Raw genomic sequence first — 195,796 nt, forward strand, 5'->3', positions numbered from 1 at the left:
GAACAACCGCACTCGCCCTACTTCGGCTCCGCCGACTCGACGATGCTGTTCGTGATCCTTCTCGACGAGTACCACCGGTGGACCGGCGACGACACGCTTGCGAAACGGTTCGAGATGGAGGCCCGCGCGGCACTCGACTGGATCGACACCTACGGCGACCTGCTCGGCACCGGATACGTGTGGTACCAGACGCGCAACCCAGAGACAGGATTGCAGAATCAGTGCTGGAAGGACTCCTGGGACTCGATCTCCTACGCCGACGGCCGGCTGCCCGGCTTCCCGAGAGCCACCTGCGAGTTGCAGGGGTACGCCTACGACGCGAAGATGCGCGGCGCCCGGCTCGCCCGGCTGCTGTGGGACGATCCCGCCTACGCGCAGCGGCTGGAACACGAGGCGGCCGAGCTCAAGGACCGGTTCAACCGCGACTTCTGGGTCGGCGACGGACGGTACTACGCCCTGGCCCTGGATGCCGAGGGCGGGCAGGTCGATGCCCTGTCCTCCAACATTGGGCATCTGCTCTGGAGCGGCATCGTCGACCAGCAGCGGGCCGCGGACATCGTCGGCCACCTGCTCGGGCCGCGGCTGTTCTCCGGCTGGGGAATCCGTACCCTCGCCACCGGCAACGGCCGCTACAACCACCTCGGATACCACGTCGGGACGGTGTGGCCGTTCGACAACTCGATCATCGCCTGGGGCCTGTGGCGGTACGGGTTCCGGGAGGAAGCCGCCATCGTTTGCCAGGCGATGCTCGACGCCGCCCGATACTTCCAAGGCCGCCTTCCGGAGGCGTTCGCCGGATACGATCGGAAGCGAACGAAGTACCCCGTGCAGTACCCCACCGCCTGCAGCCCGCAGGCGTGGTCCGCCGGAACGCCGCTGCTGCTCATACGGGTGATGCTCGGCCTGCAACCCCACGGTGACCATCTCGTCGTCGACCCGGCGCTTCCCGACAGCATCAACCGCATCGAACTGCTGGACATCCCCGGCCGGTGGGGAGTCGTGGACGCCCTCGGCCGCCGACGACCGGACACCAACCACAACGAACGAGACAGCGCCTCCCGAAGCTGATGAAAGGGCCGGCACCGGCCAAAGGAGGGTGAAGCGGTGAAGACCGCCAACGAGATCTTCTTCTACGAGCTCGCGGCCATGCAGGACCTGGAACACCAGGCGCGTTCCATTCTCGGTCTCCTGATCGGCACCCGCATCCAGGACAGCACGCTCAAACGCATCATCGAGGACATGGCCGACGCCAGCGAGCGCCACTCCGACCGGATCGACGCCTGCCTGCGGGATCTCGGCACCGCACCCCTGCACACCCGATCCGCGCCCATCCGCGGAGTCGAAAGCGACTTCCAGGACTTCCTCCGCACCCCCCACAACGACGCCATCCGTGACCTGTTCGCCCTCAACGCCGCCCAACGCATCACCAAGCTCGCCATCGCCGGCTACGAACACCTCACCGACTGGGCCACCACCATCGCCGCCGTGACCTGCACCCAGTGCCTCCTCAAGAACCTCGTCGAAAAGACGGAAACCTCACAACAGCTGAGAAAGCTCAACCAAACCCTCAGCGAACAACTCCTCGCCACCACCACCTGAACCCACCTGAACCGGCCGAAACCCCGTCCCCCTCCTCCCCGCCTACCCCACACCCGGATGTCAGACCACGACTGCTCGTGCCCGGGCGGTTCCCCCCGGGCTGGCGCGGCAGGGGCCGAAACACGTCGCGATCGATAGAATCACCGTCTCGACGGTACGGCCGCCGGGGTGCCGTTCCGGCTGCTGGCCAAGGACCGGGCGCTGGCGGTGTTCGAGGAACTCGATCCGGTGGATCAGCAGGCCATCCTTGCCGGGCCGCGAGATCAGGCGTTCCGTGAGCTGGTCGAGGGGATGGACCCGGACGACCGGGCGAGGATGCTGCGCGAAGCGCCGGCCAAGGTCGCCGAGCGGGTCCTGTCGGGGTGTCGGCGCACGAGCGGCAGATGACCGCCGCGCTGCTGGGTTATCCGGCCAGGTCGGTCGGGCAGGTGATGACACCGGAGGTGGTGGAGTTTCCCTGGCAGCTCACGGCCGGACAAGCGCTGCAAGCCGTGCGGTACAGGGGCGCGCAGGCGGAGACCGTCTACGCCTTGCCGGTGGTCGACACAGGTCGCCGCCTGGTCGGGTGACCGGGGTGCGCGACGTGGTGCTCAGCCCGCCCGGGCGGCCGGTGGCCGAGCTGGTCGACACCGGGTGCCGCGGTGATCTGGCGTGAGGCCCGGGTGGCACTGCTGCTCGGCGCGCTGCTGGCTCTGGTGGGCCTGACCGTCGGCGCTCTGGTCGTGGGTGGGAAGATCGCTCTGGTCGTCGGCATGTCCCTGGTGGTCATCTGCGCTCGGGCGGCCACCGTTGGCGCGGCCATGCCGCTGCTGGCCAAACAGCTGCGTGTCGACCCGGCGGTGGTGTCCGCCCCGATGGTCACCACCCTCGTCGACGCCACTGGACTGATCATCTATCTCCTCGTCGCGCCCGCCGTGCTCAACCTGTGACGGCCCGCGCGCGACGCCACCGTACCGCGTCGGGCACACTGATCGGCTGTGAGCCCGACAGCGCCGCAACCGGTACCGGAGCACGCTGCCGCGGACCGGCGGTGGTTGACCCCCGGCGTGGCCGGGATCGGCGCGGCGAGCTGCCTGGCCGACGTCGGTCACGAGGTGCCCACCGCGCTGCTGCCGTCGCTGCTGACCTCGACGCTGGGTGCGCCGGCGGCGCTGGGCGCGATCGAGGGCGTGTCCGACGCGGCGCGGCCCGATTCGCCGGCGGCGCCCTCGCCGACGACCCGGCTCGCCGGCGGACGGTTGCCGTCGGCGGGTACACCGCCACGGCGGCGCTGGCGGCCGGCACAGGCGCGGCAATGTCGGTGTGGCAGGTCGGTGCGCTGCGCGCCGAAGCGTGGGCGGCGCGTGGGCTTCGGGTGCCGGCGCGTAACGCGCTGCTGGCCGACATCGTGCCCGCCTCCGCGTACGGGCGGGCCTACGGGTTCGAGCGGATGATGGACAACCTCGGCGCGATCGCCGGGCCGCTGCTGGCCCTGGGCCTGGTCGCCGCGGTCGGCACCCGCTGGGCGATCGGCCTGTCCGTCATCCCCGGCCTGCTGGCAGCAGCGGCGATCGTCTACGCGATCCGCCGTGCTCCGACGGCCGAGCCCCGCCCACGGGTACCGCTGCGGATCCGGGTGCGGCCGGTGCTACGCGGCGACCTGGGCCGGCTACTGGCGGCGGTGGCGGCATTCGAAGTCGGCAACGTCGCCGCGACCCTGCTGATTCTCCGGGCCACCGAACTGCTCAGCCCCGACCGCGGGCTGCGGGCCGCCACCACCGTGGCGCTGGGGATGTACGTCGCGTACAACGTGGCCGCGCGGCGGCCGCGTCAGTGCCCGCCGGTCGTGCCGCCGACCGGCTCGGCCAGCGCGGACCCGTCCTCGTTCTCACCGTCGGCGTAGCCGGGTTCGCCGCCGCGTACGCACTGCTCGCTATCCCCAGCCCGGGCCTGTGGGCGCTGGTGGTGCCGTTTCTGCTCGCCGGTGCCGGTATCGGCGCCGTGGAGACCGCGCAGCACGCGGCGATCGCCGCACTGGCCCCACCGCAACTGCGGGGGTCGGCGTTCGGGGTGTTGGCCACCGTGCAGTCGCTCGGCAACCTCGCGGCCTCCGCCGCCGCCGGCCTGCTGTGGACGGCCGTCTCGCCCACAGCCGCGTTTGGTTACCTGATCGGATGGATGCTGCTCGCGATGGCCGGGCTGCTGCTGGTGGCCCGCCCGCGGAGGCATGCGTAACCCCAACGACCACCGGTCACCAGGCGCCAGGAGGGCGGCCTTCCGGAGGGCACGCCGCAGCGTGTCCATCGGCGCTGCCCCCGGACATGCGCCTACCCTGCCGGTACAGCCGACAGGCCAACGCAGGCCCCTGGCCCGGCTGAGGGAACACATCCCGCCCTCAAAGAATATGCTGGGTGAGCTCCAGGACGCCAGCGTTGTTCGTCTGCAGTCGGTAAGCGAGCGCCAGTCGCAGACGGAGTGTCGGCGGCGCCGGTCGTAGAAGTCGGTGATCCAGGCAGCGGGCATCGGTGCGGGGTCCGGAACCGGCGACGGTGGACGTACTCAGGTGCAGCTTCGAGGCCAGCTGCCGCACTTTCCGGCTGGCGCTGCGCCGGCGGTCGCGAAACCGAGTCCGGGTGGCGCCACCGGCGGCCTTGGCCCGCGCGACGATCCGGCTCATCTTGCCGATCGCCTTGGCCAGGAGCCCGGAGTCGGTCGGGTTCAACGTCGGCCGACACCACGGTGGTGTCGGCCCGCACTCTTCCCAACCGGATCAGTTTCTGCTCGTTCGCCTTGACCAGCAACGCCTCGTTCAGCTGCGCGACCACGTCCGCCCCGCACCGGCTGGTGGTCTTCATCAGGGTGGTCGGGTGCGGCACCACAACGTCGATGTCGATGCGGCAGAACCGCCGCCAGGAGATCGAGCCGGCCACCTCCCGGCACAGCGTCTCGTAGCCGAGCTGGTGGCGGTGCTTGAGGAACATCAGCCGCAGATAGGTCTCCACCGGCACGCTCGGGCGACCCAGCCGGGCGTCGAAGTGCTCCCGGAACGGGGCGAAGAACCGCTCGTCGTCCAGCAACTCATCAACCCGCTCCAACTCCGCCGGAAGCCGCAGGCACACCTCCGGCAGCACCGACTCCCACAACGACGGCTGCACGTTGCGCGTACGAAGCATCAGATCCCCTTACGCCGCCCCGACCTCCCCACCGTGACCAACGACAACGAGGCCAGCGACGCAGCGCGCAACCAGCCTCGTCGATCTATTTTTTTCAGGTCGAAGTAGCTAGACGGTGAAGGTGGAGAAGGTGGCCTCGGCGGCGTCGAAGCACGATCCGTCTCGGCCCATCGACTGGCGTACCTTACAGCGGGCGCAGGCGCGGGCGAAGTCGGCCAAAGTGCACTCGCCCTCACTGCTGCGGTCGCTGTGGAAGACCACGTCGGCGACAATGCCGCCACGGCGACGGCGGCCAGGGTTCAACGCCGCCACGAACAGGCCGGCGCCATGGCGCTCGCCCCTCGCGGCGGGTCATCGCCTTGGGCTTCCCCGCGCCCTCGCGGTGGCCGCAGGCGGGCGGAACCTGGAGGGGGCCCGAGGGGATGCTGGTCCCACCTGCCTGCGGCGGAGCCGCGCGGCAACACGGCTCCACTGAAGTGGCGTCACGGCTGCGGGATCCGTTACGGCCGCAGGGCCGCGGCCTGAATGGGGCACGTCCGCACTGGTGACAGAGGGGACGACGATCGCAGAATGGTCTCTGCAGCTCAACGCCCGTGACGGCGACGTGACCATCTCGGGGTGGACGGCTCGGCGGTGGTGCCGCGCCGCCGGGACCCCGACGGCGGCTGGGGCTTGGCCATCATCGAGGCTGTGGGCCACGCGTGGGGTGTGGACAGCCCCGACGACGGCGGCAAACGCGTCTGGGTCCGCCTGATGAGACCGCCCGTCCCGCCAGGTGAGTAGCGCTGCCAGGTTTTCCGCCGTGACCACGCGGACGCAGGAGGACTGGGGAGCACTGGGGCGGACCCTGTAGCACCCCGGCGGACTGGTAGCAAGACCCGGTGGCGATCCGTAGCGAATTGGGGGTTGACTCGACAAGGGTTGTCGAGGCGTACTGGATACACGTTCCCGCAGCGCCGGCCGGCGCGGTCGGCCACACAGCAGCGGGCAGGCACCCCCACAACCGGGGTGCCTGCCGTTGTTCGTATCGACGCCGCGGGGCGTGGAGAGATCGGAGGCCCCACATGAAGGATCGTCTGTCGGCGAGCTGAGCCGCCGCACCACCCCCGGCGCCTCTGCGCCGCTGCCGGTGGTGAGTCCTGATCTTTGTGGCTCGGCTTTGCCGTCCGCCCGATGTCCGCGCGTTGACCGCAGCCTGCTGTGCGGGTTGTGGCGACGCCTGCTGTCCTGGTGCCTGCCCCTGCGCGGGGTCTGGCGTGTTCGTTGACTCGACCACAGTGACTTTTGTCGTCCCCTGCACCTACGAGGGTCCGCCCGGCCGGGCGTCACCCGGCAGGGTCGCGCCCGCCCGGGAACTGACCGGAGCCGGGCAGGCGCGACCTGGGACGGAACCCTAACCGCGTGAAGCCGAACCCTTCAACCACCTGTTTGGAGCAGAACGTGACCTCACACGACAACCCCCTGGAGGCGGCGGCTGCCGTCGCGGCCCGCCTTCACACGACAACGCCGAACGCGGCCGTGCACGCGCCGCCTGAACCCAGGTGGTGGGCCGTTGGCGGCACCTGACCAACGTGACCCCGGCTCACCCGCCCGGGGTGGGCGCGGGGCGGGAGCGGTGGGAGAACCGCGCCCAGGTGACGATCATGCTGTTGATCGGCGGCGCTGCCGGCGCGGCGTCGTTCACGCATGTGCATGACGTCGCCGCCGGGCACGGTCAGCCGGGCTGGCTGGCCTGGGCCGACGCCGTCGTCCTCGAACTGACCTCGATCGCCGCCGGTCTGGAGTTGCGCCGCAAGCGGCGCCTGGGCAAGAGCGTCGCCTTCCCCGCCACGGTGCTCACTGTGGCGGTGCTGCTGTCCCTGGCAGCGCAGGTGGTGGAGGCGGAGGCGTCGGTGATCGGCTGGATCGCCGCCGCCCTGCCGGCGCTGGGCTTCCTGGCGATGGTGAAGATCGCCCTCGGCCGCGCCGACACCGCCCCACCCCACCCGACCGCCCAGCCCGCGCGTGGATCGGCGCTGACCGTCGACGCGTCGGTCCCGGATACCCGCCCGCCGGTCCCCGTCACCGCCGCCGAGGGCCGGGACTCCGCGACCGCGGTCCCCGTCGTCGCGGACCAGCCTCCGGCGGTCCCGGACCGCCGGGACGACGAGGCGTCGACCGGCGAGGGCGGTCCGGAGGTCGCCGCGCTGGTCCCGGCCGCCCGGACCGCCGCCCGCACCCTCACCGCCGCCGGGACACCGCTGTCCCGCAAGGCCCTCGCCCAACAGCTCCGCGCGGACGGGCACCAGTTGTCCAACGCCACCGCCTCCGCCCTCGTACGCGTCCTACGCGCCGAAACCACCCCGCCAGTACCAGACCTGTCACACCAAGAGGCCGCATGACCGAACCCCGAGTGTCGGCTTCGGTCAGACCGAGCCGCTGTCAGACCAGCGTCAGCGCCTGTCAGCAGGCCCGCGAGCTGACAGATGCTGACCGAGCCTGCCAATCGCTCCCGCCCGCTGCGGCGGCGGGCGCACCGACCTCACACCCACTCGCACCTGCGACCTTGGAGCAACAACGATGATCACCCCGCACCGGGAACCTCACCAGCGTCACCGGCCCGACTCACACCCACTCTCACCGCACCGTCACGCCGAACCCGGTATGCCCGACGGTGTAGGAGTCAGCGTCGATCTCCGTTCTACCGTCCGTCTTGATCCTGACCCCCAACCTGACCCCCCACAGCCGCTCACAGCCCAGGTCAACCCCGCTGTCACCGGTCTGGGACCGCTCCAGACGGACCCTCCAGTCTCGGGTCTCCCCCCAGGGGCTTGCGCTCATGGGTAAACACCTACCGACCGCCGATCCACTGCTGCGCCTGCAGGCCAGCATCACCGCCCGCGACGACCGCCTCCTGGGCTGGCTCTACGACCACGGCGTCCTCACCACCGACCAGATCGCCGCCGCCCTGTTCCCATCGCTGGACTTCACCCAACGCCGGCTGCGCCGCCTCACCGCCCTGCGGGCAGTCGACCGGTTCCGACCCAACAAGCCTGATGGAGGCTCGCACCCCTACCACTACGTCCTGGACCAACTCGGCTACGACCACGTCCACGCCCAACGCGGACTCCCGCGAGGCCGCCGGGACCAGGCCCGCCGCCGCAAACAGTCCCTGACCTCGCGGCCGGACCTGCCGCACCTGCTCGGCGGCAACCAGGTCTTCATCGACCTCGCCGCCCACGCCCGCACCCACCCCGACACCAGCCTGGTCCGCTGGCAACCCGCATCCGCCTACCACGAACCCGGCACCCTCTACCGCGAAGGCGGCGACCCGCAGATCATCGTCGCCGGAGCGACCGGGTTTCCCCGCCCGGACGGCGCCGGGGTGTGGACCGAGCGGGGACGGTCCGTGCCGTTCTTCCTCGAGTACGACACCAGTGGTGAGAGCCTGCAGGTCCTCATCGACAAGGTCATCAAGTACGAGCGGCTGTACACGATGAGCACCTGGGCGTGGCCGGTGCTGTTCCACCTCCCCTCCGCACGACGGGAGGCGAACCTGCACCACCGCATCGCCGGCATCGACCTGGAAACGGTCCTCGCCACCACCACCGCCGACCTGCGCGCCGCACTGCACGCCAGCCCCGCCGAGCAGGTCTGGCAACTGGTCGACCGCGCCGGCCGTCACCGCCTCATCGACCTGCCCTACACCGACACGCGCCACGACACCGAGTTCCCCACCCACACCGCGCCCGACCAGGAAGACCGGGCCGCCTGATGGGGGCGCGGCGGAGCACACGGCCCGCGCGTACGGGCGGCTCACTCGCGCACACGCCGCCGAACCCGCCCCCGCCCGCCCCAACCCGGGGCAGCCGTCACCGCCCGCCCTGCGGCCCTCACCGAGGCGACCAGGCCGGGCTGCGCGCCGGGCGGCAGCGCAGCGGCAGTGCCCGCAAGCTGTCACCGTCTGTCACCGGACGCGATTCGGCGACAGACCCCGCGACCGCCCTGGCCTACTCACACCAGCCGCTTACCGCTGTGAGTCGCTGTGAGTGGCGCACGTCTTCACTTCCGCGGCAACCGGAGTTACAGTCCGCGGCCCTTCACCGACGCCGACCCGCCGCCGTCCGCAGGCTGGGCGATCCGGCGATCGATCGTCAACGAGTTCCTACCACCGCGAAGGAGACGCCCATGGCCCGACACGTCGACCTCACGCCACGAGCCGTCCTGGGAGGGACATGGCCACACGCCGTGACCAGACATCACGCGCGAACGCACCACATCCGTCGCCGCCGACCCCGCCCACGCGGACAACCGACGGCGAGGCCCCGACCGCACACCCCGACACCGAACCTCCGGCTCTGCCGGGAACGCTGTCGATGGCCCTCTACCTGACCGACCCCGCCACCGAAACCGAGATCCAAGCCCTCGCCGCCGAAGCCGGCCTCCCCACCGTCGACCAAGCCGCCACCCTCGCCCGCCTGCTCCGTTTGCACCAACCCGCGCCGCCACGCGCCGTGTGACCTGCGCCCGCCTTAACAGGCGGGCGCAGCCTCCTTCACCCGAACGTCGGCCGAGTGAGCATCCATCGCCGGGGAGACCTGCGCCGTGCGGCGACACTACGATGCGGGTCGTGGACACCCCACGCCGACGCGAGCACGCCTCCTGCCTGCCGCCTGAGCTGCGTGACCAGGAGATCGCGCCCGAGCAGATGTTTGCCGAGCCGTGCTCCGGTTACGGGACCGTCTACGTGCACAAAGGCCGCGACCTGCACCGCCGTATTGTCTGGTTCGCCACATGGGTCGACGAGATCACCGCCGACACCGCCGGCATCGATCAAGTCGAGGGCACCCGCGAGACCGTCCTCGCCTGGGCCCGCTCCCGGCCCGCCGCCGCCCACCTGATGCCCCGCCGCCGGCGGGCCGGGGTGGGTGCCGCTGCCCGACACCGACGACGACATCGATCTGCCACCCCTCGCCGATTGACACCGCCGGCTCATTGCGTTCAGACGCCACGCCGACGCGCAGAGCAACCTTCAGGTGTCACCCAGCACCTCGCCGCGCTCGCAACCCCCTCTCCTGCCGGCGGCGGGGTGCGGAGCGAGGGATCATGGACCTGACGATCATCACCAGCGGCGAGGGCCCGCTCGTGCGCCTGAGCTTGACCGGTCGCCTCGGCGCAGACGCCAGCGGACTCGTGTACGACGCCGTTCTCGCCGCGCTGGGCGTCGACACCGTCCGGTACGTCGACCTCGACCTCACCGGCCTCGGCCGCTTCGATGCCGCCGCCACCAGCACGCTGGTGGCCTGCCATCGGGCCGTGCACGTGCGCGGCGGCATCGTGCGGCTGGTCAACATCCCGCCCGCGGTGCGGCGGCAACTGTTCACCGCTGGACTGCTCGGTCTGCTCGACGGCGACAGCAGCACCGTGCAGGTCCCGGCCCGGCCTGCGTAGCCGGCGGGGCCGGGACCTGCTGGCTGGCGTTCAGCCGACGGAGGTTGTGGGTGGCCTCCACATGGTCCACAGGGTGGGCCCGAAGGGCAGGGTGATGGGCGTTCGGAGTGTGTAGCCGAGGCGTAGGTACAGGTCGCGGTTGTGTTCGTTGCTGGCTTCGAGGTATGCGGGTGTGCCGGTGCGGTCGAGCAGGTCGTGGTGTGCGGTGAGCAGGGTGGTGCCGATGCCGGTGCGGTGGCGGGTGGGGTCGACGGCGACGAAGGCGAGGTAGTGGTGGGGTTCGCGGGGGTGGGCGGCTTCGAAGGTGGCGTCGAGCAGGCCGAATCGGGGTGTGTAGATGCCGGTGGCCTGTGCGAGGTCGTAGTCGGCGGATGATGGTGGCGGTGGTTGGGTGCGGTCGTACCAGATGGCGACGGCGGACAGGTCGGTGGTGGTGTCGACGTGGCCGTGTTGCAGGCCGCGGTGCAGCATCAGGGCGAAGTAGCGGTGGTAGACGGTCCGACGGTGGGCGAGGTTGGGGATGAGCCAGTCGCCGACCGGTCCGGGCATGAACGCCTCGGCGAGCACGGTGGTGAGCGCGGCGGCGTCGTCGTGGGTGGCGCGGCGGACGGTCACCGCCGGTGTGTGGGTGGCACGAGGGACTCCCTGCGCTGGGGCTAGACGGGTTGACGGAGGGCGGGGTCGCGCAGCGGCGCGGCGACGCTGGCCGCGCCGAGGCCGATCGCGGCGTACGCGTCGGGTCGGAGGGTGCGCAGCAGCAGCGCCCAGAGCAGGCCGGCGAGGCCGGCGGCGGCGTAGGCGGCGGGGAACGCCCAGCGCAGCGGGTTGGTGGCGTCGACGCCGAGGAGGGTGTCGAACTCCTGCAGGGTGACGGCGAGGATCGCGCCGAGAGCGAGAGTGGCGGCAAGCGGGGCGATCCAGGTGCGCCACGCGCTTTCGCCGTGGTCGGTGGTGGCGAAGAATCCGATGACGGCGGCGGAGGTGACGGTCATGAGGATGAGCACGCCGAGTCCGCCGGTGACGGTGATCCAGAAGAACAGGTGCACGATCGGGTCCGCCCCGGCCAGCGCGTAGCCAGCGATCACCGCGAGGGCGAGGAGGCTCTGGGTCAGCGAGCCAGCCTTCGGCGCGCCGGTGCGGCGGCTGGTGCGGGCCAGCACGGCGGGCAGGACGCGTTCGCGGCCGAGGGCGAACAGGTAGCGGGCCACCGTGTGGTGGAACGACAGCAGGGCGGCGAACAGGCTGGTGATGAACAGCAGCCGGCCGATCGTGACGACGGTGTCGCCGAGGTGCGGGGACACGAGGTTGAAGATGAGGTCGGTGCCCTCGGTGCGGGCGGCGGCGACAATCTGGTCGGGTCCGGTAGCGACCGACATGGCCCAGGCGGACAGGCCGTAGAGCAGGCCGGTGACCGCGACAGCGATGTAGGTGGCTCGGGCAACCGTGCGACGGGGGTCCTTGGTCTCCTCGGAGAACACGACGGTGCCTTCGAAGCCGACGAATCCGGTGATCGCGGTGACCAGCGCCGCTCCGATACCGGCGGCGACGATGTGCGACGGGGCGAGCGTGTTGAACGTGAGGCTGCCGTCGGCGGGGCGGGTGAGCATGACGGTGTCGAAGAGCAGGGCGACGGCGCACTCGCCGATGAGCATGACGGCCAGGACCTTGCCGTTGAGGTCGATGCGCAGCACACCGAGGACCGCGACCACGGCCCAGCCGGCCAGGGCGCACACCCACCAGGCGATGTTCAGGCCGTAGCGGGCTTGCAGGAACTGGGCCAGGACCGCGCCGAAGCCTCCGTACAAGCCGATCTGCATCGCGTTGTACGCCAGCAGCGCCACGAACGCTGCGGCCACGCCGCTCGGGCGGCCGAGTCCCCGGGCGACGTAGGTGTAGAACGCTCCGGCGTTGACAATGCGCCGGGACATCGCCACGTAGCCGACCGCGAACAAGGCCAGCACCACGGCGACGACGAGGTAGGCCACGGGAATGCCGGTCACGCCGGTGACCGCGTAGCCCGTGGTCGCGCCGCCCGCGACCACCGTCAAAGGTGCGGCGGCGGCGATGACGAAGAACACCACAGAGGGAATGCCGAGCCGGCCACGCGCCAGTACGGCTGACACGGTGTCCGGCGGGTTGTGAGTCATGAGGTCTCTTTCCATCGGGGGTTAGGGGTGTGTTAGCCGCGCGGGTCGGGCGCGGCGGTTCAGGTGCGGTGGGTCAGGACGCTGTTCCCGATCGCGGTGCCGAGATCGGCCAGCAGGTCCCGCAGGGCGGGCCAAGCCCCGTCCAGCAGCGCGCGCAGGTGCGCTCCGGCGGCGTAGGGGGCGCCGTCGAGGACGTACCGGTCCAGGCCGGTGTGCGCCACCAGCCCGGCGAGGGCCAGGTCGAACGGGTCGAGCTGCTCGTAGCGGCGCAGCTTGAACGACAGGCGCGCGGACGGCCACGCGGCGGTGTTGATGTCGGTGGGCAGGTAGACGACACCGTTGCGCCACAGCCGCCGCGTCTGCTCTGGCCGCACCTTGCCGGCCTGCCACATCCGCTGCGCGACCTGCTCGGTGGCGGTATCCGCGACGAAGGCTAGCCACACCTGGGTGGAGGTGTGCTGCGACTGCGCCACCAACCGGTCCAGGATCAGGTGCTGCAAGGCGTCCGCCGGTGGCCGCGCGTCTAGTACTCCAGCCGCACTTCCGTTGGCCACGTTTATGCAGCTAGGACCGCAGATGCGGATCAGGCGTCAGAGTACACGATCGTCCATCGTAGACTTCCGCACTCGTGGCGGTAGGTGATCTTTCGGGGTGGGCGGCGGGTCTGGATGACCTGTTGGCGCGGATCGCTGGCCGGTTTCGGCGGGTGGAGCCACGACGGCGGGCCCGGGCGTACGTGCTGGGCCTGTTGTCGCCGCTGGCCGGCAAGAATGGCTGGACCTTGGCCGAGGCGGCCGGGGAGAATACACCTGACGGTATGCAACGGCTGCTCAACAGGTCGGCGTGGGACGCCGACGCGGTCCGCGACGACCTACGCGACTACGTCGCAGAGCATCTCGGCGACGCCGACGGCGTTCTGATCATCGATGAGACGGGGTTCCTGAAGAAGGGAACGAAGTCCGCCGGTGTCCAACGCCAGTACTCCGGGACCGCCGGCCGGACCGAGAACTGCCAGCTCGGTGTGTTCTTGGCGTATGCGTCAGCGCGCGGGCGCACCTTGGTCGACCGAGAGCTGTATCTACCGCAGGGCTGGTGCACCGATAAGGCTCGGCGGACCGAAGCCGCGGTACCCGCAAGGGTGCGGTTCGCAACCAAGCCGGCGCTGGGGTTGCAGATGCTGCACCGCGCACTGGACGGGGGGCTTCCGGCCCGGTGGGTGACCGCCGACGAGGCCTACGGCAAGGACAGCAAGTTCCGGCTGTGGCTGCAAAGCCGGCGCATGGGCTATGTCCTGGCCGTGGCTTGCAACCAGAAGATCCCAACCGACGGCGGCAGCGCCCGCGCCGACGAACTGGCCGCCGCCGCCCCTGTCCCGACCTGGAAGCGGCGCAGCTGCGGCGACGGCGCCAAGGGACCCCGCCTGTTCGACTGGGCCGTCGCCACCCTGCCTGACACGGGCACCGCCGACCACGGATTCACCCGCTGGCTGCTCATTCGCCGGTCGATCACCGACCCGACCGAGCACGCCTACTACCTGTGCTACGGACCGGCCGGCACCAATAACGAGGAACTCATCCGTGTGGCTGGCACCCGGTGGGCCATCGAGGAGTGCTTCCAGACCGCCAAGGGACAGGTCGGCCTGGACGACTACCAGGTGCGCCGCTACGACGCCTGGTACCGCCACATAACCCTGGCTATGTGCGCGCACGCCTTCCTCGCCGTCACCGCCACTCAGGCGCAAAAGGGGGCACCGCCGACCGGGCCGGGCTCGTCCCCCTCAGCCTCGCCGAGACTCGACGTCTCCTGGCACACCTGATCACCCACAGACGAACCCGCGACCACATCAATCGATGGTCATGGTGGAGGCGCCGCCACCAGTTCCGAGCCAAAACAAGCCACTACCAGCGAAGACAACGACTCAGCGAAGTGCGGCTGGAGTACTAGGACCCGCACCTGCCCCCGATCAAAGGTCACTCGGCCTGCCTCATGCAGCTCCAGCAGCAACGCGGCGGCCAAACCCAGACCCACGCCGGCGGCGTGCAGGCGCGGCCGACCCGACTGATCGTCATGGGTGACGAAGAAGAAGTCGTCCGCCAGGCGCGCCGGACGCGCCGGTGCCGTCCCGACGACCCGGGCGGGCCGCTGGCCCTCGTCAGGCTGCACATGGCGAGGGGAGTGCTGGTAGGTGGTGTCGTCGGGAGGGTTCACCGGAGGCCGCCTTCGGTGCTCGACTGGTTCTCGACGGCGAGGAGGGTGGCCCAGACGACCGGGTTGCCTGCGGCTGCTTGATCGGCCGGTGCGCCGGCGTCACCAGCTGGGCCGGCGGGGACCCCGGCGCTGTTGTCGGGGCTGGCAGGACCGAGCCCGATGGGGTCGAATGGTTCGTCACCCACCGGTAAGAACCACTTCATGCGTCTCGTCGTCCGCCCTCGCCGGTTGGCGGAGATGGTGCAGCAGGTGTGCGGTGCGGTAGCCGGCGGGTTTGGGAGGGCCGGGGTCCGGCTGGCGGGCAGCGGCTCAGGCATCGGATGCTCCAACGGACTTCTGCGCGTGGACGAGGAGGCAGCAGGTGCCGTCGCCGCCGGTCGGCGCGTTGATCGCCTCGATGTGCAGGCATCGCAGCCCGGCCGCGCGGACGGCGGCCTTCCAGCCCTGCGGACCGGACAGCCATCGGGCGACGGGCACGTGGCTTCCGTCAGCCAGTCGCATCACGGCGCGGCGTGGGCCGAGCCAGCGCGGGTCGGGCACGGAGAACAACAGCCGGCCGCCCGGACGCAGGTGCTGGGCGATCAGCGGCAGGAGCTGCTCGGGCGGGCAAAGCCCGACCGCTCCGAAGATGGAGAAACAGATGTCCAGCGGACGGGTGCGGGTGAGAAAGGCACGCGCGTCGCCGCAGTGGAACCGGATCGGCAGGTGTCCCCAGCGGGTGCGCGCTCGGCTGATCTGTGCGGGTGCGAGGTCCACGCCGATGCAGTGGGCGCCCTGCACGGCCAAGGGCGCGATGTTGTCGCCGTTGCCGCAGCCGAGTTCGGCGACGGTCAGTCCGCGGACGTCGCCGAACAGCTCGGTGCCGGGGCCGTGCCCGGGGTACTGCGTCCACTCGACCCGTCCGGGTGCCATCGGTCGGTCGTGCGGCAACGCGAGGCGCGCCTGCCGGTCCCACGCCTGCCGGTTGATCGTCGTGGAGATGCTCGCGCGCATGAGGGCTACGACTTGGTCACGTCGAGGCAGGCCTGCACGTTGCGCATCTTCTTGCCGAGGTTGACCAGGCTGCGGGCAGCGGCCTTGAGGTCCTTGGAGGCGGCGCGCATCGCGGCCAGGTTCGCCGCGTCGGCGTGGGGGTTGGCCTTGACCCAGCGGTCGATGGTGCGGGCGACGTGCTCGGCGAGTTCGGCTTCCTTGGTCATCACACTGCGGAAGTGACCGGCGGATTCGGTCCAGTTCCACGGGTGGGGCTCGTGACCGGCGCCAGCCGTGTCGAGCTGATAGTTGGTGTACTTCAGCGACGTGCTGATGCCGTCGAGCATGTCCCGGACCGTCACGACCCGGCCGCTGGTGTCCCTGGCAATCGCCACTGCCACTCCTCAGATGTTCCCGGGGGTGGCCGCGCGCGGCGCGGGGGACGCCGCCCGCGGCCACCGGTTCGGATGAAGGTGGCCCGCGCGGGCAGGGTAAAGCGGCGCTGATGCCGCGGGGCCACCGGTTCTCTGTCAGGTCAGCGGGGCCAGGGTCCGCTCGATCCAGGGCACGCGCACGCCGGCCAGCTCGCGGCGCATGACTTCGACGTCGGTGCCGAAGGGCACGACGCAGCCGCCGGACATGTTGGGAGCGCCCTGGCAGGCGTGGACCAGCCTGCCGCCGAGAGCCGCGTGCGCGAGGATGCTCTCGCGTCGCCGCGACTCGTTGAACCAGGTGCCGTGATACAGCTCGTCGAGCACTTCAGCGGTCGCCTTGTCCAGATCGTAGACCACCCGGGCGGCGGCGCACAGCATCCAGGCCGGGGAGACGTTGCTGATGTGCCCGTCCAGCTCGACCCGGTTCAGCGCCATCAGGGTGCCGCACTCGCGCAGCATCAGCAGCGTCCCGTCGGGCACGAAGTCCAGGCCGGGGTCCTGCAGGTGCTCCTCGCGGAACATGTAGGCGTACACGTCGTGCGCGGTGCGCAGCACCTGCGCCGGGTCGGTGGTGGAGTAGCCGTGCTCCTTGACGAAGTCCAGCACGAGCTGCTCGATGGTCAGGTCTTCGCTCTCCACCGCCGGGAGCAGCTCGTCGCGGACCCGCTGCCAGTCGCACAGCAGCCAGCTCGGGTTCTCGTAGCGGAAGAAGAACTCCTCCGGCCTGATCGTCAGTGTCGGTCCGTCGATGGTGATGCCGGGGATGCGCTCCCAGGTCTTGGTGAACGGCGTGGGCAGGTCGACCTTGATAAGGTCGGCAGTGGCTACCGTCATCGCGGCAATTCCTCTCCAAGTGGGATGTGGCCGTCTGCGGTGGTCGGGCGGTCCTGCGGAGCTAGCCGGCTGGCAGGGCCGCCACTACGAGCAGTGGTGTCCGTCGCGGCGTTTCTCACCTCCTTCTCCCGGCCTTGACTCGGCGTCCGCTGCGGGCAGCCGTGCCGTCGTCAGCACGCCGATCGACCTGTGTTGCCCTTCGCTGGCCGACGTGGCCGAGGTGGGAGGCCGCGCCGACAGATAGGCCGGGCGTCGGGTCGCCCAGCCGTGCTGTCGGCGCGGCCACCTCATCACCCGGTAGCGCGGAGCCGTAGTCACGCACCGCCGGGGAACTCCGATCACAGTGAGCGTGGCCGGTGAGGGTGACGAGCGCACGACACGCTCCGCGAGCAACGCAGCTCGGTGGCACATCTGCCTCACCCCATTCGACGTGCGCTTTTACGCGGCGTTGCTCGCCCCGGGGGCCGAGAGCTTGTCCCAACGCTGCTGTCGGTGGATGCAACGGTGCGTGGCCGCGTAGATGCGTTTGGTCTTGCATCGGAGTCTGGCGATGAGCACCATGCCGTTAGAAGCGCACAGCCGGGCCGGATCACTGCCGTTGAGCTGTCATAAGGGGGACATCGACCGGCCTTATCGCCAGCCGGGGCCCGCAGGACTGGTTGCCGCACGGCGAACGGTCCTACCGTCATGGCTAGATCCGTGCGGAAAGGGGCCGGGGATGCCGGAACAGAGACTCACGCTGCTCGCGGTCCTCATCGACCGCGACGAGCGCACCCACAGCGAGATCGTGGCGCGGTTCGAGCGGTGCGCACGCGACAACGACGAAGACGCCACCCTTAGCGTGCGCACGCTGAGGCGGTGGATCGCCGGTGACGTGCAGACCGCTCCGCGCCCGTCGCAACGCCGCGTGGCCCGCCTGTTCTGGGGCTACCCGATGGCCGACCTGCTCGCACCCGCCCCCGCCGGGCTGGTGCCGGCGCCGCCGACAAGCGGAGCGGTCACCGCTGCGCCTGTCGGCCCCACCTCGCCTACTCGGCTGGCGGAACCACTCACACCAACGGACGAGCCTGGCCGCTCGTCGGACCCCCTAGAAAGGCAGGTTGCGATGGCAACGCGGCGCGCGGCACGGTTCGCCACATTCGCTGAAATCGACAACGTCGGCCCGGAGACGATCGCCCAACTCCGCGACGACGTCGTCCACCTCGCCAACGCCTACATCCACGACCCGCTCGCCTCGATCATGAGCGACCTCCTCGCAGAACAAGAAGCCGTCTTCCAACTCCTGGAAGGCCGGCAGAAGCCGACCCTGAGCCGGGACCTCTACCTGCTGGCCGGAGTCGTGTCCGGCCTGATCGCCAAGGCAAGCCAGGACCTCGGCCGCTTCCACGAAGCCATGACCCACGCCCGCACCCTGTACGTGTGCGCCGACAACGCCGACCACCAGGGACTTCGGGCATGGGCACGCGGCCTGCAGAGCCTCATCGCCTACTGGGCCGGCCGCCCACAAGAAGCGGTGCGCTACGCACAGAGCGGCGCCGAGTATGCCGCCAACGTCACCGGCTCTGTCGCGTCCTGGCTACCCGCCCTGGAGGCCCGCGCCTGGGCGATCATGAACTCCCCCGACGACGCCAACCACGCACTCGGACGAGCCGCAAACCAGCGGGCCGCCCACCGACCCGACGACCTTGACGCCATCGGCGGCCTGCTCGCCTTCCCGCAGGCCAAGCAGAGCTACTACGCCGCGGGAACGTACGTCTACCTCGACGGCGAACACGACCGGGCCCAGTCCGAGGCGTTGTCCGCCCTCGACCTGTTCGAGCACGGCCGCCCAGAAGACCGCTCGTTCAGCGACGAGGCAGGCGCCCGCGCCGAACTCGCGCTCGCCCGCGTCAACGCCGGCCAGGTCGACGGCGCCAAAGAAGCACTCGCTCCCGTCCTCGAACTCGAACCCGACCGGCGCATCGGCGGCATCCTCACCAGCGCCACCCGCGTCCACCAGGCGCTCCGCGGCCGGCACCACGCCCAATCCCCGGTAGCACGACACCTGCGCGAGGAGATCGAAGCGTTCTGCCGCGTCCCCGCCGCCGCCCTCCCCGCCTGACCGACACACACCAACCCGACTACCGTCATCGTCGTGTTCCCCGTGACGATCACCGGTCCCCGCCTGACCCTGCGCGAGTTCCGGACCAACGACCTGGACGCGTCGATGGCGGTAGTCGGCGACCCCGAAGTCACCCGCACCCTCAGCTTCGAGCCCCGTAGCCGGGCAGAACAGACCGCACGCCTGGCACAAGACATCGAGCGGGCGCAGGCAGAACCTCGGCCGGACTACTACCTCGCCGTGGCCAACAACGCCGACCTGCTCATCGGGTTCATCCGCATAGGGCTCGGACGCGACCACAGCGGCGAACTCGGCTACGCCATCCGTCGCCGAGACTGGGGCAGAGGCTACGCCACGGAGGCCGCCACCCTCATGCTCGACTTCGGCTTCAACACCCTGCGGCTCCACCGCATCCAAGCAGCATGCGGCCCGGACAACCACGCCTCCCAGCGCCTGCTCGCCCGACTCGCCTTCACTCCCGAAGGCCGCATCCGAGACCACGTCTTCACCAATGGCGCTTGGAGGGACTCCCTCCTGTACTCGATCCTCGATCACGAGTGGAAGAGCCTCTTGTCGTCTGATGACGCAATGCCTCGGACTGCCGCTGGGTAGATCCCCGGCACAGCGGCGAACCTCTCGGAAGAACCCGACAAACTCCAACGGCCTACATGTCAGGCGTCAGGTTTACCCTCCATGCCATGACGACTTGGCTGTACGCCTACGACGGCGGGAAGCCATTCGCGTGGACATCAGATGGCCGCGACTACTGGATCGTCGGTGGCAGTACCTGGTGGGCGCGGCGGGATGGCAAGTGGCTTTACTCCCCGCGCGGCCGCGTCGTGGGGTACTTCGACGGCCAGACGGTGTACGACAGTGACACGCACCGACCTGCCTACTTCGTGGGCTAAACCCGACGTCCGCCGCGATCCCTGGAAACCGACCCCGCTGGCTTTTATAGGTCCTTGACTACGGTGAAGAGCCAGACCTCGCACGGACTGGCGGCGATGCGACGACTGCTCGGCGACCGGGAGCTGGCCGGTCGGGCCGGAGAGGAGCGGTGACCATGACGACCGATGACGAACGCGTCGCCGACCTGCTGCGGCGCCTGGACGACGAGCCCGTCGGGCCGCCCCGGATCGACCTGCCGGGGGCGATCCGGGAGGCTCGGCGGCGGCGACGCAACCGGCGGGTGGCGGCGGCCGGCGCGGTGGCGCTGGGGGTGCTGGCGGTGGCCGTCCTGCCAGGGGCGCTGCGTGGGGACGGCCGGGCAGCCCCCGCGCCGGCGGTGAGCCCCAACCCGTCGGCACCGTCGCCGAAACCGCGGCCGACCGGACCGTGGCAGGGGGTGTGCGGCGTCGAGCTGCTGCCCGTGCCGGACGACGCTCTCGGCAGCGAGGTCACCGGCGGCGACCCCGACGGCCGGTGGCTGGTCGGCCGCCAGATCCCCCGGGACCTGCGGAGCTACCGCCTGCTGATCTGGGACGGGGACCGGGTCCGAGAGGTCGAGCTGCCTGGTGCGGACCAGGAGTTGCGCGACGTCAACCGGGCCGGCCTGGCGGTGGGCTCGACGGGGGTCGCCCTCCCCATGTCCCAGGCGTGGGCGGTACATGACGGCGAGGCCGTCCGCCTGCTCGGGATCAGCTCCGGGGCGGCGAGGGCGGTCAACGACGCCGGGCGGATCGTGGGCTTCCGGAATGCGGAGGAGGTGAAAGAGCCGTGGGCCGCCCCACGACCGGTGGTTTGGGACTCGTACCGGGCCGAGGCGGTCGATCTGCCGCTGCCCGGCCCGCAGTGGTCAGGATCGGCAATCGACATCGACGAGGACGGCACCATCCTGGGCGAGCTGGCTGACATGGCCGGTGCGGTCGAGCCGGGCCAGCCCCGACATCTGGTCGTGTGGCGTCCGGGTGCCGCCCGGCCGGAGGTGCTGCCGCTGCCCCGCGTGCCCGGCGGGACCGCCTCCCGGTTTTACGCGGTGTCGCTGGCCGGTGGTTGGGTGACCGGGATCGCGGCCCGGGACCTGCCCGGGAAACCCCGGAGTGCCGCGAAGGAGTACGCGGTGCGGATCGACCTGCGGACCGGGACGGTAGACGTGCTGCCGCGCGTCGTTGCCGCGGGGACCGGGAACGGTCGGGGTTGGCTGGCCGGCGTGCAGTCCTCCAACAGCACGGGCTCCATACCCTTCGTGGTCACGGACACGAAGACGGTGAAGCTGCCCGGGCTGAACGCGGCCGGTGGCGACGGCGGCTGGGTGCGGAGCCTCAGTGACGACGGGCGGGTGCTCGGCGGGCAGCTCTTCCCGAACCACCAGGGGCGGGCGGTGCGCTGGACCTGCCGGTGACCGGTCCGGGGGCGGTCCCGCACCGCCCCCGGACCGGAGCTTCTCAGCGCAGCCGGCGGATGTCGCCGTACGCCCGGTAGAAGCCGCCGCGGCCGGACTCCCGGACCTCGGTGACCAGGTAGCGGGCTCCCGGCTCGCGAATGCCCTTCGGGAACTGCACCGACCAGTCGCGGCGGTAGCCGTCGGAGAGGACGTGGATGCGCAGCCGGCCGCCCTGCTCGACACACTGGACCACCACGCCGGAGCGGTCGTCGGTGGTCACCTCGACCGACGTCCAGGCGGCCGGCTCGGGCAGCCGGGCCGGCGCCTTCACGTCCACCACCTCGGGCACGCTGCCCGCCTCGGCCGCCCGGATCGCCGGCTCGCTGGCGTCGATGCAGGCCAGGTGGCCGCTGGTGGTGACCACGTAGAGCCGCTCCTCGTGGTACTGCATCGAGTACGCCGAGCCGCAGCCGGTGCCGAGCTTCCACAGCCGGTTGCCGGCCTCGTCGAAGCAGTAGATCGAGGACGCGCTGTCCCCGGCGAAGACGTACCGCCCGCCCTCGGCGGTGGCGCAGGAGAAGACCGCGGCGTCGCACCGGTACGTCCGCTCGGCCCGGCCGTCCTTGCGCAGCCGCACCACCTCGCGGGTGCCGGTGCCGGCGAACACCGTCTCCCGCTCCTGCCAGCCGAAGAGCACCGCCCCGGTCCGGGTGTGCCACAGCTCCCGCCCGGTACGCCAGTCGTAGCCGGTCACCCCCTGCGAGTGGCCGTGGTAGAGCGCGTCGGTGTCGCAGCGCACCATCCAGGCGGAGCGGCCCCGCCCCGGCCGGCGCCAGAGGAACTCGTCCTCGTGGTCGATCGCGGCGATGCCGCCCTCCCGGTCGGAGACGCCCAGCACACCGTCGTGGATGTCCAGCCAGTAGATGTCGATGTCCGGGGCGATCGCGTAGGCCGCCCGCGGCACCTTGCCGGACAGGTCGTAGACGTTGCCGTCGTCGCAGCCGGCGTAGATCCAGGCGTCGTCGGCGACGATGCACTTCACCCCGTCGGGGAGCCGGACCTGGTTCAGCACCCGGGCGTCGTGGTCCAGCGTGGTGATCACGCCGTGCTCGTTGCCCACCATGCAGGTCTGCCCGTCGATGAAGATGCCGAACGCGGGCGCGCCCGAGTGATAGCGCCAGAGCACCGGGGCGGTGCGGGCGGTGGAGCGGGTGCTGACGATCTGCCGGCGGGACACCGCCCGCTTCTGCCGTACGCCGCGCACCGCCGGGGCGTACCCCTTGCGGACCTTCTCCCCGATCTTCTTCGCGGCGGCGGCCCGGGCCCGGGCGTTGTCCGGGTAGCTGGTGGTCTTCACCTGGCCCTGGTCGCCGATCCGGCCGTACCGCACGGTCATCGCGGTGTCGTCCACCACCACCTCGTAGAACTTGTGCGCGCCACCGTCCACTTCGGACAGTTCGAGGTAGGTCGTCTCCTGCGACATGGGGATGCCTCCGAGGGGGAAGTGCCGGACCCGGCAACGACAGCGCGCACACGCTAACCGCGCCCCCCGACAAAGAACGGGTTGTTGAAAGGGGGCCCCTGCTATGCGGGAGGCGTTAAGAAGGGGCCCTTCCTTACCGGCGGCCGGTGCCGGCGAGGGCGTCGACGGCCTTACGGGCGGCGATCAGCACCGGATCCCAGACCGGGGCGTACGGCGGGGCGTAGCCGAGGTCCAGCGCGGTCATCTCGTCCACCGTCATGCCGTTCCACAGCGCCACGGCCAGCGCGTCGATCCGCTTGGCCGCCTCCGACCAGCCGACGATCTGCGCGCCGAGGAGCCGGCCGCTGGGCCGCTCGGCGATCAGCTTGACCGTCATCGGCCGCGCGCCCGGGTAGTAGCCGGCCCGGTTGGTCGACTCGGCCAGCACCGCGACGAACTCGAATCCGGCCGCCACGGCGTCCCGCTCCCGCAGGCCGGTCCGCCCCACCTCCAGGCCACAGACCTTGGTCACCGCGGTGCCGATGACGCCGGGGAAGGTGGCGTACCCGCCGCCGATGTTGATGCCGGCCACCCGGCCCTGCTTGTTGGCGTGGGTGCCGAGGGGGACGTGCACCGGCATGCCGCTGACCAGGTGCAGGGTCTCCACGCAGTCGCCGGCCGCCCAGACGCCCGGCACCCCGGGGACCCGCATCCGCCGGTCGGAGCGGACCCCGCCGGTCGGCCCGAGCGGCAGGCCGGCGGCCGTGGCGAGCGCGGTGTTCGGGCGTACGCCGAGACCCAGCACCACGACGTCGGCGGGAATCGGGCCCTCGTTGGTGACCACCGCGTTGATCCGGCCGTCCCGCTCCTCCAGGCCGGAGACCCGCAGGCCGGTACGGATCCCGATGCCGATCCCCCGCATGGCGTCCGCGACCAGTTCCCCCATGTCCGGGTCCACGGTGGACATCGGCTGGTCGGCCTGCTCGACCAGGTTGACGGTGAGCCCGCGCTCGACCATCGCCTCGGCCATCTCCACGCCGATGTAGCCACCGCCGACCACCACCGCCCGCCGGGGCCGGGGGTCACCTTCCAGCCAGTCCAGCAGGGCCGTGCCGTCGTCGAGGGTCTGCATGCCGAAGACCCCGTCGATGCCGCCGCGCGCCCAGTCGGGCTGCACCGGCACCGCGCCGGTGGCGTACACCAGGGTGTCGAAGCTCTCGCGGACCTCGCCGCCGCCGGCCAGGTCCCGGGCGACCACCTCGCGGCGGTCCAGGTCGATCGCGGTGACCTCGTGCCGCAGCCGGACGTCGATGTCGAACTGGTCCCGGAAGGTCGCCGGGTCGCGGGCGACGAGCTGGTCCCGGTCCGGCACCAGGCCGCTGACCCAGTACGGGATGCCGCAGGCCGAGTAGGAGGTGAAGTGTCCCCGCTCGAAGGCGACGATCTCCAGGTCGACGCGGTCACGGCGGCGCCGGGCCTGGGACGCCGCCGCCATCCCGGCCGCGTCCCCGCCGATGACGACCAGCCGCTCCGCCACGAGGCCCATCCTGTCACGTACGGCAGCACCCGCGGGGGCGGTCAGCCCCGGGTCTGCCGGGCCACGTCCGCCACCACGTCGGTCAGCCGGCCGGTACGAGCGAACACCGCCCGCTGCCGCGCCGCGCCGCTGCCGTGCCGGCGCAGCCCGCCCAGCAGGTCGGTGACCTGGTCGAGGTCGCCGTGCCGGGCCAGTTCGGGGCGGACCCGGTCGACCAGCCGGTCGAGCAGCTCCCAGGCGGGGCGCAGCTCGCCGTCGGTCAGGTCGACGCCCTCGCCCTCCAGCCCGTCGTGGGCCGCCCGCCAGTGCGCGGCGACCAGCAGGTGGTGGTCGGTGTTGACGGCCGGGCGGCCCTCGGCGAGCTCCGTCATCGCGGTCGCCACCAGCGCCCGGACCAGGGCCGCGACCAGCACCGCGTCGTCCACCGACGGGCAGACGTCGCCGATCCGGATCTCCACGGTCGGATACTTCGCGGAGAGCCGGGCGTACCAGTAGAGCATCCCCTCGTCGAGCATCACCCCGCTGGCGATGAGCTGCCGGATCAGCCGTTCGTAGTGCTCGTGCGAGTCCAGGTACGGGGTGGGCGCCACCGACGGCCAGCGTTCCCACTCGACCGAGCGCCAGCTCGCGTAGCCGGTGTCCGCGCCCTTCGCGAACGGCGAGTTGGCGGTCACCGCCTGCAGGATCGGCAGCCAGGGGCGGACGTGGTTGAGCACCTGCACCCCGGTCTCCGGGTCGGGTACCCCGACGTGCACGTGCATGCCGTTGTTGCCGGGGCCGGGCACCAGCAGCCGGAACCGCTCGATCATCCGGTCGAAGCGGGGCTTGTCCACCACCGGCGGCACCTGCCCGTCCACCGGCCCGGTGCCGATGGCCAGCAGCCGTACGCCGGCCCGCTCGGCGGCGTCGGCCAGCGCGCCGCGGAGCACCCCCAGCGAGTGCCGGATCGAGGTCAGCTCCAGCCCGGGCGGGCTGCCGATCTCGATCTGGCTGGTCTGGAACTCCCGTTCCACCTGGCCGCGCAGCTCGGCCGGCACCTGCTCCAGGACCAGGTCGACGGCGGGTACGGCGGCCCCGGTGTGCGGGTCGACCAGGAGGAACTCCTCCTCGACGCCGACCGTGAGCAGGTCCGGGCCGCCCGGGGCTGCGCTCGGTTCCGCTTCGGCCACTGACCCGCTCATCGCCACCACCGTTCGCTCGTGCCGCGCGGCGCCGTGCCGCGCCTGCGACAACTCCCGCCCGGCGCGCCTGGCGCCGCGCCGCGACCTGGAGCCGTCGTCGGGGCCTTACCCGCCGTGTCGGGCGCGGGAAACGCGGACGCGGCGTGTCCGACCCGGGCGGGGGACGCCGCGCACCCAGGTGTCTCCCAGCCACTTCACGGGAAGGACCAGGGTTTCCACGGGGATGCCGAGACTACGATGAGCCCGGCCCGACGCCCGGCGCGTCGGTCACCGGCAGCGAGGGAGGCCGCGTTGACCCCGAGCACCGCGTCACGGAACGTGAACGCCGGCCGGGACTGGCGACGCCAGGTGCCGCGGGCCTTCGCCGCCCTGCTCGGGGTGGTCGCGGTGGTCTGCGCGCTCGCCGCGCTGAGCAGCGCCGCCCGCCTGGAGTTCCAGCCGGTCCGCACGGCGATCGACGCGCTGCTGGTGCCCGCGCCGGCCAACCTGGCGTACGCGGTCTTCCTCGGCACGCTCGCCGCGGCGGTGCGGCGCCGCAAGCGGTTGGCGTACTGGGTGCTGGTCGCGTACTTCAGCCTCACCCTGCTGGTCAGCCTGGTGGTCGGGGTGCTGCTGCTGACCGTCGGGAGCAACGACCTCACCGACGACGCGGGGGAGCGGCTCTTCGGCGCCCTGGAGACCGTCGGGGTCTGGGTCGGCATCGCGTTCACCGCCGGCGCGCTGGCCCTGCTGCTGGCCGCCCGTCGGGAGTTCTACGCCCGGGTCCGGCCGGGCAGCACGTGGCAGGCCCTCGGCGTCTTCCTCGGCCTGGCCACGGTCTCGGTCGGGCTGGGCTACCTGCTGCTCCTCGCCGAGCCGGGCAGCCTGCGGACCTGGTCGGACCGGTTGGGGTACGCGGTCGAGAAGGTGTTCGGTGGCGCGATCACGCTGGACCTGACCCGGCAGGGTCAGGCGCCCGGCTGGGTCAACCTGCTGCTCGGCGGCTTCGGCGCGATCGCCTTCGTGGCCGGCCTGTTCACCCTGCTCCGCTCGCAGCGGGCGAACGCGGTGCTGCGGCCCGAGGAGGAGGAGCGGATCCGCGAGCTGCTCGCCCGGTACGGCGACCGCGACTCGCTCGGCTACTTCGCCACCCGCCGGGACAAGGCGGCCGTCTTCTCGCCCAGCGGCAAGGCGGTGATCACCTACCGGGTGGTCAACGGGGTGAGCCTGGCCAGTGGCGACCCGATCGGCGACCCGGAGACGTGGGGCCCGGCCATCGAGGCGTGGCTCGGTCAGGCCCGCGAGTACGCCTGGACGCCGGCGGTGCTCGGCGCGAGCGAGGCCGGGGCGCGGGCGTACCACCGGCACGGGCTCAAGGTGCTCCAACTGGGCGACGAGGCGATCCTGCTGACCCGGGAGTTCGACCTGGACGGCCGGGACATGCGCCCGGTCCGGCAGGCGGTGCATCGGGTGGAGCGGGCCGGCTACACCGCCCGGGTGCGGCGGCACGCGGAGATCCCGCCGGAGGAGCTGGCCCGGCTGGCCGACCTGGCCACCGGTTGGCGGGACACCGAGCACGAGCGGGGCTTCTCGATGGCGCTGGGCCGGCTCGGCGACCCGGCCGACGGCGAGTGCGTGCTGGTGGAGGCGCGGGACGGCGGCGGCCGGGTGCGGGGGCTGCTGTCGTTCAGCCCGTGGGGCGCGCACGGGCTCTCGCTGGACCTGATGCGCCGGGACCGCGCCGCCGAGAACGGGATCACCGAGTTCATGGTGGCCGCGCTGCTGGCGGCCGGCCCCCGGCTCGGCGTGGAGCGGGTGTCGCTGAACTTCGCGGCGTTCCGCTCGGTCTTCGAGCAGGGCGCGCGGATCGGCGCCGGCCCGGTCATCCAGCTGTGGCGGCACACCCTGCTCTTCTTCTCCCGCTGGTGGCAGCTGGAGTCGCTCTACCTCTCCAACGCCAAGTACCAGCCGCACTGGACGCCGCGCTACCTCTGCTTCGCCGAGCGCCGGGAGCTGGCCCGGGTGGGCATCGCGGCGGCGGCGGCCGAGGGGTTCCTCGCGCTGCCCGGTGGCCGGCCCGCCCCGCTGCACGGGGTGCCGCCGGCCGGGGGCGGCGTCGGCTACGTGCCGCCGGCCGCCGCGGCGGTCCGGGCCGTGCCGCCGGAGCCGGCCCCGACGCACCGGCCCGAGCAGAGCCGGGTACGCCTGGCCACGCTCGACCGGCTGCGCGCCGAGGGCATCGATCCGTACCCGGTGGGCTATCCCCGGACGGCGAGCTGCGCGTCGGTGCGGGAGCGGCACGCCGGGCTGGCCCCGGACACCGGGACCGGCGAGACCGTGGCGGTGGCCGGGCGGGTGATGCTGGTCCGCGACCACGGCGGCGTGCTCTTCGCCACCGTCCGGGACGGCGGCGGCGACCTCCAGCTGATGCTGGAGCACGACCTGGACCGCTGGCGGGCCGCCGTCGACATCGGCGACCACGTCGGCGCCACCGGCGAGGTGTACGCGACGAGGCACGGCGAGCTGTCGGTGCGGGTGGCCGACTGGCAGCTCACCGCCAAGTGCCTGCGTCCGCTGCCCGACAAGCACCACGGGCTGGCCGACCCGGAGGCCCGGGTCCGGCAGCGCTACCTCGACCTGGCCATCAACGCCGACGCGCGGGACGTGCTGCGGGCCCGGGGCGCCACCCTGCACAGCCTGCGCTCGTCGCTGGTCGGGCGGGGCTTCCTGGAGGTGGAGACGCCGGTCCTCCAGCGGGTGCACGGCGGGGCGAACGCCCGCCCCTTCGTCACCCACAGCAACGCGTACGACCTGCGGCTGAGTCTGCGGATCGCGCCCGAGCTGTACCTGAAGCGGCTGGCGGTGGGCGGCGTCGAGCGGGTGTACGAGCTGGGCCGGGCGTTCCGCAACGAGGGCGTCGACGCCACCCACAACCCGGAGTTCACCGTGCTGGAGGCGTACCAGGCGTACGCCGACTACCACGACATGCGGGCGCTGGCCCGGGAGCTGATCGTGGCGGCGGCGGTGGCGGTGCACGGCGCCCCGATTGCCCGCCGCCCCGGCGGGGAACCGGTCGACCTGGGCGGCGAGTGGCCGACGCGGACGGTCAACGAGGCGATCTCCGCCGCGCTGGGCGAGGAGGTCACCGCCGACAGCGACCTGGCCGCCCTGCGCAAGCTCTGCGACGCCGCCGGGGTGCCGTACGACCCGGGCTGGGCGCGGGGCGCGGTGCTGCTGGAGCTCTACGAGCGGCTGGTCGAGGCGCGGACCGAGGTGCCCACGTTCTACCTGGACTTCCCGACCGACGTGTCCCCGCTGACCCGGCAGCACCGGCGCGACCCGCGGCTGGCCGAGCGGTGGGACCTGGTCGCGTTCGGGATGGAGCTGGGCACCGCGTACACCGAGCTGGTCGACCCGATTGAGCAGCGGCGCCGGCTCACCGAGCAGTCGCTGAAGGCGGCCGGCGGCGACCCCGAGGCGATGGAGCTGGACGAGGACTTCCTCACCGCGCTGGAGTACGCCATGCCGCCCACCGGCGGCCTCGGCCTCGGCGTGGACCGCCTGGTGATGCTCCTCACCGGCCGCTCGATCCGCGAGACCCTCCCCTTCCCCCTGCTCCGCAAACCCACCTAACCCCACCCTCCCCCCGCCCTCCCCCCTCCCCCCGGGCTTGTTGATCAAGGAGTTCGCGTCTGAATCCGCGCATTTTCCGACGCAAACTCCTTGATCAACCGGGCCGAGGGGGGCGAGTGGGCCGGTGGGGGTGACGGGGGGTTCTAGGGTGGGCGTGTGCCGGGGGTGCTGGTGGGGGTGACGGGGCTGTGGGCGTACGCCCTCGCCCAGCTCAGCCTGCTCGCGGACCGCCCGGCGACGCTGCTCGCCGGCGCGGCGGTGGCCGCCGCGCTGCTGCTGGCCGCCCTGCTCGCGTCGCGGGTGCGGGCCCTGCCCGACCCGCCCGGCGGGCGGCACGCCACTGCGTTGCGGGCCCGGGCCCGCGGTCGCCGGGTACCCCGCCAGGCCGACCCGGACGCCCCCGGCCGGCCGCGTCCCCGCGCACCCGGCCGGCACCCCTCGGCCGCGTAGCAACCGCCCGTGCCGGGCCCGCCCGGCACGGATCGCCCGTCGTCGCGCGGCCGGTTCCGTCGTCATCCGTCCCGCCGGGACGCGTCGTCCCGCGGGGCATCCGGGATCGGACCGAGGGGTTCCCCATGCTCGCCTTCGCACCACTGCACACCGCGGCGTCCGCCGCCGCCACCGTCGTCACCTGGCTCGCCGACCTGCTCGCCCCGCTGGCCGGCGGGGCCGCCACGGCGGTCGCCATCGTCCTGTTCACCGCCGGGGTGCGGCTGCTGATCTCACCGCTCACCCTGGCCCAGGTCCGCGGGGAGCGGCGCCGCGCGGCGCTCGCCCCCGAGGTCCGCGACCTCCAGCGGCGGTACGCCGACGATCCGGCCCGCCTGCAGAGCGAGCTGTTCGCGCTCTACCGGCGGGCCGGGGCCAACCCGGTCGCGGGCTGCCTGCCGGCGCTGTTGCAGGCGCCGTTCTTCCTGGTCATGTACCGCCTCTTCGCCACCGGCGACGGCCATCCGGCGTTGCTCGACGAGCGGCTCGCCGGGGTGCCGCTGGGCTGGCACCTCGGTGACGGGCTCTCCGGCCCGGTGCTGGCCGTCTTCGGCGTGCTGCTGGCCGCGCTGCTCGCGCTGGCCTGGTGGTCCGCCCGGCGGGCCCGCCGGGCGGCCGCGGCCACCGGCACGATCGCCGGTACGCCGACCGAGGGCCCGGGCGCCGCCGTGCTCGGCCGGCTGATCCCGCTGCTGCCGTACACCACGGTGCTGGTGGCCCTGGTGGTGCCGCTGGCGGCGGTGCTGTACCTGGTCACCGCGACCGGATGGACCGCCCTGGAGCAGGCGGTGCTGCGCCGTCCGCAGTCGGCAGGCATCGACGTGCGTTGACAAGGCGGGGGTGGGGGCGTAGAAAACGCACTCAAGAGAGCGCTCTCTTGCCCCCGTCCCCGCAGAGAGGCACCCCGATGAATCCTGCCCCGGCGGCTCCGGCCGCCTCCCGCGCCGTGCGCCGCCCGCGCCGGCGACTCGTCCTCGCCGTGGCCGCGCTCGCCACCACCACCGCGGTGACCACCGTCGCGATGACCGCCAACGCCGCCGTGCCGCCGCCCCCATCCGGCTGGAATCTGGTGTGGAGCGACGACTTCGCCGGCGCGGCCGGCACCCTGCCCTCGTCCGCCAACTGGATCATCGACACCGGCACCAGCTACCCCGGTGGCCCGGCCAACTGGGGCACCGGCGAGATCCAGACGTACACCTCGAACACCGCCAACCTGTCCCAGGACGGGGCCGGCAACCTGCGGATCACCCCGCTGCGGGACGCCACCGGGCGGTGGACCTCGGCGCGGATCGAGACCGTCCGGGCCGACTTCAAGCCGCCGGCCGGGGGAGTGCTGGCCATCGAGGGCCGGATCCAGATGCCGAACGTCACCGGCGCGCAGGCGGCCGGCTACTGGCCGGCGTTCTGGTCGCTCGGCTCGCCCTACCGGGGCAACTACCAGAACTGGCCCGGCATCGGCGAGATCGACGTGATGGAGAACGTCAACGGCCTGAACCAGGTCTGGGGGACGCTGCACTGCGGCGTCGCCCCGGGCGGCCCGTGCAACGAGTTCAACGGACTCGGCAACACCCGGGCCTGCCCCGGCAGCAGCTGCCAGTCCGCGTTCCACACCTACCGCACCGAGTGGGACGCCTCGGTCAGCCCGCAGCAACTGCGCTGGTACGTGGACGGCCAGCTCTTCCACACCGTCAGCCAGACCCAGGTGGGCGAGCCGTACTGGACCCAGATGACCGGGCACGGCGGCTACTTCCTGCTGCTCAACGTGGCGATGGGCGGCTCCTTCCCGAACGGGGTGGCCGGCTTCACCACGCCGACCGGGTCGACCGTCTCCGGCCGGCCGATGCTGGTGGACTACGTGGCCGTCTACGCCCGGGGTGGCGGTTCGTCGCCGAGCCCGACCACCCCGCCGCCGGGCGGCAGCGTGGACGCGTACGCGACCATCCAGGCCGAGGCGTACAACGCCCAGAACGGCGTGCAGGTGGAGGCGTGCGCCGAGGGCGGCCAGAACATCGGCTGGCTCGCCAACGGTGACTGGGCCCGGTACGACAACGTGGAGTTCGGCAGCACCCCGCCGAAGGACTTCGTCGCCCGGGTCGCCTCGGGCGCGCCGAGCGGGGTGAGCGGCCTGGTCGAGGTCCGGGTGGACAGCCCCACCAGCCCACCGATCGGCAGCTTCGCGATCGCCAACACCGGCGGCTGGCAGAGCTGGCGCTCGGTGCCGGGCAACGTCGCCGCGGTCACCGGGCGGCACACCGTCTACCTGACCTTCAGCAGCGGCCAGGGCGGCGACTTCGTCAACGTCAACTGGTTCACCTTCCGTCGCTGAGCCGGCGAACCGGAGGTCCTCCCCGGGGACCTCCGGTTCCCCCTCTGGACAGAAACAGTTAACACTCTTAATAATGAGCGCACGTCGACGGCCGTAAATACCTCGTTCCCCACCGCAACGGTCCCTGGAGGACGCCGTGAGACTCCGCTCCGCCCGCGTGGCGACATTCGCCGCCGCGCTCGCCACCACCCTGGTGGCGGCCACCGTGCTGGCCGCGCCGCCCGCCTCCGCCGCCACCGCCGCCTTCGTCCGCACCTCCAGCTGGGGCAGCGGGTACGAGGCGAAGTTCACCGTCACCAACGACAGCTCGGCCACCATCTCCTCGTGGAACGTCCAGTTCGACCTGCCCGCCGGCAGCACCGTCGGCTCCTACTGGGACGCGCTGCTGAGCACCTCCGGGCAGCACGTCACCGCGGTGAACCAGTCCTGGAACGGCACCCTCGCCCCGGGCGCCAGCACCACCTTCGGGTTCATCGTCAGCGGCAACGGCGACCCGACCAACTGCACGGTCAACGGCGGCTCGTGCACCGGCGGGGGCGGCGGCACGCCGGGAGCCCCGGCCACCCCCGGTGGCCTGCGGGTCACCGGCGCCACCAACACCTCGATCTCGCTGGCCTGGAACGCCGTCTCCGGCACGGTCAGCGGCTACCGGGTGTACGAGGGCACCAGCGTGAAGGCCACCGTCACCGGCACCTCGGCCACCGTCTCCGGCCTGGCCGCCTGCACCGGGCACAGCTACACGGTCACCGCGTACAACGCCAGCGGCGAGTCGGCGAAGTCGGCGCCGGTGTCGGGCACCACCACCGGCTGCACCGGCGGCGGCGGCGCGATGGCCGCCGCGCCCTACCTCTACCCGGGCTGGGGTGACCCGCCGGCGCCGTCGACCGTGATGGGCGCGACCGGGGTCAAGTGGTTCACCATCGCGTTCGTGCTCTCCGGTGGCGGCTGCACCCCGGCGTGGGACGGCACCGGCTCGCTCACCGGCAGCACCTGGGCCAACACCATCGCCGCGATCCGGGCGGCCGGTGGCGACGTGATCCCCTCGTTCGGCGGGTGGAGCGGCAACAAGCTCGGCCCGAACTGCTCCTCGGCGAGCGCCCTGGCCGGCGCCTACCAGCAGGTCATCAACGCGTACGGGCTGAAGGCGATCGACATCGACATCGAGAACACCGACGAGTTCGAGAACGAGGTGGTGCAGGACCGGATCCTCGGCGCCCTGAAGATCGTCAAGCAGAACAACCCCGGCATCCGGACCATCGTCACCATCGGCACCACGACCAGCGGCCCCTCCTGGTGGGGCACCCGCCTGATCAACCAGGCCGCCGCGCTCCAGGCCAACATCGACGTCTTCACCATCATGCCGTTCGACTTCGGCGGCGGGACGAACATGTACCAGAGCACGGTGAACGCCGCCGAGGGGCTGAAGAACGCGCTCAAGACCGCGTTCGGCTGGTCCGACGCCACCGCGTACGCCCACATGGGCATCTCCGGCATGAACGGCCTCTCCGACCAGCAGGAGCTGACCTCGCCGGCCACCTGGACCCAGATCCGGGACTGGGCCAAGGCCCGCGGGCTCGCCCGGTTCACCTTCTGGTCGGTCAACCGGGACCGGCCCTGCCCGGGCGGCGGCGTGGTCTCCAACTGCTCCGGCATCGCCCAGAACACCTGGGAGTTCACCTCGATCACCGCGCAGTTCTGAGCGGGCGGTCAGCGGCCGGCGGTCATCGACCGCCGGCCGCGCCGCCGGCGTACCTTCTTCACCGTCCAGCTCACGATCATCGCGGCGAAGACCGCGAAGATGGCGTAGTTGAACCAGTGGCTGTACCGGTCGACCTCCTGCCAGCGGGCGCCGAGGGCGAAGCCGAGCCCGACGAGCAACGCGTTCCACAACCCGCTGCCGATCGTGGTGAGCAGCACGAACCGGCCGAGCGGCATGCGTTCCGCGCCGGCCGGGACGGACACCAGGCTGCGGACCACCGGCACCATCCGGCCGACCAGCACCGCCCAGCTGCCGTACCGCTCGAACCAGCGGTCGGCCTTCGCCAGGTCCTCCCGGTCCACCAGCGGGATGCGGTCCAGCCAGCGCTTCAGCCGTTCCTCGCCGAGCGCGGCGCCGAGCCAGTAGAGCACCAGCGCGCCGAGCAGCGAGCCGGCCGTCGCGGCGACCACGATCAGCACCACGGAGAACCGGCCCTCGGCGGCCAGGTAGCCCGCCATGGCCAGCACGATCTCGCTCGGGATCGGCGGGATGACGCTCTCCAGGGCGACCAGCAGCGCCACGCCCACCGCGCCCAGCGAGTCGATGACCCCGGCCACCCATCCGGTCAGCCCGGTGAACTGGTTCGGGTCGACGTTCTGGGCGAGAGCCATGGGCGTCCTTCCGTGCGCTGCCGGGGGATCGGGAGGACGTACCCCGGGCGCGGCCGGTCACACCTGCCGGTGACCGGCCCCACGCACCGTCACGGGTGCAGCGCCTCGTCCGCCGGACCCTGCCGCCAGCCGGTGAACCGGACCACCAGCCCGCCCCGGCTCGGCGAGCAGCAGTACGGCCCGGCCGACGCCTCGGCCGCCGGGTCCAGCGGGGCGACCCGGACCAGCCGCCACGGCTCGTCGGCCACCCGGGCCCGTACGGTCAGCGCGTCCCCGGCCCGGCTGACCCGTACGCTGACCTCCCGCCCGGACCACTCCGGCACCGGGGCGACCGACCAGTCCGACAGCTCGTCGGTCACCACCGCGCCGACCTGCGGCTGGCCGTCGCTGACCTCCACGCCCGCCTTCGTCCAGCGCCGCTCGTCCACCCGTACCAGCACGCCCGCCTGGTCGAACTGCGCGGCGTAGTCGAGCTGGAAGCTCACCTCCACCGCGCTGTCCGCCGGGAACGGGGCCAGCAGCGCCGACCCGTCGTCGTGCACGAAGCCGTAGCTGGTCCGCCGCCAGAAGTCGCTGCCGCCGCGTGGCTCGACCAGGAGGTCGGCGCCGGCGGAGTCGGCCCGCTCCGGCGGGTTGAGCCAGCTGCCGGCGGACCAGTCGGGGGCTACGGTGTCGGCGCTCATCCCGGCACCGTACCGGGCCGGACGGTTCGGCGCGGGTTTGCCGTAGTCGGGATCCGGAGAAGTAAACCGGACATGGGTGAACGGTGGTATCAGGAGGCGGTCGTCTACTGCCTCGACGTCGACACGTACGCGGACTCCAACGGGGACGGAGTGGGTGACTTCCGCGGCCTGATCGGCCGGCTGGACTACCTGGCCCGGCTGGGCGTGACCTGCCTCTGGCTGCACCCCATCCATCCGTCGCCCAACAAGGACGACGGCTACGACGTCACCGACTTCTACAACGTGAGCCCCAGGCTGGGCACCCTCGGTGACTTCGCCGAGCTGCTGCACCAGGCGAACAACAAGGGCATCCACGTGATCATGGACCTGGTGGTCAACCACACCTCGGACGAGCACCCGTGGTTCCAGTCCGCCCGCTCCTCGCCCGACTCCCCGTACCGGGACTGGTACGTGTGGAGCGACGAGGCGCCGCCGGACCGCCACCAGGGCATGGTCTTCCCCGGCGAGCAGAAGGAGACGTGGAGCTACGACCGGACCGCCAAGGCCTGGTACTACCACCGCTTCTACGACTTCCAGCCGGACCTCAACGCGGCCAACCCGGAGGTCCGCGCCGAGATCAAGAAGATCATGTCGTTCTGGCTCCAGCTCGGCGTCTCCGGCTTCCGGATGGACGCGGTGCCGTTCATCATCGAGCTGACCGAGGCGGGCAACCCCGCCTCGCCCAAGGACCTGGAGTTCCTCACCGAGCTGCGCCAGCACGTGCAGTGGCGGCGCGGCGACGCGGTCCTGCTGGCCGAGGCGAACGTCGAGCCCGACCAGCTCCCGGTCTACTTCGGCGACAGCGGCGGCTCGGCCAACCGGATCCACATGCTCTTCGACTTCATGATGAACGGGCGGCTGATGCTGGCGTTGGCCCGGCAGGACCCGGAGCCGGTGATCGAGGCGCTGCGCGACACCCCGGCCCTGCCCGAGGGGGCGCAGTGGGCCACCTTCCTGCGCAACCACGACGAGATCGACCTGTCGCGGCTCACCGCCGAGCAGCGCAACCAGGTGTACGAGCAGTTCGGCCCGGACGAGGACATGCGCCTCTACGGCCGGGGCATCCGCCGCCGGCTCGCCCCGATGCTCGGCAACGACCGGCGACGCATCGAGATGGCGTACGCGCTCCAGTTCTCGCTGCGCGGCACGCCGGTGCTGCGCTACGGCGAAGAGATCGGCATGGGGGAGGACCTGTCGCTGCCCGGCCGGGAGGCGATCCGTACCCCGATGCAGTGGTCGTACAAGGAGAACGCGGGCTTCTCCAGCGCGGAGCCGGAGAAGCTGGTCCGCCCGGTGGTCGACAAGGGTGAGTACGGCTACCAGCAGGTCAACGTGACCGCCCAGCGCAAGGACCCGCGCTCGCTGCTGGGCTGGTTCGAGCGGATGATCCGTACCCTCCGGGAGGCCCCGGAGATCGGCTCCGGCAGCACCACCCACATCGACGTGCCGATGCCGCCGGGGGTGCTCGCGCACCGGGCCGACGGCCCGACCGGGACGATGGTCTTCCTGCACAACCTCGGCACCGAGGACGTCGAGGTCGACCTGAGCATCCTCGCCCCCGAGGCGGACCTGCCCATCGACGTGCTCACCGACCGCAACTACGAGGAGGTCGGCAAGCTGGACCGGCTCAAGCTCGCCGGGTACGGCTACCGGTGGATCCGCATCTGCCGGGGCAAGGACTGCTGACGACGGGGCCGGCGTTAAGCTCCTTCGATCGAGCCCAAGTTACCGGGAGGTAATCATGTCGGAGGAGCCCCGCGTCGCCATCGTGACCGGAGCCGCGCGCGGCATCGGCGCGGCCACCGCCCGCCGGCTGGCCGCCGACGGCATGGCCGTCGCCGTGGTCGACATCGAGGAATCGGCGACCAAGGAGACCGTGGACGCCATCGCCGCCGCCGGCGGCCGGGCGCTCGGGGTCGGTGCCGACGTCTCCGACCGGGCCCAGGTGGAGGCCGCCGTCGAGCGGGTCGCCGCCGAGCTGGGCGCGCCGACCGTGCTGGTCAACAACGCCGGCGTGCTCCGGGACAACCTCCTGTTCAAGATGACCGACGCCGACTGGGACACGGTCATGGGGGTGCACCTGCGCGGCGCGTTCCTGTTCAGCCAGGCCGCGCAGAAGCACATGGTCGAGCGGAAGTGGGGCCGGATCGTCAACCTCTCCAGCACCTCCGCGCTGGGCAACCGCGGCCAGGCGAACTACTCCGCCGCCAAGGCCGGCCTGCAGGGCTTCACCAAGACCCTGGCCATCGAGCTGGGCCCGTTCGGGGTGACCGTCAACGCGGTCGCGCCGGGCTTCATCGTCACCGACATGACCGCCGCCACCGCGGCCCGGATGAAGGTCGACTTCGAGGCGCTCCAGCAGCACGCCGCCGCCGAGATCCCGGTCCGCCGTACCGGCCGGCCGGAGGACGTCGCACACACCATCTCGTTCCTGGTCAGCGAGGGCGCGTCCTTCGTCTCCGGCCAGGTCATCTACGTCGCCGGCGGCCCCAAGGACTGACCCCCTCGCGCCGCCCCCGCTCACCGCGCCCCGAATGGCCACTCTTTCACCGAAAGAGTGGCCATTCGGCGTCCCATGACCACTCTTTCCGCGAATTAGGGCCCTCGGGCACGGGCACGGGGACGGGCGCGGGCGCGGGCGCGGGGACGGGCGCGGGCGGGGTGGGGGTGGGGGTGGGTGGGTCAGGCGGGGGCGTGGCGGGTGCGCCAGAGCCAGAACAGGCCGAGCACCGGGAGCACCAGCGGGACGTACCCGTAGCCGCTGCCGAACTGCGACCAGACCGTCTCGTCCGGGAAGAGTTCCTGGTCGGCCAGGCTGAGGATGCCGACCCCGACCACCCCGACCAGCTCCACCGAGCAGCAGGCCAGCGCGACCCGGCGGCCGGCGTGCCCGGCCCGGGCCAGCCCGACCGCCGCCACGATGTAGATCAGCGCGGCCACGGCGGAGAGCAGGTACGCCACCGGCGCCTCGTCGAACTTGGTGGCGATCTGCAGGCCCGCCCGCGAGGTCGCGGCGATGGCGAAGAGGATGTAGACCGCGATCAGCAGCCGGCCCGGTCCCTTGTTGGTGGCGCGCTCGGGCGCCCTGGTCTCAGCCACCGACGACCTCCCAGGTCTGCTGCAACCGGACCACCACCACCGGGGTCACCAGGCAGACGGCGCAGACGATCGCCGAGCCCCAGCGGGTCGGCTCCATCCGGGCCAGCACCCAGGCCAGCGGCGGCAGGCAGACCAGCGTGACCAGGTAGCCGAAGAAGGCCCCCGGCTCGCCCGGCCGCTCGCCGCCGCCGATGGCGACCAGCGCCACCACGGCGAGCGCGAGCAGCGCCAGTTCCAGTACGGCCAGGCCGGCGTACTGCAGCCGGTCCGGCGCGCGGTGGCGCAGTGCCGCCACCAGTGCCCAGACCGCGATTACGAGCGACAGCACGATCGAGGCCGTCGCGAGGATCCCGTCCACCGGCGAGCCGGCCGCCGCGGCGCTGGTCATCGACGCCATCCCGGCGCAGTCCCGTTCACCGCCACAGCCTACTAAGCGTCGTAGTAGCCACCGCCGCCCGGCTCTCCCGACGCGTCGGGGCGCACGCGCCGGGCCGGACGACTAGCGTGGATCACGGCCACCGGCGTACGCCGTGGCGGACGACGACGGCAGGGGGACTCGTGCTGCGGTTCGGCTTGTTCGGCACCGGTCACTGGGCGGCGGAGACGCACGCCGCGGCCATCGACGCCCACCCCCAGGCCACGCTGGCCGGGGTCTGGGGGCGGGATCCCGAGAAGGCCGGCGCGCTGGCCGCGCGGCACGGCGTACCGGTCTTCGACGACATGGACGCGCTGCTCGGCGCGTGCGACGCGGTCGCCGTGGCGCTGCCGCCGGACGTGCAGGCCGACATCGCCGTCCGGGCCGCCGCCGCCGGGCGGCACCTGCTGCTGGACAAGCCGCTGGCGTTGAGCCTCGCCGAGGCTGACCGGGTGGTCACCGCCGCGCAGGCCTCCGGGGTGGCCTCGGTGGTCTTCTTCACCCAGCGGTTCCACCCGAACGTCACCGGCTTCCTCGCCTCGACCGCGGCGGCCGGCGGCTGGCAGCACGCCCGGGCGACCATGTTCGCCTCCATCTACCAGCCGGGAAGCCCGTACGGGAAGTCGCAGTGGCGGCTCCAGCACGGCGCCCTGTGGGACATCGGCCCGCACGCGCTGTCGCTGATCCTGCCGGTGCTCGGCCGGGTCACCCGGGTCGTCGCGATGGACGGCCCGAGCGGCCTGGTCCACCTGCTGCTCAGCCACGACGGCGGGGCCACCAGCACCCTCTCGCTCACCCTGGACGCGCCGCCCGAGGCGGTAACCCGGGACGTCGTCTTCTTCGGGGAGAACGGCACCGAGACCGTCCCGCCCGGCGACGGCAGCGTGCTCCAGGCGTTCGGCACGGCGATCGACCAGCTGCTGGAGGAGGTCGAGGCGGGCACCCGGGACCACCGCTGCGACGTCCGGTTCGGCCGCGAGGTGGTGGCGGTGCTCGACGCCGCCGAGACCGCGCGCGCCCAGGGCCGCACCGTCGACCTCTGAGCCCGGCCGGGATGCCCGAGCAGTTGGCCGCGGCAGGCGGCCCACTCGCCGGCCCCGCCGGGCGGGCCAGCCCCGCCGGGCGGGCCGGGCGGGTCGAGGGAAATCCGTCGCGGGCCGGCCAGCCCGCGGCTAGCCTGGCCGGCATGTGCACGCACGCCCTGATCGACGCGGCCGTCACGCCGGCCGCGCGCGGGCTCCTCCTGGTCGCCCGTCCGCGAGTCCGGCGTCCGGCCCTGGCCGGCCGGGACGCCCAGCGCGCCTGACCTGACCGCTCGCACCGCCGGCCCCGCCCCGGGCCGGCCGCCGCCCGCTGCCCGGTGCACCGCCGCCTCGACCTGGGTTCGAGGCCCGCGTCCCCGCCGACTTCCAGGGTCGTCCGAGTCCCGATCCGCTCGGACAGACGCGCCAGCTCGCTGCACTCCACATCGCGGAGCTGGCGGTATCGGGCACGTCCGGATGGCGCCATCTCGCCGAACCGGAGTCGATCACCACGCGCCTGTCCGTACCGTCGCCGTCCGGCGACAGACAGGACGAACCCGTGGCGCCCCGCCGACCCACCGCACGCGACCGGTCCCGTCGCGTACTGTCCCAGAACTTTCTCGCCGACCCGGCCGCCGTCGCGCGGATGGTCCGGGCGGCCCGACCCGGCCCGGACGACCTGCTGCTGGAGGTGGGCGCCGGCCGAGGCCGACTGACCCGGCCGCTCGCCGCGCGCTGCGGCCGGCTGATCGCGTACGAGGTCGACCCGGCCGTCCTCCCCGAGCTGGCCGCGACCTGCGCGGACCTGCCGCGGGTCCGGATCCGGCCGGAGGACTTCCTCGCCGCCGCCCCGCCGGGCGAGCCGTTCGCGGTGGTCGGCAACATCCCGTGGTCGCTGACCGCCGCCGTGGTCCGCTGGTGCCTCGCCGCGCCCGGCCTGCGCTCGGCGACCCTGCTCACCCAGCTGGAGTACGCCCGCAAGCGGGCCGGCGACCACGGCCGGTGGAGCCGGCTCACCGTGCTCACCTGGCCGGAGCACCACTGGCGGCTGGTCGGCCGGGTGTCCCGGGCCGCCTTCCGGCCGGTGCCGGCCGTGGACGGCGGCATCCTGCGGCTCGACCGCCGGCCGGTGCCGCTGCTGTCCCCGGCGGCGCTGCCCGCGTACCGGAGGATGGTGGAGCTGGGCTTCGGCGGGGTCGGCGGTTCGCTCGCGGCCTCGCTGCGGACCGCCCACCCGGCCCGCCGGGTGGCGGGCGCGCTCCGGGCCGCGCGGCTGGACCCGGACACGCCGGTCGGCCTGGTCTGGCCGGAGCAGTGGCTGGTGCTGTTCCGGCTGCTGCACGCGGTGGACCCCGCGCCGCCGGTGGGTCCCCGGTCGGCGTGAACGTGGGGTACGGTCCGGCCGGGCTCAGGCGAGGGTGTTCAGCGCCTCGCCCAGCTCGGCCGGGCTGTCGAACTCCTCCACCGGCAGCGCCTTCAGCATCTGCAGCATCTCGGTGCTGCCGCCGTTCTCCTGACACCAGCGGACCAGGTCCTCACGGGAGACCGGGTAGTCGAGCCCGGCGAAGAACTCCTGCCACTGCACCCCGGTGACGGTCATGCCGCCGCCTACCCGCTTCCGGCCGCCCCATGCGCGCCCCGCCGCCCGCGTCCCGCCCCCGGGCGTGGGCCGGACCCGGCCGGCCCGGCGGTTTGCCCAGGCGGGTCCCGGGTAGCCGCTGGCATGCTGGTTCAGCGGCTCGGCGCGCCGAGCGACTTCGACCCGTTGCTGGAACGCGTCCGGGACGCCCGCATCGTGATGATCGGCGAGGCGACGCACGGCAGCTACGACTACTACCGGCTGCGCGAGCAACTGACCCGGCGGCTCATCGCCGAGCAGGGTTTCGACTTCGTCGCGGTGGAGGGGGACTGGCCGGACTGCGACCGGGTGCACCGCTCGGTGGTGGGCGCCCCGGACGGGCTGCCCGACCCGATGACCGCGCTGGAGCGCTTCGAACGCTGGCCCACCTGGATGTGGGCCAACGCGGAGGTGGCCCGCTTCTGCCGCTGGTTGCGGGCCTGGAACCTGGAACGCCCCGAGGGGGAGCGGGCCGGCTTCCACGGGCTGGACGTCTACAGCCTGTGGGAGTCCATGCAGGCCATCTTCGACTACCTGGGCGAGGAGGACCCGGCCTCGCTGGAGGCGGCGCAGGAGGCGTACCGCTGCTTCGAGCCGTACGGCAAGCGGGTCGAGGATTACGCCACGGCCAGCCGCTTCGTCTCCGCCCGCTGCGAGGAGGAGGTGGTCCGGCTGTTGGCGCGTACCCGGGAACGGGCCGCCGCGGACGGCCCGGACCGCTTCTCGGCCTGGCAGAACGCGGAGGTGGTGGCCGGCGCGGAGCGCTACTACCGGGCGATGGTCGGCGGCGGTCCGGAGTCGTGGAACGTCCGGGACACGCACATGGCGGACACCCTCGACCGGCTGCTCGACCGGTACGGGCCGGAATCCCGAGGAATCGTCTGGGCGCACAACACCCACGTCGGCGATGCCCGGGCCACCGACATGGCGGCGGACGGGATGGTCAACATCGGCCAGCTCGGCCGGGAACGGCACGGCCGGGACGCGGTGGCGCTGGTCGGCTTCGGCAGCTACCGGGGCACGGTGATCGCGGCGCCGCGCTGGGGCTCCCCGGCCGAGGCGATGGTGGTGCCGCCGGCCCGGGAGGGCTCGGTGGAGCGGCGGCTGCACGAGCTGATGCCGGACCGGGCGGTGCTGGTCTTCGGCGGCCCGGACCAGCCGGAGTGGGTGACCGGCGAAGCCGACCACCGGGCCATCGGGGTGGTCTACGACCCCAGCTTCGAGTCCTGGGGCAACTACGTGCCGACCCGGCTGTGCGAGCGGTACGACGCGTTCATCTGGTGCGACGAGGCGACGGCGCTGCACCCGCTGCCGGCGCCGACCATCCCGGGCGAGATGGAGACCTACCCGGCCGGTGTCTGAGTGCGCGAGGGGCCCCGGCCGATCGGCCGGGGCCCCGGAGGAACGCGCTCAGACGGAGGCGGTCTCCTTCTCGGCGAGGTGGGTGCGCAGCCCCTCGCCCTCGACGTCCACGTTGGGCAGGACCTTGTTCAGCCAGCGCGGGATCCACCAGGCGGCGTTGTTCAGCAGCGACATCACCGCCGGGACGATGGTCATCCGGACCACGAACGCGTCGATGGCGACGCCGATCGCGAGCGCGAAGCCCATCGACTTGATGATCGGGTCCTCCAGGAAGACGAACCCGCCGAACACCGAGATCATGATCAGCGCGGCGGCGGTGACCACCCGGGCGCCGTGGCCCATCCCGTTGAGGGTGGCCTGCCGGGCGGTGTCGCCGTGCACGAAGTCCTCGCGCATCCGGGACACCAGGAAGACCTCGTAGTCCATGGCCAGGCCGAACAGGATGCCGATGAGCAGGATCGGCAGGAAGCTGACCAGCGGGCCGGGAGTGTCCAGCCCGACCAGGTCGGCCAGGTGGCCCTGCTGGAACACCGCCACGGTGATGCCGAAGGTGGCCGCCACGGTGAGCAGGAAGCCGAGCGCCGCCTTGACCGGCACCAGGATCGAGCGGAACACCAGCATCAGCAGCAGCACCGACAGGCCGACCACCAGCAGCAGGTAGACCGGGAGCGCGGCGGAGAGCTTCTCCGACACGTCGATGCCGATCGCGGTGACGCCGGTCAGCAGCACGTCGGCCTGCTGGATCCCGGTCACCTGCCGGCGGATGTCGTGCACCAGGGTCTCGGTGGCCGCGTCGGTCGGGCCGGTCTTCGGGATGACCCCGATCAGCGCGGTGCGGCCGGTCGGGTCGAGCTGCGGCGGGGCCACCGCCAGCACCCCGTCGGTCTTCTGGATCAGCGCGGTGACCTGCGGTACGGCGGTCTGGGTGGCCTGCGGGGAGTCGGCGCTGACGACCACCGCGAGGCGGCCGGTGAACCCGGGGCCGAAGCCCTCCCGGATCAGGTCGTTGCTGGCCCGGGCCGGGGTGCCCGCGGCGGCGGTGGAGGCGTCCGGCAGCGCCAGGCGCATGTCCTGGGCGGGGATCGCGAGCAGGCCGAGGCCGAGCAGGCCGACCAGGATGACCGGGATGCGCAGCTTCGTCACCCAGCGGGCCCAGCGGAACCCGAAGCCCGACCGGTCCTCCGAGCCGGTGGCGGCGGACTCGACCGCGTCGTGTCCGCGCAGCTTGCGCGGCAGCACCCTGCGCCCGGCGAAGCCGAGCAGCGCCGGGGCCAGGCTGATCGCGACCAGCACCGCCACGGAGACCGTGCCGGCGGCGGCCAGACCCATCACGGTGAGGAACGGGATGCCCACCACGGCCAGGCCGGCGAGCGCGATGACCACGGTGGCGCCGGCGAAGACGACGGCGGAGCCGGCGGTGCCGACGGCCCGGCCGACCGCCTCCTCGGGGGAGAGCCCGTCGAGCAGGTTCTGCCGGTGCCGGGAGGTGATGAAGAGCGAGTAGTCGATGCCGACCGCGAGGCCGAGCATCAGGGCCAGGATCGGCGCGGTGCTGGTCAGCTCGACCGCGCCGCTGAGCGCGAACAGGCCGGCCATGCCGACACCGACGCCGATCAGCGCGTTCAGCATGGTCATCCCGGCCGCGACCAGAGAGCCGAAGGTGACCACCAGGACGATCGCGGCGACCAGCACGCCGAGGCCCTCGGTGGAGCCGACCTCGGGCTCGGCGTTGAGCACCTCGCCGCCGGGGGCGATCTGCCACCCCTGCGCCTCGGCCTGCGCGCCGACCTTCTCGTACGCGTCGCGCTGGGCGTCGGTCACGTCGTCCGCGCGGCCGGAGAACTGCACCTGGATCAGCGCGTACCGGCCGTCCGGGGTGAGCGCCTTGACCTGGTACGGGTCGACCGCGCCGACCACGCCGGGCAGGGTGGCCGCCTCCTGGGTGACCTGCTTGACCACCGCCTGCCCCTGCGGGGTGAGCAGCTCGCCGGCCTGGGGCGCCTTCACCGCGATGGTGCCGGTGGCCCCGCTGGCCGCCGGGAAGCGGTCGGCGAGCAGGTCGATCGCGCGCTGGGACTCGGTGCCCGGCATGGTGAAGTTGCTCGCCGTCGGGCCCTTCAGGGTGACCGCGGCGAGGCCGAGACCGACGAGTACGACGAGCCAGACGACGGCGACGAGGCGCCGACGCCGCAACGATGCCCGGCCGAGCCGGTACAGCAGGGTCGCCATGAGCGCTTCCTTTGTCCTCGGTTGCGGAACTGGGTCAGGTGGTGGGTTCGAGCGCGCGGCGGGCCACGGCCAGCAGCGCGGGCCGCAGCTCCTCGTCGGGGACGTCGAGGAACTCGCCGCAGGTCTCGGCGATCCCGGCGAGGACCACCAGCGCGGCGATCCGGGCGGCCGGGCGGTCGGAGTGGCCGGCGAAGGCCGCGATGAGCCGTTCGGAGATCTGTTGGATGTGCGCGAACGCCGGCTGCTGGAGCAGGTCGGGGAACTCGCCGCGGAGCAGGGCGATCTCCCGCCGGAAGCGCACGGCCAGGTCGACGAAGCCCTCGGCCGCGATCCGCTGGGCGTCGGCGCCGGTGTGCCCGGCGAGCCGCGCGTCGAGCGCCTCCAGCATGGCGATGGCGGGCGCCATCAGCTCGCAGAGCAGGGCTTCCTTGTTGGCGAAGTGGTAGAGCACGGTGGCCTTGGAGCAGCCCACGGCGCGGGCGATGTCCTGCAACGAGGTGCCCTTGTACCCGGTGACGGCGAAGCGTCGCCCCGCCGCCGCGAGGATCTCGTCGTGGGTCTCCGGTGTCGCCCGTGCCATGTCCTCCAGGATGCCTGACCGATCGGTCAGCACCTGACCGATCGGTCAGACGAATTGCGTGGCCTTCGCCACAGCGCCGCTCAGCCGACCGGCGCGCCGTGCTCCTGGTCGTACGCCGCCCGGGCCGCGCTGATCGCGGTGCGGTGCCGCTCCGCCCACTCGGTGAGCGCGACGAGGGACTCGTAGAGCTCCAGCGCCATCGGGGTGGCGGTGTACTCCACCTTCGGCGGGACGGTCGGGTACACGTGCCGGTGCAGCAGGCCGTCCCGCTCCAGGTTGCGCAGGGTCAGCGTGAGCATCCGCCGGCTGATCCCCTCGACCTGGCGCTCCAGTTCGGTGAAGCGGATCGGGCCCTGGGACGCGGCGATCAGGATGCCGATGCTCCACTTGCCGCCGACCCGGTCCAGCGCCTCCCGCACCGTGCAGGCCCGCGCCTGGTGGGCCGTCACGGTCACACAGCTGTTCCCCTGGGACACCAAAGTGCCTCCTTCCGCTCCGCCTGATGGTCACAGACGATGGCCTCGGTAACAAATCGTGCACCAAGGAGGCGCTCCGATGACGGGGACACACCGTTGGCCCGCGCTGCTCGTGCTCTGCGCCGGCAGCCTGATGATCATTCTGGACGGCAGCATCGTCGCGGTCGCGCTGCCGGCGATCCAGGCCGACCTGGGCTTCCCGGCCGCCGGGCTGGCCTGGGTGGTGAACGCCTACCTGGTCGCCTTCGGTGGACTGCTGCTGCTGGCCGGGCGGCTCGGCGACCTGCTCGGCCGGCGGCAGGTCTTCCTGGTCGGGGTCGCCCTGTTCACCCTCGCCTCGCTGCTCTGCGCGGTGGCCACCGGGCCGGCGTTCCTGGTCGCCGCCCGCTTCGCGCAGGGCGTCGGCGGCGCGCTCAGCACCGCGGTCAGCCTCGGCATGATCGTGCGGCTCTTCCCCGAGCCGGCCGAGCGGGCCCGGGCCATCGCGGTGTTCAGCTTCACCGGGGCGGCCGGCGCGTCGCTCGGCCTGCTGGTCGGGGGAGTCCTCACCGACCTGGCCGGCTGGCGGGCGATCTTCCTGATCAACCTGCCGATCGGCGCGCTGATCCTGGCCGCCGGCGTACGGCTGATCGCGCCCGACCGCGGCGTCGGCCTGCGGGCCGGGCTGGACCTGGCCGGGGCGGTGCTGGCGACGGCCGGGCTGATGGCCGCCGTGCTGGCCATCGTCGGCGCCGGGGAGCACGGCTGGACCTCGGCCCGCACGGTCGGCGCGGCAGGGCTCGCCGTCGCCCTGCTCGCCGGGTTCGCGGTCCGGCAGCGGACCATCGCCACCCCGCTGCTGCCACCCCGGGTGCTGCGGGCGCCCGGCCTGGTCGCCGCCAACGCCGTGCAGTTCCTCATGGTGGCCGCGTACTTCGGCTTCCAGTTCCTGCTCGCCCTGCACCTGCAACTCGTCCTCGGCCTGGACCCGGCCGCCACCGGCTTCGCCTTCCTGCCCACCCCGCTGGCGATCGCGGCGGTGTCGCTGGGCCTGGCCGGCCGGCTGATGGGCCGCCTGGGCGCCCGCCGGGTGCTGGTCGGCGGGCTGGCGCTCGCCGTGGTCGGCTTCCTGCTGCTGGCCCGCCTCCCGGTGGACGCCGGCTACGCCCGCGACGTGCTCCCGGCGCTGCTGGTCTTCGGCGTCGCCGGCGGGCTGACCCTGCCGGCGGTCACCACGCTCGCCATGGCCGGCGCGGAGCCGGCCGACGCCGGGCTGGCCTCCGGACTGGCCAACACCACCCAGCAGGTCGGAGGGGCGCTCGGCCTGGCCGTGCTGGCCACCCTTGCCGCCAGCCGCACTGACGCGCTGCGCGCCGTCGGGACCGACCCGGTCGCCGCCCTCGCCGCCGGCTACCGGTCCGCCTTCGCGGTGGCCGCCGCCCTGGTCGCCGCCGCCCTCCTGCTCGCACTGCTCACTGCCCGCCGCCCCGCCCCAACCCCGGTCCCGGCCACCGGGGTGCGCGAGACCTCCCCGGCCCGCTGACCCGTCGCGCCGCCGGACGCGGTCGAGCAGCGGCGCCAACCGCCGTGGTGGGGTCAGGCACGGGGATCGGGCAGCACGCGGGCCAGGAGGTCGAGAGCCGCCGGGTAGGCGTGCGCGGGTGGGCGGGCGTACCCGATCACCAGGCCGGGCGGCTGCTCGGCCGGTTCGTGGTGGTGCGCGGCGAGTCCGGTCAGGGCCAGCCCCTGCGCGGCGGCCGCCGCCAGCACCGCCGCCTCGGCCGGCCCATCCGGTGGCAGGTGGACGGTGGCGTGCAGGCCGGCCGAGACGCCGTCCAGGGTGGACCGGCCGCCTACCCGGGCCAGCAGCAGGTCCCGCCGCTGCCGGTAGCGCCGCCGGACGGTGCGGACCTGCCGGTCGTAGCCGTGCGTGGCGATCAGGTCGGCGAGGGCGAGCTGGCCGACGGTCTCCGTGTGCAGATCGAGGTGGCGTTTGACGTCCACCACCGGATCCACCAGCCGGGCCGGGAGCACCAGCCAGGCCAGGCGCAGCGCCGGCCCCAGCGTCTTCGCCGCGGTGCCCACGTACGCGACCTGCTCGGGGGCCGTGCCCTGGACCGCGCCGACGGGCTGCCGGTCGTACCGGAACTCGCCGTCGTAGTCGTCCTCGACGACCAGGCCGCCGCCGGCCCGGGCCCAGTCGGTCAGCGCGTGCCGGCGGGACGGGTGCAGGGTCACCCCGGTCGGGTACTGGTGCGCCGGGGTGACCACGGCGGCGCCCACCCCGGCCAGGTGGCCGGTGCCGAGCAGGTCGGTGCGGGCGCCCCGCTCGTCCACCGGCAACGGCAGCACCGTGCCGCCGTGCCGGTGGACCACGTCGCGGTGGAAGGCCAGCCCCGGGTCCTCCATCGCCACGGCGGGCGTGCCGGACTCCCGCAGCACGGTGGTGAGCAGCACCAGCGCCTGGACGTACCCGGTGGTGACCACGATCCGCGCCGGGTCGGCGAGCACGCCGCGGGCCCGGCCCAGGTAGCCGGCGAGGGCGGCCCGCAGCTCCGGCCGGCCGCGCGGGTCGCCGTAGCCGTACGCCTCGGCGGGAGCGACGCTCAACGCCCGGCGGGTGGCCCGCAGCCAGGCGGTGACCGGGAAGAGCCCCACGTCGGGGCTGCCCGGCCGCAGGTCGTACCGGAAGGGGGCGGGCCCGGGCGGCGGCGGGGCCGACGCCGGTGCGGCCCGGCGCAGCGGGCTGACCGCCGTCCCCGCGCCGATCCGGGCCACCAGCCAGCCCTCGGCGACCAGTTGGTCGTAGGCGGCGCTGACCGTGCCCCGGGACAGGCCCAGCTCGGCGGCGAGGGCGCGGGTGGCCGGCAGCCGGGTCGACGGGGGCAGCCGGCCGTCCCGGATCGCGTCCCGCAGGGCCCGCTCCAGCCCGGCCCGCCGGCCGCCGCTCGCGTCCAGCTCCAGGTGCAGGTCGACGCCGAAATCGGCCCAGTCCATCGGCACGGAATTGGAGCTTAGGGCCGACCGCCGACCCGGCGACAATCGCCGCATGACCGAGCTGAGCCGGCGGGCCGACGCGCTGCGCGCGCTGCACCGCCCCGGAGATCCGCTGATCCTGCCCAACGCCTGGGACCCCGGGTCGGCGCGGGCCGTCGTCGCGGCGGGCTTCCCGGCCGTCGCCACCAGCAGCGGGGCGGTCGCCGAGGCGCTCGGCCACGCCGACGGCGAGGCCACCCCGGTGGACGAGATGTTCGGGGCGGTCGCCCGGATCGCCGCCGCCGTCACCGTCCCGGTCACCGCCGACCTGGAGCGGGGGTACGGGCTGCGCCCCGCCGAGCTGGTCGAGCGGCTGCTCGCGGCCGGCGCGGTGGGCTGCAACATCGAGGACTCCGACCCGCGTACCGGCGAGCTGTACGACGCCGAGGAGCAGGCCGACCTGCTCGCCGGGATCCGGGCGGCGGCCCGCGCGGCCGGCGTGGACCTGGTGCTCAACGCCCGGGTCGACGTGCACCTGCGGGCGTACGGCCCGGCGGAGGGGCGGCTCGCCGAAGCGGTCCGGCGGGCCCGCCGCTACCGGGCGGCCGGGGCGGACTGCGTCTACCCGATCGTGCTGGCCGACCCGGCGCAGATCCGCGGCTTCGTCGCCGAGCTGGACGCGCCGGTGAACGTGCTGGCCCGGCCCGGTACGCCCACCCCGGCCGAGCTGGCCGCCCTCGGCGTGGCCCGGATCAGCTACGGCTCCGGCGTGTACGCGGCCGCCCGCGCCCGTACTGTCGAGATGCTCGCCGGGATCCGGGCGGGCGACGAGGTGTTCCCGACCGGAGAGGAGGCACGGTGACCTACCCACCGCCGCGCTACTCGGGGGACCGGGGTGCGGCCACGGCCACCTACCGGCCGGCCAACCACCCCCCCGGAGCTGGTCTATCCCACCGGCGGTACGGCGCACTACCTGGCCACCGGTGCGTCGACCAGCGGGCAGTTCGGGCTCTACCGCTGGGAGATGGGACCGCAGCCGAGCGGCCCGGAGCCGCACTTCCACCGGTCCATCTCGGAGTCCTTCTTCATCCTTGCCGGGACGGTGCGCATCTATGACGGCCGGCAGTGGATCGACACGGTGCCCGGCGACTTCGTGCACGTCCCGGAGGGTGGCGTCCACGCGTTTCGCAACGAGTCCGGCGAATCGGCCTCGATGCTGTTGCACTTCGCCCCCGGCGCGCCCCGGGAGGGTTACTTCGAGGGTCTGCTGGACCTGGCCGGGAAGAGCGAGGAGGAGCGGACCGAGTTCTTCCTGCGACACGACACGTTCTGGGTCTGACTGTCGCGGCCGCCGGCCGATCCCTCGTGGTCGCCGTGTCGGGGTTGCCGCCGGGCGCGGCAGCCGGGAAGGTGAGCGGATGGGTGCCGCTGACGAGACCCGGGACGGGGTGTCGCTGACCAACCTGGACCAGCCGCTCTTCGACGGGGCCGGAGCGACCAAGCGCGACCTGGTCGACTACCTCGACGCCGTCCACGGGCGGATCCTGCCCGAGCTGCGCGACCGGCCGCTCTCGGTCATCCGGGTGCGGCCCGGCCAGGATCCGTTCATGCAGAAGAACCTGCCGAAGTACACCCCCGACTGGGTGCGTCGTACCTCGGTCTGGGCGGAGGCGTCGCACCGGCGCATCTCGTACGCCCTCTGCGACGACCGGCGCACCCTGCTCTGGTTCGCCAATCAGCGGGCGGTGGAGTACCACCCGACGCTGAGCCACGCGGGGGACCCCGAGCACCCCACCCACCTGGTGCTCGACCTGGACCCGCCGGCGGGCGACTCGTTCGGGATGGCGGTGCGGGTCGCGCTGCTGGTCCGCCAGGCGCTCGCCGACGCTGGGCTGGCCGGGGCGGTGAAGACCAGCGGGGCCAAGGGACTGCACGTGATCGTGCCGGTGAAGCCCGGGACCACCGCCGAGGAGGCGGCCGCCGCGACCCGGGCCCTCGCCGCCCACGCGGAACGGCTCGACCCGGCGCTGGCCACCACCGCCTTCATCGTCGAGGACCGGGGCGGCCGGGTGTTCGTGGACTCCACCCGGGCGTATGGGGCGACGGTGGTGGCCGCCTGGAGCCCGCGGGTGCGCCCCGGCACGCCGGTGTCATTTCCGGTGGGCTGGGACGATCTGGAGTCGGTGACCCCGGCCGAGTTCACCGTGCAGACGGTGCCGGCGCTGGTCGCCGACGGGGACCCGTGGGCGGCGGCGCTGCCGGCGCCGCAGCGGCTCCCCGAGGAGTTGGTGGCCGAGGGACGGACCATCCCGGTGGCCCGAGTGCAGGCCATGCACGAGGGCAAACGCCGGGCGAAGGCCCGCCGCGAGGCCGGCTGACCGCCCCGACATGCGGAGAAGCCCGGACCGATCGGCCCGGGCTTCTCCGTGTCTGTCCCCAGACAGGACTCGGACCTGGCGCGCTTTCCTGTGGCGACCATGATCCGGTAGGTAGTCTCCGCTCATGATCGCGCCCCCCTCACCTCGCGTTCATGGCGACTCGGCGCCGCAGCGGCTGTCGTCGTCGTTCTCGCGCCTTCTGGCGGTGTTCAGCGGCTCCGATGGCGAGCCGGGTTGCCGCAGTGGATTCCGAAATCAAGGTGGAGTCTGGATATTCCATTCGAAGGAGGATTGAGTGATGAAAGTTAGTTCGAAGGCTTTGGGGCTGATTATCGCATTCCTCGTTCCATTGTCCTTGATTGGATGTACAGAGGGTGGGGAGTCACGTGGCGAAACAAAGATTTTCGAAATTGCCAATACCGAAGAGGTTGTCGGCAAGAAGGGCGAGGTGCTGACGCTCAGGAAGCATTATATGATCCTGAATCCGCCAAGAGATTTGACGGATTTGAAGGATCTGGTTGAAGGATACGTCAAGAATCACCCAGTCGAAAGTGAGAATGGATTCCTTCATCTGTCTTTCTACCGGGAAAGTGACGACTTGCCGAGGGACTGGCAGCCTGATGAAACCTACATGAATACGGATCGGCTGGAACATCATAAAAGCGATCTCATTGCATCGATCAGCTGGTCAGATACCAAACCTCAAAAAGAATACGACGTTTATGATAAAAGTGAGGAAGGAGAAATCCTGAAGCGGATGCGTTTCATTGAGGATCGGCTTGTTGAGTGAGTGCGCCAGCCCCCAGAGCCGGGGCGCGCACTGGTTGACTGTGGGGGCGGGCGCTCTACGTTGCCAGCTGTTCGGTGGCCCATCCATCAAAAGCCAAGGTGTGCACAGCTCTTGCCCGTGCTTCGATGATTTGCGTCCGGGGCCGCCCACTCGCCAGCCTCCACATGCGCCGCCCGGCTCGTGGCCTGGCCTTGCCACTTCCGATACAACAGTCCCGGCTCCGAAACGAAATATCCCGGGGTGGGCCAACTGCGTCCCGCTGCCATCAGCAGATCCGTGTCTTCGGACGCCCGCAATGCCATCCACCCGCAGAGCGCTGGAACCAAATCGCGACGGATGCACAGCGTCGGTGTATCGACGCCCGGTAGTTGTGAGTTATCCAGTAGTCGAAAACGGCCGTCCGTCGAAGCGGGCCGGCGGGCGGATCACCCGGAAAGGCCCTGCGTTGTTCCGGCCGGCATGAGATTTGGCACCCGTGATGTGGTCCATCCCGCCTCGGGACAGCGCGCGAGCACGTCGATATCCCGCCGCTACGCGCCGTCCGTCAACTGGTCGTCGGCATCTGGCACCTTGATGGGGCTGCCTTCGGCTCTTGCGGGAGCGCAACGCCCGAGGTGCAAGCCTCGCCGCTGGCCCATACGACCTGCGGCACGCCGCCGTGTCGACCTGGCCCAACGGAGGAATCCCACCGACCGAGGTAGCCGAGTGGGCCGGGCAGTCGGTAGAGGTGCTGCTCAGGATCTACGCCAAGTGCCTTGAGAGGGTGACGCAGCTCTCAGGCAGCGCATCGAGAGCGCTCGGCCACGACTGAGCCGCGCCGAAACTTCGGCAGGTATTCGGCACAGACGCCCGCCAAGGGCTACTGATGGCCGGACACGGCCGGACGCACGATTAAGGCCGCTGACCGGGTTCTCCCTGGTCAGCGGCCTTTTCGTGCTGCTTGTCGATGGTGCCCCCGGCAGGATTCGAACCTGCGCCCCCGCCTCCGGAGGGCGGTGCTCTATCCCCTGAGCTACGGGGGCTCAGTGACCCGTGAAGAGTAGCAAACGCCTTCCCGGATCACCCAATCGGCACCCGGCGCGCCGCTCCGCGCCCCCGTTTCGATCGATCATGAGGTTGGCGGCGGAGATGGAGATCCACATCGCCGCCAACCTCATGATCGCCGGGCCGGGCGGGCGGGTGGGCCCGGGCCGGGGCCGGTTGGGGTGTTCGGGTCAGGCGGCGGCCACGGGGCGGCCGCAGCTGGGGAGCGGGTGCAGGACGATCCGGCGCGGGAGGCGGCGGGGCCACTCGTTGCGCGGCCAGGAGCCGTCGACGATCAGGTGCACCGTGCGCTCCTCGGCGCCGCTGAGCCGCAGCACGAAGTCGCGCGGGAGCGGCGGGTCGACCGAGGGTGTGGTGATCATGAAGCGCACCCGGCCCCGGGACGAGACGGCGGAGATCACGTCCGCCGCCGGCATGGTGCCGCGCAGGCGTACCCGGCCGATCCAGTAGACGTCCGCGGCGTGCTCCTGGGCGGACCGCGTGATCGACGGGTACTCGCTGCGTACCCAGCGCTCGACCGCGCCCACGCAGAGCCCGCAGGCCCGCTCCCGGGGCTCCCGCGGACCCAACCCCCAGGCCCGCAGGTACGCCCCGACGGTGCCGGCGTCCATCGTCAGGTCGAACCGGCGCTGGATGAGGGTGGTGAGGCTCTGTCGCGTCCAGAGCTCCTCGTCCAGGCCGAACTCGTCGGGGTGGACGCCCCGCAGCACGTCGATCAGTTCGAGTTCCTGTTCGCGGCTGAGCGTTCCCGACTCGCCCTGCCGCAGTCCGCGACGGACGGCTGCCACCGCCCCGTCACCGCCGATGGTGTGGCGTCGGCACCAGCTGGTCACCGACCGCCCTGCGTCTCTGAGTGCAACCCCCACGTCCTGCGCAACGAGCCCGAATCGCAACTGGTCACGATATGTGGGTAGAAAAGTCTCCAAGCCACACAATCAGTCGTACTGCTCGAAACCCTTCAAACGTCCATAACGGGACATAGGCCTCGCCGGACACGGAAGGGCCCGCGTCGCGAACCGACGCGGGCCCGGGAGTCCGAGCAGGTGTTACAGGGTGCCGCCCAGGCGCTTCAGCGCCGCCTGGAGGTTGGTCAGGTCGGTCTGCTGGGTGTTCTTCATGACCTGCGCGACCGCCAGCACGTCGTCGTCGTGTCCCTGGTCGAGGACGCCGTCGATCATGTGCACCCCGCCGATGTGGTGCCGGATCATCATCTGCAGGAAGAGGATGTCGAAGTCGCGGCCCTTGGCCGCCCGCAGCTTCGCCATCTCCTCGGGGTTGGCCATGCCCGGCATCAGGCCGTTCTTCACCGACTGCGCGCCGTCCGGCATCCAGGCCATCGGCGGCTGGTCGCCGGTCGGGTCCAGCTTCCACGAGCGCAGCCAGGTCTGCATGGTGCCGATCTCGCCCTGCTGGCCGGTGGCGATGTCGCCGCCGATCTGCCGCACCTCCGCGTCCTGGCCCTGCTGGAAGGCCATCAGCCCCATTTCGACCGCCTGAGCGTGGTGGGTGCTCATGTCCCGGGCGAAGCCCGCCTCCGGCGAGTTTTCCCCGGGGCGGGTGATCGTCGGGGTGAGCAGGCCACCCGCGTACCCCAGGACCAGACCGACCACGATGGCGAGGGTCACGGCGAGCAGGCCGTAGCGTCGCGCCGGGCCCCGGCCACCCTCGGTGGCCGGGACCTCGTCGAGGTCCGTGTCCGTGGTCACGGAAGCAGTCATCGGGGCGTCCTCACTGGGTGACCGGCTGGTCCATCTGGTTGCCCATGTCCCGCGGCGTGGTGCCGGTTGCGGTGACGCCCTGGGCGCAGTTGGCGTTCGGGCCCTCGATGGAGGCGTTCACCCGCAGCGTCTTGATGAACTCGTCGATCCGGCTGTCGTCGGCGTTGTCGACCTTGAGCTGGAAGCCCCAGGCCTGGAGCGAGATCGGCTTGTCCAGCCCCTCGTACGGGCTGAGCATCAGCTTCTCCTTGCCCTCGACCTTGGCCTTGAGCTTCGTCACCTGGTCGGCCGGCAGGTCGGGACGGTAGGTGATCCAGACCGTGCCGTGCTCCAGGCTGTGCACCGCGTGCTCGTTGGCGATCGGGGCGGTGTAGACGTTGCCCATGCAGTTCTGCCAGGCCGGGTTGTGCGGGCCGCCGACCGGCGGGAGCACGTCGTACTTGATCACGCCCTGCTGGTGCTGGCCGCCCTTGACCATGTCCTTGTCGGTCTTGCGGTAGTCGACGACGCCCTTGATCGCGTCGGCCCGCTCCTCCCACGGCTGGGAGCCCTTGTACGCCGCCCAGGCGCCGTACCCGATGATGCTGGCGGCGAGCACGCCGACCGCGACGAAGAGCGCGATCGGACCCCACGAGCGACCCTGGCTGACCTTCACCGGGGCGACCGGCTTGCGGCCCTTGCCGCCGGCGGTCGGCCGCGGGTTGCCCTTGCCGGACCCGGCCTTGCCGCCGGCGGGCCTGTCGGCAGCCGCCGGCCGGCCGGCGGCCGGCTTCTTGCCGGTGCTGACCACGGTCGGACGGCGCTCCGGGCCGCCCGGGGTGCTGATGCTCATCGTGCCTCGTCAGGTCGGTCGGTCAGGGAGCCGCGGGGCCGGTTCACATGCTGGTCTGCCGCCGCGGGGACCGAGTCTACCCCCGATAACATGGTTCGGTGACTCCCGCAGAACTGGCCGAGGTCGTCCTCTCCGCAGCCCATGCCGTCTTCGAAGACCGGGGCCTGGATCGCTCCGCGCTGCCCGCGCAGACCGCCGTGGAGCGACCCCGTAACCCCGATCACGGCGACTACGCCTCGACGCTGGCGCTGCAGCTGAGCAAGAAGGTGGGCGTACCCCCGCGGGAGCTGGCCACCGCCCTGGCCGAGCAGCTCGACAAGGCGCCCGGGATCAAGTCGGTGGAGATCGCCGGGCCGGGCTTCCTCAACATCCGGCTCGACGCGGCCGCCGCCGGCCAGCTCGCCAAGGTGATCGTCGAGGCCGGCCCGGCGTACGGCCGCAGCGACGCCCTGGCCGGCCAGAAGATCAACCTGGAGTTCGTCTCGGCGAACCCGACCGGCCCGGTGCACATCGGCGGCGTCCGCTGGGCGGCCGTCGGTGACGCGCTCAGCCGGCTGCTCCGCGCCACTGGCGCCGACGTCGGCACCGAGTACTACTTCAACGACGCCGGCTCCCAGATCGACCGGTTCGCCCGGTCCCTGCTGGCCGCCGCGAGGGGCGAGCCGGCCCCGGAGGACGGCTACGGCGGCGCGTACATCGCGGAGATCGCGGCCGAGGTGGTCGAGCGCCGGCCGGACGTGCTGGCGCTGGACGACGCCGCCGCCCAGGAGGTGTTCCGGGTCGAGGGCGTCGAGCTGATGTTCGCCGAGATCAGGTCGTCGCTGCGCGACTTCGGCGTCGAGTTCGACACCTACTTCAACGAGAAGGACCTGCACGACCGGGGCGAGCTGGACCAGGCTCTCGCCCGGCTGCGTGAGCAGGGGCACCTCTACGAGTCCGAGGGCGCCACCTGGCTGCGCACCACCGACTTCGGTGACGACAAGGACCGGGTGCTGCGCAAGTCCAACGGCGAGTGGACCTACTTCGCCGCCGACTGCGCCTACTACCTGGACAAGCGGGAGCGCGGCTTCGAGCGCGTGGTGATCATGCTGGGCGCCGACCACCACGGCTACATCGGCCGGATGAAGGCCATGGCCGCCTGCTTCGGCGACGACCCGGACCGCAACCTGGAGATCCTCATCGGCCAGCTGGTCAACCTGGTCCGCGACGGCGCGCCGGTGCGGATGAGCAAGCGGGCCGGCACGGTGGTCACCCTGGAGGACCTGGTCGACGCGATCGGCGTGGACGCCTCCCGCTACGCGCTGGCCCGCTACTCCAGCGACTCGCCGATCGACATCGACGTGGAGCTGTGGACCCGGGCCACCCGCGACAACCCGGTCTACTACGTGCAGTACGTCGCCGCCCGGACGGCCAGCGTCGGGCGCAACGCCGCCGAGGTGGGGCTGACCCGGGGCGACGCCGCCGGCTTCCACGCCGAGCTGCTCTCCCACGAGAAGGAGAACGAGCTGCTCAAGGCGCTGGCCGAGTTCCCCGCCGTGGTCTCCTCGGCGGCCGAGCTGCGCGGGCCGCACCTGGTCGCCCGCTACCTGGAGCGGCTGGCCGGGGCGTACCACCGGTTCTACGACAACTGCCGGATCCTGCCGCGCGGCGACGAGGAGGTCACCGACCTGCACCGCGCCCGGCTCTGGCTCAACGACGCCACCCGGGTGGTCATCGCCAACGGCCTGCACCTGCTCGGCGTCTCGGCTCCGGAGCGGATGTAATGCGCGCGCACGAGGCCGGTGCCCTGCACGGCGAGATCGGCACCCGGGGGCCCTCCTGGCTGCGTACCCCGGTCGACGTCAACGCCCTGGTCCCGCAGCTCTGGCCGCGCAACGTCGTGCGCGCCGAGAGCGGCGCGCTGGCGGTCGCGGGCCTGGACGTCCGCGACCTGGCCGCCGAGTTCGGCACCCCGGTGTACGTGCTGGACGAGGACGACCTGCGGACGCGCTGCCGCGAGTTCCGGGCCGCCTTCCCCGACGCCGACGTCTACTACGCCGGCAAGGCGTTCCTCTGCCGGGCCGTGGTCCGGATGATCGCCGAGGAGGGCATGTTCCTCGACGTCTGCACCGGCGGCGAGCTGGCCACCGCGCTGTCGGCGGGGATGCCGGCGGAGCGGATCGGCTTCCACGGCAACAACAAGTCGGTGGCCGAGCTGACCCGGGCGGTGGACGCCGGGGTGGGCCGGATCATCGTCGACTCGTTCGCCGAGATCGACCGGCTGACCGCGATCGCCCGCGAACGCGGGGTGCGCCCCAGGGTGCTGGTCCGGGTCACCGTCGGCGTGGAGGCGCACACCCACGAGTTCATCGCCACCGCGCACGAGGACCAGAAGTTCGGCTTCTCGCTGGCCGGCGGTGCCGCCGCGGCGGCCGCCTTCAAGATCCTCGACGAGGACGTGCTGGAGCTGCGCGGGCTGCACTCGCACATCGGCTCGCAGATCTTCGACGCCAGCGGCTTCGAGGTCTCCGCCCGCCGGGTGCTCGGGCTCCAGGCGCAGATCCGCGACGCCCGGGGGGTGGAGCTGCCCGAGCTGGACCTGGGCGGCGGCTTCGGCATCGCGTACACCACCCAGGACGACCCGGCCGCGCCGAGCGACCTGGCCAAGCGGCTGCGCAAGATCGTCGACGGGGAGTGCGCGGCCGAGAAGCTGGCCGTGCCGCACCTGTCCATCGAGCCGGGCCGGGCCATCGTCGGGCCGGCCGTCTTCACGCTGTACGAGGTCGGCACGGTCAAGGACGTCGACGGCCTGCGGACGTACGTGAGCGTCGACGGCGGGATGAGCGACAACATCCGCACCGCGCTCTACGACGCGTCCTACTCGGCGACCGTGGCCAATCGCACGTCGACGGCGGAGCCGCTGCTCGCCCGCGTGGTGGGAAAGCATTGTGAGTCCGGGGACATCGTGGTGAAGGATGAATTCCTGCCCGCCGACGTGCAGCCCGGAGATCTTGTCGCGGTGCCCGGCACCGGGGCGTACTGCCGGAGCATGGCCAGCAACTACAACCATGTCCCGCGGCCGCCCGTCGTCGCCGTCCGCGACGGTCGGGCCCGGCTGATCGTCCGCCGGGAGACCGAAGAGGACCTGCTCGCATTGGATGTCGGATGACCTCACCCGTTCGCTTGGCGCTGCTCGGCTGCGGCACGGTCGGCAGCGACGTGGTCCGCCTGCTGCACGAGCAGTCGGCCGACCTCGCCGCCCGGATCGGCGCCCCGCTGGAGATCGCCGGCATCGCCGTACGCCGGCTCGGCCGGGACCGCGGCGACCTGCCCGTCGACCCCGCCCTGTTCACCACCGATCCGCTCGGGCTGATCAAGCGGGACGACGTGGACATCGTGGTCGAGGTGGTCGGGGGCATCGAGCCGGCCCGCGGCTGGCTGGTCGAGGCGCTGCGTGCCGGCAAGAGCGTGGTCACCGCGAACAAGGCGTTGCTCGCCGAGGACGGCGCGACGCTGCACGACGCGGCCGCCGAGGGCGGCGCCGACCTCTACTACGAGGCCAGCGTCGCCGGCGCCATCCCGCTGCTGCGCCCGCTGCGCGAATCGCTGCACGGCGACCGGATCAACCGGGTCACCGGCATCGTCAACGGCACCACCAACTTCATCCTCTCCGCCATGGACGCCACCGGGGCCGGCTTCGCCGAGGCCCTGGAGGAGGCCACCGAGCTGGGGTACGCCGAGGCGGACCCGACCGCCGACGTGGAGGGCTTCGACGCGGCCGCGAAGGCGGCCATCCTGGCCTCGCTGGCGTTCCACACCCGGGTCACCGCGGCCGACGTCTACCGCGAGGGCATCACCGAGGTGACCGCGGCCGACGTGGCGAGCGCCAAGGCGATGGGCTGCACGATCAAACTGCTCTGCATCGCCGCCCGGGGCACCGACCCGGCGGGCCGGGAGACGGTCAGCGTCCGGGTGCACCCGGCGATGATCCCGTTGACCCACCCGCTGGCCAGCGTCGGCGACGCGTTCAACGCGGTCTTCGTCGAGGCCGAGGCGGCCGGGCAGCTGATGTTCTACGGCCGGGGCGCGGGCGGCGCGCCGACCGCCAGCGCGGTCCTCGGCGACGTGGTGGCGGTGGCCCGCAACCGGCTCGCCGGGGTGCGCGCGGCCAGCGAGTCGGCGTACGCCGACCTGTCGGTGCGGCCGATGGGGGAGGCGCTCACCCGCTACCACATCAGCCTTGACGTGGCCGACCGGCCGGGTGTGCTGGAGGCGGTCGCCGGGGTCTTCGCCCGGCACGAGGTCTCCATCGCCACCGTGCGGCAGGCCCCGGCGGGCGAGGGCTCCGACGCCGAACTCGTCATCGTGACCCACGTCGCGCCGGACGCCGCGCTCGCCGCCACCGTGCGGGCCCTGCGCGGGCTGGACATCGTCCGGTCGGTCACCAGCGTGCTCCGGGTGGAGGGTGGCGCGTAACGCCGGCGTCCCGCCTGATGGTTAAGGGGAGGTGTGCCGGGGACCGGTCGGGGAGGCTGGTCCACGCTGGTGTGGGCCCCGACGTGGCCGGGGCGGGAGAGACGAGGTGAGCGAGATGTGGCGGGGTCTGATCGAGACGTACCGGGACCGGCTGCCGGTCACCGACGCCACCCCAGTCGTCACCCTGCACGAGGGGAACACCCCGCTGCTGCCGGCGCCGGTGCTCTCCGCCCGGGTCGGGGCCGACGTCTGGCTGAAGGTCGAGGGGGCCAACCCGACCGGCTCGTTCAAGGACCGGGGCATGACGGTCGCCGTCTCCAAGGCCGTCGAGGCCGGTGACAAGGCGATCATCTGCGCCTCCACCGGCAACACCAGCGCCTCCGCCGCGGCGTACGCGGCCCGCGCCGGGATCACCTGCGCGGTGCTGGTGCCGCAGGGCAAGATCGCGCTGGGCAAGCTGGCCCAGGCGCTGGTGCACGGCGCCAAGCTGCTCCAGGTGCAGGGCAACTTCGACGACTGCCTGGCGCTCGCCGGCAAGCTCGCCCAGGACTACCCCGTCGCCCTGGTCAACTCGGTGAACATCGACCGGCTGCACGGGCAGAAGACGGCCGCCTTCGAGATCGTCGAGGCGCTCGGCGACGCGCCGGACATCCACTGCCTGCCGGTCGGCAACGCCGGCAACATCTCGGCCTACTGGATGGGCTACTCGGAGGACCAGCGCGACGGGAACGCCACGAAGACCCCGAAGATGTACGGCTTCCAGGCGGCCGGCGCGGCCCCGATCGTCACCGGGCGGGTGGTGCCGGAGCCGTCCACCATCGCCACCGCCATCCGGATCGGCAACCCGGCGAGCTGGACCAAGGCGATCGACGCCCGGGACGCCTCGGGTGGCCTGATCGCCGCGGTCACCGACCGGGAGATCCTGGCCGCGTACCGGCTGCTGGCCCGCGAGGTGGGCGTCTTCGTCGAGCTGGGCAGCGCGGCCAGCGTGGCCGGCCTGCTCCAGCAGGCCGCCGCCGGCATGGTGCCGGCCGGCGCCACCGTGGTCTGCACCGTCACCGGCCACGGCCTCAAGGACCCCGAGTGGGCCATCAGCACCGCCCCCGCCCCGGTCACCATCGCCAACGACCCCCTGGCCGCCGCCCGCTCCCTAGACCTCGCCTGAGCCTCCACCCCGGTCCGGCCCGGGCCCGGCTGGGCTGGGCTGAGTTGTTCAAGGGGTTTGCGTCGGGGGACGCGGAATTCTGACGCAGACTCCTTGATCAATACGGTCGTCGAGTGAGGACGGGGTGGGTGCGTGGGAGCGTGATCGGGTGGGGGACACTTGGGCACCCGTCGACCCCGCCTTCCAGGAGTGAGTAACGCAGATGTCGCTGCTCGCCAGATTCAGCCTTGCCAACCGCGGACTGGTCGCCCTCATCGCGCTGGTGACCGCGGCGTTCGGGGCGTTCGCCGTGCCGTCGTTGAAGCAGCAGCTGCTGCCCTCCCTCGAGTTCCCCGCCGCGTTCATCGTGGCCGCGTACCCGGGCGCCGCGCCGGAGATCGTCGAGTCCCAGGTCACCGAGCCGATCGAGAACAGCCTCCAGGGCATCCCGGGGTTGGAGAAGGTCACCTCCACCTCCCGGGAGGGCTCCACCACCGTCCAGGTGCAGTACGCGTTCGGCACCGACCTGGACGACGTGGTCAACAAGATGCAGACCGCGTTGAACCGGATCGACGCGCAGCTGCCGGAGGGGGTGGACCCGCAGGTCATCGCCGGCAGCACCGACGACCTCCCGGCGGTGGTGGTCGCCGCCAGCGGCGACGGCGACGAGCAGGCCCTCGCCGAGAAGCTGCGCACCACCGTCGTACCCGAACTGGAGGGGCTGGACGGGGTCCGCACCGTCACCATGACCGGCACCCGCGACCAGGTCGTGCTGGTCACCCCCGACCCGGCGAAGCTGGCCGCGGCCCGGCTGGCCCCCACCGCGATCGCCCAGGCGCTCAAGACCAACGGGGTGGCGCTGCCGGCCGGCGCGGTGGCCGACGGCAGCCGCTCGCTGCCGGTGCAGGTCGGTACCCCGATCCGTACGGTGGACGACCTGCGCGGCATCGTGCTCGCCACCGCCCCGGCCGCCCCGGTCCGTCTCGGTGACGTGGCCATGGTGCAGGAGCAGCTCGCCCCGGCCACCGGCTTCACCCGCACCAACGGCAAGCCGAGCCTGGGCATCGCCGTCACCGCCACCCCGGACGGCAACGCGGTGCGCATCTCGCACGACATCCGGGACCGGCTGGACGACCTGACCGCCGCCTCCGGCGCCGAGCTGACCGTGGTCTTCGACCAGGCCCCGTTCGTCGAGCGGTCCATCGAGAGCCTCACCACCGAGGGCCTGCTCGGCCTGCTGATGGCGGTCGTGGTGATCCTGGTCTTCCTGCTCTCGATCCGCTCCACCGTGGTCACCGCGGTCTCCATCCCGCTGTCGGTGCTGGTCGCGCTGATCGTGCTCTGGGCCGGTGACTACTCGCTCAACCTGCTCACCCTCGGCGCGTTGACCATCGCCGTCGGCCGGGTCGTGGACGACTCGATCGTGGTGTTGGAGAACATCAAACGGCACCTGGAGTACGGCGAGCCGAAGCGGGACGCCATCCTGGGGGCCGTCCGCGAGGTGGCCGGGGCGGTGACGGCCTCCACGTTGACCACGGTCGCCGTCTTCGCGCCGATCGCGCTGGTGGGCGGGTTCGTCGGGCAGCTCTTCGCGCCGTTCGCGATCACCGTGACGGTGGCCCTGCTCGCCTCGCTGCTGGTGTCGCTGACCGTGATCCCGGTGCTCGCGTACTGGTTCCTGAAGCCGCGCGCCGGGGCCGACGACGCGGCGGCCCGGCGCGCCGCCGAGGAGAAGGAGCTGCGCAGCCCGCTGCAGCGGGGGTACCTGCCGGCCATCGGCTTCGCCACCCGGTCCCGGGGCACCCGGTGGGCCACCGTGGGACTGGGCCTGCTGGTGCTGCTCGGCACCTTCGGCCTTGCCCAGGCGCTGGAGACCAACTTCCTGGACGACTCCGGCCAGGACACCCTGAGCATCCGGCAGGAGCTGCCGGCGGGCACCGGCCTGGCCGGCACCGACCAGGCCGCCGCGAAGGTCGAGCAGGTGCTGGGCCGGACGAAGGGCGTGCGGACGTACCAGGTCAGCGCGGGCGGCAGCGACCAGCCCTGGGCGGGCGGGGGCGGCAACAACACCGCCGCGTACTCGGTGGCGCTGGACGGGGACACCGACGCGGCAGCGGTCAAGCGGACGCTGCGTCGGGAGTTCGACGCGCTCGGCCCGGAGGCCGGCGAGCTGAGCTTCGGCGCCGGGCAGGGCGGGGCCTCCGCCAACCAGATCGAGGTGGTCGTCCAGGCCGCCGACCAGGAGACGCTGACCCGGGCCGCCGAGGCCGTCCGCGACGCGATGGCCGGTACGCCGGGCGTGGAGGACGTCGCCACCAGCCTCGCCACCCAGGTGCCTCGGGTCGAGGTGACCGTGGACCGGGTCGCCGCGGCCCGGGCCGGGCTCACCGAGGCGGCCGTCGGGCAGCTCGTGGCGCAGGCGTACCGGGGTGCGCCGCTCGGGCAGGTCAACCTCGGCGGCGCGCCGCGGGACGTGGTGCTCCACAGCGGGGCCCGGCCGCCGCTGACGGTGGCCGAGCTGCGGGCACTGCCGGTGGGCCGGGTCAAGCTGGACGACATCGCCGACGTCAACCAGGTCGACGGCCCGCAGCAGGTGACCCGGATCGACGGCGAGCGCAGCGTCTCGGTGACCGGTACGGCCACCGGCTCCAACCTCGGCGCCACCACCCAGGAGCTGCAGAAGCGGCTGGACGCGCTGGACGTGCCGGGAGCGACCTTCACCGTCGGCGGGGTCAGCGCCGACCAGAAGGAGGCCTTCGGCGACCTGTTCCTGGCCGTGCTGGCCGCGATCGCGATCGTCTTCCTGATCATGGTCGGTACGTTCCGCAGCCTGACCCAGGCGCTGATCCTGCTGATCTCGGTGCCGTTCGCGGCCACCGGCGCGATCGCGCTGCTGCTGGTCACCGGCACGCCGCTGGGCGTACCGGCGCTGATCGGCGTGCTCATGCTGGTCGGCATCGTGGTGACCAACGCGATCGTGCTGCTCGACCTGATCAACCAGTACCGGGCGCAGGGCATGGGCGTCACCGAGGCGGTGGTGGAGGGCGGCCGGCGGCGGCTGCGGCCGATCCTGATGACCGCGGTCGCCACCGTGTTCGCGCTGCTGCCGATGGCCTTCGGGCTCACCGGTGAGGGCGGCTTCATCTCCCGGCCGCTGGCGGTCGTGGTGATCGGTGGCCTGATCAGCTCGACGCTGCTCACGCTGATCCTGGTGCCGACCCTTTACACCATGGTGGAGCGGACCAAGGAGTCGCTGCGCGAGCGGCGGGCCCGCCGCCGGGGCACTCCGGAGCCGGTGACCCCCGTGCCGGCCCCGGATCCGGCCCCGCAGCCGGTCCCGGTGACCGTCGGCGGCGGGGCACCGGTCGAGGCCACCGAGCCGCCGGCCCGCCCAGCACCGTCGGCCGCGCTGCTCGACGGCACGGACCAGTTCGAGGTCCTCCGCCTGCCGAAGAGCCGCCGCAGCCCGCTCCCACCCACCGAGTGATCCACGCGCCCCGGGGCCCGCACGCCGCGCCCCGGGCGCGCGCTCGGCCTCGGGCGCAGTTTCCTGGAAACAGTGGCCATCCCGCTTCGGATGGCCACTATTTCCATGATTGAGGGCGCTACGTCCCGGGCACGACGGAGGCGGTACTGTGAGTGAGATGGCAGCTACGTAGAGTTTCGGGCGTTCCGCTCGTGGGGCGGCCGGCGGCGTGGGAGCGGGGCCATGGCGGACGGCGCGGGTCGGTGGGGGCGGCGTGCCCTGCTGCGCCGTACCGTCCTGCTGGCCGGCGGCGCCGCGCTCGGCGCGGCGGCCACCGCCGAGACGGCGTGGATCGCCGACCGCCGGCTCCCGCTGGCCGGCGGCCCGGCCGGCGCCACCGTCGGCAACCGCCATCAGCAGGTCGGCACCGGCACGGTCGAGGTCACCTGGGGGGTACGCACCAGCGAGCGCCTCGTCGCCCTCACCTTCGACGACGGACCCCGGCCACAGTGGACGCCCATGGTGCTGGACACCCTGGCCAGGTACGCCGTCCCGGCCACCTTCTTCCTGGTCGGCGAGCGGGCCCGGCAGCACGCCGCCCTGGTGCGCGGCCGGCTGGCCGGGCACGAGGTCGGCAACCACAGCTGGGCCCACCACGACCTGGCCCGGATGGACGCCCGCGCCGCGTACGACGACCTGAAGCGCAGCCACGACGCGATCACCGCGGCGACCGGGGTGGCGCCCCGCCTGCTCCGCCCGCCCTGGGGGCACCTGGGCGGGGCGGTGCTGCACGCCGCCGCCCGGCTGGACTACCGGCTGGTGCTCTGGACGCTGCAGATGGTCGAGCGGGAGTTCCCGCACGACCCGGGCGGCCACGCCCGACGGATCGTCGCCGACGTCCAGCCCGGCACGATCCTGCTCGGCCACGACGTCGGCACCGAGCAGCGCCTGGTCGCGCTCCGCGGCCTGCCCGACATGATCACCGGGCTGCGGGCGCGCGGCTACACCTTCGTCACCGTCTCCCAACTGCTGCGCCGTGCCGCCGTGGTCTGACCGGCCCGGTAGGGTTCCCGCGTGTCACCCACCCTCTCGGTCCTCGTCCGCAATCGCGACTTCCGCAACCTGTTCCTCGCCGAGCTGGTGGTGTTCGGCGCCGACTGGTTCGTCATGGTGCCGCTGCTGGTGCTCCTGCCCGCGCTGACCGGCAGCGGGGTGTGGGGTGCGCTGGTGCTCGCCATGGACACCGGCATGACGGCGCTGCTGCTGCCGTACACCGGCACCATCGCCGACCGGTTCGACCGGCGGAAGATCATGATGATCGCGAACCTCGGCGCGCTGGCCGGCATCCTGCTGCTGCTCGGCGTCCGCAGCGCCGGGACCGCGTGGCTGGCCCTGGTGTCGATCGCGGCGGTGGCGGTGGCCAAGGCGTTCTACTCGCCGGCCGCCCAGGCCGCCCTGCCCAACGTGCTCGACCCGGAGGACCTCGCCGCGGGCAACGCGGTGGCCGGCTCGGCCTGGGGCACCATGACGGTCGTCGGCGCCTCGCTCGGCGGCATGCTCAGCGCCGCCACCGGCCCGTACGCCAGCTTCTGGGTGGCCGCGGGCGGCCTCGCCATCGCCGCCGGGCTGGCCGCGCTGATCCGCCGGCCCTTGCAGGCGCCGCGCGACCCGGCGGCGACGAGCCCCCGCACCTGGGCGGCGATCCGCGAGGCGCTCGGCTACATCGCGCACCGGCCGCGGGTGCTCGCCCTGGTCACCGTGAAGTCGGCGGTGGGCCTGGGCAACGGCGTGCTGACCGTCTTCCCGCTGCTCGCCGGGGTCTACGGGGCCGGGGCGATCGGCACCGGCCTGCTCTTCGCCAGCCGGGGCGCGGGTGCCCTGGTCGGCCCGATCCTGATGCGCCGGGTGCTGAGCAACCGGGCCTGGCTGCTGACCGGCCTGGCGCTCTCCATGTCCCTCTACGGCCTGGCGTACGTCGGCACCTCGGTGGTGGACTGGTTCCCGCTGGTGCTGGTGCTGGTCTTCCTGGCCCACCTCGGCGGCGGCAGCAACTGGGTGATGTCCAACTACGCCCTCCAAGGGGAGGTGCCGGACCGGTTGCGCGGCCGCGTCTTCGCCACCGACATGATGCTGGCGACGCTGGCCATCTCGGTCAGCCAGCTGGTGGTGGCGCTGGTGGTGGACGCGGTCGACGAGCGGACCGTGCTGGCCGGTTGCGGCCTGGTCACCGTGGTCTACGCGGTGGGTTGGCGGTTCGCCACCCGGCGGCTCTCGCTCACCGAGCCGGCCGAGGAGCAGGAGCCCTCCCGCACCCCCTGACGGCGCGGCGCCGCCCTGTGCCCCTCGGGCCCCCGGGTGCCACTCCCGACGGCCGCGCGATCGCCGGTGCGGGCGCGCCGTTCCCACGGGCCGGGCGAACCGGCCGGTTGTCGGTCCGGGGCCCTAGCATGAGCCGGTGCCGATGACTTTCGCCTCCGGTCCCGTACGGGTCCGGGTGCCCGCGACCAGCGCGAACCTGGGCCCGGGCTTCGACGCGCTCGGGCTGGCGCTCGGGCTCCACGACGACGTGGCCGCCGAGGTGACCTCCGGCGGCGTCCGGGTGCTGGTGTCCGGGGAGGGCGCCGGGGAGCTGCCGGGCGGCGACACGCACCTGGTGGTGACCTCGATGCGGGCCACCTTCGACGTGCTCGGCGCGCAGCCGCCGGGGCTGGCCCTGGAGTGCGTCAACCGAATCCCGCAGGCCCGGGGGCTGGGCTCCTCGTCGGCGGCCATCGTGGCCGGGGTGCTGCTGGCCCGGGCGCTGGTCTCCGACGGCGCGGCGCGGCTGGACGACGCCGGGGCGCTGCGGCTGGCCGCCGAGATCGAGGGGCACCCGGACAATGTCGCGCCCTGCCTGCTCGGGGGCTTCACGGTCGCCTGGACCGAGCCGGCCGGTGCCCGGGCGGTCTCGCTGGCCGTCGCCGACGCCGTCCGGCCCACCGTCTTCGTGCCCCGCGAGCGTGGCCTGACCTCGGTCGCCCGGGCCGCGCTGCCGGCCACCGTGCCGCACGCCGACGCCGCGCTGACCGCCGGCCGGGCGGCGCTGCTGGTGCACGCGCTGACCGTCGACCCGGCGCTGCTGCTGCCGGCCACCGTCGACCGGCTGCACCAGGACTACCGGGCCGAGGGGATGCCGGCGACGGCGGCCCTGGTCGCCGCGCTCCGTGAGGCGGGTGTGGCGGCTGTGGTCAGTGGGGCGGGGCCGACCGTGCTGGCGTTGACCGAGGTCCCGGCGGGTTTCGAGGCGGGAACAGATTGGCGCCGCTGGGAGTTGCCGATAGACGTCAGCGGTGCCCGGGTCGCCCGGGGTAGACTTGGACACGCCGAGCGGGACCCTGTTGCCGCAGGTCGGAAGAGTTGACTACGCTCTAGACTTAGCACAGCCGCGAAGCATGCGATCTCCTGCGGGTCGGCGCACCCCCGAAGCTCTCGGCGGTCAGCCCGTCACCCCTGCCAAAGGCCCACGCCGCACCGCAGTTTCCACAGGTCGCCGCAGACGGCGAGACCTGCTCACCGACGCCGGTGAGTCGGGAAACCGACCGGCTGCTGTGTAAAGACTCCCGCGACGCGTCCATGCGAGGCGGGTGCACCGAGGCCGCCCGGCCACCTGTTCCACGACTCCGGGCAGTCCCGGCCTATCGAGGGAAGGAATCCATTGAGCGACACCACCGACGTGACGTCGGATGTTTCCAACGTCGCTGGCGATGCCACCACTGCCGCTCCCACGCGCCGCCGGCGCAGCGGTACCGGCCTGTCGGCGATGCTGCTGCCAGAGCTCCAGAGCCTGGCCGCGTCGCTCGGTATCTCCGGTACGGCTCGCATGCGTAAGGGCGAGCTGATCAGCGCGATCACCGAGCGGCAGGGCGGCGCCGCCGCCGGGACCCCTCGACCGCGGGCCGAGGTCGCGGCCGCGGCCGCGCCCGCCCGGGAAGAGGTGCACGCCGAGGTACGCGAGGAGCGGGCCGAGACCGAGCGCCGCCCCGCCGAGCAGGCGCCGGCCGCCGAGCCGACCGAGGGTCGCACCCGGACCCGGCGGGGCCGGGCCGCCGCCACCGCCGAGGCGCGGCCGGCGGAGACCCGTACCGAGGAGGCCACCGCCGAGACCGGCGAGCGGGCCGAGCGCGGCGAGGGCCGCCGGGAGCGCGGCGAGCGCCCCGAGCGGGCCGAGCGCGGCGGTGAGCGGGCCGAGCGCGGCGGTGAGCGGGCCGAGCGCGGTGACCGGGCCGAGCGCGGCGAGCGGACCGAGCGCGGCGAGCGGACCGAGCGGGCCGAGCGCGGTGAGCGGACCGAGCGCGGCGAGCGCCCCGAGCGGGCCGAGCGCGGTGAGCGGGCCGAGCGCGCCGAGCGCGGCGACCGGGGTGACCGCAACGAGCGCACCGACCGTGGCCAGCGGGCCGAGCGCGACAACGACGGCGACGAGGACGGCGAGGGCGGCGGCCGGCGCGGCCGGCGCAGCCGGTTCCGCGACCGTCGGCGTGGCCGCGGCGAGCGGGCCGAGGGCGGCGAGGGTGGCGGCCGCGAGCCGCAGGTCGGCGAGGACGACGTGCTCGTCCCGGTCGCCGGCATCATCGACGTGCTCGACAACTACGCCTTCGTGCGGACCACCGGCTACCTGGCCGGCCCGAACGACGTGTACGTCTCGATGTCCCAGATCAAGAAGTACGGCCTGCGCCGCGGTGACGCCATCACCGGTGCGGTGCGCGCGGCCCGGGACGGCGAGCAGCGGCGCGACAAGTACAACCCGCTGGTCCGGCTCGACACCATCAACGGGATGGAGCCGGAGGAGGCGAAGCGCCGGCCGGAGTTCTACAAGCTCACCCCGCTGTACCCGCAGGAGCGGCTGCGGCTGGAGACCGAGCCGCACATCCTGACCACCCGGGTCATCGACCTGGTGATGCCGATCGGCAAGGGGCAGCGCGCGCTGATCGTGTCGCCGCCGAAGGCCGGTAAGACCATGGTGCTGCAGGCGATCGCGAACGCGATCACCCGCAACAACCCGGAGTGCCACCTGATGGTGGTGCTGGTCGACGAGCGGCCGGAAGAGGTCACCGACATGCAGCGGTCGGTGAAGGGCGAGGTCATCGCGGCCACGTTCGACCGTCCGCCGCAGGACCACACCACGGTGGCGGAGCTGGCGATCGAGCGGGCGAAGCGCCTGGTCGAGCTGGGTCACGACGTGGTCGTGCTGCTCGACTCGGTGACCCGGCTCGGTCGGTCGTACAACCTGGCGGCGCCGGCCAGCGGCCGGATCATGTCGGGTGGTATTGACTCCACCGCGCTCTACCCGCCGAAGCGGTTCCTGGGCGCGGCGCGGAACATCGAGAACGGCGGCTCGCTGACCATCCTCGCCACGGCGCTGGTGGAGACCGGCTCCATGGCCGACACGGTCATCTTCGAGGAGTTCAAGGGCACCGGTAACGCCGAGCTCAAGCTGGACCGGAAGATCGCCGACAAGCGGGTCTTCCCGGCGATCGACATCAACCCCTCCGGCACCCGCAAGGAGGAGGTCCTGCTCGCGCCGGAGGAGCTGGCGATCGTCCACAAGCTCCGGAAGGTGCTGCACTCGCTGGACTCGCAGGCGGCGCTCGACCTCCTGCTGGACCGGCTCAAGCAGTCCCGGACGAACATCGAGTTCCTGATGCAGATCGCGAAGTCCACCCCGGGCGAGTGACCTGACAGGAGCGACCCGACGAGGGGCACGGCCGACCGGCCGTGCCCCTCTCGCGTACCCGGGGGCGGGGATGAAGTTTTTCTTCGGTTAAGCCGACACCTCTTGAAACTTCTGTTCAGTTCCGGGTTGACTGTCGTCCATGCGTACCCGCAGTCGATCCGCCCGTCTCGCCGGCGTCCTGCTGCTGACGCCGGTGCTCACCCTGGCCGGACCCGTACCGGCCGGCGTCGCGGCGCCCGCGGTGGAGACCGCCACTCCCGCCGAGGACGCCCCGCCCGCCTCGTCCCGCCCCGACCCGGCGGTCACCCTCGCCGGGGGCCTGGCGCCCGCCGGTGGCCTGGAGACCGCGAAGACCACCCGTCCGGTCGCCCCCGGACTCGACCTGACCTCCTTCGACCGGTACGACGCCGCCGGCTGGCTGCGTGCCGACGCGCTCACCGCCGACCTCTCCGGCGGCCTCACCGTGGACTACGTCAACTCCGGCGCGGTCACCAGGGACGAGCCGCTGCGGGCCGCGGTGGACCGGTCCCGGGCGGTGGCCGCCGTCAACGGCGACTTCTTCGACATCAACAACTCGGGCGCCGCGCAGGGCATCGGCATCCGCTCCGGTGAGCTGGTCCAGTCGCCGGTCGCCGGGCACCCGAACGCGGCCGGGATCAGCGCCGAGGGGCTGGGCCGGATCATCCAGGTCGGCTTCGAGGGCACCGCGGCCCTGCCGGCCGGGCCGGTCCCGCTGACCCAGTTCAACAACATGGTGCAGCAGAACGGCGTCGGCGCCTTCACCCCGCTCTGGGGCACGTACACCCGGAGACGGGCCGTGGAGGGCGCGGCCCGGGTGGTCGAGGTGACGGTGACCGGCGGCAAGGTCGCTACCGTGGCCACCGCGGCCGGCGAGGGGCCGATCCCGGCCGGCACCACCGTGCTGCTCGGCCGGGAGTCGGGCGCGGACGCCCTCGCGGCGCTGCGCCCCGGCGACCCGGTCGACCTGACCTGGCGGCCGAAGGCGTCCGACGGCAGCAGCCTGCGTGCCGCTGTCGGCGGCGGCAACGTGCTGGTCCGGGACGGGGTGGTGCAGACCATCGCCGACCAGAGCCTCGCCCCGCGTACCTCGGTCGGCTTCTCCGCCGACGGGCGCAAGATGATCATGCTGACCGTGGACGGCCGCCAGGTGGACAGCCGCGGCGTCACGCAGACCGAGATGGGCCGGATGATGGTCGAGCTGGGCGCGGCGAACGCGCTGAACCTCGACGGCGGCGGCTCGTCGACCCTGCTGGCCCGGGAGCCCGGCGCGGCCACCGTCCAGGTGGAGAACAGCCCGTCGGACGGCAGCGAGCGGCCGGTGCCGAACGGCCTGGCCATCTACGCCCCGGAGGGCAGCGGCCGGCTCACCGGCTACTGGCTGGAGACCGCCAGCGACCCGACCGCCGCGCCCGGCGTCGCCCCGATCCGCGGCGGCCGTCCGGACCGGGTGTTCCCCGGCCTCACCCGCCGGCTCACCGCCGCCGGCTACGACGAGACGTACGGGCCGGCCGCCGGCGCGCCGCAGTGGCGGGCCAACCCGGCCGCCCAGGGCACGGTGGACGACGACGGCGTCTTCCGGGCCGGCCGCCCCGGCCGCAGCACCGTCACCGCCTGGCGCGAGGAGGCCCAGGGCACCCTCGACCTGACCGTGCTCGGCCCGCTGGACCGGATCGACGGCACCGTCGACCGGCTCGGCCTGAACCAGCCGGGCGACACCGGCCTGTTCGGCGTGGTGGGCTTCGACGCCGAGGGCAACACCGCGCCGATCGAGCCCGCCGACCTGCGCCTGGAGTACGACCACGACCTGCTCGCGATCACCCCGACCGCGGACGGGAACCTCGCCGTCAAGGCGCTCGGTGGCACCGGCTCCGCCCTGGTCACCGTCCACGTCGGAGTGCGCACCACGGTGCTGCCGGTGACCGTCGGGCTGACCGACGTGCCGGTGGCCGGCTTCGACGACGCGGCCGCCTGGAAGTTCAGCCAGGCCCGGGCCAGCGGTGCGGTCGCCCCCGCCCCGGGCCACACCGGCACCGGCCTGCGGATGTCGTACGACTTCAGCCAGTCCACCGGCACCCGGGCCGCGTACGCGGACCCGCCGGCCTGGATCGAGGTGCCCGGCCAGCCGCAGGCGTTCGGCATGTGGATCAAGGGCAACGGCACGGGGGAGTGGCCGAGCCTGCACCTGCACGACGCCCAGGACACCCAGTTCGTGCTGCGCGGCCCGTACGTCACCTGGACCGGCTGGCGGTACGTCGAGTTCGCGGTCCCGCCGGGGGTGCAGTACCCGGTCCGGGTGCGCCGGTTCTACGTGGCCGAGACCGACCCGGCCAAGCAGTACAAGAGCGAGGTCGTCATCGACGACCTGGTGGCGCGGGTGCCGCCGGCGGTGCAGGCCCCGGCCGAGGAGAACCGCACCGACCGGGTGGTGCTGCGGGACGGCACGGTCGACGGCGCGCCCTGGCGGTTCGCGGTGATGTCCGACGCCCAGTTCGTCGCCGCCGATCCGGACAGCGACCTGGTCGCCCAGGCCCGCCGTACGCTCCGCGAGGTCAAGGCGGCGAAGCCGGACTTCCTGATCATCGACGGGGACTTCGTGGACACCGCGTACCCGGCGGACTTCGCGCTGGCCAAGCGGATCCTGGACGAGGAGCTGGGCGGCGAGCTGCCGTACTACTACGTGCCGGGCAACCACGAGATCATGGGTGCCCCGATCGGCAACTTCCGCAGCGTCTTCGGGGACACCTCGCGGGTCTTCGACCACGAGGGCACCCGGTTCGTCACGCTGAGCACCGCCACCGGCTCCCTGCGCGGCGGCGGCTTCGACCAGGTGGAACTGCTGCGCCACACGCTGGACGCCGCAGCCGCCGACCCGGCCGTCGGCTCGGTCACGGTGCTCTTCCACCACCCGCCCCGCGACCCCAGCCCGGCCAAGGCCAGCCAGCTCGGTGACCGGAAGGAGGCGGCCCTGGTGGAGCAGTGGCTGGCGGACTTCCAGCACCGCACCGGCAAGGGCGCGCTGCTGGTCAACGGGCACGTCGGCACCTTCCACGCCGACCGGGTCGACGGCGTGCCGTACGTGATCAACGGCAACTCCGGCAAGAACCCCTCCACCCCGCCCCAGCTCGGCGGCTTCACCGGCTGGACCGAGTTCGGCGTCGACCCGGTGACTCCGGAGGAGGCCGCGCAGGCCCGCCGGGACCCGCTCGCCGAGGGGCCGGACTGGGTCGAGGCGGAGTTCCACGCCCACGTCGACCGGCTCGCCGTGGCCGCGCCGGCGAGCGTGTCGGTCGGCGCCCCGGCGCCGGTCACCGCCACGATCACCCAGCCCGGCGGCCGTACCGTGCCGGCGGCCGCCCCGGTCAGCGCCGACTGGTCCGGCTCGCCGAACCTGCACATCGGTGACGCCGACGGGGTGAAGCCGTGGCACGTGGCCCGGTTCGACCCGGCGACCGGGGTGCTCACCGCGCTGCGCCCCGGCGCGCAGGTGCTGCTCGCGGTGACCGTCAACGGCGTCCGCGCCGAGGCGACGGTGACCCTGACGGCGGCGGAGGCGCCCGCCGCCTGACCGGGCACCGGGGACGCGGCCGCCCGCGTCCCCGGTGCCGGCACCGCCCGCCGACGGGCTCCTGCACCTGGGGGAGGAGCCCGTCGGCGGGCGTACGGGGTGTCAGGAGCGGCCCTCCCTTACCCGGGGGCGTTGACCGGGGGCCCTTCCTTACCGGTCAGAAGTCGCCCTCGGCGACCTGGAAGACGGTCAGTCCGAGCGAGCGCCACATCCGGACCACCTGCTGCCGGTCGTCGAACACGCCGACCACCCGGTACCGGTCCCGGACCTCCCGCTCGTAGATCTCCTGCTTGACCACCGCGTCCTTGCGGTGGTCGCCGTTCGCCCGCAGGTGCAGCGCCAGGTACGGCACCTTGACGTGCCGGGCCAGCCAGGCCTCGGTGTCGGGCCGGGCGGAGGCGTCCCGGCCGGAGCAGAAGACCACCCCGTGGCCCGCCGCGTGCATCGCCCGGACCGCCGCGATCACCGCCTCGTTCGGCACGTCCTCGGCGACCCGGGTCATGTCGTACGGGCTGCGCGAGACGTTCAGCGCGACCGTGCCGTCGATGTCGACCAGCACGATGTCCGGGCGCTCGGCCCGCTCCCGCTCCACCCGGCCGGGGCCGCCCGTCCGGGCCGTCGGCACCGGCAGCGGTAACGGGCGGTTGGCCAGGTAGCGCTCGTGCAGCCGGCGGATCGCCGCCTCGCCGACCCGGTCCTCCTCCGGCCGGGCGGCGTCCCGGCGCAGGCACTCCTCCAGCGGCACGTCGGTGAAGTCGTGCACCTCGAACGCCGCGCCGAACCGCTCGGCCAGTTCCGCCCAGTCCCGCAGCGTCCGGGAGCGCAGGTTGGTGTCGTCCACGCAGACGCTCACCCGGGCCGCCAGCAGCGCCTCCACCTGGGCGCGCTGGGCCCGGGTCACCTGCCCCTCGGCCCACTGGGTGAAGAGCCGCTCGCCGTGCATCATCCGGCGCAGGTCGTCCCGGTTGACCCGGACCACGCCGGGCTGCAGCCGCCGGGCGAAGGTGGTCTTGCCGGAGGCGGGCAGCCCGCGGGTGGCGATCAGGCGGAACATCCCGTACCTCCCGTTCGTGCCGGCCCGTCCCCGTACCGCCGTAGACGAATGCCCGGGAACGGGCCGGGAATGCGTACGGGGAGGTGAGCGTTGAGCCTGCCGGATCACGTGTGCGGCCCGCTCGCCGGGTCGGCTGACGCCCATGGCACACTGGTCAATCGGCCACCGGTTCCGGTTCACGCCCGAGCCCGTCGCGGACGACGGGCGCAACGACGGCGACCCGGCGACCACCCACGAAAGGACCGAGGCGACATGAAGCAGAACATCCACCCGGAGTACGTGACCACCGAGGTCCGCTGCTCCTGCGGCAACACGTTCACGACCCGCAGCACCGCCAAGGGCGGTTCGATCAGCGTCGAGACCTGCAGCGCCTGCCACCCGTTCTACACCGGTAAGCAGCGCGTGCTGGACACCGCCGGTCGGGTCGCGAAGTTCCAGCAGAAGTACGCCAAGGTTCAGGCCAAGAAGGCCAAGTAGCTCCGTCGACGACGCCCGTGTCCGGCTTCGCGCCGGGCGCGGGCGTTCGTCCGTTTGTGCCCATTTCCTGCCGCCCCGCCGCCACCCGGGCCCGCCGCCGTCATCGTCGTCGAAGGAGTTTCGCACCATGAGCAGTGAGCGCCTGGCCGCCCTCCTCGACGAGTACGCCGAGCTGGAGAAGCGGCTGGCCGACCCGGCCATCCACGCCGACCAGGCCACCGCCCGGCGGGTCGGCCGGCGGTACGCCGAGCTGGTCCAGCTGCACAAGGCCGCCGGCGAGCTGGAGCAGGCCCGGGCCGACCTGGCCGCCGCCCGCGAGCTGGCCGCCGAGGACCCGGCCTTCGCCGCCGAGGCCGAGACGATCGCCGCGGCCCTGCCGGCGCTCGAGGAGAAGCTGGCCGAGCTGCTGATCCCGCGCGACCCGCACGACGCCAAGGACGTCATCGTCGAGATCAAGGCCGGCGAGGGCGGCGAGGAGTCGGCGCTCTTCGCCGGCGACCTGCTCCGGATGTACACCCGGTACGCCGAGCGGCGCGGCTGGACCACCGAGGTGATCGACTCCCAGGACTCCGACCTCGGCGGCGTCAAGGACGTCTCCCTGGCGATCAAGACCAAGGGCGTCCCGGAGGGCGGCAACGGGGTCTGGTCCCGGCTCAAGTGGGAGGGCGGCGTGCACCGGGTGCAGCGCGTCCCGGTCACCGAGTCGCAGGGCCGGATCCACACCAGCGCGGCCGGCGTGCTGGTGCTGCCCGAGGCCGAGGACGTCGACGTCACCATCGACCCGAACGACCTGCGGATCGACGTGTTCCGCTCGTCCGGGCCCGGTGGCCAGTCGGTCAACACCACCGACTCGGCGGTCCGGATCACCCACGTACCCACCGGGATCGTGGTCTCCTGCCAGAACGAGAAGTCGCAGCTGCAGAACCGCGAGCAGGCGATGCGCATCCTGCGGGCGCGGCTGCTCGCGGCGGCCCAGGAGCAGGCCGACGCCGCCGCCTCGGACGCCCGCAAGGCGCAGGTACGGACCGTGGACCGGTCCGAGCGGATCCGCACCTACAACTTCCCGCAGAACCGGATCACCGACCACCGGATCGGCTACACCGCGTACAACCTGGACCTGGCCCTCGGCGGCGAGCTGGACGGCGTCCTGGACGCCCTCACCGAGGCCGACCGCACCGCCCGCCTCGCCGGCGAAACCGAACTCACCCGCCGCTGACGCCCCGGCGCGTCGCGGGATCCAAGATCCGGGTCCAAGATCCGCACTGATTCACGGAAAGAGTGGCCATTCCGCGCGGGATGGCCACTCTTTCCCTGAAACAGGGGCCACGGCGGCGCGGGGCGCGCGGGGCGCGCGGGGTGGGGTGGTCAGGAGGCGCGGAGGCGGTCCTTGGCGCGGAGCATCTCCCGGTCGGCCAGCTCGAAGGCGGTGCCCAGGGCCTCCCGCACGCTCGCCCCGGAGCCGCCGTGCACCTCGGCGAAGCCGATGCTCACCCCGACCGGGGTGCCGGGCACCAGCGACTCCCAGTCCTCGGTGCGTACGGCGGCCTGGATCCGGCGGGCCACCTCGGCCGCCTCGGTCATGCCCGCCTCCGGCAGCACCACCACGAACTCGTCCCCGCCGTAGCGGGCCACGAAGTCGCCGCGCCGCATCACCCGGTTGATCACCCCGGCGATCCGTTGCAGCACCAGGTCGCCCGAGTGGTGGCCGTGCCGGGTGTTCACCGCCTTGAAGCCGTCCAGGTCGCAGACCCCGATCACCACCCGGTCGCCCCGGGCCACCACCGCGCCGATGTAGCGCTCCAGCCGGCGTCGGTTGGGCAGCCCGGTCAGCGGGTCGGTGAGCGCCTCGCCCTCGTACCGGGCGGCCTCGCGGCGCATCTCCTCGTGGTCGATCCGGGCGGCGATGCCGTCGATGTAGACGTCCCGCAGCCGGTCGTTGCGCTGGGCCGCGAGCCGGAACGCGTGCCGGTCGGCCCGGTGCGCGGCGGCGTGGTCCCCGGCCCGGGCCAGCGCGATGCTGCGCAGCCGGGGCGCCTCGGCGGCGCCGAGCGTCTCGGTGGAGACCCGGGTGGTGTCCAGCCGGGTGACCGCCTCGATCGGCCGGCCGTCCGCGATGGCCAGGCAGACCTGACCGAGCTGGCGCAGGTCGCGGGCGCGGGCGCTGTCACCGCCGTGCCCGAGCAGCCGGGCCGGGTCGGCGTCGGTGCCGGTCTCCACCCGGTCGCCGAGGGCGGCCCGCCGGGCGGCCGCGTACCCGTAGGCGGCCAGGCTGCTCGGCCGGATGTTGGCGGCCCGCCCGCTGCGCAGGAAGCGGGTGAAGTCGCCGGCCACGTCGCGCAGCACCCGCAGGCAGCCGTCGCCGTCGCCGTTGTGGTCGAGCGCGACCGCGTTGCGCAGCCGGATGCCCGGGGCGGCGAAGGTCTCCTCGGGGATGCCGGCGGTGAGCCCCACCTGGCGGGCGCGTTCGATCGCGCCGAGGGCGTGCCCGTGGAAGCTGAGGTACGAGTAGGCCATGGCCAGGTCGTGCCAGCCCCAGGCGGTGTCCCGGTCCGGTTCGTCGTCGGCCGTCAGCGCCCGGGCCGCCTTCACCAGGTGGGTGACGCAGCGGTCCAGCGCTCCTTGGTGGTGCGCGGCGAGCGCCGCGAGGGCGTTCAGGTGCCCGTGCAGGTACGGCTCGGCCAGGTCCCGGACGGCGGCGGACGCCTCCTCGATGGCCCGGGTGAACTCGGCGGTGCGGCCGAGATTGATCAGGGCGGAGAGCCGCTGGACCAGGGCGTCGGCCCGGGCGTACGGGTCCTCGGTGGTGCGGATCACCCGGTCGAGCAGGGCGCACGCCTCCGCCGAGCGGCTGGTCTCCTGCAGCGTCCGGGCACGCCGCAGGTCGTCAACCTGGTCCTCGACCCGGTCGAGCCAGCCCACTCGCGACCTCCTGTCGGTGTGTCTGAAGGACGCACCCGCTCGTGGTGTGACCCGCGACGCTTCATGATTATGTCGTGGCCTTTCTCCCGCAACACCCGTCCGAAGGGACAGAACGCGAGCGCCCCTCACTGGTCGTCGCCCGGGCGGCCCGTGCGCTGGCCGCGGCGGGCGTCGAGGCGCCCCGGGCGGAGGCCGAGCAGCTCGCCGCGTACGTGCTGGCGGTGCCGCGCGGCCGGCTGGCGCTGGCCGACGGCTTCACGCCGGAGCAGCGGGACCGGCTCGACGCGCTGGTGCACCGGCGGGTCGCCCGGGAACCCCTGCAACACCTCACCGGAGTCGCCGGCTTCCGGCACCTGGAGCTGGCGGTGGGCCCCGGGGTGTTCGTGCCCCGTCCCGAGACCGAGCTGCTCGCCGGCTGGGGGGTGGCGCAGGGCCGGCGGCATCCCGCCCCGCTGGTGGTGGACCTGTGCAGCGGCTCCGGCGCGATCGCCCTGGCGGTCGCCCAGGAGCTGCCGGGCGCCCGGGTGGTCGCCGTGGAGCGGTCCCCGGCGGCGCTGGCCTGGCTGCGCCGCAACGCCGCCGAGCGGGCCGCCGCGGGGGACACCCCGATCGAGGTGGTCGAGGCCGACGTGACCGACCCGGAGCTCCTGGCCGACCTGGTCGGCCGGGTCGACGTGCTGCTCTGCAACCCGCCGTACGTGCCGCGCGGGGTGGTCGTCCCACCCGAGGTGGCCGGCCACGACCCGGACGAGGCGGTGTTCGGCGGGGCGGACGGGCTGGCGGTGATCCGCCCGGTGGTGGCCCGGGCGGCGCAGCTGCTGCGCCCCGGCGGCGCGCTGGGCGTCGAGCACGACGACACGCACGGCGCGGCGGTGCCGGCGCTGCTCGCCGCCGACGGCCGGTACGAGCACGTCGAGGAGCACCGGGACCTGGTCGGGCGGCCCCGGTTCGCGACCGCGTCCCGCCGGGCGGACGGCCAGCACGCCGACCCCGCCCCGGCGTGGCAGACTGGCTCCTCGTGATGCTCTACGACTGTCGGTCGCCCGCCGACCGGGACCGCGGCATCGCCGCTGCCATCGAGGCGGTCAAGAACGGTGAACTCGTCGTCCTGCCGACCGACACGGTCTACGGCATCGGCGCCGACGCCTTCACCCCGTACGCGGTCAAGGCCCTCGCGGACGCCAAGGGGGGCGCCCGGCAGGCGCCCCCGGTGCTGATCGGGTCCCGGCACACCCTGGACGGCCTGGTCTTCTCGCTGCCCCGCTCGGCGCGGGACCTGGTCGAGGCGTTCTGGCCGGGCGCGCTGACCATCGTCGTGGAGCACTCGCCGAGCCTGGCCTGGGACCTGGGCGAGTCCACCGGCACGGTGGCGGTACGGATGCCGCTGCACCCGGTGGCGCTGGAGGTGCTGCGGGAGACCGGCCCGATGGCGGTCGCCTCGGCCAACAAGGTCGGCCAGCCGGCCGCGCTCACCGCCGAGGAGGCCCGCGAGCAGCTCGGTTACGGCGTCCGGGCGTACCTGGAGGCCGGTCCGGCGCTGGACCCGGTGCCGAGCACCATCGTCGACCTGACCGGCGAGGTGCCCCGGGTGCTGCGGCAGGGGGCGGTGTCGCTGGAGAAGCTGCGCGACGTGGTGCCGGACATCCTCGACGAGCGGGGGGTCTGAGTGCCGCCGTTCACCGTCCTGCACGTCTGCATGGGCAACATCTGCCGGTCGCCGATGGCCGAGCGACTGCTGGTGCTGGCCGTCCGGGAGCGGCTGGGCCGGCTCGGCGTCGACCCCGGCCGCGTCGACGAGCTGGTGCACAGCCACAGCGCCGGCACCGGCGGCTGGCACGCCGGCGAGGAGATGAACCCGCCGGCGGCCCGGCAGGTGACCTCGCGCGGTGGTGACGTGGCGGGGTTCGCCGCCCGCAAGCTCCGCTCCGACCTGATCGACGCCGCCGACCTCGTCCTCACCGCCACCGCGGACCAGCAGGAGTACGTGGTGGCGCTGCGCCCGGACGCCGCCGGGCGCACCTTCGTACTGGGCGAGTTCGGCCGGCTGCTGGGTGGGGTGGACGCCGCCGGGCTACCCCCGGTCGAGGCCACCCCGGAGGCGGTGTACGCCCGGGGCGTGGCCCTGGTGGAGGCGGCGGACGCGGCCCGGCAGGGCGCTTCCCCGCTGCCCACCGACGACCTCGACGACCCGTGGGGCCGGGGTGACCAGTGCTTCAGCCGGGTGGCCGACGAGATCGAGGAGACGGTCCACCCGCTGGCCGCGGCGCTGCTGCCCTGAGGTTCATCCTTTCTCGCGAACTTCCTGCGCGTTTCGCCGAAGATAGCGGCGAAACCCCCGAATCCGGTCATTCTGAACGGGTCCTACGGCCGGCTCCTGCGGGGAGAGCTGATGAATCGGGCCCATCTCGACAAGCTGTTCACCGTCCTGCTCGCCGGCGCGCTCGCCGGAGTCGCCCTGGCGGCGGCCGCGTTGCCGGCCGCGCTGGTGTTCGGGCTCGGCTTCAAGAACCTGATGCCCTACGCCGAGCTGCCGGAGTCGCTGCGTACGCCGCAGCCGGCCCAGCGGTCCAACCTCTACGCCAACGACGGCCGCACCCTGATCACCTCGTTCTACGTGGAGGACCGGGTGGACGTGCCGGTCGCCGAGGTGGCGCCGGTGATGCGGCAGGCCATCGTGGCCGCCGAGGACGTCCGGTACTACCAGCACCACGGCGTCGACGTGCGCGGCGTGGTGCGGGCCTTCACCGCGAACCGGCGGGAGGGCGGCCCCCGGCAGGGCGCCTCCACGCTGACCATGCAGTACGTCCGCAACGCGCTGGCCGGTGACCCCCGGCTGACCGAGGAGCAGCGGGCCAAGGCGACCGAGATCACCCTGGGCCGCAAGATCCGCGAGATGCGGTACGCGCTGGCCCTGGAACGGGAGCTGAGCAAGGACGAGATCCTCGGCCGCTACCTGAACATCGCGTACTTCGGGGCCGGGGCGTACGGCATCGCGGCGGCCAGCAAGCGCTACTTCTCCACCACGCCGGCGAAGCTGACCCTGGCCCAGGCGGCGCTGCTCGCCGGGCTGGTCCGCTCGCCGGACACCGACGACCCGATCAACGGGAACGCCGACGCGGCCGTGGGCCGCCGGGCGTACGTGCTGGACCGGATGGTGCAGACCGGGCAGCTCGCCGCCGCCGACGCCGCGCGGGCCAAGGCCGAGCAGTTGCAGCTGAAGCCCAGCGCCACGCCGAACGACTGCACCGCCGTGCCCGAGGCGCACAACGACTGGGGCTTCTTCTGCGACTGGTTCGCCCAGTGGTGGAACGCCCAGCCGGCCTTCGGCAAGTCGGTCGACGAGCGGCAGCGGACGCTGCGCCGGGGCGGCTGGAAGATCGTCTCGTCGCTCGACCCGGACGTGCAGCGCACGGCCACCGAGCAGGTGCTGCGGATCTACCCGATGGACAACAACCGGGCCGCGCCGACCGCGGTGGTGCAACCGGGCACCGGGCGCGTACTCGCCATGGCGGTGAACCGGAACTACAGCGTGGCCGCCAACCCGGGCGGGCAGCAGAACTACCCGAACACCGTGAACCAGCTGGTGGCCGGGGGCGGCGGGATCGACGGCTACCAGGCCGGCTCGACCTTCAAGCTCTTCACGATGCTCGCCGCGCTGGAGTCCGGGCTGCCGCTGAACACGGAATTCGACGCACCGAGCGTCTACGTCACCCGCTACCCGGTCGACGGCGGGCCGGCGAGCTGCGGCGGTCACTGGTGCCCGGCCAACGCCAACCCGCTCTGGATGGACGGTGAGCACACCATGTGGAGCGCGTTCGGCCGGTCGGTGAACACGTACTTCGCCTGGCTGACCGAGCGGGTGGGCGCGGACCGGGTGGTGGAGATGGCCGAGCGGCTGGGCATCGTGTTCCGTTCGCCCGACGACGCCGAGCTGGCCCGCGACGGGGCGAAGAACTGGGGCGCGTTCACCCTGGGCGTCTCCGCCACCACCCCGCTCGACCTGGCCAACGCGTACGCCACGGTGGCGGCCGAGGGGGTCTGGTGCCGGCCCACCCCGGTCACCTCGATCACCGACGCCACGGGCCGGCGGGTGGCCGCCGGGAACACGGACTGCCGGCAGGTGCTCGACACCGACGTGGCCCGGGCGGCCGCGGACGCCGCCCGCTGCCCGGTCGGCGACCAGTCGATGTACCGCCGCTGCGACGGCGGCACCGCCGAGCAGCTGGCGCCCGGGCTGCGCCGGCCGCTGGCCGGCAAGACCGGCAGCTCGGAGCGGAACGAGACGGAGACCGTGGTCGCCTTCACCCCGCAGCTCGCCGTCGCCACCATCGCCGCGAACCCGGACAACCCGCGGGACGCGGTCGGCGGCGGCGTGCAGACCCGGCAGATCGCCGCGGTGGGCAACCTGCTGGCCTACACCCTCCGCGACCAGCCCGTCCAGGACTTCGTCCCGCCCAGCCAGGCCGTCGCCTACCAACGCACCTCCCCCCGCACCGGCAACTGACCCCCGGCCTCCCGCCTCGCCGATCTTGCACTTGTGGTGCCGACATGACGCGCGAAAGCCGCGAAACGGCAACCTGAAGTGCAAGATCGCCGGGGCGGGGCGGGGCGGGGCGGGGTGGGGCGGGGTGGGTTAGGTGGGGTGTTGGGCGGTGAGGGCGATGTTGCGGGCCATGCCGCCGAAGACGAGCGCGTGGAACGGGAAGACCGAGCCCCAGTAGAGATGTCCGGCCAGGCCGTGGGGGAGGAAGACGGCGCGCTGGACGTAGCGGCTGCGGCCCTCGCCGGCCGGCTCGGCGCGCATCTCCAGCCAGGCCCGCCCGGGCAGCCGCATCTCGGCACGCAGCCGAAGCAGCGAACCGGGGACGATCTCCTCGACCCGCCAGAAGTCCAGCGCCTCGCCCACCTGGAGGCGGTGCGGGTCGCGCCGCCCCCGGCGCAGCCCGACCCCGCCGATCAGCCGGTCCAGCCAGCCCCGCACCGACCAGGCCAGCGGGAACGAGTACCAGCCGTGCTCGCCGCCCACGCCTTCGATGACCCGCCACAGCACGTCCGCCGAGGCGGCCACCTCCCGCTCCCGCAGGTCGGTGTAGGCGGTCCCGCCGGACCATTTCGGGTCGCTGGGCAGCGGCTCGGCCGGGGCGTCCGGCCCGCTCGCGGTGGACCAGCGGGTCTCCACCTCGGCGTTGCGCACCTTGGCCAGCGCCAGGGCGACCGACCGGTCGAAGCCGGTCAGCCCCTCGGGCGGGTCCGGGACGTACCGCGCGATGTCGTGCTCGCGGGCGACCGCCTCGTGGACCAGGCTCTCCACCAACGGCCGGGCGATGGCGTTCGGCACCGGGGTGATCAGACCGACCCAGTACGAGGAGAGCGACGGGGTCAACGCCCGCACCGGCAGGATGACCCGCCGGGGCAGGCCGGCCACCCGGGCGTACCGCCGCATCATGTCCTCGAAGGTGAGCACGTCCGGCCCGGCGATGTCGAAGGCCCGGTTCACCTCGGGCGGCAGGTCCACGCAACCGACCAGGTAGCGCAGCACGTCGCGGACCGCGATCGGCTGGATCCGGTTGCGCAGCCAGCGCGGGGTGACCATCGCCGGCAGCCGCTCGGTCAGGTGGCGCAGCATCTCGAACGAGGCCGAACCGGAGCCGATGATCACCGCGGCCCGGAGCACGGCGGTCGGCACCCCGCTGTCCAGCAGGATCCGGCCCACCTCCGCCCGGGACCGCAGGTGCGCCGACGGGACCGCCCGGTCCGCCGCCGGCTCCGGCCCGCCCAGGTAGACGATCCGGCGCACGCCCGCGGCGCGGGCCGCGGCCGCGAAGTTGACCGCCGCCTCCCGGTCGGCCGCCTCGAAGCCCGCCTGGCCGAGCGAGTGGACCAGGTAGTACGCCACGTCGACGCCCGCCAACGCGGCCGGCAGCGTCTCCGGTCGACGCAGGTCGCCCTCGACGATCTCGGCCCGGGAGGCCCACGGCACGTCGCGCAGCCGCCCGGCCTTTCGGGCCAGGCAGCGGACGGTGTGCCCCTCGGCCAGCAGCCGGGGCGCGAGGCGGCCACCGAGGTAACCGGTGGCGCCGGTGACGAGGCATCGCACGGCTTCCAGTCTGCGGCTCCGTAGACTCCTTCGCTGTGGAGAACGCGAGGGACACCTTCTGGGGACCGGACTTCCAGCAGCTCAGCACCGTCGATCCGGAGATCGCCGGGGTGGTGCTGGGGGAGCTGGAGCGGCTGCGCGGCGGGCTGCAACTGATCGCCAGCGAGAACCTGACCTCCCCGGCGGTGCTCGCCGCCCTCGGTTCCACGCTGACCAACAAGTACGCCGAGGGCTACCCGGGCCGGCGCTACTACGGCGGCTGCGCCGAGGTGGACCGGGCCGAGGAGATCGGCATCGCCCGGGCGAAGGAGCTGTTCGGGGCCGAGCACGCCAACCTCCAGCCGCACTCCGGCGCGAGCGCGAACCTGGCCGCGTACGCCGCCCTGGTGCAGCCGGGCGACACCGTGCTGGCCATGGACCTGCCGCACGGCGGCCACCTGACCCACGGCAGTCGGGTGAACTTCTCCGGCAAGTGGTTCCACACCGTCGGCTACACGGTCCGGCCGGACACCGAGCTGATCGACTACGACGAGGTGCGCGACCTGGCCCGGGCGCACCGGCCCAAGATGATCATCTGTGGCGCGACGGCGTACCCCCGGCTGATCGACTTCGCCCGGTTCCGGGAGATCGCCGACGAGGTCGACGCGTACCTGATGGTGGACGCGGCCCACTTCATCGGACTGGTCGCCGGGCGGGCCATCCCGTCCCCGGTGCCGTACGCCGACGTCGTCTGCTTCACCACGCACAAGGTGCTGCGCGGCCCGCGCGGCGGGATGATCCTCTGCCGCGAGTCGCTGGCCGCCCGGATCGACAAGGCGGTCTTCCCGTTCACCCAGGGCGGCCCGCTGATGCACGCCGTCGCCGCCAAGGCGGTCGCCCTGCGCGAGGCCGCCCAGCCCGAGTTCCGGGCGTACGCCTCCCAGGTGGTCAGCAACGCCCAGGCGCTGGCCGACGGGCTGGCCGCCGAGGGGATGCGGCCGGTCTCCGGTGGCACCGACACCCACCTGGCCCTGATCGACCTGCGCGAGCTCGGGGTGACCGGCGCGGACGCCGAGGCGCGCTGCGACGCCGCGAGCATCACCCTGAACAAGAACGCCATCCCGTACGACCCGCAGAAGCCTATGGTCGCCTCCGGCATCCGGGTGGGCACGCCGAGCGTCACCACCCAGGGCATGCGCGAGGGGGAGATGCGCCGGATCGCCACGCTGATCGCCCGGGCGGTCCGCACCGACCCCGGGTCGCCCGGGGGCGCCGACGAGCTGACCCGGATCGCCGCCGACGTGACCGAGCTGGTCACCGCCTTCCCGGCGTACCCCCGTGGCTGAGCCCGGGACGCGCGCGGCGGAGGCGACCGCGGACCGCGGCTGGCGGCTGCGGCACCTGCCGGTGCTGCTCGTCGCGTCGGTGCTGCTGGCCGCCGCGGCGGCGGTGGCCGGCGGGGTGACCCGGGGGGCGGACGGCGCGCTCGGCGCGGCGGCCGGGGTGGCGGTCACCGCGTTCAGCTACACGCTCACCACGGTCGTGCTGGCCTGGGCCGACGCCCGCGACCCGCAGCTGGTGCTCCCCTTCGGGCTCGGCCTCTACATCGCCAAGATGACCCTGCTCGCCGGGCTGATGGTGCTGGTGGGGGCGAGCGGCTGGCCGGGACTGATCCCGTTCTGCCTCGGCATCGCGGCCGGTGTGCTGGTCTGGACCGGGGTGCACATCTGGTGGCTGGCCACGGTGCACGCCCGTCGCGTCCACAACTGACTCATCCCATCCTTCGGACGGCGCGTCGGTGTGTCCGCGATCGGTCATTCTCTCAGTGGCGGCGGAGGAGTAGCGTGCCTCCAGACGACTTCGCCCGCCCGTGTCCCACACAACCAGGTTGTGCGGGGGGTGAGGCACAGCCTCGTCTCCTCGACTGATATCGTTCGCCCCGTCATGGCCGGTGACCAGAAACCCCCCAGCACTGGCGGCCCGGGCGACACTCCGCCCGGTGCCGGTCAGGGTTGGACCGCGCTCTCGTACCTCATCGGGGGCATGCTCGTCTGGGGTTTCATCGGCTGGCTGGTCGACCAGTGGCTCGACGCCGGCGGCATCGCCACCGGTATCGGGGTCGTGCTCGGCATGGCCGGGGGGATCATCCTGGTCGTCCGCCGACTGGGCACGCCTACTTAGGAAGGGACGCGGTGTTCGGACAGGCGAACGTCCTGGCAGCGGGCCAGGCGGAATTCCCACCCAGCGTGGAGGACTTCTACCTGCCCAGCATCCTGCCCTGGGGTGCGCACGACAACTTCTGGTTCACCAAGATCACCGCGATGGTCTGGATCGCCGTCGGCGTGCTGATCATCTTCTTCCTCGCCAGCTACCGGAACCCGAAGCTGGTGCCGACCAAGAAGCAGTGGTTCGCCGAGTCGATCTACGGCTTCGTGCGGAACAACATCGCCGTCGACATGATCGGGCACGCCGGGGTGCGGTTCGCGCCGTACTTCACCACGCTCTTCTGCTTCATCCTGCTGACGAACGCCTTCGCGATCATCCCGTTCTTCCAGATCTCGCCGAACTCGCACATCGCCTTCCCGGCGTTCCTCGCCGTGATCAGCTACGTGCTGTTCAACTGGATCGGCATCCGGCACCACGGCTTCGTCAAGTACTTCAAGAACTCTCTGGTCCCGCCGGCACCGTGGTACATCCTGCCGCTGCTGATCCCGATCGAGTTCTTCTCGACCTTCCTGGTCCGGCCGTTCTCGCTGGCCGTCCGTCTCTTCGCGAACATGTTCGCCGGCCACATGCTCCTGCTGGTCTTCACGCTCGGCGGGTTCGCCATGATCAGCGCAAACGCCTGGCTGGCGCCGGTCTCGGTGCTGTCCTGGGTGATGACGATCGCGCTGACCTTCCTCGAGTTCCTGGTGATCGTCCTGCAGGCGTACGTCTTCACCGTGCTGACCGCCAGCTACGTGCAGGGCGCGCTCGCCGACGAGCACTGATCCACTCTTTCGCACCAACCGTTGTCGTCCCGCGTGACCGTCACGCGTGATAACCAGGAGGAACCAAACCAATGGACATCTACGCCGCGGTAGAGGGCAGCACCGCCGCCATCGGCTACGGTCTCGCGGCCATCGGCCCGGGCATCGGCGTGGGCCTGGTCTTCTCGGCCTACATCCAGTCGACCGCCCGCCAGCCGGAGTCGTCCCGGATGACCCTGCCGTACGTCTGGATCGGCTTCGCCGTCATCGAGGCCCTCGCGCTGCTGGGTATCGCCTTCGGCTTCATCTGGCAGGGCAACCTCTGATTCGGCCCTGAGACCGGGAGGTTTCCATGTACTTCCTCGCCGCTGAGGGTGGTGAGACGACCCACAACCCGATCATTCCGGCCTGGCAGGAGATCGTGGTCGGTGGGATCGCCTTCATCCTGCTCTGCTTCGTGCTGATGAAGTTCGTCTTCCCCCGCATGGAGCAGACGTTCCAGGCCCGGGTCGACGCGATCGAGGGCGGCATCAAGCGCGCCGAGGCCGCCCAGGCCGAGGCCAACCAGCTGCTCGAGCAGTACCGGGCCCAGCTCGCGGAGGCGCGTACCGACGCCGCCAAGATCCGCGACGACGCCCGGGCCGACGCCGAGGGCATCCGGCAGGACATCCTCGCGAAGGCGCGTGAGGAGTCCGACCGGATCATCGCCGCCGGCAAGGAGCAGCTCGCCGCCGAGCGGGCCACCATCGTGCGCGAGCTGCGCGCCGAGGTCGGCACCATCGCGGTGGACCTGGCCAGCAAGATCGTCGGTGAGTCGCTCGCCGACGAGGCGCGTCGCAAGGGCACCGTCGACCGGTTCCTGAGCGGTCTCGAGAGCACGGGGGCCCGCTGATGCAGGCCGCCAGCCGGGAGTCGTACAAGGTCGCGGCGGACCGCCTCGACGCGTACGCCCGCGGCGCGGAGCCGTCGGCGGTGGCCTCCACCGCCGACGACATCCTCTCCGTCGCCGCCCTGCTGCGGCGCGAGCCGCGGCTGCGCCGGGCGCTGTCGGACCCGGCGCGCTCGGGCGAGGACCGCACCGGACTGCTCACGGGCATCCTGACCGGCAAGGTCGGCGCCGACGCGCTCGACCTGCTCGCCGCGCTGGTCTCCGGCCGCTGGTCGGCCCCGTCGGAACTGCTCGACGGCGCCGAGCGGCTGGGCGTCGAGGCGCTCCTGGCGAGCGCCGACAAGGCCGGCGAGCTGGGCGAGGTCGAGGACGAGCTGTTCCGCTTCGGACAGGTCGTCTCCGGCTCCGCCGAGCTGTCCAACGCGCTCTCCGACCCGATGGCCCCGGCCGAGCAGCGGGCCACCCTGGCCGGCCAGTTGCTCGCCGGCAAGGCCCGCCCGGTCACCGTCCGCCTCGTCGAGGCCGCGCTCGCCGGCTTCGGGGGACGCTCCTTCATCGGGGCGCTCACCCGGCTGGTCGAGCTGGCCGCCGACCGGCGGGACCGCCAGGTCGCGTACGTGACCGTGGCGGCGCCGCTGAGTGACGAGGAGGAGCGACGCCTGGGTGCCCGCCTCTCCGCGATGTACGGTCGGGAGGTCTCCGTCAAGCAGACGGTGAACCCCGACGTGCTCGGTGGGGTGAGTGTGCGGGTCGGCTCCGACCTGTACGACGGCACCGTCCTGCGCCGCCTCAATGAGACCCGCAACGCGCTCGCGAAGCGCTGACCAGCGTCTTAGCAGCCCTGATTCGACGCCATCGGACCGGTCGGTACTAGGTATCCCGGGCCCCTGATACTTAAGGAAGCAGAGGATGGCCGAGCTGACCATCTCGACGGAGGAGATCCGCGGCGCCCTGGAGCGCTACGTCTCCTCCTACACGGCCGACGTCTCCCGTGAGGAGGTCGGCACCGTCGCCGACGCCGGCGACGGCATCGCCCACGTCGAGGGTCTGCCCTCGACCATGACCAACGAGCTCCTGGAGTTCGAGGACGGCACGCTCGGCGTGGCGCTGAACCTCGACGTCCGGGAGATCGGTGTCGTCGTCCTCGGTGACTTCGCCGGGATCGAAGAGGGTCAGCGCGTCAAGCGCACCGGCCGGGTGCTCTCCGTCCCGGTCGGCGACGCCTTCCTCGGCCGCGTGGTGAACGCGCTCGGCCAGCCGATCGACGGCCTCGGCGACATCGCCAACGAGGGCTACCGCGAGCTGGAGCTCCAGGCCCCGAACGTGATGTCCCGGCAGTCCGTCTTCGAGCCGCTGCAGACCGGTCTCAAGGCCGTCGACGCGATGACCCCGATCGGCCGCGGCCAGCGCCAGCTGATCATCGGCGACCGGAAGACCGGCAAGACCACGGTCGCCCTGGACGCCATCCTCAACCAGCGGGACAACTGGCGCTCCGGCGACCCGAAGAAGCAGGTCCGCTGCATCTACGTCGCGGTCGGCCAGAAGGCCTCCACCATCGCCTCCATCAAGGGGACGCTGGAGGAGGCGGGCGCGATGGAGTACACCACCATCGTCGCCTCCCCGGCCTCGGACCCGGCCGGCTTCAAGTACCTCGCCCCGTACACCGGCTCGTCCATCGGCCAGCACTGGATGTACGGCGGCAAGCACGTCCTGATCGTCTTCGACGACCTGAGCAAGCAGGCCGAGGCGTACCGCGCCGTGTCGCTGCTGCTGCGCCGCCCGCCGGGCCGCGAGGCGTACCCGGGTGACGTCTTCTACCTGCACTCCCGGCTGCTGGAGCGCTGCGCCAAGCTCTCCGACGAGCTGGGCGGCGGCTCGATGACCGGTCTGCCGATCATCGAGACCAAGGCGAACGACATCTCGGCGTTCATCCCCACCAACGTCATCTCCATCACCGACGGCCAGATCTTCCTGGAGACCGACCTGTTCAACCAGGGCGTCCGGCCGGCCATCAACGTCGGCACCTCGGTCTCCCGGGTCGGTGGCGCCGCACAGGTGAAGCCGATGCGGAAGGTGGCCGGTTCGCTCCGGCTCAACCTGGCCCAGTACCGCGAGCTGGAGGCGTTCGCCGCCTTCGCCTCCGACCTGGACAAGGCCTCCCGCGCCCAGCTCGAGCGCGGTGCCCGGCTGGTCGAGCTGCTGAAGCAGCGGAACTACTCGCCGTTCCCGGTGCAGGAGCAGGTCGTCTCCGTCTGGGCCGGCACCGAGGGCAAGCTGGACGACGTCCCGGTCGGCGAGATCGGGCGCTTCGAGGCGGAGTTCCTGCAGTACCTCCGGCACAAGCACGAGGGCGTACTCGCCGCGATCGCCGACAACAAGTGGGACGACGAGATCATCGGCTCGCTCGACTCGGCCATCACCGAGTTCAAGCAGATCTTCCTCGGCAAGGAAGAGGAGGTCCGGCTCAACGAGCCCCCGGCGCAGCCGCTGGAGGGTGAGGAGACCCGCGAGACGGTGACCCGCTTCCGCGAGGGCTCGACCGACCGCCCGGCTGAGAGCTGACGATGGCCGCCCAGGTTCGCGTACTTCGCCAGCGCATCCGCTCGGCGAAGGGGATGAAGAAGATCACCAAGGCGATGGAGCTCGTCGCGACGAGCCGCATCGCCAAGGCTCAGGCCCGGGTGGAGGCTTCTCTTCCGTACGCCAAGGCGATCACCGGCGTGCTCACGGCGCTGGCGTCCAACTCGCGGATCGACCACCCGCTGCTCACCCCGCGCGAGCGGGTGCGGCGGGCGGGCGTCCTGCTGATCACCGCGGACCGCGGTCTGGCCGGTGGTTACAGCACCAACGCGATCAAGACCGCCGAGTCGCTGATCGCCCGGCTGAAGGCTGACGGCAAGGAGCCGGTGCTCTACGTCATCGGCCGCAAGGGCGTGACGTACTACCGGTTCCGCAACCGGGACATCGCGGCGAGCTGGACGGGCTTCTCCGAGCAGCCGGGCTTCTCCGACGCCCGCGAGGTGGGCGAGACGCTGATCAAGGCGTTCTCGGCCGGCGCGGACGACGTGGACGGCCAGGCCGGGGCGGACGGGATCGTCGGCATCGACGAGCTGCACATCGTCTACACCGAGTTCAAGTCCCTGATGACCCAGACTCCGGTCGCGAAGATCATCGGCCCGATGCAGGTGGAGGACCGGCCGCGGTCCGAGGGCCTGCTGCCGGCGTACGAGTTCGAGCCGGAGGCGGAGGCACTGCTCGACGCGCTGCTGCCGAAGTACATCAACACGCGGATCTACGCGGCGTTGCTGGAGTCGGCGGCGAGCGAGTCGGCGGCCCGTCGGCGGGCGATGAAGAGCGCCACCGACAACGCCGAAGAGATGATCGAGAAGTACACGCGTGAGATGAACTCGGCCCGCCAGGCCGGGATCACCCAGGAGATCAGCGAGATCGTCGGCGGCGCGAACGCGCTGGCGGCGGCGGGAAGTGAAGTGTGATGACTGCCCCAGTAGAGACCAAGACGGCCACGGGTCGCGTGGTCCGGGTCATCGGCCCGGTCGTCGACGCCGAGTTCCCGCGCGACGCCATGCCGGACCTGTTCAACGCCCTGCACGTGAACGTGACCCTCTCCGGCGGTGAGAAGACGCTGACCCTCGAGGTCGCCCAGCACCTGGGTGACAACGTGGTCCGTGCCATCTCGATGCAGCCGACCGACGGCCTGGTCCGCGGCTCCGAGGTGCGCGACACCGGCTCGCCGATCACCGTGCCGGTGGGCGACGCGGTCAAGGGTCACGTGTTCAACGCCATCGGCGAGGTCCTCAACCTCACCGAGGGCGAGACGCTCACCCCCGACGACCACTGGCAGATCCACCGCAAGGCCCCGGCCTTCGCGGACCTGGAGCCGAAGACCGAGATGCTGGAGACCGGCATCAAGGTCATCGACCTGCTCGCCCCGTACGTCAAGGGCGGCAAGATCGGCCTGTTCGGCGGCGCGGGCGTGGGCAAGACGGTGCTCATCCAGGAGATGATCACCCGCGTCGCCCGGAACTTCGGTGGTACCTCGGTCTTCGCCGGCGTGGGTGAGCGCACCCGTGAGGGCAACGACCTCATCGCCGAGATGACCGAGTCCGGCGTCATCGACAAGACCGCGCTGGTCTACGGCCAGATGGACGAGCCGCCGGGCACCCGGCTGCGGGTCGCCCTCTCCGCGCTGACCATGGCGGAGTACTTCCGCGACGTGAAGAAGCAGGAGGTGCTGCTCTTCATCGACAACATCTTCCGCTTCACCCAGGCCGGTTCCGAGGTCTCCACGCTGCTCGGCCGCATGCCGAGCGCAGTGGGTTACCAGCCGACGCTGGCCGACGAGATGGGCGAGCTCCAGGAGCGGATCACCTCCGTCCGGGGCCAGGCCATCACCTCGATGCAGGCGATCTACGTGCCCGCCGACGACTACACCGACCCGGCGCCGGCCACCACGTTCGCCCACCTGGACGCGACCACCAACCTGGAGCGGTCGATCTCCGACAAGGGCATCTACCCGGCCGTGGACCCGCTGGCGTCCTCGTCCCGGATCCTCGCCCCGGAGTTCGTCGGCGCCGAGCACTTCGCGGTGGCCACCGAGGTGAAGCGGATCCTGCAGCGCTACAAGGACCTGCAGGACATCATCGCCATCCTCGGTATCGAGGAGCTCTCCGAGGAGGACAAGGTCACGGTCGGCCGCGCCCGCCGGATCGAGCGCTTCCTGTCGCAGAACACCTACGCCGCCGAGCAGTTCACCGGCGTGCCGGGTTCGACGGTCCCGATCAAGGAGACCATCGAGGCGTTCAAGAAGATCAGCGAGGGCGAGTACGACCACTTCCCCGAGCAGGCGTTCTTCATGTGCGGTGGTCTCGAGGACCTCGAGAAGAAGGCGAAGGAGCTGATGGAGGGCTGAGGCTCTCGTCACATCCAGGGAGGCCGTCCCGACGAATGTCGGGGCGGCCTCTGCCCGTTCGGGGCCCCTGTTACCAGATGTTCGTTTTCCCGGCAAGCGGTTCGGTCCACCGCGCGGTACCGTTTCGTGACGCGACGTTCACCTACCGGACGTCCATCCCCCGCAACCAAACCGAACCGCGCGCCCGTCTACCAGTCGTGGGCGTGACGATTGGAGATGCTCGTGGGTAAGGCCGGCACGGACCGCCGCAAGCCGTCCATCTGGCGGGGCGTCCCCCGGTGGGCCAAGGTGTGCACCATCTTCGGCGTGGTCCTGATGGTGCTCAGCGGCAGCGTGCTGGTCGGCTACCAGACGCTGGTGAGCCGCTACGAGGGCGCGGTCGGCAAGGCCGACCTCTTCGGCGACCAGGCGGCGGGCGCCAGCGAGAAGAAGAGCGACATCAAGGGCCCGCTGAACATCCTGCTGGTCGGCATCGACCCCCGCAAGCCGGAGACCCCGCCGCTGGCCGACTCGATCATGATCCTGCACGTGCCGGCCGGCATGGACCGCGGCTACCTCTTCTCGCTCCCGCGGGACCTGCGGGTGGACATCCCCGAGTTCCCCAAGGCCAACTACGCGGGCGGCACCGACAAGCTCAACGCCGCGATGTCGTACGGCAGCCGGGTGCCCGGGCAGAACCCGGACGCCGCGCGCGGCTTCGAGCTGCTCGCCAAGACCGTCCAGCAGGTCACCGGCATCGAGCGCTTCGACGCGGGCGCGATCATCAACTTCACCGGCTTCAAGAACATCGTCGACGCGATGGGCGGCGTCGACATGTACATCGAGCGGGACGTGAAGTCGGAGCACCGCCGGCCCGACGGGACCATGCGCCAGCTCAAGCCGGGCGGTGGGGGGTACCTCGGCCCGCAGGCCGAGTACAAGAAGGGCAACGCCCACCTCAGCGGCTGGCAGGCGCTGGACTACGTCCGGCAGCGCTACCCGAAGAACGGCGTGCCGGACGCCGACTACGGCCGGCAGCGCCACCAGCAGCAGTTCGTCAAGGCCATGGTCAACCAGGCGTTCAGCGCCGACGTGGTGACCAACCCGATCAAGCTCGACCGGGTGCTCCGCGCGGCCGGGCGCTCGCTGATCTTCAACGGTCGGGGACACAGCGTGGTCGACTTCGCCCTCGCCCTGAAGGGCATCCGGTCCGACTCGATCGAGACGATCAAGCTGCCGGGCGGGCCCGTCACGATCAACGGGGCGTACAAGGGGGAGAAGCTCCAGCCCGCGGCGGAGGACTTCTTCGCGGCGATCCGGAACGAGCAGATCGACGCCTTCATGCTGGAGCACCCCGACTTCAAGCAGAAGAACAGCTAGTCTGACCGCCAGCGGGCCCCGGCACGCGCCGGGGCCCGCTGGCGTGACCGTGGCGCAGCTCTCGCCACCCGCGTTGGGGCGTACCGAGGGCCGCGACTAGACTTTCGGCAATCCGCCGCCGCAGCAAGGAGACAGCGTGGCACAGCAGCTTCACGTCGAGCTCGTAGCCGTCGAGGAGAAGGTCTGGTCCGGCGAGGCCGAGATGGTCGTCGCCCGGACGACCGAGGGTGAGCTGGGTGTGCTGCCGGGGCACGCGCCCCTGCTCGGCCAGCTCGTGGAGCCCAGCCAGGTACGCATCAAGCAGGCCGGCGGCCAGCAGCTCGCGTACGACATCGCCGGCGGCTTCCTGTCGGTGACCGGTGACGGCGTCACCGTCCTCGCCGAGAGCGCCACCCCCGCCACCCCGGCGCGCTGAGCCGACCCGCCGATGGAGATCGTGGAAGGGATCGGAATCGGCATCGCGGTCGTGTTCGCCGCGCTCCTGATCCTCTTCATCCGGCGGGCCCTGTTCACCCGCAGCGGAGGCATCATCCGGCTCAGTGTCCGGGTCTCCACGATCCTCGACGGCCGAGGCTGGTCACCCGGCTTCGGCCGTTTCGTCGGCGACGAGCTCCGCTGGTACCGCATGTTCAGCTTCGCCCTGCGTCCCAAGCGGGTGCTGTCCCGTAAAGGGCTCGCCGTGGAGCGTCGCCGGCTGCCCGAGGGTCAGGAACGGTTCTCCATGCCGGCCGACTGGGTGATCCTCCGCTGTACCAGCCACCATGCTCCGGTCGAGATCGCCATGGCGCGTTCCACGGTCACCGGCTTCCTCTCCTGGCTCGAGGCCGCCCCACCCGGGGCGGTCTCGCCGCGTCTGGCCTCGCAGGACTGGCCCGCCGCCTGACCTGCTCGCACCTCCGGTCGCCTGCGGGCCGTTGGGTTGCTGTTGCGGCTTGTCGATGGTCGCCCTTGTCCCTGGTCGCCTTGTCGGCTCTGCCGTGTTCGGCGGCTTGCGGTCCGTCGTGGTCGTTGTTCGGGTGTGGCCCGCCGTGCCCGGCTCCGGGCGGTCAGGCTTGATCCCTGCGCCGGTCACGGCGGGCCACACCCGCGTCGTGGTCGTCCGTCGTCGCGTCCGTGCGGCCTGCGGGGCCCCGGTCTGGTGTACGTCGGGCCGTGGGGGGCTCGGCCCGTGCGCGGGATCGACTCGGGGTGCGGTATGTCGTCGGTGTCCGGGCTGTCGGACAGACCGCTGTGCGGCGTGGATCAAGCCAGCTGTGGTCCAACCGCTAGCGTGTTATGCGCGTTGTCCGGTTGTGGTATCACGTCGGCTCGCTGGGTGGAACGTCATGGAGGTCTCCCGGCTCCGGTGTTCCACTGACCGCGCCGGGCGCTGGCCTGACTGACGGCTGGCCTGAGCGTGCCGGGCCTGGGGCCGACCGCGCCGGCTGCTGCGCCTGAACGTGTCGGGCTCTGGCTGACCGTGCCGGGGTGGGCTGACCTGTGCCGGGTGCTGGGCTGACTGTGCCGGGTGATGGCGTCCACGTCGTTGGTGGGTGGTGTGTCGGGTTTGTGGGTGTGGTTGGCGGCATCCTGGGGCCGGAATGGTGGGCGGGCGGGGGTCGTTGAACACGGGTGAACGGCCGAGGAAGACCACCCCGCACGGCGGGGTGGCTGGCCCGGAATGATGTGGGGTCGCCGGTCGTTACACATGGTCCCGGCGCCGCGAAGAGGCCACGCCCCGCGAGCCGGATGATCCCCCCAAGACTTTCCCCCTCTTTTGAGCGCCTGACGGTGCTTGCGTCTGTTGCTGACCCCCCTCGGCGCGGACGCCAACCCCCGAATGGAGCTTTCCCATGAACACGATCATTCGTAAGAGCATGCTGAGTGTTGCTGGTCTGGCCTTCGCTGGTGGTGTGTTCGCCGGTCCGATCGCCGCGCACGCCGACGCCCGCCCCGTCGAGGGCAAGCCCGTCGCGGTGGCCGTCCAGGCTGACAAGCCGGACACCAGCAAGCTGATCCCGCATGGTGTGCAGGGCGCGCAGTCGCGGATCGACCTGAACGACGAGCAGGTCGCGAACGCGAAGGCGATCATCGCCGCGACGAAGAAGGCGGGTCTGCCGGAGCGGGCCGCGGTGATCTCGATCGCCACCAGCCTGCAGGAGTCGAAGCTGGAGAACCTGGGCCACCTCGGCGACAAGAACGACCACGACTCGCTGGGCCTGTTCCAGCAGCGGCCGTCCTCGGGTTGGGGCACGCCGGAGCAGATCACCGACCCCGAGTACTCGACCCTGGCGTTCGAGAAGGGTCTGAAGCAGGTCGACGGCTGGCAGGACATGCCGCTGACCGAGGCCGCCCAGACCGTGCAGGTCTCGGCGTACCCGGACGCCTACGCCCAGTGGGAGCAGCAGGCCGCCGACATCGTCGCCCAGCACTGGAACAGCTGACCCACCCACAGCACACGAAAGCCGCTGGCCGGCACCCCGACACAGGGGTGCCGGCCAGCGGCGTTTCAGTCGACGGAGCCGACCAGCTCCACCTCGTACCCCTGCCCGTCGGTGAGGTAGCCGGCGTACGTCTGCGGTCCGCCGGCGTGCGGGTGGCGGTCCGGGAAGAGCAGATCCCACCCGTACGCCGGCGCGGCCGCGACCAGGCGGTCGACGGCGGCCGGCGGGCCGGCGTGGAAGGCCAGGTGGTTGAGGCCAGGGGCGAGCCGGTCGTGCACCCGGCCGCTCAGTGCCGGGGACTCCTCCAGTACCAGGTACGTGGGGCCGAGCCGCCAGGACCGGCCGGCCGGCCAGTTTTGGTACGGCGTCCAGCCCAGCTCGCCGAGGAGCCAGCCCCAGCTACGCGTGGCGGCGGCGAGATCGGGGACCCAGACCTCGACGTGGTGCAGTGCGCCGGCGGTCAGCGCTTCCCGCCCGGCACCCATAGCACATCCCCGTCCGGATTTGCCGTTCTTGCCAGGATAAAGAGCAGATCGGAGAGCCGGTTGAGATACTTTGCCGGGAGGGGGCTGGTCCGGTCCGAATCGTGCGCGACCAGCGCCCACGCCGCACGCTCGGCGCGCCGGGCGATCGTCCGTGCCACGTGCAGCAGCGCCGCGCCAGCGGTGCCGCCGGGGAGGATGAAGGAGTCGAGCTTGCTCAGGCGCGCGTTGTACTCGTCGCACCAGCCCTCGAGGCGCTCGACGTACTCCTCGGTGACCCGCAGCGGCGGGTACTTCGGGTCCGGCTCCACCGGGGTGGCCAGGTCCGCGCCGACGTCGAACATGTCGTTCTGGATCGACGCCAGCACCGCCCGCAGTTCATCGGAGAGCTGCCCCAGGGCGAGCGCGACGCCGATCGCGGCGTTGCACTCGTCCACGTCCGCGTACGCGGCGATCCGCGGATCGGTCTTCGGCACCTGCTCGTTGTTGCTCAGCCTGGTCATGCCGGCGTCGCCGGCCTTGGTGTAGATGCGCGTGAGGTGGACGGCCATGACGCACAGCCTACGGATACCGGACCTGACCATCCCGGCGCGGCCGGGCCAGTCCGGCTGGCCGGCCGGGGTCGGCCCGGGCGACGCCGGTGACCCGGCGGTCAGCGAGGTCGACGTCATCCGGGTGCACGGGGAGGCCCGGCTGGACGGCACGGTGCACGTGGTCGGGGCGAAGAACTCCGCCCTCAAGCTGATGGCCGCCGCCCTGCTCGCGCCCGGCCGCAGCGTGATCACCAACGTCCCGCGGATCACCGACATCGCGATCATGGGGGAGGTGCTCCGCCGGCTCGGCTGCGACGTACGGTTCGCCGCCGACGACCCGGTCGACCCGATGGTGGCCCGCGGCGGCGTGGAACGCTCCCGGTCGGTCGTCATCGACGTACCCGAGGAGCCGGGCGCGGAGGCCGACTACGACCTGGTCCGCCGGCTGCGCGCGTCGATCTGCGTGCTCGGCCCGCTGCTGGCCCGCCGGAGGTACGTGCGGGTGGCCCATCCCGGCGGGGACGCGATCGGCTCACGCGGCCTGGACATGCACATCGCCGGGCTGGCGCGGATGGGCGCGGAGATCTCCGGCGAGCACGGCTTCGTCATCGCCGAGGCCCCGGACGGGCTGCACGGCGCCGACATCGTGCTGGACTTCCCGAGCGTCGGGGCGACGGAGAACCTGGTCATGGCGGCGGTGCTGGCCCGGGGGACCACGACCATCGACAACGCGGCCCGGGAGCCGGAGATCGTCGACATCTGCTCGATGCTGATCCGGATGGGGGCCCGGATCGAGGGGGAGGGCACCTCCACGCTGCACATCGTCGGGGTGCCCGAGCTGCGCCCGGTCCGGCACGCCACGGTGGGGGACCGGATCGTCGCCGGGACCTGGGCGTTCGCCGCCGCGATGACCCGGGGGGACGTCACCGTCACCGGCGTCGAGCCGGCGTACCTGGAGGTCGCGCTGGACAAGCTGGTCTCGGCTGGCGGCCTGGTGGAGACCCGCGGCGGGGCCTTCCGGGTACGGATGGAGGACCGCCCCACCGCGGTGGACGTGGTGACCCTGCCGTTCCCGGGCTTCGCCACCGACCTGCTGCCGATGGCGATGGGCCTGGCCGCGGTGAGCGACGGCGCGTCCCTGATCACCGAGAACATCTTCGACGGCCGGTTCATGTTCGCCAACGAGATGATGCGGCTCGGCGCCGACATCAGGACCGACGGACACCACGCCCTGGTCTGCGGCCGCGACCGCCTCTCCGGCGCCCCGGTACGGGCCACCGACATCCGGGCCGGCGCGGGCCTGATCATCGCCGGGCTCTGCGCCGACGGGGTCACCGAGGTCTCGCACGTGCACCACGTCGACCGCGGCTATCCGGACTTCGTCGCCGACCTCCGGGCGCTCGGGGTGGCGGTGGAACGGGGCACCGTCCCGGAGGAACCCGACCTGGCCATCTGAGGGGGCAGCCTTAGCAGTCGTTCAGCCTCGCCGACTAGGGTGCTCGCAGACACTCATTCGCAGCGAGGGAGAAGCAGATGGCGGGTCGACTCGCGGTCGTCGGTGCCGGGCTGATGGGCTCGGGTATCGCCCAGGTGGCGGCGCAGGCGGGCTGGCAGGTGACGCTGCGGGACCTGGACGACGCGGCCACCAAGCGGGGCGTCGACGGCATCCGGAAGTCGCTGGAGAAGTTCGCCGAGAAGGGGAAGATCGAGGCCGGCGAGGTCGAGGCGACCCTGGCCCGGATCACCCCGACGACCGAGCTGGAGGCGGCGGCCGACGCGGACATCGTGGTCGAGGCGGTCTTCGAGAAGATCGAGATCAAGCACGAGGTGTTCCGCGCGCTGGACAAGATCTGCAAGGCCGACGCGGTGCTGGCGACCAACACCTCGGCCATCCCGGTCACCCAGATCGCCACCGCGACCGAGCGCCCGGAGTCGGTCGTCGGCACCCACTTCTTCTCGCCGGTGCCGATGATGAAGCTCTGCGAGCTGGTCCGCGGCTACAAGACCAGCGACGCGACCCTGGCGACCGCGAAGGCGTTCGCCGAGGAGATCGGCAAGACCGTCGTGGTGGTCAACCGGGACATCGCCGGCTTCGTCACGACCCGGCTGATCTGCGCGCTGGCCATGGAGGCGGTCAAGCTGGTCGAGTCCGGGGTGATCTCGGCCGAGGACCTGGACACCGCCTGCAAGCTGGGCTTCGGCCACGCCATGGGCCCGCTGGCCACGGTCGACCTGACCGGCGTGGACGTGCTGCTGAACGCCACGAAGAACATCTACACCGACACCGCCGACGAGAAGTTCTTCCCGCCGGAGCTGCTCCAGCGCATGGCGACCGCCGGCGACCTGGGCCGCAAGACCGGCCAGGGCTTCTACTCCTACTGACCGGTCCCGGGCCCTGCGGCACACCGTGTCGTAGGGCCCGTCCGCGCTCATCCCTGGGCGGGCACCTGCGGCTGGCTCGACAGCCCCCACAGCTCCCCGATCCGCCCGCCGGCGACGGTGAACATCTCCAGCATGGTGGCCGCGGAGCCGTCGGCGAAGCCGGCAACCTCCGTCCGGGTGGCGACCCGCTCTCCGTCGGTCACCAGGTCCAGCAGCCGTACCTCGATCCGGGGATGGTGGGCCCACATGCGCTGCCAGGCGTCCCGCACGCACTCCGGGCCCGTGGCCTGGAGCGGGTGGCTGCGGAAGTCGTCGGTGAAGAGCTCGCCGGTTGCCGCCGCGTCCCGGCGGTTGAAGGCGTCGTACATCCGTTCGGCGATGAGCCGTCCCTCGTCCATGCCGGGAAGCATGCCAGCGCACACCGACACCGGGCGGTGACGGCGCGGGGGATCAGGTTGCCCGGAGCGGGGTGAGGGCCGCGCCCAGCAGGGCGAACGCCTCCGGGATGACGCCGCCCCAGTAGGCGAAGCTGTGCCGGCCGTCGGTCCACGCGGCGCGGGCCGGCGGCTCCGGCAGCGCCCGGGCCAGCGCGCGGACGTCCCTGAGGAAGTTGTCCTGCCGGCCGCACCAGAGCCCGACCGGGGCGCCGCGCAGCTTCCCGACTCCGGCGAAGACCTCGTCACCGGGGCGTACGGCGGGGGAGAAGGCGGCCACCGCGCGGAGCCACCCCGGGTACGCCTCGGCGAGCAGCAGCGCCCCCGCGCCCCCGGTCGACCAGCCCCAGGCGGCCAGCCGGCTGCTGTCGAAGCCGCGCCGGGCGCACCAGGTGGGCACCTCCTCGCGCAGCATCCGGCGCGGATCGTCCTCCCGGCCGGGCTGCCACAGCCGGGTGCCGGTGGCCGCGGCGAGCACGAAGGGCGGGGTGCCGCGGCGTACCGCGTCGGTCAGGTAGCGGGCCAGCCCGAGCCGGCCGAAATCCCGGGGCGTGGCCGAGGCGCCGTGCAGCACCAGGCAGACCGGCAGGCCACGGCCGTCGCCGTACCCCTCCGGCACCGCGGTCCAGAAGTCCACCTCGCGGCCCCGAGCGCCGGAGGCGATGCGGATCAGCCGCTCGTCACCGGCCGGCACGTCCGGCCCGGCGGGGCCCGACTCGGCGTGGGTGAGCTGCCGGGCGGCGAGCCCGCCGACCAGCCCGGCACCGGCCACCCCGGCGGCCGCGGTCAGCAGCGTGCGCCGGGTCAGCAGGTGAGCCATGCCGGCGAGTGTGCCACCTGCGGTGTCAGGAAGGGTCCCCTGTTATGCACCAGGCGTTAACAGGGGGCCCTTCCTTGCGCGTCAGCCGTCGCGCTTGGTGGTCCAGCGGAAGGTGGTCAGGCAGAGCACCAGGCCGATCACGCACCAGAGCCCGAGCACCAGGGCGACCCGGCCCAGCTCGAACGAACCTGCGGGCTCCTGCCCGCCGAAGCTGTCCGGCAGGAAGACCGAGCGGAGCCCCTGGCACATCCACTTCAGCGGGAAGAGCGCGGCGACCTGCTGCATCCAGCTCGGCAGGCTGGTGAAGACGAAGAACACCCCGGAGATGAACTGGAGGACCAGCGCCACCGGGGTGACCACCGCCGAGCCGCTGCGCGCGGTACGGGCCAGCGAGGAGATGGCGATGCCGCACAGGGTGCAGGCGGTGACGCCGAGGACCGCCACCCAGCCGAAGGTGGCCCACTTGGCGGCGGTGTCGGGCAGCTTCAGGTCGAACAGCGCCGCCGAGACGGCGAGCAGCAGCGCGGTCTCGACGATCCCGATGGCGACCACCATGATCACCTTGCCGGCGAACCAGACCCACTTCGGCATCGGGGTGCCCCGGTAGCGCTTGAGCACGCCCCGGTCCCGCTCGATCGGGATCCAGATGCCGAGGTTCTGGAAGCTCACCGTCATCAGGCCGGTCGCGATCATGCCGGTGATGAAGTACTGCGTGTAGCTGACGCCGGGCGCGATCTCGTCGTCGAAGATGGCGGCGAAGATCAGGATCATGATGATCGGGAAGCCCATCGTGAAGACGACGGACTCCCGGCTGCGCAGGAACTGGGTGATCTCCAGCCGCCCCTGGCGCAGCGCCAGGGTGCCCGCCCCGAGCCGCCGGGCCGGTGCGGCGGCGACCGGGGCCGCCGGCTTCGTCGTGGTCGTCATCAGTGTCCGATCATCCGCAGGTAGACGTCTTCCAGGGTCGGCCGCGTCACGGTGAGGCCGGGGATCTCGCCGCCGAAGCGCGCGGCCAGCTCCGCCACCAGCGCCGTCGGCGTCGCGGTCGCCGCCTTCTCCAGGGCCCCGTCCGGCGTACGCCAGGAGACCGTCGCCAGCGCCTCCTGGCGGTTGCCGAGCCGGTTCGGCGGGGCCACCTCGACCACGCGGCCGGCGGCGATCACGCCCACCCGGTCGGCGAGCGCCTCGGCCTCGTCCAGGTAGTGCGTGGTGAGCACGATGGTGGTGCCGGCCGCGGCCAGGTCCCGGATCAGCTCCCAGAACTCCCGCCGGGCCTCCGGGTCGAAGCCGGTGGTCGGCTCGTCGAGGAAGAGCAGCTCGGGGCGGCCGATGATGCCCAGCGCCACGTCGAGCCGGCGCTTCTGCCCGCCGGAGAGGGTGTGCGTACGGGCCTTGGCCTTGGCGCCCAGCCCGACCCGCTCGATCACCTTCGCCGGGTCGTCGGCGTCGGGGTAAAAGCCGGAGAAGTGCCGGACCACCTCGGCGACGGTCAGCTCGTCGAACTCGCCGGTGCCCTGGAGCACGATGCCGACCCGGGAGCGCCAGCCGGGGTCCGGGTGGGCCGGGTCGGCGCCGAGCACGCGTACCTCGCCGGCGTCGCGCTGCCGGTAGCCCTCCAGGATCTCCACCGTGGTGGTCTTGCCGGCGCCGTTCGGCCCGAGCAGGGCGAACACCTCGCCCCGGTGGACGTCGAGGTCGACGCCGGCCACCGCGAGGTTGTCCCCGTACGCCTTGCGCAGTCCCCGTACGGAGATCGCGAGCTGGTCATCCATGACGTCCAGTGTGCGACTGCGTCGCACCGGGTGGCGGGCCGGGGTGTGGTGGTGTCGGCCATGTCGCGCCGCTCGTGCCCGTCGGTCCACTCCATGGACCTGTGTGGTTTTCCACAGCCCGTTTTACTGAACGGTAACTTAGACTCCGGCCATGGACGAGAAGGCTCCCTCGGGGCGGCTGCCGGAGCGCGACCGGCCCTGGGTGATGCGCACCTACGCCGGGCACTCCTCCGCCGCGGCCACCAACGCGCTCTTCCGCCGCAACCTGGCGAAGGGGCAGACCGGTCTCTCCGTCGCCTTCGACCTGCCCACCCAGACCGGGTACGACCCGGACCACGAGCTGGCCACCGGCGAGGTGGGCCGCGTGGGCGTCCCGGTGGCACACCTCGGCGACATGCGGGCCCTCTTCGACGGCATCCCGCTCGCCGAGATGAACACCTCGATGACCATCAACGCGCCGGCCATGTGGCTGCTCGGCCTCTACGGCACGGTCGCCGCCGAGCAGGGCGCCGAGCTGGCCCGCTGCGCCGGCACCACGCAGAACGACATCATCAAGGAGTACCTGTCCCGGGGGACGTACATCTTCCCGCCGGCGGCGTCGCTGCGGCTGACCGCGGACGTCATCGCGTACACGCTGCGTGAGATGCCGAAGTGGAACCCGGTCAACATCTGCTCGTACCACCTCCAGGAGGCCGGCGCGACGCCGGTGCAGGAGGTCGGCTTCGCGCTCGCCACCGCCGTCGCCGTGCTCGACGCGGTCCGGGACTCCGGCCAGGTGCCCGCCGAGCGGATGGGCGATGTCGTCCAGCGGATCTCCTTCTTCGTCAACGCGGGGGTGCGCTTCGTCGAGGAGATCGCCAAGATGCGCGCGTTCGGCGCGCTCTGGGACGAGATCACCCGCGACCGGTACGGCGTGACCAACCCGAAACAGCGCCGCTTCCGGTACGGCGTACAGGTCAACTCGCTCGGCCTCACCGAGGCCCAGCCGGAGAACAACATCCAGCGCATCGTGCTGGAGATGCTCGGCGTCACCCTCAGCCGGGACGCCCGGGCCCGCGCGGTTCAGCTTCCCGCCTGGAACGAGGCGCTCGGCCTGCCCCGCCCGTGGGATCAGCAGTGGTCGCTGCGCATGCAGCAGGTGCTGGCGTACGAGTCGGACCTGCTGGAGTACCCGGACCTGTTCGAGGGCTCGCACGTGATGACCGCGCTGGTCGACGACATCGTCGCGGGCGCCCGGGTCGAGCTGGAGAAGGTGCTGGAGATGGGCGGCGTGGTGGCCGCCGTGGAGACCGGCTACCTGAAGAGCGCCCTGGTCGCCTCGCTCGCCGACCGCCGCCGGCGGATGGAGGCCGGCACCGACGTGGTGGTCGGGGTCAACAGGTTCACCGAGACCGAGCCGTCGCCGTTGACCGCGGCCGGCGCCGAGGCGGTCGAGCAGGTCGACCCGGCGGTCGAGGCGGCCGCCGCCGACGCCGTACGCGAGTGGCGGGCCGGCCGGGACGCGGCGGCCGTGGAGGCGGCACTGGCCCGGCTCCGCGCGGACGCCGCGACCACGACGAACCTGATGCCGGCGACGCTGGCGTGCGTGCGGGCCGGGGTCACCACCGGCGAGTGGGCCGGCGCGCTGCGCCAGGTCTTCGGTGAGTACCGGGCCCCGACGGGCCTCGCGGGCGCGGCCGGAGCCGGCGGCGACGCGGGCCTCGCGGCGGTCCGGGAGCGGGTCGCCGCCACCGCCCGGGAGCTGGGCAGCGGCCGGCTGCGGCTGCTGGTCGGCAAGCCCGGCCTGGACGGGCACTCCAACGGCGCCGAGCAGATCGCGGTACGCGCCCGCGACGCCGGCTTCGAGGTGGTGTACCAGGGCATCCGGCTGACCGCCGGGCAGATCGTGGCCGCCGCCGTCGAGGAGGACGTGGACCTGGTCGGCCTGTCGGTGCTCTCCGGCTCGCACCTGGCCGCCGTGCCGGCCGTGCTGGACGGGCTGCGGGCCGCCGGGCGCGGCGACCTGCCCGTGGTGGTCGGCGGGATCATCCCCACCGGCGACGCGGACGCGCTGCGGGCCGCCGGGGTGGCCCGGGTCTTCACCCCGAAGGACTTCGCGCTGACCGGCATCATCGATGAGTTGGTCACCGTGATCCGCGAGGCCAACGACCTGTCGTGACGCGCGTCGGGCCCGCCGTCGACGGGCCCGACGCGTCAACGGCTCACGTACGTCTGGCAGTCGGCCAGGTCCGTCCGGGGGCCGACGGTGATCGCCGGGGCGTGGCACTCCAGGTCGGAGTTGTGCTGGCAGTCCGCCCGGCTGCAGGCTCCGACCTGGGCGTTGATCTGCTCGATGCCGCCGCGTACGGGCAGCTCCACGAAGGTGTGGCAGTGCGCGTGGTCGCTGCTGCCGATCGTGATGGCGAAGGCGTGGCAGTCGTTGGTGTGGTTGTAGGCGCAGGATCTGACGCTGCACTCCTGGACCTGGGGCATCTGCATCGCTGCGGTCATGGCGGCGACCCTCCTTGGACGTCTGAGCCGATTTTAGGCATTTGGTCCATTCGTCTTGTTGGCTTTGCGTCTCTGCGCGGTCGGCCTTGTCGGTGGTCGCCCTTGTCGGGTGTGGCCCGCCGTGCCCGACTCCGGGCGGTCAGGCTTGATCCCTGCGCCGGTCACGGCGGGCCACACCCGCGTCGTGGTGCCGCACCGTCCGTCCCTGCGGCCGCCAGGGCCCGGGTTTGGTGTACGTCGGCCGTCCCGGTATCCCGCCCTGCGTGGCCCAGGATCACGGGGGCGGGGAGCAGCCCGCCGATGGCCGGCGGAGCCGTGGTCGCGCGCCCACCGGGGTCACCGAGTCGACTGCGATGATCGACTCGGCATGCGGCACACCATGGATGTCACCGGAGCCCGGAGACCTCCATGACGTTCCAGCCATCGACGCCGGCCTGATGCGGCAATCGGACAACGGGCACATAACCCACCTGCCCTTCCGTCGGGGCCGCTTGATCCACTCCACATGCCCGCAGGGCGGCCTGTCCGACAGCCCAGCCGCTACGACAGTTCCACTGACCCCGCCGGGTGCTGCCCTGAGCGCGCCGGCTGGGTGGTGTGTCCGGTTTGGGGGTGTGGTCGGCGGCATCCTGGGGCCGGAATGGTGGGCGGGCGGGGGGCGTTGAATCCCGTGAACGGCTGAGGAAGAGCACCCCGCGCGGCGGGGTGACGGGCCCGGAATGATGGTGGGTCGCCGGTCGTTACACATGGTCCCGGCGCCGCGAAGAGGCCACGCCCCGCGAGCCGGATCCCCCCAAAGACTTTCCCCCCTTTTGAGCGCCTGACGTGGTGCTTGCGTGCGTGCCGACCCCCATCGGCGTGTGTGCGCCAACCCCCGAATGGAGCTTCTCGTGAACACGATCATTCGTAAGAGCGTGCTTGGTATTGCTGGTCTGGCGTTCGCCGGTGGTCTGGCCGCCGGTCCGCTGAACCACCACGAGGCCACCCCGGCCACCGCGCTGACCCCGGTCGCGGCCGTCCAGGCCGACAAGCCGGACGCCAGCAAGCTGATCCCGCATGGTGTGCAGGGCGCGCAGTCGCGGATCGACCTGAACGACGAGCAGGTCGCGAACGCGAAGGCGATCATCGCCGCGACGAAGAAGGCGGGTCTGCCGGAGCGGGCCGCGGTGATCTCGATCGCCACCAGCCTGCAGGAGTCGAAGCTGGAGAACCTGGGCCACCTCGGCGACAAGAACGACCACGACTCGCTGGGCCTGTTCCAGCAGCGCCCGTCCTCGGGTTGGGGCACTCCGGAGCAGATCACCGACCCCGAGTACTCGACCCTGGCGTTCCTGAAGGGTCTGAAGCAGGTCGACGGGTGGCAGGACATGCCGCTGACCGAGGCCGCCCAGACCGTGCAGGTCTCGGCCTACCCGGACGCCTACGCCCAGTGGGAGCAGCAGGCCGCCGACATCGTCGCCCAGCACTGGAACAGCTGAGCCCCACAACAGCTGACCCAGACAGCTGATCCGACAGAAGAGCTAACGCCGCTGGCCGGCACCCCGAGACAGAGGGTGCCGGCCAGCGGCGTTTCTGCGTACCCGAGCGGAACGGTGACGCACGAACGGACCAGGCCCACGACGAGGCTGGGGGCGAGGGTGACCGGCGCAGGGATCAAGCCTGACCGCCCGGAGCCGGTCACCCTCGCCCCCAGCCCACCAGCGCAACCAGCCAATCAGCCCCAGCCCGGAGCCCAGCCCGACCAGACCCGAGCAAGCAGCAGGATCAGACCCGGAACCCGGCGGCCCGAGCCGCCGCCCGTTCCCGGCGCCGGTCCTTGCGCCGACGCAGCAACCAGAAGAGGAACACCACGAGGCCGAGCAGGAAGGCCAGCACCAGCACCGGCAGCAGGATCGCCACCACCGACATGATGGCGCTGGTCGCGTCCTCGGCGGTGCTGGCGACCGGGGCGCCGAAGCCGGCGGTGGTCGCGTTGATGACCGGGCGGGCCGCCGCCTTGAGCAGGTGCACACCGAGCGCGATCAGCACGCCGACGACGACCGGCACCCACTGGTGCGAGGAGAAGAAGGTGTCCGGGTCGCTCACGGTCACGGTCTGCGAGCTGGAGCCGGCGCCGAAGGCCAGGCCGCCCGCGGTCGGCCGGACCACCGTCTGCACCACGTCGTTGACGTGGTCCACCACCGGCACCTTGTCGGCGACCACCTCGACGGCGAGCAGCACGGCGAGGATCAGGACGACCCAGCCGTTGCCCAGCCACTGCCAGCCGCTGGGCAGGTCGACCAGGTCGGTGTAGCGCGCCAACAGACCCATCAGGAGCAGCGGGATGTAGGCGTTCAGGCCGGCCGAGGCGGCGAGGCCGGAACCGGTGAGGACTTCGAGCACGATCTCAATATCGCACCGGTACGCCAGTGGCGCTCGTCGGCGACGGCCGGGTGCTCGGCTACCCTCGTCGGGTGCGGTTGGTGATTGCGAAGTGCTCGGTGGACTACGTCGGACGGCTCTCGGCACACCTGCCGTTGGCGACCCGGCTGCTCATGGTCAAGGCGGACGGCTCGGTGTCGATCCACGCGGACGACCGGGCGTACAAGCCGCTGAACTGGATGAGCCCGCCGTGCCGGTTGGAGGAGGCCCCCGGCGTGTGGCGGGTGGTCAACAAGGCCGGTGAGGAGCTGCGGATCACCCTGGAGGAGATCTTCCAGGACACCTCGTACGAGCTGGGCGTCGACCCGGGCCTGCGCAAGGACGGCGTCGAGGCGCACCTGCAGGAGTTGCTCGCCGCCAACCCGGAGACCCTGGGCGAGGGCTTCACGCTGGTCCGCCGGGAGTACATGACCGCGATCGGCCCGGTCGACCTGCTGTGCCGGGACGCCAACCAGGGCGCGGTCGCCGTCGAGGTGAAGCGGCGCGGCGAGATCGACGGAGTGGAGCAGCTCACCCGGTACCTGGAGCTGATGAACCGCGACCCGCTGCTCGCCCCGGTCACCGGTGTCTTCGCCGCGCAGGAGATCAAGCCGCAGGCCCGGGTCCTCGCCACCGACCGTGGCATCCGCTGCGTGGTGGTCGACTACGACAAGCTGCGCGGCATCGAGCGCGACGAGCTGACCCTCTTCTGAGCTGCGGCGTTTCGCTGCCGGTCAGCGGCCCCGCCCGTACATCAGCTTGGCGGCCTTGACCAGGCGGGCGACGTCCGCCGGGGTGCGCTCGAAGGTCATCGCCGGCAGCAGCGAGCGGGCCCGGCGGCGGGTGATGGACTTGGCCCGGCCGAACTCGCGCAGCCCGTCCTCGCCGTGGATCCGGCCGAACCCGGAGTCGCCGACGCCGCCGAACGGCAGGGTGGACATCCCGGCGAAGGTGAGCGTCGAGTTGACGGAAGCCATTCCGGACCGCAGGCGCCGCGCGATGGCCACCGCCCGCTTCCGGCCGAAGACCGAACCCCCGAGGCCGTACGGGAGGGCGTTGGCCCGCTCGACGGCCTCGTCCGCGTCGCGGACGCGGTTGACGGTCAGCGTCGGCCCGAAGGTCTCCTCGCGGACCGCCGCCGAGTCCTCCGGCACGTCCACCAGCACGGTCGGGTGGACGTACGGGGGCTTGACCGCGTCCGGGCCGCCGAGCACCGCCCGGCCGCCGCGCGCCACCCCGTCCTCGATGTGCCGGCGGATGATGTCGAGCTGCGACGGCATGGTGATCGGGCCGATGTCGGCGCCGTCCGGGCCCACGGTCAGCCGGCCGGCCTTCGTCACCACCTTGTCGACGAAGGCGTCGAAGACCTGGTCGACGGCGTAGACCCGCTCGATGCCGATGCAGGTCTGGCCCGCGTTGGTCAGCGCGCCCCAGACGCAGGCCTCGGCCGCCGCGTCCAGGTCCGCGTCGGCGTCCACGATCATCGCGTCCTTGCCGCCCGCCTCCAGCAGCACCGGGGTCAGCGTCTCGGCGCAGGCGGCCATCACCTTCCTGCCGGTGCGGGTGGAGCCGGTGAAGGCCAGCTTGCCCACCCCGGCCCGGCACAGCGCCGCGCCCACGTCGCCGAGGCCGTGCACCGCCTGGAACACCGGCTGCTCGGGGACCACCTCGGTGAAGCGGTCCACCAGCCACTGCCCGACGGCCGGGGTGTACTCGCTCGGCTTGAACACCACGGCGTTCCCCGCCGCGAGCGCGTACGCCACGGAGCCGATCGGGGTGAAGACCGGATAGTTCCACGGGCCGATCACGCCGACCACCCCGTACGGCTGGTATTCCAGGTGGCCGGTGAACTCGGCCAGGATCAGCCGGGTGCGGACCCGGCGGGGCCCGAGCACCCGCCGCGCGTTGCGGGCCGCCCAGTCGATGTGCTCCAGCGCGGTGAGGATCTCGACGACGGCGTCCGCGACCGGCTTGCCGCCCTCGGTGTGCACCAGCTCGGCCAGCTCCTCGATCCGGCGGGCGATCACGCGCCGCCAGCGCAGCAGCCGCTCCCGCCGACCGCTGAAGCCGAGCCCGGCCCACCAGTCGCCGGCGACGCGGGCGCGGGCCACCGCGTCCCGCACGTCCGCCTCGGTCGCCACCGGGAGCCGCCCGGCCTCGGCGCCGGTCGCCGGGCTGGTGGACACCAGCCGGCCGTCCTCGATGATCGGGGTCCCCGGGACATGCACAGCCGTCATGGCCGAAGTCTAGACCTGAACGTTACTCATGGGTAGGTGCGTCGTTGGCCTGGTGGGATCGACGGACGTTCCCGGCGGTGGGGAACCGGCGCCGCCCGCCGAACCGGCGAACGGTAGGTGACCGCCCAGGGTTGCGGCGGTGACCACGCGGTGGTGGAGGCGGATACGGTGAGGTGGCACGCTGACCCGGGGGCGATGGTGGGGCGGAGGGGCGAGACGTCCATGGAGGAGCACCCGGAGCTGATGCCGCTGCTGACCGTGACCGGCGGGCCGATGCGGGGACTGAGTTTCCGGATCGGCCGGACTCCGCAGGTGATCGGCCGGGCGCCGACCGCCGACATCGTGCTCTCCGACCCGCACCTCAGCCGGCGGCACGCCACGGTCCGGTTGACCACCGAAGGGGTGTCGCTGACCGACCTCGGCTCGACGAACGGCAGCTGGCTCCACGACCGGCGGGTCACCGGCAGCGTCCAGCTCACGGACGGCGACCTGGTCCGGCTCGGCCGTACCGAACTGCGCTTCTTCGACCCGGGGGTGGCCCGGACCGACCCGGTGGGGCTGCACTTCGGGAGGCCGCGCCGGGACCAGCGGCCCACCCTGCCGCTGCCGGTGCCACCGCCCCGGGAGCCGGCGGAACCGCGCACCGGCGTCGTGCCGCTCCCGGCCGACGTCCGCCGCTGACCACGTCCGGCGACATCCGCCGGCGCCCCGGAGTGGGGGTCGCCCACATGGACCGGGCCGGCCCGACGTGCCAGCATGCGCGGATGGAGAGCGCGCGGCACACGGTCCAGGCCAACGGCATCACCCAGGCGGTACGGGTGGCCGGTCCGCCGGACGGCGTACCCGTGCTGCTGGTGCACGGCAACTGCTCGTCGGCCGCGTTCTGGGAGCCGCTGCTGCCCCGGCTGCCCGGCACCCTCCGCGTGGTCGCCCCCGACCTGCGCGGGTACGGCGACTCGCAGACCGCACCGGTCGACGCCACCCGGGGCCTCGGCGACTTCGCCGACGACGTGGCCGCCCTGCTCGACGCCCCCGGACTGTTCGCCCCCGACGCCCGGCCGGTGGTCGTCGGGCACTCGCTCGGTGGCGGGGTGGCGATGCGGCTGCTGATCGACCACCCCGAACGGGTGGCCGGCCTGCTGCTGGCGGCGCCCGTGTCGCCGTACGGCTTCGGCGGCACCCGGGACCTCGACGGCACGCCCACCACGCCCGACTTCGCCGGCACCGGCGCCGGCACGGCGAACGCCGACTTCGTGGCCCGGCTGGCCGCCGGGGACCGGGGCACCGACGCCCCGACCAGCCCGCGCAACGTGCTGCGGTCCGCGTACGTGGCCGACCCCGCGTCGCTCGGCGCGGACGAGGAGCTGCTGCTGGACAGCCTGCTCAGCACCGCCACCGGGGACGACAACTACCCGGGCACCGCGGTCGCCTCCCCGCACTGGCCCGGCACCGCGGCGGGGGAGCGCGGGGTGCTCAACGCGCTGGCGCCCGCCTGGTTCCGGGTCGCCGACGAGATGGTCGCCGTCCCGGTCAAGCCGCCGGTGACCTGGGTACGCGGCGACGCCGACGTGATCGTCTCGGACACCTCGCTGTTCGACCTGGCCTACCTGGGGTCGCTGGGCGTGGTGCCCGGCTGGCCGGGGGCGGCGGACTGCCCGCCGCAGCCGATGATCGGGCAGACCCGGGCGGTGCTGGACCGGTACGCGGCGGCGGGCGGGACGTACCGGGAGGTGACGCTGCCGGGCTGCGGCCACAGCCCGCACCTGGAGCGGCCCGCCGAGTTCGTCGCCGAACTGCTGGCCCTCGCGGGGGTGCCCGCCGGGGTCTGACCGACGCGGTGCGTGAAATATCCCACGGCGTCTCGACAACGCAGCGTCACGTGGCAGACTCCGGCGCATAACCTTAGCGGCCGTTCATCTCGGCAACGGCGGAGTCAAAAGGGGAGGCCGGTCGTGGCGCGCGAGTTCACCAGTGTGGGTGTGGTGGGTCTGGGCACCATGGGTGCCGGCATCGTCGAGGTCTTCGCCCGCAACGGCATCGACGTGGTGGCCGTGGAGATCTCCGAGTCCGCCCTGGAGCGCGGCCGGGCCACCCTCACCGGCTCGACCGACCGCGCAGTGGCCAAGGGCAAGCTCGCCGAGGCCGACCGGGACGCCCTGCTGAGCCGGGTCGACTTCCAGGTCGGCCTGGACGCGCTGCACTCGGTGGACCTGGTGATCGAGGCGGTGCCCGAGCACCTGGACCTGAAGCAGCGGATCTTCGCCGAGCTGGACCGGGTCTGCAAGCCCGAGGCCATCCTGGCCACCAACACCTCCTCGCTGAGCGTCACCGAGATCTCGGTCGCCACCACCCGGCCCAACCAGGTCATCGGCATCCACTTCTTCAACCCGGCCCCGGTCATGAAGCTGGTCGAGGTGGTCCGCACGGTGGTCACCTCCGCCGACGTCGTGTCCGACGTGGAGGCGCTCTGCGAGCGGCTCGGCAAGGTCGACGTGACCATCAACGACCGGGCCGGCTTCATCGCCAACGCGCTGCTCTTCGGCTACCTGAACCACGCGGTGGGCATGTTCGAGGCGCGGTACGCCACCCGCGAGGACATCGACGCCGCGATGAAGCTCGGTTGTGGCCTGCCGATGGGCCCGCTCGCGCTGATGGACCTGATCGGCCTGGACACCGCGTACGAGATCCTGGACACCATGTACCGGCGCGGCGGCCGGGACCGCCGGCACGCCCCGGTGCCGCTGATCAAGCAGATGGTCACCGCCGGGCTGCTCGGCCGGAAGTCCGGCCGCGGCTTCTACACCTACGAGCGGCCGGGCTCCCCGGTGGTCGTACCCGACGAGCAGACGCCGGTGGCCGCAGGCGCCGCGCTCACCGACGGCGCCCGGGTGATCGCCAAGGTCGGCGTGGTCGGCTCCGGGACCATGGCCACCGGCATCATCGAGGTCTTCGCCAAGGCCGGGTACGAGGTCATCTCGGTGACCCGGGGCGCGGAGAAGTCCGCCAAGGTCTGCGAGGCGGTCAAGACCTCGCTGAACAAGGGCGTGGTCCGGGGCAAGCTCAGCGAGGAGGACCGGGACGCCGCGCTCGGCCGGGTCACCTGGTCGGCCACCCTGGACCACCTCGCCGACGTCGACCTGGTGGTCGAGGCGGTGGTGGAGGAGCTGAGCGTCAAGAAGGCCCTGTTCGCCAGCCTCGACGAGATCTGCAAGCCGGGGGTGGTGCTCGCCACCACCACCTCGTCGCTGCCGGTGATCGACGTGGCGATGGCCACCCAGCGCCCGGCCGACGTGATCGGCCTGCACTTCTTCAACCCCGCGCCGATCATGCCGCTGGTGGAGATCGTGCAGACCATCCGCACCTCGGCGGAGACCGCCGCCACCGCCCGCGCGGTCTGCGCGGCGCTGGGCAAGACCGGCGTGGTCTGCGGTGACCGGTCCGGCTTCATCGTCAACGCGCTGCTCTTCCCGTACCTGAACGACGCGGTGAAGATGCTGGAGGCCAGTTACTCGACCGCCGACGACATCGACCACGCGATGAAGCTCGGCTGCGGCTACCCGATGGGCCCGTTCGAGCTGCTGGACGTGGTCGGGCTGGACGTGTCGCTGGCCATCCAGCGGGAGCTCTACCTGGAGCTGCGCGAGCCGGGCTTCGCCCCCGCGCCGCTGCTGGAGCACCTGGTCACCGCCGGCTACCTGGGCCGCAAGAGCGGCCGTGGCTTCCGCGACCACACCAACCGCTGACCCGGGTCAACACCAGGCGCCGGTGACGGCGTCTTGAGGGTGTGACCTTCGAGGAGTACGTCGGCAGCCGCGGGCCGGCAGAGGTGGCCGGGGTTCCGTGCGCCGGGGGTGTTACGTCACCCCCGGCAGTGATAGGTGCGTAGGTGGTAGATCGCTGCCCGGCCCTGCCCGTCGTCCAGCTCTGAGAGCGTCAGGTCTTCGGGGCGAACGCTGATCTTGTGCCCCGGCCCGCTACCGCTGTCGATCCAAACCCACGCCTGTCCGTCCTTGGGTAGCTCACGCGGGCCGACCACCATGGCGCCCGTAGCTGGGAACTCGGCCACCTTGGCCCCCTTCTCTCGACCGATCCCCCCGCTAAGTGCCCAGGGCGCTTATGTCCAGGCAAGGATCCGGAAAACGCCAACCATTGCACCCTGCGAGTTGGCCAAAGTCAAGGCTAGAAGATTGGCCAAACATGGGGATATGTGAGTTGGCCTAGCATCTGACCAGGGACGATGGCCAAGTGGCAGACCTGGAGGCGTCGGTACGGAAGCTCCGCGCGGCCCAAGCTGGCGTGCCTCGTGCGGAGGAGCGGGCCGCCCGGCTCATCTCCGAGGCCCGAGCCCGGGTGGACGCGGCGCGTGCCGAACTGGCCGAGGCGATCCGCGCCGAGGCGGCGGCCGGGACGCGGCAGGTGGACATCGTGGCGGTCACCGGCTACTCGCGCGAGCGCATCCGGCAGATCATCCGGGACGGGGAGGCGTGACCGCTTCGCACGTCCCGGTCCCCGCTGGCGCTTGACGGAAGCCTGGGACTGAGCGGGGCGCATCGGCCGGACGTCCGGCGCGGGCCGGTCCGGCCGGCGGCCCGTACGCTTGGTGACCGTGAGCCCCCGTCGCAACCGTCCCCGCCGGGACGAGACCACCCACCTGGACTCCGAGCGGGCCCGCCAGGGCGTGCCGACCGTCCAGCAGTGGCGCGACGGCGACTGGCAGGTACGCGGGATCAGCGGCGGGGCGTCGGTGAAGACGTACCGCTGCCCCGGCTGCGACCAGGAGATCCGCCCCGGGGTGGCGCACGTGGTGGCCTGGCCGGCCGACGACCGGGGCGACCTGACCGACCGGCGGCACTGGCACAGCGGCTGCTGGCGGGCCCGGGACCGGCGCGGGCCGAACCTCCAGCGCGGCCGGAGCGCCCCCCGGTACGGCTGAGCGATCTGGATCACCCTGTTTCCGCCCGGGCGGGCGGCGCCGGCGGCGGCGCGGGAGACTGGATCGGTGAGCACACCGATCCGTGCGTCGTCGATCCTGCCCGGCCGCCGGGAGGACATCGAGCTGCACACCGCCGACGGCCTGACGCTGGTCGGTGAGCTGGCCCGCCCGCTGGACCGGGAGCCGGCCGGCACCCTGGTCTGCCTGCACCCGCTGCCCACCCATGGCGGGATGATGGACAGCCACGTGTTCCGCAAGGCGGCCTGGCGGCTGCCCGCGCTGGCCGACCTGGCCGTGCTCCGGTTCAACACCCGGGGCACCAGCAGCATCCGCGGCACCAGCGAGGGGACCTTCGACAACGCCGTCGGCGAGCGCTTCGACGTGGCCGCCGCCATCGAGTACGCCGAGTTCCACGAGCTGCCCGACATCTGGCTGGTCGGCTGGTCGTTCGGCACCGACCTGGCGTTGAAGTACGGCTGCGACCCGGCGGTGGCCGGCGCGATCCTGCTCTCCCCGCCCCTGCGCTACTCCGGGCCCGAGGACCTGGCCGTCTGGGCCGAGTCGGGCCGGCCGCTCACCGCCCTGGTGCCGGAATTCGACGACTACCTGCGCCCGGAGGAGGCCCGGCAGCGCTTCGCGGCCGTGCCGCAGGCCGAGGTGGTCGGGGTGTCCGGCGCCAAGCACCTCTGGGTCGGCGACGCGGAGCGGGTGCTCGACGAGATCGTCAGCCGGGTCAACCCGGCCGTGCCGGTGCCGCTGCCGACCACCTGGGACGGCCCGGTGGAGACCGGCGACGTCAGCGCGTACGCCGACCGGACCGTGGCCTCCTTCGCGGACACCCCGGTCCCCGGCCCACAGCAGCGGCAGGCGGGCTGACCCTCAGCGGGACTCCTGGCGGGGCAGGACCACCTCGCGGAGGATGAGCTGGAGGGCGGCCACCGTCGGGATGGCGATCAGCGCGCCGACCACGCCCAGCAGCGACACCCCGAGCAGCGCGGCGAGCAACGCGGCCACCTCGTTGACCGAGACCGCCCGGCGCATGATCTTCGGGTAGATGAGGTAGTTCTCCACCTGCTGGTAGACCAGGAAGAAGACCAGGCAGGCGATCCCGACCGGCAGGTCGGTGGCGAGGCCGACCAGGGTCACCACCACCGCGCCCAGGGTCGCCCCGATCTGCGGGATGAGGTCGGTCACCGCGACCACGACGGCCAGCGCGAACGGGTAGGGCAGGCCGACCGCGAGCGCGAAGACGAACGTGCTCGCCCCGGCCAGCACCGCGATGGCCAGCGCCCCCACCATGTACGCGCCGACCCGGTTCAGGATCTCGTCGCCGATCAGCCGGACCCGCTCCCGGCGCGAGCGGGGCACCAGCGCGTACCCGAGGTCGCGCAGCCGGTCGAAGTACGCCAGGAAGTAGATCGTCAGCACCAGCACGGTCAGCGCCCGGAAGATGGTGCCGAAGATCAGCTGTGCTCCGCCCAGCACGCCGCCGAGCGCCCGGCCGATGTTGTCCGGGTTCACCGCCTCCTGGACCCGGTGCACCACGTCGTACCGGACGACGAGGTCGTTGACGGTGGGGTTGCGGCGCAGCTCCTCGACGTACCCGGGGAGCTGCTGGATGAACTGCCCGGACTGGGTCACCACCGGCGGTACCAGGGCCAGCAGGCCGCCCACGATCAGCAGCACCACGGTCAGCGCCACCACCGCGACCGCCAGCCCGTGCGGCAGTCCCCAGCCGCGGAGCCGGACCACCGCCGGGTGCAGGCCGACCGCGAGGAAGAGCGCGATCACCACCAGCACCAGGATGCCGGCGGAGTTGCGGACGCCCAGGAAGACCGCGTACGCCAGGAACACGCCGAGCGCCCCGGTGAAGCCGACCAGGAAGCTGCTGCGCCGCAGCGGCTTCCCTGGTACGCCGAACCGACCGCTCGGCTCGAACTCCGTCGGCTCGGTCAGTTCGTCGATGCCGCCCGCCGTGCGACCGCCGGCCCGCGCCGCCCCGGCCTCGCCCCCGGCACCGGCCTCGCCCGCGGCCCCGGCTTGGGCCTCGTCCTCGACCTCGGCGACGGCTTCGGCCCTGGGCTCGGGCTCGGGACGCAGCGCGTCCAGGGGGTCCTCGTCCTCCGGCCGCACCTCGCCCGACGGCCCGTTCTGCGTCACGCGACCTCCCCCGGGACTGCGCTCCGGCGTCCCGGACGCCGGAGCGCCTGATCTCCTGCCCGGAGGGTAGCCGCAGCATCCGCCCACCGGCCATCCCTTCCGAGGCTCCCGGCTTCGGCCCGGTCGTCCCCGCCGGCACGAGCCTTGGGCGGCGGGATGACATCCCGCTCCGTGGAGGCTACGAACGTGATGACGGAGACGATTCGGCCGACCTGAGCCGTCCACGTCATCACGTTGGTAGCGGCCGTCCGGCTCAATGGTGGGCGGGCTGGCCGGCGGTGGCCCGGGGGCTCGGCCGTGAGCGGCGCGCCGGTCGCGATCGAAGTGGGCGGGGGCGGACAGTGGTCCGACCCGGCCCTCCGCCGGTGATGCCGCGCGGCGTCGGTCGCCTGGCTCATGCGCCTGCCGGGTCGTCCTTCTGGGCCGTGCGGGCACCGGCCACCTGGCCGCCGGCGGCGGCACCGACGGTCCGGCTTCCGGTGCCGTCAGTCCTTTTCGACCGTGACCGTGCTCGGCTTGGCGCTGCGCTCGTCGGTGGTCGGCTTGGTCGGGCGCTTGCCGTTCTCACCGGTGCTGGTGATCTTCGTGGGGGTGGCGCCCCGGCCACCCTCGCCCGGCACGGCCGCCACGGTCGGCTCGCCGTCCACCCCCTCGGTGGCGGTGCCACCGTCCACCGTGGTGACCGGCTCGGCGACCGGCCGGGCCGTCCCGGCGTCCGCGCCGGACTCGGTCTCCGCCGCCGGTTCGACCCTCGTCGTCGCCGGCTCGGTGGCCGTCGCCGGTCCGCTGCCGTTGGGAGAGACGCTCGCGCTGCCCCGGGCGGTCACCGGTGCGGTGCCCTTCCCGCCGGCGCCCGTCGCGGCGGCGCCCTTCCCGCCGGTACCCGTCGGGGCCGCGTCCTGCCGGGTCTTCGGCGCGGGCCCGACGTCGCCGCCGGCCTCGGCCGCCAGCTCGTCGGGATCCACCGGCGTGGCGGTGAGCCCGGCCGCCGTGCCCGCGATCCGCAGCTCGGCGAGCCGGCGCTGCAGGTCGTCGGACTCCTGCCGGACCTTCCAGGTCTCGGTGCGCAGGTCGGCCAGCTCCTGCTGGGCCTGGGCGATCTCCAGCATCACCTGGGCGAGCTGCTGTCGGCCGGCGGCCACCTCCTGCTGGGTGGCGGCCAGGTGCTGCTGCGTGGTGGCCAGGTGCTGCTGGGTGGTTGCCGCGTACTCCTCGAACTGGCGGCGGGAGGCGGCGACGTGCTCGTCGGCCTTGCGGCGCCGGTCGGCGGCTTCCGTCTCGGTCCGCTTCAGCAGCTCGGTGGCCTCCTCCTCGGCCCGCCGGCGCATGGTCAGCGCGTCCTGCTCGGCCGCCTGCCGGATCGTGGCGGCTCCCTGCTCGACCTCCTGGCGTCGAGCGGCGTACACCTTCTCCAGCTCGTCCTGCCGCTTCTTGTGCTGCCTGTCGAGCTCGTCGCGGCGCTTGGCGTAGTCCTGCTCGGCGGCGGCGCGGCGCTGGGCCAGCTCCTTTTCGACCGCTTCCCGCTGGGCGTTGACCTCCTGCTCGACGCCGGCCCGCCAGGCGCCCAGCTCCTGTTGCGTCTGGGCCCGGGCCTGCTGGACGTACTCCTCGGTCTCGGTGCGCATCCGCTGCACGTACGCGTCGACCTCGGCGCGGTTGCGCTTGCCGGACTCGGCGGCCTCGCTGGTGAGCCGGTTGGCCTCGGTCCGTGCCCGGCTGCGGGTGGCCTTCGCCGCCTCCTCCGCGTCGTCGACGATCTTCTTGGCCTCGGCGAGCGCCTTGGCGTGGGTGGCCCGGCCGGCCTCGGCCGCGGACTCGGTGAGCCGCTTCGCTTCCTGCTGCGCCTTGGCGTGCATCTCCTTGGCCGCCTCGCGGAGCTGGGTGGCCTCCTGCTGGGCCTTGGCCAGGGCCTCCTTCGCCGTCTCGCGCAGCCGGGTGGCCTCCTGCTGGGCCCGGGTGTGGATCTCCTTGGCGGTGTCCCGGAGCTGGGTCGCCTCCTGCTGCGCCGTGGCGAGCGCCTCCTGGGCGGTACGGCGCAGCCGGGCGGACTCCTCCTTGGCCGCCTTGAGCGTGGCCTCCGCCTCGGCCTTGCGGCTGGCGGTGTGCCGCTCCTCCTCGGCCCGGCGGGCGGCGAGGGCGATCTCGAAGTCCTTCAGCGCCTGAGCGGCCTGCTCCCGGGCCTCCTCGATGATGTGCTCGGCGGCGGCCCGGCGGGCCTCGATCTCCTCGTTGGCGGCGGCGAGGATGTCGTCCGCCTGCTCCTCGGCCATGGTGAGGATCTGTTCGACGCGCGGACCGAGGTGCCGGAAGGAGGCCCGGTCGACCACACCCACCTGCTTGCGCACCTGGGCGAGGTCCCGCTGCAGCACCTCCACCTGGCCGGCCAGCTTGTGGATCTGCGTGTACGCCTGCTCCCGCTCGCCCGTGAGCGCCGCGATCTCGTGCTCGGCGCGAGCCACGTACCGGTCGACCTGCCGTTTGTCGTAACCCCGCAGCGCGGACTCGAAGCTGGGCTCCGTGGTCACATCCCCGCCGAGCGCGAACAGTTCCTCGCCGTGCGACATGCCCCCATCCTCACACGCATCCGGCTCTGCTGGGGCGATACGGACGCCCCTGTTGGGACCTACTTCACGGAGGTGGCGAAACGGGCCGGAAAGCATGACGGCGCGGGGTGGCACCGGTCACCCGGTGTCACCCCGCGCCGCGGCTCATGCCCCGTTGCGGGTGGTGGTGGTCAGCTGGCCGACTCGGCGGTGACCTTCTCCTCGGCGTCGTCGGACTTGGCCGCCGCCGGCTTGGCGCCGGCCGCCGGCACGCCGGGGACGATGCCGGCGAGACCGGAGAGCATCTGCCCGAGCTGGGCGGTGACCGCTTCCTTCTGCCGGGTGAGGTCCTCGACCTCGCGGCGGGCCGCCTGCGTGGTCAGCTCGGCCTCGGTGCGGGCCTCGGTCAGCAGGCGCTGCGCCTCGGCCTTCGCCTCGTTCAGCGTCTTCTCGGCCAGCGCCTTGGCCTTGTCGACCGTCTCGTTGGCGGTGCGCTCGGACTCGACCCGGCGGGCCTCGGCCCGCTGCTCGATCTCCTTGGCCCGCTCGTGGGCGGCCCGGGCCCGCTGCTCGGCCTCGCTGACCAGCTTCTGGGTCTGCGCCACCTGGGCGGCGTGCCGCTCCGACTCCTCGCGCTCGGCCTTCTCCCGCCGCTCGGCGATCTGGAGCTCCAGGGCCTGCAGGTCCTTGTCCCGCTTGTCGCGGGCGTCGGTGAGCAGCTTGGTGGCCTCGGCGCGCTTCTCCTCGGCCTCCCGGGCGGCCTTCGCCCGCTGCTGGGTGATCTCCCGCTCGGCGGTGGCCCGCAGCGTGGCGACCTCACGCTCGACGGTGGACTTCAGCTCGGCCACCTCGTGCGCGGTGACCGTACGCAGCTGCTTGGTCTCCCGCTCGGCGTCGGCGCGCAGGGTGTCGGCCTCGCGGCGGGCCTGCACCCGGACCTCGGCGGCCTCGCGCTCGGCGGCGGTGCGGACGCTGCCCGCCTCCCGCTCGGCGGTGGCCTTCATCGCAGCGGCCTCGGCGCGCGCCTTGTCGGTGATCTCCCGCGCCTCCAGGCGGGCGGCGGAGAGGATGCCCTCCGACTCCCGCTTGGCCTCGTTGCGGTGGTCGTTGGCCTGCTCCTCGGCGAGCCGGAGGATCTGCTCGACGCGGGTGCCCAGACCGGACAGGGTCGGCCGGCTGTTCTCCTCGAGCTGCTTGTTGGTGTCGGCGAGCTTCTGCTCGAGCGCGCCCTGCCGCTGCTCGGCCTGGCGGAGCCGACGCTGCGCGTCGTTCATCCGCTGCTCGGCCTCGGCGCGGGCCTGCTCGGACTGGGTCAGCGCGGCGGTCAGGCGGCCGATGAAGTCGTCGACCTGACCGGTGTTGTAACCGCGCAGGCCAACGGTGAAATCGGGCTGCGAGTTCGCGTTATCGAAGAACGCAAGAGGGGAGGACTGCTGCTGGGGCATTGGGACATACTCGCAGACTCCCCAGGGTGCTTCGCAAGAGCGGTCCGGCACCTTTCGTGTCCTCATTACATGGTCAACCGGCCGGCCCGGCGGGACCGGACCAAACGGCGATCTTGGCAGCTCCCGGGCGCGCCCGGCGGCACCCGAGCAGAGCACGAAAAGGGCCGCGGGCGGATGGCCCGCGACCCTTTGTCGTACGGCAATCGAATGGCGTCCCAGCGGGACAGAAACGCGTTACGGGACCACCCTTTGGCCGTGCCGGGATCACCCGGACGGTCAGTGACCGCGGAACCGGTTGATCGCCGTTTCGTGCCGGGCCCGCAGCTCGGCGTCCCGGACGCCGAGGCCGTCGGACGGGGCGAGGCAGCGCACCCCGACCTTGCCCTGGTGCGCGTTGCGGTGCACCTCGTACGCGGCCTGGCCGGTCTGCTCCAGCGGGTAGGTCCTGGACACGGTCGGGTGCACCTTGCCCAGCGCCACCAGGCGGTTGGCCTGCCACGCCTCGTGGTAGTTGGCGAAGTGGCTGCCGACGATCCGCTTGAGGTGCATCCAGAGGTAGCGGTTGTCGTACTGGTGCTGGAAGCCGCTGGTGGAGGCGCAGGTGACCACGGTGCCGCCGCGCTTGGCGACGTAGACGCTGGCGCCGAAGGTCTCCCGGCCGGGGTGCTCGAAGACGATGTCCGGGTCCTCGCCGCCGGTCAGCTCCCGGATCCGCTCGCCGAAGCGGCGCCACTCGTCCGGGTCCTGCGTCTCCTCGTCCTTCCAGAACCGGAAGCCCTCGGCGGCCCGGTCGATGACCAGCTCGGCGCCCATCCGCCGGCACAGCTCGGCCTTCTCCGGCGAGGAGACCACGCAGACCGGGATCGCCCCGCCGTTGAGCGCCATCTGGGTGGCGTAGCCGCCCAGGCCGCCGGAGGCGCCCCAGATCAGCACCACGTCGCCCTGCTTCATGTTCGCCCCGTGGTGCGAGACGAGCTGCCGGTACGCGGTGGAGTTGACCAGCCCGGGGCTGGCCGCCTCCTCCCAGCTCAGGTGGCGGGGCTTGGGCATCAGCTGGTTGGCCTTGACCACGGCCAGCTCGGCCAGGCCGCCGAAGTTGGTCTCGAAGCCCCAGATCCGCTGCTGCGGGTCGAGCATCGTGTCGTCGTGGCCGGCGGCGTCCTCCAGCTCGACCGATAGGCAGTGCGCGACCACCTCGTCGCCGGCCTTCCACCGGGTCACCCCCGGCCCGGTCCGCAGCACCACGCCGGCCGCGTCCGACCCCACCACGTGGTACGGCAGGTCGTGCCGGCGGGTCAGCTCGGAGAGCCGGCCGTACCGCTGGAGGAACCGGAAGGTGGGCAGCGGCTCGAAGATGCTGGTCCAGACGGTGTTGTAGTTGATCGCGCTGGCCATCACCGCGACCAGCGCCTCGCCTGGGCCGAGCTCCGGGGTGGGCACCTCCTGGAGGTGCAGCGCCTTGCGGGGGTCCTTGTCCCGGGTGGCCATGCCGTCGAACATCCGGGTGTCCTCGGCGCGGACCACCACACCCCGGTAGCTCTCCGGTACCGGCAGGCCGGCGAGGCCGGCGAGTTCCCGCTCCGGCTGCGCGGAGCCCTCCGCCGCCATGATCGCTTCGAGGATGTCCTGCACGGTGACCTCCCGTTCGTTGCGCACCCGCACCGGGGCGGGCAGGGGTGCTGCCATCGTCGGCGCCGGTGCGACGGGACCGCCATGTCGGCAATCGACACATCCGGCACCGGTCGCGCTCCTGTGGGGCCGGACGTTACTGAACGGTAGCTAGGGCCGGAAGTCCTGTGTGAAAAACTGCATCGGCCGATGCGTGGAGGTGTCCGTGGGAACGTTGCACCGCGCATCGCCGCGCTCGTTCCCAGCTCATGGGACGCCGTCCCGCCTGCGAGCGCGGGCGGGACGGCGCAGCTCAGTGGCGTTCGGCGGCCGGCTCGACCAGCTCGACCAGGACCCCGCCGGCGTCCTTCGGGTGGACGAAGTTGATCCGCGAGTCGGCGGTGCCCCGCTTCGGGGTCTCGTAGAGCAGGCGGACGCCGCGCTCGCGCAGCGCCGCGCAGGCCGCGTCGATGTCCGTCACCGTGTACGCCACCTGCTGCACCCCCGGCCCGTTGCGGTCCAGGAACTTCGCGATCGTCGAGCTCGGCGAGAGCGGGGCGAGCAGCTGCACGCAGCCGCCCTCGGTGGTCGGGCCGACCGCCAGCATCGCCTCGCGTACGCCCTGTTCCTCGTTGGTCTCGGTGTGCACGCAGCGCATCCCGAAGGTGCGCTGGTAGAAGTCGATCGCGGCGTCCAGGTCGGCCACGGCGATCCCGACGTGGTCGATGCGGCGCAGGCCGATGTCTGTGACATGGTCGGCAGCGGGCTCGACAGGGGAGTTCTCAGCCATGGCGCCAGTCTGGCCGAACAGTCGTTAAGGCGTACAGGTCGGCAATCTCACGCCGCCGCATCGGGCCACGCCCGAACCTCTCCGCCCGGACCTCGGCCGAACGGGCTACCCCGAACGAGGTCACCGGGCCGGCATCCGCCGTACACCCGATCCGGCGGCCGGCGGCGCCCCGATCGTCGCGCTGGACGGACGATGCCCGGCGCAGCGGGTTGCGAGCACGATTCGAGACAGGCACGCCACCAGCAATGATCGCCCCCGGCCGGCGCTCGCGGCCCGGCCTGGAGGCCTCGATCGGACTCGGGGAGGTCCGAGCCGTGCGCACGGTACGGAGAAGGCGCGGCAACGCACCGGACACCACAGGGTCCGGCGTCCCGGATCCGGGGTGCTCGGCATGACGCTGGAGCAGTGGGCGGCAGCCGGCGTCGTGCTGGGCGTGATCCTCAGCGCGCTGACCCTGGCCGTGATGGTGAGCCGGCCGCTGCGCCGCCTGGCCCGGCAGAACGAGGAGTTCCGGCAGGACTGGTACGGGGTGCCGGCCAGGCCGGGTCACGACGCCGTCCCGGGGGTGCCGGAGCGGTTGCGGCGGCTCGAGAGGGAGCTGCACCCGAACGGAGGCGGGACGCTGCGGGACGCGGTCGACGAGGCGGAGAGCCGTCTCAAGGAGGTGGAGAGCCGCCTCGACGACCACCTCAGATCGCCCCATGGCCGGTCGTCCCGTGGCTGACCTCATCGATCGTTCGGCATATGCGAACCCGGACGGGACGCGGTTGATCTGCAACTTGCAACCGGTGAAGAGTACGGATGGTGAGTTCACTGTCACGCCCCGTCGCTGCCATCTGGATCCCCTCCCACGTCGACCCGATCGAACCCCACCTCATGGTCTGCCTGGACTACGCGCGGCGGTGCCGCTACGACCTCCTCGGAATCGTCACCACGGCACCGTGGGACGAGGTCAGGCAGATGATGATCGACGGCACCGTCGACGTCGTGGTGGTGGCCGAACGAGAGCACCTCCCGCCGGACCGGACCCCGCGGATCGAGGTGGCCGCCCGGGGGGTCCACCCGTCGCCGGCGTCGTCGCCCCGGGGTCCGGTGCCGCCGCGCCGGCGCCGCCCCTGGGAGGGCTGAACCGCGCGGCCCGGGTAAGGCATGCCGCGTGATTCCGGGCCCGGCAGGTCCAGGCCCCGATGCCGGCCGCCGCGGCGCGGCGACCAGTCATCGTCATGACCTGGAGCGCGTTGCGGACGTGCTCAGGGTCACCGTACTGTCGCTGTTCCCGGCAGATAAGGTGCGTCCTAACAATCGTTAAGGCGTACAGGTCGGCACCCCCTCGGAGGCAGGCATGGCTTCGGTGATCGTCAGTGGCGCGCGGACCCCGATGGGGCGCCTGCTCGGCAACCTCAAGGATCTTCCGGCGACCAGGCTCGGTGGCATCGCGATCAAGGCGGCGCTGGAGCGCGCCGGCGTCGCCCCCGACCAGGTGCAGTACGTGATCATGGGGCAGGTGCTCCAGGCCGGCGCGGGCCAGATCCCGGCCCGCCAGGCGGCGGTCGAGGCGGGCATCCCGATGTCCACCCCCGCGCTCACCATCAACAAGGTCTGCCTCTCCGGCCTGGACGCGATCGCCCTGGCCGACCAGCTCATCCGGGCCGGCGAGTTCGACATCGTGGTCGCCGGCGGCATGGAGTCCATGACCAACGCCCCGCACCTGCTGCTCGGCCAGCGCTCCGGCTACAAGTACGGCGACGTCACGATCAAGGACCACATGGCCCTGGACGGCCTCACCGACGCCTGGGACTGCTGCTCCATGGGCGAGTCGACCGAGCGGCACGGGGCGAAGCACGGCATCACCCGCGAGGAGCAGGACGCCTTTTCCGCCGCCAGCCACCAGCGCGCCGCCGCCGCCCAGAAGAACGGGCACTTCGCCGACGAGATCACCCCGGTGATCATTCCCCAGCGCAAGGGCGACCCGCTGGTGATCAGCGAGGACGAGGGCATCCGCCCGGACACCACCGCCGAGTCGCTGGGCAAGCTCCGGCCGGCCTTCACCAAGGACGGCACCATCACCGCCGGCAGCTCCTCGCCGATCTCGGACGGCGCCGCCGCGGTGGTCGTGATGAGCAAGGCCAAGGCCAAGGAGCTGGGGCTGACCTGGCTGGCCGAGATCGGCGCGCACGGCAACGTGGCCGGCCCGGACAACTCCCTGCACTCGCAGCCGTCCAACGCCATCAACCACGCGCTGAAGAAGGCCGGCCTGGCCGTCTCCGACCTCGACCTCATCGAGATCAACGAGGCGTTCGCCGCGGTCGGCATCCAGTCCACCCGCGACCTGGGCGTCAGCCCGGACAAGGTCAACGTCAACGGCGGCGCCATCGCGCTCGGCCACCCGATCGGCATGTCCGGCGCCCGGCTGGTGCTCACCCTGGCGCTGGAGCTCAAGCGGCGCGGCGGCGGCACCGGCGCGGCCGCGCTCTGCGGCGGCGGCGGTCAGGGCGACGCCCTGATCATCCACGTTCCGAACGGTGGCGAGTGACAGCAGTGAGTGAGCCCGTCGAGAACGTCCCGGCCGCGGCCACCGGATCGGTGCGCCGCAGCCGGGACGTACCGATGCTGGTGGAGCGGGCCCGCGCGGGTGACCCCCGCGCGGTGGCCCGCCTGATCACCCTGGTCGAGTCCGGCGACGAGGTGCTGCCGCAGGTGGCGGCGGCCCTCGCGCCGTACGCCGGGCACGCCCAGGTGGTCGGGCTGACCGGCTCGCCGGGCGTGGGCAAGTCGACCACCACCAACGAGCTGGTCCGGGCGCTGCGGGCGCGCGGCCACCGGGTGGGCGTGCTGGCCATCGACCCGTCCAGCCCGTTCACCGGCGGGGCGATCCTCGGCGACCGGGTCCGGATGCAGGACCACGCCACCGACCCCGGCGTCTACATCCGCTCGATGTCCAGCCGGGGTCACCTCGGCGGGCTCTCCGCGGCGACCCCGCAGGCGGTCCGGGTGCTGGAGGGCGCCGGCTGCGACGTGGTGCTGGTGGAGACCGTCGGCGTCGGGCAGGCCGAGGTCGAGGTGGCGTCCCTCGCGGACACCACGCTGGTGCTGCTCGCCCCGGGCATGGGCGACGCGATCCAGGCGGTCAAGGCCGGCATCCTGGAGATCGCCGACGTCTTCGTGGTCAACAAGGCCGACCGGGACGGCGCCGACGCCACCGTCCGCGACATCCAGGGCATGATCGCGCTGGGCGAGCGCGGGCCGGGGGAGTGGCGGCCGCAGGTGGTGCGGTCGATCGCCGCGCGCGGCGAGGGGATCGACGACATCGCCGCCGCGATCGACAAGCACCGCGGTTGGCTGGAGCGCCACGGTGAGCTGCGCCGCCGCCGGGAGGCGCGGGCCGCCGCCGAGATCGAGGCGATCGCGCTGGGCACCCTCCGGGACCGGATCGGCTCGCTGCGCGACGGTACGCAGCTCCCGACGCTCGCCGCCAAGGTGGCCGAGGGCGCGGTCGACCCGTACGCGGCCGCCGCCGAGCTGCTGGCGCAGTTGGGCGCCTGACCCGTCCACTCCGGACCGCCTCCGACTAGTACGCTCGCACCGCCTCACCGACCGCGTGGGGCCGGACGAACCTGGTGGGGAGAGCGCATGGCTGACGAGGCGACCCAGGAGCTGTCGGTGCTGCCGGACGCGGTGGCGGGCGGCGCGACGCACGTCTCCGACGAGGTGGTGGAGAAGATCGCGGTGGCCGCCGCGAAGTCCGTGCCCGGGGTGGCCGACCTCGGGGGCGACGTGGCGCGCTTCTTCAACGCGGTGCTGGACAAGGTCGGGCTGGACCAGGTGGGCGATGCCCGGCGTGGCTGCTCGGCGCACGTCACCAACGGCGCGGCGGTGGTCAACCTGGTCATCGTGATCGACGGCGGCCGGCCGGTGCCCGAGGTGACCGACGCGGTCCGCTCGGCGGTGACCGCCGCGGTCGAGGCGTACGGGCTGCGGGTCGACGAGATCAACATCCGGGTCGACGACGTGGCCCTGGGCGGCCCGGCGGTGCCGTCGACCTGAGGCTGCCCGCGCCCTGCTGGTCCGCCGAGGGGGCGACGGTCAGCGCCGGGTCCTCAGGTCAGCGCGGCCCGTACCAGCGGCGGCACCTGGAGCAGGTCCAGGCTGTTCCGCCACAGCGTCTCGAGCTGGGCCGGGTCGTTGAGCAGCTTCGCGAGCAGCGCGCGTCCCTCGATCTGGGCGACCAGGGACCGCGCGGCCTCGTGAGCGTCCACCGACGGGCCGGCCTGGCCCTGCTCCTTCGCCTCGATGACCACCCGCTCGATGAGGTCGATCTGGGCGTCGAAGATCTCCTGGAGCCGCCGGCGGATCTCCTCGGCCTGGGTGCTGAGCTCCAGCGCGAGGTTGCCGAAGAGGCAACCGACGACTAGGCCCGCCTTCTGCTGCCCGGCGCGCTGCACCTCCTCGGTGGCCTCGAACAGGTCCCGTAGGCGCCGCAGCGGGTCGCGGTCACTGCCGAGCAACTCGACCCACTGCCGCCGCTGGCCCGCCCAGTGTTCGTCGATGACGGTGAGCGCGAGCGCCTGCTTGGACTCGAAGAAGTAGTAGAAGCTGCCCTTCGGCACGCCGGCCGTCGCGCAGATCTCCGCCACGCCCAGCGCGGAATATCCGCGCTGTTCGAGCAGCGTGGCGGCGGCAGCGAGGATCTTGTTCCGCGCGTCACTGGTCCGTCCCATGGCTTTGACGATACACGACCGGTCGGCTAGCTTTTTGTCGACCAGTCGTCTACTGGTCCCCAGGCCCGGGCCGACGAGAGCTCCGGCCAGTCAGGAAGAGGAACGTCATGAGCAGTCAGGGACAGAAGGTCGCCGTGATCACCGGCGCCTCTCAGGGCATCGGGGCCGGCCTCGTCGACGCGTACCGCAAACTCGGATACGGCGTCGTGGCGACCTCACGCTCGATCGGTGCCGCCGATGACCCGGAGATCGTCACCGTTCGGGGCGACATCGCCGACGCCGACACCGCGCAGCGCGTGATCGACGCGGCCGTCGACCGCTTCGGCCGCATCGACACCCTGGTCAACAACGCCGGCGTCTTCATCGCCAAGCCCTTCACCGAGTACACCGACGAGGAGTACGACCTGGCCGTCGGGGTGAACCTCGCCGGCTTCTTCCACCTCACCCGGCGCGCCCTGCCGCACCTGCTCGCCACCGGCGCGGGCCACATCGTCACCATCACGACCAGCCTCGTGGACCAGCCCAACTCCAACGTCCCGTCCGCGCTCGCGTCGTTGACCAAGGGTGGCCTCAGCTCCGCGACCAAGGCCCTGGCCATCGAGTACGCGAGCCGGGGCGTCCGGGTCAACGCCGTGGCACCCGGCGTGATCAAGACCCCGATGCACCCGGTCGAGACCCACGAGACGCTCGCCGGCCTGCACCCGGTCGGCCGGATGGGCGAGACCAGCGACATCGTCGACGCCGTCGTCTACCTGGAGTCGGCACCCTTCGTCACCGGCGAGATCCTGCACGTCGACGGCGGCCAGAACGCCGGTCACTGACCACCACCACCGCAAGAGGGGATCACCACCCATGCCGATCGTCACCATCCAGATCACCCGGGAGGGCAGCACCCCCGGTGCGTCCGCGGCGACCACCGAGGAGAAGGCGGCCCTGATCAAAGGGGTGAGCCAGTTGCTGCTCGACGTGCTGAACAAGCCGTTGGACTCGACCTTCGTAGTGATCGACGAGGTCGACACCGAGAACTGGGGACGGGGCGGCCTCCCGGTCGAGCAGTACCGGCGACAGCAGCGCTCCCGCTCACCGGAGTGACCGCGCGGGTGCGTACCGGCCGGCCAGGTTACCGGCCGGTACGCACATCCTTAGCGATCGTTCAGGCAAGCGTTCTACACTCGGTCTTCAGTCGAGGACTCGAGGAGGAGCTCCGCGCATGGACGCCGACGAGATCGCCGCCGGTCGGGCCCGCTGGCAGGCCCGCTACGACGCCGCCCGCAAGCGGGACGCGGACTTCACCACGCTCTCCGGCATGACCGTGGACCCGGTGTACGGCCCGCCGGAGGGCGTGGCCTACCCGGGCTTCGACCGGATCGGCTGGCCGGGCGAGTTCCCGTACACCCGGGGGCTCTACCCGACCGGCTACCGCGGGCGGACCTGGACCATCCGGCAGTTCGCCGGCTTCGGCAACGCCCAGCAGACCAACGAGCGCTACAAGATGATCCTCGGTGCCGGTGGCGGCGGACTCTCCGTCGCCTTCGACATGCCGACCCTGATGGGGCGCGACTCGGACGACCCGCAGTCGCTCGGCGAGGTGGGCCACTGCGGCGTGGCCATCGACTCGGCCGCCGACATGGAGGTGCTCTTCGACGGCATCGACCTGGCCGGCGTGACCACCTCGATGACCATCTCCGGCCCGGCCGTGCCGGTCTTCTGCATGTACCTGGTCGCCGCCGAGCGGCAGGGCGCCGACCTGTCCACCCTGGACGGCACGCTCCAGACGGACATCTTCAAGGAGTACATCGCGCAGAAGGAGTGGCTCTTCGACCCGGAGCCGCACCTGCGCCTGATCGGCGACCTGATGGAGTACTGCGCCCGGGAGATCCCGAAGTACAAGCCGCTCTCGGTCTCCGGCTACCACATCCGCGAGGCCGGCGCGACGGCCGCGCAGGAGCTGGCGTACACCCTCGCCGACGGGTTCGGCTACGTCGAGCTGGGGCTCTCCCGCGGCTTGGACGTCAACGTCTTCGCCCCGGGCCTGAGCTTCTTCTTCGACTCCCACGTGGACTTCTTCGAGGAGATCGCCAAGTTCCGGGCCGCCCGCCGGATCTGGGCCCGCTGGCTGCGCGACGTGTACGGCGCCACCAGCGAGAAGGCCCTCTGGCTGAAGTTCCACACCCAGACCGCCGGGGTGTCGCTGACCGCCCAGCAGCCGGTCAACAACGTGGTCCGGACCGCCGTGGAGGCCCTTGCGGCGGTGCTCGGCGGCACCAACTCGCTGCACACCAACGCCCTCGACGAGACCCTGGCCCTGCCCACCGACGAGTCGGCCGAGATCGCCCTGCGTACCCAGCAGGTGCTGATGGAGGAGACCGGGGTGACCAACGTGGCCGACCCGCTCGGCGGCGCCTGGTACGTCGAGGCGCTGACCGACCGGATCGAGGCCGAGGCGGAGGAGATCTTCGCCCGGATCCGGCAGCTCGGCGGCGACGGCCCGCACCAGATCGGGCCGATGACCTCGGGCATCCTGCGCGGCATCGAGGACGGCTGGTTCACCGGCCACATCGCCGAGTCCGCCTTCGCCTACCAGCAGGCGCTGGAGAAGGGCGAGAAGAAGATCGTCGGGGTCAACTGCCACACCGGCACGGTCGCCAAGGACCTGGAGATCCTGCGCATCTCGCACGAGGTCGAGCTGGAGCAGCGCCGGGTGCTCGCCGAGCGCAAGGCCGGCCGCGACGACGCCAAGGTCAAGGCCGCCGTGCAGCACATGGTCGAGGTCGCCCGCACCGGCGAGAACATGATCCCGGCGATGCTGGACGCCGTCCGCGCCGAGGCCACCCTCGGCGAGATCTGCGACGCCCTCAAGGCCGAGTGGGGCATCTACCGCGAGCCCGCCCGCTTCTGAGCCGTCAGGAAGGGCCCTTTCTTGTCGCCAGGCGTCAAGAAAGGGCCCTTCCCTGCACCCCGACCAGGCGTGAGAGTTGCAACTGTCGCCGTCGCGGTTGATCTGAGTTCCGGACGACACGTGCGAGACTAGATAACCATGAGCGACCCACGGATCACCTCGTCGATCTTCACCCGCGGCGCGGTCGACCTCAGCGCGCTGCGCGGCACCCCCGAACCCTCCCGTCCCGCCACCCCGGCCCAGGCCGGCCCGCCCGCCGGTGTGCCCGGCGGCCCCGCGGCGGGCGGTGGCGTGGCCGTGATCGACGTGACCGAGGCGACCTTCCAGTCCGAGGTGCTGGAGCGGTCGCTGACCACGCCGGTGGTGGTGGACTTCTGGGCCGAGTGGTGCGAGCCCTGCAAGCAGCTGTCGCCGGTGCTGGAGCGGCTGGCGGCCGAGGGCAACGGCGCCTGGGTGCTCGCCCGGATCGACGTGGACGCCAACCCGCGGCTCGCCCAGATGTTCCGGGTCCAGGGCATCCCGATGGTCTACGCGGTGGTCGGCGGGCAGCCGATCGACGCCTTCTCCGGGGTGGTGCCCGAGGCCCAGCTCCGGCAGTGGATCCAGGCGGTCCTGAAGGCCGGTGGCGTGACCGTCGCCGAGCCGGAGGACCCGCGGCTCACCGAGGCCGACGACGCGCTGATGTCCGGCGACCTGGACGCCGCCGAGGCGGCGTACAAGAAGATCCTGGCCGAGAGCCCGGCGGACGCCGCGGCCGAGGCCGGCCTGGCCCAGGTCGGGGTCGCCCGCCGGGTCACCGGCGCCGACCCGCGGGCCGCGCTCGCCGCCGCCGAGCAGGCCCCCGACGACGTCGAGGCCCAGCTCCTCGCCGCCGACATCGAGGTGCTCAGCGGCCTGGCCGAGCAGGCGTACGCCCGGCTGGTCGGCCTGGTCCGGCGGACCGCCGGTGAGGATCGGGAGAAGGTACGCCAGCACCTCGTCTCGCTGTTCACCATCGCCGGCCCGGACGACCCCGCCGTGGCGTCGGCCCGGCGCGCCCTGGCCAGCGCCCTGTTCTGAGTTCGTAGCACGCCAGCGCGGGCCGGCGTACCGGCCGGCCCGCCCGACCATCGAGGACGGGAGCCCATGACGCGCCGGATCGCCGTCCTCGACGCGCCGACCAACCTCGGCCTGCGCCCACCCACGTCCACCTCGGTCCCCGGCTGTGCCAAGGCCCCCGGCGCGCTGCGCGACCACGGCCTGCTCGCCCGGCTGCGGGCCCGGGACGCCGGCTGCCTCACCCCGCCCCGGTACGACCCCGGCGACTGGCGCCCCGGCGACGGCGTCTGCCACGCCCGGGAGATCTCGGCGTACTCGGTGGCGCTGGCCGACCGGATCGGCGCGATCATCGACCGGGGCGAGTTCCCGCTGGTGCTCGGCGGGGACTGCTCGGTGCTGCTCGGCTCGGCGCTGGCCATGCACCGGCTCGGCGAGGCCGTCGGCGGCCGGATCGGGCTGGTCTTCGTCGACGGTCACTCCGACTTCCGCCACCCCGGCAACGCCTCGTACGTGGGCGCGGCGGCGGGGGAGGACCTCGCCCTGGTCACCGGCCGGGGACAGGCCGACCTGGCCGCGATCGAGGGGCGGCGTCCCTACTTCCGGGACATCGACGTGGTGGTGCTCGGCATCCGGGCGCAGGACGAGTACCGGCTCGACCTCCAGGCCGCCGGGATCACCACCCGGCCGGTGCCGGCCCTGCGGGCCGAGGGAGCGGCCCGGACCGCCCAGTGGGCGCACGAGCAGCTGGCGGACTGCGCCGGCTACTGGGTGCACATCGACGTGGACGTGCTCGACCCGGCGGTGATGCCCGCCGTGGACGCCCCCGACCCGGGCGGGATCGCCTTCGCCGAGCTGGAGATCCTGCTCTCCGGCCTGGTCGACACCCCGCACTGCCTGGGCGTCGAGCTGACCGTCTTCGACCCCGACTACGACCCCGACGGCTCGTACGCCGCCGAGATCGTCAACACGGTGGTGGCCGGGCTCGCCCCGGTCTCCGCGCCGAGCGCGGTGCCGCCGCGACTGCTGCCGTCCGGCCCGGTCGCCCCGGCACCCCGGCCGGGCACCGGGCGTCCCGTCCTGCCCGCGCCGGCGGCCGTCCCGGCCCCCGCGGTGGCCGTCGAGCCCATCGGTCCGGACCCGACCCCGGCCGACCCCGCTTCCGCCGACCCTGGCCCGGCCGAGCCGGACGGTGCCGGCCAGGACCCGGAAATCCCTGACCCGACCGGTCCCGGGCTGCTGCGGCGACCGGCCGACGACGCGGGGCCGGGGTTGTTGCGGCGGGTGGCGAGCGTGGACCAGGCCGACGAGCCGGAGGAGTCCGGGCCGTCGGCGGCGGGATCGGGACTGCTGCGACAGATCACCGGGCGGGACGAGGTCGCGGAGCAGATCGTTCCGCCCCCGTTGGCCGGTCCGGGCCTGCTGCGTCGGGCGCCGGTCGCCGAGGACGAGGCCTCCGCGCCCGCCGATGACCCCGGCCCGCACCGCTCCGGCGCCGACATCGCCTGACCGCTCGTCGCCCCGGCCGCCCTGGGGCACGATCATGCCGATGAGCGGCCGCGGCAGGCCGGTGCGTGGGGTGCCGGGGAGGCTCAGGCGAGGGCGCGGAGGAAGCGCTCGCTGATCGGGACCGCGCTGGCGGTGCTCGCGCCGCCCTGCTCCACGAAGACCGCGAACGCCACGTCGCCCTGCCAGCCGACGAACCAGGCGTGGGTGTGCGCCGGGTTGTTGTCGTATTCGGCGGTGCCCGTCTTGCCGTACACCGGCTCGCCGGGCACGTCCTTCAGGGCGCTGGCCGTGCCGCTGGTGACCACCCCGCGCATCATCGCCTTCAGCGCGGCCACGGACTCGGCCTTCAGCGCGGGACCGGCCGGCGCGGGTTTCGCCGGTGCCGGGTCGAGGAGCAGCTTGGGCTGCTCCCAGTGGCCCCGGGCCACGGCGGCGGTGGCACCGGCCATGGCCAGCGGGCTGACCACGGTGGTGCCCTGCCCGATCGCGGCGGCGGCCTGCTCGGTCGCGGAGCCGTTGGCGGAGACCTTGCCGGTGAAGACGTCCGCGCCGAGGTCCCAGCTGGCCTCCAGGCCGAGCGTACGGCCGGCGACGGCGAGCCCGTCCGCGCCGAGCTTCGGCGCCAGGGAGGCGAAGGCGGTGTTGCAGGACTTCGCGAAGTCGGTGCTGAACGGGACCGACCCCAGCGCGAAGTTGTCCGAGTTCTTGAACGGGCGGCCGTCCACCACGAAAGTCTTCGGGCAGGCCACCGTCGCCTCCGGGGTCACCGCGCCCTTGTCCAGCAGGGCGAGCGCGCTGACCATCTTGAACGTCGAGCCGGGCGGCACCTGGGCGCCGAAGGCGAGGTTCTCGCCGGCCGCGCCGGGACCGTTCGCGGCGGCCAGCACCGCGCCGTCGCTGATCCGTACGGCGACCAGGGCGGAGCGGCGGGTCTCCCCGCGCAGTGCCGCGTCGGCGGCGTTCTGGGTGGCCACGTCGAGGGTGGTCTTCAGCGGCTGGCCGGGCTTCGGCTCGGCACGGAAGACCTCCACCCCGCTCGGGGCGGTGGTCCCCTCCGGCGCGGGGTGTTCGGTGACCACGGTCAGCCCGGGGACCCCGCGCAGCCGGTCGTCGTACCGGCCCTGCAGGCCGCCGTGGCCGACCAGATCACCCCGGACGTACTTGTCGGGGTGGGCCTGGAGGTCGTCGGCCTGGGCCGGGTCGACGGAGCCGAGCAGCGCCCGGGCGAACTCCCGGGTCGGGGCCAGGGCGAGCTTGTCGCTCTGGAACTTCGTGCCGGGCAGGTCGTAGATCCGCGGCTTGATCTGTCGGTACGCCTCGTCGCGCAGCGTCACCACCTCGACGAACGCGCCCGGGTCGGCCTCGGCGACGCGCTTGGGCAGGTCGGCGAGGTCGACCGGCGGGGTGAGCGCGGGCCGGATCGCCCGGAACGCGGCGTCGAGCTGCCGGACCAGCGCCTGCACGTCGGTGACCTCGCCGGGCTGCACGCCCACCCGGACCACCGGCCGGGGCGCGACGATCGGGGCACCCGCGCCGTCGAGGATGCCGGCCCGGGGCGCGGGGTCGCGGCGCAGCGCGAGCCGGTCGCCCTTCTCCAGCTTCTCCTGGACGATGGTCGGCTCCCAGATCACCTGCCACTGGTCGTCGCCGCCACGCTTGAGGCGTACCGGGCTCTCGTAGGCCCAGCGGACCTGGCCCGGCAGCGTCCAGGTGACCTGGACCCGCGCGGTGGCCGTGTCGGCGGTGATCTTCGCGTCGCCGGCCCGCTTCAGCTCCGGCGGGGTGTCGGCCAGCTCGCCGGAGAGCGACCTGATCTCCTTCGTCACCTCGGCGGCCGGGATCTTGGCGCCGGTGGCGTCGACGAAGCCGACCGCCTGGAGCTCACCCGAGCGCCAGCCCTTCAGGAAGGCGTCGACGGTGGTCTCCGGCCCGCCCTCGCCCGAGCAGCCGGCCAGCGCTCCCGCGGCGAGCACGGCGGCGGCCAGCGCCACGAGGACCGGCCGGCGGGGGGAGAGATGGCGGCGGACGGGGTACGAGACGGGCATGAAGCATTCCCTCCGGTGCGTAACTGCCCTGCACGCTAGTACGGCGGGCCGGTCTCCACCGCCCCGCCACCGCCCTTGAGCGGGTAAAGAGTGGCCTGCGCCCGTGTGATGAACATCGCCAGTCCGGGTACTCCGCGACCGGCCGACCACGTACCCGCAACGGGTGAAAGGACAAAGTCCCGATCCGTACGTCCGGCCAGTGGTCCGCCGACGAACGGTCAGAGCGGCAGGGCCTAGGCTGGGCGGCAGAGTGACCCACAACGCGGTGGGTCGAGGGGAGTGGCACCGATGGACCGGCGTCCGGCGATCAAACCGGGACCCGACCTCCGGCAGGTTGACACCAGTCGGGACGATGACAGCTTCGATTCGGCGACCGACGGGGACGGTTACAGCCGACTTGACACAGGAACAACCGGGATGACCGGTTCCAGCATCGACACCCTCTACGACCTGGGCCTGCCGACGCAGACGCTGGGCGACGAGACGGAGGACGCCGAGCTGGACGAGCCGGTGCCCAACGCGGAGCGCCTGGTCGCCCAGGCGGTCGCGCTGGCCGGTGACGACCACGACGCGGCGACCCTGGTCGGCCGTTTCTGGCGGTTCGCGCCCGACGAGGAGCTGATCGGCTTCACCGCCGAGGAGATGCTCGACGCGGCCCGGGCCCATCGGGACCTGGCCCAGCAGCGCGTACCGGGCGAGCTGAAGCTGCGCATCCACGAGCCGGACGTCGACCAGCACCACACGGTGATCGAGATCGTCACCGACGACATGCCGTTCCTGGTCGACTCGGTGACCGCCCTGCTCAACACCCACCACCTCGACGTGCACCTGCTGGTCCACCCGCTGGTGGTGGTCCGTCGGGAGCCGCTGGGCCGGCTCACCGAGGTCTCCGCCGACGTGGAGCCGGACGACGCGATCGCCGGCGACCTGGTCGAGAGCTGGATGCGGATCGAGATCGACCCGGTCCGGGACCCGGCCGAGCGGGAGAAGCTGCGTAGGGAGCTGCAGCGAGTGCTCACCGACGTCCGGGAGGCCGTGGAGGACTGGCCGAAGATGCGGCAGCGGGCCCTCGCGCTCGCCGACGAGCTGGCCTCCGCGCGTACCTCGGACAACCGGCCGCCGGTGCCGGAGAAGGACATCACCGACTCGGTGGAGCTGCTGCGCTGGCTCGCGCACGACCACTTCACCTTCCTCGGCTACCGGGAGTACCGGCTGGTCGACACCGACGGCGCGGACGGCGGCCAGGCCCTGGAGGCCGTCCTCGGCACCGGCCTGGGCATCCTGCGCTCCGACTCGCCGGAGGCCCGGGCGCTCTCGTCGATGACGCCCGAGGCGCACGAGAAGGTGCTGGAGAAGCGCCTGTTGATCATCACGAAGGCCAACTCGCGGGCCACCGTGCACCGCTCGGCCTACCTCGACTACATCGGCTTCAAGATCTTCAACGACGCCGGCGAGGTGGTCGGGGAGCGGCGTTTCCTGGGCCTGTTCTCCACCGCGGCGTACCGCACCAGCGTGCAGGAGCTGCCGGTGGTCCGCCGCAAGGTCGCCGAGGTGCTGGACCGCTCCGGCCTGAGCCTGCGCAGCCACTCCGGCAAGGACCTGCTCCAGATCCTGGAGACCTACCCGCGGGACGAGCTGTTCCAGATCAAGACCGACGACCTCTACCACGCGGTGATCGGCGTGCTGCGCATGGCCGGCCGCCGGCAGCTGCGGGTCTTCCTGCGCCGGGACGCGTACGGGCGGTTCATCTCCTGCCTGATCTACCTGCCCCGGGACCGGTTCACCACGCAGAACCGGCTGCGCATGCAGGACATCCTGCTGCGCGAGCTGAACGGCGTCGGGGTCGACTACACCACCCGGGTCACCGAGTCGATGCTCGCCCGGGTGCACTTCATCGTCCGGACCGACCCGACCAACCCGCCCGCGGAGATCGACGCCGACCTGCTCGCCGAGGAGCTGGCCGACGCCACCCGGCTGTGGGACGACGACTACCGGCTGGTGCTGGAGCGAAAGCTCGGTGACGAGCAGGCCAAGCACCTGTTCAGCCGGTACGCCGACGCGTTCCCGGAGGGCTACAAGGACGGGCACACGCCGTACGAGGCGATGAAGGACCTGGCCAAGCTGGAGCTGCTGGAGGAGCCAGGCCAGCTCGAGATGCACCTGTTCCGCAAGCAGGTCGCGCGCACCAACGGCGCCGGCCGCGAGATCGACGAGACCATGGACGTGCGGTTCAAGGTCTACCGGTACGGCGAGCCGATGATGCTCTCCGCCGTGCTGCCGGTGCTGCACTCGCTCGGCGTGAAGGTGGTCGACGAGCACCCGTACGAGGTGGAACGGGTCGACGGCCGGATCTGGCTCTACGACTTCGGACTGGAACTGCCCGAGGCGCACCAGGAGCTGGCCGAGGTCCGCCCGCACGTGGAGAACGCCTTCGCCGCCGCCTGGCGGGGCGAGGCCGAGGTGGACGGCTTCAACGAGCTGGTGCTTCGGGCCGGGCTCACCTGGCGGCAGGTGGTCGTCCTGCGGGCGTACGCGAAGTACCTGCGGCAGGCAGGCACCGTCTTCTCGCAGGAGTACATGGAGCAGACGTTCATCGCGTACCCGAGGATCGCCACGCTGCTGGTGGAGCTCTTCGAGACCCGGTTCGCCCCGGGCGCGACCACGATGGACGAGCGGCGGCAGCGCAGCGGTGAGCTGGTCAAGGCGATCGGCGAGGCGCTGGACGAGGTGGCCAGCCTCGACCAGGACCGGATCCTGCGGTCGTACCTGACGTTGATCCAGGCCACCCTGCGGACCAGCTTCTACCAGAAGCTGGTCGGCGGGCGGCCCAAGTCGTACGTCGCGTTCAAGCTGGACCCGCAGGCGATCCCGGAGCTGCCCGCGCCGCGGCCGAGGTTCGAGATCTTCGTCTACTCGCCCCGATTCGAGGGCGTGCACCTGCGGTTCGGGCCGGTGGCCCGGGGCGGCCTGCGCTGGTCGGACCGGCGCGAGGACTTCCGCACCGAGGTGCTCGGCCTGGTCAAGGCGCAGATGGTGAAGAACGCCGTGATCGTGCCGGTGGGCGCCAAGGGCGGCTTCGTGCTCAAGCAGAAGCCGGGCGACCGGGACGAGGCGGTGGCCTGCTACAAGGAGTTCGTCGGCGCGCTGCTGGACGTCACCGACAACATCTCCAGCGGCGAGATCGTGCCGCCGGAGGACGTGGTCCGGCACGACGCGGACGACCCGTACCTGGTGGTGGCGGCGGACAAGGGCACCGCCACGTTCTCCGACATCGCCAACGAGATCTCCGCCGCGCACAACTTCTGGCTGGGCGACGCGTTCGCCTCCGGCGGTTCGGCCGGCTACGACCACAAGAAGATGGGCATCACCGCCCGGGGCGCCTGGGAGTCGGTGAAGCGGCACTTCCGGGAGCTGGGGCACGACACTCAGACCCAGGACTTCACCGTGGTCGGCGTCGGCGACATGTCCGGCGACGTGTTCGGCAACGGGATGCTGCTGTCGCAGCACATCCGGCTGGTGGCCGCCTTCGACCACCGGCACATCTTCCTCGACCCGGACCCGGACGCGGCCACCTCGTTCCAGGAGCGGAAGCGGCTGTTCGACCTGCCCCGGTCGTCCTGGGAGGACTACAACCAGGAGTTGATCTCGGCCGGCGGTGGCGTGTACCCGCGTACCGCCAAGTCGGTGCCGGTCTCGCCGCAGGTGCGGGCGGTGCTCGGCCTCGACGACGACGTCACGCAGCTCAGCCCGCAGGAGCTGATGAAGGCCATCCTGACCGCGCCGGTGGACCTGTTCTGGAACGGCGGCATCGGCACCTACGTGAAGGCGTCGACGCAGACCAACGCCGAGGTCGGGGACAAGTCCAACGACGCCATCCGGGTGGACGGCAAGAGCCTGCGCTGCCGGGTGGTCGGCGAGGGCGGCAACCTGGGCTTCACCCAGCACGGCCGGATCGAGTACGCCTCGGCCGGCGGCCGCATCTACACCGACTTCATCGACAACGCGGCCGGAGTGGACTGCTCCGACCACGAGGTGAACATCAAGATCCTGCTCAACACGGCGGTCGCCGACGGCGAGCTGGACCGGCCGGAGCGGGACGAGCTGCTGGCCCAGATGACCGACGAGGTCGCCGAGCTGGTGCTGCGGGACAACTACGACCAGGCCCGGGCGCTCAACAACGCCCAGGCCCAGGCCGCCTCGCTGCTGCCGGTGCACCGCCGCATGATCAGCGAACTGGAGCGGAGCGGCCAGCTCGACCGTGCCCTGGAGGCGCTGCCGCCGGACGACGAGCTGGCGGTCCGCACCGAGAACGGGCTGACCGCGCCGGAGTTCGCGGTGCTGCTGGCGTACGTGAAGATCGTGCTGGAGCGCGAGATCGTCGGCGAGGGGCTGGCGGACGAGGAGTGGACGACCGACGTCCTGGTCAACTACTTCCCGACGCCGCTGCGGGAGCGGTTCGCCCACCGGATGGGGCAGCACCGGCTGCGCCGGGACATCGTCACCACCGTGCTGGTGAACGAGGCGATCAACCGGGGCGGCATCACGTTCGTCTTCCGGGTCGTGGAGGAGACGGCCGCCTCGGCGGCGGACGTGCTGCGGGCGTACGTGGTGGTCCGCGAGGTGTTCGGGCTGTCGGCCATCTGGGACGCGGTCGAGGCGCTGGACAACAAGGTCTCGCCCGAGTTGCAGACCAGCGTCTACCTGGACATCCGCCGCCTGCTCGACCGCGCGGTGCGCTGGCTGGTCACCAACCGGCGCTCGCCGATCGACGTGCCGGCGGAGATCGCCCGGCTGCGGGACGGCGTGGCCCGGCTCCTGCCGGACCTGGAGCACCTCTTCTACGGCACCGAGCGCGAGGCGATCGCCGCCCACATCGACTCGCTGACCGGCAAGGGGCTGCCCCGCGAGCTGGCCGAGCAGGCGACCCGGCTGATGTACAGCTTCGGCCTGCTCGACGTGGTGGAGACCGCCCAGTCGACGGGCCGGGACGTGAGCGAGGTGGCCTCGGTCTACTTCGTCCTCTCCGACCGGTTCCGGGTGGACGCCCTGCTGTCGAAGATCTCCCTGCTGCCACGGGAGGACCGCTGGCAGACTCTGGCCCGGATGGCGCTGCGCTACGACCTGTACGCTGCGTTGGCCGCGCTCACCGCGGAGGTCCTCGGCTCCACCCCGGACAGCCTTCCGCCGGTCGAGCGGGTGCAGGAGTGGGAGCAGGCGAACGCCACCTCGATCCACCGGGCGCACCGGGCGATGGGGGAGTTCGACGAGTCCCGAGCGGACCTCTCCGCCCTGTCGGTGCTGCTGCGGCAGATCCGTACCCTGGTGCGGACCTCGGCGGCGGCCTGACCCGTACGGACACCGGCGCGGCCCGGTGGTCGGGTGACCGACCACCGGGCCGCGCCCGTTCGTCGTCCTTCACGCCGTCATGCTGGCCAGGACGATGATGTTGTTGAGATAGCTGTGGGCGTTCTGGTCGAAGTCCCCGCCGCAGGTGACCACCCGCAGGCCCGGCTTGTCGCTGGGGCCGTAGACCAACTCGGTGGGGAAGGCCGTCTTCGGGTACGACTTCACCTCGTCGACGGCGAAGGTCGCGGTCGACCCGTCCTGCCGGCTGACGCTGATGGTGTCGCCCGGCTGGAGCGCGCCGAGGTTGAAGAAGACCGCCGGACCGAGCGCGGCCGAATCGACGTGGCCGACGATGACCGCGTTGCCGACCTCGCCCGGGCTGGCCCCCAGCGAGTACCAGCCCGCCTTCATGGCCTCGCTCAGCGGGGGCACCTGGATGCTGCCGTCGGGCTGCAGTCCGAGAGACATGATCTCCGCGTGCACCCCGATCCGGGGGATCGAGATGGTCGTCGGGATCGACCGGGGCAGCGCGGTGGGTGCCGGGTCCGGGGCTGCCGTGTCCCCGTCGGCGGACGCCTGATCGGCGGTGGGTGGGGTGGAGGAAGTCGAACTGGAGATCCCGGCCTGGGCGACGGGCTGGGGCGGTCGGGGCGGTGGCGTGGTCCGCAAGGACGCCCCGATCATGCCCGAGCCCAGCATGGCGAGGAGGACGACGAGGACCGTGCCGGCGGCACGCCACGGTTTCCCGTGACGGCCGCCGGCCGGTGTCGCCGTCTCGTCAGACCAGGTCATCGGCCCGACGCCGACGCAGCAGGAAGATGCCGCCCAGGGCGGCGGCGCCGATCACGCCCGCCCCGCCGGTGGCCAGGCCGCGGTCGAGGCTGGTGGTGGTCATGCCGCCGTCACCGCCGTCGACGTGACCACGCGGCACGCAGTCCTTCCGGTCGTGGTCCTTGTCGTCCCGGTCCTTCCAGTCGTCCTTGCCGTGGTCGTCCTTGCCGTCCTTGCCGTGGTCGTCGCGGCTGCTCCAGTCGCCGTGGTCGGACTTGTCGTCCTTGCCGTGGTCGTCGCGGCCGCTCCAGTCGCCGTGCTCGGACTTCTCGTCCTTCTTGTCCTCGTCCTTCTTGTTCTTGTCGTCCTTCTGGCCGTAGTCGGACTCCGCGTCCTGGCCGTACTCGTCGTGGCCCTGCCAGTCGCTGCCGTACCCCGACTTGTCGTCCTTCTTGTCGGAGTCCTTCGGGTCCTTCCAGTCGCCCTGGTCCGGCTGGTCGGCGGCGACCATGCCACCGCCCGCGCCGCCCGGACCCGGCGGCCGGCCGCCGCCGTACTGCTGCTGGTAGTCGCCGTGGTCGGACTTGTCGTCCTTGCCGTCCTTGCCGTGGTCGTCCTTGCCGTGGTCGTCCTTGCCCTTGTCGTCGCGGCCGTGCTGGTCCTTGCCGTCGGGGCCGTGGTCCGCGTCCTTGCCCTCGTGGTCCTTGCGGTCCGAGTCCTTGTAGTCCCAGTCCTTGTAGTCCGAGTCCTTCTGGTCCCAGTCCTTGCGGTCCCAGTCCTTGTGGTCCCAGTCCCCGTGGTCCCCAGGGCAGACGTCAAGAAGACTGACCTGCGGCTTGGCTACGACGTTGCCCGCGTACGCGCCGTCCACGGCCGCGTTTGCCGTTCCGGGTGAGAACAGCAGCAGGGACGCCCCGCCGAGAGCAGCGCCCGCGACGAGCCTCCTGAACATCTTCGTTCCCATGACCAGCGTCACTCCCATCCCTGTTTGTCCTGAGCTCGACGTCGGTCGAGCTACGCCCGACGTTAGACCTTTTCACGCCTTATCCGAGGAAAGATTCGCGTATTGGAGTTTGCTGACGGTTGGCGGCTTAGGGGTGCTACGTGGCTTTTACTGCGCGTGCCGCCTCGCCTCTCACCGGCTGTGCCGCACCGGGCTCTTGCGGGCGAACCTGGGCTGGCCTGGGCGAGCCGTGCCCCAAGCGGCGGACCGGCGCGCGCTGTCGGTTCGGCGCCGCCCTATCCGTTTCGCCCGTCGCCAGGCTGTTTCGGGGCCGAGCCGCATCGAGTCGTTGCGATGGAAGCGCTCCCATGCAAGAATCGCTGCACGCGGTTCGGGGAGCCACACCGCGAACTCAGGCGTCGAGGGCAGCCGGGTCGACCGGACGGCGTCCGAGAGTCGGCCGGCGGTCGCCGGTCGCCGTTCACCACCACCACGCCCGTCCGGGTCGGGCACCCCCGAAGACACCCGTGGCGCCGACGGCCGTCCCCGAGGACGTCCCGCGGGCCATCTCGCCGGGCCGTACGCGGATCCGGTCTCGCCCAAGGAGATCAGTGGCATGAATCTGTGGAGAAGGCTGTCCGGCCGGAGCCGGACGCTCGCGCTGACCGGCGCCGGCGTCCTGGTCGCCGGCGGGCTGGTGACCCTCCCGGTCACCGCGGCGCAGGCCGCGACCCAGTGCAGCGTGGACTACGTCACCAGCGACTGGCAGGGTGGTTTCACCGCCACCGTGACCATCAGGAACCTCGGTGACCCGCTCAGCTCCTGGAACCTCGGCTTCACCTTCCCGAACAGCTCGCAGAAGGTCGTCTCCGGCTGGTCCGCGAAGTGGTCGCAGAGCGGCCAGAACGTCACCGCGGCCAACGAGTCCTGGAACGGCACGCTCGCCAGCGGCGCCAGCACCACCATCGGCTTCAACGGCGCGTGGAGCGGCAGCAACCCGAAGCCGACCTCGTTCACCCTGAACGGCACGGTCTGCAACGGCGGCACGACGCCCACCACGCCGCCGCCCAGCACCACGCCGCCGCCGACCACCCCGCCGCCGACGACGCCCCCGCCCACCACGCCGCCGCCGACCACCCCGCCGCCCGGGCAGCGCGTGGACAACCCGTACGCCGGGGTCAGGGGGTATGTGAACCCGGAGTGGAAGGCCAAGGCCGAGTCGGTGGCCGGTGGCAACCGGGTGTCCAACAACCCGACCGCGGTCTGGCTGGACCGGATCGCCGCCATCAACGGCACCCCGAACAGCAGCTCCAACGGCTCGATGGGGGTGCGGGACCACCTGGACGCCGCGCTCGCCCAGGGGGCCGGCTACATCCAGTTCGTCATCTACAACCTGCCCGGCCGGGACTGCGCCGCGCTGGCCTCGAACGGTGAGCTGGGTCCGGACGAGCTGCCCCGCTACAAGTCCGAGTACATCGACCCGATCGCCGCGATCCAGGCCGACCCGAAGTACGCCAGCCTGCGGATCATCAACATCATCGAGATCGACTCGCTGCCCAACCTGGTGACCAACACCTCCGGCAACGCGGGCGGCACCGCGATGTGCGACACGGTCAAGGCCAACGGCGCGTACGTGAACGGGGTCGGCTACGCCCTGGCGAAGCTCGGCGCGATCGGCAACGTCTACAACTACATCGACGCGGCGCACCACGGCTGGATCGGCTGGGACAGCAACTTCGGCCCGACCGCGGACATGCTGAAGACCGCGGCGACCGCCTCCGGCAGCACCGTGCGAAACGTCACCGGGTTCATCGTCAACACGGCGAACTACTCGGCCCTGAAGGAGCCGTACATCAAGATCACCGACACGGTGAACGGCACCAGCGTGCGGCAGTCCAAGTGGATCGACTGGAACCAGTACGTCGACGAGCTCTCGTTCGCCCAGGCGTTCCGCAACAAGCTGGTCTCGATCGGCTTCGAGAGCAACATCGGCATGCTGATCGACACCTCCCGCAACGGCTGGGGCGGCACCGCCCGGCCCACCGGCCCGGGCGCGACGACCAGCGTCGACACCTACGTCAACGGTGGCCGCATCGACCGCCGGATCCACGCCGGCAACTGGTGCAACCAGGCGGGGGCCGGTCTCGGCGAGCGGCCCCGGGCGAACCCGGAGCCGGGCATCGACGCGTACGTCTGGGTGAAGCCCCCGGGCGAGTCGGACGGCTCCAGCACCGAGATCCCGAACGACGAGGGCAAGGGCTTCGACCGGATGTGCGACCCGACCTACACCGGCAACGCCCGCAACGGCAACAATCTGACCGGCGCCCTGCCGAACGCGCCGATCTCCGGCGCCTGGTTCCCGGCCCAGTTCCAGGAGCTCATGCAGAACGCCTACCCGCCGCTCTCCTGATCCGGCGGCCGGCCCACCCGCGGCGGCGGGAGTGAGGCACCGCCGCGCGGGTTCCCCGGGCCCCTGGTCGACGCCCACGTCGACCAGGGGCCCCCGGCCGTCCGGCGTACCGCGTCAGGGGACCGTCTTCTCGATCGCCGCTCGGCCCAGCTCGGCCAGGTCGCGGCGGGCCCGTTCCAGGTTCTCCGGGGTGAGGTCCTGGCCGCGGGCCATCACCAGGTCCTCCGGCTCCCACGGCTGCTCGGCGCCGGTGCGGATGTTGTCCCCGCCGGCCCCGGTGCCGGTGCCGGTCGCCCCGGTGCCGGCCGCGTACGGGTCACCCAGGATGTCCGGGATGCCGGTGTCGGGCACCGCGCCGTCGGGCTCGGTGAAGACCGGATTGTCCGGGTCGGTGCCGCCGCTGCGCAGCTGCGGCACCGTGCTGTCGTCGTCCACCGCCGCGGCCACCTCGGGGGTCTCCTCCAGCGGTCGCTGGCGGTTACGGTCACGATCCGTCATGCTGCTGCCCTCCTGTCCCGTTCCGTGATCCACCTGGGGTACCCCGTGCGAGCCGGGGCATGCCGCGGCCGGTCGGATCAGCGCTCGTCGCCCTGCTGCGGCTCGGGCGGTCGGTTGGGTCGGACCCACTGCCAGCCCAGCATCGCCAGCCCGAAGACGAGCATGACCAGGCCGGCCCAGAGGTTGATCCGGACGCCCTGCGCCTTGTCGATCTCCGCCGCCGAGTCGAAGAGCCCGATCAGGCCGACGATCAACCCGTACGCGACGAACAGCCCGCCGATGACCCGGCGGATGTCGAAGAGCCGGGCCGCCGCGGAGCGGGCCTCCTCGGCCTCGGTCTCCTCGACCAGCGGGTCGTGCGCCTCGCGCCGGTGGTGGCGGCCGGGGTTGTCTGCCATGGCGTGCGTCCCTTTCTCAGAAGACCGGGAGGTAGAAGAGGGCGGCGAGGATCACGGCGACCACGCCGAGCAGCACCGGCGAGCGGTACCAGGCGGCGTCCCCGGCCAGCGAGTCGTCGGCCAGCGTGGTGTCGGCCATGCCGTAGACCAGCCCCTCCAACTCGTGGTCGCGTTTCGGGCGGGTCAGCGGGGTGACGATCAGGGCGACCACCGCCACCGTGACGAAGGCGATGCCGGCGCCCCAGAAGCTCTCCTCCAGGTCGGAGTGGAAGTGGAACCACCCGAAGAACTTGTAGCCCAGATAGGTGAAGAGGGCGGCCAGGGTGCCCAGCAGCAGCGACCAGAAGCCGGCCAGCGCGGACATCCGCTTCCAGAACATGCCGATGATGAAGGTGGCGAAGAGCGGGGCGTTGAACAGCGAGAACAGCGCCTGGATGTAGTTCATGATGTTGCTGAAGCCGGCCGCGATGAAGGCGGTGCCGATGCCGACCAGCACGCCGACGACGGTGGCGATCCGGCCGACCTTCACGTAGTACTCGTCCGACCGGTCCCGCCTGAGGTACGCCTGCCAGATGTCGTACGTGAACACGGTGTTGAAACCGCTGACGTTGGCCGCCATGCCGGCCATGAACGAGGCCAGCAGGCCGGTCACCGCGATGCCGAGCACCCCGTTCGGGAGCAGGTCGCGCATGAGCAGCGGGATGGCGTTGTTGTAGACCAGGTCACCCTTCTCGGCGCCCAGCCCCTGCACGGTCACCAGCGCGACCAGGCCGGGGATCACGGTGACCAGCGGGATCAGCAGCTTCGGGTACGCCGCGATGATCGGCGTACGCCGGGCGGCGCTCATGTTGCGCGCGGACAGGGCGCGCTGCACCTCGGCGAAGTTGGTGGTCCAGTAGCCGAAGGAGAGCACGAAGCCGAGGCCGAAGACGATGCCCAGCCAGTGCGCGCCGAGCGGGTTGTCCGTGCTGCCGGTGCCCTGCCAGGCGTGCAGGCCCGCCTCGCCGAGCCTGGAGCCCCTGACCGCGTCCATCAGGCCGGCCACGCCGCCGACCTTGACCAGGCCGAGCACGGTGATCGGGATCAGCCCGGCGAGGATCACGAAGAACTGGAGCACCTCGTTGTAGATCGCCCCGGAGAGGCCGCCGACGGTGATGTACGCCAGCACGATGAACGCGCCGACCACGATCGCCAGCCAGAGCGGCCAGCCGAGCAGGGCCTGCATCACCAGCGCCAGCGCGTACAGGTTCACCCCGGCGATGAGCACCTGGGCGAGCGCGAAGCTGATCGCGTTCAGCAGGTGGGTCGGGCGGTTGAAGCGCAGCCGCAGGTACTCGGGGACGCTGCGGACCTTGGAGCCGTAGTAGAAGGGCATCATCACGATGCCGAGGAAGACCATCGCCGGCACGGCGCCGATCCAGTAGTAGTGGACCGTCATCGCGCCGTACTGGGCGCCGTTGGCGGCCATGCCGATGATCTCCAGCGCGCCCAGGTTGGCCGAGACGAACGCCAGGCCGGTCACCCACGCGGGCAGGGACCGGCCGGAGAGGAAGAAGTCGACGCTGGTGCGGATCGCCCGGCGGGCGGCGAAGCCGACCCCCAGCACCGTGACGAAGTAGAGCGCCAGGATCACGTAGTCCAGGGCGTTCATGTTCAACCGTAGGCCGTCACCCATGCCGTAGCTCCCCTCCGTGGCGCGGTGCCGCGCCCGCAGGTACCCCCAATTGCGAAATTTCATGCCTGTTGTGCGATCCGCCCCACATGCCGGAGTCCCGGCCGGTGGACCGGCCGGGGCTCCGTGGTGGGGCGGGGCTCAGCGGCCCAGGACCCGGTCCAGGAAGTCGCGGTAGCCGCGTACCGCCACCCGCAGCTGCTCGGTGTCGGCCGAGCCGGACTCCTGCCAGCCGCCCAGCTTGCGCTTCTGCTCCCGCAGCGCGGCGGAGAGCGCCTCCATCGCCTCGTCGACCAGCGACTGCGCCTCGCCGACCGCGGCCTTCGGGTCGTCCACGAACCGCAGCTGCACCTCCCGCCAGCGGTCCCGGAAGCCCTGCGCGGCCTCCGGCGCGAACAGCGTCGCGGCGTCGGCGGGCACCCCGCCGGGGGTGGGCCGGGCGGCCCCGGCCAGCGCCGCGTCCCGCGCACCGGCCGCGCCTGCGGCGCCGAGCACGCCGGCGCCGGCCGCGGCGGTGCTGGTGTCCGGGTCGACCATCTTCGGCTCCGCGCTGCCGTACCCGGCCGCGGCCGCCTCCGGCGCGTCGTCGCGCGCCGAGCCGGAGTGCTCGGCCTCCCAGCGGTCCGGGTCGTGCAGCCGGTCGCCGGCCGTCGGGTCGGCCCGCTCGTCGTCGAACGCGTCGGTCCGCCCGGGGGCGCCGTCGCCGGGCACGGCGGTGTCCTCGCCGCGCGCATCGCGCTCGTCCTCGGGACGGCCGCTGGCCATCGCGGAGGCGGCCACCGCGTCGCCCACCGTGGTCGCCCCGAACACCGTCGGCAGCGGCGCCGGATCGTGGTACGGCGGCCGGCGGTCCCCGTCGGCGTCCGCGGCCTCCGCGTCCCGGGTGTCCCGGGCGTCGTACGCCCGGGTCTCGTCCGACCGCGTGTCCGTTTCGTCCGCGGTGTCGGCGTGGCGCTCGTCGGCGCGCTCGCCGGCCACCGTCGGGTCGTCGAAGGTGCCCCGGTCGTCCAGCGCGTCCTCGGGCACGTCGGCCCGGGCAGCCCGGTCGCGCCGGTGGCCGTCCTCGTCGCCGGGGTCACCGGGCGGGCGGACCGGCACCGGCTCGGACCGGACGGCCTCCGGGTGGTCCTGGCTGATCTGCTGCTCTTCCTGGCGCATGGCGGCGGCCTCCTCAGCGGCTCGTGACGTCGTGCTCGTGGTCGGGGTGGCGCTGTTCCGGCGGCCGCGGGCCGACCGGGTCCTCGCCGAGCAGGTCGGCGAAGAGAGCCCGGTAGTGCACGAGCGCCTGCCGGAGGTCCTCCGTGCCGGCCTCGCCGCGCTCGTTGCGCAGCCGGATCTCGTGGGCGTCCCGGTAGTGGCCCAGGGTGCGCGCGTGCTCGACGGAGAGGTGGGCGGCCTGTTCGGAGAAGTCGCCGGCGGGGTACCCACGCTCGGCGATCAGCCGGCTGACCAGCTCGTCGGCGTCGCCCACCGTCTCGGCGGGGGAGTCGACGAAGCGGACCTGGAGCTCCTCCCAGGCTGCGGCGTACCGGGCCCGGGACTCCGGGCTCAGTGGGGTGAGCGCCAGCTCGGCGTGGCGGCGCTCCCGCTCGCGCAGCTCCCGCTCGGCCGCGCTCCGGCTGTCCTGCTCGGCGACGACCCGGTCGTACTCCGGGCCGAACCGCTGCCTGAGGGCCCGCCGGCGGCCGGCCACGACGGCGACCGCGGCCAGCGCCGCGAGGACGAGGACGACGATGACTGTGACGACTACCTGCGTGGACGACATGGCTCCTCCTTCGCCGCCTGGTATTCCCTCCGTTTCGTGATCGCCAATCCCGATCCGGCAACTTTCCGTCGGCGATTCCGGGCCCGAACCCTGCCGGCCGCGTGGCGGAGCGGGGCCACCGGCCGGCTCGGTGCCGGAACTTGAGCTGTTCCAGAAGATGGGGATGCTGCCGGCCGACCGACGCGCTCCGCGCGGGGACGGCCAGGTGGGGCGCCCACCAGCACGGCGGTCCGCCGCCGTGCCAGGTGGACGGCCGGGCGGCGCCGGTGGACGCGGGTCCCGCGCGGACGCGGCCGCCCATCCGGCCTGTTCCGGCGGGGCGCTGCCGTCGAACGGCGTCCACAGCGGACCGTCTCGGACGGTAGCGCCGGGCGAGACGGCCGGTAGTGCATCCGCCGGTGATTACGTATCCTGCCCAAGGCGCCCGAGCCGGGGCCCGGCGTCGTGGCCGGGCAGCTTCCGGCCCCGTGCCGGCGCCACCCCTGCGACACCTTCCGGGCGAGGTCTCATGAACACCCGTGACTGGCCGATCCGCGCCAAGCTGACCGCGCTGGTCATCGGTCCGGTGACCGCGCTGCTGGCGCTCTGGATCTTCGCCACCACGCTGACCTTCGGGCCGGCCCTCGACCTGCTCGCCGCGCGCACCTACCTCTACGACCTCGGCCGTCCCGGCGAGACGGTGGTCGCCGAGCTGCAACGGGAGCGCCGGCTCTCGGTCGTCCAGCTCGCCGGGGACACCGCCCTCCCGGCCCTCGCCGAGCAGCGGGCCCGTACCGACCGGGCCGTCGCCGAGCTGCGCCGCCGGGTCAACGGGGACGACCTGCGCGACGCCGCCGACGACCTGCTCGACGCCCGCCTCGACCAGTTGGTCTCCGCGCTCGATGCGCTGCCCGCCGGCCGCGGCTTCATCGACGCCCGCAAGGTGGACCGGGCCGGGGCGATCGGCCTCTACAGCGGAATGATCAATTCTGCCTTCCAGGCGTTCGCCGCGATGGCCAACCTGCCCGACACCCAGCTCAACCGGGAGGCGTTGGCGCTCACCGCGCTGGGCCGGTCCCGGGAGCTGCTCGGCCAGGCCGACGCCCTGCTCGCCGGCGCGATCACCGCCGGCCGGTACGCCGAGGGCGAGCACGAACAGCTCGTCCGCACCATCGAGAACCAGCGGTTCCTGGCCGAGAACGCGGTGGCCGACCTGCCCGCGGCGGAACGGGCGGCGTACCAGCGGCTCAGCGAGGGGCAGGACTTCGTCCGGCTGCGCGCCCTCCAGGACACCCTTATCCGCAGCCGTGACCTGCCCGCCCAGCTGGACGTACGGGCCTGGGAGACCAGCCAGTCCGGGGCCTGGCAGGGGCTGCGCGACTTCGAGCTGCGCGGCGCCGACGGGCTCGCCGAGCGGTCCGTGCCGATGGCGGTGGGCATCCTGGTCCGGCTCGCCGCCGCCGGCGTGCTCGGCCTGCTCGCCATCGTGATCTGCGTGCTGATCGCGTTGCGGGTCGGCCGTTCGCTGGCCCACCGCCTCACCGGGGTGCGCAGCGCCGCGCTGGAGATGGCCGAGCACCGGCTGCCCGACGTGGTCGCCCGGCTGCGGCGCGGCGAGGAGGTGGACGTCAGCCGGGAGGCGCCCGAGCTGGACCACGGCGGCGACGAGATCGGCGAGGTCGGGCGGGCCTTCAACGAGGTACGCCGGACGGCCCTGCAGTCCGCCGTGGACGAGGTCACCCTCCGGCGCGGGCTGAACGAGGTCTTCCTCAACATCGCCCGGCGCAGCCAGGGGCTGGTGCACCGGCAGCTGGCCCTGCTGGACCGGCTGGAGCGGCGGACCGAGGACCCGGACGAACTGGCCGGGCTCTTCCAGGTCGACCACCTGGCCACCCGGCTCCGGCGGCACGCCGAGGACCTGGTCATCCTCGCCGGTGCCGCCCCCGGCCGGGGCTGGCGCAACCCGGTCGCCGCCGTCGACGTGGTCCGCGGCGCGATCTCCGAGGTGGAGTCGTACGACCGGGTGGACGTGGGGGACGTGCAGCCGGCCGGGGTGCTCGGCCGGGCCGTCGGCGACGTCATCCACCTGCTCGCCGAGCTGATCGAGAACGCCACCGCCTTCTCCCCGCCGGGCAGCCGGGTGGACGTCACCGGGCGGAGCGTGCCCGGCGGGTACACGATCGAGATCACCGACCACGGGCTGGGCATGTCGCCGCAGGCCCTGGCGGACGCCAACCGCAAGCTGTCCCGGTCGCCGGAGTTCGACCCGTCCGACAGCGCCCGGCTGGGTCACTTCGTCGTCGCCCGGCTCGCCGCCCGGCACGGCGTCCGGGTCGAGCTGCGGGTGGCCACCCCGGCCGGGACCACCGCCGCGGTGCTCCTGCCGGCCGACCTGATCACCAAGGAGCCGGCCCTGGCGCCCGTCCCCGGCGCGGGGACGGCGCCCGCCGACGACCGGCGGATGGCCAAGGTGACCCGGCTGGCCACGGTGCCCCGGACACGTACCACCCGGCCCGGCCGGGAACGCCCCGAGTCGGCGGTGGTGCCGCTGCCGGCGGGCCGAACCTCCGCCGTGGAGGCCCCCGCCGACGACGACGGGCTGCCGCGCCGGGTCCGTCGGCGCGGACCGGTCAACCGCCCCCGGCCGGCGGCCGCGGACACCCCCGCGCCGCGCTCGCCGGAGGAGGCACGCCAGGCCATGTCCGCTCTCCAGGCCGGCACCGCCCGGGGCCGCCGGGACGGCGCCCGCGCCGCCGCCGACCCCACCGCCCCGGCCCCCGACCGGGGCACCGAGCCCACCCCGCCGGCGCCGGCGCCGGCCCCGGAGCCTCCGAATGCAAGTGAGAGGGACGCCTAGTGGTGCACACGACGCGGCAGAACGCCGATCTCGACTGGTTGCTCGACGACCTGGTGGAGCGGGTGCCGGCCGCCCGCCAGGCGGTGGTGCTGTCGGCGGACGGGCTGCTGCTCGGCGCCTCCGCCGAGCTGGGCCAGGACGACGCGGAGCACCTCTGTGCCCTGGCCTCCGGCTTCTCCAGCCTGGCCAAGGGGGCCACCCGGCACGTCAACGGCGGCGCGGTCCGCCAGACGGTGGTGGAGATGGAGTCCGCGTACCTCTTCGTGACGGCCGCCGGGCAGGGGGCCTGCCTGGCGGTGGTGAGCGACGCCGACGCCGACATCGGCCTGGTGGCGTACGAGATGGCGATGCTGGTGATCCGGGTCGGCGAGAACCTGAGCGCCCCGGCCCGTACGCCGGGGGCCGACGATGCGGGCTGAGTCGCCGGGCCCGCAGCACGAGTGGCTGGACGGCGCGGCCGGGCCGGTCGTTCGCCCGTACACCCTCACCGGCGGCCGGGTGCGACCGCCGGTCGAGGGTTTCGACCTGGTGGCGTTCGTGCTGGCCGCACCGGCGGCCGACGCGACCGGCCAGCCCGGTCTCCAGCCGGAGCACCGCCGCCTGGTCGAGCTGGCCCGGCGTCCGGTCGCCGTGGCCGACCTCGCCGCCGACCTGGACCTCGCCGTCGGTGTGGTCCGGGTGCTGCTCGGCGACCTCGTCGCCCGTGGGCTCGTCGCGGTGCACCGGCCGCCGACCGCCGCGTATCTGCCCGACGACAACATCCTCAAGGCGGTGGTCAATGGACTCCGTGCGCTTTGACCGGCAGGTGAGCGCCCCGCGCGTCCCGCTGGCCCTGAAGATCCTCATCGCCGGCGGGTTCGGGGCCGGCAAGACGACGCTGGTGAGCGCGTTGAGCGAGGTCCGGCCGTTGCAGACCGAGGAGGTGCTGACCGGGGCCGGGATCGGCACCGACGACATCTCCGGGGTGGAGGAGAAGTCGACCACCACGGTGGCGATGGACTTCGGCCGGATCACCATCAACGACGACCTCCAGGTCTACCTCTTCGGTACGCCGGGCCAGGACCGGTTCTGGTTCCTCTGGGACGAGTTGGCGTTCGGCGCGCTCGGCGCGGTGGTGCTCGCGGACACCCGGCGGCTGGCCGACTGCTTCCCCTCCATCGACTACTTCGAGCAGCGCGGCATCCCCTTCGTGGTGGGGGTCAACTGCTTCGACGAGGCCCGCCGGTTCAGCCTGGAGGCGGTCCGCGACGCGCTGGACCTGGACCCGGAGGTGCCGCTGGTGCTCTGCGACGCCCGCGACCGGCAGTCCGGGAAGCTCGTGCTGATCTCGCTGGTCGAGCACGTCGCCCGGCAGCGCGGCGAACCGGTGCCGGTGGGCTGACAAACGGTCCGGGAAATGACGGCTAACCGGCCGGCTCCCGGGGAAGCCTCTGGTTGGATCGACGCAGGAGGCGGCGGAAGGTGGGACCGGTGACCGGGCAGGACACGATCGTCCACATCGGCGGGTACACGGCGGAGATGGGCGGGCGGGCCGAGGGCATTGTCGCCGCGCGCCGCGACCCGGCTTCCGGCGAGCTGACCCCGCTCGGCACGGTGGCGGTCACCCCGTCGCCGTCGTTCCTGGTCCGGCACCCGACGCTGCCCGTGCTGTACGCGGTCAACGAGGGCGCCGAGGGCCAGGTCAGCGCCTTCCGGACGGCCCCGGACGGCGACCTGGCGCCGCTCGCCGTCCGTCCCACGGGCGGGGCCGAGCCGTGCCACCTGGCGGTCGTCCCGGACGGGCGGCATCTCGTGGTGGCGAACTACGGCGGCGGCAGCGTGGCCGTCTTCCCGCTCGACGCCGAGGGTGTCCCCGGGGAGCGCAGCGACCTGGTCCGGCACGAGGGGCACGGCGCCGACCCGCAGCGGCAGGAGCAGGCGCACTGCCACATGGTCTCGCCCGACCCGGACGGCGGTCCGCTGCTCGCCGTCGACCTGGGCACCGACTCGGTCTACCGGTACGACCTCGACGCCGCCTCCGGTCGGCTGGTGCCCCGGGCCCCGCGGCTGCGGACGCCGGCCGGCACCGGCCCCCGGCACCTGGCCCGGCACCCGGACGGGCGGCGCTGCTGGTTGGTCGGCGAGCTGGACGCGACGGTCACCGGGTACGAGCTGACCGCCGACGGCGCGCTGCACCAGCGGGCCCGGGTGGACGCCAGCGAGCGGGTCGGGCACGTCCAGCCCTCCGAAATCGCGCTCGGCCCGGACGGGCGGTTCCTCTACGTCGGCAACCGCGGGGTGGGCACGGTGGCGGTCTTCGCGGTGGCGGGGGACCGGCCCGAGCTGGTGGCCGAGGTCGACACCGGCGGGGAGTGGCCGCGGCACTTCGCCCTGACCGGCCCGCACCTGTACGTGGCCGACGAACGGGCCGACATGATCCGGATCTTCCGGGTGGATGCCGCCACCGGGGTGCCGGCGCCGGTGGGGGAGCCGGTGCCGGTGGCGAGCCCGACCTGTGTCCGGCTGTAACGGATCAGTGGCGTCCCGCGCTGTCTTCTGTGGAGCGCGATCACGTCTGATGACTGATTGATCACTCAACGTAATATTTACGTGATCAACTGTTTCTCCTGCGTAACTTTCGTCCGAACGGACGTGGCAGTAACCCCACGAGATACGCAAGATGGTCACCGTGTCTGGCCGCCATCGCATGCGTTCAAGCCTCCGTGGGGCAGGTGCCGCCGCGGCGGCCACCGCCCTCGTCCTCGTCGTAGCCGGCTCCTGGTTCGGCTACCAGCAGCTGGCGGGTCCGTCCTGCTCCGGGAAGATCCAGCTGTCGCTCGCGGCGGCCCCGGAGATCGCCCCCGCCATCAAGGGGGCGGCCGACCAGTGGGTCTCCGACGGGGCGGCGGTCGGCGGCACCTGCATCGCGGTCAACGTCACCTCCGCCGAGTCGGTCGACGTGGCCGCGGCGGTGGCGAGCAAGCACGGTGCCACGCTCGCCGGCGTCGGCCAGGCCAGCGGCACCGCGGTGACCCCGGACGTCTGGGTGCCGGACTCGTCCAGCTGGCTGCTCCGTCTCAAGTCCGGCGGGGCCACCGCCTTCGCTCCGGCCAACGGGTCCTCGATCGCCCGCAGCCCGGTCGTGGTCGCGGTGCCGGAGCCGGTGGCCACCCGCTTCGGCTGGCCGGACAAGAAGCTCGGCTGGGCCGACCTGCTGCGGCAGGTCACCAGCGACAAGCCGCTGCGTGCCGGCATCGTCGAGCCGACCCAGGACGCGGCCGCCCTGTCCGGGCTGCTCTCGCTCACCGCCGCGGCCAACTCCACCGGCAACCCGCCGGGCGACCCGAAGGCGAGTGAGGCGATGGTCGGCGCGCTGCGGGCGCTGGCGACCAACCGCTCCTCGCTGCGGCAGGACCTCCTCGCGCGCTTCCCGCGCTCGTCCGACCCGACGGCCATCGCCAACGGGCTGGGCGCGGCGGCGCTCTCCGAGGAGGACGTGATCGCCTACAACAGCACCAAGCCGCCGATCCCGCTGGCCGCGCTCTACCTCGAGCCGTCGCCGATGCCGCTGGACTACCCGTTCGCGGTGCTGCCCGGGATCGAGCCGGCCAAGGCGTCGGCCGCCAAGGTGCTCTTCGAGGTGCTGACCACCCCGGGCTTCAAGAACCGGCTGGCCGCGCAGTCGCTGCGCGCGCCGGACGGCAACTGGGGTCAGGGGTTCAAGGCCCCGCAGGGCGCGCCGAGCCCGGCCAACGGCGGCGGGAGCGCCGTCCCGCCGACCGGCCAGGGCGGCGCGGCCGACCTGGACCCGGTCGCCATCCAGCAGGCCACCAGCTTCTGGTCGGTGGCTACCCAGTCCGGCCGCATGCTCAGCGTCATCGACGTCTCCGGCTCGATGAAGCAGAAGGTGGCCACGGCCAACGGCGCCACCCGGGAGCAGGTCACCGTGGCCGCCGCCACCCAGGGCCTGTCGCTCTTCGACGACTCCTGGTCGATCGGCCTGTGGACCTTCTCCACCAATCTCCAGGGTTCCCAGGACTACCGGCAGCTCGTGCCGATCAGGCCGCTGTCCGGCAACCGGCGGGCGCTGCAGCAGGGCCTGGCCTCGATCAGGCCGTCGAGCGGCAACACCGGCCTCTTCGACACGCTGCTGGCCGCGTACAAGACGGTCCAGCAGGACTGGGAGCCGGGCAAGGTCAACTCGATCGTGCTCTTCACCGACGGCAAGAACGACGACGACAACGGCATCTCCCAGAAGCAGTTGATCGACCAGCTCAAGAAGATCCGGGACCCCGAGCAGCCGGTGCAGCTGATCATCATCGGTATCGGTAACGACGTCAGCAAGGCGGAGCTCGACCCGATCACCGCGATCACCGGCGGACGGACCTTCGTCACCATCGACCCCACCAAGATCGGCGAGATCTTCCTCCAGGCGATCGCCCTGCGACCGCCGGCCCCTCGCTGATTCGTCAGTCAGTCCAAACGTTCCGCCGTATCGGGAAACCCGGTACGGCGGAACGCTTTTCGGGCCGTCCGGACGCCGAGAATGTGACGGCAATACGTCGGAAGCAATCGGCGTCCATAATTACCGAGGCATGATGTCCGGGTGCTCCGAGTCGCCGGCTCGCCAGCGGGGCCGGGCGGTGCGGGGCCGTCCTGCGCGAGGTGGGGAGGGCCGGTGACGTCCGCGACGCTGTTGACCCCCGCCCGCATGGCGACCGGTCCGGGAGACCACGGTCCCGCCCCGGCGACGCGGGCCGCGGAGCGCGCGTACGTCCGCGTCCTCGCGGTGCTGGACACCGCCGTCCTGGCCACGGCCGTCCTGATCGGGTACGTCGGCCGCTTCGGCGAGGAGGAACCGGTCGGCTCGGAGATCCCGTACGCGGTGGTGGCGCCCGGCCTGCTGCTGGCCTGGCTGGTCTCGCTGCGGGCGATGCGCTGCTACGACGACCGGGTGCTCGGCTACGGCGCCGACGAGTACCGCCGGGTCGGCTCGGCGAGCCTGCGGCTGGCCGGCGGCATCGCCATCGCCGGGTACATCGCCGACGTCGGGGTCTCCCGGGGCTTCCTGGCCATCTCCTTCGCGGCGGGCACCATCGGTCTGGAGGTGGCCCGGTTCGCCGCCCGCAAGCGGCTGCACCGGGCCCGCTACCAGGGCGCCGGCTGGTCCCGCAAGGTGCTGGTGGTGGGCGACACCGCGCACGTGCTGGAGCTGGTGCACACCCTGCACCGCGAGCCGTACGCCGGCTACCAGGTGGTCGGCGCCTGCATCCCGGACGCGCTGCTCGCGCCGGTGCCGCAGCGGCTGGGCGACGTGCCGGTGGTCGGCTCGTTCCGCGGCATCCCCGAGGCGGCCACCGCCATCGGCGCGGACACCGTGGCGGTCACCGCCTCGGGCGAGCTGACGGCGACCCGGCTGCGCCGGCTCGGCTGGCAGCTGGAGGGCACCGGCGTCGACCTCGTGGTGGCCCCGGCGCTGACCGACGTCGCCGGCCCGCGCATCCACACCCGCCCGGTCGCCGGGCTGCCGCTGATCCACGTCGAGGCGCCCGAGTTCCGGGGCGGCCGGAAGCTGGTCAAGGGACTGGTGGACCGGTCGGTGTCGCTGGTGGCGCTGCTCCTGCTGCTGCCGGTCCTGGTGGTGATCGCGCTCGCCATCAAGCTGGGCAGCCGGGGGCCGGTGCTGTTCCGCCAGGTCCGGGTCGGCCAGGGCGGCCGGGAGTTCGGCGTCTTCAAGTTCCGCACCATGGTCGTGAACGCCGACGCGCTCCTGGCCGACCTGGCCGCGCGCAACGAGACCGACGGCCTGATGTTCAAGATGCGCGACGACCCGCGGGTGACCCGGGTCGGCCGGCTGCTGCGCAAGTGGTCCCTGGACGAGCTGCCGCAGCTGGCGAACGTGCTGCTCGGCCAGATGAGCCTGGTCGGTCCCCGCCCGCCGCTGCCCACCGAGGTGGCCCGGTACGACGGCGACGTCGCCCGCCGCCTCCTGGTCAAGCCCGGCATGACCGGCCTCTGGCAGGTCAGCGGCCGGTCCGACCTGAGCTGGGAGGACGGCATCCGGCTCGACCTGTACTACGTGGAGAACTGGTCGCTCGCCGCCGACCTGACCATCCTCTGGAAGACGTTCGGCGCGGTGCTGCGCGGCCGCGGCGCGTACTGACCGCCGGGTCAGGGCTGCGGGCCCAGCCAGTCCAGGCAGACCACCACCGCGTCGTCGACCAGGTCCCCGGCGACGAAGGCCCGCAGGTCCCCGATCAGCGAGCGGACCGCGTCCAGCGGCTCCATCGGCCCGGTGCGCCGCAGGAAACGGTCCAGCGCGGTCTCGCCGTACCGGATCTGGCCGCCGGTCGCGTCGATGACCCCGTCGCTGACCACGAAGAGCCGGTCCCCGCGGCGCAGCTGGAACTGCTGCTCCTGGTAGTCCGTGCCCTCGAACATGCCGAGCGGGAACTGCTTCTCCAGGACCTGCTCGCTCACCTCACCGTCACGCAGCCGCACCAGGCGGGGCGAGCCGGCGTCGACCACGGTCATCGTCCCGGACGCCAGGTGCAGCTCCAGCAGCAGTACGGAGAGGTGCTGCCCGCCCCGGTGCAGCGCGTAGATCGCCTGGTCGGCCAGGGCGGCCTGGTCGGCCAGCCCCAGCTCGGCCCGGCGGGCGTTGCGCAGCGCGTGGGTGGCCAGCGAGGTGAGCATCGACGCGGCCACCCCCTCGCCGGAGCCGTTGATCACCGAGAGCCAGAGCCGGTGGCCGTTGTCGGACCAGTCGAAGCCGTCGCCGCGCACCGCGTACGCGGGCTCCAACTGGCCGGCCAGGCTGAACGAGGGCCGGATCCGGCTGCGGCCGGGCAGCAGCTCCCACTGCATCTCGGCGGCCAGCGTCAACCGGCGGCTGCGCCGGGCGGTCAGATAAACGTCGGTGCTGGCCATCACGGCGGACAGCTCGTGACCGAGCGCGGTGGCGATGGCGTCCAGCTCGCGGAGGGCGGCCGGGTCGTCCGGCACGGGCGAGACCCGGAGCACCCCGCGCCGCTCCCCGCGCATCCCGACCGGGAACCAGCCGGTGCCCTCCGTGACGATCGGCTCCTGGTGGTCGAAGCAGCGCCAGGCGGGATGCCCCGGACCGCTGATCGGCTCGGCGTCGTGCAGCGGCAGCAGCACCGACAACCGGTAGTCGACCTGGTAGAGCTCGGTGCGGGTGATTGCGTACGACCGTTCCAGCTCGGCGCCGAGCCGGTCGAGCAGCAGGTCCGCCGGCGCCTCGGAGATGGTCCGGCGCGCCCGATCCTCCGGTCCGCTCATCTTTGCTCCTTTGCACAGGTCGTCGGCCGGGTACGGCGGGTAGTCTCGGGCGCACCATGGCCCAAGAACTCGGTCCGCACGGACCTGAAGCGAGTATGGCCGCCGCACTGGACGAGACGGCGGGCACCCTGCTGGCTGTCTGGGAGGCGGCCCGGGAGCGGACGACGAGCCGGCTCTCGGGCGCCCAGTTACGCGCGGTCATGGTCGTGGAGCAGTACGACGGGATCAACCTCCGCCGCCTCGCCACCCTGACCGACATGCTGCTCTCCTCGGCCAGCCGGCTCTGTGACCGGCTGGTGGCGGCCGGGATGCTGGAGCGCGAGCCGGGCCGGTACGACCGCCGGGAGATCTCCCTGCACCTCACCCCGGCGGCGACCCGGCTCCTGGCCGAGCTGCGGGCCGACCGGCGGGACCGGCTGGACCGGATCCTGGCCGGGATGAGCCCGGAGGGGCGCGCGGCACTGCTGCGGGGCATGCACGAGTTCGACGAGGTGGCGCGCCGGAGCGAGGCCGCCGCCGCGGAGAGCTGGGCGGCGCTGCCGCAGTCCGGCGAGGGGATCGCCGGCCTGGAGGAGATCGCGGCGACGACCGGAGAGGCGGCCACGGAGGAGCCGCCGGCCGCCCGCACCGCCTGAACTCAGGCGCGTGCCGCCACCGGCCGTACCATGATCGTTGGTGCCCAGGCTGCGGTCTTCTTCGGCGTGTCGACCTGCTGAGCCGCCAGCGATCACGGCCGCCACTCCCGCGAAGCTCAACGGGTTCAGCCGGACCGGGCCAGCCAGCCGACCGGCCGGTCGACGATGCGCCGTACCACCGAGGCGGCCCCACCGACCGCCGCGGACTGCGCGCCGAGCGCCGCCGGGCGGACGGTGACCGGTGACCAGGCCGCGGTGAGCACCCGGCGGGAGACCTCCGCCACCACCGGCGGGGAGAGCCACGGGGCGAGCGGGGCGTATCCGCCGCCGAGCACCACGGTGTCCAGATCCAGCAGGTTCACCACGCCCGCCACGGCGATCCCGAGGGCGGTGCCGGCGTCGGCGAGGGCGGTCAGCGCGGCGGGGTCGCCGGCCCCGGCCAGGTCGGCCAGCCGGGTGGCGGCGGTGTCGGCGGGCAGTTCCGCGCCGGCCAGGCCGGCGGCGGCGAGGATGGCCTCCTGGCCCGCGTACCGTTCCAGGCAGCCCTGGCCGCCGCAGCGGCAGGGCCGGCCCCGCGGGTCGACCGGAAGGTGCCCGATCTCGCCGCTCCAGCCGCGGGCGCCCCGGTACAGCACCCCGTCGAGCACGATCCCGGCGCCGATGCCGATCTCCCCGGAGACGTGCAGGAAGCTGGCCGACCCGGGCGGGCCGGCGTGCAGCTCGCCGAGGGCGGCCAGGTTGGCCTCGTTGTCCACCACCAGCGGCGGGATGCCCGCCACCGGTTCCGCCAGCGGGTGGCCGGCGAGCAGCGCGGGCACGTCCACGTCCCGCCAGCCGAGGTTCGGCGCCAGCCGCACCAGGCCGCCGTCCCCGACCAGGCCGGGCACCGCGAGCGTCGCGCCGGCCAGGGTCAGGCCCTCGCGTACGGCCGCGGCGCGGGCCTCGGCGGCGAGCGCGGCGAGCCGGTCCAGGGCGTCGGCGGGGGAGACCGGACGCAGGTCGGCCCGGCGCACCAGATGGTGGCGGACCGTGCCGGTCAGGTCGACCACGCAGGCGGCCAGGTAGTCGACGTTCACCTCCAGCCCGAGCCCGGCCGGGCCGTCGGCCGCCAGGACCAGGCCCCGGGCCGGCCGCCCGGCCCCGGTACGCGGGGCGGGCTCCGCCTCGGCCACCAGCCGGCCGGCGATCAGGTCGTCCACCACGGCGGAGACCGTGGCCCGGGTCAGTCCGGTCGCGGCGGCCAGGTCGGCCCGGGAGGGCGGTCGGTCGGCGGCGGCGATCCGCCGGAGCACCACCGCGAGGTTGAGTTCGCGGAGGCTGCCCTGCCGGACCGCCCCGATGCTGGTGCTGGTCACCCCTTGACACTGCCACATCGCCGCCATTTAATTCAACCACTGAACAAATTGCGGACGACACCACCGGAGGTCTGCCATGGCACCCCGTCCCACCCCCGCCGACAAGTTCTCCTTCGGTCTCTGGACCGTGGGCTGGCAGGCCGTCGACCCGTTCGGGGACGCCACCCGACCCGAGCTGGACGCCGTGGAGGCGGTCCACCGGCTCGCCGAGCTCGGCGCGTACGGCATCACCTTCCACGACGACGACCTGGTGCCCTTCGGCGCGGACGCCGCCACCCGCGACGCCCACCTGACCCGGTTCCGCAAGGCCCTCGACGAGACCGGCCTGGTCGTGCCCATGGTCACCACCAACCTCTTCAAGCACCCCGTCTTCAAGGACGGCGGCTTCACCAGCAACGACCGGGACGTGCGCCGGTACGCGCTGCGCAAGGTCCTGCGCAACGTCGACCTCGCCGCCGAGCTGGGCGCCCGCACCTTCGTGATGTGGGGCGGCCGGGAGGGCGCCGAGTACGACGTGGCCAAGGACGTCCGCGCCGCGCTGGACCGCTACCGCGAGGCGGTCGACCTGCTCTGCCAGTACGTCGTGGACCAGGGCTACGACCTGCGCTTCGCTCTCGAGCCGAAGCCGAACGAGCCGCGCGGCGACATCCTGCTGCCCACCGTCGGGCACGCGCTGGCCTTCATCTCCACCCTGGCCCGCCCGGAGCTGGTCGGCCTCAACCCGGAGGTCGGCCACGAGCAGATGGCCGGACTGAACTTCATGCACGGCATCGCCCAGGCGCTCTGGCAGGGCAAGCTCTTCCACATCGACCTGAACGGCCAGCGCGGCATCAAGTACGACCAGGACCTGGTCTTCGGCCACGGCGACCTGCTCAACGCGTTCGCCCTGGTCGACCTGCTGGAGCACGGCGGCCCCAACGGCGGTCCCGCGTACGACGGGCCGCGGCACTTCGACTACAAGCCCTCGCGCACCGAGGACATCGCCGGGGTGTGGGCGTCGGCGGCGGCGAACATGCGCACGTACCTGCTGCTCAAGGAGCGGGTCGCGGCGTTCCGGGCCGACCCGGAGGTGGCCGAGGCGCTCGCCGCCAGCAAGGTCACCGAGCTGGCCACCCCGACGCTGAACCCCGGCGAGGGCTACGCCGAACTGCTCGCCGACCGCACCGCGTTCGAGGACTTCGACCCGGACGCGGCCGGCGCGAAGGGCTTCGGCTTCGTCCGGCTCAACCAGCTCGCCGTCGAGCACCTGCTCGGCGCGCGCTGAGGCGGGCCGCGATGCCGCTCGTCGCCGGGGTCGACTCGTCCACCCAGTCCTGCAAGGTGGTCGTCCGGGACGCGGAGACCGGCGCGCTGGTCCGGCAGGGCCGCGCGCCGCACCCGGAGGGCACCGAGGTCGACCCGCACGCCTGGTGGGACGCCCTGCGCGCGGCCGTCGCGGAGGCCGGCGGGCTGGCCGACGTGGCCGCCGTCTCGGTCGCCGGGCAGCAGCACGGCATGGTCTGCCTCGACGAGGCCGGACAGGTGGTCCGCCCGGCGCTGCTGTGGAACGACACCCGTTCCGCCGACGCCGCACACGAACTGGTCGCCGAGGCCGGCGGCGGGGAGGCGGGCCGCCGCTTCTGGGCCGAGGCGACCGGGGCGGTGCCGGTGGCCAGCTTCACCGCCACCAAGCTGCGCTGGCTGGCCCGGCACGAGCCGGCGAACGCGGCGCGGGTGGCGGCGGTCTGCCTGCCGCACGACTGGCTCACCTGGCGGCTCGCCGGGGCACCCGGCCTGGACGCGCTGCGGACCGACCGGGGCGACGCCAGCGGCACCGGCTACTGGTCGCCGCGGACCGGCGCGTACCGCCTCGACCTGCTGGAGAAGGCCCTCGGGCGGCGGGTCCGGGTGCCGGTCGTACTCGGCCCGTCCGAGGTGGCCGGGCAGTTGGACCCGACGGTGCTGCCGGGATCCGGCACCGCATCCGGGCCGGTCCTGCTCGGCCCCGGCACCGGGGACAACGCCGCCGCCGCGCTCGGCGTCGGCGCCGGCCCGGGCGACGTGGTCGTCTCGATCGGCACCTCCGGCACGGTCTTCGCCGTCGCCGACGCGCCCGCCGCCGACCCGAGCGGCGCGGTGGCCGGCTTCGCCGACGCCACCGGGCGGTTCCTGCCGCTGGTCTGCACGCTCAACGCGGCCCGGGTGCTGGACGCCGCCGCGACCCTGCTCGGGGTCGACCTCGACGGGCTGAGCGCGCTGGCCCTGCAGGCCCCGCCCGGCGCCGACGGGCTGGTCATGGTCCCGTACCTGGAGGGGGAGCGGACCCCCGACCGGCCCACCGCGACCGGCGCGCTGCACGGGCTCACCCTGGGCACCTCGACCCCGGCCCACCTGGCCCGGGCCGCTGTCGAGGGGATGCTCTGCGCCCTCGCCGACGGCCTGGACGCGCTCCTCGCGCAGGGCGCGCGGGCCGAGCGGATCATCCTGGTCGGTGGCGGGGCCCGCTCCGCCGCCGTGCGGCGGATCGCGCCGCAGGTCTTCGGGCGGCCCGTCGTGGTCCCGCCGCCCGGGGAGTACGTCGCGGACGGTGCGGCCCGCCAGGCCGCCTGGGTCGCCCTCGGCGGCGCGGAGCCACCGTCGTGGACGATCGCCGACACCGAGGCGTACGGGGTGGACGGCGGCTGGGCGGGCGGCGGAGACGCCGACGGGGCAGGGTCGGTTCCGGCCGTCCGCGCGCGTTACGCCCGGGCCCGCGATCTGATCATCGAGCGCGAAGCGGGCTGAGCCAGCCGGACCGTATCGACAATCGCAGAGGCCCGGCGTGCGGCCGGTGGGTTCCCGCCCACCGGCCGCCCTCGTCTGCGTTACCTCGTCGTTATCGAACTTGTCCGAACTGGGCACCTATCGACAACTACCGTTTGCGGCGTCGCTCCCGGCTGACGAGGCGGCGCGGCCCGTGCAGCCGGCACAGCGCGAGCGGACGGGGCAGGTGATGTGGATGGGGCCGGATGACCGGGTCCAGCGGGACCGCCTTCGACGCGGAGCCGGCTCGTGGTGACGAGCCTCGGCCGGACGGGACGCGCGGCGGTCGGGCCCGGCGACGAAGCCGCCGAGCCACCGGTCGTGTTCAACATTCTCGGTCCCCTCGAGGTGCGGGGGCGGTCCGGCCCGGTCCCCCTGCCGGGGGCCCGCCAGCGGATCGTCCTGGCCGCGCTGCTGCTGCGGCGCAACCGGGTGGTCTCGGTCGACGAGCTCATCGACGGGCTCTGGCCGGAGCGTCCGCCGGCGACGGCCCGGGAGCAGGTGCTGACCGTGGTGTCGGCGCTGCGCCGCCAGCTCGGCGACAACGGCCGGCCGGGCGTGGACCGGTTGCTGGTCACCCGGAGTCCCGGCTATCTGTTGCGGGTCGGTGATGGCCAGCTCGACGTGGCACGGGTCGAGCGGCTGGTGCGCGAGGCGGAGCGGGAGGACCTGGCCCCGCAGCCCCGGGCCGTGGCGCTGCGTGCCGCCCTGGCGCTCTGGCGCGGGCCCGCGCTGGCCGACGTCCCGGCGCCGTTCGCCACCGCGGAGGCCCACCGGCTGGCCGAACTGCGGCTCGCGATCCTGGTGCGGGTGATCGACCTCGAACTCACCCTCGGCCGGCACGCGGCGTTGGTGCCGGAGCTGACCCGGCTGGTCGAGGAGCACCCGCTGCGGGAGCGGCTGCGGGGGCAGCTGATGATCGCGTTGGACGCCGTGGGGCGTACCGCCGAGGCCCTGGAGGTCTACCGCGACGGCCGCCGGCGGATGGCCGACGAGCTCGGCATCGAGCCCGGCACGGAGTTGCGGCAGCTGGAGCGCGCGATCCTGGCCGGTACGCGTCCCCGGGCCGACGCCGGTCAGCCGGCGCCGCCGTCCCGGCCCGAGACCGGCCCGGAGCCGGCGCCCGTGCCGGACCAGGATCCCGGGCCGCCGCCCCCGCCGGTTGCGCGTCCGGCCCAGTTGCCGGCCGACCTCGCCGACTTCACCGGGCGTGGCACCGAGGTCGACGAGCTGCGTCGCCGGCTGACCTCGGCGGCGGCCACCGCTACCGCGGTCCCGGTCGCCGTCGTCAGCGGCAAGCCGGGGGTCGGCAAGAGCGCACTGGCCGTCCACGTCGCCCACCTGCTGCGGAGCGACTTTCCCGACGGCCAGCTCTACGTCGACCTGCACGGGACGCAGGACCGGCCGCAGCAGCCGGCCGACGTGCTGGGGCGTGCGCTCGTCGCGTTGGGCACACACCGCGCCGCGATCCCCGACGATCTTGAGGAACGGATCCTGCTCTACCGCTCCGTCACCGCGGAGCGCCGGGTGCTGGTCGTGCTCGACGAGGCGGCGAGCGCGGCACAGGTCCGCCCGCTGGTGCCGGGCGGGTCGGGCTGCGCGGTGCTCGTCACCAGCCGCTCCGACCTGGCGGACGTGGCCGGGGTCCACCACCTGGACCTCGATGTGCTGCCCGACGCGGACGCGTTGGCGCTGCTGCGGGCGACGGTGGGCGCGGAGCGCGTGGCGGCGGAGCCGGCGGTCGCCGCGCGCCTGGTCGAGCTGTGCGGGTGGTTGCCGCTGGCGGTCCGTATCGTGGGGGCCCGGTTGGCCGCCCGACCGCACTGGTCCCTGCGCAGAATGGCGGACCGGCTGGCCGACCAGCACCGCCTGGACGAACTGCACCACGGCGACCTCGAGGTAAGGGCCAGCCTGGAGCTCAGCTTCCGCGGGCTGGATCCGCACGCCGACGCCGCCGCGCAGCTGCTGGCGTTGCTGGCCGCACCGAGCTTTCCCACCTGGGTCGCCGGGGCGGTGCTGCAACGCCCCGTCGCGGTCGCCGAGGCGTTGATCGACCAGCTCGTGCAGCACCGCATCGTCGAGTACGCCGGTCAGGACGCCCTCGGCCAGGACCGGTACCGGTTCCATGACCTGGTCCGGTTGCTGCTGCGCGAACGGGCCGAAGCCCGGATCGACGAGGCGGACCGGCGGACGGCCGTGGTGGCGGGGCTCAACGCCTGGCTCGGCTACGCGCTGTCGGCGATGCGCGGCCTGCCCGACAAGCAGTTCCCGGGACTGGAGCCGGCGATCACCGGTACGGCGCTCCTCGACCCGACCGTGCGGTCCGCCGCGGCGAGCGATCCGGTCAGCTGGTACGAGGCGGAGAGCGAATCGCTGTTGGCCGGCGTACGCCAGGCGTACGACCTGGGTCTGGACGAGCTGTGCGGAGCACTGACGCACGTGCTCGGGCCGTTCCTCGAGATGCGCGGGGCGGTCGACGCCTGGCGGTCGGTCAACGCCCTCGCCGAGGCGGCGGCCGAACGGGCCGGCGACCGGCGCATGACGGCGCTGGCGATGCTCTACCGCAGCCGGGCCGACGAGTACCGGGCGCTGCCCGACGCCGCCCGCTGTGCGGAGACCGCGGCGGAACTCTTCGCGGCGCTCGACGACGACTGCGGCCAGGCACATGCCCTCAACCGGCTGACCTACCTGCAGGGTTATCTGGGGCACCTGCCGCAGGCGCGGGAATCGGCGGAACGCGCCCTGGTGCTGGCCGAGCGGGTGGGCAGCCTGTGGTGCACGGCTCGCGCCCGGCAGCACCTCGGGGCCATCGAACGCGAGCACGGCCGGCTGCGGGAAGCGGAGCAGCAGCTGCGCCGGGCACTTGATCTCTACACGGCCTGTGACAGCCGGAGCAGCCAGGCCGACGTGATGAACGGGCTCGCCCGCGTCTATCACGATGCCGGCCGGTTCGCCGACGCGATCGAGCTGCTCACCACCACGTTGTCGATCTTCCGGGAGTTGCGTGACCCGTACGGTGAGGTGATCACGCTGTACCGGTTCGCCGGGATCCACCTGGCGGCCGGGCGCGATGCGGAGGCCGTGGTGGCGGCCGAGCAGGCGCTGGCCATCGCCGAGGCGATGAGGTACGCGACGGGCACCGTGGAGGCGCTCACCGTACTGGCCAGCGTGCGTCGCCGCGCGGGGCGGCTGGCGGCGGCGGCGGAGCTGCTCACCTCGGCGATCAGCGTCGGACGCAACGAGGGCGAGCGGTGGTTGGGCAAGACCCTGCTGACGCTCGGTGACGTCCGCGAGGAACAGGGCGACCACGACGGCGCGCTGGCCGCCTGGCGGGAGGCCGCCGACCTGCTGCACGGGGTCGCCCACCCCAGCGCCCGGGACGCCGACTCACGGTTGGCCGCCTGGTTCCCGTTGCCGCCGCCGGCCCGGCGCGCGACCTCGCCGGAGGAACAACACGGCCGGTTGGCGTAGCGCGGATCTCCGTTGGGCGCTGGCGGTCGGCGGCTGATCCTGGTTGGGTGCCAGACATGACCATGGGCACCGAGCGCGCGACCCGGGGCGGGGGAGCAGCCCACCGGCTCTACAGCGTGGTCGTGTTCGTGCTGCTGGCCTCGCTGGACAACGTGGCGATCGGCCTGGTCCCCCCGCTGTACGGGTCGATCTCCGGCGCGCTGGGCGTGCCGCAGCGGCTGCTCGGGCTGGTCACCGCGGTGAGCTTCCTGGTCAGTGCCGTCGCCGCCGTCGCCTGGGCGTACGTGGGGGACCGGACCGACCGCAAGCCCCTGCTGATGGTGGGCACCCTGATCTGGGCGGCCGGCACCGGGGGCAGCGCGCTGGCCCAGCAGTACCCGACCTTCCTGGTGGCCCAACTGGTCGCCGCGGTCGGGCTGGGCGCGGTCGGCTCGGTGGGCTTCTCGGTGGTCACCGACCTGATCTCGCCCCGGCGCCGGGGCCTGGTGATGAGCTTCTGGGGGCTGTCGCAGGGGGTGGGCACGCTCGCCGGCACGCTGACCGGCGGGATCCTCGGCGCCACCGACTGGCGGCGACCGTTCCTGGTGCTCAGCGTGGTCGGTCTGGTCGCCACCGTGGCCTACCTGTTCACGTACGACATCCGGCGTGGGCAGAGCGAGCCGGAGCTGGCCGCCGCGCTCGACGCGGGTGCCGACTACGACTACCGGATCAGCCGCGCCGACCTGCCCCGGATCCTGGCCCGGCGGACCAACCGCTGGCTGATCCTCCAGGGACTGACCGCCCAGGCGGCGTTCGGCTCGCTGGTCTGGTTGCCGGTGCTCTTCGCCCAGCGGGCCGAGGCGCAGGGCTACTCGGCGGCCACCGCCGTGGTGGTGGGCAGTGTCTTCGCCACCCTGTTCCAGCTCGGTGGGGTCTTCTCCATCGTGGGTGGCCTGGCCGGCGACGCGCTGCAACGGCGTACGCCGAGCGGCCGGGCCCTGGTCGCGGCGGTGGGCATCCTCGCGGCCGTGCCGTTCTACCTGGTCCTGTTCCTGGTCCCGATCCGGATCGACGTGCCGGACGGGGGCAGCTCCGGCGCGGTGGTCGGCGCGGTGCTGGCCAGTGTCGTCACCGAGCCCACGGTCGGGCTCAGCCTGCTGACCGCCCTGCTGGCCCTCGCCCTCACCTCGGCGAACTCGCCCAACTGGTTCGCGCTGATCGCCGACGTCAACCCGCCCGAGCACCGGGGCACCGTCTACAGCCTCGGCAACCTGGTCAACGGGGTCGGCCGGGCGGCCGGCAACGGGCTGGTCGGGGTGGCCTTCGCCGGGCTGCGGGCGGCCTTCCCGCCGCCGCTGAACTACGCCGTCGGGCTGGCCGTGTTCCAGCTCTTCTTCATCCCGACCGGGTTCATGTACTGGCTGGCCGCCCGCACCTCACCCGGGGACATCGAGTCGGTCCACGACCTCCTGCACACCCGCGCCGACCGCCTCTAGGGAAGGGCCCCCGGTCAACGCCTCGCGTTGCACCGGGAGCCCCGCCTCACCTGTCAGACGTGGTACCAGACGGTGACGTCGGTGGGGACGGCGTTGTCGTCGTCGAGCGGGGCGCTGGCCGCCAGCACCTTCGCGCCGACCGGCAGCGGCACCGGCTCGGCGCCGAAGTTGGTCAGCACGGTGATCCCGCGGTTGCTGAAGATGAGCACCTCGTCGCCGGAGGTGTGCCAGCGCAACGGCCCGCGGCCCAGGCGGTGCTCGCGGCGCAGCCGCAGCGCCGTCCGGTACAGCTCGTACGTGGAGCCGGGCACGTCGCGCTGCCGGTCGAGGGCGTACTCGGCCCAGCTCGGGGGCTGGGGGAGCCAGCTCGCGTCGGCCGGCCCGAAGCCGTACGACGGGGCGTCCGCCTCCCACGGGATCGGCACCCGGCAGCCGTCCCGGCCGCGCTGGGTGTGGCCGCTGCGCTCCCAGGTCGGGTCCTGCCGGGCCTCGTCGGGGAGCGTCGTGTGCTCCGGCAGCCCCAGCTCCTCGCCCTGGTAGAGGTACGCCGAGCCGGGCAGGGCGAGCATCAGCAGGCTGGCCGCCCGGGCGCGGCGCAGGCCGAGCGCGGCGTCGGGCTGCGGGTCGCCGATGCCGATGCCGTTCGGGCGGCCGCCGCCGATCGGCAGGCCGAGCCGGGAGGCGTGCCGGACCACGTCGTGGTTGGAGAGCACCCAGGTGGTGGGGGCGCCGACCGAGTCGGTGGCCTCCAGGGAGCGGGTGATCACCGCATACTGGGCCGGGGCGGTCCAGGCGGCCAGCAGGTACTCGAAGTTGAACGCCTGGTGCATCTCGTCCCGCCGGACGTAGCGCGCCAGCCGCTCGGCCGGCTCGACCCACGCCTCGGCGACCAGGATCCGCTCGCCGTCGTACGAGTCGAGCAGCCGCCGCCACTCGCGGTAGATGTCGTGCACGCCGTCCTGGTCCCACATGGGCGGGCGTGGCTTGTCGACCTCCGCACCGGAGAGGATCTCCGGTTGCTCCTGCCAGTCGGCCAGGTCGGCCTGCTTGATCAGGCCGTGCGCCACGTCCACCCGGAAGCCGTCGACCCCCCGGTCCAGCCAGAACCGGAGGATGTCCAGGAACTCGGCGCGCACCTCGGGGTTGCCCCAGTTGAGGTCGGGCTGCCCGGGGTCGAACAGGTGCAGGTACCACTGGCCGTCCGGCAGCCGGGTCCAGGCGGGACCGCCGAACACGCTCTGCCAGTCGTTCGGCGGCTCGGCGCCCTGCGGGCCCTTGCCGTCGCGGAAGACGTAGCGCTGCCGTTCCGGGCTGCCCGGCGCGGCGGCGAGCGCGGCCTGGAACCAGCGGTGCGCCGAGGAGGTGTGGTTGGGCACCAGGTCGACGATCACCCGCAGCCCGCGCGCCTTCGCCTCGGAGATCATCTTGTCGGCGTCGCCGAGGGTGCCGAAGAGCGGGTCGACGTCCCGGTAGTCGGCCACGTCGTAGCCGGCGTCGGCCTGCGGTGACGGGTAGAACGGGGACAGCCAGACCGCATCGACCCCCAGCTCGGCGAGGTGGCCGAGGCGGGCGGTGATGCCGGGGAGGTCCCCGATCCCGTCGCCGTTGGAGTCGGCGAACGAGCGCGGGTAGATCTGGTAGATGACGGCCTCGGTCCACCAGCCGGTGGCCGGGGCCCCGGCCGTTTCCTGCTGTGTCGCGTCGGTGTTCAGAGCCTTCTCCCCTGTGTCGTGCGGTGGCCGCCCGGTGACCGGACGGTCGTTGCCCGGCCGCCCCGCGGACGGCCGGATCGGTTCAGTGTGCCCGGGGTGGGGCGGTCGACTCACGTACCACCAGACGAGTGGGCAGGATCACCGGTGGCGTCGGCGTGTCGTCGTCGGCCTCGGGCCCCCGCGGTGCGGGCACCAGCCCCCCGTACGGTTCGGCGGCGCGGACGCCGAGCGGGTCGAGCAGGATCCGGGCGGCGAGCTGCCCCTGCTCGGCCGCGGGTTGGGCGATGGTGCTCAGCCCGAGCACCCCGGCCAGGTCGTGGTCGTCGACCCCGATCACGCTGACGTCCTGCGGCACCCGCAGGCCGGCGTCGCGCAGCGCGGTCATCGCGCCCATCGCCATCTCGTCGCAGGCCGCGAAGATGGCCGTCGGCGGCTCGCCCCGGGCCAGCAGCTCGGCGGCGGCCCGGATGCCCCCGTCGATCGTGAACTGGGACTCGACGTCCAGGCTCGGGTCGGGCCGGATCCCGGCCGCGCGCAGCGCCTCCTGGTAGCCGCGCCGCCGGTCCAGGTGGGTGGTGAAGGCCAGCTCGTCGTCCGGGTCCCCGGAGATGTGCGCGATCCGGGTGTGGCCGAGGTCGAGCAGGTGCCGGGTGGCGGTGCGCCCCGCGGCCACGTCGTCGATGCGGACGCAGGGCCAACCGGGGACCCCGCTGCCGGAACTGATCGTCACGCCGGGCAGGTCCAGCTTGGTCAGCGCGGTCACGTCCGCGGGGCGCAGCGGGGTGGCGACCAGGATGATCGCGTCCACGCGCTTGTGCAGGCTGGCCGTACGCAGCACCCGCCGTCGGGTCTGCTCCCGCCCGCCGAGGTTGTAGAGCAGCAGGTCGTAGCCGTTCTCGTGGAGGTGGTCCTCGACCGCCTCGACGACCGTGGCGAAGAACCAGCGGGTGATCCGGGGGACGACCACCGCCACCGTGCCGGTCTTGCCGCCGGCCAACCGGGAGGCGCTCGGCGAGACCGCGTACTGGAGCTGCTCGGCGGCGGCCAGCACCCGACGCCGGGTGGCGGCCGAGACCGTCGGCAGGCCGCGCAGCGCGCGCGACACGGTGGCCGTGGAGACCCCGGCCAGCCGGGCGACGTCGTCAATCTTCGTCATCGTGTTTCCGCTCCGGCCCGCGTCCGCCGCCGCCGGTGGGCCGGCGGCGGCGGAGCAGCGGGTCAGCCCTTGACGCTGCCGGCGAGCAGGCCCCGCACGAAGTAGCGCTGGAGGGACAGGAACACGATCAGCGGTACGACGATCGACACGAACGCGCCGGCCGTCAGCCGCTGCCACTCGTTGCCCCGGGTGCCGGCCATCTCGGCGAGCCGGACGGTCAGCGGGGCGGTCTCGTTGCCGCCGCCCGCGAAGATGAGCGCGACCAGCAGGTCGTTCCAGACCCAGAGGAACTGGAAGATGCCGAACGCGGCCAGGGCGGGCGTGATCAGCGGCAGCACGATGGTGCGGAAGATCTTCGGGTGCGTGGCCCCGTCGACCCGAGCCGCCTCCATCAGGTCCGACGGCAGCTGCGAGATGAAGTTGTGCAGGAGGAACACGGCGAACGGGAGTGCGAAGCAGGTGTGCGCGAACCACACCTGCGCGAACTTCTGCTCGTCGACGAGGTCCCAGGCCGGGAGCACCTGGACGCCGGCGACGGTGACGCCGGTGGAGAAGAACTTCAGCAGCGGGACCAGGGCCATCTGCAGTGGCACGATCTGCAACGCGAAGATCGCGATGTAGAGCCAGTCCCGCCCCTTGAAGTTGATCCAGGCCAGCGCGTACGCGGCCAGCGCCGCGAACGCCGTCGGGAAGAGCACCGACGGGATGGTGATCGCCAGCGAGTTGATGAAGTAGCTGGCGAGCTGGCCGGAGGACGAGGAGCTGCTGAAGAGCACCTCCTGGTAGTTCTCCAGGGTGAACTGCGGGTCGGTGAAGAAGGTCCACCAGCCGGTGGTCTTGATCTGGTCCTCGGGCCGGAACGAGGAGATGAACAGGCCGAAGGTCGGGACCGTCCAGAGCAGCGCGATGACGATCGAGACCAGCGTGGCGGTCCGGCTGTTCAGGCGCTTGCGGACCCGGCCGACCCGGGTGCTCTTCGCGGCGGCCTGGACGCCGGCTCCGACGGTGGGCGTGGCGGTGGTCATCTCAGCCCTCCCGCTGCTGACGCAGGTTGCGGATCTGGTAGATCACGATCGGGATGACCAGTACGAAGAGGAAGACCGCCAGGGCGGAGCCCTGCCCGTTCTGGCCGTACCGGAACGCCTGGTTGTACATCTCGTTCGCGATCACACTGGTGTCGTAGTTGCCGTTGGTGGCGGTCCGGACGATGTCGAAGACCTTGAGCGTGGCGATGGAGAGCGTCACCACCACCACGATCAGCGCCGGCCGGATGCTCGGCAGGGTGATCTGCCAGAACATCTGCCACGGGCTCACCCCGTCCAGCCGGGCCGCCTCGACGATGTCCGCCGGGATGGCCTTGATCGCGGCCGACAGCACCACCATCGCGAAGCCGGCCTGGATCCAGACCATGATCACGATGAGCAGGAAGGTGTTCAGGGGTGATTCGAGCAGCCACTGCTTCGGCTCGCCGCCGAGGCTGACCACGATCTGGTTGAGCAGGCCGATCTGCTCCTGCCCGTCGCCCCGGTAGGCGTAGACGAACTTCCAGATGATGCTGGCGCCGACGAACGAGATGGCCATCGGCAAGAAGATCAGGGACTTGGCGAGCGCCTCGAGCCGGGCCCGGTCCACCAGGACGGCGTAGATCAGGCCGAACGTGGTGGCGACCAGCGGCACCAGCAGGACCCAGATCAGGGTGTTGGTCAGCACCCGGACGATCGAGTCCTCGGAGAACATCCAGCCGTAGTTGCGCAGGCCGACCCAGTCGTTGCTGCCCGCGTCCATGAAGGAGAGCAGCGTGGTGCGGATGGCCGGCACCACCAGCCCGACGACGAGGAACAGCAGCGTCGGCAGCAGGAAGAAGAGCGCGAACAGCCCCTCCCGTGGCTTTCGCCGGCGGGGCAGCGGGGCGCCGCTCGTCGCGGCGGCGACCAGCTGCGCCTCGCGACGGCGGGCGAACCAGGCCGGCACCACGTCGAGGAGCAGGAGCAGACCGCCCACCACCGCGACGAAAGCGATCAGCCCGTACATCAGCATGAGGAACTTCGGCTGTTCCTCCGCGAAGTCGAACTCCATCGACCCTCCCAGGGTTGGATCGAGCGGTGGTCCGGCCCGCGGACGCGGACCGGACCACCGGCTCAGATCACTTCGGCCAGCTGCTCTCGATGCCGTTCAGGACCGTGGCGGTGTCCTTGCCGTTGATCCAGTCGACCATGCCCTTCCAGAAGGTGCCCGCGCCGACCGCGGCCGGCATCAGGTCCGAGCCGTCGAAGCGGAAGACGGTCTTCGGGTCCTGCAGGATCTGGACGGAGAGCTTGTCCACCGGGTTGGGGACGTTGTTGATGTCCAGCTTCTTGTTCGCGGACAGCCAGTCGCCGATCTTGGCGCGGCTGTTGACGTACTCGCCGGAGGCCAGGTAGGTCTGCACCGCCTGGACCTCGGGACGGTCCGCGAAGGCCGCGACGAACTCGCCGGCACCCAGCACCGGCTTGCCCTTGGCCGGGTCGATGGCCGGGAAGTAGAACGCGAAGACGTCGCCGTCCTCGGCCACCTTGGTGCCCTGCGGCCACTGGTTGGCGTAGAAGGACGCCTGCCGGTGCAGCGCGCACTTGCCGTTGGTGATCGGCGTGCCGGCCTCCTGGAAGGAGGTGGTGGCGATGCTCTTCACGCCGCCGAAGCCGCCGTTGACGTACTTCTCGTTCTTGAGGATGGTGCCGGCCTTGTCGACCGCCGCGGCGACCTGCGGGTCGTTGAACTTGATGCCGTGGGTGGTCCACTGGTCGTAGACCTCGGGGCCCGCCGTCCGCAGCATCACGTCCTCGATCCAGTCGGTGGCCGGCCAGCCGGTGGCGTCACCGGACTCGATGCCGGCGCACCACGGCTTCGTGCCGCTCGCCGCGATCTGGTCGCTCAGCTTGATCATGTCGTCCCAGGTCTGCGGGACCTGCCAGCCCTTCTCCTTGAAGGTCTTCGGCGAGTACCACACGTAGGACTTGACGTTGGAGCCGAGCGGCACGCCGTAGAGCGTGCCGTTGACGGTGCTGTACTTCAGCCAGTCGGGGGTGAAGTTCTGCTCGGCAAGCGCCTTGGTGTCGGCGCCGACCGGCTTGAGCTTGCCCGCGTCGGCGAACCGCTTCAGCAGGCCGGGCTGCGGGATGAAGGCCAGGTCGGGGGCGTTGCCGCCGTCCACCCGGACGCCGATCTGGGCCTCGAACTCGCCCGAGCCCTCGTGGTCGATGTCGATGCCGGTGCAGTCCTCGAACTGCTTCCAGGACTGGTCCAGGCGGTCGGCCTCGATGTCCCGGATCGACGAGTAGATCGTCACCTTCTTGCCGTCGTGGCCCTGGTACTTCTCGTATGCGGCGCACTCGGGCGAACTCGCCTTGCTGCTCTTCTTGTCATTGCCGGTGCCGCAGGCGGTGACGCCGAGCGCCAGCCCCAGTACGCCGGCGATCGCGAGAGCCTGGCGCGATCTGGCAAACGCCATGCCGATCTCCTTCCTTGCCGGCGCGTGGGGGAAATCGAACGCGCGCCGGTCCGATGGTCGTTCCCACATGTAAGCGCTTGCATCCCGTCCGGTCCACCCCCTGCCGGACACGGCCCGGTAACAATCCCGAAACCCGCTCACCGGCCGTGGGCGCGCTCCCACGCTCCGCTCCCGCCACCTGCGGGATGTCCCTTCCCATCGATGGAACTTTCTGTCACGCTGTCCCTACGTAATCGAAAACTTTCAACATAGGAGGCAGTGGATGCGTAAGCGGTGGCTCAGCCTCGCGGCCGTCGGCGCGGTCCTCGCGGCGACCCTGGTGCCGGCGACCCCGGCCATGGCGGCGCCGACCTTCAAGGTCCCGTTCCCCTGCAACCAGTCCTGGTCCGGCCAGACCCGGTCCGACCACAGCCCGCCGTACGCCATCGACTTCAACCGCACCGACGACCTGGGCGACCCCGTGGTGGCCAGCGCGCCCGGCACGGTCGACCGGGTCACCGACCTCGGCGGCACCAGCTACGGCAAGTACGTCCGGATCGACCACGGCAACGGCTACACCACCTACTACGCGCACCTGAGCGGCTTCAACGTGTCGGTCGGGCAGACCGTCGGCTACGGCAAGGTGATCGGGTACGTGGGCAGCACCGGCGGTTCCACCGGCCCGCACCTGCACTACGAGCAGCGGCTGAGCGGCAACGACATCCAGGTGCGGTTCAACGGCGTGCTCGCCTACTACTGGGGCACCAAGACCTACACCAGCGACAACGGCTGCTCCGGCACGAACTACGGGGTGGGCACGGTGAACACCGCCGGTGCCGACCTCACCGTCCGCTCCGGCCCGGGCACCAACTACACCGCGGTCGGCTCGGTCGCCGACGGCACCAGGGTCACCATCTACTGCCAGACCAGCGGCACCACGGTCACCGGCACGTACGGGACCAGCTCGATCTGGGACCGGATCGGCACCGGGAGGTACGTCTCCGACGCGTACGTCTACACCGGCTACGACGGTTACATTCCGGGCGTACCGCGCTGCTGACCATGAAACGCCGGGATCGTCGGGTCCGCTGATCCGATCTGGGAGGACGGAGCTGCGGGCCCGACGACCCCGGCGGGTCAGGGGGATGAGTACGACGCGGGTCAGGTGAAGATGCTGACCCCGCCCGGGCCGACCAGCAGGCCGATGATGATGAGGACGATGCCCCACAGGATCTGCCGGCGGAACAGCGCAAGGATGCCGGCGACCACCAGTACGACTGCGAGAATCCAAAGCAGCAAGCTCAACATGCGATCATCAATACCCGTCGTCCTCCGCCTCAAACCTCATGATCGGTCCAGGTGATCGCCGAGGTGGAAGATGCTGTACGCCTGCTTGATGACCGGGTGCGCGACGTTCCGGACCCGGACACCACCCGGTGTGGTGCCGCGTTCGGTCCCGTGGTGCGCGTGCCCGTGCAGGGCCAGCGCGGTGGGCGCCGAGTCGATCGCCTGGCCGAGCTGGTAGCAGCCGAGGAACGGGTAGATCTCCAGCGGTTCGCCGGCGAGCGTGTCCGGCACGGGGGAGTAGTGGGTCAGCGCGACCAGCAGGTCGCACTCCAGCGCGCGCAGCGCCCTGCCGAGCGCGTCCGCGCTGTCCTTGGTGGTCCGGACGAACGACTTCATCTCCGGCTCGCCGAAGTCGCTGGCGCAGCGACCGGCGAAGCCGCCGCCGAAGCCCTTCACCCCGGCCACGCCGAGCCGCCCGCCGGCGCACTCCAGCACGATCCCGTTCCCCTCCAGCACGGTGATCCCCACGTCCTCCAGCACCTTGACTACCTGCGGCACCTGGTCGCACTGGTGGTCGTGGTTGCCGAGCACGGTGATCACCGGCACCCCGAGGTTGCCGAACTCCTGGGCGACGCACCGCGCCTCGGCCTCGGTGCCGTGCCGGGTCAGGTCGCCGGCGAGCAGCAGCACGTCCGCGCAGTCGGGCAACTCCTCCAGCGCCGGCCGGAACCGCCCGACCACGTCCTCGTCCAGGTGCACGTCACCGACCGCGGCGATCCGGATCACGAGCGAACCTCCCTCACGGCAGCTCCTCGACCTGGCTGGGCGCCTGCGTGCGGATCACCCCGATGTCGCTGGTGACCGGCACGTCCGGGAAGCGCTCGGCCACCCGGCGCAGGATCTCGTCGCGTCGGTGCGGGCTCTCCACCTCGCCGTAGAGCACCAGGCCGCGCTCGCGCCGGACCACGGTGATGCCCTGTTCGGCGACGGACGGGTCCTCGGCCAGCATGCTCTGGATCTCCGCCTCGACGTACTCGTCGGGCGGGCCCTCGCCGTGGTGTCCGGTCACGGGATCTCCCTTCCTCCGGACGTGCCGTCGGGCAGCACGTCCAGCCGGTCGAGCAGCACCAGGAACGCCTCGGCGTACGGCGAGTGCTGCGTCTCCTTCCGTACCCGTTCCCAGTCGATCTGTTCCCGCAGGGAGCGGGCCAGCGGCAGGGCGCGGGCGAAGTCGCAGTAGTGCTGGGAGAAGCTGAGCAGCTTGTGCACCATGAGCTGGGTGGCCGAGAGCACCGGCATGTGGATCGCGTCGACCGGCCGGACGATGGTGTCGGCGAAGGTCTCCTCGGTCACCGGGGTCTCGATCGGCCGGTGGATGAGGTCCACCATCCGCCCCTCGTCGTAGACCTTGACCAGCCAGTCCTCCGGCGGGCGCTCGGCGGTGAAGCCGGCCTCGACCAGCGCCTCCAGCGCCCGGTCGACGTCCTGCTCCCGGATCAGGAAGTCCACGTCGTGCTCGCTGGAGTGGCCCCCGTGGGCGTAGACGGCGAAGCTGCCGCCGAGCGCGAAGGGGATCTCGGACTGCTTGAGCACGGCGGCGACCTTCTTCAGGGTGTGCACCAGGGTCTCGTCCCCGCGCTCGGCCATCTGGTTCTCCCGTCGTCGTGGGTGGCGGTGGGAATGAAGTTGCGTACCCGGCGAACCGTTCGGCCACACCTGTTGCCTTCGCGGCGCGGCAAGAAGGGCGCAGATGTGGACAAACTCCCCGAGGGGAAGCGCCGGTCGGCTAGCCTCGGGGAGGTGGCCAGGTCACTGCGGGTGCGGCGCGGCAGGGCCCGACTGCGCGCCGTCGCCCTGATCGGCATCGACGGATCGGGCAAGACCACCCAGGCACACCGGCTCGCCGAGGCGCTCACCGCCGCGGGCCTCGCCGCCACCTACCACCGCAACGCCGGCGGCCGTCGCTGGCTCGGCCGCCTCGCCCACCGGTTTGGCCGCCCGGACGCCCAACGCCTCGTCGGCCGGAACGGCCTGCTCGCGGTCGAGTCCGTGCTCCGCTGGCTCGCCATCGCGCTGGCGCTGCTGAGCTGCCTGGTCACCGGCCGGACCGCGGTGATGGACCGCTACGCCGCCTGCCAGTACGCCAGCATCCGGGCGCACGGCGGGCAGCGCTGGGAGCGGCTGGCCCGGGCCGGCTACCGGGTCTTCCCCGCGCCCCAGGTGACCTTCCTGCTCACCGTCGACCCCGCCGAGGCGTATCGGCGGATCGAGCGGCGCGGCACCGACCACGAGAGCATGCGGTGGCTGACCGCCGCCGCCACCGCCTACCGGACCCTGCCCGAGTACGCCGACTTCGTGGTGGTCGACGCGAGCGGCTCGCCCGAGGAGGTGTCCCGCCGGATCCGCGCCCACCTGACCGAGTGGCTCCCCGCCGAGCCGCCGGCGGTCACCGGCGGCGCCGCCCCGCCCTCGGGCGGGGCGGGCCGGGACGGTCCGGTCCCGGCTCAGGCCCGCCCGTAGACCGGGATGCTCGCGCCGCTCGTCGGCGCGGACTCGTCGGAGGCCAGGAAGCGGATCACCGCGGCGATCTCGGCCGGCGGGACCCAGCGCCGGTGGTCGGCCTCCGGCTGGGCGGCCCGGTTGGCGGGGGTGTCGATGACGCTGGGCAGCACGGTGTTGCAGCGCACCCCGCGCGGGCGGTACTCGACCGCCACCGCGTTGGCGAAGGCGAGCACCGCCGCCTTGGCCGTGGCGTAGCCGGCCGCGCCGGGGAAGGGGGCCACCGCCGCCCGCGCCGAGACGCAGACCACCGCGCCGCCGCCGGCCGCCACCAGGTGCGGCAACGCCGCCTGGGTGACCAGGTACGTCGGGCGCAGGTTGATCCGCAGCATCCGGTCGAACTCCTCGACCGGGGTCTCGTGCACCAGCCCGCCGCTGGCGTACCCGCCGACGAGGTTGACCACCGCGCGCAGCGGCGCCGCCGGCTCGGCGGTGGCGGCCTCGACGGCCCGCGCCGCCCCGGCAGGCTCCAGCAGGTCGGCCGCGACGGCTTCTAGTCGCGGCGCGGCGTCAGACGCGCCGAGTTGAAGTCGTCGTCCGACGCGGACCGGTCCGGAGGCCGCCGCCGTCGTCCCGCCGCCCTCCCGTTCCGGTACGACCACCCGCCAGCCGGCCTTGAGGAAGGCGGCGGTGACCGCACCGCCCAGCCCGCCCGTGCCTCCGGTCACCAGCACCGTGCGCTCCGCCATGGCGACACGCTAGCGGCCCGCCCCGGCCGGCGGTGGCCGGGGCGTGATCCGGCCCGGCCGATGCCGGTCGTCCCGGTCCGGGCGATCGGCCCGGCCGTCCGGCGACCCGGCCCGGCCGTCCGGCCGGTACGGCGTGGACGACGGCCGGTTCCCTGGTGGGCCGGTGTGGCCGACTCGACCAGACCGGAGGAGGCGGCCGGGCTGCGGGAATGGGACCCTTGCCGGGCGGGACCCGCGCGGAAGGGGGTACTTTTCCCGATACGCGCCGTCATGGTTGACGGTCTCGCCTCGTGAAAGTAAGTTTCATCCGTGGCGAAGAGTCCGAAGATTTCTGCGAGTCACGAGCCCGGTGGACTGATCGTCCACATCAGTGGCCTGCTCCCGTCGCTGTCCCCGGCCGAGCAGCGGGTCGCCAGGCTGGTCGTCGCCGACCCGGCGGACGCCGCCCGGCGCACCATCACCGACCTCGCCACAGCCGCCGAGACCTCGGAGGCCACCGTCATCCGGTTCTGCCGGTCGGTCGGCATGGACGGCTACCCGCAGCTGCGGATCCGGCTCGCCGCCGAGGCCGCCCGCCGGGTCGAGCCGCCGGACGCCCGGGTGGTCGGCGGCGACATCCCGCCCGGCGCCGACCTCGCGCAGATCATCGCGACCATCGCCTTCAACGACGCGCGGGCCGTCGAGGAGACCGCCGAGCAGCTCGACCCGGCCGTCTGCGAGCAGGTGGTCGAGGCGATCGCCGCGGCCGGCCGGATCGACGTCTACGGCGCCGGCGCCAGCGGCTTCGTCGCCTCCGACTTCCAGCAGAAGCTGCACCGCATCGGCCGGACCGCCTTCTACTTCCCCGACGTGCACACCGCGCTCACCTCGGCGGCCCTGCTCGGCCGGGGCGACGTCGCGGTCGGCATCTCGCACACCGGCACCACCTCCGACGTGATCGAGGTGCTGGAGCAGGCCCGGGCCCGGGGCGCCACCACGGTGGCGCTGACCAACTTCCCCCGGTCACCGATCACCGACGTGGCCGACCACGTGCTCACCACCGCCGCCCGCGAGACCACGTACCGCTCCGGCGCGATGGCCAGCCGGCTGGCCCAGCTCACCGTGGTCGACTGCCTCTTCGTCGGGGTGGCCGCGCGCAGCCGGGCCAAGGCGAAGAAGGCCCTGGAGGCGACGGCCGAGGCGGTCCAGTCGCACCGGGTGGGCTCCGGGCGGAGGCGGGCATGACGGCGGGCCGGGTGGAGCCGGACGAGGTGGCCCCGGTGCGGCCCACGGTACGGGTGGGCGCGCCCACCGAGCGGCGCAACCCGCACAGCGTCGACCTCGACCTGATGTCGACGCGGGACGTGCTCACCGTCATCAACGAGGCGGACCGGCGGGTGCCGGCGGCGGTGGCCGCCGTCCTCGACGAGATCGCCGAGACCGTCGACCTCGCGGTGGCGGCCCTGCGCGGCGGGCACCGGGTGCACTACTTCGGCGCCGGCACCTCCGGCCGGCTCGGCGTCCTCGACGCCGCCGAGCTCGCGCCGACCTTCAACTCGCCGCGGCACTGGTTCTGCGCCCACCTGGCCGGAGGGCCGGACGCGATGTGGCGGGCCGTGGAGGACGCCGAGGACGACGAGCGCGCCGGCGCCGCCGAGGCCACCGACTGCGTACGCCCCGGCGACCTGGTGGTCGGCCTGGCCGCCAGCGGGCGCACCCCGTACGTGCTGGGGGCGCTCGGCGCGTCCCGGGCCCAGGGGGCCTCGACCGTGCTGCTCTGCGCCAATCCGGAGGCCGAGGCCGCCTCGTCGGTGGACGTCTTCATCGGGGTGGACACCGGACCCGAGGTGGTCACCGGGTCGACCCGGATGAAGGCGGGCACCGCGCAGAAGCTGGTGCTCAACACGTTCTCCACGGCCGTCATGGTGCGCCTCGGCCGGGTCTACTCGAACCTGATGATCGACATGGTGGCCACCAACGCGAAGCTGCGCGGCCGGATGATCTCGATCCTGATGGAGGCCACCGGCTGCGCCGAGGAGGTCTGCCGGGCCGCCCTGCAGGAGGCCGACGGCGACCTCAAGACCGCCCTGGTCTCGCTCGTCTCCGGCGCCGAGGTCTCCGCCGCCCGGGCCGCGCTGGCCCGCTCCGCCGACCAGGTACGCGGCGCGCTGGCCCTGCTCGCCTCCTGACCGCCGTCCTCCCGCCGCCCGTCCGGGGCCGGGCGTCGCGCCCGGCCCCGTCGACCCGTACCGCCTGCCTGAAGTGCGACGCAGGTCACGCTGTCCCCGGGGACGGCTCTCCCGCTGCGGATTGTTCAAGCAGGGGTGGGGTAATCCTCACCCGTGGCTGAACCGACCGGTCCGCAGGCGCGTATCTCGCAGTGACCAGGATCGCAATGTCGCGGTGACGCGGGTCGCTGTGTTCATGGATTTCGCAATGGTGCGATTCCATGGGCGGACGCTGATTCCGCTGCTCCGAAGCCCTGCCCACCAGGGCGTACGTGAGCCACTCGAGCAGGGGTCCTGACAGCAAACATGGACCGGGCTCTCAGCTACTACTCAGGCATTCGTGACAGTTTCGACTCACGACATGGAATCCCCGACGCGTCTCATCTGTTGTGTAGGTGTCAGCACCTACGGGCACAGCGGAGGTTACGGGGAGGGCTGATGAACGTGGGGATGGCAAGGAACCGGGCAACCGGCGCGAGCGAGGGGACCGTGGCAATCGTGGACAAGAACATCGGCATGCGTACCGACGAGGTCGCCGAGGAGCGGGACCTGGTCGGCGTCTACCTGCACGAGATCTCCCGGACGCCGCTGCTGGACGCCGCCAAGGAGGTCGACCTCTCCAAGGCGATCGAGGCCGGCCTCTACGCCGAGCACCTGCTCGGCGAGGACCGCGTCCCCGCCGGCGTCGACCGGGAGGACCTGGAGCGGCTGGTCGTCGAGGGTGAGCGCGCGAAGGACCTGTTCATCCGCGCGAACCTGCGACTGGTCGTGTCGATCGCCCGCCGCTACGTGCGCTCGGGCATGCCCATGCTGGACCTGATCCAGGAGGGCAACACCGGCCTGGTCCGGGCGGTCGAGAAGTTCGACTACGAGCGCGGCTACAAGTTCTCCACCTACGCGACCTGGTGGATCCGCCAGGCCATCAGCCGGGCGATCGCCCAGCAGGAGCGGACGGTGCGGCTGCCAGTGCACCTGGTCGAGGACGTCAACCGGATGCGGAACGTGGCCCGCCAGCTCACCCGTGAGCTGGGCAGCGACCCGGAGCCGGAGCAGATCGCGGCGGCGCTCGGCGTGACCGTCGAGCGGGTCAACGAGCTGGTCCGCTGGTCGCAGGACACCGTGTCGCTGGACACGCCGGTCGGCGACGACGGCGACACCAACCTCGGTGACCTGGTCGCCGACAGCGACGCCCCGTCGCCGGAGGAGATCGTCCTCACCGGGCTGGAGCGGCAGCGGATCGAGGGTCTGCTCAACCACCTCGACGACCGTTCGGCCGGCATCATGCGGGCCCGGTACGGCCTGGAGGACGGTCGGGAGCACTCGCTGACCGAGGTCGCCTCGCGGTTCTCGCTCTCCCGGGAGCGGATCCGCCAGCTGGAGATCCAGGCGCTCGGCCGGCTCCGCGAGCTGGCTCGGGCCGAGGGGCTGCAGGCGGCCTGAGCTGGTAGTAATTGACACAACGAACGGCCGGCGTCCGATAGGGGGACGCCGGCCGTTCGTCGTGTCGAGGGGTCAGCGCACCCGACCGTAGCCCTGGATCGGCATGATGTTCATGTCCCGCTTCAGGACGTTGCGGCCGGCGCTGGGCGCGTCGATGATCTGGCCGCCGCCGACGTAGAGCGAGACGTGCCCGAGGCCGTCGTAGAAGACGAGGTCACCGGGTTGCAGCGAGCTGCGGCTGATCCGCGCCGTGGCGTCCCACTGCATCGCCGCGTTGTGCGGCAGTGACTTCCCGGCCGCCCGCCAGGCGGCGAGGGTCAGGCCGGAGCAGTCGTACCCGTCGGGACCGTCGGCCCCGTAGACGTACGGCTTGCCGATCGCCCCGTACGCGTACCGCACCGCCACACCGGCCGAGCCGGAGATGTTCGGAGCGCTGCTGGTGGACCTCGTCGGCGCTTCGGTCGCCCGGCCGTACGCCTGCCGCCGCAGCTGGTAGAGCTTGGCGAGGTCGGCCTCGATCTTCTTCTTGCCGGCGGCGAGCTGCTTCGCCTGGGCGGCCTGCCGGGCGAGGGTGGCGTCCAACCTGGTCTTCTGGTCGATCAACTGGCGCTGGCTCTCGGTGAACCCGTTGATCGTCGCCTGGCGCTGCCGGCTCAACTGGTCCAGGGCGCCCAGCCGCTCCGGCAGCGTGGCCGACCCGCCCGGCTCCAGCAGGGCCCGGGCGGTCCGCATCCCGCCGGTCTTGTACGCGGTCACGGCGAGCAGGCCGACGTCGGCCTGGCTCCGCTCGGCCTGCGCCTGCAAGGGGCCGATCTTGGCCTGCAACATGGCCGCGGCGGCCTTGTTGGCCTTGATCCCCTCGTTGAGCTTGTTGTAGGACTCGACGATTCGCTCCAGCTCAGTCGAGGACTTCTCGATCTGCTTCGTCAGCTCGGCGGGGGTGGGCTCGGCCCGAGCCACCGACGCCGGGGCGAGCAGCGCAGCCGAGAGGCCGGCGACCGCCAACGCGCGCAGCAGGATTCGTAAGGACGACAAGAGCGGAAAGCTCCTCTCTCCCACGGTCGCCGGGCCCGCAGTGCGCCTCGGCGACACCGGCCCGGGGCCATCCCGGTGGATGGCGGTCGACCGGACCGGCCTGCACAACCTAACCCGAGACGGGAGTGGCCGGGAGGTGAAGCAGGGGCGAATGTTGGCAAAGTGCCAGAAAGTGAATCTGGGGACAGTGACGCTTCGTGACCGATTCCGCGGCCGGCGGTGGTGACGCCGGGCCTGATGGGCAGTTGGTGTGGCTGGCCCGATTCGTCGTTCTGGGCGGATGTCGCCAGGGCTCCCAGCGCAAAATGCTGATAAAGCCGTAAATGCCTTCTGTTTCCCGGCGAAGCCCTCCCGGTCTGGCCGCGTTGGCCGGCGAAAACGCCCGGCTCGGGCTGGCGCCTGCGCCACACAATGGGGCGCGGACCCGGGAATCCCGCCAGACGGCATAGGCGCAGGTCACCAGTGGCGCGGGTGCCCGGCACGCGATCCCTGGGAGGACGCCGTGCAGACCGATGGCTCCACCGCCCGCCCGCCCCGGTCGCCCCGGGCGGCCAACCCGACCCTGCTCTACGCCCGACCCGGCATCGTGGTCACCGCCGAACGCTTCACGGTCGGCCGGAGCAGCTGGCCGGTCGCCGAACTCACCCAGCTCTGGACCACCCGCGGGCCGCACGACCGGCTCGCCCTGCGGGCCGTCGCGGTGAGCGCCGCCCTGATCGGCGCCGTCGGCGTGCTGCTCGGCTTCACCGGCGGGCTGCAACGGCTCACCGCGGCGGCCTACCTGACGCTCGGCGCGGTCGGGCTGCTGCCGTTGGGGCTGGTGCTCATCGGCAACCGCTGGCGGCCCCCGGCGTACGAGCTGTGGGGGCGGTACCGGGGCGCCGAGGTGCTGCTGTTCAGCAGCGACGACGAGCGGCAGTTCGGCCAGGTCACCCGCGCCCTTCGGCGGGCCCGGGAGGGCGTACGGCTGGGCGGCTGGGAGGACCCGGTCGCCTCCGCCACGCTGTGGCGGCCGACCCGCTGAATCAGCCGGCGACCGGTTCCGGGGTCCGGGGCCGGTCCCCGTCGGCCAGCCAGTGGCTCACCCGGCGCTCCGCGTAGAACGACACGAACGGCACCGTCCCAGCGAGCATCACGAGCAGCATCCGCTTCAGCGGCCAGTCGGCCCGCCGCGAGAGGTCGAAGGTGAGCGCCAGGTAGACCATGTAGAGCCAGCCGTGCGCCGTGCCGACCACGGCGACCACGGTCGGGCTGTCGAAGAAGTACTTCAGCGGCATGCCGATCAGGACCAGCACCGCCAGCGCCACGCCCACGATCCAGGCGATGACGCGGTACCGGGTAAGGGCTCCGCCCACCGTCGTCCGTCCTTCCGAAACCGGCGTCAGCCGGGGTAGTCGCCGGGCCGTGCGCCCGGGTTGGCGTTCAACCATGACAGGTAGCGGTTGTACTCGGCGAGGTCGCCGTCCTCCGCCCCGTCCACCGGGGTGGCCGGCACGCGGCCGACCCGCACCGGTCGGCGTACCACCGGGGTGCCGGGCGCCGGCGCGGAGCCGGCGGCCGCCGGCGGGGCCGGGGTGGCCGCCTCCTCGGGCGTGCCCCGGAGCGTGTGCCGCACCTCACGCCACCAGACGAAGACCACGAAGCCGGCGAAGACCGGCCACTCGATCGCGTACCCGAAGCTGAGCGTGTTGCCGCCGGCGGCCCGGGTGACCTGCCACCAGCCGAGCCCGAGGAAGCCCACGACCAGCACGACCATGGCCACGTGGCGGGCGATCCACGCCGGTGTCCAGAGCCGCTTCATGCCATCGAGGGTACCGGGGCCCGCGTCCGTCTCCGACGCGGTGTCGTAGGTCGCGGGGTTTGGTGGCACCCCCGGTGGGCATCCGTCTAGACGCCAGCCCGAACGAGACGAGGGGGCGACGATGACCGAATCAGTACGCCGGACCGGCGACGCCAGCCCGGAGCAGCGGCTGCCCGAGTGGGACGGCGACCACGCCCGGACCGACGCGGTGACCGGCGACGTCGACGGCGAACTCGGGGTGGACCCGGCCGAACTGGCGGACGAGGACCTGATCCGGGAGATGCACAGCCTGCACCGGACCCGGCTGGACACCCTGCGACACGCCACCGACTCCGCGCTCGCCAACCACCTGCGCCGCACCGCCGAACTGGAGACCGAGTACCTCGCCCGGCACCCGGGCCGCGAGGTCGACCCGAGCCGGCTGCGGGGGGCCTGATGGCCAGCCACGCCGAGCGCGGCATGTCCGCGCCGCCCGAGGTGGTGTTCAACACCGCCACCGACCCGGACCGGTCGTCGGCCTGGCTGCCCGAGGCGCTGCGGCGCGCCGGAACGCACCGGGTGGAGATCATCGACGACGAGGACATGCGGGCGCGCTGGAGCTCCGACTCCGCCGGCTGGTCGGCGGACATCGACGTCGAACCGGCCGACGCCGGGGGCGCCCGGGTCCGGCTGGACCTGTCCGGCACGGACCACGGGATGGCCGACGAGATTCTGGCCAGCCTCGCCCGCGAGGTGGCCGACAACCTGACCGCCGGCTGAGCCGGTCCGCGACGAGAATCGAGGAGGCCGGGTGACCGCCAGTGGTCTGAAGCAGAAGGTGGCGCGCCTGCGCCAGGCGTACGCGCCGCACGAGCACCGGCCGCTGGGCGGCTACCTGGTGGCGATGGGCACGTACGCGGCCGTGACCGGGTCCCTGGTCGGCCTGGTCAAGGCGACCGGACGGCCGGTGCCGGAGCGGCCCACCCCGGGCGACGTGGTGCTGCTCTCCATCGCGACCCACAAGCTCAGCCGGCTGCTGTCCAAGGACGCGATCACCAGCCCGCTGCGCGCGCCGTTCACCCGCTACGACCACCCCATCGGCAGCGGCGAGGTGATGGAGCAGGTCCGTGACCAGGGCAGTCCCACCCGGCACGCCGTCGGCGAGCTGGTCAGCTGCCCGTTCTGCCTGGCGGTCTGGGTCGCCACCGGGCTCACCGGGGGGCTGGTCCTGGCGCCCCGGCTGACCCGGCTGGTCGCCACCGCGCTGACCGCGGTGGCCGCCTCCGACTTCCTCCAGATGGGGTACGCCGTGGCCCAGCAGGCGGCCGAGGGCCGGCATCACGGGGAGTGACCAGGTGTGCCGAGGGGCCGACGCGACGCGTCGGCCCCCTCGCTCGTGCGATCAGGTGGGGGACGTGCCGTGGTTCTCGCCGGCCCAGCCGCGCGCCGCCTCCGGCTCGCGTCGCCCCTCGTCCTCGCCGGTGATGATGTCCTCGTCCACCGCGGTCTCCTCGTGCTCCTCGGCGAAGTCGGCGTCGGAGTACGGGTCCGGCGCCGACGGCGGATCACCGAGCGCCTCGATGTGGTGCTGCTGCCCCTGGTCGCGGTCGGTCATCCCACTGTCCTCTCGGTCGTGCCGTTCCGGGCCGCTCAGGCCACGGTGCCGCCGAGCAGCTCGGCCACCTCGTCGACCGCGTACTCGCCCTGCGGGAGCGCGGCGATCCGGGTGAGCAGCTCCGGAGGCAGTTCGGCGGCCACCGCCCGGCGGTAGATGTCCGCCTGGGTGACCCGTTCCTGGCCGTGGTAGATGTCGTCGAGCAGTTCGTCGAGCGGCCGGGTGTCCGGCTGCCCGGTCACGGGCGCGTCGTCGGTCACGCCGATCAGCTACCCGGGCCGGAATCGGTCAAACGTCACCGGGCCCGGCTCACGGGCGGCGTGACGGCGGACACAGCACCACCCGGAACACCGCACCCCTGCCGGTCGTTGTGCAGAGCGTCGGTGTGCCCAGTGTCCCCGGGCCTCACCCATCTGCCTTCGCGGAATACCGTCCGGCTGGAGCCGCGTCGCGCCACTCGCCGAGAGGCGACCTGCACACCGACACCCGGCGCCGCCCGGCTCCCACAAGGAGCCGGGCGGCGCTGTCTCTGTCCGGACCTCCCCGGCGGGTCAGGCGGGGGTGGGGAGGGTGGCGCGGCGGGTGCGGACCGCTGCCGCCAGTTCGGTGAGGACCTCGGCGGTGGTGTCCCAGCCGATGCAGGCGTCGGTCACCGACTTGCCGTACTCCAGCTCGCGGGTGGGGTCGAGGTCCTGGCGGCCCGGCTGGAGGAAGCTCTCCAGCATGACGCCCACGATGCCGCGCTGACCGGCGGCGAGCTGGGCGGCCACGTCCGCGGCGACCAGCGGCTGGTTGCGGTGGTCCTTGCCGCTGTTGGCGTGACTGGCGTCGATCACCACCCGCTCCGGCAGCCCGGCCGCCCGGAGCAGGTCCAGCGCGCCGGCCACCGACTCGGCGTCGTAATTGGGCCGACCGCCTCCGCCGCGCAGCACCAGGTGGCCGTCGGCGTTGCCCCGGGTGTGCATGATCGCCGGGGTGCCGGAGACGTCGATACCGGGGAAGACGTGCGGCACGCCCGCCGCCCGGATGGCGTCCACCGCCGTGGAGATGCTGCCGTCGGGGCGGTTCTTCATGCCGATCGGCATGGACAGCCCGGAGGCGAGCTGCCGGTGCACCTGGCTCTCCACCGTCCGCGCGCCGATCGCGCCCCAGGCGACCGTGTCCGCGATGTACTGCGGGGTGATCGGGTCGAGGAACTCGCAGCCCACCGGCAGGCCGAGGCGCAGCACGTCGAGCAGGAGCGCCCGGGCGGTACGCAGGCCGGTGTTGACGTCGCCGGAGCCGTCCAGCCCCGGGTCGTTGATCAGACCCTTCCAGCCCACCGTCGAGCGCGGCTTCTCGAAGTAGACCCGCATCACCACGAGCAGGTCGTCGGCGAGCCGGTCGGCGGCCTCGCGCAGCCGGCCCGCGTACTCGAGGGCGGCGGCGGGGTCGTGCACCGAGCACGGGCCGACCACGACCAGCAGCCGGTCGTCGGCCCGGTCCAGCACCCGGCCGACGGCACGCCGACCGGCCACCACGGCCTCGGCGAGCGGGGTCTCCAGCGGCAGGTGGTGGTGCAGCAGGGCCGGGGTGGTCAGGGGCACGACACGGTCGATCCGCTGGTCGATGACCCGATGGGCGTCCGGGGTCGTCACGGTGGGCTTCCTTCCGCCGACCGTGCCCCGGGGCCGGCGCCCGAGGTCGAGCCGGCTGCTCGTACACGAAAGGGCAGGGAAATCCCTGCCCGGCCGGCTCGAAGAGGGGGTGACGTCAGATCATGGTCGAGTCACCGGCTCCTCCAGCCGGCTGCCTAAACCATCGATACGACCGCGTCACGCCGGCCAGCTTACCCGACGCGACGGGCCCGGCTCACTGCGTCGTCGGGAAAGTCTCGTCTCATGTTCACCTTCATCGATGCGACGGCCGGTAGTTTCGTCGGCACCGAACGCTTCGTCAGGAGGTCAGCGAATGGATCGTCGTACCGTCCTGCGCGCCACCGTCGCCGGTGCCGCCGCCCTCTCGGGCAGCCTCTGGGCCGGTGCCGCCCTGGCCGCTCCCGCCCAGCCCGGAGTCGGGCCGTACGGGCCGCTTGGCAGCGCCGACGCCAACGGAATCCAGCTTCCCGCCGGCTTCACCAGCCGGGTGATCGCCCGGTCCCGGCAGGTGGTGCCGGGCACCTCGTACGCCTGGCACGACGCCCCCGACGGGGGTGCCTGCTTCGCCGCCGGCGCGGGCTGGATCTACGTCTCGAACTCCGAGATCTCGACCACCGGCGGGGCCTCCGCGGTGCGCTTCAACGCCGACGGAACAGTTTCCTCGGCGTACCGGATCCTGGGAAACACGAACCGGAACTGTGCCGGCGGGGCCACCCCGTGGGGGACCTGGCTCTCCTGTGAGGAGGTGAGCCGGGGCTACGTCTACGAGACCTGGCCGCAGGGCGGGACCGCGGCCGTGCGCCGGCCGGCGATGGGGCGGTTCACCCACGAGGCGACGGCGGCGGACCCGGACCGCCAGCTGATCTACCTGACCGAGGACGAGACCGACGGCTGCTTCTACCGGTTCCGCCCGACGGTCTGGGGCGACCTGTCCAACGGCACCCTGGAGGTGCTGGTCGGCGGCACCGCCACCAGCGGCCCGGTGAGCTGGACCCGGGTCCCCGACCCGGACGGCTCGCCCACCTACACCCGCCGCCAGGTCTCCGGCGCGAAGAAGTTCAACGGTGGCGAGGGCGCCTGGTACGCCGGCGGGACGTGCTGGTTCACCACCAAGGGCGACAACCGGGTCTGGGCGTACGACGCGGTCAACCAGCGGATCGACCTGGCGTACGACGACTCGCTGGTGGTGACCGGGCCGGCGCCGCTCACCGGGGTGGACAACATCACCGGCTCGGCGTACGGGGACCTCTATGTCGCCGAGGACGGCGGCAACATGGAAATCAATCTGATCACCCCGGACGGGGTGGTCACGCCCTTCCTGCGGGTCAACGGGCAGAGCGCGTCGGAGATCACCGGGCCGGCCTTCTCCCCGGACGGCAGCCGGCTCTACTTCTCCTCCCAGCGCGGCACCAGCGGCGCCTCCTCGGGCGGGATCACCTACGAGGTGCGCGGGCCGTTCCGCTGAGGCCCGTGCCGGGTATGGGGACGCCATGAGTCACGACCAGAGCGACCAGGAGCGGATCGAGTCCCGCGCCCACCTGCTGCCCGAGGAGGCGGCGGTGGGCAGCGAGGACCCGGAGTCGCAGGCCGACGCGATCCTCGCCGAATCGGACATCCGGGAGGAGGACCGGAACGCCGCCCCCGACACCGTCCTGGAGCACCGGACGTCCGATCAGACCGTGACCCCCGCCGAGCCGCCCGACTGAACGCCGGCGCCCCGGCCCCGGCGAGAACCGCGGTAGGTCGTCTCGCGCAGCCAGGCGAGCGGACCCACCATCCGCAGGCCCGGCGGCACGTTGCCGAGGGGATCGAAGGCCAGCGCGGCGTCCTCCCGGGCGTCGCGCCCGCCGTCCAGGGTCACCTGCCCGAACGGTCGCCACGCGCCGACCGCCGAGGCCACCGCGAGCACCAGGCGCGGCGCGTCCGCCTCGACCCGCGCCTCGAGCTCGGCCAGGCCGCGGCCCAGCTCCGGCGAGTCGGGATCCGCGAGCGCGGCCAGGAACAGCCGCCGCCGGCCCGCCCGGAACGACATGATCGAGGTGTACGTCCCGGTGAAGCGCCGCCGGGGCAGCGGCAGGTTGCGCAGCACCGGCGCGGCCCCGCTGGAGCTGACCAGCAGGTCCACCGGCGTCTCCGGATCCCGGTGCAGCCGGATCCCCACCCCCAGCACGTCCGGCCAGCTCCCCGGGGTGGGCACGCCCTTGGAGAGCCGCACCGTGGCCGGCCAGCGACCGGGCCGGTCCAGCAGCGGCACGCCGGTCGGCGGGCCCGGCGTACCCCAGATCGTCAGCTCGGCGGAGAAGGTACGGCCGGCGGGATGCAGCAGCCGGGCGTGCCGCCGCCGGGCCAGTGCGCTGGCCGCGCCGACGGCGGCGGCGGTTGCGGCTCGCCGCGCCTGACGCCACGCCGCTGCCTGGAGCCGCCGGGCGGCGGAGATGGGGGAGGGCATACGCGACGAGTACCCCGGGGGTGGCCGGACGATGCTCCCCGCACGTCCCCTTTCCACCCGCGACATCGGATAGCGTCGTGCCATGCCCGACAGCGGTTACCCCTGGCCGATCGAGACCACCCGACTGGACAACGGCCTGCGCGTGGTGGTGAGCGAGGACCGCACCGCCCCCGCGGTCGCGGTGAACCTCTGGTACGACGTCGGCTCCCGTCATGAGCCCGACGGACAGACCGGCTTCGCCCACCTCTTCGAGCACCTGATGTTCGAGGGCTCGGAGAACGTGACGAAGACCGAGCACATGAAGCTCATCCAGGGTTCCGGCGGTTCGCTGAACGCCACCACCAACCCGGACCGCACCAACTACTTCGAGACGGTCCCGGCCGAGCACCTGGAACTGGCGATCTGGCTGGAGGCCGACCGGATGGGCGGGCTGGTGCCGGCGCTCACCCAGGAGACCCTGGACAACCAGCGGGACGTGGTCAAGAACGAGCGGCGCCAGCGCTACGAGAACGTCCCATACGGCGACGCCTGGCTGCGGCTGCTGCCGCTGCTCTACCCGCCGGGCCACCCGTACCACCACGCGACGATCGGGTCGATGGCCGACCTGAACGCCGCCGACCTGGCCACCTTCCAGGCGTTCCACACCACCTACTACGCGCCGAACAACGCGGTCCTCACCGTGGTCGGCGACGCCACGGCCGCCGAGGTGTTCGCGCTGGCCGACAAGTACTTCGGGGCCATCCCGTCGCGCGCGGAGATCCCCGCCGCGCCGGACGGGCGGATCGTGCCGGCGACCGGGCGGCCGGCGGTGGAGACGGTCGTCGCCGACGTGCCCGCGCCCCGCGTGTACGCCGCCCACCGCACCCACCCCTACGGCACCACCGGGTACGACGTGACCACGGTGCTCGCCACCGTCCTGGGCACCGGCCGGGGCAGCCGGCTCTACCAGCGCCTCGCCGACGGGGAGCGGATCGCCCAGCCGGACCTGGTCGGGGCGTACGGGGTGGACCTGGCGCACGGGCCGGCGCCACTGATCGCCACCGCCACCGCCCGCCCCGGGGTGGACGCCGAGCGGCTGCGCGACGGGCTGGCCGAGGTGATCGACGAGCTGGCCACCGTGCCGGTGACCGCCGCCGAGCTGGACCGGGCCAAGGCGCTGCTGAGCACCCAGTGGTGGCGGCACATGTCCACGGTGGACGGCCGGGCCGACGTCCTCGGCCGGTACGCCACCCAGTTCGGTGACCCGGCGAAGATCGGTGAGCGCCTGCCGGCCTGGCTCGCGGTCACCGCCGAGCAGATCGCCGAACAGGCCGCCGAGCTGCTCGGCGCCGCCGACCGGGTGACCCTGATCTACCTGCCCGAGGAGAAGTCATGACGCTGATCGCCACCCGCCCCGGGCCGGGCGCCGCCCGCCCGTACCGGTTCCCGCAGGTGGTCCGCCGGGCGGTCGTCGGCGGGCAGGTCGTCGCCGCGCACCTGCCCGGGCAGAACCTGGCCGTCGCGTTGCTGCTCCTGGACGCCGGCGCCGGGCGGGAGCCGGTCGGCAAGGAGGGGCTGGGCGGGGTGCTCGCCAAGGCCCTGGAGGAGGGCACCGCGCAGCGGGACGGCACCGCGTACGCGTTGGCCATCGAGGCGCTCGGGACCGAGCTGGTGACCGGGCTGGACTGGGACTCCTTCCAGGTCAGCGTGCAGGTCCCGGTGGACCGGCTGGGCGCCGCCGTGGAGCTGCTCGCCGAGGCGGTCCGGACGCCCCGGCTCGACCCGGCGGACGTGCTGCGGGTCCGCGACGACGAGGCGACCGCGCTGCGGATGGACTGGGCCAACCCGGGCCCCCGGGCGGACGCGGTGCTGCGCGCCGACCTGTTCGGCGCGGACAACCGTTGGGGCCGGCCGATGTACGGCGACCCGGAGAGCGTCGCCGCCCTGGACGTGGACGACGTCACCGTCTTCCACTCCGAGTGGTTCATCCGCCCGGGCACGCTGATCGTCGCGGGCGACCTGGACCGCGTCGACCTGGACGCGCTCGGCGCGGCGGCGTTCGCCGGCACCGGGGGCGGGCCGGTGGACCGGGGCGGCCCGATCGAGGTGCCGCTGGCCGGCCGGCGGAAGGTGATCCTGGTCGACCGGCCCGGCTCGGTGCAGTCCACGCTCCGCCTCGGCCACCCCGCCCCGCACCGCGCCCACCCGGACCACGTGCCGATGACGCTCGCCGGGACGGTGCTCGGCGGCGCCTTCACCTCCCGGCTCAACCACCTGATCCGCGAGGTGCGCGGCTACACGTACGGCATCCGCGGCGACTTCGCCTCGTCCCGCCGGTTCGGCCGGTTCGCGATCAGCTCCGGGGTGCAGACCGCGGTGACCGCGCCGGCCCTGGCGGAGGCGGTCGGCGAGGTCTCGCGTACCCGGTTGACCGGGGTGACCGAGGACGAGCTGGCGGTGGCCCGCTCGTGGCGGGCCGGCCAGCTCTCGGTCGAGCTGCAGAGCCCGCGCGCGATCGCCTCCGCGCTGACCACGCTGGTGGTGCACGACCTGCCGGACGACTACCACGCCCGGCTGCGCGAGTCGCTGCTCGCGGCGACGGTCGAGGAGGTTTCCGCGGCGGCCGCCGCGCACCTGCACCCGGACTCGCTCACCCTGGTCATCGAGGGCGACTCGGCGGTCATCCGGGACGAACTGGTCGCCGCCGGTCTCGGCGAGGTCGTGGACCACGCCCCCTGACGAAGGCTCGCCCCTGGGGAGGTGGCGGTGTCCACCGGGACACCGCCACCTCCCCCTCCCTGCCCTCGCTCCCTTCCGCCTTGCGCCTCCCCTCCGCCCCGGCTCCTCCCGCACATTGGGATTCCGCATCCACTTCCCGGGAGCTGCGGAGATCTTGGTAGGAATCGGCCCCTATAACGGCCGTTCCGTACCAAGATCTCTTGGCGCGGGGCGCGGGGCGCGGGGCGCGGGGCGCGGGGCGCGGGGCGCGGGGCGCGGGGCGCGGGGCGCGGGGCGCGGGGCGCGGGGCGCGGGGCGCGG

The 195,796-nt window shown here is 72.6% G+C and carries 177 protein-coding genes, 1 tRNA gene and 2 pseudogenes; 110 read left to right on the forward strand and 70 right to left on the reverse strand.

Translation table 11 applies throughout. The annotated features are described in order from the left end of the window. The 7 genes and pseudogenes from ACGFI9_RS23060 to ACGFI9_RS23090 form a co-directional block, all read left to right on the forward strand. A partial coding sequence (locus ACGFI9_RS23060) for an amylo-alpha-1,6-glucosidase (RefSeq protein ID WP_393180790.1) occupies positions 1–1,068 on the forward strand: 1,068 nt, incomplete at its 5' end. Between the two features lie 36 nt (positions 1,069–1,104). Next, on the forward strand, positions 1,105–1,599 hold the full coding sequence (locus ACGFI9_RS23065) for a ferritin-like domain-containing protein (RefSeq protein ID WP_393180792.1): 495 nt from the start codon (positions 1,105–1,107) through the stop codon (positions 1,597–1,599). Positions 1,600–1,761: 162 nt separating this feature from the next. Next, positions 1,762–1,986 (forward strand): annotated as a pseudogene (locus tag ACGFI9_RS23070) (magnesium transporter MgtE N-terminal domain-containing protein); the annotation flags it as partial. Continuing rightward, a complete protein-coding gene (locus ACGFI9_RS23075; protein WP_393180794.1) occupies positions 1,983–2,168 on the forward strand; it encodes a hypothetical protein in 186 nt (61 codons plus the stop codon). The pseudogene ACGFI9_RS23070 and the gene ACGFI9_RS23075, both read left to right, overlap by 4 nt. A gap of 72 nt (positions 2,169–2,240) precedes the next feature. Beyond that, the gene (locus ACGFI9_RS23080) at positions 2,241–2,528 is read left to right on the forward strand and encodes a magnesium transporter (RefSeq protein ID WP_393180795.1); all 288 of its coding nucleotides are present in this window, start codon (positions 2,241–2,243) and stop codon (positions 2,526–2,528) included. A gap of 101 nt (positions 2,529–2,629) precedes the next feature. Further along, positions 2,630–3,481 carry an MFS transporter gene (locus tag ACGFI9_RS23085; RefSeq protein WP_393180797.1) on the forward strand — a complete coding sequence of 284 codons (852 nt, stop codon included), beginning with the start codon at positions 2,630–2,632 and terminating at the stop codon, positions 3,479–3,481. Further along, positions 3,412–3,813 (forward strand): MFS transporter, encoded by a 402-nt coding sequence (locus ACGFI9_RS23090; protein ID WP_393180799.1) that lies wholly within the window; start codon positions 3,412–3,414, stop codon positions 3,811–3,813. Before ACGFI9_RS23085 ends, ACGFI9_RS23090 begins: the two co-directional genes overlap by 70 nt. A gap of 325 nt (positions 3,814–4,138) precedes the next feature. Here the strand turns inward: ACGFI9_RS23090 and ACGFI9_RS23095 are convergent. Together ACGFI9_RS23095 and ACGFI9_RS23100 are read right to left on the reverse strand one after the other, a co-directional pair. Continuing rightward, positions 4,139–4,751: pseudogene (locus ACGFI9_RS23095) on the reverse strand (transposase); the annotation flags it as partial. Between the two features lie 108 nt (positions 4,752–4,859). Then, a complete protein-coding gene (locus ACGFI9_RS23100; RefSeq protein ID WP_350754073.1) occupies positions 4,860–5,012 on the reverse strand; it encodes a hypothetical protein in 153 nt (50 codons plus the stop codon). Positions 5,013–6,322: 1,310 nt separating this feature from the next. Between ACGFI9_RS23100 and ACGFI9_RS23105 the strand changes: the two genes are divergently transcribed. The 5 genes from ACGFI9_RS23105 to ACGFI9_RS23125 all read left to right on the forward strand — a co-directional run bounded on the left by ACGFI9_RS23105 (position 6,323) and on the right by ACGFI9_RS23125 (position 10,181). Continuing rightward, entirely contained in the window at positions 6,323–7,132 is an 810-nt protein-coding gene (locus ACGFI9_RS23105) for a DUF2637 domain-containing protein (protein WP_393180801.1), read from the forward strand. A 437-nt stretch (positions 7,133–7,569) separates the two neighbouring features. Next, positions 7,570–8,505 (forward strand): replication-relaxation family protein, encoded by a 936-nt coding sequence (locus tag ACGFI9_RS23110; protein WP_393180803.1) that lies wholly within the window; start codon positions 7,570–7,572, stop codon positions 8,503–8,505. A 601-nt stretch (positions 8,506–9,106) separates the two neighbouring features. Continuing rightward, positions 9,107–9,250 (forward strand): hypothetical protein, encoded by a 144-nt coding sequence (locus tag ACGFI9_RS23115; RefSeq protein ID WP_393180805.1) that lies wholly within the window; start codon positions 9,107–9,109, stop codon positions 9,248–9,250. 110 nt (positions 9,251–9,360) lie between these two features. Then, a complete protein-coding gene (locus ACGFI9_RS23120) occupies positions 9,361–9,846 on the forward strand; it encodes a hypothetical protein (RefSeq protein ID WP_393180807.1) in 486 nt (161 codons plus the stop codon). Then, complete coding sequence (locus ACGFI9_RS23125; RefSeq protein ID WP_393180809.1) at positions 9,837–10,181, forward strand: STAS domain-containing protein; 345 nt, start codon at positions 9,837–9,839, stop codon at positions 10,179–10,181. The genes ACGFI9_RS23120 and ACGFI9_RS23125 overlap by 10 nt, the downstream gene beginning before the upstream one ends. A gap of 30 nt (positions 10,182–10,211) precedes the next feature. Here ACGFI9_RS23125 and ACGFI9_RS23130 read toward each other — a convergent pair whose 3' ends face one another. Genes ACGFI9_RS23130 through ACGFI9_RS23140 form a run of 3 tightly spaced genes read right to left on the reverse strand, consistent with a single transcriptional unit; the run spans position 10,212 to position 12,882 of the window. Then, positions 10,212–10,796: a GNAT family N-acetyltransferase gene (locus ACGFI9_RS23130; protein WP_393180811.1), complete on the reverse strand. Its 585-nt coding sequence runs from the start codon at positions 10,794–10,796 to the stop codon at positions 10,212–10,214. 41 nt (positions 10,797–10,837) lie between these two features. Next, complete coding sequence (locus tag ACGFI9_RS23135) at positions 10,838–12,328, reverse strand: APC family permease (RefSeq protein WP_393180813.1); 1,491 nt, start codon at positions 12,326–12,328, stop codon at positions 10,838–10,840. 59 nt (positions 12,329–12,387) lie between these two features. Next, positions 12,388–12,882, reverse strand: coding sequence for a GPP34 family phosphoprotein (locus tag ACGFI9_RS23140; protein WP_393180815.1), 495 nt, complete (start codon positions 12,880–12,882; stop codon positions 12,388–12,390). Between the two features lie 74 nt (positions 12,883–12,956). On the opposite strand from ACGFI9_RS23140, the gene ACGFI9_RS23145 reads away from it, so the two are divergent. Continuing rightward, positions 12,957–14,144 carry an IS701 family transposase gene (locus ACGFI9_RS23145; RefSeq protein WP_393180817.1) on the forward strand — a complete coding sequence of 396 codons (1,188 nt, stop codon included), beginning with the start codon at positions 12,957–12,959 and terminating at the stop codon, positions 14,142–14,144. Positions 14,145–14,182: 38 nt separating this feature from the next. On the opposite strand, the gene ACGFI9_RS23150 is transcribed toward ACGFI9_RS23145, so the two are convergent. From ACGFI9_RS23150 to ACGFI9_RS23165, 4 genes are all read right to left on the reverse strand, one after another. Next, positions 14,183–14,536, reverse strand: a complete 354-nt coding sequence (locus ACGFI9_RS23150) for a GPP34 family phosphoprotein (RefSeq protein ID WP_393180819.1) — start codon at positions 14,534–14,536, stop codon at positions 14,183–14,185. Between the two features lie 309 nt (positions 14,537–14,845). Continuing rightward, entirely contained in the window at positions 14,846–15,529 is a 684-nt protein-coding gene (locus ACGFI9_RS23155; RefSeq protein WP_393180821.1) for a class I SAM-dependent methyltransferase, read from the reverse strand. A gap of 5 nt (positions 15,530–15,534) precedes the next feature. Further along, a complete protein-coding gene (locus ACGFI9_RS23160; protein WP_393180823.1) occupies positions 15,535–15,903 on the reverse strand; it encodes a hypothetical protein in 369 nt (122 codons plus the stop codon). 135 nt (positions 15,904–16,038) lie between these two features. Then, positions 16,039–16,776 carry a hypothetical protein gene (locus tag ACGFI9_RS23165; RefSeq protein ID WP_393180824.1) on the reverse strand — a complete coding sequence of 246 codons (738 nt, stop codon included), beginning with the start codon at positions 16,774–16,776 and terminating at the stop codon, positions 16,039–16,041. 718 nt (positions 16,777–17,494) lie between these two features. Here ACGFI9_RS23165 and ACGFI9_RS23170 point away from each other — a divergent pair. From ACGFI9_RS23170 to ACGFI9_RS23185, 4 genes are all read left to right on the forward strand, one after another. Continuing rightward, positions 17,495–18,877, forward strand: a complete 1,383-nt coding sequence (locus tag ACGFI9_RS23170; RefSeq protein ID WP_393180826.1) for a hypothetical protein — start codon at positions 17,495–17,497, stop codon at positions 18,875–18,877. 33 nt (positions 18,878–18,910) lie between these two features. Continuing rightward, positions 18,911–19,489, forward strand: coding sequence for a GNAT family N-acetyltransferase (locus ACGFI9_RS23175; RefSeq protein WP_393180827.1), 579 nt, complete (start codon positions 18,911–18,913; stop codon positions 19,487–19,489). A gap of 86 nt (positions 19,490–19,575) precedes the next feature. Next, on the forward strand, positions 19,576–19,785 hold the full coding sequence (locus ACGFI9_RS23180) for a hypothetical protein (protein WP_143194673.1): 210 nt from the start codon (positions 19,576–19,578) through the stop codon (positions 19,783–19,785). A 155-nt stretch (positions 19,786–19,940) separates the two neighbouring features. Continuing rightward, the gene (locus ACGFI9_RS23185) at positions 19,941–21,218 is read left to right on the forward strand and encodes a hypothetical protein (protein WP_393180829.1); all 1,278 of its coding nucleotides are present in this window, start codon (positions 19,941–19,943) and stop codon (positions 21,216–21,218) included. 43 nt (positions 21,219–21,261) lie between these two features. On the opposite strand, the gene ACGFI9_RS23190 is transcribed toward ACGFI9_RS23185, so the two are convergent. From ACGFI9_RS23190 to ACGFI9_RS23200, 3 genes are all read right to left on the reverse strand, one after another. Then, positions 21,262–22,683, reverse strand: coding sequence for a WGR domain-containing protein (locus tag ACGFI9_RS23190; RefSeq protein WP_393180830.1), 1,422 nt, complete (start codon positions 22,681–22,683; stop codon positions 21,262–21,264). Between the two features lie 133 nt (positions 22,684–22,816). After that, complete coding sequence (locus ACGFI9_RS23195; protein WP_393180832.1) at positions 22,817–24,199, reverse strand: FAD-dependent oxidoreductase; 1,383 nt, start codon at positions 24,197–24,199, stop codon at positions 22,817–22,819. 41 nt (positions 24,200–24,240) lie between these two features. After that, positions 24,241–25,389, reverse strand: coding sequence for a glutamate--cysteine ligase (locus ACGFI9_RS23200; RefSeq protein ID WP_393180834.1), 1,149 nt, complete (start codon positions 25,387–25,389; stop codon positions 24,241–24,243). Between the two features lie 282 nt (positions 25,390–25,671). On the opposite strand from ACGFI9_RS23200, the gene lysX reads away from it, so the two are divergent. The 5 genes from lysX (at position 25,672) to ACGFI9_RS23225 (ending at position 33,506) form a co-directional block, all read left to right on the forward strand. Then, positions 25,672–28,992, forward strand: a complete 3,321-nt coding sequence (gene lysX / locus ACGFI9_RS23205; RefSeq protein ID WP_393180836.1) for a bifunctional lysylphosphatidylglycerol synthetase/lysine--tRNA ligase LysX — start codon at positions 25,672–25,674, stop codon at positions 28,990–28,992. A 156-nt stretch (positions 28,993–29,148) separates the two neighbouring features. After that, a complete protein-coding gene (locus ACGFI9_RS23210; RefSeq protein ID WP_393180838.1) occupies positions 29,149–29,442 on the forward strand; it encodes a DUF6412 domain-containing protein in 294 nt (97 codons plus the stop codon). Positions 29,443–29,567: 125 nt separating this feature from the next. Beyond that, positions 29,568–30,311: a YidC/Oxa1 family membrane protein insertase gene (locus ACGFI9_RS23215; RefSeq protein WP_393180840.1), complete on the forward strand. Its 744-nt coding sequence runs from the start codon at positions 29,568–29,570 to the stop codon at positions 30,309–30,311. 77 nt (positions 30,312–30,388) lie between these two features. Further along, the gene (locus ACGFI9_RS23220; RefSeq protein WP_393180842.1) at positions 30,389–31,807 is read left to right on the forward strand and encodes a carbohydrate-binding protein; all 1,419 of its coding nucleotides are present in this window, start codon (positions 30,389–30,391) and stop codon (positions 31,805–31,807) included. A gap of 136 nt (positions 31,808–31,943) precedes the next feature. After that, positions 31,944–33,506, forward strand: coding sequence for a cellulose binding domain-containing protein (locus ACGFI9_RS23225; protein WP_393180844.1), 1,563 nt, complete (start codon positions 31,944–31,946; stop codon positions 33,504–33,506). Positions 33,507–33,514: 8 nt separating this feature from the next. On the opposite strand, the gene ACGFI9_RS23230 is transcribed toward ACGFI9_RS23225, so the two are convergent. Together ACGFI9_RS23230 and ACGFI9_RS23235 are read right to left on the reverse strand one after the other, a co-directional pair. Then, on the reverse strand, positions 33,515–34,177 hold the full coding sequence (locus ACGFI9_RS23230) for a DedA family protein (protein ID WP_393180846.1): 663 nt from the start codon (positions 34,175–34,177) through the stop codon (positions 33,515–33,517). An 89-nt stretch (positions 34,178–34,266) separates the two neighbouring features. Next, positions 34,267–34,860: a DUF1349 domain-containing protein gene (locus tag ACGFI9_RS23235; RefSeq protein ID WP_393180847.1), complete on the reverse strand. Its 594-nt coding sequence runs from the start codon at positions 34,858–34,860 to the stop codon at positions 34,267–34,269. Between the two features lie 72 nt (positions 34,861–34,932). On the opposite strand from ACGFI9_RS23235, the gene ACGFI9_RS23240 reads away from it, so the two are divergent. Further along, positions 34,933–36,585, forward strand: coding sequence for an alpha-amylase family protein (locus tag ACGFI9_RS23240; RefSeq protein ID WP_393180849.1), 1,653 nt, complete (start codon positions 34,933–34,935; stop codon positions 36,583–36,585). Positions 36,586–36,640: 55 nt separating this feature from the next. Further along, on the forward strand, positions 36,641–37,399 hold the full coding sequence (fabG, locus tag ACGFI9_RS23245; protein WP_393180851.1) for a 3-oxoacyl-ACP reductase FabG: 759 nt from the start codon (positions 36,641–36,643) through the stop codon (positions 37,397–37,399). Between the two features lie 182 nt (positions 37,400–37,581). Here the strand turns inward: fabG and ACGFI9_RS23250 are convergent, their stop codons facing one another. Together ACGFI9_RS23250 and ACGFI9_RS23255 are read right to left on the reverse strand one after the other, a co-directional pair. Next, positions 37,582–37,998 (reverse strand): hypothetical protein, encoded by a 417-nt coding sequence (locus ACGFI9_RS23250; protein WP_393180853.1) that lies wholly within the window; start codon positions 37,996–37,998, stop codon positions 37,582–37,584. After that, positions 37,991–38,395 (reverse strand): hypothetical protein, encoded by a 405-nt coding sequence (locus ACGFI9_RS23255; RefSeq protein WP_393180855.1) that lies wholly within the window; start codon positions 38,393–38,395, stop codon positions 37,991–37,993. Before ACGFI9_RS23255 ends, ACGFI9_RS23250 begins: the two co-directional genes overlap by 8 nt. Positions 38,396–38,556: 161 nt before the next feature. Between ACGFI9_RS23255 and ACGFI9_RS23260 the strand changes: the two genes are divergently transcribed. Then, entirely contained in the window at positions 38,557–39,456 is a 900-nt protein-coding gene (locus ACGFI9_RS23260) for a Gfo/Idh/MocA family protein (RefSeq protein ID WP_393180857.1), read from the forward strand. 538 nt (positions 39,457–39,994) lie between these two features. Continuing rightward, entirely contained in the window at positions 39,995–40,819 is an 825-nt protein-coding gene (gene erm, locus ACGFI9_RS23265; RefSeq protein WP_393180859.1) for an ErmE/ErmH/ErmO/ErmR family 23S rRNA (adenine(2058)-N(6))-methyltransferase, read from the forward strand. A 24-nt stretch (positions 40,820–40,843) separates the two neighbouring features. Here the strand turns inward: erm and ACGFI9_RS23270 are convergent, their stop codons facing one another. Then, the gene (locus ACGFI9_RS23270) at positions 40,844–41,035 is read right to left on the reverse strand and encodes a DUF2795 domain-containing protein (protein ID WP_393180861.1); all 192 of its coding nucleotides are present in this window, start codon (positions 41,033–41,035) and stop codon (positions 40,844–40,846) included. Positions 41,036–41,158: 123 nt separating this feature from the next. Between ACGFI9_RS23270 and ACGFI9_RS23275 the strand changes: the two genes are divergently transcribed. Further along, complete coding sequence (locus ACGFI9_RS23275; RefSeq protein WP_393180863.1) at positions 41,159–42,415, forward strand: erythromycin esterase family protein; 1,257 nt, start codon at positions 41,159–41,161, stop codon at positions 42,413–42,415. A gap of 48 nt (positions 42,416–42,463) precedes the next feature. Here ACGFI9_RS23275 and ACGFI9_RS23280 read toward each other — a convergent pair whose 3' ends face one another. The 3 genes from ACGFI9_RS23280 to ACGFI9_RS23290 all read right to left on the reverse strand — a co-directional run bounded on the left by ACGFI9_RS23280 (position 42,464) and on the right by ACGFI9_RS23290 (position 45,700). After that, a complete protein-coding gene (locus tag ACGFI9_RS23280) occupies positions 42,464–44,644 on the reverse strand; it encodes an MMPL family transporter (protein WP_393180865.1) in 2,181 nt (726 codons plus the stop codon). A 34-nt stretch (positions 44,645–44,678) separates the two neighbouring features. Beyond that, positions 44,679–45,224: a TetR/AcrR family transcriptional regulator gene (locus tag ACGFI9_RS23285; protein WP_393180867.1), complete on the reverse strand. Its 546-nt coding sequence runs from the start codon at positions 45,222–45,224 to the stop codon at positions 44,679–44,681. An 80-nt stretch (positions 45,225–45,304) separates the two neighbouring features. After that, positions 45,305–45,700, reverse strand: coding sequence for a winged helix-turn-helix transcriptional regulator (locus ACGFI9_RS23290; protein ID WP_393180869.1), 396 nt, complete (start codon positions 45,698–45,700; stop codon positions 45,305–45,307). A gap of 79 nt (positions 45,701–45,779) precedes the next feature. Between ACGFI9_RS23290 and ACGFI9_RS23295 the strand changes: the two genes are divergently transcribed. Beyond that, a complete protein-coding gene (locus ACGFI9_RS23295) occupies positions 45,780–47,222 on the forward strand; it encodes an MFS transporter (protein WP_393180870.1) in 1,443 nt (480 codons plus the stop codon). A 53-nt stretch (positions 47,223–47,275) separates the two neighbouring features. On the opposite strand, the gene ACGFI9_RS23300 is transcribed toward ACGFI9_RS23295, so the two are convergent. Further along, a complete protein-coding gene (locus ACGFI9_RS23300) occupies positions 47,276–48,676 on the reverse strand; it encodes a PLP-dependent aminotransferase family protein (protein ID WP_393181243.1) in 1,401 nt (466 codons plus the stop codon). A 52-nt stretch (positions 48,677–48,728) separates the two neighbouring features. On the opposite strand from ACGFI9_RS23300, the gene ACGFI9_RS23305 reads away from it, so the two are divergent. The 4 genes from ACGFI9_RS23305 (at position 48,729) to ACGFI9_RS23320 (ending at position 51,823) form a co-directional block, all read left to right on the forward strand. After that, positions 48,729–49,517 carry an isocitrate lyase/phosphoenolpyruvate mutase family protein gene (locus tag ACGFI9_RS23305; protein ID WP_393180872.1) on the forward strand — a complete coding sequence of 263 codons (789 nt, stop codon included), beginning with the start codon at positions 48,729–48,731 and terminating at the stop codon, positions 49,515–49,517. A 33-nt stretch (positions 49,518–49,550) separates the two neighbouring features. Further along, positions 49,551–49,994 carry a cupin domain-containing protein gene (locus tag ACGFI9_RS23310; RefSeq protein ID WP_393180874.1) on the forward strand — a complete coding sequence of 148 codons (444 nt, stop codon included), beginning with the start codon at positions 49,551–49,553 and terminating at the stop codon, positions 49,992–49,994. 79 nt (positions 49,995–50,073) lie between these two features. Next, positions 50,074–51,033, forward strand: a complete 960-nt coding sequence (ligD, locus tag ACGFI9_RS23315; protein ID WP_393180875.1) for a non-homologous end-joining DNA ligase — start codon at positions 50,074–50,076, stop codon at positions 51,031–51,033. A gap of 298 nt (positions 51,034–51,331) precedes the next feature. Further along, the gene (locus ACGFI9_RS23320; protein ID WP_393180877.1) at positions 51,332–51,823 is read left to right on the forward strand and encodes a hypothetical protein; all 492 of its coding nucleotides are present in this window, start codon (positions 51,332–51,334) and stop codon (positions 51,821–51,823) included. A gap of 947 nt (positions 51,824–52,770) precedes the next feature. Here ACGFI9_RS23320 and ACGFI9_RS23325 read toward each other — a convergent pair. From ACGFI9_RS23325 to ACGFI9_RS23340, 4 genes are all read right to left on the reverse strand, one after another. Beyond that, positions 52,771–52,845: transfer RNA gene (locus ACGFI9_RS23325), tRNA-Arg, on the reverse strand. Between the two features lie 192 nt (positions 52,846–53,037). Beyond that, a complete protein-coding gene (locus tag ACGFI9_RS23330) occupies positions 53,038–53,733 on the reverse strand; it encodes a winged helix-turn-helix domain-containing protein (RefSeq protein WP_393181244.1) in 696 nt (231 codons plus the stop codon). A 180-nt stretch (positions 53,734–53,913) separates the two neighbouring features. Next, positions 53,914–54,585 carry a DUF305 domain-containing protein gene (locus ACGFI9_RS23335; RefSeq protein ID WP_393180879.1) on the reverse strand — a complete coding sequence of 224 codons (672 nt, stop codon included), beginning with the start codon at positions 54,583–54,585 and terminating at the stop codon, positions 53,914–53,916. 10 nt (positions 54,586–54,595) lie between these two features. Beyond that, complete coding sequence (locus ACGFI9_RS23340) at positions 54,596–55,417, reverse strand: DUF3105 domain-containing protein (RefSeq protein WP_393180881.1); 822 nt, start codon at positions 55,415–55,417, stop codon at positions 54,596–54,598. 98 nt (positions 55,418–55,515) lie between these two features. Here ACGFI9_RS23340 and argS point away from each other — a divergent pair, with 98 nt between their 5' ends. From argS to ACGFI9_RS23390, 10 genes are all read left to right on the forward strand, one after another. Beyond that, entirely contained in the window at positions 55,516–57,180 is a 1,665-nt protein-coding gene (argS, locus tag ACGFI9_RS23345; protein WP_393180883.1) for an arginine--tRNA ligase, read from the forward strand. Further along, complete coding sequence (gene lysA / locus ACGFI9_RS23350) at positions 57,180–58,565, forward strand: diaminopimelate decarboxylase (protein WP_393180885.1); 1,386 nt, start codon at positions 57,180–57,182, stop codon at positions 58,563–58,565. Before argS ends, lysA begins: the two co-directional genes overlap by 1 nt. Beyond that, positions 58,562–59,872 carry a homoserine dehydrogenase gene (locus tag ACGFI9_RS23355; protein WP_393180887.1) on the forward strand — a complete coding sequence of 437 codons (1,311 nt, stop codon included), beginning with the start codon at positions 58,562–58,564 and terminating at the stop codon, positions 59,870–59,872. Before lysA ends, ACGFI9_RS23355 begins: the two co-directional genes overlap by 4 nt. Positions 59,873–59,987: 115 nt before the next feature. Beyond that, a complete protein-coding gene (gene thrC / locus ACGFI9_RS23360) occupies positions 59,988–61,037 on the forward strand; it encodes a threonine synthase (protein ID WP_393181246.1) in 1,050 nt (349 codons plus the stop codon). A 202-nt stretch (positions 61,038–61,239) separates the two neighbouring features. Then, a complete protein-coding gene (locus ACGFI9_RS23365; RefSeq protein ID WP_393180889.1) occupies positions 61,240–64,503 on the forward strand; it encodes an efflux RND transporter permease subunit in 3,264 nt (1,087 codons plus the stop codon). A 222-nt stretch (positions 64,504–64,725) separates the two neighbouring features. Then, positions 64,726–65,535, forward strand: a complete 810-nt coding sequence (locus tag ACGFI9_RS23370; RefSeq protein WP_393180891.1) for a polysaccharide deacetylase family protein — start codon at positions 64,726–64,728, stop codon at positions 65,533–65,535. Between the two features lie 21 nt (positions 65,536–65,556). Continuing rightward, positions 65,557–66,801, forward strand: coding sequence for an MFS transporter (locus ACGFI9_RS23375; RefSeq protein ID WP_393180892.1), 1,245 nt, complete (start codon positions 65,557–65,559; stop codon positions 66,799–66,801). A gap of 142 nt (positions 66,802–66,943) precedes the next feature. Beyond that, positions 66,944–67,882: a homoserine kinase gene (thrB, locus tag ACGFI9_RS23380; RefSeq protein WP_393181247.1), complete on the forward strand. Its 939-nt coding sequence runs from the start codon at positions 66,944–66,946 to the stop codon at positions 67,880–67,882. A gap of 294 nt (positions 67,883–68,176) precedes the next feature. Beyond that, positions 68,177–70,192 carry a transcription termination factor Rho gene (gene rho / locus ACGFI9_RS23385; RefSeq protein ID WP_393180894.1) on the forward strand — a complete coding sequence of 672 codons (2,016 nt, stop codon included), beginning with the start codon at positions 68,177–68,179 and terminating at the stop codon, positions 70,190–70,192. Positions 70,193–70,331: 139 nt separating this feature from the next. Continuing rightward, positions 70,332–73,778 carry a phosphodiester glycosidase family protein gene (locus ACGFI9_RS23390; protein ID WP_393180896.1) on the forward strand — a complete coding sequence of 1,149 codons (3,447 nt, stop codon included), beginning with the start codon at positions 70,332–70,334 and terminating at the stop codon, positions 73,776–73,778. Positions 73,779–73,935: 157 nt separating this feature from the next. On the opposite strand, the gene ACGFI9_RS23395 is transcribed toward ACGFI9_RS23390, so the two are convergent. Then, the gene (locus ACGFI9_RS23395; protein ID WP_393180898.1) at positions 73,936–74,832 is read right to left on the reverse strand and encodes an AAA family ATPase; all 897 of its coding nucleotides are present in this window, start codon (positions 74,830–74,832) and stop codon (positions 73,936–73,938) included. A 252-nt stretch (positions 74,833–75,084) separates the two neighbouring features. On the opposite strand from ACGFI9_RS23395, the gene rpmE reads away from it, so the two are divergent. Both rpmE and prfA read left to right on the forward strand, forming a co-directional pair. Continuing rightward, positions 75,085–75,309 carry a 50S ribosomal protein L31 gene (gene rpmE, locus ACGFI9_RS23400; RefSeq protein ID WP_393180900.1) on the forward strand — a complete coding sequence of 75 codons (225 nt, stop codon included), beginning with the start codon at positions 75,085–75,087 and terminating at the stop codon, positions 75,307–75,309. Between the two features lie 127 nt (positions 75,310–75,436). After that, complete coding sequence (gene prfA / locus ACGFI9_RS23405; protein ID WP_393180902.1) at positions 75,437–76,525, forward strand: peptide chain release factor 1; 1,089 nt, start codon at positions 75,437–75,439, stop codon at positions 76,523–76,525. Between the two features lie 149 nt (positions 76,526–76,674). On the opposite strand, the gene ACGFI9_RS23410 is transcribed toward prfA, so the two are convergent. After that, positions 76,675–78,228, reverse strand: a complete 1,554-nt coding sequence (locus ACGFI9_RS23410; RefSeq protein WP_393180904.1) for a diguanylate cyclase domain-containing protein — start codon at positions 78,226–78,228, stop codon at positions 76,675–76,677. Between the two features lie 74 nt (positions 78,229–78,302). On the opposite strand from ACGFI9_RS23410, the gene prmC reads away from it, so the two are divergent. From prmC to ACGFI9_RS23430, 4 genes are all read left to right on the forward strand, one after another. After that, on the forward strand, positions 78,303–79,250 hold the full coding sequence (gene prmC, locus ACGFI9_RS23415; RefSeq protein ID WP_393180906.1) for a peptide chain release factor N(5)-glutamine methyltransferase: 948 nt from the start codon (positions 78,303–78,305) through the stop codon (positions 79,248–79,250). Next, positions 79,250–79,894, forward strand: a complete 645-nt coding sequence (locus tag ACGFI9_RS23420) for an L-threonylcarbamoyladenylate synthase (protein ID WP_393181249.1) — start codon at positions 79,250–79,252, stop codon at positions 79,892–79,894. The genes prmC and ACGFI9_RS23420 overlap by 1 nt, the downstream gene beginning before the upstream one ends. Beyond that, a complete protein-coding gene (locus tag ACGFI9_RS23425) occupies positions 79,895–80,506 on the forward strand; it encodes a phosphotyrosine protein phosphatase (RefSeq protein WP_393180908.1) in 612 nt (203 codons plus the stop codon). A 111-nt stretch (positions 80,507–80,617) separates the two neighbouring features. Continuing rightward, the gene (locus tag ACGFI9_RS23430) at positions 80,618–82,732 is read left to right on the forward strand and encodes a transglycosylase domain-containing protein (protein ID WP_393180910.1); all 2,115 of its coding nucleotides are present in this window, start codon (positions 80,618–80,620) and stop codon (positions 82,730–82,732) included. A 129-nt stretch (positions 82,733–82,861) separates the two neighbouring features. Here the strand turns inward: ACGFI9_RS23430 and ACGFI9_RS23435 are convergent, their stop codons facing one another. After that, positions 82,862–84,325 (reverse strand): SDR family oxidoreductase, encoded by a 1,464-nt coding sequence (locus ACGFI9_RS23435; RefSeq protein ID WP_393180912.1) that lies wholly within the window; start codon positions 84,323–84,325, stop codon positions 82,862–82,864. Positions 84,326–84,360: 35 nt separating this feature from the next. On the opposite strand from ACGFI9_RS23435, the gene glyA reads away from it, so the two are divergent. From glyA to ACGFI9_RS23505, 14 genes are all read left to right on the forward strand, one after another. Then, positions 84,361–85,650 carry a serine hydroxymethyltransferase gene (glyA, locus tag ACGFI9_RS23440; protein WP_393180914.1) on the forward strand — a complete coding sequence of 430 codons (1,290 nt, stop codon included), beginning with the start codon at positions 84,361–84,363 and terminating at the stop codon, positions 85,648–85,650. Then, positions 85,643–86,074, forward strand: a complete 432-nt coding sequence (locus ACGFI9_RS23445) for a hypothetical protein (protein WP_393180916.1) — start codon at positions 85,643–85,645, stop codon at positions 86,072–86,074. Before glyA ends, ACGFI9_RS23445 begins: the two co-directional genes overlap by 8 nt. A gap of 174 nt (positions 86,075–86,248) precedes the next feature. Then, entirely contained in the window at positions 86,249–86,485 is a 237-nt protein-coding gene (locus ACGFI9_RS23450; RefSeq protein ID WP_393180918.1) for a hypothetical protein, read from the forward strand. Positions 86,486–86,496: 11 nt separating this feature from the next. Beyond that, a complete protein-coding gene (atpB, locus tag ACGFI9_RS23455) occupies positions 86,497–87,294 on the forward strand; it encodes a F0F1 ATP synthase subunit A (protein WP_393180920.1) in 798 nt (265 codons plus the stop codon). 71 nt (positions 87,295–87,365) lie between these two features. Continuing rightward, a complete protein-coding gene (locus ACGFI9_RS23460; RefSeq protein WP_013288258.1) occupies positions 87,366–87,599 on the forward strand; it encodes an ATP synthase F0 subunit C in 234 nt (77 codons plus the stop codon). Between the two features lie 26 nt (positions 87,600–87,625). Then, entirely contained in the window at positions 87,626–88,165 is a 540-nt protein-coding gene (locus ACGFI9_RS23465; RefSeq protein WP_393180923.1) for a F0F1 ATP synthase subunit B, read from the forward strand. Next, positions 88,165–88,986: a F0F1 ATP synthase subunit delta gene (locus ACGFI9_RS23470; protein ID WP_393180925.1), complete on the forward strand. Its 822-nt coding sequence runs from the start codon at positions 88,165–88,167 to the stop codon at positions 88,984–88,986. Before ACGFI9_RS23465 ends, ACGFI9_RS23470 begins: the two co-directional genes overlap by 1 nt. 85 nt (positions 88,987–89,071) lie before the next feature. Next, complete coding sequence (gene atpA / locus ACGFI9_RS23475; RefSeq protein ID WP_393180927.1) at positions 89,072–90,724, forward strand: F0F1 ATP synthase subunit alpha; 1,653 nt, start codon at positions 89,072–89,074, stop codon at positions 90,722–90,724. 2 nt (positions 90,725–90,726) lie between these two features. Next, entirely contained in the window at positions 90,727–91,656 is a 930-nt protein-coding gene (locus tag ACGFI9_RS23480) for a F0F1 ATP synthase subunit gamma (RefSeq protein WP_393180928.1), read from the forward strand. Then, positions 91,656–93,092: a F0F1 ATP synthase subunit beta gene (atpD, locus tag ACGFI9_RS23485; protein ID WP_393180930.1), complete on the forward strand. Its 1,437-nt coding sequence runs from the start codon at positions 91,656–91,658 to the stop codon at positions 93,090–93,092. The genes ACGFI9_RS23480 and atpD overlap by 1 nt, the downstream gene beginning before the upstream one ends. Positions 93,093–93,308: 216 nt before the next feature. Further along, positions 93,309–94,451 carry an LCP family protein gene (locus ACGFI9_RS23490; RefSeq protein ID WP_393180932.1) on the forward strand — a complete coding sequence of 381 codons (1,143 nt, stop codon included), beginning with the start codon at positions 93,309–93,311 and terminating at the stop codon, positions 94,449–94,451. Between the two features lie 136 nt (positions 94,452–94,587). Beyond that, positions 94,588–94,866 carry a F0F1 ATP synthase subunit epsilon gene (locus ACGFI9_RS23495; protein ID WP_393180934.1) on the forward strand — a complete coding sequence of 93 codons (279 nt, stop codon included), beginning with the start codon at positions 94,588–94,590 and terminating at the stop codon, positions 94,864–94,866. Between the two features lie 12 nt (positions 94,867–94,878). Continuing rightward, a complete protein-coding gene (locus ACGFI9_RS23500; RefSeq protein WP_393180936.1) occupies positions 94,879–95,334 on the forward strand; it encodes a DUF2550 domain-containing protein in 456 nt (151 codons plus the stop codon). A gap of 949 nt (positions 95,335–96,283) precedes the next feature. Beyond that, on the forward strand, positions 96,284–96,874 hold the full coding sequence (locus ACGFI9_RS23505) for a hypothetical protein (RefSeq protein ID WP_393180938.1): 591 nt from the start codon (positions 96,284–96,286) through the stop codon (positions 96,872–96,874). A gap of 65 nt (positions 96,875–96,939) precedes the next feature. Here the strand turns inward: ACGFI9_RS23505 and ACGFI9_RS23510 are convergent, their stop codons facing one another. Together ACGFI9_RS23510 and ACGFI9_RS23515 are read right to left on the reverse strand one after the other, a co-directional pair. Continuing rightward, positions 96,940–97,359: a VOC family protein gene (locus ACGFI9_RS23510; RefSeq protein WP_393180940.1), complete on the reverse strand. Its 420-nt coding sequence runs from the start codon at positions 97,357–97,359 to the stop codon at positions 96,940–96,942. Further along, positions 97,335–97,907, reverse strand: coding sequence for a cob(I)yrinic acid a,c-diamide adenosyltransferase (locus ACGFI9_RS23515; RefSeq protein ID WP_393180942.1), 573 nt, complete (start codon positions 97,905–97,907; stop codon positions 97,335–97,337). The genes ACGFI9_RS23510 and ACGFI9_RS23515 overlap by 25 nt, the downstream gene beginning before the upstream one ends. Between ACGFI9_RS23515 and murA the strand changes: the two genes are divergently transcribed. Further along, the gene (murA, locus tag ACGFI9_RS23520) at positions 97,906–99,345 is read left to right on the forward strand and encodes a UDP-N-acetylglucosamine 1-carboxyvinyltransferase (protein WP_393180944.1); all 1,440 of its coding nucleotides are present in this window, start codon (positions 97,906–97,908) and stop codon (positions 99,343–99,345) included. The genes ACGFI9_RS23515 and murA overlap by 2 nt on opposite strands. A gap of 77 nt (positions 99,346–99,422) precedes the next feature. Continuing rightward, complete coding sequence (locus ACGFI9_RS23525; protein WP_393180946.1) at positions 99,423–100,271, forward strand: 3-hydroxyacyl-CoA dehydrogenase family protein; 849 nt, start codon at positions 99,423–99,425, stop codon at positions 100,269–100,271. Between the two features lie 47 nt (positions 100,272–100,318). On the opposite strand, the gene ACGFI9_RS23530 is transcribed toward ACGFI9_RS23525, so the two are convergent. From ACGFI9_RS23530 to ACGFI9_RS23545, 4 genes are all read right to left on the reverse strand, one after another. Then, positions 100,319–100,669 (reverse strand): nuclear transport factor 2 family protein, encoded by a 351-nt coding sequence (locus tag ACGFI9_RS23530; RefSeq protein ID WP_393180948.1) that lies wholly within the window; start codon positions 100,667–100,669, stop codon positions 100,319–100,321. Between the two features lie 52 nt (positions 100,670–100,721). After that, positions 100,722–101,525: an alpha/beta hydrolase-fold protein gene (locus ACGFI9_RS23535; protein ID WP_393180950.1), complete on the reverse strand. Its 804-nt coding sequence runs from the start codon at positions 101,523–101,525 to the stop codon at positions 100,722–100,724. Between the two features lie 81 nt (positions 101,526–101,606). Beyond that, a complete protein-coding gene (locus ACGFI9_RS23540; protein WP_393180952.1) occupies positions 101,607–102,452 on the reverse strand; it encodes an ABC transporter permease in 846 nt (281 codons plus the stop codon). Continuing rightward, on the reverse strand, positions 102,452–103,297 hold the full coding sequence (locus ACGFI9_RS23545; protein WP_393180954.1) for an ABC transporter ATP-binding protein: 846 nt from the start codon (positions 103,295–103,297) through the stop codon (positions 102,452–102,454). Before ACGFI9_RS23545 ends, ACGFI9_RS23540 begins: the two co-directional genes overlap by 1 nt. 151 nt (positions 103,298–103,448) lie before the next feature. Here ACGFI9_RS23545 and ACGFI9_RS23550 point away from each other — a divergent pair, with 151 nt between their 5' ends. Next, the gene (locus ACGFI9_RS23550; RefSeq protein WP_393180956.1) at positions 103,449–105,455 is read left to right on the forward strand and encodes a protein meaA; all 2,007 of its coding nucleotides are present in this window, start codon (positions 103,449–103,451) and stop codon (positions 105,453–105,455) included. Positions 105,456–105,490: 35 nt separating this feature from the next. On the opposite strand, the gene ACGFI9_RS23555 is transcribed toward ACGFI9_RS23550, so the two are convergent. Then, positions 105,491–105,787, reverse strand: a complete 297-nt coding sequence (locus ACGFI9_RS23555; RefSeq protein WP_393180958.1) for a DUF1540 domain-containing protein — start codon at positions 105,785–105,787, stop codon at positions 105,491–105,493. Positions 105,788–106,677: 890 nt separating this feature from the next. Between ACGFI9_RS23555 and ACGFI9_RS23560 the strand changes: the two genes are divergently transcribed. Next, positions 106,678–107,265 carry a hypothetical protein gene (locus ACGFI9_RS23560; RefSeq protein WP_393180960.1) on the forward strand — a complete coding sequence of 196 codons (588 nt, stop codon included), beginning with the start codon at positions 106,678–106,680 and terminating at the stop codon, positions 107,263–107,265. A 286-nt stretch (positions 107,266–107,551) separates the two neighbouring features. Here ACGFI9_RS23560 and ACGFI9_RS23565 read toward each other — a convergent pair whose 3' ends face one another. Then, positions 107,552–108,169, reverse strand: coding sequence for a DUF4126 domain-containing protein (locus ACGFI9_RS23565; RefSeq protein ID WP_393180962.1), 618 nt, complete (start codon positions 108,167–108,169; stop codon positions 107,552–107,554). Between the two features lie 71 nt (positions 108,170–108,240). Between ACGFI9_RS23565 and nucS the strand changes: the two genes are divergently transcribed. Beyond that, positions 108,241–108,900, forward strand: coding sequence for an endonuclease NucS (gene nucS / locus ACGFI9_RS23570; RefSeq protein WP_091103562.1), 660 nt, complete (start codon positions 108,241–108,243; stop codon positions 108,898–108,900). A 21-nt stretch (positions 108,901–108,921) separates the two neighbouring features. Here nucS and ACGFI9_RS23575 read toward each other — a convergent pair whose 3' ends face one another. Further along, complete coding sequence (locus ACGFI9_RS23575; RefSeq protein WP_393180964.1) at positions 108,922–110,424, reverse strand: aldehyde dehydrogenase family protein; 1,503 nt, start codon at positions 110,422–110,424, stop codon at positions 108,922–108,924. A gap of 222 nt (positions 110,425–110,646) precedes the next feature. On the opposite strand from ACGFI9_RS23575, the gene ACGFI9_RS23580 reads away from it, so the two are divergent. The 6 genes from ACGFI9_RS23580 to ACGFI9_RS23605 all read left to right on the forward strand — a co-directional run bounded on the left by ACGFI9_RS23580 (position 110,647) and on the right by ACGFI9_RS23605 (position 116,233). After that, entirely contained in the window at positions 110,647–111,105 is a 459-nt protein-coding gene (locus tag ACGFI9_RS23580) for an FHA domain-containing protein (RefSeq protein ID WP_393180966.1), read from the forward strand. Between the two features lie 83 nt (positions 111,106–111,188). After that, entirely contained in the window at positions 111,189–112,253 is a 1,065-nt protein-coding gene (locus tag ACGFI9_RS23585) for an alpha/beta fold hydrolase (RefSeq protein WP_393180968.1), read from the forward strand. Positions 112,254–112,376: 123 nt separating this feature from the next. Then, on the forward strand, positions 112,377–114,167 hold the full coding sequence (locus ACGFI9_RS23590; RefSeq protein ID WP_393180970.1) for a 3-hydroxyacyl-CoA dehydrogenase family protein: 1,791 nt from the start codon (positions 112,377–112,379) through the stop codon (positions 114,165–114,167). Positions 114,168–114,669: 502 nt separating this feature from the next. Continuing rightward, positions 114,670–114,912: a hypothetical protein gene (locus ACGFI9_RS23595; RefSeq protein ID WP_393180972.1), complete on the forward strand. Its 243-nt coding sequence runs from the start codon at positions 114,670–114,672 to the stop codon at positions 114,910–114,912. A 118-nt stretch (positions 114,913–115,030) separates the two neighbouring features. Continuing rightward, positions 115,031–115,357 carry a hypothetical protein gene (locus ACGFI9_RS23600; RefSeq protein ID WP_393180974.1) on the forward strand — a complete coding sequence of 109 codons (327 nt, stop codon included), beginning with the start codon at positions 115,031–115,033 and terminating at the stop codon, positions 115,355–115,357. Positions 115,358–115,423: 66 nt separating this feature from the next. Continuing rightward, complete coding sequence (locus ACGFI9_RS23605; RefSeq protein ID WP_393180976.1) at positions 115,424–116,233, forward strand: alpha/beta hydrolase; 810 nt, start codon at positions 115,424–115,426, stop codon at positions 116,231–116,233. Between the two features lie 3 nt (positions 116,234–116,236). On the opposite strand, the gene ACGFI9_RS23610 is transcribed toward ACGFI9_RS23605, so the two are convergent. From ACGFI9_RS23610 to mce, 5 genes are all read right to left on the reverse strand, one after another. Further along, complete coding sequence (locus ACGFI9_RS23610; RefSeq protein WP_393181251.1) at positions 116,237–117,322, reverse strand: AI-2E family transporter; 1,086 nt, start codon at positions 117,320–117,322, stop codon at positions 116,237–116,239. Between the two features lie 680 nt (positions 117,323–118,002). After that, on the reverse strand, positions 118,003–120,081 hold the full coding sequence (locus tag ACGFI9_RS23615; RefSeq protein ID WP_393180978.1) for a hypothetical protein: 2,079 nt from the start codon (positions 120,079–120,081) through the stop codon (positions 118,003–118,005). A 170-nt stretch (positions 120,082–120,251) separates the two neighbouring features. Further along, entirely contained in the window at positions 120,252–121,505 is a 1,254-nt protein-coding gene (locus ACGFI9_RS23620; RefSeq protein WP_393180980.1) for a DivIVA domain-containing protein, read from the reverse strand. A gap of 276 nt (positions 121,506–121,781) precedes the next feature. Beyond that, complete coding sequence (gene ccrA, locus ACGFI9_RS23625) at positions 121,782–123,137, reverse strand: crotonyl-CoA carboxylase/reductase (RefSeq protein ID WP_393181253.1); 1,356 nt, start codon at positions 123,135–123,137, stop codon at positions 121,782–121,784. A gap of 289 nt (positions 123,138–123,426) precedes the next feature. Then, entirely contained in the window at positions 123,427–123,903 is a 477-nt protein-coding gene (gene mce, locus ACGFI9_RS23630) for a methylmalonyl-CoA epimerase (RefSeq protein ID WP_393180982.1), read from the reverse strand. 391 nt (positions 123,904–124,294) lie between these two features. Between mce and ACGFI9_RS23635 the strand changes: the two genes are divergently transcribed. The 5 genes from ACGFI9_RS23635 to ACGFI9_RS23655 all read left to right on the forward strand — a co-directional run bounded on the left by ACGFI9_RS23635 (position 124,295) and on the right by ACGFI9_RS23655 (position 127,947). Then, on the forward strand, positions 124,295–124,627 hold the full coding sequence (locus ACGFI9_RS23635; RefSeq protein ID WP_393180984.1) for a hypothetical protein: 333 nt from the start codon (positions 124,295–124,297) through the stop codon (positions 124,625–124,627). 80 nt (positions 124,628–124,707) lie between these two features. Next, positions 124,708–125,031, forward strand: coding sequence for a hypothetical protein (locus tag ACGFI9_RS23640; RefSeq protein WP_393180986.1), 324 nt, complete (start codon positions 124,708–124,710; stop codon positions 125,029–125,031). Between the two features lie 214 nt (positions 125,032–125,245). After that, positions 125,246–126,436, forward strand: a complete 1,191-nt coding sequence (locus ACGFI9_RS23645) for an acetyl-CoA C-acetyltransferase (protein ID WP_393180988.1) — start codon at positions 125,246–125,248, stop codon at positions 126,434–126,436. Between the two features lie 74 nt (positions 126,437–126,510). Then, complete coding sequence (meaB, locus tag ACGFI9_RS23650; RefSeq protein WP_393181256.1) at positions 126,511–127,446, forward strand: methylmalonyl Co-A mutase-associated GTPase MeaB; 936 nt, start codon at positions 126,511–126,513, stop codon at positions 127,444–127,446. Positions 127,447–127,533: 87 nt separating this feature from the next. Beyond that, positions 127,534–127,947, forward strand: coding sequence for an Asp23/Gls24 family envelope stress response protein (locus ACGFI9_RS23655; RefSeq protein ID WP_393180990.1), 414 nt, complete (start codon positions 127,534–127,536; stop codon positions 127,945–127,947). 53 nt (positions 127,948–128,000) lie between these two features. Here ACGFI9_RS23655 and ACGFI9_RS23660 read toward each other — a convergent pair whose 3' ends face one another. Beyond that, positions 128,001–128,621 (reverse strand): TetR family transcriptional regulator C-terminal domain-containing protein, encoded by a 621-nt coding sequence (locus ACGFI9_RS23660; RefSeq protein ID WP_393180992.1) that lies wholly within the window; start codon positions 128,619–128,621, stop codon positions 128,001–128,003. Between the two features lie 107 nt (positions 128,622–128,728). On the opposite strand from ACGFI9_RS23660, the gene ACGFI9_RS23665 reads away from it, so the two are divergent. The 5 genes from ACGFI9_RS23665 to ACGFI9_RS23685 all read left to right on the forward strand — a co-directional run bounded on the left by ACGFI9_RS23665 (position 128,729) and on the right by ACGFI9_RS23685 (position 134,064). After that, positions 128,729–129,442, forward strand: a complete 714-nt coding sequence (locus ACGFI9_RS23665; protein ID WP_393180994.1) for an SDR family NAD(P)-dependent oxidoreductase — start codon at positions 128,729–128,731, stop codon at positions 129,440–129,442. A 31-nt stretch (positions 129,443–129,473) separates the two neighbouring features. Beyond that, on the forward strand, positions 129,474–129,713 hold the full coding sequence (locus ACGFI9_RS23670) for a 4-oxalocrotonate tautomerase family protein (RefSeq protein WP_393180996.1): 240 nt from the start codon (positions 129,474–129,476) through the stop codon (positions 129,711–129,713). 118 nt (positions 129,714–129,831) lie between these two features. Beyond that, positions 129,832–131,520 carry a methylmalonyl-CoA mutase gene (locus ACGFI9_RS23675; RefSeq protein WP_393180998.1) on the forward strand — a complete coding sequence of 563 codons (1,689 nt, stop codon included), beginning with the start codon at positions 129,832–129,834 and terminating at the stop codon, positions 131,518–131,520. A 138-nt stretch (positions 131,521–131,658) separates the two neighbouring features. After that, positions 131,659–132,579, forward strand: a complete 921-nt coding sequence (locus ACGFI9_RS23680; RefSeq protein WP_393181000.1) for a tetratricopeptide repeat protein — start codon at positions 131,659–131,661, stop codon at positions 132,577–132,579. 66 nt (positions 132,580–132,645) lie between these two features. Then, positions 132,646–134,064, forward strand: coding sequence for an arginase family protein (locus ACGFI9_RS23685; protein WP_393181002.1), 1,419 nt, complete (start codon positions 132,646–132,648; stop codon positions 134,062–134,064). Between the two features lie 83 nt (positions 134,065–134,147). On the opposite strand, the gene ACGFI9_RS23690 is transcribed toward ACGFI9_RS23685, so the two are convergent. Continuing rightward, on the reverse strand, positions 134,148–136,109 hold the full coding sequence (locus ACGFI9_RS23690) for a penicillin-binding transpeptidase domain-containing protein (protein ID WP_393181004.1): 1,962 nt from the start codon (positions 136,107–136,109) through the stop codon (positions 134,148–134,150). 288 nt (positions 136,110–136,397) lie between these two features. Here ACGFI9_RS23690 and ACGFI9_RS23695 point away from each other — a divergent pair, with 288 nt between their 5' ends. Continuing rightward, complete coding sequence (locus tag ACGFI9_RS23695) at positions 136,398–141,455, forward strand: NAD-glutamate dehydrogenase (protein ID WP_393181005.1); 5,058 nt, start codon at positions 136,398–136,400, stop codon at positions 141,453–141,455. A 69-nt stretch (positions 141,456–141,524) separates the two neighbouring features. On the opposite strand, the gene ACGFI9_RS23700 is transcribed toward ACGFI9_RS23695, so the two are convergent. Together ACGFI9_RS23700 and ACGFI9_RS23705 are read right to left on the reverse strand one after the other, a co-directional pair. Then, the gene (locus ACGFI9_RS23700; RefSeq protein ID WP_393181007.1) at positions 141,525–142,247 is read right to left on the reverse strand and encodes a class F sortase; all 723 of its coding nucleotides are present in this window, start codon (positions 142,245–142,247) and stop codon (positions 141,525–141,527) included. Then, positions 142,234–143,178, reverse strand: coding sequence for a hypothetical protein (locus tag ACGFI9_RS23705; protein ID WP_393181009.1), 945 nt, complete (start codon positions 143,176–143,178; stop codon positions 142,234–142,236). Before ACGFI9_RS23705 ends, ACGFI9_RS23700 begins: the two co-directional genes overlap by 14 nt. 607 nt (positions 143,179–143,785) lie before the next feature. On the opposite strand from ACGFI9_RS23705, the gene ACGFI9_RS23710 reads away from it, so the two are divergent. Further along, entirely contained in the window at positions 143,786–145,579 is a 1,794-nt protein-coding gene (locus ACGFI9_RS23710) for a glycoside hydrolase family 6 protein (protein WP_393181011.1), read from the forward strand. 114 nt (positions 145,580–145,693) lie between these two features. On the opposite strand, the gene ACGFI9_RS23715 is transcribed toward ACGFI9_RS23710, so the two are convergent. The 5 genes from ACGFI9_RS23715 to ACGFI9_RS23735 all read right to left on the reverse strand — a co-directional run bounded on the left by ACGFI9_RS23715 (position 145,694) and on the right by ACGFI9_RS23735 (position 149,912). Next, positions 145,694–146,077, reverse strand: coding sequence for a hypothetical protein (locus tag ACGFI9_RS23715; protein WP_393181013.1), 384 nt, complete (start codon positions 146,075–146,077; stop codon positions 145,694–145,696). A gap of 77 nt (positions 146,078–146,154) precedes the next feature. Next, entirely contained in the window at positions 146,155–146,475 is a 321-nt protein-coding gene (locus ACGFI9_RS23720; protein WP_393181015.1) for a hypothetical protein, read from the reverse strand. A gap of 16 nt (positions 146,476–146,491) precedes the next feature. Further along, positions 146,492–148,150, reverse strand: a complete 1,659-nt coding sequence (locus ACGFI9_RS23725) for a sodium:solute symporter family protein (protein WP_393181017.1) — start codon at positions 148,148–148,150, stop codon at positions 146,492–146,494. Positions 148,151–148,288: 138 nt separating this feature from the next. Next, entirely contained in the window at positions 148,289–149,305 is a 1,017-nt protein-coding gene (locus tag ACGFI9_RS23730) for a hypothetical protein (protein ID WP_393181019.1), read from the reverse strand. 13 nt (positions 149,306–149,318) lie between these two features. Next, complete coding sequence (locus tag ACGFI9_RS23735; RefSeq protein WP_393181021.1) at positions 149,319–149,912, reverse strand: hypothetical protein; 594 nt, start codon at positions 149,910–149,912, stop codon at positions 149,319–149,321. A 508-nt stretch (positions 149,913–150,420) separates the two neighbouring features. Here ACGFI9_RS23735 and ACGFI9_RS23740 point away from each other — a divergent pair. The 7 genes from ACGFI9_RS23740 (at position 150,421) to ACGFI9_RS23770 (ending at position 158,890) form a co-directional block, all read left to right on the forward strand. Then, positions 150,421–152,748, forward strand: coding sequence for a nitrate- and nitrite sensing domain-containing protein (locus ACGFI9_RS23740; RefSeq protein WP_393181023.1), 2,328 nt, complete (start codon positions 150,421–150,423; stop codon positions 152,746–152,748). Beyond that, the gene (locus tag ACGFI9_RS23745; RefSeq protein WP_393181025.1) at positions 152,748–153,167 is read left to right on the forward strand and encodes a roadblock/LC7 domain-containing protein; all 420 of its coding nucleotides are present in this window, start codon (positions 152,748–152,750) and stop codon (positions 153,165–153,167) included. Before ACGFI9_RS23740 ends, ACGFI9_RS23745 begins: the two co-directional genes overlap by 1 nt. Then, complete coding sequence (locus ACGFI9_RS23750; protein WP_393181026.1) at positions 153,157–153,546, forward strand: DUF742 domain-containing protein; 390 nt, start codon at positions 153,157–153,159, stop codon at positions 153,544–153,546. The genes ACGFI9_RS23745 and ACGFI9_RS23750 overlap by 11 nt, the downstream gene beginning before the upstream one ends. Then, complete coding sequence (locus tag ACGFI9_RS23755; protein WP_393181028.1) at positions 153,527–154,129, forward strand: ATP/GTP-binding protein; 603 nt, start codon at positions 153,527–153,529, stop codon at positions 154,127–154,129. The genes ACGFI9_RS23750 and ACGFI9_RS23755 overlap by 20 nt, the downstream gene beginning before the upstream one ends. An 89-nt stretch (positions 154,130–154,218) precedes the next feature. Continuing rightward, on the forward strand, positions 154,219–155,256 hold the full coding sequence (locus ACGFI9_RS23760; protein ID WP_393181030.1) for a lactonase family protein: 1,038 nt from the start codon (positions 154,219–154,221) through the stop codon (positions 155,254–155,256). 178 nt (positions 155,257–155,434) lie between these two features. Beyond that, entirely contained in the window at positions 155,435–157,192 is a 1,758-nt protein-coding gene (locus ACGFI9_RS23765) for a substrate-binding domain-containing protein (protein WP_393181032.1), read from the forward strand. Between the two features lie 213 nt (positions 157,193–157,405). Then, positions 157,406–158,890, forward strand: coding sequence for a sugar transferase (locus tag ACGFI9_RS23770; protein WP_393181034.1), 1,485 nt, complete (start codon positions 157,406–157,408; stop codon positions 158,888–158,890). Positions 158,891–158,898: 8 nt separating this feature from the next. On the opposite strand, the gene ACGFI9_RS23775 is transcribed toward ACGFI9_RS23770, so the two are convergent. After that, positions 158,899–160,029: a PP2C family protein-serine/threonine phosphatase gene (locus ACGFI9_RS23775; protein WP_393181036.1), complete on the reverse strand. Its 1,131-nt coding sequence runs from the start codon at positions 160,027–160,029 to the stop codon at positions 158,899–158,901. Positions 160,030–160,124: 95 nt separating this feature from the next. On the opposite strand from ACGFI9_RS23775, the gene ACGFI9_RS23780 reads away from it, so the two are divergent. Next, complete coding sequence (locus tag ACGFI9_RS23780; protein WP_393181038.1) at positions 160,125–160,664, forward strand: MarR family winged helix-turn-helix transcriptional regulator; 540 nt, start codon at positions 160,125–160,127, stop codon at positions 160,662–160,664. Positions 160,665–160,789: 125 nt separating this feature from the next. Here ACGFI9_RS23780 and ACGFI9_RS23785 read toward each other — a convergent pair whose 3' ends face one another. Further along, positions 160,790–162,046 (reverse strand): ROK family protein, encoded by a 1,257-nt coding sequence (locus ACGFI9_RS23785; protein ID WP_393181040.1) that lies wholly within the window; start codon positions 162,044–162,046, stop codon positions 160,790–160,792. A 49-nt stretch (positions 162,047–162,095) separates the two neighbouring features. Here ACGFI9_RS23785 and xylA point away from each other — a divergent pair, with 49 nt between their 5' ends. The 4 genes from xylA (at position 162,096) to ACGFI9_RS23805 (ending at position 169,746) form a co-directional block, all read left to right on the forward strand. Continuing rightward, positions 162,096–163,283, forward strand: a complete 1,188-nt coding sequence (gene xylA, locus ACGFI9_RS23790) for a xylose isomerase (RefSeq protein WP_393181042.1) — start codon at positions 162,096–162,098, stop codon at positions 163,281–163,283. An 11-nt stretch (positions 163,284–163,294) separates the two neighbouring features. Continuing rightward, positions 163,295–164,782: a xylulokinase gene (xylB, locus tag ACGFI9_RS23795; RefSeq protein ID WP_393181044.1), complete on the forward strand. Its 1,488-nt coding sequence runs from the start codon at positions 163,295–163,297 to the stop codon at positions 164,780–164,782. Positions 164,783–165,049: 267 nt separating this feature from the next. Further along, positions 165,050–168,271 (forward strand): BTAD domain-containing putative transcriptional regulator, encoded by a 3,222-nt coding sequence (locus ACGFI9_RS23800; RefSeq protein WP_393181046.1) that lies wholly within the window; start codon positions 165,050–165,052, stop codon positions 168,269–168,271. Positions 168,272–168,327: 56 nt separating this feature from the next. Next, entirely contained in the window at positions 168,328–169,746 is a 1,419-nt protein-coding gene (locus ACGFI9_RS23805; RefSeq protein ID WP_393181048.1) for an MFS transporter, read from the forward strand. A gap of 53 nt (positions 169,747–169,799) precedes the next feature. Here ACGFI9_RS23805 and ACGFI9_RS23810 read toward each other — a convergent pair whose 3' ends face one another. The 5 genes from ACGFI9_RS23810 to ACGFI9_RS23830 all read right to left on the reverse strand — a co-directional run bounded on the left by ACGFI9_RS23810 (position 169,800) and on the right by ACGFI9_RS23830 (position 176,101). Next, positions 169,800–171,458 (reverse strand): alpha-amylase family glycosyl hydrolase, encoded by a 1,659-nt coding sequence (locus ACGFI9_RS23810; protein ID WP_393181257.1) that lies wholly within the window; start codon positions 171,456–171,458, stop codon positions 169,800–169,802. Positions 171,459–171,540: 82 nt separating this feature from the next. Further along, positions 171,541–172,614, reverse strand: coding sequence for a LacI family DNA-binding transcriptional regulator (locus tag ACGFI9_RS23815; protein WP_393181049.1), 1,074 nt, complete (start codon positions 172,612–172,614; stop codon positions 171,541–171,543). Positions 172,615–172,676: 62 nt separating this feature from the next. Then, on the reverse strand, positions 172,677–173,639 hold the full coding sequence (locus ACGFI9_RS23820; protein WP_393181051.1) for a carbohydrate ABC transporter permease: 963 nt from the start codon (positions 173,637–173,639) through the stop codon (positions 172,677–172,679). A gap of 1 nt (position 173,640) precedes the next feature. Further along, positions 173,641–174,690: a carbohydrate ABC transporter permease gene (locus tag ACGFI9_RS23825; RefSeq protein WP_393181053.1), complete on the reverse strand. Its 1,050-nt coding sequence runs from the start codon at positions 174,688–174,690 to the stop codon at positions 173,641–173,643. Positions 174,691–174,757: 67 nt separating this feature from the next. Then, positions 174,758–176,101 (reverse strand): ABC transporter substrate-binding protein, encoded by a 1,344-nt coding sequence (locus tag ACGFI9_RS23830; protein ID WP_393181055.1) that lies wholly within the window; start codon positions 176,099–176,101, stop codon positions 174,758–174,760. 262 nt (positions 176,102–176,363) lie between these two features. On the opposite strand from ACGFI9_RS23830, the gene ACGFI9_RS23835 reads away from it, so the two are divergent. Next, positions 176,364–177,140 carry a peptidoglycan DD-metalloendopeptidase family protein gene (locus ACGFI9_RS23835; RefSeq protein ID WP_393181057.1) on the forward strand — a complete coding sequence of 259 codons (777 nt, stop codon included), beginning with the start codon at positions 176,364–176,366 and terminating at the stop codon, positions 177,138–177,140. 101 nt (positions 177,141–177,241) lie between these two features. Here the strand turns inward: ACGFI9_RS23835 and ACGFI9_RS23840 are convergent, their stop codons facing one another. Genes ACGFI9_RS23840 through ACGFI9_RS23855 form a run of 4 tightly spaced genes read right to left on the reverse strand, consistent with a single transcriptional unit; the run spans position 177,242 to position 179,014 of the window. Beyond that, positions 177,242–177,385, reverse strand: a complete 144-nt coding sequence (locus ACGFI9_RS23840; protein WP_233601029.1) for a GPGG-motif small membrane protein — start codon at positions 177,383–177,385, stop codon at positions 177,242–177,244. Positions 177,386–177,424: 39 nt separating this feature from the next. Next, complete coding sequence (locus tag ACGFI9_RS23845; protein WP_393181059.1) at positions 177,425–178,153, reverse strand: metallophosphoesterase; 729 nt, start codon at positions 178,151–178,153, stop codon at positions 177,425–177,427. Between the two features lie 13 nt (positions 178,154–178,166). Beyond that, positions 178,167–178,376, reverse strand: a complete 210-nt coding sequence (locus ACGFI9_RS23850) for a hypothetical protein (RefSeq protein ID WP_393181258.1) — start codon at positions 178,374–178,376, stop codon at positions 178,167–178,169. 56 nt (positions 178,377–178,432) lie between these two features. Continuing rightward, a complete protein-coding gene (locus tag ACGFI9_RS23855) occupies positions 178,433–179,014 on the reverse strand; it encodes a nucleotidyltransferase (protein ID WP_393181061.1) in 582 nt (193 codons plus the stop codon). Positions 179,015–179,167: 153 nt separating this feature from the next. Between ACGFI9_RS23855 and ACGFI9_RS23860 the strand changes: the two genes are divergently transcribed. After that, on the forward strand, positions 179,168–179,887 hold the full coding sequence (locus tag ACGFI9_RS23860; protein ID WP_393181063.1) for a thymidylate kinase: 720 nt from the start codon (positions 179,168–179,170) through the stop codon (positions 179,885–179,887). Here ACGFI9_RS23860 and ACGFI9_RS23865 read toward each other — a convergent pair. After that, positions 179,872–180,615, reverse strand: a complete 744-nt coding sequence (locus tag ACGFI9_RS23865; protein WP_393181065.1) for an SDR family NAD(P)-dependent oxidoreductase — start codon at positions 180,613–180,615, stop codon at positions 179,872–179,874. The two genes, ACGFI9_RS23860 and ACGFI9_RS23865, sit on opposite strands and share 16 nt — an antisense overlap. Positions 180,616–180,924: 309 nt before the next feature. On the opposite strand from ACGFI9_RS23865, the gene ACGFI9_RS23870 reads away from it, so the two are divergent. The 3 genes from ACGFI9_RS23870 to ACGFI9_RS23880 all read left to right on the forward strand — a co-directional run bounded on the left by ACGFI9_RS23870 (position 180,925) and on the right by ACGFI9_RS23880 (position 184,262). Next, a complete protein-coding gene (locus tag ACGFI9_RS23870; RefSeq protein WP_393181067.1) occupies positions 180,925–181,839 on the forward strand; it encodes a MurR/RpiR family transcriptional regulator in 915 nt (304 codons plus the stop codon). Next, complete coding sequence (gene murQ, locus ACGFI9_RS23875; protein WP_393181069.1) at positions 181,836–182,783, forward strand: N-acetylmuramic acid 6-phosphate etherase; 948 nt, start codon at positions 181,836–181,838, stop codon at positions 182,781–182,783. The genes ACGFI9_RS23870 and murQ overlap by 4 nt, the downstream gene beginning before the upstream one ends. Before the next feature lie 489 nt (positions 182,784–183,272). Beyond that, positions 183,273–184,262, forward strand: coding sequence for an RNA polymerase sigma factor RpoD/SigA (locus tag ACGFI9_RS23880; protein ID WP_393181260.1), 990 nt, complete (start codon positions 183,273–183,275; stop codon positions 184,260–184,262). 72 nt (positions 184,263–184,334) lie between these two features. Here the strand turns inward: ACGFI9_RS23880 and ACGFI9_RS23885 are convergent, their stop codons facing one another. Then, positions 184,335–185,297 (reverse strand): NlpC/P60 family protein, encoded by a 963-nt coding sequence (locus tag ACGFI9_RS23885; RefSeq protein ID WP_393181071.1) that lies wholly within the window; start codon positions 185,295–185,297, stop codon positions 184,335–184,337. A 502-nt stretch (positions 185,298–185,799) separates the two neighbouring features. Between ACGFI9_RS23885 and ACGFI9_RS23890 the strand changes: the two genes are divergently transcribed. Continuing rightward, positions 185,800–186,321: a DUF6232 family protein gene (locus tag ACGFI9_RS23890; protein WP_393181073.1), complete on the forward strand. Its 522-nt coding sequence runs from the start codon at positions 185,800–185,802 to the stop codon at positions 186,319–186,321. A gap of 1 nt (position 186,322) precedes the next feature. Here the strand turns inward: ACGFI9_RS23890 and ACGFI9_RS23895 are convergent, their stop codons facing one another. Together ACGFI9_RS23895 and ACGFI9_RS23900 are read right to left on the reverse strand one after the other, a co-directional pair. Continuing rightward, a complete protein-coding gene (locus tag ACGFI9_RS23895; RefSeq protein ID WP_393181075.1) occupies positions 186,323–186,652 on the reverse strand; it encodes a DUF3817 domain-containing protein in 330 nt (109 codons plus the stop codon). Positions 186,653–186,678: 26 nt separating this feature from the next. Next, positions 186,679–187,098, reverse strand: coding sequence for a hypothetical protein (locus ACGFI9_RS23900; RefSeq protein ID WP_393181076.1), 420 nt, complete (start codon positions 187,096–187,098; stop codon positions 186,679–186,681). A 121-nt stretch (positions 187,099–187,219) separates the two neighbouring features. Between ACGFI9_RS23900 and ACGFI9_RS23905 the strand changes: the two genes are divergently transcribed. Genes ACGFI9_RS23905 through ACGFI9_RS23915 form a run of 3 tightly spaced genes read left to right on the forward strand, consistent with a single transcriptional unit; the run spans position 187,220 to position 188,428 of the window. Then, positions 187,220–187,534 carry a DUF6158 family protein gene (locus ACGFI9_RS23905; protein ID WP_393181078.1) on the forward strand — a complete coding sequence of 105 codons (315 nt, stop codon included), beginning with the start codon at positions 187,220–187,222 and terminating at the stop codon, positions 187,532–187,534. Further along, the gene (locus ACGFI9_RS23910) at positions 187,534–187,857 is read left to right on the forward strand and encodes an SRPBCC family protein (RefSeq protein ID WP_393181080.1); all 324 of its coding nucleotides are present in this window, start codon (positions 187,534–187,536) and stop codon (positions 187,855–187,857) included. Before ACGFI9_RS23905 ends, ACGFI9_RS23910 begins: the two co-directional genes overlap by 1 nt. A 31-nt stretch (positions 187,858–187,888) precedes the next feature. Further along, positions 187,889–188,428: a DUF1360 domain-containing protein gene (locus ACGFI9_RS23915; protein ID WP_393181082.1), complete on the forward strand. Its 540-nt coding sequence runs from the start codon at positions 187,889–187,891 to the stop codon at positions 188,426–188,428. A 51-nt stretch (positions 188,429–188,479) separates the two neighbouring features. Here ACGFI9_RS23915 and ACGFI9_RS23920 read toward each other — a convergent pair whose 3' ends face one another. The 3 genes from ACGFI9_RS23920 to ACGFI9_RS23930 all read right to left on the reverse strand — a co-directional run bounded on the left by ACGFI9_RS23920 (position 188,480) and on the right by ACGFI9_RS23930 (position 190,329). Continuing rightward, positions 188,480–188,692 carry a hypothetical protein gene (locus tag ACGFI9_RS23920; protein ID WP_393181083.1) on the reverse strand — a complete coding sequence of 71 codons (213 nt, stop codon included), beginning with the start codon at positions 188,690–188,692 and terminating at the stop codon, positions 188,480–188,482. A gap of 35 nt (positions 188,693–188,727) precedes the next feature. Next, positions 188,728–188,952 (reverse strand): hypothetical protein, encoded by a 225-nt coding sequence (locus ACGFI9_RS23925; protein WP_393181085.1) that lies wholly within the window; start codon positions 188,950–188,952, stop codon positions 188,728–188,730. A gap of 291 nt (positions 188,953–189,243) precedes the next feature. Further along, positions 189,244–190,329 (reverse strand): 3-deoxy-7-phosphoheptulonate synthase, encoded by a 1,086-nt coding sequence (locus tag ACGFI9_RS23930; RefSeq protein ID WP_393181087.1) that lies wholly within the window; start codon positions 190,327–190,329, stop codon positions 189,244–189,246. Between the two features lie 313 nt (positions 190,330–190,642). On the opposite strand from ACGFI9_RS23930, the gene ACGFI9_RS23935 reads away from it, so the two are divergent. Further along, positions 190,643–191,794, forward strand: a complete 1,152-nt coding sequence (locus tag ACGFI9_RS23935) for an alkaline phosphatase PhoX (protein WP_393181089.1) — start codon at positions 190,643–190,645, stop codon at positions 191,792–191,794. A 25-nt stretch (positions 191,795–191,819) separates the two neighbouring features. After that, positions 191,820–192,035 (forward strand): hypothetical protein, encoded by a 216-nt coding sequence (locus ACGFI9_RS23940; protein WP_393181091.1) that lies wholly within the window; start codon positions 191,820–191,822, stop codon positions 192,033–192,035. Here the strand turns inward: ACGFI9_RS23940 and ACGFI9_RS23945 are convergent. Then, positions 192,002–192,778, reverse strand: coding sequence for a phosphodiesterase (locus ACGFI9_RS23945; RefSeq protein WP_393181092.1), 777 nt, complete (start codon positions 192,776–192,778; stop codon positions 192,002–192,004). The two genes, ACGFI9_RS23940 and ACGFI9_RS23945, sit on opposite strands and share 34 nt — an antisense overlap. Before the next feature lie 82 nt (positions 192,779–192,860). On the opposite strand from ACGFI9_RS23945, the gene ACGFI9_RS23950 reads away from it, so the two are divergent. Further along, entirely contained in the window at positions 192,861–194,153 is a 1,293-nt protein-coding gene (locus ACGFI9_RS23950) for a M16 family metallopeptidase (RefSeq protein ID WP_393181094.1), read from the forward strand. Further along, the gene (locus tag ACGFI9_RS23955; RefSeq protein ID WP_393181096.1) at positions 194,150–195,496 is read left to right on the forward strand and encodes a M16 family metallopeptidase; all 1,347 of its coding nucleotides are present in this window, start codon (positions 194,150–194,152) and stop codon (positions 195,494–195,496) included. Before ACGFI9_RS23950 ends, ACGFI9_RS23955 begins: the two co-directional genes overlap by 4 nt. Positions 195,497–195,796 lie beyond the last annotated feature (300 nt).

The organism is Micromonospora sp. NPDC048930 (genome assembly GCF_043197935.1).
In the GTDB taxonomy this organism is placed as follows: domain Bacteria; phylum Actinomycetota; class Actinomycetes; order Mycobacteriales; family Micromonosporaceae; genus Micromonospora.

Excerpts from the sequence above, each read along its gene's own strand:
- ACGFI9_RS23710 (WP_393181011.1), top strand. The coding sequence starts at position 143,786 with ATGAATCTGTGGAGAAGGCTGTCCGGCCGGAGCCGGACGCTCGCGCTG.
- ACGFI9_RS23500 (WP_393180936.1), top strand. The coding sequence starts at position 94,879 with ATGGAGATCGTGGAAGGGATCGGAATCGGCATCGCGGTCGTGTTCGCC.
- ACGFI9_RS23395 (WP_393180898.1), bottom strand. The coding sequence starts at position 74,832 with ATGTTCCGCCTGATCGCCACCCGCGGGCTGCCCGCCTCCGGCAAGACC.
- ACGFI9_RS23880 (WP_393181260.1), top strand. The coding sequence starts at position 183,273 with ATGGCAAGGAACCGGGCAACCGGCGCGAGCGAGGGGACCGTGGCAATC.
- ACGFI9_RS23515 (WP_393180942.1), bottom strand. The coding sequence starts at position 97,907 with ATGGCCGTCCACCTCACGCGCATCTACACCAAGGCCGGCGACGCCGGC.
- ACGFI9_RS23215 (WP_393180840.1), top strand. The coding sequence starts at position 29,568 with ATGCTCGCCTTCGCACCACTGCACACCGCGGCGTCCGCCGCCGCCACC.
- ACGFI9_RS23660 (WP_393180992.1), bottom strand. The coding sequence starts at position 128,621 with ATGGGACGGACCAGTGACGCGCGGAACAAGATCCTCGCTGCCGCCGCC.
- ACGFI9_RS23220 (WP_393180842.1), top strand. The coding sequence starts at position 30,389 with ATGAATCCTGCCCCGGCGGCTCCGGCCGCCTCCCGCGCCGTGCGCCGC.
- ACGFI9_RS23185 (WP_393180829.1), top strand. The coding sequence starts at position 19,941 with ATGACGACCGATGACGAACGCGTCGCCGACCTGCTGCGGCGCCTGGAC.
- fabG (WP_393180851.1), top strand. The coding sequence starts at position 36,641 with ATGTCGGAGGAGCCCCGCGTCGCCATCGTGACCGGAGCCGCGCGCGGC.
- prfA (WP_393180902.1), top strand. The coding sequence starts at position 75,437 with ATGAGCAGTGAGCGCCTGGCCGCCCTCCTCGACGAGTACGCCGAGCTG.
- ACGFI9_RS23865 (WP_393181065.1), bottom strand. The coding sequence starts at position 180,615 with ATGGCGGAGCGCACGGTGCTGGTGACCGGAGGCACGGGCGGGCTGGGC.
- ACGFI9_RS23785 (WP_393181040.1), bottom strand. The coding sequence starts at position 162,046 with ATGGCGGCGATGTGGCAGTGTCAAGGGGTGACCAGCACCAGCATCGGG.
- ACGFI9_RS23320 (WP_393180877.1), top strand. The coding sequence starts at position 51,332 with ATGAAAGTTAGTTCGAAGGCTTTGGGGCTGATTATCGCATTCCTCGTT.
- ACGFI9_RS23615 (WP_393180978.1), bottom strand. The coding sequence starts at position 120,081 with ATGTCGCACGGCGAGGAACTGTTCGCGCTCGGCGGGGATGTGACCACG.
- ACGFI9_RS23505 (WP_393180938.1), top strand. The coding sequence starts at position 96,284 with ATGAACACGATCATTCGTAAGAGCATGCTGAGTGTTGCTGGTCTGGCC.
- murQ (WP_393181069.1), top strand. The coding sequence starts at position 181,836 with ATGACGGCGGGCCGGGTGGAGCCGGACGAGGTGGCCCCGGTGCGGCCC.
- ACGFI9_RS23450 (WP_393180918.1), top strand. The coding sequence starts at position 86,249 with ATGGCCGGTGACCAGAAACCCCCCAGCACTGGCGGCCCGGGCGACACT.
- ACGFI9_RS23765 (WP_393181032.1), top strand. The coding sequence starts at position 155,435 with ATGCGTTCAAGCCTCCGTGGGGCAGGTGCCGCCGCGGCGGCCACCGCC.
- ACGFI9_RS23270 (WP_393180861.1), bottom strand. The coding sequence starts at position 41,035 with ATGACCGTCACCGGGGTGCAGTGGCAGGAGTTCTTCGCCGGGCTCGAC.
- meaB (WP_393181256.1), top strand. The coding sequence starts at position 126,511 with ATGCTGGTGGAGCGGGCCCGCGCGGGTGACCCCCGCGCGGTGGCCCGC.
- ACGFI9_RS23135 (WP_393180813.1), bottom strand. The coding sequence starts at position 12,328 with ATGACTCACAACCCGCCGGACACCGTGTCAGCCGTACTGGCGCGTGGC.
- ACGFI9_RS23280 (WP_393180865.1), bottom strand. The coding sequence starts at position 44,644 with ATGGCGACCCTGCTGTACCGGCTCGGCCGGGCATCGTTGCGGCGTCGG.
- ACGFI9_RS23740 (WP_393181023.1), top strand. The coding sequence starts at position 150,421 with ATGAACACCCGTGACTGGCCGATCCGCGCCAAGCTGACCGCGCTGGTC.
- ACGFI9_RS23950 (WP_393181094.1), top strand. The coding sequence starts at position 192,861 with ATGCCCGACAGCGGTTACCCCTGGCCGATCGAGACCACCCGACTGGAC.
- ACGFI9_RS23820 (WP_393181051.1), bottom strand. The coding sequence starts at position 173,639 with ATGACCACCGCCACGCCCACCGTCGGAGCCGGCGTCCAGGCCGCCGCG.
- ACGFI9_RS23240 (WP_393180849.1), top strand. The coding sequence starts at position 34,933 with ATGGGTGAACGGTGGTATCAGGAGGCGGTCGTCTACTGCCTCGACGTC.
- ACGFI9_RS23545 (WP_393180954.1), bottom strand. The coding sequence starts at position 103,297 with ATGGATGACCAGCTCGCGATCTCCGTACGGGGACTGCGCAAGGCGTAC.
- lysA (WP_393180885.1), top strand. The coding sequence starts at position 57,180 with ATGCGCGCGCACGAGGCCGGTGCCCTGCACGGCGAGATCGGCACCCGG.
- ACGFI9_RS23780 (WP_393181038.1), top strand. The coding sequence starts at position 160,125 with ATGGCCGCCGCACTGGACGAGACGGCGGGCACCCTGCTGGCTGTCTGG.
- ACGFI9_RS23665 (WP_393180994.1), top strand. The coding sequence starts at position 128,729 with ATGAGCAGTCAGGGACAGAAGGTCGCCGTGATCACCGGCGCCTCTCAG.
- ACGFI9_RS23675 (WP_393180998.1), top strand. The coding sequence starts at position 129,832 with ATGGACGCCGACGAGATCGCCGCCGGTCGGGCCCGCTGGCAGGCCCGC.
- ACGFI9_RS23540 (WP_393180952.1), bottom strand. The coding sequence starts at position 102,452 with ATGACGACCACGACGAAGCCGGCGGCCCCGGTCGCCGCCGCACCGGCC.
- ACGFI9_RS23730 (WP_393181019.1), bottom strand. The coding sequence starts at position 149,305 with ATGCGCCAGGAAGAGCAGCAGATCAGCCAGGACCACCCGGAGGCCGTC.
- ACGFI9_RS23900 (WP_393181076.1), bottom strand. The coding sequence starts at position 187,098 with ATGAAGCGGCTCTGGACACCGGCGTGGATCGCCCGCCACGTGGCCATG.
- ACGFI9_RS23750 (WP_393181026.1), top strand. The coding sequence starts at position 153,157 with ATGCGGGCTGAGTCGCCGGGCCCGCAGCACGAGTGGCTGGACGGCGCG.
- ACGFI9_RS23530 (WP_393180948.1), bottom strand. The coding sequence starts at position 100,669 with ATGGACGAGGGACGGCTCATCGCCGAACGGATGTACGACGCCTTCAAC.
- ACGFI9_RS23470 (WP_393180925.1), top strand. The coding sequence starts at position 88,165 with ATGCAGGCCGCCAGCCGGGAGTCGTACAAGGTCGCGGCGGACCGCCTC.
- ACGFI9_RS23680 (WP_393181000.1), top strand. The coding sequence starts at position 131,659 with ATGAGCGACCCACGGATCACCTCGTCGATCTTCACCCGCGGCGCGGTC.
- ACGFI9_RS23955 (WP_393181096.1), top strand. The coding sequence starts at position 194,150 with ATGACGCTGATCGCCACCCGCCCCGGGCCGGGCGCCGCCCGCCCGTAC.
- ACGFI9_RS23905 (WP_393181078.1), top strand. The coding sequence starts at position 187,220 with ATGACCGAATCAGTACGCCGGACCGGCGACGCCAGCCCGGAGCAGCGG.
- thrB (WP_393181247.1), top strand. The coding sequence starts at position 66,944 with ATGACTTTCGCCTCCGGTCCCGTACGGGTCCGGGTGCCCGCGACCAGC.
- mce (WP_393180982.1), bottom strand. The coding sequence starts at position 123,903 with ATGGCTGAGAACTCCCCTGTCGAGCCCGCTGCCGACCATGTCACAGAC.
- ACGFI9_RS23550 (WP_393180956.1), top strand. The coding sequence starts at position 103,449 with ATGGACGAGAAGGCTCCCTCGGGGCGGCTGCCGGAGCGCGACCGGCCC.
- ACGFI9_RS23355 (WP_393180887.1), top strand. The coding sequence starts at position 58,562 with ATGACCTCACCCGTTCGCTTGGCGCTGCTCGGCTGCGGCACGGTCGGC.
- ACGFI9_RS23235 (WP_393180847.1), bottom strand. The coding sequence starts at position 34,860 with ATGAGCGCCGACACCGTAGCCCCCGACTGGTCCGCCGGCAGCTGGCTC.
- ACGFI9_RS23935 (WP_393181089.1), top strand. The coding sequence starts at position 190,643 with ATGGATCGTCGTACCGTCCTGCGCGCCACCGTCGCCGGTGCCGCCGCC.
- ACGFI9_RS23300 (WP_393181243.1), bottom strand. The coding sequence starts at position 48,676 with ATGGACTGGGCCGATTTCGGCGTCGACCTGCACCTGGAGCTGGACGCG.
- ACGFI9_RS23460 (WP_013288258.1), top strand. The coding sequence starts at position 87,366 with ATGGACATCTACGCCGCGGTAGAGGGCAGCACCGCCGCCATCGGCTAC.
- ACGFI9_RS23490 (WP_393180932.1), top strand. The coding sequence starts at position 93,309 with ATGCTCGTGGGTAAGGCCGGCACGGACCGCCGCAAGCCGTCCATCTGG.
- ACGFI9_RS23940 (WP_393181091.1), top strand. The coding sequence starts at position 191,820 with ATGAGTCACGACCAGAGCGACCAGGAGCGGATCGAGTCCCGCGCCCAC.
- ACGFI9_RS23165 (WP_393180824.1), bottom strand. The coding sequence starts at position 16,776 with ATGACGGTAGCCACTGCCGACCTTATCAAGGTCGACCTGCCCACGCCG.
- ACGFI9_RS23690 (WP_393181004.1), bottom strand. The coding sequence starts at position 136,109 with ATGCCCGTCTCGTACCCCGTCCGCCGCCATCTCTCCCCCCGCCGGCCG.
- ACGFI9_RS23720 (WP_393181015.1), bottom strand. The coding sequence starts at position 146,475 with ATGGCAGACAACCCCGGCCGCCACCACCGGCGCGAGGCGCACGACCCG.
- ACGFI9_RS23910 (WP_393181080.1), top strand. The coding sequence starts at position 187,534 with ATGGCCAGCCACGCCGAGCGCGGCATGTCCGCGCCGCCCGAGGTGGTG.
- ACGFI9_RS23755 (WP_393181028.1), top strand. The coding sequence starts at position 153,527 with ATGGACTCCGTGCGCTTTGACCGGCAGGTGAGCGCCCCGCGCGTCCCG.
- ACGFI9_RS23635 (WP_393180984.1), top strand. The coding sequence starts at position 124,295 with ATGACGCTGGAGCAGTGGGCGGCAGCCGGCGTCGTGCTGGGCGTGATC.
- ACGFI9_RS23775 (WP_393181036.1), bottom strand. The coding sequence starts at position 160,029 with ATGAGCGGACCGGAGGATCGGGCGCGCCGGACCATCTCCGAGGCGCCG.
- ACGFI9_RS23830 (WP_393181055.1), bottom strand. The coding sequence starts at position 176,101 with ATGGCGTTTGCCAGATCGCGCCAGGCTCTCGCGATCGCCGGCGTACTG.
- ACGFI9_RS23230 (WP_393180846.1), bottom strand. The coding sequence starts at position 34,177 with ATGGCTCTCGCCCAGAACGTCGACCCGAACCAGTTCACCGGGCTGACC.
- ACGFI9_RS23575 (WP_393180964.1), bottom strand. The coding sequence starts at position 110,424 with ATGACGGCTGTGCATGTCCCGGGGACCCCGATCATCGAGGACGGCCGG.
- ACGFI9_RS23510 (WP_393180940.1), bottom strand. The coding sequence starts at position 97,359 with ATGGGTGCCGGGCGGGAAGCGCTGACCGCCGGCGCACTGCACCACGTC.
- ACGFI9_RS23155 (WP_393180821.1), bottom strand. The coding sequence starts at position 15,529 with ATGCGCGCGAGCATCTCCACGACGATCAACCGGCAGGCGTGGGACCGG.
- ACGFI9_RS23645 (WP_393180988.1), top strand. The coding sequence starts at position 125,246 with ATGGCTTCGGTGATCGTCAGTGGCGCGCGGACCCCGATGGGGCGCCTG.
- ACGFI9_RS23920 (WP_393181083.1), bottom strand. The coding sequence starts at position 188,692 with ATGACCGACCGCGACCAGGGGCAGCAGCACCACATCGAGGCGCTCGGT.
- ACGFI9_RS23430 (WP_393180910.1), top strand. The coding sequence starts at position 80,618 with ATGAATCGGGCCCATCTCGACAAGCTGTTCACCGTCCTGCTCGCCGGC.
- ACGFI9_RS23275 (WP_393180863.1), top strand. The coding sequence starts at position 41,159 with ATGCTGGTTCAGCGGCTCGGCGCGCCGAGCGACTTCGACCCGTTGCTG.
- ACGFI9_RS23125 (WP_393180809.1), top strand. The coding sequence starts at position 9,837 with ATGGACCTGACGATCATCACCAGCGGCGAGGGCCCGCTCGTGCGCCTG.
- ACGFI9_RS23420 (WP_393181249.1), top strand. The coding sequence starts at position 79,250 with ATGCTCTACGACTGTCGGTCGCCCGCCGACCGGGACCGCGGCATCGCC.
- ACGFI9_RS23735 (WP_393181021.1), bottom strand. The coding sequence starts at position 149,912 with ATGTCGTCCACGCAGGTAGTCGTCACAGTCATCGTCGTCCTCGTCCTC.
- ACGFI9_RS23700 (WP_393181007.1), bottom strand. The coding sequence starts at position 142,247 with ATGACCTGGTCTGACGAGACGGCGACACCGGCCGGCGGCCGTCACGGG.
- ACGFI9_RS23370 (WP_393180891.1), top strand. The coding sequence starts at position 64,726 with ATGGCGGACGGCGCGGGTCGGTGGGGGCGGCGTGCCCTGCTGCGCCGT.
- ligD (WP_393180875.1), top strand. The coding sequence starts at position 50,074 with ATGGGTGCCGCTGACGAGACCCGGGACGGGGTGTCGCTGACCAACCTG.
- ACGFI9_RS23655 (WP_393180990.1), top strand. The coding sequence starts at position 127,534 with ATGGCTGACGAGGCGACCCAGGAGCTGTCGGTGCTGCCGGACGCGGTG.
- ACGFI9_RS23255 (WP_393180855.1), bottom strand. The coding sequence starts at position 38,395 with ATGGCGTCGATGACCAGCGCCGCGGCGGCCGGCTCGCCGGTGGACGGG.
- ACGFI9_RS23285 (WP_393180867.1), bottom strand. The coding sequence starts at position 45,224 with ATGGCACGGGCGACACCGGAGACCCACGACGAGATCCTCGCGGCGGCG.
- ACGFI9_RS23190 (WP_393180830.1), bottom strand. The coding sequence starts at position 22,683 with ATGTCGCAGGAGACGACCTACCTCGAACTGTCCGAAGTGGACGGTGGC.
- ACGFI9_RS23180 (WP_143194673.1), top strand. The coding sequence starts at position 19,576 with ATGACGACTTGGCTGTACGCCTACGACGGCGGGAAGCCATTCGCGTGG.
- ACGFI9_RS23305 (WP_393180872.1), top strand. The coding sequence starts at position 48,729 with ATGACCGAGCTGAGCCGGCGGGCCGACGCGCTGCGCGCGCTGCACCGC.
- ACGFI9_RS23480 (WP_393180928.1), top strand. The coding sequence starts at position 90,727 with ATGGCCGCCCAGGTTCGCGTACTTCGCCAGCGCATCCGCTCGGCGAAG.
- ACGFI9_RS23705 (WP_393181009.1), bottom strand. The coding sequence starts at position 143,178 with ATGTTCAGGAGGCTCGTCGCGGGCGCTGCTCTCGGCGGGGCGTCCCTG.
- ACGFI9_RS23585 (WP_393180968.1), top strand. The coding sequence starts at position 111,189 with ATGGAGAGCGCGCGGCACACGGTCCAGGCCAACGGCATCACCCAGGCG.
- ACGFI9_RS23580 (WP_393180966.1), top strand. The coding sequence starts at position 110,647 with ATGGAGGAGCACCCGGAGCTGATGCCGCTGCTGACCGTGACCGGCGGG.
- ACGFI9_RS23465 (WP_393180923.1), top strand. The coding sequence starts at position 87,626 with ATGTACTTCCTCGCCGCTGAGGGTGGTGAGACGACCCACAACCCGATC.
- ACGFI9_RS23825 (WP_393181053.1), bottom strand. The coding sequence starts at position 174,690 with ATGGAGTTCGACTTCGCGGAGGAACAGCCGAAGTTCCTCATGCTGATG.
- ACGFI9_RS23835 (WP_393181057.1), top strand. The coding sequence starts at position 176,364 with ATGCGTAAGCGGTGGCTCAGCCTCGCGGCCGTCGGCGCGGTCCTCGCG.
- ACGFI9_RS23945 (WP_393181092.1), bottom strand. The coding sequence starts at position 192,778 with ATGCCCTCCCCCATCTCCGCCGCCCGGCGGCTCCAGGCAGCGGCGTGG.
- ACGFI9_RS23695 (WP_393181005.1), top strand. The coding sequence starts at position 136,398 with ATGGACCGGCGTCCGGCGATCAAACCGGGACCCGACCTCCGGCAGGTT.
- ACGFI9_RS23685 (WP_393181002.1), top strand. The coding sequence starts at position 132,646 with ATGACGCGCCGGATCGCCGTCCTCGACGCGCCGACCAACCTCGGCCTG.
- ACGFI9_RS23725 (WP_393181017.1), bottom strand. The coding sequence starts at position 148,150 with ATGGGTGACGGCCTACGGTTGAACATGAACGCCCTGGACTACGTGATC.
- ACGFI9_RS23295 (WP_393180870.1), top strand. The coding sequence starts at position 45,780 with ATGACGGGGACACACCGTTGGCCCGCGCTGCTCGTGCTCTGCGCCGGC.
- ACGFI9_RS23715 (WP_393181013.1), bottom strand. The coding sequence starts at position 146,077 with ATGACGGATCGTGACCGTAACCGCCAGCGACCGCTGGAGGAGACCCCC.
- ACGFI9_RS23340 (WP_393180881.1), bottom strand. The coding sequence starts at position 55,417 with ATGAGCATCAGCACCCCGGGCGGCCCGGAGCGCCGTCCGACCGTGGTC.
- ACGFI9_RS23170 (WP_393180826.1), top strand. The coding sequence starts at position 17,495 with ATGCCGGAACAGAGACTCACGCTGCTCGCGGTCCTCATCGACCGCGAC.
- ACGFI9_RS23555 (WP_393180958.1), bottom strand. The coding sequence starts at position 105,787 with ATGACCGCAGCGATGCAGATGCCCCAGGTCCAGGAGTGCAGCGTCAGA.
- ACGFI9_RS23390 (WP_393180896.1), top strand. The coding sequence starts at position 70,332 with ATGCGTACCCGCAGTCGATCCGCCCGTCTCGCCGGCGTCCTGCTGCTG.
- ACGFI9_RS23110 (WP_393180803.1), top strand. The coding sequence starts at position 7,570 with ATGGGTAAACACCTACCGACCGCCGATCCACTGCTGCGCCTGCAGGCC.
- ACGFI9_RS23525 (WP_393180946.1), top strand. The coding sequence starts at position 99,423 with ATGGCGGGTCGACTCGCGGTCGTCGGTGCCGGGCTGATGGGCTCGGGT.
- ACGFI9_RS23855 (WP_393181061.1), bottom strand. The coding sequence starts at position 179,014 with ATGGCCGAGCGCGGGGACGAGACCCTGGTGCACACCCTGAAGAAGGTC.
- ACGFI9_RS23115 (WP_393180805.1), top strand. The coding sequence starts at position 9,107 with ATGGCCCTCTACCTGACCGACCCCGCCACCGAAACCGAGATCCAAGCC.
- ACGFI9_RS23815 (WP_393181049.1), bottom strand. The coding sequence starts at position 172,614 with ATGACGAAGATTGACGACGTCGCCCGGCTGGCCGGGGTCTCCACGGCC.
- thrC (WP_393181246.1), top strand. The coding sequence starts at position 59,988 with ATGTGGCGGGGTCTGATCGAGACGTACCGGGACCGGCTGCCGGTCACC.
- ACGFI9_RS23075 (WP_393180794.1), top strand. The coding sequence starts at position 1,983 with ATGACCGCCGCGCTGCTGGGTTATCCGGCCAGGTCGGTCGGGCAGGTG.
- ACGFI9_RS23670 (WP_393180996.1), top strand. The coding sequence starts at position 129,474 with ATGCCGATCGTCACCATCCAGATCACCCGGGAGGGCAGCACCCCCGGT.
- ACGFI9_RS23620 (WP_393180980.1), bottom strand. The coding sequence starts at position 121,505 with ATGCCCCAGCAGCAGTCCTCCCCTCTTGCGTTCTTCGATAACGCGAAC.
- ACGFI9_RS23850 (WP_393181258.1), bottom strand. The coding sequence starts at position 178,376 with ATGCTGGCCGAGGACCCGTCCGTCGCCGAACAGGGCATCACCGTGGTC.
- rpmE (WP_393180900.1), top strand. The coding sequence starts at position 75,085 with ATGAAGCAGAACATCCACCCGGAGTACGTGACCACCGAGGTCCGCTGC.
- xylA (WP_393181042.1), top strand. The coding sequence starts at position 162,096 with ATGGCACCCCGTCCCACCCCCGCCGACAAGTTCTCCTTCGGTCTCTGG.
- murA (WP_393180944.1), top strand. The coding sequence starts at position 97,906 with ATGACGCACAGCCTACGGATACCGGACCTGACCATCCCGGCGCGGCCG.
- ACGFI9_RS23365 (WP_393180889.1), top strand. The coding sequence starts at position 61,240 with ATGTCGCTGCTCGCCAGATTCAGCCTTGCCAACCGCGGACTGGTCGCC.
- ACGFI9_RS23335 (WP_393180879.1), bottom strand. The coding sequence starts at position 54,585 with ATGACTGCTTCCGTGACCACGGACACGGACCTCGACGAGGTCCCGGCC.
- ACGFI9_RS23805 (WP_393181048.1), top strand. The coding sequence starts at position 168,328 with ATGACCATGGGCACCGAGCGCGCGACCCGGGGCGGGGGAGCAGCCCAC.
- xylB (WP_393181044.1), top strand. The coding sequence starts at position 163,295 with ATGCCGCTCGTCGCCGGGGTCGACTCGTCCACCCAGTCCTGCAAGGTG.
- ACGFI9_RS23535 (WP_393180950.1), bottom strand. The coding sequence starts at position 101,525 with ATGGCTCACCTGCTGACCCGGCGCACGCTGCTGACCGCGGCCGCCGGG.
- atpD (WP_393180930.1), top strand. The coding sequence starts at position 91,656 with ATGACTGCCCCAGTAGAGACCAAGACGGCCACGGGTCGCGTGGTCCGG.
- atpA (WP_393180927.1), top strand. The coding sequence starts at position 89,072 with ATGGCCGAGCTGACCATCTCGACGGAGGAGATCCGCGGCGCCCTGGAG.